This is a genomic window from Sphingomonas piscis (assembly GCF_011300455.1).
GTDB classification, from domain to species: domain Bacteria; phylum Pseudomonadota; class Alphaproteobacteria; order Sphingomonadales; family Sphingomonadaceae; genus Sphingomicrobium; species Sphingomicrobium piscis.
In genome coordinates, this window is record NZ_CP049869.1 from 57672 (window position 1) to 282073 (window position 224402).

Annotated in this window: 220 protein-coding genes, 5 tRNA genes, 1 other RNA gene, 11 pseudogenes and 2 riboswitches (2 of these 239 cut by a window edge); of the genes and pseudogenes, 120 read left to right on the plus strand and 117 right to left on the minus strand. The window is 63.7% G+C overall.

All coding sequences use genetic code 11. The features are described from left to right. From hflX to dusB, 5 genes are all read right to left on the minus strand, one after another. A protein-coding gene (gene hflX, locus G7077_RS00275) for a GTPase HflX (protein ID WP_166412220.1) crosses the window boundary here: on the minus strand, positions 1 to 1259 show its 5' portion. It extends 49 nt beyond the left edge of the window; only the first 1259 of its 1308 coding nucleotides appear in the window; its start codon is at positions 1257 to 1259; its stop codon lies beyond the left edge, outside the window. Next, a complete protein-coding gene (hfq, locus tag G7077_RS00280; RefSeq protein ID WP_166409982.1) occupies positions 1256 to 1741 on the minus strand; it encodes an RNA chaperone Hfq in 486 nt (161 codons plus the stop codon). The genes hflX and hfq overlap by 4 nt, the downstream gene beginning before the upstream one ends. Positions 1742 to 1759: 18 nt before the next feature. Continuing rightward, entirely contained in the window at positions 1760 to 3139 is a 1380-nt protein-coding gene (gene ntrX, locus G7077_RS00285) for a nitrogen assimilation response regulator NtrX (RefSeq protein WP_166409983.1), read from the minus strand. A 24-nt stretch (positions 3140 to 3163) separates the two neighbouring features. Beyond that, positions 3164 to 5419, minus strand: a complete 2256-nt coding sequence (locus G7077_RS00290; protein ID WP_166409984.1) for a sensor histidine kinase — start codon at positions 5417 to 5419, stop codon at positions 3164 to 3166. 67 nt (positions 5420 to 5486) lie between these two features. Next, positions 5487 to 6482, minus strand: coding sequence for a tRNA dihydrouridine synthase DusB (dusB, locus tag G7077_RS00295; RefSeq protein WP_166409985.1), 996 nt, complete (start codon positions 6480 to 6482; stop codon positions 5487 to 5489). Positions 6483 to 6636: 154 nt separating this feature from the next. Here dusB and ispF point away from each other — a divergent pair, with 154 nt between their 5' ends. Together ispF and G7077_RS00305 are read left to right on the plus strand one after the other, a co-directional pair. Then, positions 6637 to 7728: a 2-C-methyl-D-erythritol 2,4-cyclodiphosphate synthase gene (ispF, locus tag G7077_RS00300; protein WP_246167465.1), complete on the plus strand. Its 1092-nt coding sequence runs from the start codon at positions 6637 to 6639 to the stop codon at positions 7726 to 7728. After that, a complete protein-coding gene (locus tag G7077_RS00305; RefSeq protein ID WP_166409987.1) occupies positions 7728 to 8228 on the plus strand; it encodes a CinA family protein in 501 nt (166 codons plus the stop codon). The genes ispF and G7077_RS00305 overlap by 1 nt, the downstream gene beginning before the upstream one ends. Here the strand turns inward: G7077_RS00305 and G7077_RS00310 are convergent. Together G7077_RS00310 and lipA are read right to left on the minus strand one after the other, a co-directional pair. Next, on the minus strand, positions 8189 to 8650 hold the full coding sequence (locus G7077_RS00310; protein WP_166409988.1) for a type II toxin-antitoxin system RatA family toxin: 462 nt from the start codon (positions 8648 to 8650) through the stop codon (positions 8189 to 8191). The two genes, G7077_RS00305 and G7077_RS00310, sit on opposite strands and share 40 nt — an antisense overlap. Beyond that, the gene (gene lipA, locus G7077_RS00315) at positions 8650 to 9591 is read right to left on the minus strand and encodes a lipoyl synthase (protein ID WP_206367650.1); all 942 of its coding nucleotides are present in this window, start codon (positions 9589 to 9591) and stop codon (positions 8650 to 8652) included. The genes G7077_RS00310 and lipA overlap by 1 nt, the downstream gene beginning before the upstream one ends. A gap of 67 nt (positions 9592 to 9658) precedes the next feature. Between lipA and G7077_RS00320 the strand changes: the two genes are divergently transcribed. Next, positions 9659 to 10294, plus strand: coding sequence for a carbonic anhydrase (locus G7077_RS00320; RefSeq protein ID WP_166409989.1), 636 nt, complete (start codon positions 9659 to 9661; stop codon positions 10292 to 10294). An 18-nt stretch (positions 10295 to 10312) separates the two neighbouring features. Here the strand turns inward: G7077_RS00320 and G7077_RS00325 are convergent, their stop codons facing one another. Further along, complete coding sequence (locus G7077_RS00325) at positions 10313 to 10642, minus strand: hypothetical protein (RefSeq protein WP_206367651.1); 330 nt, start codon at positions 10640 to 10642, stop codon at positions 10313 to 10315. 108 nt (positions 10643 to 10750) lie between these two features. Between G7077_RS00325 and G7077_RS00330 the strand changes: the two genes are divergently transcribed. Further along, positions 10751 to 11470 (plus strand): NYN domain-containing protein, encoded by a 720-nt coding sequence (locus G7077_RS00330; protein WP_166409990.1) that lies wholly within the window; start codon positions 10751 to 10753, stop codon positions 11468 to 11470. Between the two features lie 76 nt (positions 11471 to 11546). Continuing rightward, a complete protein-coding gene (locus tag G7077_RS00335; protein WP_166409991.1) occupies positions 11547 to 12068 on the plus strand; it encodes a pyridoxamine 5'-phosphate oxidase family protein in 522 nt (173 codons plus the stop codon). Positions 12069 to 12116: 48 nt separating this feature from the next. On the opposite strand, the gene ettA is transcribed toward G7077_RS00335, so the two are convergent. The 7 genes from ettA to G7077_RS00370 form a co-directional block, all read right to left on the minus strand. Further along, positions 12117 to 13796, minus strand: coding sequence for an energy-dependent translational throttle protein EttA (gene ettA / locus G7077_RS00340; protein WP_166409992.1), 1680 nt, complete (start codon positions 13794 to 13796; stop codon positions 12117 to 12119). A gap of 76 nt (positions 13797 to 13872) precedes the next feature. After that, positions 13873 to 14196 (minus strand): YbaB/EbfC family nucleoid-associated protein, encoded by a 324-nt coding sequence (locus G7077_RS00345; protein ID WP_166409993.1) that lies wholly within the window; start codon positions 14194 to 14196, stop codon positions 13873 to 13875. 1 nt (position 14197) lies between these two features. Further along, a complete protein-coding gene (locus G7077_RS00350; RefSeq protein ID WP_166409994.1) occupies positions 14198 to 15832 on the minus strand; it encodes a DNA polymerase III subunit gamma/tau in 1635 nt (544 codons plus the stop codon). Between the two features lie 122 nt (positions 15833 to 15954). Continuing rightward, an RNA gene (gene ffs, locus G7077_RS00355) (signal recognition particle sRNA small type) lies at positions 15955 to 16049 on the minus strand. Between the two features lie 35 nt (positions 16050 to 16084). After that, the gene (locus G7077_RS00360) at positions 16085 to 16420 is read right to left on the minus strand and encodes a 2Fe-2S iron-sulfur cluster-binding protein (RefSeq protein ID WP_166409995.1); all 336 of its coding nucleotides are present in this window, start codon (positions 16418 to 16420) and stop codon (positions 16085 to 16087) included. Beyond that, positions 16417 to 17535: a cysteine desulfurase family protein gene (locus G7077_RS00365; protein WP_166409996.1), complete on the minus strand. Its 1119-nt coding sequence runs from the start codon at positions 17533 to 17535 to the stop codon at positions 16417 to 16419. The genes G7077_RS00360 and G7077_RS00365 overlap by 4 nt, the downstream gene beginning before the upstream one ends. Then, positions 17532 to 18605, minus strand: a complete 1074-nt coding sequence (locus tag G7077_RS00370) for a cysteine desulfurase family protein (protein ID WP_246167242.1) — start codon at positions 18603 to 18605, stop codon at positions 17532 to 17534. Before G7077_RS00370 ends, G7077_RS00365 begins: the two co-directional genes overlap by 4 nt. 110 nt (positions 18606 to 18715) lie before the next feature. On the opposite strand from G7077_RS00370, the gene G7077_RS00375 reads away from it, so the two are divergent. After that, a complete protein-coding gene (locus tag G7077_RS00375) occupies positions 18716 to 19372 on the plus strand; it encodes an alpha/beta hydrolase (protein ID WP_166409998.1) in 657 nt (218 codons plus the stop codon). Here G7077_RS00375 and G7077_RS00380 read toward each other — a convergent pair. After that, positions 19369 to 19554, minus strand: a complete 186-nt coding sequence (locus G7077_RS00380) for a hypothetical protein (protein ID WP_166409999.1) — start codon at positions 19552 to 19554, stop codon at positions 19369 to 19371. The two genes, G7077_RS00375 and G7077_RS00380, sit on opposite strands and share 4 nt — an antisense overlap. 35 nt (positions 19555 to 19589) lie before the next feature. Here G7077_RS00380 and G7077_RS00385 point away from each other — a divergent pair, with 35 nt between their 5' ends. From G7077_RS00385 to G7077_RS00405, 6 genes and pseudogenes are all read left to right on the plus strand, one after another. After that, positions 19590 to 19841, plus strand: a complete 252-nt coding sequence (locus G7077_RS00385) for a hypothetical protein (protein WP_166410000.1) — start codon at positions 19590 to 19592, stop codon at positions 19839 to 19841. 67 nt (positions 19842 to 19908) lie between these two features. Further along, positions 19909 to 19989, plus strand: a pseudogene (locus G7077_RS14450) (hypothetical protein); the annotation flags it as partial. 135 nt (positions 19990 to 20124) lie between these two features. Next, on the plus strand, positions 20125 to 20868 hold the full coding sequence (locus tag G7077_RS00390; RefSeq protein WP_166410001.1) for a class I SAM-dependent methyltransferase: 744 nt from the start codon (positions 20125 to 20127) through the stop codon (positions 20866 to 20868). Between the two features lie 210 nt (positions 20869 to 21078). Continuing rightward, on the plus strand, positions 21079 to 22311 hold the full coding sequence (locus tag G7077_RS00395; RefSeq protein WP_166410002.1) for a type III PLP-dependent enzyme: 1233 nt from the start codon (positions 21079 to 21081) through the stop codon (positions 22309 to 22311). Positions 22312 to 22427: 116 nt separating this feature from the next. After that, complete coding sequence (locus tag G7077_RS00400) at positions 22428 to 23486, plus strand: 1,9-bis(guanidino)-5-aza-nonane synthase (protein ID WP_166410003.1); 1059 nt, start codon at positions 22428 to 22430, stop codon at positions 23484 to 23486. Positions 23487 to 23548: 62 nt separating this feature from the next. Further along, positions 23549 to 23983 (plus strand): MAPEG family protein, encoded by a 435-nt coding sequence (locus G7077_RS00405; RefSeq protein WP_166410004.1) that lies wholly within the window; start codon positions 23549 to 23551, stop codon positions 23981 to 23983. On the opposite strand, the gene G7077_RS00410 is transcribed toward G7077_RS00405, so the two are convergent. The 5 genes from G7077_RS00410 to G7077_RS00430 all read right to left on the minus strand — a co-directional run bounded on the left by G7077_RS00410 (position 23964) and on the right by G7077_RS00430 (position 30603). Next, positions 23964 to 25148 (minus strand): class I SAM-dependent RNA methyltransferase, encoded by a 1185-nt coding sequence (locus G7077_RS00410; RefSeq protein ID WP_246167244.1) that lies wholly within the window; start codon positions 25146 to 25148, stop codon positions 23964 to 23966. The genes G7077_RS00405 and G7077_RS00410 overlap by 20 nt on opposite strands. Next, the gene (locus G7077_RS00415) at positions 25145 to 26506 is read right to left on the minus strand and encodes an NAD(P)H-hydrate dehydratase (RefSeq protein WP_166410006.1); all 1362 of its coding nucleotides are present in this window, start codon (positions 26504 to 26506) and stop codon (positions 25145 to 25147) included. The genes G7077_RS00410 and G7077_RS00415 overlap by 4 nt, the downstream gene beginning before the upstream one ends. A gap of 10 nt (positions 26507 to 26516) precedes the next feature. Then, positions 26517 to 27323 (minus strand): 4-(cytidine 5'-diphospho)-2-C-methyl-D-erythritol kinase, encoded by an 807-nt coding sequence (locus G7077_RS00420; protein ID WP_166410007.1) that lies wholly within the window; start codon positions 27321 to 27323, stop codon positions 26517 to 26519. Next, positions 27324 to 28847 (minus strand): tetratricopeptide repeat protein, encoded by a 1524-nt coding sequence (locus G7077_RS00425; protein WP_166410008.1) that lies wholly within the window; start codon positions 28845 to 28847, stop codon positions 27324 to 27326. 106 nt (positions 28848 to 28953) lie between these two features. Continuing rightward, entirely contained in the window at positions 28954 to 30603 is a 1650-nt protein-coding gene (locus G7077_RS00430) for an electron transfer flavoprotein-ubiquinone oxidoreductase (RefSeq protein ID WP_166410009.1), read from the minus strand. A 95-nt stretch (positions 30604 to 30698) separates the two neighbouring features. Here G7077_RS00430 and G7077_RS00435 point away from each other — a divergent pair, with 95 nt between their 5' ends. The 7 genes from G7077_RS00435 (at position 30699) to G7077_RS00465 (ending at position 37287) form a co-directional block, all read left to right on the plus strand. Next, on the plus strand, positions 30699 to 31391 hold the full coding sequence (locus tag G7077_RS00435) for a uracil-DNA glycosylase family protein (RefSeq protein ID WP_166410010.1): 693 nt from the start codon (positions 30699 to 30701) through the stop codon (positions 31389 to 31391). Beyond that, on the plus strand, positions 31391 to 33184 hold the full coding sequence (locus tag G7077_RS00440) for a lytic transglycosylase domain-containing protein (protein ID WP_166410011.1): 1794 nt from the start codon (positions 31391 to 31393) through the stop codon (positions 33182 to 33184). Before G7077_RS00435 ends, G7077_RS00440 begins: the two co-directional genes overlap by 1 nt. Before the next feature lie 31 nt (positions 33185 to 33215). Beyond that, on the plus strand, positions 33216 to 34295 hold the full coding sequence (locus G7077_RS00445; RefSeq protein ID WP_425505292.1) for a PA0069 family radical SAM protein: 1080 nt from the start codon (positions 33216 to 33218) through the stop codon (positions 34293 to 34295). Between the two features lie 70 nt (positions 34296 to 34365). Continuing rightward, positions 34366 to 35706 carry a M20/M25/M40 family metallo-hydrolase gene (locus tag G7077_RS00450; protein ID WP_166410012.1) on the plus strand — a complete coding sequence of 447 codons (1341 nt, stop codon included), beginning with the start codon at positions 34366 to 34368 and terminating at the stop codon, positions 35704 to 35706. A 54-nt stretch (positions 35707 to 35760) separates the two neighbouring features. Then, a complete protein-coding gene (locus G7077_RS00455; protein WP_166410013.1) occupies positions 35761 to 36006 on the plus strand; it encodes a hypothetical protein in 246 nt (81 codons plus the stop codon). Between the two features lie 46 nt (positions 36007 to 36052). Continuing rightward, a tRNA-Pro gene (locus G7077_RS00460) sits at positions 36053 to 36129 on the plus strand. 918 nt (positions 36130 to 37047) lie between these two features. Beyond that, a complete protein-coding gene (locus tag G7077_RS00465) occupies positions 37048 to 37287 on the plus strand; it encodes a hypothetical protein (RefSeq protein ID WP_166410014.1) in 240 nt (79 codons plus the stop codon). Positions 37288 to 37364: 77 nt separating this feature from the next. Here G7077_RS00465 and G7077_RS00470 read toward each other — a convergent pair. Continuing rightward, a tRNA-Ile gene (locus G7077_RS00470) sits at positions 37365 to 37439 on the minus strand. Continuing rightward, complete coding sequence (locus tag G7077_RS00475; RefSeq protein WP_166410015.1) at positions 37430 to 39025, minus strand: sensor histidine kinase; 1596 nt, start codon at positions 39023 to 39025, stop codon at positions 37430 to 37432. The genes G7077_RS00470 and G7077_RS00475 overlap by 10 nt, the downstream gene beginning before the upstream one ends. A gap of 336 nt (positions 39026 to 39361) precedes the next feature. Here G7077_RS00475 and gyrA point away from each other — a divergent pair. Both gyrA and G7077_RS00485 read left to right on the plus strand, forming a co-directional pair. Beyond that, positions 39362 to 42144 (plus strand): annotated as a pseudogene (gene gyrA, locus G7077_RS00480) (DNA gyrase subunit A). Between the two features lie 52 nt (positions 42145 to 42196). After that, positions 42197 to 42667 (plus strand): host attachment family protein, encoded by a 471-nt coding sequence (locus G7077_RS00485; protein ID WP_166410016.1) that lies wholly within the window; start codon positions 42197 to 42199, stop codon positions 42665 to 42667. Here G7077_RS00485 and G7077_RS00490 read toward each other — a convergent pair. After that, the gene (locus G7077_RS00490) at positions 42656 to 43093 is read right to left on the minus strand and encodes a DUF488 domain-containing protein (RefSeq protein WP_166410017.1); all 438 of its coding nucleotides are present in this window, start codon (positions 43091 to 43093) and stop codon (positions 42656 to 42658) included. The genes G7077_RS00485 and G7077_RS00490 overlap by 12 nt on opposite strands. A 76-nt stretch (positions 43094 to 43169) precedes the next feature. On the opposite strand from G7077_RS00490, the gene G7077_RS00495 reads away from it, so the two are divergent. Both G7077_RS00495 and trmFO read left to right on the plus strand, forming a co-directional pair. Next, on the plus strand, positions 43170 to 43499 hold the full coding sequence (locus tag G7077_RS00495) for a hypothetical protein (RefSeq protein WP_166410018.1): 330 nt from the start codon (positions 43170 to 43172) through the stop codon (positions 43497 to 43499). A 133-nt stretch (positions 43500 to 43632) separates the two neighbouring features. Beyond that, on the plus strand, positions 43633 to 44973 hold the full coding sequence (trmFO, locus tag G7077_RS00500) for a methylenetetrahydrofolate--tRNA-(uracil(54)-C(5))-methyltransferase (FADH(2)-oxidizing) TrmFO (RefSeq protein ID WP_166410019.1): 1341 nt from the start codon (positions 43633 to 43635) through the stop codon (positions 44971 to 44973). Here the strand turns inward: trmFO and G7077_RS00505 are convergent. The 7 genes from G7077_RS00505 to eno form a co-directional block, all read right to left on the minus strand. Then, positions 44970 to 45392 (minus strand): BLUF domain-containing protein, encoded by a 423-nt coding sequence (locus tag G7077_RS00505; RefSeq protein ID WP_166410020.1) that lies wholly within the window; start codon positions 45390 to 45392, stop codon positions 44970 to 44972. The two genes, trmFO and G7077_RS00505, sit on opposite strands and share 4 nt — an antisense overlap. A 39-nt stretch (positions 45393 to 45431) precedes the next feature. Continuing rightward, positions 45432 to 45869, minus strand: coding sequence for an EF-hand domain-containing protein (locus G7077_RS00510; RefSeq protein ID WP_166410021.1), 438 nt, complete (start codon positions 45867 to 45869; stop codon positions 45432 to 45434). A gap of 68 nt (positions 45870 to 45937) precedes the next feature. Further along, positions 45938 to 46480 carry a hypothetical protein gene (locus tag G7077_RS00515; RefSeq protein WP_166410022.1) on the minus strand — a complete coding sequence of 181 codons (543 nt, stop codon included), beginning with the start codon at positions 46478 to 46480 and terminating at the stop codon, positions 45938 to 45940. A 64-nt stretch (positions 46481 to 46544) separates the two neighbouring features. Continuing rightward, positions 46545 to 47945, minus strand: coding sequence for a pyruvate dehydrogenase complex E1 component subunit beta (locus G7077_RS00520; RefSeq protein ID WP_166410023.1), 1401 nt, complete (start codon positions 47943 to 47945; stop codon positions 46545 to 46547). Further along, positions 47945 to 49006, minus strand: a complete 1062-nt coding sequence (pdhA, locus tag G7077_RS00525; RefSeq protein WP_206367652.1) for a pyruvate dehydrogenase (acetyl-transferring) E1 component subunit alpha — start codon at positions 49004 to 49006, stop codon at positions 47945 to 47947. The genes G7077_RS00520 and pdhA overlap by 1 nt, the downstream gene beginning before the upstream one ends. A gap of 79 nt (positions 49007 to 49085) precedes the next feature. Beyond that, positions 49086 to 49397 (minus strand): FtsB family cell division protein, encoded by a 312-nt coding sequence (locus G7077_RS00530; RefSeq protein ID WP_246167245.1) that lies wholly within the window; start codon positions 49395 to 49397, stop codon positions 49086 to 49088. A 75-nt stretch (positions 49398 to 49472) separates the two neighbouring features. Then, the gene (gene eno, locus G7077_RS00535; protein ID WP_166410024.1) at positions 49473 to 50762 is read right to left on the minus strand and encodes a phosphopyruvate hydratase; all 1290 of its coding nucleotides are present in this window, start codon (positions 50760 to 50762) and stop codon (positions 49473 to 49475) included. A gap of 137 nt (positions 50763 to 50899) precedes the next feature. Between eno and G7077_RS00540 the strand changes: the two genes are divergently transcribed. The 5 genes from G7077_RS00540 to G7077_RS00560 are packed head-to-tail and all read left to right on the plus strand — an operon-like array spanning position 50900 to position 52944. Next, complete coding sequence (locus G7077_RS00540; RefSeq protein ID WP_166410025.1) at positions 50900 to 51490, plus strand: hypothetical protein; 591 nt, start codon at positions 50900 to 50902, stop codon at positions 51488 to 51490. Then, positions 51490 to 51846: a phage holin family protein gene (locus G7077_RS00545; protein ID WP_166410026.1), complete on the plus strand. Its 357-nt coding sequence runs from the start codon at positions 51490 to 51492 to the stop codon at positions 51844 to 51846. The genes G7077_RS00540 and G7077_RS00545 overlap by 1 nt, the downstream gene beginning before the upstream one ends. Continuing rightward, positions 51843 to 52199 carry a DUF3618 domain-containing protein gene (locus G7077_RS00550; protein WP_166410027.1) on the plus strand — a complete coding sequence of 119 codons (357 nt, stop codon included), beginning with the start codon at positions 51843 to 51845 and terminating at the stop codon, positions 52197 to 52199. Before G7077_RS00545 ends, G7077_RS00550 begins: the two co-directional genes overlap by 4 nt. Further along, a complete protein-coding gene (locus G7077_RS00555; protein ID WP_166410028.1) occupies positions 52192 to 52632 on the plus strand; it encodes a hypothetical protein in 441 nt (146 codons plus the stop codon). The genes G7077_RS00550 and G7077_RS00555 overlap by 8 nt, the downstream gene beginning before the upstream one ends. A 54-nt stretch (positions 52633 to 52686) precedes the next feature. Continuing rightward, positions 52687 to 52944: a DUF4170 domain-containing protein gene (locus G7077_RS00560; RefSeq protein ID WP_166410029.1), complete on the plus strand. Its 258-nt coding sequence runs from the start codon at positions 52687 to 52689 to the stop codon at positions 52942 to 52944. A 4-nt stretch (positions 52945 to 52948) separates the two neighbouring features. On the opposite strand, the gene G7077_RS00565 is transcribed toward G7077_RS00560, so the two are convergent. The 5 genes from G7077_RS00565 to carA all read right to left on the minus strand — a co-directional run bounded on the left by G7077_RS00565 (position 52949) and on the right by carA (position 59073). Then, entirely contained in the window at positions 52949 to 53536 is a 588-nt protein-coding gene (locus G7077_RS00565) for a rhomboid family intramembrane serine protease (protein ID WP_246167247.1), read from the minus strand. A gap of 56 nt (positions 53537 to 53592) precedes the next feature. Further along, complete coding sequence (gene greA / locus G7077_RS00570) at positions 53593 to 54069, minus strand: transcription elongation factor GreA (protein WP_166410030.1); 477 nt, start codon at positions 54067 to 54069, stop codon at positions 53593 to 53595. Positions 54070 to 54143: 74 nt separating this feature from the next. Further along, positions 54144 to 57470, minus strand: a complete 3327-nt coding sequence (gene carB, locus G7077_RS00575; protein ID WP_166410031.1) for a carbamoyl-phosphate synthase large subunit — start codon at positions 57468 to 57470, stop codon at positions 54144 to 54146. Further along, positions 57470 to 57802, minus strand: coding sequence for a hypothetical protein (locus G7077_RS00580; RefSeq protein ID WP_166410032.1), 333 nt, complete (start codon positions 57800 to 57802; stop codon positions 57470 to 57472). Before G7077_RS00580 ends, carB begins: the two co-directional genes overlap by 1 nt. Next, positions 57799 to 59073, minus strand: coding sequence for a glutamine-hydrolyzing carbamoyl-phosphate synthase small subunit (gene carA, locus G7077_RS00585; protein ID WP_166410033.1), 1275 nt, complete (start codon positions 59071 to 59073; stop codon positions 57799 to 57801). The genes G7077_RS00580 and carA overlap by 4 nt, the downstream gene beginning before the upstream one ends. A gap of 149 nt (positions 59074 to 59222) precedes the next feature. Between carA and G7077_RS00590 the strand changes: the two genes are divergently transcribed. The 5 genes from G7077_RS00590 to G7077_RS00610 all read left to right on the plus strand — a co-directional run bounded on the left by G7077_RS00590 (position 59223) and on the right by G7077_RS00610 (position 66223). Next, entirely contained in the window at positions 59223 to 59678 is a 456-nt protein-coding gene (locus G7077_RS00590; protein WP_166410034.1) for a GatB/YqeY domain-containing protein, read from the plus strand. A gap of 82 nt (positions 59679 to 59760) precedes the next feature. Next, positions 59761 to 60153, plus strand: coding sequence for a GIY-YIG nuclease family protein (locus G7077_RS00595; RefSeq protein ID WP_166410035.1), 393 nt, complete (start codon positions 59761 to 59763; stop codon positions 60151 to 60153). Next, positions 60150 to 61988, plus strand: coding sequence for a DNA primase (gene dnaG / locus G7077_RS00600; protein ID WP_166410036.1), 1839 nt, complete (start codon positions 60150 to 60152; stop codon positions 61986 to 61988). Before G7077_RS00595 ends, dnaG begins: the two co-directional genes overlap by 4 nt. Before the next feature lie 26 nt (positions 61989 to 62014). Further along, entirely contained in the window at positions 62015 to 64060 is a 2046-nt protein-coding gene (gene rpoD, locus G7077_RS00605; protein WP_166410037.1) for an RNA polymerase sigma factor RpoD, read from the plus strand. A gap of 594 nt (positions 64061 to 64654) precedes the next feature. Continuing rightward, the gene (locus G7077_RS00610) at positions 64655 to 66223 is read left to right on the plus strand and encodes a hypothetical protein (protein WP_166410038.1); all 1569 of its coding nucleotides are present in this window, start codon (positions 64655 to 64657) and stop codon (positions 66221 to 66223) included. A gap of 181 nt (positions 66224 to 66404) precedes the next feature. Here the strand turns inward: G7077_RS00610 and G7077_RS00615 are convergent, their stop codons facing one another. After that, complete coding sequence (locus G7077_RS00615) at positions 66405 to 66710, minus strand: hypothetical protein (protein ID WP_166410039.1); 306 nt, start codon at positions 66708 to 66710, stop codon at positions 66405 to 66407. A gap of 201 nt (positions 66711 to 66911) precedes the next feature. Here G7077_RS00615 and G7077_RS00620 point away from each other — a divergent pair, with 201 nt between their 5' ends. Then, the gene (locus G7077_RS00620) at positions 66912 to 67451 is read left to right on the plus strand and encodes a fasciclin domain-containing protein (RefSeq protein WP_166410040.1); all 540 of its coding nucleotides are present in this window, start codon (positions 66912 to 66914) and stop codon (positions 67449 to 67451) included. A gap of 387 nt (positions 67452 to 67838) precedes the next feature. Here G7077_RS00620 and G7077_RS00625 read toward each other — a convergent pair whose 3' ends face one another. Both G7077_RS00625 and G7077_RS00630 read right to left on the minus strand, forming a co-directional pair. Continuing rightward, the gene (locus G7077_RS00625) at positions 67839 to 68054 is read right to left on the minus strand and encodes a hypothetical protein (protein ID WP_246167249.1); all 216 of its coding nucleotides are present in this window, start codon (positions 68052 to 68054) and stop codon (positions 67839 to 67841) included. Between the two features lie 372 nt (positions 68055 to 68426). Next, a complete protein-coding gene (locus G7077_RS00630; RefSeq protein ID WP_166410041.1) occupies positions 68427 to 69002 on the minus strand; it encodes a DUF4142 domain-containing protein in 576 nt (191 codons plus the stop codon). A 124-nt stretch (positions 69003 to 69126) separates the two neighbouring features. Between G7077_RS00630 and G7077_RS00635 the strand changes: the two genes are divergently transcribed. From G7077_RS00635 to G7077_RS00650, 4 genes are read left to right on the plus strand one after another with little or no spacing between them, the layout of a single operon-like run. Then, complete coding sequence (locus G7077_RS00635) at positions 69127 to 69552, plus strand: DUF3597 domain-containing protein (protein WP_166410042.1); 426 nt, start codon at positions 69127 to 69129, stop codon at positions 69550 to 69552. A gap of 46 nt (positions 69553 to 69598) precedes the next feature. Next, the gene (locus tag G7077_RS00640) at positions 69599 to 69847 is read left to right on the plus strand and encodes a DUF2842 domain-containing protein (RefSeq protein ID WP_166410043.1); all 249 of its coding nucleotides are present in this window, start codon (positions 69599 to 69601) and stop codon (positions 69845 to 69847) included. A gap of 37 nt (positions 69848 to 69884) precedes the next feature. Beyond that, the gene (locus G7077_RS00645; RefSeq protein ID WP_166410044.1) at positions 69885 to 71015 is read left to right on the plus strand and encodes a cell wall hydrolase; all 1131 of its coding nucleotides are present in this window, start codon (positions 69885 to 69887) and stop codon (positions 71013 to 71015) included. Continuing rightward, positions 71012 to 71467, plus strand: coding sequence for a hypothetical protein (locus G7077_RS00650; protein WP_166410045.1), 456 nt, complete (start codon positions 71012 to 71014; stop codon positions 71465 to 71467). Before G7077_RS00645 ends, G7077_RS00650 begins: the two co-directional genes overlap by 4 nt. Here G7077_RS00650 and G7077_RS00655 read toward each other — a convergent pair. The 5 genes from G7077_RS00655 to G7077_RS00675 all read right to left on the minus strand — a co-directional run bounded on the left by G7077_RS00655 (position 71453) and on the right by G7077_RS00675 (position 75325). Next, positions 71453 to 72265, minus strand: coding sequence for a J domain-containing protein (locus G7077_RS00655; protein WP_206367653.1), 813 nt, complete (start codon positions 72263 to 72265; stop codon positions 71453 to 71455). The genes G7077_RS00650 and G7077_RS00655 overlap by 15 nt on opposite strands. Positions 72266 to 72319: 54 nt before the next feature. Then, a tRNA-Asp gene (locus tag G7077_RS00660) sits at positions 72320 to 72396 on the minus strand. Between the two features lie 19 nt (positions 72397 to 72415). Continuing rightward, positions 72416 to 73618, minus strand: a complete 1203-nt coding sequence (locus G7077_RS00665; RefSeq protein ID WP_166410047.1) for an AI-2E family transporter — start codon at positions 73616 to 73618, stop codon at positions 72416 to 72418. A 68-nt stretch (positions 73619 to 73686) separates the two neighbouring features. Continuing rightward, positions 73687 to 73771, minus strand: a tRNA-Leu gene (locus G7077_RS00670). 45 nt (positions 73772 to 73816) lie between these two features. After that, complete coding sequence (locus G7077_RS00675) at positions 73817 to 75325, minus strand: YifB family Mg chelatase-like AAA ATPase (RefSeq protein WP_166410048.1); 1509 nt, start codon at positions 75323 to 75325, stop codon at positions 73817 to 73819. A gap of 139 nt (positions 75326 to 75464) precedes the next feature. On the opposite strand from G7077_RS00675, the gene G7077_RS00680 reads away from it, so the two are divergent. The 7 genes and pseudogenes from G7077_RS00680 to G7077_RS00710 all read left to right on the plus strand — a co-directional run bounded on the left by G7077_RS00680 (position 75465) and on the right by G7077_RS00710 (position 79672). Further along, positions 75465 to 75875 carry a hypothetical protein gene (locus G7077_RS00680; protein ID WP_246167251.1) on the plus strand — a complete coding sequence of 137 codons (411 nt, stop codon included), beginning with the start codon at positions 75465 to 75467 and terminating at the stop codon, positions 75873 to 75875. Between the two features lie 98 nt (positions 75876 to 75973). Continuing rightward, positions 75974 to 76108, plus strand: coding sequence for a 50S ribosomal protein L34 (gene rpmH / locus G7077_RS00685; RefSeq protein WP_166412229.1), 135 nt, complete (start codon positions 75974 to 75976; stop codon positions 76106 to 76108). Between the two features lie 59 nt (positions 76109 to 76167). Further along, a pseudogene (gene rnpA, locus G7077_RS00690) lies at positions 76168 to 76431 on the plus strand (ribonuclease P protein component); the annotation flags it as partial. Beyond that, positions 76428 to 76639 (plus strand): annotated as a pseudogene (gene yidD / locus G7077_RS13835) (membrane protein insertion efficiency factor YidD). The pseudogenes rnpA and yidD, both read left to right, overlap by 4 nt. A 17-nt stretch (positions 76640 to 76656) precedes the next feature. Continuing rightward, a complete protein-coding gene (gene yidC / locus G7077_RS00700; protein ID WP_166410049.1) occupies positions 76657 to 78363 on the plus strand; it encodes a membrane protein insertase YidC in 1707 nt (568 codons plus the stop codon). Continuing rightward, positions 78363 to 79001, plus strand: coding sequence for a ribosome biogenesis GTP-binding protein YihA/YsxC (gene yihA, locus G7077_RS00705; RefSeq protein ID WP_246167252.1), 639 nt, complete (start codon positions 78363 to 78365; stop codon positions 78999 to 79001). The genes yidC and yihA overlap by 1 nt, the downstream gene beginning before the upstream one ends. Before the next feature lie 8 nt (positions 79002 to 79009). Next, positions 79010 to 79672, plus strand: a complete 663-nt coding sequence (locus tag G7077_RS00710; RefSeq protein ID WP_206367654.1) for a glutathione S-transferase family protein — start codon at positions 79010 to 79012, stop codon at positions 79670 to 79672. Here G7077_RS00710 and G7077_RS00715 read toward each other — a convergent pair whose 3' ends face one another. Then, on the minus strand, positions 79673 to 80134 hold the full coding sequence (locus tag G7077_RS00715; protein ID WP_166410051.1) for a cupin domain-containing protein: 462 nt from the start codon (positions 80132 to 80134) through the stop codon (positions 79673 to 79675). It lies immediately after the preceding gene. 27 nt (positions 80135 to 80161) lie between these two features. On the opposite strand from G7077_RS00715, the gene dapE reads away from it, so the two are divergent. Beyond that, complete coding sequence (gene dapE / locus G7077_RS00720; protein WP_425505293.1) at positions 80162 to 81286, plus strand: succinyl-diaminopimelate desuccinylase; 1125 nt, start codon at positions 80162 to 80164, stop codon at positions 81284 to 81286. Between the two features lie 6 nt (positions 81287 to 81292). On the opposite strand, the gene G7077_RS00725 is transcribed toward dapE, so the two are convergent. The 4 genes from G7077_RS00725 to G7077_RS00740 form a co-directional block, all read right to left on the minus strand. After that, positions 81293 to 82972 (minus strand): putative bifunctional diguanylate cyclase/phosphodiesterase, encoded by a 1680-nt coding sequence (locus G7077_RS00725; RefSeq protein ID WP_166410053.1) that lies wholly within the window; start codon positions 82970 to 82972, stop codon positions 81293 to 81295. Positions 82973 to 83056: 84 nt separating this feature from the next. Further along, complete coding sequence (locus tag G7077_RS00730; protein WP_166410054.1) at positions 83057 to 83575, minus strand: Smr/MutS family protein; 519 nt, start codon at positions 83573 to 83575, stop codon at positions 83057 to 83059. After that, positions 83556 to 84758 (minus strand): murein transglycosylase A, encoded by a 1203-nt coding sequence (mltA, locus tag G7077_RS00735; RefSeq protein WP_166410055.1) that lies wholly within the window; start codon positions 84756 to 84758, stop codon positions 83556 to 83558. The genes G7077_RS00730 and mltA overlap by 20 nt, the downstream gene beginning before the upstream one ends. Continuing rightward, positions 84755 to 85408: a Tim44/TimA family putative adaptor protein gene (locus tag G7077_RS00740; RefSeq protein WP_166410056.1), complete on the minus strand. Its 654-nt coding sequence runs from the start codon at positions 85406 to 85408 to the stop codon at positions 84755 to 84757. Before G7077_RS00740 ends, mltA begins: the two co-directional genes overlap by 4 nt. 178 nt (positions 85409 to 85586) lie before the next feature. Here G7077_RS00740 and secB point away from each other — a divergent pair, with 178 nt between their 5' ends. From secB to G7077_RS00765, 5 genes are all read left to right on the plus strand, one after another. Further along, positions 85587 to 86114 (plus strand): protein-export chaperone SecB, encoded by a 528-nt coding sequence (gene secB, locus G7077_RS00745; protein WP_166410057.1) that lies wholly within the window; start codon positions 85587 to 85589, stop codon positions 86112 to 86114. A 34-nt stretch (positions 86115 to 86148) separates the two neighbouring features. Then, the gene (murJ, locus tag G7077_RS00750; protein WP_166410058.1) at positions 86149 to 87726 is read left to right on the plus strand and encodes a murein biosynthesis integral membrane protein MurJ; all 1578 of its coding nucleotides are present in this window, start codon (positions 86149 to 86151) and stop codon (positions 87724 to 87726) included. Next, the gene (gene trpS / locus G7077_RS00755) at positions 87723 to 88727 is read left to right on the plus strand and encodes a tryptophan--tRNA ligase (RefSeq protein ID WP_166410059.1); all 1005 of its coding nucleotides are present in this window, start codon (positions 87723 to 87725) and stop codon (positions 88725 to 88727) included. Before murJ ends, trpS begins: the two co-directional genes overlap by 4 nt. 1 nt (position 88728) lies before the next feature. Continuing rightward, positions 88729 to 89361, plus strand: coding sequence for a DedA family protein (locus G7077_RS00760; protein ID WP_166410060.1), 633 nt, complete (start codon positions 88729 to 88731; stop codon positions 89359 to 89361). Between the two features lie 123 nt (positions 89362 to 89484). After that, positions 89485 to 90162, plus strand: coding sequence for a DUF4136 domain-containing protein (locus tag G7077_RS00765; RefSeq protein WP_166410061.1), 678 nt, complete (start codon positions 89485 to 89487; stop codon positions 90160 to 90162). Positions 90163 to 90232: 70 nt separating this feature from the next. On the opposite strand, the gene G7077_RS00770 is transcribed toward G7077_RS00765, so the two are convergent. From G7077_RS00770 to mutM, 4 genes are all read right to left on the minus strand, one after another. Next, complete coding sequence (locus G7077_RS00770) at positions 90233 to 90922, minus strand: GDSL-type esterase/lipase family protein (protein ID WP_166410062.1); 690 nt, start codon at positions 90920 to 90922, stop codon at positions 90233 to 90235. A 14-nt stretch (positions 90923 to 90936) separates the two neighbouring features. Next, positions 90937 to 92286, minus strand: a complete 1350-nt coding sequence (gene dnaA, locus G7077_RS00775; protein ID WP_246167254.1) for a chromosomal replication initiator protein DnaA — start codon at positions 92284 to 92286, stop codon at positions 90937 to 90939. A gap of 417 nt (positions 92287 to 92703) precedes the next feature. Then, positions 92704 to 92967, minus strand: coding sequence for a 30S ribosomal protein S20 (rpsT, locus tag G7077_RS00780; protein ID WP_166410064.1), 264 nt, complete (start codon positions 92965 to 92967; stop codon positions 92704 to 92706). 124 nt (positions 92968 to 93091) lie between these two features. After that, the gene (gene mutM / locus G7077_RS00785; protein ID WP_166412232.1) at positions 93092 to 93898 is read right to left on the minus strand and encodes a bifunctional DNA-formamidopyrimidine glycosylase/DNA-(apurinic or apyrimidinic site) lyase; all 807 of its coding nucleotides are present in this window, start codon (positions 93896 to 93898) and stop codon (positions 93092 to 93094) included. A gap of 47 nt (positions 93899 to 93945) precedes the next feature. On the opposite strand from mutM, the pseudogene G7077_RS00790 reads away from it, so the two are divergent. The 3 genes and pseudogenes from G7077_RS00790 to coaBC all read left to right on the plus strand — a co-directional run bounded on the left by G7077_RS00790 (position 93946) and on the right by coaBC (position 97372). Continuing rightward, positions 93946 to 94676, plus strand: a pseudogene (locus G7077_RS00790) (class I SAM-dependent methyltransferase). After that, positions 94673 to 96205, plus strand: a complete 1533-nt coding sequence (ubiB, locus tag G7077_RS00795; protein WP_166410065.1) for a 2-polyprenylphenol 6-hydroxylase — start codon at positions 94673 to 94675, stop codon at positions 96203 to 96205. The pseudogene G7077_RS00790 and the gene ubiB overlap by 4 nt, the downstream one beginning before the upstream one ends. Before the next feature lie 4 nt (positions 96206 to 96209). Continuing rightward, positions 96210 to 97372, plus strand: a pseudogene (gene coaBC / locus G7077_RS00800) (bifunctional phosphopantothenoylcysteine decarboxylase/phosphopantothenate--cysteine ligase CoaBC). Here coaBC and G7077_RS00805 read toward each other — a convergent pair. Genes G7077_RS00805 through plsY form a run of 5 tightly spaced genes read right to left on the minus strand, consistent with a single transcriptional unit; the run spans position 97357 to position 102775 of the window. Further along, a complete protein-coding gene (locus tag G7077_RS00805; RefSeq protein ID WP_166410066.1) occupies positions 97357 to 98112 on the minus strand; it encodes a HesA/MoeB/ThiF family protein in 756 nt (251 codons plus the stop codon). The pseudogene coaBC and the gene G7077_RS00805 overlap by 16 nt on opposite strands. Continuing rightward, a complete protein-coding gene (dut, locus tag G7077_RS00810) occupies positions 98109 to 98546 on the minus strand; it encodes a dUTP diphosphatase (protein ID WP_166410067.1) in 438 nt (145 codons plus the stop codon). Before dut ends, G7077_RS00805 begins: the two co-directional genes overlap by 4 nt. After that, complete coding sequence (gene topA / locus G7077_RS00815; protein WP_166410068.1) at positions 98543 to 101032, minus strand: type I DNA topoisomerase; 2490 nt, start codon at positions 101030 to 101032, stop codon at positions 98543 to 98545. Before topA ends, dut begins: the two co-directional genes overlap by 4 nt. Before the next feature lie 59 nt (positions 101033 to 101091). After that, positions 101092 to 102171, minus strand: a complete 1080-nt coding sequence (gene dprA, locus G7077_RS00820; RefSeq protein WP_166410069.1) for a DNA-processing protein DprA — start codon at positions 102169 to 102171, stop codon at positions 101092 to 101094. Beyond that, positions 102164 to 102775: a glycerol-3-phosphate 1-O-acyltransferase PlsY gene (gene plsY / locus G7077_RS00825; RefSeq protein ID WP_166410070.1), complete on the minus strand. Its 612-nt coding sequence runs from the start codon at positions 102773 to 102775 to the stop codon at positions 102164 to 102166. The genes dprA and plsY overlap by 8 nt, the downstream gene beginning before the upstream one ends. Before the next feature lie 56 nt (positions 102776 to 102831). Between plsY and murI the strand changes: the two genes are divergently transcribed. The 11 genes and pseudogenes from murI (at position 102832) to G7077_RS00880 (ending at position 112878) form a co-directional block, all read left to right on the plus strand. Beyond that, positions 102832 to 103623 carry a glutamate racemase gene (gene murI, locus G7077_RS00830; protein WP_166410071.1) on the plus strand — a complete coding sequence of 264 codons (792 nt, stop codon included), beginning with the start codon at positions 102832 to 102834 and terminating at the stop codon, positions 103621 to 103623. A gap of 64 nt (positions 103624 to 103687) precedes the next feature. After that, positions 103688 to 104899 (plus strand): 5-aminolevulinate synthase, encoded by a 1212-nt coding sequence (hemA, locus tag G7077_RS00835; RefSeq protein ID WP_166410072.1) that lies wholly within the window; start codon positions 103688 to 103690, stop codon positions 104897 to 104899. Between the two features lie 85 nt (positions 104900 to 104984). Further along, complete coding sequence (locus G7077_RS00840) at positions 104985 to 106589, plus strand: sensor histidine kinase (RefSeq protein ID WP_166410073.1); 1605 nt, start codon at positions 104985 to 104987, stop codon at positions 106587 to 106589. Positions 106590 to 106726: 137 nt separating this feature from the next. Next, positions 106727 to 107173, plus strand: coding sequence for a ribose 5-phosphate isomerase B (rpiB, locus tag G7077_RS00845; RefSeq protein ID WP_166410074.1), 447 nt, complete (start codon positions 106727 to 106729; stop codon positions 107171 to 107173). Then, entirely contained in the window at positions 107173 to 108474 is a 1302-nt protein-coding gene (gene glyA, locus G7077_RS00850; RefSeq protein ID WP_166410075.1) for a serine hydroxymethyltransferase, read from the plus strand. Before rpiB ends, glyA begins: the two co-directional genes overlap by 1 nt. Before the next feature lie 13 nt (positions 108475 to 108487). Further along, the gene (gene nrdR / locus G7077_RS00855; RefSeq protein WP_166410076.1) at positions 108488 to 108970 is read left to right on the plus strand and encodes a transcriptional regulator NrdR; all 483 of its coding nucleotides are present in this window, start codon (positions 108488 to 108490) and stop codon (positions 108968 to 108970) included. Continuing rightward, positions 108967 to 109686, plus strand: a complete 720-nt coding sequence (locus G7077_RS00860; protein ID WP_166410077.1) for an RNA methyltransferase — start codon at positions 108967 to 108969, stop codon at positions 109684 to 109686. Before nrdR ends, G7077_RS00860 begins: the two co-directional genes overlap by 4 nt. Positions 109687 to 109841: 155 nt before the next feature. Then, positions 109842 to 110455: pseudogene (gene rpsD, locus G7077_RS00865) on the plus strand (30S ribosomal protein S4). Between the two features lie 78 nt (positions 110456 to 110533). Continuing rightward, complete coding sequence (locus tag G7077_RS00870) at positions 110534 to 111508, plus strand: agmatine deiminase family protein (protein WP_166410078.1); 975 nt, start codon at positions 110534 to 110536, stop codon at positions 111506 to 111508. Beyond that, a complete protein-coding gene (gene aguB, locus G7077_RS00875) occupies positions 111505 to 112356 on the plus strand; it encodes an N-carbamoylputrescine amidase (protein WP_166410079.1) in 852 nt (283 codons plus the stop codon). The genes G7077_RS00870 and aguB overlap by 4 nt, the downstream gene beginning before the upstream one ends. Before the next feature lie 12 nt (positions 112357 to 112368). Further along, a complete protein-coding gene (locus G7077_RS00880; RefSeq protein ID WP_166410080.1) occupies positions 112369 to 112878 on the plus strand; it encodes a thioredoxin family protein in 510 nt (169 codons plus the stop codon). Here the strand turns inward: G7077_RS00880 and G7077_RS00885 are convergent. Beyond that, positions 112875 to 113537 (minus strand): uracil-DNA glycosylase, encoded by a 663-nt coding sequence (locus G7077_RS00885; RefSeq protein WP_166410081.1) that lies wholly within the window; start codon positions 113535 to 113537, stop codon positions 112875 to 112877. The two genes, G7077_RS00880 and G7077_RS00885, sit on opposite strands and share 4 nt — an antisense overlap. 68 nt (positions 113538 to 113605) lie before the next feature. Between G7077_RS00885 and folK the strand changes: the two genes are divergently transcribed. The 4 genes from folK (at position 113606) to G7077_RS00905 (ending at position 116778) form a co-directional block, all read left to right on the plus strand. Then, positions 113606 to 114112 (plus strand): 2-amino-4-hydroxy-6-hydroxymethyldihydropteridine diphosphokinase, encoded by a 507-nt coding sequence (gene folK, locus G7077_RS00890; RefSeq protein ID WP_246167256.1) that lies wholly within the window; start codon positions 113606 to 113608, stop codon positions 114110 to 114112. Between the two features lie 17 nt (positions 114113 to 114129). After that, positions 114130 to 114205 (plus strand) — tRNA-Lys (locus tag G7077_RS00895). A 53-nt stretch (positions 114206 to 114258) separates the two neighbouring features. Beyond that, entirely contained in the window at positions 114259 to 115242 is a 984-nt protein-coding gene (locus G7077_RS00900; protein ID WP_166410082.1) for an MBL fold metallo-hydrolase, read from the plus strand. 84 nt (positions 115243 to 115326) lie between these two features. Continuing rightward, complete coding sequence (locus tag G7077_RS00905; protein ID WP_166410083.1) at positions 115327 to 116778, plus strand: AMP nucleosidase; 1452 nt, start codon at positions 115327 to 115329, stop codon at positions 116776 to 116778. On the opposite strand, the gene G7077_RS00910 is transcribed toward G7077_RS00905, so the two are convergent. Beyond that, entirely contained in the window at positions 116775 to 118475 is a 1701-nt protein-coding gene (locus G7077_RS00910; RefSeq protein ID WP_166410084.1) for a bifunctional metallophosphatase/5'-nucleotidase, read from the minus strand. The two genes, G7077_RS00905 and G7077_RS00910, sit on opposite strands and share 4 nt — an antisense overlap. Next, positions 118472 to 119272 carry a S1/P1 nuclease gene (locus G7077_RS00915; RefSeq protein WP_166410085.1) on the minus strand — a complete coding sequence of 267 codons (801 nt, stop codon included), beginning with the start codon at positions 119270 to 119272 and terminating at the stop codon, positions 118472 to 118474. Before G7077_RS00915 ends, G7077_RS00910 begins: the two co-directional genes overlap by 4 nt. 61 nt (positions 119273 to 119333) lie before the next feature. Between G7077_RS00915 and cdd the strand changes: the two genes are divergently transcribed. Further along, positions 119334 to 119768: a cytidine deaminase gene (gene cdd / locus G7077_RS00920; RefSeq protein WP_166410086.1), complete on the plus strand. Its 435-nt coding sequence runs from the start codon at positions 119334 to 119336 to the stop codon at positions 119766 to 119768. Between the two features lie 249 nt (positions 119769 to 120017). Next, the gene (locus G7077_RS00925) at positions 120018 to 121763 is read left to right on the plus strand and encodes an Ig-like domain-containing protein (protein WP_166410087.1); all 1746 of its coding nucleotides are present in this window, start codon (positions 120018 to 120020) and stop codon (positions 121761 to 121763) included. On the opposite strand, the gene G7077_RS00930 is transcribed toward G7077_RS00925, so the two are convergent. From G7077_RS00930 to G7077_RS00945, 4 genes are read right to left on the minus strand one after another with little or no spacing between them, the layout of a single operon-like run. After that, positions 121760 to 122707: an isopenicillin N synthase family dioxygenase gene (locus G7077_RS00930; protein ID WP_166410088.1), complete on the minus strand. Its 948-nt coding sequence runs from the start codon at positions 122705 to 122707 to the stop codon at positions 121760 to 121762. The two genes, G7077_RS00925 and G7077_RS00930, sit on opposite strands and share 4 nt — an antisense overlap. A 42-nt stretch (positions 122708 to 122749) precedes the next feature. Beyond that, positions 122750 to 124069, minus strand: a complete 1320-nt coding sequence (locus G7077_RS00935; RefSeq protein WP_166410089.1) for a NupC/NupG family nucleoside CNT transporter — start codon at positions 124067 to 124069, stop codon at positions 122750 to 122752. A gap of 16 nt (positions 124070 to 124085) precedes the next feature. Continuing rightward, positions 124086 to 124655, minus strand: a complete 570-nt coding sequence (locus tag G7077_RS00940; RefSeq protein WP_206367715.1) for an LOG family protein — start codon at positions 124653 to 124655, stop codon at positions 124086 to 124088. A gap of 5 nt (positions 124656 to 124660) precedes the next feature. Continuing rightward, positions 124661 to 125647, minus strand: coding sequence for an adenosine kinase (locus G7077_RS00945; protein WP_166410091.1), 987 nt, complete (start codon positions 125645 to 125647; stop codon positions 124661 to 124663). 92 nt (positions 125648 to 125739) lie between these two features. Between G7077_RS00945 and G7077_RS00950 the strand changes: the two genes are divergently transcribed. From G7077_RS00950 to G7077_RS00960, 3 genes are all read left to right on the plus strand, one after another. Next, positions 125740 to 126417 carry a queuosine precursor transporter gene (locus G7077_RS00950; RefSeq protein ID WP_166410092.1) on the plus strand — a complete coding sequence of 226 codons (678 nt, stop codon included), beginning with the start codon at positions 125740 to 125742 and terminating at the stop codon, positions 126415 to 126417. 155 nt (positions 126418 to 126572) lie between these two features. Beyond that, a complete protein-coding gene (locus tag G7077_RS00955; protein WP_166410093.1) occupies positions 126573 to 129137 on the plus strand; it encodes a TonB-dependent receptor in 2565 nt (854 codons plus the stop codon). A 62-nt stretch (positions 129138 to 129199) separates the two neighbouring features. Further along, positions 129200 to 130018: an inositol monophosphatase family protein gene (locus G7077_RS00960; protein ID WP_206367655.1), complete on the plus strand. Its 819-nt coding sequence runs from the start codon at positions 129200 to 129202 to the stop codon at positions 130016 to 130018. On the opposite strand, the gene hisIE is transcribed toward G7077_RS00960, so the two are convergent. From hisIE to G7077_RS01005, 9 genes are all read right to left on the minus strand, one after another. After that, positions 130015 to 130647, minus strand: coding sequence for a bifunctional phosphoribosyl-AMP cyclohydrolase/phosphoribosyl-ATP diphosphatase HisIE (hisIE, locus tag G7077_RS00965; RefSeq protein WP_166410094.1), 633 nt, complete (start codon positions 130645 to 130647; stop codon positions 130015 to 130017). The genes G7077_RS00960 and hisIE overlap by 4 nt on opposite strands. Continuing rightward, entirely contained in the window at positions 130623 to 131390 is a 768-nt protein-coding gene (gene hisF, locus G7077_RS00970) for an imidazole glycerol phosphate synthase subunit HisF (RefSeq protein WP_166410095.1), read from the minus strand. Before hisF ends, hisIE begins: the two co-directional genes overlap by 25 nt. Beyond that, entirely contained in the window at positions 131377 to 132096 is a 720-nt protein-coding gene (locus G7077_RS00975; RefSeq protein ID WP_166410096.1) for a 1-(5-phosphoribosyl)-5-[(5-phosphoribosylamino)methylideneamino]imidazole-4-carboxamide isomerase, read from the minus strand. The genes hisF and G7077_RS00975 overlap by 14 nt, the downstream gene beginning before the upstream one ends. Then, entirely contained in the window at positions 132093 to 132677 is a 585-nt protein-coding gene (gene hisH / locus G7077_RS00980; RefSeq protein ID WP_206367656.1) for an imidazole glycerol phosphate synthase subunit HisH, read from the minus strand. The genes G7077_RS00975 and hisH overlap by 4 nt, the downstream gene beginning before the upstream one ends. Continuing rightward, positions 132674 to 134332 (minus strand): histidinol-phosphate transaminase, encoded by a 1659-nt coding sequence (hisC, locus tag G7077_RS13975; protein ID WP_246167260.1) that lies wholly within the window; start codon positions 134330 to 134332, stop codon positions 132674 to 132676. Before hisC ends, hisH begins: the two co-directional genes overlap by 4 nt. Next, positions 134329 to 135612 carry a histidinol dehydrogenase gene (gene hisD, locus G7077_RS00990; protein WP_166410097.1) on the minus strand — a complete coding sequence of 428 codons (1284 nt, stop codon included), beginning with the start codon at positions 135610 to 135612 and terminating at the stop codon, positions 134329 to 134331. Before hisD ends, hisC begins: the two co-directional genes overlap by 4 nt. Continuing rightward, complete coding sequence (gene hisG / locus G7077_RS00995) at positions 135612 to 136499, minus strand: ATP phosphoribosyltransferase (protein ID WP_166410098.1); 888 nt, start codon at positions 136497 to 136499, stop codon at positions 135612 to 135614. Before hisG ends, hisD begins: the two co-directional genes overlap by 1 nt. A gap of 327 nt (positions 136500 to 136826) precedes the next feature. Then, positions 136827 to 138902 carry a response regulator gene (locus tag G7077_RS01000; protein WP_206367657.1) on the minus strand — a complete coding sequence of 692 codons (2076 nt, stop codon included), beginning with the start codon at positions 138900 to 138902 and terminating at the stop codon, positions 136827 to 136829. A gap of 6 nt (positions 138903 to 138908) precedes the next feature. Further along, positions 138909 to 144278, minus strand: a complete 5370-nt coding sequence (locus G7077_RS01005; protein ID WP_166410099.1) for a hybrid sensor histidine kinase/response regulator — start codon at positions 144276 to 144278, stop codon at positions 138909 to 138911. 257 nt (positions 144279 to 144535) lie between these two features. Here G7077_RS01005 and G7077_RS01010 point away from each other — a divergent pair, with 257 nt between their 5' ends. Beyond that, the gene (locus G7077_RS01010) at positions 144536 to 145222 is read left to right on the plus strand and encodes a PilZ domain-containing protein (RefSeq protein ID WP_166410100.1); all 687 of its coding nucleotides are present in this window, start codon (positions 144536 to 144538) and stop codon (positions 145220 to 145222) included. A 16-nt stretch (positions 145223 to 145238) separates the two neighbouring features. Here the strand turns inward: G7077_RS01010 and G7077_RS01015 are convergent, their stop codons facing one another. The 7 genes from G7077_RS01015 to gcvT form a co-directional block, all read right to left on the minus strand. After that, entirely contained in the window at positions 145239 to 145577 is a 339-nt protein-coding gene (locus G7077_RS01015) for a PilZ domain-containing protein (RefSeq protein WP_166410101.1), read from the minus strand. 85 nt (positions 145578 to 145662) lie between these two features. Beyond that, on the minus strand, positions 145663 to 146265 hold the full coding sequence (locus tag G7077_RS01020) for a DUF938 domain-containing protein (protein ID WP_166410102.1): 603 nt from the start codon (positions 146263 to 146265) through the stop codon (positions 145663 to 145665). Continuing rightward, complete coding sequence (gcvPB, locus tag G7077_RS01025) at positions 146262 to 147827, minus strand: aminomethyl-transferring glycine dehydrogenase subunit GcvPB (RefSeq protein ID WP_166410103.1); 1566 nt, start codon at positions 147825 to 147827, stop codon at positions 146262 to 146264. Before gcvPB ends, G7077_RS01020 begins: the two co-directional genes overlap by 4 nt. Beyond that, positions 147824 to 149182, minus strand: coding sequence for an aminomethyl-transferring glycine dehydrogenase subunit GcvPA (gene gcvPA, locus G7077_RS01030; RefSeq protein ID WP_166410104.1), 1359 nt, complete (start codon positions 149180 to 149182; stop codon positions 147824 to 147826). Before gcvPA ends, gcvPB begins: the two co-directional genes overlap by 4 nt. Next, positions 149183 to 149971: a class I SAM-dependent methyltransferase gene (locus tag G7077_RS01035; protein ID WP_246167262.1), complete on the minus strand. Its 789-nt coding sequence runs from the start codon at positions 149969 to 149971 to the stop codon at positions 149183 to 149185. It lies immediately after the preceding gene. After that, entirely contained in the window at positions 149953 to 150324 is a 372-nt protein-coding gene (gcvH, locus tag G7077_RS01040; RefSeq protein ID WP_166410105.1) for a glycine cleavage system protein GcvH, read from the minus strand. Before gcvH ends, G7077_RS01035 begins: the two co-directional genes overlap by 19 nt. After that, positions 150321 to 151544, minus strand: coding sequence for a glycine cleavage system aminomethyltransferase GcvT (gene gcvT, locus G7077_RS01045; RefSeq protein WP_166410106.1), 1224 nt, complete (start codon positions 151542 to 151544; stop codon positions 150321 to 150323). Before gcvT ends, gcvH begins: the two co-directional genes overlap by 4 nt. Positions 151545 to 151604: 60 nt before the next feature. Beyond that, positions 151605 to 151705, minus strand: a riboswitch (glycine riboswitch). Position 151706: 1 nt separating this feature from the next. Further along, positions 151707 to 151806, minus strand: a riboswitch (glycine riboswitch). 142 nt (positions 151807 to 151948) lie between these two features. On the opposite strand from gcvT, the gene G7077_RS01050 reads away from it, so the two are divergent. Further along, complete coding sequence (locus G7077_RS01050; protein WP_166410107.1) at positions 151949 to 153205, plus strand: vanadium-dependent haloperoxidase; 1257 nt, start codon at positions 151949 to 151951, stop codon at positions 153203 to 153205. Here the strand turns inward: G7077_RS01050 and G7077_RS01055 are convergent. Continuing rightward, on the minus strand, positions 153195 to 153641 hold the full coding sequence (locus G7077_RS01055; protein ID WP_343040001.1) for a hypothetical protein: 447 nt from the start codon (positions 153639 to 153641) through the stop codon (positions 153195 to 153197). The genes G7077_RS01050 and G7077_RS01055 overlap by 11 nt on opposite strands. A gap of 251 nt (positions 153642 to 153892) precedes the next feature. Here G7077_RS01055 and ispH point away from each other — a divergent pair, with 251 nt between their 5' ends. Both ispH and rnhA read left to right on the plus strand, forming a co-directional pair. Continuing rightward, positions 153893 to 154858: a 4-hydroxy-3-methylbut-2-enyl diphosphate reductase gene (gene ispH / locus G7077_RS01060; RefSeq protein WP_246167264.1), complete on the plus strand. Its 966-nt coding sequence runs from the start codon at positions 153893 to 153895 to the stop codon at positions 154856 to 154858. A 5-nt stretch (positions 154859 to 154863) separates the two neighbouring features. Then, complete coding sequence (rnhA, locus tag G7077_RS01065; RefSeq protein ID WP_166410108.1) at positions 154864 to 155310, plus strand: ribonuclease HI; 447 nt, start codon at positions 154864 to 154866, stop codon at positions 155308 to 155310. Here the strand turns inward: rnhA and G7077_RS01070 are convergent. Next, positions 155307 to 156416: an NAD(P)/FAD-dependent oxidoreductase gene (locus G7077_RS01070; protein ID WP_166410109.1), complete on the minus strand. Its 1110-nt coding sequence runs from the start codon at positions 156414 to 156416 to the stop codon at positions 155307 to 155309. The two genes, rnhA and G7077_RS01070, sit on opposite strands and share 4 nt — an antisense overlap. Before the next feature lie 50 nt (positions 156417 to 156466). On the opposite strand from G7077_RS01070, the gene G7077_RS01075 reads away from it, so the two are divergent. The 8 genes from G7077_RS01075 to G7077_RS01110 all read left to right on the plus strand — a co-directional run bounded on the left by G7077_RS01075 (position 156467) and on the right by G7077_RS01110 (position 163821). After that, positions 156467 to 156943 (plus strand): A24 family peptidase, encoded by a 477-nt coding sequence (locus G7077_RS01075; RefSeq protein ID WP_166410110.1) that lies wholly within the window; start codon positions 156467 to 156469, stop codon positions 156941 to 156943. Between the two features lie 46 nt (positions 156944 to 156989). Next, positions 156990 to 158012: a Flp pilus assembly protein CpaB gene (cpaB, locus tag G7077_RS01080; RefSeq protein WP_166410111.1), complete on the plus strand. Its 1023-nt coding sequence runs from the start codon at positions 156990 to 156992 to the stop codon at positions 158010 to 158012. A gap of 1 nt (position 158013) precedes the next feature. Next, positions 158014 to 159498: a type II and III secretion system protein family protein gene (locus G7077_RS01085; RefSeq protein WP_166410112.1), complete on the plus strand. Its 1485-nt coding sequence runs from the start codon at positions 158014 to 158016 to the stop codon at positions 159496 to 159498. A gap of 29 nt (positions 159499 to 159527) precedes the next feature. Beyond that, entirely contained in the window at positions 159528 to 160160 is a 633-nt protein-coding gene (locus tag G7077_RS01090) for a CpaD family pilus assembly lipoprotein (protein ID WP_166410113.1), read from the plus strand. A 4-nt stretch (positions 160161 to 160164) separates the two neighbouring features. Continuing rightward, positions 160165 to 161427, plus strand: a complete 1263-nt coding sequence (locus G7077_RS01095; protein WP_246167265.1) for a pilus assembly protein CpaE — start codon at positions 160165 to 160167, stop codon at positions 161425 to 161427. A 59-nt stretch (positions 161428 to 161486) separates the two neighbouring features. Then, positions 161487 to 162455 carry a type II secretion system F family protein gene (locus tag G7077_RS01100; protein ID WP_166412240.1) on the plus strand — a complete coding sequence of 323 codons (969 nt, stop codon included), beginning with the start codon at positions 161487 to 161489 and terminating at the stop codon, positions 162453 to 162455. 10 nt (positions 162456 to 162465) lie between these two features. After that, a complete protein-coding gene (locus tag G7077_RS01105; RefSeq protein WP_166410114.1) occupies positions 162466 to 163461 on the plus strand; it encodes a type II secretion system F family protein in 996 nt (331 codons plus the stop codon). An 81-nt stretch (positions 163462 to 163542) separates the two neighbouring features. Beyond that, complete coding sequence (locus G7077_RS01110) at positions 163543 to 163821, plus strand: hypothetical protein (protein WP_166410115.1); 279 nt, start codon at positions 163543 to 163545, stop codon at positions 163819 to 163821. Between the two features lie 30 nt (positions 163822 to 163851). On the opposite strand, the gene glyS is transcribed toward G7077_RS01110, so the two are convergent. Together glyS and G7077_RS01120 are read right to left on the minus strand one after the other, a co-directional pair. Further along, positions 163852 to 166014, minus strand: a complete 2163-nt coding sequence (gene glyS, locus G7077_RS01115) for a glycine--tRNA ligase subunit beta (protein WP_166410116.1) — start codon at positions 166012 to 166014, stop codon at positions 163852 to 163854. Beyond that, positions 166014 to 166910: a glycine--tRNA ligase subunit alpha gene (locus tag G7077_RS01120; protein WP_166410117.1), complete on the minus strand. Its 897-nt coding sequence runs from the start codon at positions 166908 to 166910 to the stop codon at positions 166014 to 166016. The genes glyS and G7077_RS01120 overlap by 1 nt, the downstream gene beginning before the upstream one ends. A gap of 91 nt (positions 166911 to 167001) precedes the next feature. Between G7077_RS01120 and G7077_RS01125 the strand changes: the two genes are divergently transcribed. The 4 genes and pseudogenes from G7077_RS01125 (at position 167002) to pth (ending at position 170342) form a co-directional block, all read left to right on the plus strand. Beyond that, positions 167002 to 167898: a TraB/GumN family protein gene (locus G7077_RS01125; RefSeq protein WP_166410118.1), complete on the plus strand. Its 897-nt coding sequence runs from the start codon at positions 167002 to 167004 to the stop codon at positions 167896 to 167898. Between the two features lie 224 nt (positions 167899 to 168122). After that, positions 168123 to 168907: pseudogene (locus G7077_RS13980) on the plus strand (TraB/GumN family protein). Between the two features lie 118 nt (positions 168908 to 169025). Next, positions 169026 to 169688 carry a 50S ribosomal protein L25/general stress protein Ctc gene (locus G7077_RS01135; RefSeq protein ID WP_166410120.1) on the plus strand — a complete coding sequence of 221 codons (663 nt, stop codon included), beginning with the start codon at positions 169026 to 169028 and terminating at the stop codon, positions 169686 to 169688. A gap of 82 nt (positions 169689 to 169770) precedes the next feature. Next, positions 169771 to 170342: pseudogene (pth, locus tag G7077_RS01140) on the plus strand (aminoacyl-tRNA hydrolase). Here the strand turns inward: pth and G7077_RS01145 are convergent. Continuing rightward, positions 170339 to 172267: a TonB-dependent siderophore receptor gene (locus G7077_RS01145; protein WP_166410121.1), complete on the minus strand. Its 1929-nt coding sequence runs from the start codon at positions 172265 to 172267 to the stop codon at positions 170339 to 170341. The pseudogene pth and the gene G7077_RS01145 sit on opposite strands and share 4 nt — an antisense overlap. Positions 172268 to 172435: 168 nt before the next feature. On the opposite strand from G7077_RS01145, the gene G7077_RS01150 reads away from it, so the two are divergent. Together G7077_RS01150 and ychF are read left to right on the plus strand one after the other, a co-directional pair. After that, entirely contained in the window at positions 172436 to 173023 is a 588-nt protein-coding gene (locus G7077_RS01150; RefSeq protein WP_166410122.1) for a TIGR02466 family protein, read from the plus strand. 43 nt (positions 173024 to 173066) lie between these two features. Beyond that, a complete protein-coding gene (gene ychF, locus G7077_RS01155; RefSeq protein WP_166410123.1) occupies positions 173067 to 174167 on the plus strand; it encodes a redox-regulated ATPase YchF in 1101 nt (366 codons plus the stop codon). 37 nt (positions 174168 to 174204) lie between these two features. On the opposite strand, the gene G7077_RS13855 is transcribed toward ychF, so the two are convergent. The 5 genes from G7077_RS13855 to petA all read right to left on the minus strand — a co-directional run bounded on the left by G7077_RS13855 (position 174205) and on the right by petA (position 178377). After that, complete coding sequence (locus tag G7077_RS13855) at positions 174205 to 174780, minus strand: hypothetical protein (protein WP_206367659.1); 576 nt, start codon at positions 174778 to 174780, stop codon at positions 174205 to 174207. Positions 174781 to 174803: 23 nt separating this feature from the next. Continuing rightward, positions 174804 to 175439, minus strand: coding sequence for a phosphatase PAP2 family protein (locus G7077_RS01165; protein ID WP_166410124.1), 636 nt, complete (start codon positions 175437 to 175439; stop codon positions 174804 to 174806). 71 nt (positions 175440 to 175510) lie between these two features. Next, the gene (locus tag G7077_RS01170; protein ID WP_166410125.1) at positions 175511 to 176458 is read right to left on the minus strand and encodes a cytochrome c1; all 948 of its coding nucleotides are present in this window, start codon (positions 176456 to 176458) and stop codon (positions 175511 to 175513) included. Between the two features lie 16 nt (positions 176459 to 176474). Then, positions 176475 to 177791 carry a cytochrome b gene (locus G7077_RS01175; protein ID WP_166410126.1) on the minus strand — a complete coding sequence of 439 codons (1317 nt, stop codon included), beginning with the start codon at positions 177789 to 177791 and terminating at the stop codon, positions 176475 to 176477. 10 nt (positions 177792 to 177801) lie between these two features. Next, positions 177802 to 178377 (minus strand): ubiquinol-cytochrome c reductase iron-sulfur subunit, encoded by a 576-nt coding sequence (petA, locus tag G7077_RS01180; RefSeq protein WP_166410127.1) that lies wholly within the window; start codon positions 178375 to 178377, stop codon positions 177802 to 177804. A 180-nt stretch (positions 178378 to 178557) separates the two neighbouring features. Here petA and G7077_RS01185 point away from each other — a divergent pair, with 180 nt between their 5' ends. Together G7077_RS01185 and hemF are read left to right on the plus strand one after the other, a co-directional pair. Next, positions 178558 to 179010, plus strand: coding sequence for a tRNA (cytidine(34)-2'-O)-methyltransferase (locus G7077_RS01185; protein WP_166412241.1), 453 nt, complete (start codon positions 178558 to 178560; stop codon positions 179008 to 179010). Next, positions 179007 to 179870: an oxygen-dependent coproporphyrinogen oxidase gene (gene hemF, locus G7077_RS01190; protein WP_166410128.1), complete on the plus strand. Its 864-nt coding sequence runs from the start codon at positions 179007 to 179009 to the stop codon at positions 179868 to 179870. Before G7077_RS01185 ends, hemF begins: the two co-directional genes overlap by 4 nt. 2 nt (positions 179871 to 179872) lie before the next feature. Here hemF and G7077_RS01195 read toward each other — a convergent pair whose 3' ends face one another. Beyond that, on the minus strand, positions 179873 to 180670 hold the full coding sequence (locus G7077_RS01195) for a glycerophosphoryl diester phosphodiesterase membrane domain-containing protein (protein ID WP_166410129.1): 798 nt from the start codon (positions 180668 to 180670) through the stop codon (positions 179873 to 179875). Positions 180671 to 180768: 98 nt separating this feature from the next. Here G7077_RS01195 and lipB point away from each other — a divergent pair. From lipB to G7077_RS01210, 3 genes and pseudogenes are all read left to right on the plus strand, one after another. Further along, positions 180769 to 181430: pseudogene (gene lipB / locus G7077_RS01200) on the plus strand (lipoyl(octanoyl) transferase LipB). A gap of 83 nt (positions 181431 to 181513) precedes the next feature. Beyond that, a complete protein-coding gene (locus tag G7077_RS01205) occupies positions 181514 to 181756 on the plus strand; it encodes a hypothetical protein (RefSeq protein ID WP_166410130.1) in 243 nt (80 codons plus the stop codon). Positions 181757 to 181856: 100 nt separating this feature from the next. Continuing rightward, the gene (locus G7077_RS01210; RefSeq protein ID WP_166410131.1) at positions 181857 to 182111 is read left to right on the plus strand and encodes a hypothetical protein; all 255 of its coding nucleotides are present in this window, start codon (positions 181857 to 181859) and stop codon (positions 182109 to 182111) included. Here the strand turns inward: G7077_RS01210 and queE are convergent. The 7 genes and pseudogenes from queE to G7077_RS01245 form a co-directional block, all read right to left on the minus strand. Further along, positions 182108 to 182740, minus strand: coding sequence for a 7-carboxy-7-deazaguanine synthase (queE, locus tag G7077_RS01215; RefSeq protein ID WP_166410132.1), 633 nt, complete (start codon positions 182738 to 182740; stop codon positions 182108 to 182110). The two genes, G7077_RS01210 and queE, sit on opposite strands and share 4 nt — an antisense overlap. Further along, entirely contained in the window at positions 182737 to 183411 is a 675-nt protein-coding gene (gene queC, locus G7077_RS01220) for a 7-cyano-7-deazaguanine synthase QueC (RefSeq protein WP_166412242.1), read from the minus strand. The genes queE and queC overlap by 4 nt, the downstream gene beginning before the upstream one ends. Positions 183412 to 183562: 151 nt before the next feature. Continuing rightward, a complete protein-coding gene (locus tag G7077_RS01225; protein WP_166410133.1) occupies positions 183563 to 183922 on the minus strand; it encodes a DUF3617 domain-containing protein in 360 nt (119 codons plus the stop codon). Between the two features lie 75 nt (positions 183923 to 183997). Continuing rightward, positions 183998 to 184900: an Hsp33 family molecular chaperone HslO gene (gene hslO, locus G7077_RS01230; RefSeq protein ID WP_166410134.1), complete on the minus strand. Its 903-nt coding sequence runs from the start codon at positions 184898 to 184900 to the stop codon at positions 183998 to 184000. 36 nt (positions 184901 to 184936) lie between these two features. Beyond that, positions 184937 to 186124: an aspartate aminotransferase family protein gene (locus G7077_RS01235; protein WP_166410135.1), complete on the minus strand. Its 1188-nt coding sequence runs from the start codon at positions 186122 to 186124 to the stop codon at positions 184937 to 184939. 134 nt (positions 186125 to 186258) lie between these two features. Continuing rightward, positions 186259 to 186729 carry a hypothetical protein gene (locus G7077_RS01240; protein WP_166410136.1) on the minus strand — a complete coding sequence of 157 codons (471 nt, stop codon included), beginning with the start codon at positions 186727 to 186729 and terminating at the stop codon, positions 186259 to 186261. Positions 186730 to 186852: 123 nt separating this feature from the next. After that, positions 186853 to 187703, minus strand: a pseudogene (locus tag G7077_RS01245) (ABC transporter permease). Between the two features lie 75 nt (positions 187704 to 187778). On the opposite strand from G7077_RS01245, the gene G7077_RS01250 reads away from it, so the two are divergent. Then, positions 187779 to 188462 (plus strand): GcrA family cell cycle regulator, encoded by a 684-nt coding sequence (locus tag G7077_RS01250; RefSeq protein ID WP_166410137.1) that lies wholly within the window; start codon positions 187779 to 187781, stop codon positions 188460 to 188462. Continuing rightward, positions 188410 to 189501 carry a phytanoyl-CoA dioxygenase family protein gene (locus G7077_RS01255; protein ID WP_246167269.1) on the plus strand — a complete coding sequence of 364 codons (1092 nt, stop codon included), beginning with the start codon at positions 188410 to 188412 and terminating at the stop codon, positions 189499 to 189501. The genes G7077_RS01250 and G7077_RS01255 overlap by 53 nt, the downstream gene beginning before the upstream one ends. A gap of 54 nt (positions 189502 to 189555) precedes the next feature. Here G7077_RS01255 and G7077_RS01260 read toward each other — a convergent pair whose 3' ends face one another. After that, positions 189556 to 190065 carry an Hsp20 family protein gene (locus G7077_RS01260; protein WP_166410138.1) on the minus strand — a complete coding sequence of 170 codons (510 nt, stop codon included), beginning with the start codon at positions 190063 to 190065 and terminating at the stop codon, positions 189556 to 189558. Between the two features lie 163 nt (positions 190066 to 190228). Here G7077_RS01260 and thpR point away from each other — a divergent pair, with 163 nt between their 5' ends. Further along, positions 190229 to 190762 (plus strand): RNA 2',3'-cyclic phosphodiesterase, encoded by a 534-nt coding sequence (thpR, locus tag G7077_RS01265; RefSeq protein WP_166410139.1) that lies wholly within the window; start codon positions 190229 to 190231, stop codon positions 190760 to 190762. A 46-nt stretch (positions 190763 to 190808) separates the two neighbouring features. Here thpR and G7077_RS01270 read toward each other — a convergent pair whose 3' ends face one another. The 3 genes from G7077_RS01270 to G7077_RS01280 all read right to left on the minus strand — a co-directional run bounded on the left by G7077_RS01270 (position 190809) and on the right by G7077_RS01280 (position 193487). Further along, the gene (locus tag G7077_RS01270) at positions 190809 to 191900 is read right to left on the minus strand and encodes an aspartyl protease family protein (RefSeq protein WP_166410140.1); all 1092 of its coding nucleotides are present in this window, start codon (positions 191898 to 191900) and stop codon (positions 190809 to 190811) included. Next, on the minus strand, positions 191846 to 192589 hold the full coding sequence (locus tag G7077_RS01275) for a DoxX family membrane protein (protein WP_166410141.1): 744 nt from the start codon (positions 192587 to 192589) through the stop codon (positions 191846 to 191848). The genes G7077_RS01270 and G7077_RS01275 overlap by 55 nt, the downstream gene beginning before the upstream one ends. 100 nt (positions 192590 to 192689) lie before the next feature. Further along, on the minus strand, positions 192690 to 193487 hold the full coding sequence (locus G7077_RS01280) for an AraC family transcriptional regulator (protein WP_166410142.1): 798 nt from the start codon (positions 193485 to 193487) through the stop codon (positions 192690 to 192692). Positions 193488 to 193965: 478 nt separating this feature from the next. Between G7077_RS01280 and G7077_RS01285 the strand changes: the two genes are divergently transcribed. From G7077_RS01285 to G7077_RS01300, 4 genes are all read left to right on the plus strand, one after another. Then, the gene (locus G7077_RS01285) at positions 193966 to 197460 is read left to right on the plus strand and encodes a TonB-dependent receptor (RefSeq protein ID WP_206367660.1); all 3495 of its coding nucleotides are present in this window, start codon (positions 193966 to 193968) and stop codon (positions 197458 to 197460) included. A 99-nt stretch (positions 197461 to 197559) separates the two neighbouring features. Next, the gene (locus tag G7077_RS01290) at positions 197560 to 198276 is read left to right on the plus strand and encodes a SapC family protein (protein WP_166410143.1); all 717 of its coding nucleotides are present in this window, start codon (positions 197560 to 197562) and stop codon (positions 198274 to 198276) included. Between the two features lie 8 nt (positions 198277 to 198284). Beyond that, the gene (locus G7077_RS01295) at positions 198285 to 199298 is read left to right on the plus strand and encodes a cupin-like domain-containing protein (RefSeq protein WP_246167271.1); all 1014 of its coding nucleotides are present in this window, start codon (positions 198285 to 198287) and stop codon (positions 199296 to 199298) included. Between the two features lie 8 nt (positions 199299 to 199306). After that, positions 199307 to 200788 carry a tryptophan halogenase family protein gene (locus G7077_RS01300; RefSeq protein WP_166410144.1) on the plus strand — a complete coding sequence of 494 codons (1482 nt, stop codon included), beginning with the start codon at positions 199307 to 199309 and terminating at the stop codon, positions 200786 to 200788. A 41-nt stretch (positions 200789 to 200829) separates the two neighbouring features. Here G7077_RS01300 and G7077_RS01305 read toward each other — a convergent pair whose 3' ends face one another. Then, entirely contained in the window at positions 200830 to 202845 is a 2016-nt protein-coding gene (locus G7077_RS01305) for a M13 family metallopeptidase (protein WP_166410145.1), read from the minus strand. Positions 202846 to 203073: 228 nt separating this feature from the next. On the opposite strand from G7077_RS01305, the gene uvrA reads away from it, so the two are divergent. Next, complete coding sequence (uvrA, locus tag G7077_RS01310) at positions 203074 to 206037, plus strand: excinuclease ABC subunit UvrA (protein ID WP_166410146.1); 2964 nt, start codon at positions 203074 to 203076, stop codon at positions 206035 to 206037. Positions 206038 to 206071: 34 nt separating this feature from the next. Here the strand turns inward: uvrA and G7077_RS01315 are convergent, their stop codons facing one another. The 5 genes from G7077_RS01315 to G7077_RS01335 form a co-directional block, all read right to left on the minus strand. After that, a complete protein-coding gene (locus tag G7077_RS01315) occupies positions 206072 to 206491 on the minus strand; it encodes a hypothetical protein (RefSeq protein ID WP_166410147.1) in 420 nt (139 codons plus the stop codon). A 64-nt stretch (positions 206492 to 206555) separates the two neighbouring features. Beyond that, entirely contained in the window at positions 206556 to 207257 is a 702-nt protein-coding gene (locus G7077_RS01320; RefSeq protein WP_166410148.1) for a hypothetical protein, read from the minus strand. Beyond that, the gene (locus G7077_RS01325; RefSeq protein WP_166410149.1) at positions 207232 to 207966 is read right to left on the minus strand and encodes a hypothetical protein; all 735 of its coding nucleotides are present in this window, start codon (positions 207964 to 207966) and stop codon (positions 207232 to 207234) included. The genes G7077_RS01320 and G7077_RS01325 overlap by 26 nt, the downstream gene beginning before the upstream one ends. Positions 207967 to 208152: 186 nt before the next feature. Then, complete coding sequence (locus tag G7077_RS01330; RefSeq protein ID WP_166410150.1) at positions 208153 to 208701, minus strand: hypothetical protein; 549 nt, start codon at positions 208699 to 208701, stop codon at positions 208153 to 208155. 118 nt (positions 208702 to 208819) lie between these two features. Continuing rightward, positions 208820 to 209203 carry a hypothetical protein gene (locus G7077_RS01335; RefSeq protein ID WP_166410151.1) on the minus strand — a complete coding sequence of 128 codons (384 nt, stop codon included), beginning with the start codon at positions 209201 to 209203 and terminating at the stop codon, positions 208820 to 208822. 150 nt (positions 209204 to 209353) lie between these two features. Between G7077_RS01335 and G7077_RS01340 the strand changes: the two genes are divergently transcribed. From G7077_RS01340 to G7077_RS01350, 3 genes are all read left to right on the plus strand, one after another. Continuing rightward, the gene (locus tag G7077_RS01340) at positions 209354 to 209884 is read left to right on the plus strand and encodes a retropepsin-like aspartic protease (protein WP_166410152.1); all 531 of its coding nucleotides are present in this window, start codon (positions 209354 to 209356) and stop codon (positions 209882 to 209884) included. A 429-nt stretch (positions 209885 to 210313) separates the two neighbouring features. Next, positions 210314 to 210922, plus strand: coding sequence for a hypothetical protein (locus G7077_RS01345; protein ID WP_166409922.1), 609 nt, complete (start codon positions 210314 to 210316; stop codon positions 210920 to 210922). A 156-nt stretch (positions 210923 to 211078) separates the two neighbouring features. After that, positions 211079 to 211396, plus strand: coding sequence for a hypothetical protein (locus G7077_RS01350; RefSeq protein ID WP_166410153.1), 318 nt, complete (start codon positions 211079 to 211081; stop codon positions 211394 to 211396). A gap of 242 nt (positions 211397 to 211638) precedes the next feature. Here G7077_RS01350 and G7077_RS01355 read toward each other — a convergent pair whose 3' ends face one another. Continuing rightward, entirely contained in the window at positions 211639 to 212292 is a 654-nt protein-coding gene (locus G7077_RS01355) for an energy transducer TonB (protein WP_166410154.1), read from the minus strand. A gap of 261 nt (positions 212293 to 212553) precedes the next feature. Here G7077_RS01355 and G7077_RS01360 point away from each other — a divergent pair, with 261 nt between their 5' ends. Then, a complete protein-coding gene (locus G7077_RS01360; protein WP_166410155.1) occupies positions 212554 to 212838 on the plus strand; it encodes a hypothetical protein in 285 nt (94 codons plus the stop codon). After that, complete coding sequence (locus tag G7077_RS01365) at positions 212838 to 213239, plus strand: GFA family protein (RefSeq protein WP_166410156.1); 402 nt, start codon at positions 212838 to 212840, stop codon at positions 213237 to 213239. Before G7077_RS01360 ends, G7077_RS01365 begins: the two co-directional genes overlap by 1 nt. A gap of 6 nt (positions 213240 to 213245) precedes the next feature. Here the strand turns inward: G7077_RS01365 and G7077_RS01370 are convergent, their stop codons facing one another. Beyond that, positions 213246 to 213449, minus strand: a complete 204-nt coding sequence (locus G7077_RS01370) for a hypothetical protein (protein WP_166410157.1) — start codon at positions 213447 to 213449, stop codon at positions 213246 to 213248. 165 nt (positions 213450 to 213614) lie between these two features. Beyond that, the gene (locus G7077_RS01375; RefSeq protein ID WP_166410158.1) at positions 213615 to 214439 is read right to left on the minus strand and encodes a hypothetical protein; all 825 of its coding nucleotides are present in this window, start codon (positions 214437 to 214439) and stop codon (positions 213615 to 213617) included. Positions 214440 to 214532: 93 nt separating this feature from the next. On the opposite strand from G7077_RS01375, the gene G7077_RS01380 reads away from it, so the two are divergent. Then, positions 214533 to 215123, plus strand: coding sequence for an SOS response-associated peptidase (locus G7077_RS01380; protein WP_166410159.1), 591 nt, complete (start codon positions 214533 to 214535; stop codon positions 215121 to 215123). Here G7077_RS01380 and G7077_RS01385 read toward each other — a convergent pair. After that, positions 215120 to 215350, minus strand: a complete 231-nt coding sequence (locus G7077_RS01385; RefSeq protein WP_166410160.1) for a V-type ATPase 116kDa subunit family protein — start codon at positions 215348 to 215350, stop codon at positions 215120 to 215122. The genes G7077_RS01380 and G7077_RS01385 overlap by 4 nt on opposite strands. Positions 215351 to 215472: 122 nt before the next feature. Here G7077_RS01385 and G7077_RS01390 point away from each other — a divergent pair, with 122 nt between their 5' ends. From G7077_RS01390 to G7077_RS01400, 3 genes are all read left to right on the plus strand, one after another. Continuing rightward, entirely contained in the window at positions 215473 to 216150 is a 678-nt protein-coding gene (locus tag G7077_RS01390) for a zinc ribbon domain-containing protein (protein WP_166410161.1), read from the plus strand. Positions 216151 to 216217: 67 nt separating this feature from the next. Then, on the plus strand, positions 216218 to 216358 hold the full coding sequence (locus G7077_RS01395) for a hypothetical protein (RefSeq protein ID WP_166410162.1): 141 nt from the start codon (positions 216218 to 216220) through the stop codon (positions 216356 to 216358). Further along, entirely contained in the window at positions 216345 to 216524 is a 180-nt protein-coding gene (locus G7077_RS01400) for a hypothetical protein (RefSeq protein ID WP_166410163.1), read from the plus strand. The genes G7077_RS01395 and G7077_RS01400 overlap by 14 nt, the downstream gene beginning before the upstream one ends. A 262-nt stretch (positions 216525 to 216786) precedes the next feature. Here the strand turns inward: G7077_RS01400 and G7077_RS01405 are convergent, their stop codons facing one another. The 4 genes from G7077_RS01405 to G7077_RS01420 all read right to left on the minus strand — a co-directional run bounded on the left by G7077_RS01405 (position 216787) and on the right by G7077_RS01420 (position 220412). Next, a complete protein-coding gene (locus G7077_RS01405) occupies positions 216787 to 217521 on the minus strand; it encodes a TlyA family RNA methyltransferase (RefSeq protein ID WP_166410164.1) in 735 nt (244 codons plus the stop codon). Positions 217522 to 217531: 10 nt separating this feature from the next. After that, positions 217532 to 219454 carry a 1-deoxy-D-xylulose-5-phosphate synthase gene (gene dxs, locus G7077_RS01410; RefSeq protein WP_166410165.1) on the minus strand — a complete coding sequence of 641 codons (1923 nt, stop codon included), beginning with the start codon at positions 219452 to 219454 and terminating at the stop codon, positions 217532 to 217534. Positions 219455 to 219539: 85 nt separating this feature from the next. Further along, entirely contained in the window at positions 219540 to 220001 is a 462-nt protein-coding gene (locus tag G7077_RS01415; RefSeq protein ID WP_166410166.1) for a Fur family transcriptional regulator, read from the minus strand. A gap of 42 nt (positions 220002 to 220043) precedes the next feature. After that, on the minus strand, positions 220044 to 220412 hold the full coding sequence (locus G7077_RS01420) for a MerC domain-containing protein (RefSeq protein ID WP_166410167.1): 369 nt from the start codon (positions 220410 to 220412) through the stop codon (positions 220044 to 220046). A gap of 124 nt (positions 220413 to 220536) precedes the next feature. Between G7077_RS01420 and G7077_RS01425 the strand changes: the two genes are divergently transcribed. The 6 genes from G7077_RS01425 to G7077_RS01450 all read left to right on the plus strand — a co-directional run. Further along, entirely contained in the window at positions 220537 to 221598 is a 1062-nt protein-coding gene (locus tag G7077_RS01425; protein ID WP_246167273.1) for a COX15/CtaA family protein, read from the plus strand. After that, positions 221595 to 221912 (plus strand): divalent-cation tolerance protein CutA, encoded by a 318-nt coding sequence (gene cutA / locus G7077_RS01430; RefSeq protein ID WP_166410168.1) that lies wholly within the window; start codon positions 221595 to 221597, stop codon positions 221910 to 221912. The genes G7077_RS01425 and cutA overlap by 4 nt, the downstream gene beginning before the upstream one ends. A gap of 42 nt (positions 221913 to 221954) precedes the next feature. After that, complete coding sequence (locus tag G7077_RS01435) at positions 221955 to 222716, plus strand: ZIP family metal transporter (RefSeq protein ID WP_166410169.1); 762 nt, start codon at positions 221955 to 221957, stop codon at positions 222714 to 222716. A 129-nt stretch (positions 222717 to 222845) separates the two neighbouring features. After that, positions 222846 to 223325 carry a 50S ribosomal protein L13 gene (gene rplM, locus G7077_RS01440; protein ID WP_166410170.1) on the plus strand — a complete coding sequence of 160 codons (480 nt, stop codon included), beginning with the start codon at positions 222846 to 222848 and terminating at the stop codon, positions 223323 to 223325. After that, complete coding sequence (gene rpsI, locus G7077_RS01445; protein ID WP_166410171.1) at positions 223325 to 223948, plus strand: 30S ribosomal protein S9; 624 nt, start codon at positions 223325 to 223327, stop codon at positions 223946 to 223948. The genes rplM and rpsI overlap by 1 nt, the downstream gene beginning before the upstream one ends. Positions 223949 to 224225: 277 nt before the next feature. Further along, on the plus strand, positions 224226 to 224402 hold the 5' end (the start) of the coding sequence (locus G7077_RS01450) for a glycoside hydrolase family protein (RefSeq protein ID WP_166410172.1). The gene runs 858 nt beyond the window's last position; only the first 177 of its 1035 coding nucleotides appear in the window; it begins with the start codon at positions 224226 to 224228; its stop codon lies beyond the right edge, outside the window.

Genomic DNA, 224402 nt, shown 5'->3' on the forward strand with positions numbered 1-224402 from the left:
CGCACGGTCAAACGGATTTGGTTACCCTCTACCTCTTGGTCGAGCACTTCACCCCGCGCGTGCAGCCAGGCAATGCGCGCACCCTCTGACGTGCCCAATCTGACCTCCCGAACCTGCTCGCCTTTGCGAAGCATCTCAGCCATGCGTTCGCGGAGCTGATCGATGCCGTCGCCCGTGAGCGCTGAGATCGGCACCACGTCGTCCCGGCGAGCCGCTTCGTTGAGCATGGCGTCTCGCTCCTCGCTTCCAAGAAGGTCGAGCTTGTTCCAGGCCTCGATCCGCGCCGGGGCCCCCTCCTCTTCCAGGCCGAGTGACTTCAGCACGTCATTGACGTCTTCCAGCTGCGCCTCATGGTCAAAGTGCGCCATGTTGCGGACGTGAATTAGCAGGTCCGCAGATGCGACTTCTTCCAAGGTCGCCCGGAAGGCGGCGATCAGCTCCGTAGGAAGGTCCGAGACGAAACCCACCGTGTCCGACAGAATGACCTTGTCGAACCCTGGCAGCCGGACGTCGCGCATGGTCGGGTCGAGAGTTGCGAAGAGCAGGTTTTCGGCGAAGACCTGATCGCCAGTCATCCGGTTGAATAGGGTCGATTTGCCCGCATTGGTGTAGCCGACAAGCGCGATTACCGGCCATGGCGCGCGCTGCCGCCGGTCGCGGTGAAGCGCCCGGGTGCGTTTCACCTGCTCCAATTCCTTGCGGATTCGGGCCATTCGATCGCGGATCATGCGCCGGTCGGCCTCGATCTGGGTTTCGCCAGGACCGCCGAGGAAGCCGAAGCCGCCGCGTTGCCGCTCAAGGTGGGTCCAGCTGCGCACCAGTCGGCCCGCCTGATAGTCGAGGTGCGCGAGCTCGACCTGCAATCTACCTTCAGCCGTGGCGGCGCGCTCCCCGAAGATTTCCAAGATCAAGCCAGTGCGGTCGATGACTTTGCAGTGGCTTTCCTGCTCAAGATTCTTCTGCTGGACCGGGGTGAGTTCAGCGTCGACGATCAGCAGCTTGGCGTCATTCTCTTCAGCAAGCTTCGCCGTTTCCTCCACCTGTCCCTTTCCAAGCAGGGTCGCAGGTCGCAGCGTCCGCAACCGGAAGCCACGACGGCCAACCACCTGAAGGCCGATCGCCTCCGCAAGGCCCGTTGCCTCGTCAAGACGCGCTTCGGACGAGCGACGGGAGCCATCCCCGGAGCGCTCCGGCACAACCACGACCGTGCGCTCGCCGCGAGCGACCTCGATCGCGCCATTGCCGTCGAACCCGGTCAGGCGTCGTCCTCCCCGTCATTTTGCCCGAGATTCAAAGGATGCGCGGGCTGCAGCGTGGAAATCGCATGCTTGTAGACCAGTTGCATCTGCCCGCCCCGTTCAAGGAGAACGGAAAACTGGTCGAAGCCAGCCACGCCGCCTTGCAGCATGACGCCATTGACCAGGAACAAGGTCATGCCCTCGTTGTCGCGCGCTGCCGCCGACAGGAACAAATCCTGCAGCACCGCCTTGCTACCGACGTCGACATGCACCTGTGCAGGGGTGAACTCATCCGGCACGAAGGACGGCATGATAGTCGATATCGAATGTTTGTAGACCAGCTGTGAGGCGCCGTCGCGGCGAAGCAGCAGCGAAAAGGCATCAAACCAGGTGACGATTCCCTGCAGCTTGACGCCCTTCACGAGGAAGATCGTCACCGGCACCTTGCCGCGGCGCACGCTGTTGAGGAAATGATCCTGTAGGCTCAGGCTTCTTTCGGCCATTCTATTTGCCGTCCCTTTCTATTCTTCGTCGTCCCTCTTCTCACCAATCCCGAGCGCCTTCAACTTACGATGGAGTGCCGAGCGCTCCATGCCGATGAACGAGGCGGTGCGCGAGATGTTGCCGGAGAAGCGGCGGATCTGAATTTTTAGATATTCGCGTTCGAAGGACTCGCGCGCTTCTCTCAGCGGACTGCCCATGATCGACATGGTCGAGCTGCTGACCGCAAGTGAGCCCTGCGATTCCACCAACTCCGGAGGCAAGAGGTCGAGGTCGATGGTAGTGACGTCGCTCGGTGCGAGAATGATGGTTCGCTCGATGATGTTGCGAAGCTGCCGAACGTTGCCGGGCCAGTCATGCGCCTGCAACGCCGCCATTGCCTCGTCCGACAAGGCCGGGGTGGACAGCCGCCGTTCGGCCGCGAAACGAGCGAGAAAGTGGTTGGCGAGTTCGGGGATGTCTTCCCGCCGCTCACGGAGCGCCGGAAGCCGGACCGGCACCACGTTCAGGCGATAATACAGATCTTCCCTGAAGCGTCCTGCGGAGATCTCGTCCGCCAGGTTGCGGGAAGTTGCCGAAAGTACCCGCACATCGACCTTCACCGCCCGCTGTCCGCCGACCCGGTGGAAGCTTTGGTCGGTCAACACTCGCAGGATCTTCGCCTGGGTGGTCAGCGGCATGTCCGCGATTTCATCGAGGAACAAGGTGCCGCCGTGCGCCTGCTCCAGCAGCCCGGGCCGGGCCACGCCATCCGTCTCGCTTCCGAACAATTCCTCTTCGACCCGCTCGGGGCTCATGGTCGCGGCGGACAAGACGATGAACGGGGCGTTGGAACGCGGGCTCCACTGGTGGATCATGCGGGCGGCAATCTCCTTGCCGACGCCCGCCGGACCGGTAACCATCACCCTGCTGCCGGTTGGTGCCACGCGCTTCAGCGTCGCCCGCACCGTGTTGATGGCGACGGAGCTGCCATTGAGCTGATCGTCTTGACGAGCCTGCTGCCGAAGACTGGCATTCTCACGCTTCAGTGCCTCGGTCTCCGTCGCACGGCGCACGAGATAGATCAGCCGGCCGGCCTCGAACGGCTTCTCTATGAAGTCGACGGCCCCTTCCCTCACCGCTGCGACGGCCGTGTCGAGATTGCCGTGCCCGGAAATCAGAAGCACCGGAATCGAAGCGTCCCGGCGTTTGATCTCCTGCAGAAGTTGCAGCCCGTCGAGCCGTGAGTCCTTCAACCACACGTCGAGCAGGACCATGGAGGGCCGGCGTTCCTCGATGGCATCGAGCGCGCCGCTGCTGTCGGCCGCGGAGCGAACGCTATAGCCTTCATCCTCCAGCACGCCCGCAACTAGGTCGCGGATGTCCGCCTCATCATCGACGACGAGCACTTCAAGCGCCATGCAACCGGCTCCTAGAATATAGGGTCATGAGTAATCTTGGGGTGCACGGTCGTTGTCCGAACCAGGTTCGGACAACAGCCGCGACAATTTGTCAGTATCGAAGGCGATCCGAACACGGGTCCCACCGCCCGGCCGATCGTGGAAGCCGATCTCGCCCTGATGTTCTTCGACGATTTTCTTGACGATTGCGAGGCCGAGACCGGTCCCCCGAACACGCGTCGTCATATAAGGTTCGGTCAGCCGCTCCCGCTCTTCGGGCAGCCCGACTCCGGTGTCGAGCACTTCAATCACCAGCTGTCCGCCTTCTTCGCTGACCTTCAGGTCGATACGGTCGCCCGCCAAGCTGTGCTCACCGCGATTTCGTCTGGATTCAATGGCTTCCACGGCATTCTTGACGACATTGGTCAACGCCTGGCTGAGCTGTTGGCGATCGCACACCATCGCGAAACAACCCTCCGCCGGCTGCAGCGTGAATTTTAGAGCTGGGTGCGCGACCTCATGGAGAAAGAGCGCGTGCTTCGCGATGTCGTGGACATTCTCCTCGCGAAAGACCGGCTTGGGCATGCGTGCGAAGTTGGAAAATTCGTCGACCATCCGGCGCAAGTCACCGACCTGCCGAACGATGGTGCCGGTCAGCCTCTCGAACGTTTCCTTGTCGCTCTCGACCTCCCCGCCGAATCGCCGCTGCAGCCGCTCGGCCGCTAGCTGGATCGGGGTGAGCGGGTTGCGAATTTCGTGGGCAATCCGGCGCGCAATGTCCGACCAGGCGGCGTTACGCTGATCCGACAATTGCTCGGTGATGTCGTCAAAGGTCAGCACGGCCCCGTCGCGATAGCGGACGCGCTTGACGGCAAGCGTGCGCTGACCCGACCCGGAGTCCACCAGCACGTCGGCCTCGGGACGGTCCCCACGCATGAAGTTGGCTAGATCCTCGGACAGGTCCGGCAGCGGCGTGCCTTCGATCTCCTCCCCGCCCCGGTGCAGAAGAACGCTCGCGGACCGGTTGATCAGCAGGACGCGATTGTCGGTATCCAGCGCAACAACCCCGGCGGTGACACTGGAAAGCACCGCCTCAATGAAGGCGCGGCGGGTGTCGAGCTGCGTGTTGGCGCTGCGCAGAGCACTGGTCTGCTCCTCGATCCGGCCAGTCATGCGATTGAACGCCGTCGCCAGCGTCTCGATCTCATCCTCGGTCTTCTCGACTTGCACCCGGGCAGTGAAGTCGCCCTCTTCTACTCGGCCCGCAGCCTCGACCAACTGCCCCATCGGCCTGACAAGCCGGTCCGCAAGCTTGAGCGCCGCAAAGATCGCTAGGCCAACGATGACCACCGCTCCCAGCAGGAGAATGGCGTTGAAGCGAAGCTGGTTGGTTCGGGATTTGACCTGAAGGGTCTGATAGTCCTCCAGCACGTCGCTCGCGCGCTCCATCTGCGCCTGCATCTCGCGGTCCACCCAGCGTGACGCATAAAGGTAGGTGTCCGGGCCCGAACCAAGGCGGGTCAGAACCGAAATCCGGTTGGGTGTCTGGGCATCGACGCTGCTGCCGGCGGGCTCATTCTTCAGCCGCTCGGCCGCGACATGGATACGGCGAGGGTCGATCATCCCGACATAGCCATTGATGACCGCCAGGCTTTGCGGCTGGCTGTCAGGGCCGATCTTCAGCAGTGCCGCCTCGTTCAACGACCGTAGATACGCCTGCTTGGCCAGTGCTTCCTGGAACAGGGGATCTTCAATCGTGGTTTGCTGAAGATAACCAGCGACGTCCCCGGCCATCGGCACCGCGTCCGAACCAAGGCGTGCAATCTCGAGACGATAGGTTGTGCGCGCCACTTCGACTGTGTTCTCAAGCATTCCCCGCGCGCGGCCCGAGAACCAGAACTCGAGCCCGCTCTGCAACAGCAGCGAGGCAAAGATCACGACCGTAACCGTGGGGATGGCGGCGATGGCGGAAAACAAGGCGACGAGGCGCGTATGAAGCCTGCCGCTGCCAAGGCCGCCAAGCGCCGCCCTCTGCAATGCGACCTTGCGCGAGAACAGCACCATCAGGGCCACGGCCGGAATGAGGTTGGCGACCAGCAGAAGCGCGATCAACGGTGGCTTCAGGAGGGAGCCAGGCTCGCTCTGCCGGCTGAGCAAAGCGTAGCTGCTGATGGCAACGATGATGAGAACGAGTGTTGCGCCGGGAATGCCGAAACGGTCGACCGGTGCTCGGATCAGGTCGCGCGGTGTCCGGCGTTGCCCCTCGTCAGGCAGACCCGAATCTCCCGTGCGCGCATCCATTCAGCGCCCTCTAGCACGAGCGTTGCTGAAACAACACAGGTATGTGGCAGGAAATTACCGTTCAATATCAAGCGGCAGCGCGTGTCAGCCAAGGCGCATAGAATTCGAGCAACATAGCTTTAACGGTCGAGGGATCATGCTGCTGGTTGACGCGGTTGCGCAGTTCGGCCGATCCTGGAAGGCCCTTGGTGTACCAGCCGATGTGCTTGCGGGCCAGGTTGACACCCGTGTGGGTGCCGTAAAGCGCGAGCATGTCCTCATATTGTTCGAGGATGACGGCGAGCTGCTCGTCGAGGGACGGTGCTCCCCGCTCCTGCCCCTGCGCAGCGGCCATGACTTCGCCCAGCAACCAGGGGCGTCCATAAGCGCCGCGACCGATCATCACTCCGTCGGCGCCGGACTGGGCCAGGGCAGTCTCGGCGTCCTCAACCGAGCAGATGTCGCCGTTGACGATCACTGGTACGGACACGGCCTGCTTGACCCGCCGAACAAACGACCAATCCGCCTCGCCCTTGTACATCTGGCACCGGGTACGACCGTGGATGGTGATCATTTTGACGCCGAGATCTTCGGCGATGCGGGCCAGCTCCGGCGCGTTGAGGCTCGAGTGATCCCAGCCCATACGGGTCTTCAGGGTCACGGGCACCTTCACCGCTTTGACGGTCGCGTCGATGATTGCGGCGGCAAGCGGCAGGTCTCGCATCAAGGCCGAGCCCGCGTCCCCATTCACCACCTTCTTCACGGGACAGCCCATGTTGATGTCGATGATGGCGGCACCGCGCTGTTCGTTCAGCTTGGCGGCCTCCGCCATGACATGCGGCTCGCAGCCGGCAAGCTGAAGGGAAACCGGCTCTTCCACCGGATCCCACAACGCTTTCTGCATGGACTGGCGCGTCTCACGAACCATAGCCTGGCTCGCGATCATCTCGCTGACCGTGAGGCCCGCGCCGTAGCGCTTGACCACGCGCCGAAACGGCAGGTCGGTGACGCCCGTCATCGGCGCCAGAATGACCGGCGAGGCGATCCTTAGCGGACCGATGTCGATGGGATTCAGCGTCTGCATGAGAGGCGCAGCCATTACAGGAAGCAGCCTGGAGCGGCAAGGCAGGCAGCTCTCTCCTTCCAGCGTTGAGCTTTGCACATCCAATAGGTAGTGCGCGGACGTGGCCGAACCATTCATCAATGCCTTGATCGTCGCCGCGGGGCGTGGCGAGCGGATGGGCGGCGGACTTCCCAAGCAATATCGGCTTCTCGGTGGCAAGGCGGTGCTCCGCCATGCCGTTGAAGCCTTTGTCGATCATCCACGCGTGGACCGTGTTGCGGTGGCCATCGCCAAGGGGCATGAAGAGCTCGCGGACCAGGCATTGGCAGGGCTCGACGTGACGATCGCCCTTGGAGGCTCCCAGCGGAGCGACAGCGTCCGGAACGGCCTCTCGGCGCTTCGCCCTGGTGTCGTGCTCGTCCACGACGCGGCCCGCCCTTTCTGCCCTCCCCGCGTAATCGACCGTCTGCTGCAAGCCGTGTCGAACTCCGACTGCGCCGTGCCCGTCTTGCCGGCAGCCGATACATTGGCGCGCGGTGGAGAATGGCTCGAAGCGCCGGTCGACCGTGCCGGGCTTGTGCGGGTGCAGACACCGCAGGCCTGTCATACAAACAAGTTAATGGACGCGTTCAGCCGGGCGTCCGGCTCAACAACCGACGAGTCCACGCTGATGCTCGCGGCCGGCTTCTCGGTTGCAACGGTGGAGGGAGATCCGATGCTCGACAAGCTTACCCTCCCGTCCGACTGGGATCGGGCGGAAGCTCATGCAGCGGTCGGACTCGTTCCGCGCACGGGGCTTGGCTTCGACGTACACGCCTTTGGCGGCGAGGGACCGATCATGCTTGGTGGCGTTCCCGTCCCCTTCCCTCGCGGACTCGCGGGACATAGCGATGCCGATGTGGTTCTGCATGCCATCACCGATGCGCTGCTCGGCGCCGCGGGCCTTGGCGACATCGGTCAGCATTTCCCGCCGTCTGATGTGCAGTGGAAGGGTGCAGCGTCCGACATCTTCCTGTCCCATGCCGCAGAGCTGATCCGCGACTTGCAAGGGATCATCGACCATGTTGACTGCACCGTGATCGGCGAGGAGCCGAAAGTGGGTCCGCATCGTTCCGCCATTCGCGACAATGTCGCGCACATTCTGAAGGTCAACGCGAGCCAGGTGAGCATCAAGGCGACCACGACCGAACGGCTCGGCTTTACAGGCCGTGGCGAAGGCCTCGCGGCTCAGGCAGTTGCCAACATCCGCCTGCGGGTAGCGGGTTGATGGAGCGTCTCCTACCTCTCGAATTGGTCGAACGCGCCGCAGAGGTCGTGGACGCCAATCGCAAGGCGGGGCGCCGGATTGCGGTCGCTGAAAGCTGCACCGGCGGCCTTGTGTGCGCCGCGATCACGGAAATCCCAGGCTCATCGGATGTGCTCGAAGCGGGCTTCGTCACCTATTCGAACGCGGCCAAGATCGCCGAGCTCAACCTCAACCCAGACGTGGTCGAGACGTTCGGCGCCGTAAGCGTCGCCACTGCCTGGGGAATGGCCCGCGGAGCCTTGGAAGCGACAGAGGCTGATGTCGCCGTAGCAATCACGGGAATTGCCGGGCCGGGCGGCGGCACACCTTCCAAGCCCGTCGGCACCGTGGTCTTTGCTCGCGCCGAGAAGAATGGCGACCCGTCCAAGATCGTCGCTGACCAAAAACTGTTCGAGAATAAGGGTCGAGCGGAAATCCGCTTTCAGGCGGCGCTTTGCGCGCTTGACCTGTTGCTGCCGTAAAGCTCGGCAGCGCGCGCTTCGAACGCGCCGGTCATGCGCCGCAGGGCCCGGTCGAACATCTGGCCCGCAAGCGTTTCGAACAGTCGCGACTTGAAGGCGAAATCCACCGAGAAGAAGACGTTCGTGCCACCCTCCGTGGCCGCTTCGAACCGCCATTCATTCTTCAGATATTTGAGCGGGCCTTCGATATAATCGACAAGGATCCGGTGCGCCCGCTCCTTCGTGACCCGACTGGTGAACCGCTCCTTGAAGGCGTTGAAGCCGACGACAAGGTCCGCAACAGTCTCCGTCTCATTCGAACTGCGGATCCGCACCGCCACTACCCACGGCAGGAACTCGTCATAGCGTCCGACATCGGCAACCATGTCGAACAGCTGCTCGGGCGTGTAGGGTAAATGACGGGTTTCACTGTGCCGGGGCATCAGCCGCGGGCCTTCTCCAGCTGCGCCTGACGAGCAGCTTGCATCTTCCGGAAATCATCGCCGGCGTGATAGCTCGATCGCGTAAGCGGGCTCGCCGCAACCAAAAGGAACCCCTTGGCGCGGGCAATCGCTGCATAAGCGGCAAACGCCTGTGGCGACACGAATTCCTGCACCTTGGCGTGGCGCGGCGTCGGCTGAAGATATTGCCCCATGGTCAGGAAATCGATGCCTGCAGAGCGCATGTCGTCCATGACCTGGTGCACTTCGAGCCTTTCTTCGCCGAGCCCGACCATAACGCCCGATTTGGTGAAGATATGCGGTGCCTGCCGCTTCACGCTCTCCAGTAGCCGCAAAGACGCATAATAGCGCGCGCCGGGACGAATGGTCGGGTAGAGCCTCGGTACCGTCTCAAGGTTGTGATTATAGACGTCGGGTCCCGCTTCCACGATCGCAGACACCGCCGCCTCGCTCTTGTTGCGGAAGTCTGGGGTCAGGATCTCGATGGTGGTGCTGGGGGTATTGCGGCGAAGCGCCTGTATGACCTTCACGAACTGCGATGCGCCGCCGTCGGGCAGGTCGTCGCGGTCGACGCTGGTAACGACGATATGCTCTAGGCCCAGCTCGGCGGCGGCAACGGCGACATGCTCGGGCTCCAGCGGATCGACTGCCCGCGGCATGCCCGTCTTGACGTTGCAGAAGGCGCAGGCGCGCGTGCAGGTATCGCCAAGGATCATCACCGTGGCATGCTTCTTGGTCCAGCATTCGCCGATATTCGGGCAGGCTGCTTCCTCGCACACGGTGGCGAGCCCAAGTGAGCGCATCAGGTTGCGCGTGTCGGCATAGCCTTTGCTGGTTGGCGCCTTGACTCGAATCCAGTCCGGCTTGCGCTGGCGCTGCGGCACTTGGGGCGATCCGGCGGGCGGCGTCACGGGGGCGTTCATGGGCGTGCAGATAGCGATTGCACGCGAGCCTTGCCACCCCCGCCTCACGCGCGCTAGCGGCGCCCCCATGCCTTACCTAAGCAATCTCATCGAAGGTTATCGCCGCTTCCGTACCGACGGCTGGGCGCACGAGCGGGACCGCTGGTCGGAACTCGCCGAAGGTCAAAGTCCCAAGGTCATGGTGATCGCCTGCTCCGACAGCCGCGTCGATCCCGCGCAGATTTTCGACGTTCGTCCCGGCGAGATCTTCGTCGTACGAAACGTCGCCAATCTGGCTCCCCCGTTCGAAACGACGCCCGGGCGTCACGGTGTTTCGGCAGCATTGGAGTTTGCAGTGACCCAGCTGGAGGTCGAGGAGATCCTCGTCATGGGCCACGGCTCCTGCGGCGGCTGCGCAGCGGCGCTGACGGGCGGCTTTGACAATGCCGGACACGGCGCCGGCCACTTCATCGGCGAGTGGGTGGCGTTGCTCAAGGACGCACGAGACAAGGTGCGCGCCGAACATAGCGACATCACGCCCGAGGCCATTCTCGCAATGGAACTGGAGTCCGTGCGTGTCAGCCTGGCCAACCTCCGCACCTTCCCCTGGATTGCCGAACGCGAAAACGCCGGGAAGCTGAAGCTTCACGGCGGACATTTCGCGATCGCTAAGGGTGAATTTTACCTGCTCGACGGGGCGGAAGGTGTTTTCCGCCCCGTCTAAGCAGTCGCAGCTAAGTGACTAGCAGCGAACGTTATAATTGTAGTGCGGACGGCCGTATTGGTCGACGTAGTAGCAATTGCCGCTCGTGTCGCGGTAGTACTGACGCCCGTTGACGGTGGCGCCGAGCACGGCACCGGCGATACCGCCGGCGATCGCACCGGTAATCGGCTTCACGCCCGGCAGAACCGCACCGGCCAACGCGCCGACGCCGGCACCGACGGCGGCACCGGTTGCAACCTGGCCGTCGCTCGCGCGATTGCCATAACCATTGTAGCCGTACGGGTTCGAAGCGCAGCCCGTCACCGCAACGCTGGCGGCAATGGCTGCAGTAAGTCCAAGACGCTTCATTTCTTTATCCTTCAACTGCACGCCCCTGTGTTCGGATTAAGTGCGCAACCGGGCATTTCGTTCCGGAATCGATAGGGTAAGACGGGACGGAGAGAGAGGATTCGCGCCATGAACGACAATGTTCATCTGAGGGACAGCAATATCGCGCTCCTGATTGACGGGGACAATGCCTCTCCCGACCATTTCGACGAGGTGCTGTTGGTTCTCGGCGAGTTCGGCACCATCAACGTACGTCGCGTGTACGGCAATTGGCAGAAGCCTAGCCTCAAAGGCTGGGCCAACCTCTCGGGCCAGCAGTCGATCGTTCCAATCCAGCAGTTCGACGTCAGCAAAGGCAAGAGCGCAACGGATATGCGCATGATCATCGATGCGATGGACCTGCTCTATCGCGGCAGCATTGACGGCTTCGGTATCATGTCCAGCGACAGCGACTTTCTGCCGCTCGCCCAACGCATCCGCGAGGACGGTATTCCCGTTTACGGCTTCGGCACGACGAAGACGCCCCTGCCCTTTCAGCAAGCCTGCACGCGCTTCTTCGACATCGCTGCGCTGGAACGATCCGGACAGGACAATGGCGGCGCGACCGAACCCCCGCGCGAGCTCGAAAACGATCTGCTGCAGGTCCTCGGCGCGGCGTACAAGGCATCCAAGCGCGATGACGAGGGCTATGCCTCGCTCGGAGAGCTGGGCCAGCGCGCGACGGCCGTGTCGAGCTTCTCGGCCCGGAACTATGGCCATGCAAAGCTATCCGACCTGATCCGGTCGTTGCCGAACTTCGAAGTGAAGACCGCTGCCGATGGCCGCCAGCTGGTGAAACGCCTCCGCTAGGCATACCGCCGTTCGCAGGTAGACCGGAACGCGCCGCTGTCATGACCGTTCGTTGCGCAAAACAACGGAGCATATCATGGCAGAAGAAACCCAAGGCGAACGCGAAGAACGGCTGCGGAGCAGCTTCTGGGAAGCGCTTGATGACTCCCCTTTCATGATGCTCGGCTTGCAAGGCGTCGAAGACAGCCGCACCCGGCCGATGACGGCGCAGGTGGATGCCGAAGACGCCGAGGACGGCGGCACACTCTACTTCTTCGCCGCCAAGAGCGAGGCGCTGGGCCAGGCAATCGGCAGCGGCCACCGTGCCGTCGCAACATATTCGTCCAAGGACCACAAGGTGTTCGCGCACGTTCATGGCACGCTGGTGCCGGCCAATGATCGCGCTATTATCGAACGTCTGTGGAATCCGTTCATCGCCTCCTGGTACAAGGACGGCAAGGATGACCCCGACCTGCTTCTGCTCCGCTTCGACACGGAACGTGCGGACGTGTGGGAGGCGCATAGCGGCTCTACCCTCGTCGCCGCCGCCTTGAAGATGCTCGGCCGTGATCCGGGCAGGGACCATCAGCGCGAAAATCAGGCCGAAGTCGCGCTTTAACGCAAACTGCCGCCGCGCCCGAGATAAGGCGCGGCGGCGCTATTTCCGCTAGCGGGTGAGCCGACGGTAGGTCATGCGGCCCGGACGGGTCGCTTCCTCGCCCAGGCGACGCACCTTGTCTTCTTCATAAGCTTCGAAGTTGCCCTCGAACCATTCCACATGCGCATCGCCTTCGAAGGCGAGGATGTGGGTCGCGAGGCGATCGAGGAAGAAGCGGTCGTGGCTGATGACCACGGCGCATCCGGCGAAATTCTCGATCGCTTCTTCGAGCGCGCCAAGCGTTTCAACGTCAAGATCGTTGGTCGGCTCGTCGAGCAGCAGCACGTTGCCGCCGCGTTTCAGCATCTTGGCGATGTTGACGCGGTTGCGCTCACCGCCCGACAGCTTGCCGACGTTCTTCTGCTGATCCTGGCCCTTGAAGTTGAAAGCACCGACGTAAGCGCGGGTCGACTGGTCGTGGCCGTTGACCTTCATATAGTCGAGCCCGTCCGAAATTTCTTCCCAGACGTTCTTCTTGGGGTCGAGATGGTCGCGGCTCTGGTCGACATAGCCGAGGTGCACGGTCGGGCCGATGTCGACCTCGCCCGAGTCGGGCTTTTCCTGACCGGTGATGATCTTGAACAGGGTCGATTTGCCGGCGCCGTTCGGGCCGATCACGCCGACGATTCCACCCGGCGGGAGCGTGAACGAGAGATCCTCGAATAGCATCTTGTCACCGTACGCCTTGCTGACGTTCCGGACCTCGATGACCTTGCCGCCGAGCCGCTCGGGCACCTGGATGAGGATCTCGGCTTTACCGGGCGTCCGCTTCTCCTGGCTCGCAACAAGCTGGTCGAACTTGGCGATACGTGCCTTGGACTTGGTCTGGCGCGCCTTGGCGCCCTGCCGGATCCATTCGAGTTCGTCCTTGATCGCCTTCTGGCGCCCGGACTCTTCGCGCTCTTCCTGTTCGAGCCGCTTGGCCTTCTTCTCCAGGTAGGTCGAGTAATTGCCTTCGTACGGGAAATACTTGCCGCGATCGATCTCGAGGATCCACTCGACGACATTGTCCAGGAAGTAGCGGTCGTGGGTGATCATCAGCACCGCGCCGGCATATTCCTTGAGGTGCTGTTCCAGCCATTGCACGCTTTCCGCGTCCAGGTGGTTGGTCGGTTCGTCGAGCAGCAGGATCGACGGCTTCTGGATCAACAGCCTGGTTAGCGCGATGCGGCGCTTCTCACCGCCCGAGAGATTTTCGACTGACGCATCGGACGGCGGACAGCGAAGAGCCTCCATCGCGACCTCGAGCTGGTTGTCGAGCGTCCAGCCGTCGACGGCATCGATCTTGCCCTGGAGCTCGCCCATCTCCTCCATGAGCGCATCGAAGTCGGTATCGTCCTTGGGATCCCCCATCTCCGCCGAGATGGCGTTGAAGCGGTCGACCATGTCGGCCACCTCGCGGGCACCATCCTTGACGTTCTCGAGCACATTCTTGCTCGGATCGAGCTGCGGCTCCTGCGCGAGGTAGCCGACGGTCACATTCTCGCCGGCCCAAGCCTCGCCGGAGAATTCCTTGTCGACGCCGGCCATGATCTTCATCAAAGTCGACTTGCCGGCGCCGTTCGGGCCGACGATGCCGATCTTGGCGCCATGGTAGAATTGCAGGTTGATGTTGCTGAGCACCGGCTTGGGCGCGCCGGGGAAGGACTTGGACATGTCCTTCATCACAAATGCATATTGAGCGGCCATCGGGTCGCGACTTCCTTCAGAACTTACGGGGTTGCGGGCGCATTTACGGGAAGGCGCCGCGCGGGTCCAGCGATGCTTAGAAGGGCATCTTGAAGCCTGGCGGCAACGGCAACCCGGCGGACATCTTCTGCATCTCGGCGTTGGCAGCCTGGTCGGCCTTGGTCCGCGCGTCGTTCAGCGCTGCGGCGATCAGATCCTCCAGCATCGTCTTCTCGGACGGCTGAAGCAGGCTTTCGTCGAGATCGACGTTGAGGATACGTCCCTTGGCGGTGGCACGGATCTTCACCAGACCGCCGCCGCTCGCACCCTCAACCTCGACCTTATCGAGGTTGTCCTGAGCCTTTTGGAGCTCGGCTTGGGCATTTTGAGCCATTTTCATGATTTCATCGAAGTCGGGCATGTCATGCTGCTCCTGATATGTAAGACTCAAGGCTGGCGTCGGGGAATGCTTCCAGGACAGCCTTTACATTTGGGTCGGCAAGTACCGAGTCGCGCGCGCGCTCTTCCGCCATTTTCTCTTGATCGAGCAGCGAGGGTTCGCTCGGTCCATCCGACAGGGAGACCTGCCACTTGGTTGCGGTGGCACCCTGCATCGCCGCGGCTAGGTCGCGGGCAAAGTCGGGTCCCAGCGGCCGCATCGGCTTCAAAATGAGCTCTGGTGGCGCAAACTGCACCAGTCCGACGTGATCGTGCAGTTGCTGCGCCAGCAGATGTTTGCCCGAGCCTTCAATAGCGGCGATCAAGGCTTTGAAGTCGTTCGGCAATTTCGATATGGCCGTGCTGACTCCGGGCTGGGCTCTCTCGGCCGGTGAGGCCGTGCCTCCGGCTGCGTCCGCCGTCAACTTGCGCATCAACGTCGCTGGATCGGGCAAGTCGGCTGCGTGGATCAGCCGTAGAAGCGACATCGTCGCCGCTTCCTGGGGATCGGGCGCGACCTGCACGTCCTGGAGGCCCTTGAGCAGCATCTGCCACAGTCGGTGGATCTGTCCCCAACCAAGCCGCTGCGCTAGTTCCTCCGCGGACTGCCGCTGCTCCGCCGAGGACAAGGCATCGGCCGGCGCGCCCGCCTTGGTCCGAGTCACCGAATGAAGCGATTCCATGAGGCCGCGAAGCAGCCCGGCGGGGTCGATGCCGAGATCATGCGCTTCGTCGAGTTCAGCAAGCGCCTGAGTGGCGTCGCCCGCGAGCACGAGATCGAGCAGGCGCCGGATCCGCCCGCGATCCGCAAGCCCCAGCATGTCGCGAACCTGCTCGGCGGTGACATCACCGCCACCGTGCGCGATCGCTTGATCCAGGATCGACAACCCGTCGCGCGCCGATCCTTCCGCGGCCCGCGCGATCATCGCCACCGCTTCGGGCTCCACCCGTACCTGCTCCAGCCCCGCCACATGGGCGAAATGCTCCGCCAGCTTCTCCGCCGGGATGCGCCGAAGATCGAACCGCTGACAGCGCGACAGCACCGTTACCGGTACCTTGTTCACCTCCGTTGTGGCGAACAGGAACTTCACGTGCTCGGGCGGCTCCTCAAGAGTCTTCAGCAACGCATTGAACGCGTTCTTTGAAAGCATGTGAACTTCGTCGATGATGTAGATCTTGTAACGCGCGCTCACCGAAGCATAGCGGACCGCCTCGATGATCTCGCGGACGTCGTCCACGCCGGTGTGCGAAGCGGCGTCCATCTCGATCACGTCGATGTGCCGCCCTTCGGCGATTGCGCGGCAAGGCTCGCACATGTTGCAGGGGTCAATGGTTGGGCCGCCTGTGCCGTCAGGCCCTATGCAGTTCAGCGCCTTGGCAATCAGCCGCGCCGTCGACGTCTTTCCGACCCCGCGAACGCCCGTCAGCAGAAAGGCATGAGCAATGCGGCCGCGCGCAATCGCATTGCCAAGCGTCTTCACCATCGCATCCTGACCGATCAGCTCGGAAAAGGTCTGCGGGCGATATTTGCGGGCGAGCACCCGGTATGCCGCGCTGCCTGCCGGCGGCGGCGGCTCCGGCAAGTCGAGGCCGAGGGCTGGCGATTCGAAGTCGTCCATGGATCGGGTCTTAAGCGGTGGCCTGCGCGAAGGGAATTCGCGTCGTCGGTCCTGCTGGCGTTGTGGGATGCAGCCCGGCATGCGCGGGCTCTTCCGGCTGCTGCGCTGCACTGGACAGCTTATGCGGTGGAAGCCGACGACCCGGTGCGAAATCGTTGTGGCTGCTTCCTTCCGGACCTGACCAGGTTGGCGACAGCCCCGTCCGCCGACTTCCGAGCGGGCATATGGTCGAAGAGCGGCCCCGCCGCAAGGTCAGCCGCGCTGCCAGTTGCGTGCACCCGGCGGGATTCGAACGCTTAATGTCCTGAGATCCTCTTCCAACAGGATCTGGCACGCGAGCCGCGACGTGCGGGTCGCATGGGCGGCAATGTCGAGCAGGTCCTCCTCCTCCTCGCTCGCCGGCGGCAATCGCGCGAAATCCGCCGGATCGACAATCACATGGCAAGTCGAACAAGCCATCACGCCCTCGCACGAGCCTTCCAGCGGCAATTTTTCCTTCCAGGCGACGTCGAGCAGCCGCTGGCCGGCAGGCGCGTCAACTTCTCGGTCGAGGGTGCCGTCGGAATGGTGAAAGCGGATCAGGGTCACGCGGCGAGGTTGTGCTGAGCCCTTGCCGCGGCGTCAATGCGCCGACAGGCGTCGACAAGGTCCGATTCGCTCGTATAGCGCCCGAAACCAAGCCGGATGGAGCTCCGCGCCTGACGATCGCTGAGCCCAAGCGCGCGTAGGACATGGCTCGGCCGCCCTGAGCCGCTTGCGCAGGCCGAGCCAAGTGAGAACGCGATGTCCCGCAGGTCGCCCATCAGGCGGGCAGCGTCCAAGCCCTCGCGCCGAAGGTTGAGATTGCCGCGATACCGCCGGTCAGTGCTTCCATTCACCATCCAATCCGGTCCCAGAGCATCCAGCGCCGCATCCCAAAGCTGCGAAACATGCGCCGCGTCGGCGTCTCGACGCTCTGACGCCAGCTTGGCCGCGGCGCCGAAGCCGACGCAAAGAGCAGGCGACAAGGTGCCGGAGCGTAGCCCCCGCTCCTGCCCACCTCCGTGCAGCAACGGCTCGGGAGCGACGCCGTCGCGCATCCACAGAGCGCCGACGCCCTTCGGCCCGTGAATTTTGTGCGCGGACACAGCGACGAGGTCCGGACCTTGGGGGATGTCGATGCGGCCGAGGCCCTGCACTGCATCGCACAGCATCAGCGCCCCAACGGCGTGCGCTTCCTTGGCGATGTCCGCGATGGGCTGGACGACGCCAATCTCATTGTTGACCAGCATGACGGCCACCAGCAGCACGCTGCCGTCCAGGGACCCCCGCAGCAGCTCCAGGTCGACGATGCCTGACGGCTGAACGCCGAGACGAGTGACCGCGACGCCCCTGCCCTCCAGCCATTCGCAAGTGTCGAGCACCGCCGCATGTTCGGTCGCAATGGTGACGATGCGATTGCGGCCAGGCGCCGGTTTCTCCGTGCTGCCCTTCAAGGCCCAATTCAACGCTTCCGTGGCGCCGCTGGTGAAGGCGACCGATCCCCCACCCAAGCCGATCGCGCGCTCAATCTGTCCGCGTGCGACCTCGATGGCGGCGTCGGCCTCCCGGCCCCAGCGTGAGGGAGAATGCGGATTGGCGAACCTGTCCTCGATCCAGGGGCGCATCGCGTCGGCCACCTCCGGCGCGACCGGGGTGGTCGCCTGATAGTCGAGGTAGATCATGCGGCGCTCCGCTGGGCTCTGGCAAAGATCCGACGCCACTCCGCCACGAAGGCAGCCACGTCGTCATCCGTTGTGTCCGCGCCGAAGCTGACCCGGATCGCACTGCCGACGACCTCCTCCGGTAGCTCCATCGCCTGCAGTACCCGGCTTGGCTTCATGCTTCCCGAGGAGCAGGCGCTCCCGGCGGAGACCGAGAAACCGGCGAGGTCGAACTGCACCAACTGACTTGCACTCGTGACACCCGGCATGGCGTAACAGCCGATGGTGGCGAGTCGAGGTGCGGCATTGCCGATGACGGTGCCGCCCGCACCTTCGATCTCCTTCTCCAGCGCCTGCCGTAACTGGCTCAACCGAGCCATGTCATATGCCCCCGCGCTCAGCGCCGCCGCGAAGCCGGCCGCCGCTGGAAGATTTTCCGTACCCCGCCGGTACCCTTTCTCCTGGCCGCCGACGGCGTGGAGGCGGGCGAGGTCCCGAACGAGCAGGGCACCCACGCCTGGCGGGCCGCCGAGCTTGTGTGCGGAAACGGAGATGAAGTTTGCGTCCGGAAGCGGCAGCTTACCAGCCGACTGGGCGCAGTCGGCAAGAAGAAGCGATCCTGCGGCCCGGATCTCGGCGGCAATCTGGTCGATCGGCTGGATCACACCCGTTTCATTGTTCACCTGCTGGATCGCGACGAGCGAGGGCGTGCCGGCAATCATCTCGGCCAACGCGCCACGATCGATCAATCCCGCCTCACCGACCGGGACGACCTTCGCCCGACCGAAGGCCGCGCGGACCGCATCGTGCTCCGTGGCGCCGATTGCCCGTCCCGGCACCTTTGCCTGCCTCGCGGCGATGAGGATTGCCTCGCTGGCGCCGGAGGTCAGGACGACGTCATGCCGCCATTCAAGCGCATCGGCGATGGTTCTGCGTGCTTTCTCCAGCGCCGCGCGGGCGGCTCGCCCGTCTGTGTGGGGCGAACTGGGGTTCGACCAACGCTCGAGCGCCTGGAACACGGCAGCACGCGCGTCCGGCAGCACTGGCGTAGTCGCCGCATGATCGAGATAGACGCGCTTTGGGCCGTTCAATTGTGCCGCTTTCCTGCCGATTGCCACTTTGAGCACCCTGCCTATATAGGAGCCGCCGCCGCGGCGCACCGCCCGGCAATCCTTATTCCTTGCGCGAGAGCCGCACATTCATGCCCGAAGTCATATTTCCTGGTCCCGAAGGCCGCCTCGAAGGCCGTTTCCACCCGGGCACCCGTCCCCGCGCACCTGTTGCGATGATCCTCCACTCGCACCCGCAGGCCGGCGGCACGATGAACAACAAGATCGTGCAGTTGCTCTACAAAACCTTCGTCAACCGCGGCTTCGCGACCTTGCGCTTCAATTTTCGCGGGGTCGGCAAGAGCCAGGGGACGTTTGACAACGGCATCGGCGAATTGTCCGACGCGGCGTCTGCCCTCGACTGGGTGCAGCAAATCCACCCTGAAGCCGAGACGACCTGGATCGCGGGCGTCAGCTTCGGCGCGTGGATCGGCATGCAGCTCCTGATGCGCCGGCCGGAGATCCGCGGCTTCATCTCGATTGCGCCGCCTGCCAACATGTACGACTTCAGCTTCCTTGCCCCCTGCCCCTCGTCGGGCATCATCATCCAGGGCGAGGCCGACGAGGTGGTGACCCCGGGTGCCGTTCAGAAGCTCGTCGACAAGCTGCGTACCCAAAGGCACATCACGATCGCTCATGACACGATCCCTGGCGCCAACCATTTCTTCGCCAACGAGCTCGACCTGCTGATGAACAGCGTCGACAACTATCTCGACTACCGGCTCAGCCCTGGCTGCCCGATCCGCTAGATCGTCCAGACCAGAACATTGCCGATAAGCACAAGGCCGGCGAGGACCATCAGCGCTCCTCGCCGGCCTTCTGTTTTCCGCAACGCCAGGCGAACGCCGCCGACGATGAGCAGGATTGCGGCAATCATCGCCAAAGAAAGCGCCAGCGCAGCTATTCCCGAGAAATTCGCCGTTTCTTTCACAACTGTTTAACCCTCATTGCTCCACTATGGAGCTTATGATCAGCAGCGACCAGCAGGCACGACTCGAAGAGGCGTTCGAAAAGATCGAGGAAACGATCTTGCCGTGCATTGCCATGATGCTCGAAACCCTGCTCGAGGCTTCGGACTGCGTGCCCGAAAATGAGCGCAGGTTCCTTGCTGCAGAGCTCAAGACGCTGGCCGCTCAGCTTGAAGAATTGACCCGGGCGGTGGAGACCTCCAGCCCGCTTCACCTTGACCCAGGTACTTACCGCACCGCAGCTGCATAACGGATCGTTGCAATCGCCGGGTGAAGCGGCAAAACCCTGCTCCTCTGATCGCGATTAAGGAGCCGGCGTGCCACTCAGCCCTTTGCAAGAGGTTCGGCCGCTTCTCCGCTGCCCGGCTTGCCAATCCTCTTTGCAGGATGCGGAGGGCGCGGCGCAACTCCGCTGCTCCAACCCGACGTGCACCTTGGGGCAAGAACCCTTCCCCGTTGAACACGGCTTTCCCGTTCTGGTGGATTTCGGTTGCTCCGTGCTTCAACCATCGGACCTCGGCAGGGCAACGGGCGTGTTGCAACGGAAGCCTCAGGGTTGGGCCAAGCGCTTCATCAGCGGACTTCTCCATCCCGCCAACAACCGGGCAGCAGGCAATGCCGACCGACTGATATCGGAGCTTAGTCAAACTTCGGATGCACCGCTGATCCTCATCATTGGCGGAGGGGCGGTCGGCGATGGGGCGGGTGCGCTTTACCGTACGCCCAACCTGCGCGTTGTCGGGTTCGACATCTACGCTTCCGAGAACATCCAGTTAATCGCCGACGCTCATCAATTGCCCTTTGCTGACGAAGTCTTCGATGCGGTGTGGATCCAGGCCGTACTGGAACATGTGCTCGATCCGCAGCGCGTCGTGGATGAGCTGACCCGTGTGCTGAAGGCCGATGGCCTGGTCTACGCGGAGACGCCCTTTCTTCAGAGCGTGCATGAAGGCGCCTACGATTTTACCCGTTTTACCGACAGCGGACATCGGTGGCTATTCCGGCGCTTCGACCTGATCGATTCCGGTGCGGTGCTTGGACCCTTCGCTGCCCTTGTCTGGTCCATCAATCAGGCTGCGACGGCGCTGTTTCGTTCACGTGCTGCCGGACTGCTGGCACAGCTATCGGTCTTCTGGCTCAAATATCTGGACCGGCTCGTGCCCGACTCGTCCGCCCGCGATGCGGCGTCGGCGATTTTCTTCCTTGGACGGAAGACCATGGCTACGCTCTCGCCGAAGGACGCCATCGCTTACTTCCGAGGCGTGCAGCGCCGCTGATTGCCTCTGTTAAGTCCTTGGACGACAATGGCTTTCGCCGGATCGTGACCGTTTAGCGACAAACCGCATTTCAGCGCCAATTAGAGCGCCAAAATTCCTTTACTTGGCCGGACCCCCTTCATATATCGCGCTTCCGCTGCCCCATGGGACTTCCAACCGCAAGGCAGCTTTCGTCAACGTTTGCCGTAAGGCATTTGGAGGTCCCTTGAATTGCACCAGCATCATCGCGCGCTGGGGCTAGCTGTAGCCCCTCTCGGCACCCGGTCCGGTGCCGACATCGCCAGGTTGCGTCCGGCTCAGCCGGTGACGCTCCTTCGACCGCACGCTGCACGGCGCGCGGCCCGCTTCTTTGTGGAGAAGTTTCCGGGCCGGTCGCTGTATGCGGTCAAGGCGAATCCGTCTCCGGATCTTCTGCAGATCCTGTGGGACGCCGGCGTCACGCATTACGATGTCGCATCGATCGGCGAAGTGCGCCTGGTTTCGACTACGCTTCCCGAAGCGACACTCTGCTTCATGCACCCGGTGAAGGCCGAGGAAGCGATTGCCGAGGCTTACTTCGACCATGGCGTTCGCACCTTCAGCCTGGATACGCTCGAAGAGCTGGAGAAGATCGTCGGTGCGACGTCTACGGACGGTGTTGCAGCGACCGATCTTAACCTGCTGGTGCGCATCCGTGTCAGCTCGGATCATGCCAAGCTCAGCCTTGCCTCCAAGTTCGGCGCTCAACCCGACGAAGTGAAAGCTCTTCTCTTCGCCGCTCGTCAGGCGGCCGACGGGCTCGGCATCTGCTTCCATGTGGGCAGCCAGGCGATGACTCCGGCCGCTTACTCCGAAGCCATGTCGCGCGTTCGCGATGCGATCATCGAAGCGGCGGTCACCGTCGACATCGTCGATGTGGGTGGCGGTTTTCCCTCTGCCTACCCGGGCATGGAGCCGCCGGCGCTGGAGAATTATTTCTCCGTCATCCACGCCGCGTTCGAAGCGCTGCCGATCAGCTACTCGGCCGAACTTTGGTGCGAACCGGGCCGTGCGCTCTGTGCCGAATATGCGAGCCTGATCGTTCGCGTCGAAAAGCGTCGCGGCGACGAGCTGTACATCAACGACGGTGCCTACGGCGCCTTGTTCGATGCGGCGCACATCGGTTGGCGCTATCCGGTCCAGCTGCTTCGCGAGCCGGAATCGAACACCCGTCCGGCAGAGTTCAGCTTCTATGGCCCGACCTGCGACGATCTCGACCATATGGCTGGGCCGTTCGAGCTTCCCGCCGATGTCCGCGCCGGCGACTATATCGAGGTTGGGATGCTTGGCGCCTATGGCTGCGCGATGCGCACCGGCTTTAACGGCTTCGGGGTGGTAAACTCCGAAATCGTTGATGATGAGCCGATGGCATCGCTTTATGCCGAGGTCGAGGCTCCTGCCCGGTCCAACGTGGTGAAGCTCTAAAGTTTCGTATCTCCCGCTTCGGCGGGAGATGACGATGGGGTGAGGCTGTCCCCCGAAAGCAACGACTTGCCATATCCTGCTGTCGTGCCCTCGGCGCGGCGACTATGGAGCATGACATGAACACCGAGACCAAGATCAACGACACCCGCAAGGCGGAGCTTCTGTCGAGCACCGTCGAGCATATCGACATCACCAAGTTCGATGCGCGTCCGATCGTCGAAGCGATGGGCAAGATGAGCTTTACCAGCCGCGACCTGTCGCGCGCCACCGGCATCTACAATCAGATGCTGGAGGACAAGGATTGCTCGATCATCCTGGTGATCGCCGGCTCGACCTCGGCCGGTGGCTGCATGGACCTGTATGCCGAACTCGTCCGCTCGAACATGGTGGATGCGATCGTCGCCACCGGCGCTACCATCGTCGACATGGATTTCTTCGAAGCGCTTGGCCACAAGCACTATCAAGCCAATGAAATTCCTGACGATGATACGCTCCGCTCGCTCTACATCGATCGCATCTACGACACGTACATCGACGAAGAGCAGCTTCAGGATTGCGACTTCACCATCGGCAAGATCGCCGACAGTCTGGAGCCGCGCCCGTACAGCAGCCGTGAGTTCATCAAGGAGATGGGCAAGTGGCTGAGCGAGGGCAACGGCAAGAAGGAGAACAGCCTCGTCAAGCTCGCCTATGAGCATGACGTGCCGATCTTCTGCCCGGCCTTCACCGACAGCTCGGCGGGCTTCGGTCTCGTCAAGCACCAGGTCGATGCGATGAAGGCGGGCCGTCGCAACATGACGATGGACAGCATCGCCGACTTCCGTGAGCTGACCGACATCAAGATCAAGGCGGGCACCACCGGCCTGCTGATGATCGGCGGCGGCGTTCCGAAGAACTTCACGCAGGACACGGTTGTATGCGCGGAGATCCTCGGCCACGAGGACGTCGAGGTGCATAAATATGCGGTGCAAATCACCGTTGCCGACGTCCGGGACGGCGCCTGCTCCTCCTCGACGCTTCAGGAAGCGGCGTCGTGGGGCAAGGTGTCGACCGCGATGGAGCAGATGGTGTTCGCGGAGGCGACCTCCGTGCTGCCGCTGCTCGCCAGCGACGCTTACCACCGTGGCGCATGGAAGAACCGGGAGCCGCGGCGCTTCGCCAAGCTGTTCGACTAAGGTTGTAACACGCAACTGAACTGACTAGCCCTCCCCTTGAGACCATCAGGGGAGGGTTTTTCATGCATAGTCCGTTGTTGGGGCCCGTCGTCGCGCTCGTCGCATGGACTTTGATCGTCATGCTGTGGATGTTTGTCGCACGCGGCAGACAGTTCCGCGAACTGGGCGTCACCGCCGACAACATCCCGGTCGGTGCTCGAGGCACCGACCTGGAGGGCAAAGGCGATCCTCGCGCCCAGTGGAAATCCCACAATTACAACCACCTGATGGAACAACCGACGATCTTTTATGCGATCGTATTCGCGTTGATCCTGATGGAGTTCGACGCGCCCATCAACGTCTGGCTGGCGTGGGGCTATGTCGGGTTTCGGGTGGTCCACAGCATCGTCCAGGGGACGATCAACGTCGTGAAGTACCGGTTCCTGTTCTTCCTGCTAAGCACGATCTGCTTGGTAGGGCTGACCACGCACGCGGTGCTCAAGCTGCTCCACGGCTAAAACATCCAACCAGTTCGACGTGGGTCGACCAGCGGAACTGGCCGACCGGCTTGATCCACTCGAGCCGATAGCCACCGTTGACCAGAATCGCCGCGTCGCGGGCAAAGGTCGCCGGATTGCAGCTGACGTAGGCGACTTTGGCTACGGCGCTGGCCGCAAGGTTAACCACCTGCGCCTCCGCGCCCGATCGTGGCGGATCGAGCACCACGGCCTGAAAGCGGCCAAGTTCCTGAGTGTCGAGTGGCCGGCGATAAAGGTCGCGATGATCGGCGGCGATTTCCGGTGCCGCGCGCTTCAACGACAGCACGGCGTCGCGTGACGCTTCGGCGGCATAGACCTGGCCCGACAACCCGAGTGCAAAGGTGCCAAGCCCCGCGAAAAGATCGGCCGTCCGTAATGCTTCTCCGGTGATCTCCCGCACAGCGTCGAGCAAGGCCTGCTCGCCGTCGGCCGTCGCCTGGAGGAAGGCGCCCACTGGAAAGGACACGGGACGGCCCGAAAAGGTGGCGGTGGCCGGCACCGGTTCGTAAAATCCTTCCGGGCCAAAACCCTGATCCAGCGACAGGCGCGCGAGCTTCTGCTCCGTGCAGAAGCCTGTCAGCGCCTCGATGGCTTCGAGTCCCTCGGGCACCACTCCCTTCAGCAGCAGGTCGACGCCCTGGTCCACCAGCGTCATCTGGACCTCGCCGCCGGCTCTAGGTTTAAGCATTCGTCCGAGAAGCGAGCGCAGCGGCGCCACCAAAGCCAGCAACTTGGGACAGAGAATGTGGTTCTCGCGCATGTCGACGATCCGGTGCGACTTGGCGCCATGAAAGCCGATCAGTGTTCCTCCCGCGGTGCGCAGCGCGTGGAGTGTCGCCCGTCGGCGGCTGTTCGGCGGCGACAGGTGCGGCTCGCGCAGCTCGGCCCGAAGCTGGTGCTGGGCAAGCGCGGTCTCCACACGTGACCGCAGATATTCCTGATAGGCCTGGTCATCGACATGCTGGAGCTGGCAGCCGCCACACTCCGGGAAGTGACGGCATGGCGGCACCTGGTGATGCGGCCCATGCTCCAGCGTTCCGTCGTCGAGCAGCCGGTCGCCGGGAACGCCGAACGGCACGTGGCGGCCGCCGGCGGTGACGCCGTCCCCTCGCGCGGCGATCCTGATGACGGGATCTTCGGTCACAGTTCGCTGAGTACCGTCGGCAAGGCGACCAGGAGATCGTCGGCGATCATCGACGCTCCTGCAGCTTCCGCTGCGCGCCCATGGATCCACACGCCGGCACATGCCGCCTCGAACGCCGCCATTCCCCGCGCGCGCATGGCGGCGATGATTCCCGCGAGCACATCGCCAGTCCCGGCACTCGCCAGCCAAGCGGGTGTGGGAGGCGCAAATGCTATGCGGCCGTCGGGCGCAGCGACGATCGTGTCGCTTCCCTTGTAAACGACGATGGCGCCCGAACGGCCGGCCGCCGCCACCGCCTGATCGGCCTTGCTGCCGGGTAGAAAGCCGAACAATTTTGCAAACTCGCCGGCATGAGGAGTCAGGATCGCGTCCTGTCCTTTCAGACGCTCTGGCTCCCCCACCTGTCCGATGGCATCCGCATCGATCACTTTGGGCGCGTGGCTGGTCAGCGCCAACGTGAGCAGTTGGGGGATTGAGCCCATTCCCGGCCCGACCAACAGGCAACCGATCCGCGGGTCATTGAGGGTCGCCGTGTCGGTCTGGACGACGGACGCCGGAAGATGGTCGATCGTCTTCGACGTGCTGACGCGGACATAGCCGGCCCCCGCGCGCGCGGCTGCGCTTGCGGCAAGCGCGATCGCACCGGGCATCGCGCCGGCCAGCGCATGGACGAGCCCGCGATCGAATTTATGCCCGTCCGGCGACAGCGCCGGTAAGATTGGAGGGCCGATCTCCTCCCAGTCGCTCTCGGCCGCGATCCCGATGTCGGCAAGCACCACCCGGCCGCAGCGACGCATTGCCGGCGAAAGCCGATGCGCCGGCTTCAGAGCGCCGAAGGTCACCGTCAGGTCGAAGCGCGGTACGTCCGAAAGCAAGGCCCCGCTGTCCGCCTGGACTCCACTTGGAAGGTCGCACGCGACGCTCACCCTCGCGGACCCATGAAGCCTTAGAAAGGTAGACAGAACAGGCTCTTCCAGCCCGCTCTTCAATCCGGTTCCGAAGAGACAGTCGACGAGGGCCGGCGCCGGGGCGGTACGAACGCCAAGCGGTTCGACCGGACCCACCCATTGCGAGCGGGCCCATCGCGCCGCGTCCGCCTTGGGCTCGCCGATCGCGGCTACCCTGACTTGTACCCCTCGGTTCGCAAGGTGGCGCGCCGCGACATAGCCATCGCCGCCATTGTTGCCGGTCCCGCAGACGGACAGCACGGGCTTGCCGCCGCTGAAGCGAAGCAAAGCCTCAGCCAGCGCCGCGCCGGCACGCTCCATCAGCGCTTCTGCCGGCGTTCCTGCCGCGATCACCCGCTCCTCGGCTTCACGCATCCGGGCTGCAGTGAGAATGGGACGGCCGATGGGCATGCTCCGCGCCTTAGCGCAGGACGCTCGCCATGTGCCACCACTTGGCAGGCACCGCCGCTGCCGCGCAATCCCGAGCGTCTTCGGTCTTGAACAATGCGAAGCAAGTGGCGCCCGATCCGGACATGCGGACGAATTCGGCCCCTGCCTGCTGCCCGAGCCAGTCAAGCACATCGCCAATTTCCGGCACGAGCGCGCGCGCCGGTGCTTCCAAGTCGTTGCGCCCTGCCCTCCACTCGTCGAGCGTCCCCCGGTCTGTGCCCTCCCAACCGGCGAAGACTTGCGCGGTCGAAAGCGGGATCATCGGGTTGACCAACAACACCGGCGCTCCGGCAATCGCTGGGTCGTCGACGAGCTCCAGCCCATCGCCCGCACCTTCGCCCCGGCACGTCATCGAGAGCAGGCAAGCCGGGACGTCGCTGCCGATCGTAGGTGCGACCGCGCTGGCGTGGCGAGGGTCGATCCGCCACATGCGAGTCAACAGTCGCAAGGTTGCGGCGGCATCGGCCGACCCGCCGCCGATGCCCGACGCCACCGGCAGTCTCTTGTCCAAGGTCAGCAGCACATCAGGCTCCACCTTGGCTGCATCGGCAAGCGCTAATGCAGCACGTTCTACGAGATTGGGACCGGTGCCGCTCAACGCCGCAGCGAAGGGACCAGCGACCTTCAGTCGAAATCCATCGTACGGCTCGGCGGTGATTGCGTCGCCATCGATGCAGAACGCGAACAAGGTCTCCAGTCGGTGACGGCCATCGGGCAGCTTGCCGCGAACATGGAGCGCCAGGTTGAGCTTCGCCGGCGCCGGCTCCTTCAGTAGCATCTAGGGCGCGGCGTTGCCGGCCGAGAGGCCCGACTGAAGCTTCGCCTTGATCCGCGTTGCTGCATCCTCTTCCGCCGTCACCAATGCAGCGTTCCAGGCGAAGCGCGCCTCGTAGCGGCGCCCGGCCGTATAAAGCGCATCACCAAGATGTTCATGGATTTCCGGCTCGGCAACGTCCTTGGCGGCTGCCTGCTGCAGCGTATCGATCGCCTCAGGCAATTGCCCGCGCTTGTATAATGCCCAGCCAAGCGAATCCGTGATCGCCGGCTCATCGGGCGCAAGCCGGCTGGCCTTGCGGATCATCGCCTCGGCCGCATCAAGCTGCTCCCCGCGTTCCAGCATCGTGTAGCCAAGGAAGTTCAGCAGCGTCGGCTCGTCGGGCGAAAAGCGCAGCGCCGTTTGAAGATCGTTTTTCGATTCCGGCCAGCGGTTCGCCTGTTCGAACGCCACCGCGCGCTCGTAATAGAGCGGCCACAGATTCTTCACTCCTTGCGACATGGCTAGGCTGATTGCGCGCCCAAGCACCGCCGCCGCCTCCGCCGGCTTCTTCTGGGTGCGATAGACGATTGCCAGCCGCTGATAATCGGCAACGCTCGCGTCGCTGCGGTTCGCCAGTCTCCCTGCCAAAGCCTCGGCCTCACTCAGGCGCTCTTGCTCCAGCAGAGTTCGCACCTCGTAGGTGCGCGCCTGCGCGGCGAGCCCATCGCCGTTCGGCACGGCCCTGAACGAAGCGATCGCCGCTTCCGGCCGATCGATCGAGTCCAACAACAAGCCCTGGATGACGGGCGCGCTGCTGTTCGCAGGATCGGCAAAGCGCGCCACGTTGAGCAATGAGACAGGCAGGTCCTTATCGCCACGGCTGAGGTCGAGTGCAACGCCGGTCAGTAACTCGCTGATGGCCTGCGCGGCGGTCTCGACACGCTGCCCAACGGCTTTGCCGCGCGCAATCCGGGCAATCATCTCAGGGTCATCGGCTTCCGCTACCAGGGCAGCAGCACGCTCCCGGTCCCCCGCCCGAAGAAAACCATCGGCATAGATCATGCGAAGGCGCGCTCGACGTGCGCCGCCCGCCCCCAGAGCGCGTTCAACGAAAGGTGCCGCGTCGGCCGAGCGCTTGAACTTGAGCAGGATGAAGGCGCGCTGCTCATCCCGAAACGGTGCCAGCACACCGTTGGCGGGCGCCGAATTCAGCCCGGCCAGTGAACCGGCCAAATCCCCACGCTCGGCAGCGAGCCAGGCATTCAGAAGCGGAACGAGAAAGCGGACGCTACCGGGCCCGTCACTACTGGACGCAAGCGCGATCGCAGGCGCGATCCGCCCCTGCCGCAGCGGCTCGGCGATCAGCAACAGCTTGGCCTCGATCGGCAAGCTTTGCAGGGGCTGGCTGCGGGCGAGGCGGAGCGCGAGCCGGAGGTCGCCGCCTTCCACCGCGGTTGAGATTGCCTTGCGCGTCAGCGCCGGGTCGCGGCTTTGCTCGGCAAGGCCCGCGAACAGGGCGGCCGAGCGCACATGGTCGCCCGTCAACTCGGCGGCGCGTGCCTCGACATAGGTCTGGGCGGCGCTGCTGACGGGCTGCGTGCGTGCCGCCGAGACAGCCTGCCAGGGAACAAGGGCTGCCAGAAGTGCCAGGCTACATGTTCGGGTAATTCGGTCCTCCGCCGCCTTCCGGAACCACCCAATTGATGTTCTGGGTCGGATCCTTGATGTCGCAGGTTTTGCAGTGGACGCAATTCTGGGCGTTGATCTGCAATCGCGGCTCACCGGCGTCTCCCTCGACATATTCATACACGCCGGCTGGACAGTAACGTTGCTCGGGACCGTCGAACACCGGCAGGTTGATCGCAGTCGGTATGTCCGCGTCCTTGAGCGTCAGGTGAACCGGCTGGTCTTCCTCATGATTAGTGTTGGAGATGAACACGGAGGAGAGACGGTCGAACGTAAGAACATTGTCGGGCTTGGGATAGCTGATCGGCCGCGCATGCTCCTTGCGCGAAATCTGCGCGTGATCGGCTTTGTGCTTAAGCGTCCAGGGCAGCTTAAGGCCCAAGGTTCCCAGCCACATGTCGATCCCGGCGTAGAGTGAGCCCAGCAAGCCACCGAAATGCGCGACGGCCGGCTGTGCGTTCCGGACCAGCTTCAATTCCTTGGCGATCCAGCTCGACCGCACCGATGTCTCGTAGTCCGTCAGCAGGTCGCCGCTTCGATCGTTGCCGATCGCCGCGAATGCAGCTTCCGCTGCCAGCATCCCCGACTTCATCGCCGTGTGCGTTCCCTTGATCCTCGGCACGTTAACGAAGCCGGCGGAACAGCCGATCAGCGCGCCGCCCGGGAACGCCAGCTTCGGGATGGCCTGGTAACCGCCCTCGTTGATCGCCCGCGCGCCATAGGAGACGCGCCGCCCGCCCTCGATCTCCGCCCGGACCGCTGGATGGGTCTTCCACCGCTGCATTTCTTCAAAGGGCGAGAGGTGCGGGTTCTTGTAATCGAGTGCGACCACGAAGCCGAGCGCAACCTGGCCATTATCCTGATGGTAGAGGAAGCCGCCGCCCCAGGCTTCGTCGAGCGGCCAACCCTGCGTATGGATCACCCGCCCGGGTTTGTGGCGCTCGGCAGGAACGTCCCACAACTCCTTGATCCCAAGCCCGAAGACTTGAGGCCCGCTTTCGTCGCGAAGGCCGAAGATCTCCGTCAGGCGCTTTGTCAGGTGGCCTCGGGCGCCCTCCGCGAAGAAAGTGTAGCGGGCGTGAAGCTCCATGCCCGGATGGTAGTCGGATCTATGGCTGCCGTCGCGGGCGATGCCGAGGTCGCCGGTCGCAACGCCCTTCACCGACCCGTCGTCGTGAAACAGAATCTCCGCCGCGGCGAAGCCCGGAAAGATTTCGACGCCAAGCTCCTCGGCTTGCGCAGCGAGCCAGCGGCAGAGATTGCCCAGGCTCAAGGTGTAATTGCCGCGATTGTGCATCAGCGGCGGCAAGAGGAATTCGGGAATCCGGAAGCGGCGCCTGCCCGTCAACACCCAGTGGTGGTTCTCGGTCACCGGGGTGGTCAGCGGCGCGCCCCGTGCCTTCCAGTCCGGGATCAGCTCGTCGAGCCCGCGCGGATCGACCACCGCGCCTGACAGGATATGGGCACCGACCTCGCTGCCCTTCTCCAGCACGCAAACGGAAACGTCGCGTCCGCTCTCGGCGGCGAGTTGCTTCAGGCGGATGGCGGCGGACAGGCCGGCGGGCCCGGCCCCGACGATCACCACGTCATATTGCATGGATTCGCGCGTCGTCATCACCAACCTCTCGTCGCGCCCGGAAGGCGCTTTGCCTGCGGCTGCACTGCCGCTTCCTTGACCTTGCCGTCAATGGTGGGGACAAGCGAAACCGGATGGGCGGGGACGATGATCATGCCGAAGTTGCGGAGCTGCGCAGCGCGCTGAGCTGGTGGCTGGAGTCCGGCGTCGACGCCGCCACGGTGGACGAGCCGCAGGACCGCCTCAAGCCGCCGTCGCAGCGCCTCCCTGCCGCCGCTCCAACCGTTATCGAAGAGCTTCCCGACAATCTCGAACTCTTCCGGGCCTGGCTTCGCGAAGCGCAGGATGTCCCCTTTGCCGGAACCGGCCCGCGCGTCCTTCCCGCAGGTCCGGAGCAGCCCGCAATCATGCTTATCACCGACATGGCGGCGGCCGATAGCGGCTCCGATCAGGGGCCGGTAGCAGGGGATTCCTGGCAGCTGACGCAGCGGATGCTCAGATCGGTCGGCATCGCGGCCGAGCAGACCTACCGCGCCTCTTTGTCCTGCTTCCACCACGTCGCCGGCCTGCCCAAGAGCAAGGACCTCGATGCCTGCGTGACCATCGCCCGCCGCCACATCGGATTGGTGAAGCCGCAGCGTTTGCTGCTGCTCGGCGACGGCGCGGCAATGGCCCTGCTCGGCAAAAAGGTTGCGGCTGCTCGTGGCCACGTTCAGAAAGTGGAAGGCGTGCGGACGGTAGCAACCTTTCACCCGACGTTTCTGATGAATCAGCCCTCGCAGAAGGATGCTGCCTGGGCCGACCTCCTGTTGCTTACGGAAGAATAATGACGAGACTGCCCCGATTTCTGTTTCTTGGATTGCTGACCACCGCCGCACCGGTTTCAGCGCAAACCGCCGGTTCCGATCCGCTGGCGCCGCTTCCCAGTGCAGGGGCCCAGCGGTCCGCGCCACCGGCGCCGTCGACGGCGGCCCTACCTCCCGCGCCCGCTTCGGTTGCTTCCGCGCCGAGCCCGGTACCATCGTCCGTCGTCCGCATTCCGAGCGATTGGCGCGGGGTCTTCTCCGCGATCCGGCGTGGCGAATGGGCGGCCGCGAACGCCGGCGTCGCCTCCCTGCCCCAGTCGCCACTGACATCGCTGGCGAAGGCGCAGCTGTTCACCGCCAAGGGCTCGCCGACGGTGTCGCTTGATGCACTCCAGCAGTTGCTTGCTCAGGCCCCCGAGCTCCCGCAGGCCGATCAGCTGGCGCGGATGGCGGTGAAGCGCGGCGCGGCCACCCCGCCGCTCATCATGCTCAAGCGGCCGGTCGTCTACATTCCCGGATCGCAGAGCCGCTACCGCGCGACTCCGGTGAGCGGCGACCCCTATGCGCCGCAGCTTCGCGCCCAGCTTGAGCCATTGGTGAAGGCCAATGACGCCGCCAGCGCGGAGGCGTTGCTGAACCAGACCGGCGCGCTGATGGGTTACGATGCGCGCGCCGAAGCCGGTCAGCGGGTGGCGTGGGTCTATTATGTTCTTGGGGACGACCTCAACGCCCGCCGGGTGGCCGATACCTGGCGCCCCGGCGCAAGCGGCGAATGGCTGAGCCAGGCTGCCTGGATTTCCGGACTGGCGTCATGGCGTCTCAACGATTGCGAGGCGGCATCGCGTAGCTTCCGCGAAGTCGCAGCCAGCGCGGTCCAGCGCGAAATGCGTGCCGCGGGTTATTATTGGGCAGCGCGGGCCGAGCACATGTGCCGCCGTCCGCGCTCGGTTGCGCCCTTGCTGAAATTGGCAGCGGGCAACCCGGAGAGTTTCTACGGCCTTATCGCCCGCGAGACGCTCGGCCTCGACACCCATTTGCCGCCAGCGCCGCTGCAATCGACGGCGGCGATCGACAATCTCCCGAATATTCGCCGCGCCAACGAGCTTCTGCGGATTGGCGAGCGGCGCCTCGCCGAGGAACTGATCCGCCACCAGGCCGCGATCGGCAACGTCCAGGATCACCGTGCGCTGATCGAGTTCGCGCGCCGCAACGAGCTCGCCTCCTTGCAGCACTGGCTCGCCAATCATGGGCAGCGGGGTGCGGTCGTCTATCCTGCCGATCGCTACCCCAACCCCAAATGGTCGCCGATCACCGGCTGGCGTGTCGATCCGGCCTTGGCCTTCGGCCACATCGTCCAGGAATCGACCTTCATCACCGACGCGGTGAGCGGAGCCGGCGCGGTAGGATTGATGCAGGTCCGTCCAGGCACCGCCGAGGACGAGGCCCGGACACGCGGGATCGCTTACTCCCGCGGGGCGCTGACGGATCCTAAGTACAACCTTGAATTCGGGCAAAGCTTCATCGAGCGGATGCGCCGCTCGACTCTGACAGGCGGCCAGCTTCCGAAGATCATCGCTTCCTACAATGCCGGCCCGACGCCGCTCGGCCGCTGGGCCAGCATCAACGACAAGGGCGATCCTCTGCTCTGGATCGAGAGCCTCTCTTATTGGGAGACGCGCTACTATGTACCGGCCGTGCTCCGGAACATGTGGGTCTATCAGGGCCTCAATCGCACGCCGACCCCAACGCTCAAGGCGATAGCCGAGCATCACTGGCCGGCCTTCCCGACGGGTCAGACGCGCCTGGCACACTGACGTTCTTGATTTGTTCGCATGTCGGCCTAGCATGGCCGACATGCCGTTCGAGTCGACCAAGGGACGCGGTGCAACACGCAACGCCGGGCCGGTGCGCTTCAACCTGCCCGAGCGGGTCAGCGAGGGCGACTGGCTCGATCAGGTCGAGGCGCTGGACGGCGTACCGAAGCGCCGCACCACCGTCACTGTCGAGCACCCCAAGACGATCCTCACCCGCAACAGCTCGCCCGACATCGGGTTTGACCGCTCAGTCAACGCCTACCGCGGCTGCGAGCATGGCTGCATCTACTGCTTCGCCCGCCCCACCCACGCCTATCACGACCTCTCGCCCGGCGTGGACTTCGAGTCGCGATTGTTCGTGAAGCCGAATGCGCCGCAGCTGCTCCATTCGGCCCTGTCGCAGCCCGGTTATTCGTGCCGGCCGATCGCCATGGGAACCAACACCGATCCCTATCAACCGGTCGAGGAACGCTGGAAGATCACCCGTGCCCTGATCGAACTGCTGCTCGAGACCAAGCACCCGTTCACCATCACCACCAAGTCCGACCGGGTCGTCCGCGACCTCGACCTCCTGAAGGAAGGCGCCAAGCTCGGGATCGCCGCCGTTGCGATTTCGGTTACATCGCTTGACCCGAACGTCAGCCGGATCATGGAGCCGCGCGCACCCGCCGGCCGCAAGCGCATCGCCGCGATCGCCGAGCTTCGCCGAGCTGGCATCCCCTGCTGTGTCGCCATTGCGCCCGTCGTTCCACAAATCACCGATCATGAGTTGGAATCAATCGTGGAAGCGGCGGCCAAGGCCAACGCCAGCGGCGGCTTCTACCTTCCGGTGCGATTGCCGCACGAAGTCGCGCCCTTGTTCCGCGCCTGGCTCGATGACCATTTCCCTGACCGTGCGGGCAAGGTCATGTCGACCATCCGCTCGCTTCGCGGTGGGCGCGACAACGATCCGAATTTTTTTAGCCGGATGCGAGGGCAAGGCGCCTGGGCCGACCTCATCCGCACACGGTTCGAAATCGCCGCCAAGCGCTTTGGCCTCGCCGCTGCCAAGTTCCCGCTTCGCACCGACCTGTTTCTGCCCCCGCAGGGCGCCCAGATGCGGCTGCTTTGATCGAAGCTCCCCGACATTTTATCGGTGAGCTACGTGACAGATGGCGCTCGCCTGCACTACGCTTCTAGCCATGAAGACCGTCTTAGCGCTCGCTTGTCTCGCCTCCGCCGCAACCGCCCACGCGCAAACCCATGACGTCGCTGCGCTTCGCGACGCCGCGCTGCAGGATCAATATGCGCTCGAAATAACCGAAGGTCTAACCACCGAGATCGGCCCGCGCCTCGCCGGCACCGAGGCGGAAGCCCGCGCCCGCACATGGGCCGTCGCAAAATTGACGGCGCTCGGCTTCTCCAACGTTCGCGTCGAAAGCTTCGACATGCCCGTCTGGGTGCGCGGCGATGAGAAGGCGTGGGTCACAGCTCCGTTCCCACAGCCGCTCGCCGTCACGGCACTTGGCAACAGTGGCGCGACGCCTGCTTCCGGCATTCAGGGCGAAATTGTAGCATTCGAGAGCGTGGATGCGCTGATCGCGGCGCCGGACTCCGCCGTGCGTGGCAAGATCGTCTTCATCGACCATGCGATGCCGCCCACTCAGGACGGCTCCAGCTACGGAGCCTTTGGCCGGCCGCGCCGCGAAGGCCCCACGATTGCCAGCCGAAAAGGGGCTGTCGGCATTGTCGTGCGCTCGATCGGCACCGACAGCCATCGCAATCCGCACACTGGCGTTCAGACGTTTGCCGACGGCGCGAAACCGATTCCCGCAGGCGCGCTTTCCAATCCGGACGCTGATCAGCTCAAGCGCATCCTGAAGCGTGGCCGTCCGGTGAAGCTGAAACTGGTTCTGACCCCGCGCAACATCGGAATCCGCCAGTCCGGCAATGTTATCGCAGAGGTGCCCGGGCGCGACCGGAGCCTGCCGCCCGTTCTCGTCGGCGGCCATCTCGACAGCTGGGATCTCGGCACCGGCGCCGTTGACGATGCGAGCGGCGTTGCGATCACTGCCGCCGCCGCGAAGCGTATCATGGATGCCGGCCAGCCGCTGCGCACCATTCGCGTGGTGTGGTTCGGTGCCGAGGAAGTGGGCCTGTTCGGCGGCCTCGATTACCGCGCCAAGCACGGCAAAGAACCTCACTACGCCATTGCCGAGAGCGACTTCGGCGCCGACAAGGTTTGGCAGGTCAACACCAAGCTCGGAATGGCGCGGGAGGGCGAGGCTAAGGCTCTGCAGCAAGCCCTGGCGCCGCTTGGGATTGTTCCTGGGAGCCTCACGGAGGCTGATGGCTCCGACATTGGCCCGATGATCGCGGACGGCGTGCCGGCTATCGCGCTCAGCCAGGACGGCACCCACTATTTCGATCTGCACCACACCCCGGACGATACGTTCGACAAGATCGACCCCGCGGCGATGCGACAGAATGTTGCGGCTTGGACCGCGATGCTGGCGATCGTCGCAAATACACCTGCGAAATAAGGGAGCCGTTCTCGGCCGTCAGCGTTGAGCCCCCGAAACAAAGGGAGGACCCTCATGCGCATCTGGATTGCTGTACCCCTGCTTGCTCTTGCCGCCTGCAACGTCAGCAAAGACGACAATGGCACCACCGTATCGTTCGATCAGGATAAGGCCGAGAACACGCTCGATACGGTTGGCGATGAAGTTCAGAACGCCGGCTCCGCCATTGTCGAAGACGTCAAGGAGACCGGCGACAAGGTCCAGAACGAAGTCGGCGACGTCGACGTGAAGGTCGATAACGACGGCAACGCGGCGAATTAGCCTTCGCTAGCGCGCAAAGCGCTGCTAACGGGCGCCGTTCAGGTGTCGGGGAGTAGCGCAGCCTGGTAGCGCATCTGCTTTGGGAGCAGAGGGTCGCAGGTTCGAATCCTGTCTCCCCGACCACGCCTTGAGCTGCCGAACGCAGGTGAGCGATTGCGCAGCAATCGAGAGGCAGCGCGAAGAGCCAGCGAAAGCCGGCCGACGACCCGCACAGCGGTGTCGTTCGACTCACGGATTCACTTCGTGACGGCGCTCTTCCCATTCTCCGGCGTGAGAGCCGTCACGGGAGTAATCCCATGACGTCAGACGGGTTCGGCTACGCCGACCCGCTGGCCGGCTCGCGCATTCTCTCTTGCAAGTTTGGATCCTTCCGATCCCTCACTTGCAAACGGCTGCGCGGGCGGTGGGCCCAGAGGGGAAGCAAAAACCTTTACTTATCAACAGCTTAGATTGGCTAACTTGCACAAACCTGGGCCAAATATATCAATTTGTTACGTGCAGGATGGCTAACCTGAATTCTGAGCCGCTCAGCACGGTGGAGCTAAGGGAATGATCTCGTCAGTACAATCTTTGGGCATGGTCCTGCTCGGGGCAGCTGGAGGACTCGCCGGGGCGCTCGCTCTCTTTCGTGTGCTTGGAACCAAGTGGCTGGAAGCAAGCTTCGCTAAGCGTCTTCAGGAGCTCAAACATCAGCATGGTCGGGAGATTGAGCGGCTGCGCTTTAAGATAAACGACCTCCTGGATCGTTCTAGCAAGCTTAATCAGCGTGAGTTCGACGTGCTCCCCAGGCATGGTCCCTCGTCTTCGACGCGTATGTGGCTGCTGAGCGTCTCGTTACCCGCTTACGGCGAATCCACGATTTCAGTTCGATGCCAGCAGCGCATATGGAGGACGTGCTTTCGAGCTCACGTTTGGCTGAATGGCAACGAGAAGAGCTTCGAGCTCTGAAGCCCTTTGACCGTACCTTGTACTTCACGAAAGCGATGTACTGGTACGAGCTTCACGACGCCAAGGTTGCCGCGCAGGGCCGATTTCTACTTGATGAAGTACGGCATCTTCCTCAGCGACACGCTTCACGAAAAGCTCAATGGGTTCGTCCAGTTTGTTTGGAATGCCATTTCCGACCACGAGCTGCGCCGTGAGATGCGAGAAGATGGCGCCCCGCTTCGTGGCGAACCAAGTCCCGCAGAAGACTTCCGCGAGAATGCAGATCGAATGGTAAAGGAGCTTAGCGCGCAGCTGCGCTCATGCTTCCGTCCCGCTCAGCATTTGATCGACTGACTTGGCTAGGCTGCCTTTCAAAATGAAATGGCTAACCTGCCGGTTAACGGCAGAGAACTGCCGTTATTTAGGTGCGGTGGTGGGCCCGGAGGGATTCGAACCCCCAACCTAGCCGTTATGAGCGGCCGGCTCTACCGTTGAGCTACAGGCCCTGCCCGGCTTGCCGCCGATAGCGGTCAGATGCGGGCGGACGCAAGTCGCCGCTGGCCATCACCAAGGTGATCCGCCGCCTGCTCACCGCCAGGTCGCCGCGGGCAAGCTGGGCAATGCCCCGCACCAGCCGGAGGGAAAAGCCGAGGTCAAGGCGGCCGTTGCGCTCGCGTGGAACCACAAAGGCCGGGTTGAGCAGATCGCCGTCGGGCAGTCCGCGAAGAAGCGCCGGCTTCTCCACGGCAAGCGAACAGCGCCCGTTCCACTCGCTTGCAGTGACGTCCAACTCCTCACCGGCGGCGGTACAATCGATCAACGTGCCGACCAATCGATCGACCAACCGCTCCGCCACTGCCCGATCCACTCCGCACGGCGGCAGGTCCGCCTCGATTAGCAGGCGCAGGTTCACGCCCTGCTCCTTCGCCTTGTCTTTCAGGGACGGCAGCATGGTTGCAAGCAAGTCGCCGAAATTGCTGACGGTGCCCCCGTCGCCTTGAGTGCCCGCCTGCAATCGCGCCGCAAGGTCCAGGTCGTCGATCGCAGCGAGCAGCAGATGGGACTGCGACACGATCTCGGCCGCCCGGGTCCGGTAGGATGCGCTCGCCGGTCCGAACATCTGGCCTTGGATGATCTCGGCAAATCCCATGATGGCGTTGAGCGGCGTCTTGATCTCGTGGACCAGTTCGCGAAGCGAGTCCGGGTGTGGCGCAGACAAGGCTGCAGGCGGCGGCGAGTCCGTCCGTTTGGCGATTCCCCGATATCCCGAAAAGCGGCCGCTTGTCGGATCGAACACTGGCGCGCCGCTCAATTCCCACTCCCCCGAGACGGCGTGTCCGGCGTTCAACGTGACCTTGGCGCTGCTGAAGGGGGCACGCATGGCGAAGGCCTGTGCGATCTCGCCAGCGCCGCTATCCCGATCATGACCTGGCTCGGACAGCGGACGCCCGATAAGCGCCCCACGCGGCGCGCCCTCGACCCAATCCACCGCGCCTGCCGAGTCGCATTCCCACCGGAACAAGGCAGGCTCCGTCGCCGCTTCCCGCCCGGTGGGCGCGTCTTCGCGAGGCATGGCCGCGCGGGGCGGGTCCGCGGCCGGAGCTTGCTTCTGCCGGGTTGCACGCAGGCTATCGATGCGGTCGATGACGTCCTGAATGCTTGGAAGAGGCTCACTGTCGCGCTTGGGAGCCGGAGCTGAGATCGTCGCAGTCACCTCCGGGCGCAAAGCGGAAATGAACTGCCGGACCTGCGGTGAAGCGGCTTCCGAAACCGTCGCCCAACCCTCTGCCGAAAGGGTCGCGGAAGCGAGCAGCGGCGCTGCAACGGCGAGATCGTCCCGCGCAAACAGTGCCACCAATTCGACGGGCAGCGGTGTCGAGGCAATTGCACGCGCCGTGGCCGCGCGAATAGCGGGATCGACTTGAACAGCATCGGCCCGCACCGTCTCAAGCGCACTATCCGCCAGGCGCGAGTCACCAAGCGACCCTGCCTTGGCCAGAAGCTCGACAAGCTGCCGCCAGCGTACGGCCCGGCCGTGATCGTCGGCAGCCGGGTGCTGGAGAACGGTGGCAAGGCGATCGTCGAAACGCACGCGAAAATGTGGCCCTTTCCTGCGCCCGGTAGCGGTGTGTCAGAGGGTACGCCTGCCGGACAGTTGTCAGCCGTTAACCATCCCGCTTTGGGACAGTGGCCCGCGAACACCAGCTGCTTGGTCTGACAAGGCAATCCAGCAAGACGCACCTGTAAATTATCCGTTCCATCGTAACAGGTAAACAGGCGTAAACACTGCCGAATTCTTCACGCGCGTACGCGCGCGCGGGGTGGCGCCGGCACCAATCCTCCGCTAGTGAGGAAGGCGGGGGGAACGCCGCTTGCGGCGCCGCTTCCCGCATCATTCGCAAGCGTATCAAAACAGGACTGAAGCCACTTGGCCACCGAACCGCCGGCAGACGAGCGCCGCGACAGCGACATCGCTCCCATCTCCATCGTCGACGAAATGAAGACCAGCTACCTCGATTACGCGATGAGCGTGATCGTCAGCCGCGCGCTTCCCGACGTTCGCGACGGCCTCAAGCCGGTCCACCGCCGAATCCTCCACGCCTGCCAGGAGGCAGGCTATGTCGCAGGCCGGCCCTATCGTAAGTCGAGCCGCATCGTCGGCGACGTCATGGGTAAATATCACCCGCACGGCGACAGCGCGATCTACGACGCCTTGGCCCGGATGACCCAGAGCTGGTCGATGCGCGTGCCGCTGATCGACGGTCAGGGCAATTTCGGTTCGATGGACCCGGATCCACCCGCGGCAATGCGCTACACGGAAGCGCGGCTTGCCAAGGTCTCCAATTTCCTTCTCGGCGATATCGACAAAGACACCGTCGATTTCCAGCCGAACTATGACGCGTCGGAGCGTGAGCCGCAGGTCCTGCCTGCCCGCTTCCCCAATCTGCTGGTCAACGGCGCCGGTGGCATTGCGGTGGGTATGGCGACCAACATCCCGCCTCATAATCTCGGCGAGGTTCTGAACGCCTGCCGCGCATATATGGATGATCCGACCATCAGTTCCGAAGGGTTGATGGAGCATGTGAAGGGCCCGGACTTCCCGACCGCGCCGATCATCATGGGCACGGCCGGCATCCGCTCCGCGTACACCACGGGCCGTGGCTCGATCATGATGCGCAGCCGCCACCACGTCGAGACCGGGCGCGGCGACCGTCAGTCGATCGTTCTCACCGCCATCCCCTATCAGGTCGGCAAGAACGGCTTGGTCGAGAAGATCGCCGAGGCTGCCAAGGACCGCCGCATCGAGGGTGTCAGCGACATCCGCGACGAGTCCAACCGCGAGGGCGTCCGCGTCGTCATCGAATTGAAGCGCGACGCCACGCCGGAGGTTGTGCTTAATCAGCTTTGGCGGCACACGCCGGCGCAGGCGAGCTTCCCCGCCAACATGCTTGCGATCCGTGGCGGCCGGCCCGAAACGCTGGCTCTACGCGACATCATCGAAAGCTTCGTCCGCTTCCGCGAGGAAGTGATCACCCGCCGTTCGAAGTTCGAGCTGCTGAAGGCGCGCGAGCGGGCCCATATCTTGCTCGGCCTGGTGGTCGCGGTGACCAATCTCGATGAGGTCGTCCGCATTATCCGTGGCTCGGCGAGCCCTGCCGCCGCTCGCGAAGCCTTGCTTGCCCGCGAATGGTCCGGCGAGCAGATCCGTCCCTACATCATGCTGGTCGAGGCGGTTGAGCCGCAGGCGGCGAGCGAGACCTACAAGCTGTCCGACGCGCAGGTGAAGGCAATCCTCGAGCTTCGCCTCCACCGTCTCACGGCGCTGGGACGCGACGAGATCGGCAACGAGCTTGAAGGCCTTGCTAAGAACATTGCCGAACTGCTTGAAATCCTTGGTAATCGTGCCCGCCTCTACGAGGTCATGCGCGAGGAGTTCGACGAGGTCGAGGCTGAGTTCGCGACGCCGCGCATTTGCGAGATCGCGGCCGCTTTCGACGGGATCGACGACGAGGATCTGATCGAGCGCGAGGACATGGTCGTCACCGTGACCATGGCCGGCTACATCAAGCGGACGCCCCTCTCCGTCTTCCGCGAGCAGAAGCGCGGCGGCAAGGGCCGCGCCGGAATGGCGACCAAGGACGAGGATGCAATCACGAACCTGTTCGTCACCTCGACCCACAATCCGGTGCTGTTCTTCTCCAACCTCGGCAAGGTATACCGAATGAAGGTGTGGAGGCTTCCCGAAGGGGCCCGAACACCCGCGGGCGGCCGATGGTCAACCTGCTGCCGTTGCAGGCGGACGAGACGATCACGTCCGTCCTCCCCCTGCCGCAGGATGAGGACAGCTGGAGCGACCTCCACATCATGTTCGCCACGGCCCACGGCACGGTCCGCCGCAACAGCATGGACGCCTTCCGCAACATCCCGACAGCCGGCAAGATCGCGATGCGCTTCGCCGTCGGCGAGGGCGAGGAAGGCGAGGAAGATGCCACCGACCGCTTGGTCGGGGTCGCGCTCCTCACCGAAGGCGATGACGTGCTGCTCGCCACCCGCAAGGGCAAGGCGATCCGCTTCATGGCCTCCAACGTCCGCGAGTTTCAGTCGCGCACCTCCACCGGCGTTCGCGGCATGCGCCTCGCGCCGGGCGACCATGTCATCTCCATGTCCATCCTCCACCGCGTCGGCACGACGCAGGAGGAGCGTGAAGCCTACCTCCGCTTCGCGCCATGGAAGGGCGAGCGCGAGGGCGAACCGTCGCTGTCCGAGGAACGGATGGCGGAGCTCGCCGAGGCCGAGCAGTTCATCCTCACCATTACCGAAAATGGGTACGGCAAGCGCACCTCGGCGTATGAATATCGTCGCACCAATCGCGGCGGTCAGGGTATCACCAACATCGACACGTCCGAACGCAACGGTTGCGTCGTCGCCAGCTTCCCCGTTCACCAGGGCGAGCAGCTGATGCTGGTGACCGACCAGGCGAAGCTCATCCGCACCACCGTCGGCGACATCCGGATCGCAGGCCGCAATACGCAAGGCGTAACCATCTTCCGCGTCGCCAGGGACGAACATGTCGTCAGCGTCGCCAAGATCGACGAGAGCGACGAGGAAGAGATCGAGGTCGAGGGTGGCGAAGAGATTGCGCCGACCGAAGATGCGGTCGTGGGCTCACACGAACTCGACAAACCGGTCGATCCGCCGGTCGAGGAGTAAGGAACGGGCGGAGGGCCGTTCGCGTTCGTCTTCCTAAACAAGGAGGATGTGAATGGCCCTTCCCAACAATGCGCTCGTGCTGGTCGTCGATGGCCGCAAGATGCTTTTCTTTCGCAATCACGGTGACGCCAACCAGATCGACCTGCGCACCGAATCGCATGACGAGCGGCAGGATCGCAAGGACCGCGACATTAAGACGGATGCCCCGGGCACCGCAGCCGCGGGTGCAACCGGCGCCGACACCCACCGCCCAGCCTACAGCGAGACCGACTTCCACCAGCAGGAGGAGGATCTCTGGGTCAAGGATGCGGCCGAGGAGCTGAAGAAGCGCGCCCTACGCAACGACTATGATGCCCTCGCCATCGTCGCCCCGCCCAAGGCGCTCGGCGTTCTGCGCAAGGAGCTTCACAAGGAAGTGGAACGGCGCATCGTCTGCACCATCAACAAGGAAATGAGCGGACGTCCGATCCCCGATATTGAGCAACTGCTCATCAGCGAGACAGCCGCCGAATTAAGCGAATAGATCCACGACCTCAGCCTCGGGTGCCACAGCTTTCAGCAACAGTGAGCGGTGGCACCCGCCCGGCTCCCGCTCGAAGCAGAGCAAGGCGCTTGGCTTCTCGCGCGCCAATTCCAGCATCTGCCCGCCCTGGGCGATCGCTTCAGGCAGTTCCAGCTGCCCGGCGTAGATGCGCTCCAGTTCGGCATGCCGGCCTTTGCGTGCCGCCTCCCGTCCAGACGCAGGTGTGCCGAGCGCTTTCAAATGGACATAGTCGATTCCGGCCTCGGCCAGAGCAGCGCGCAGGGGCGATTTCGAAAAGCCGGGCCGCCGCGACAAGGGAAGCGCGCGCACGTCAATGACCCGCTTGACGCGTGCTGACGTCAAGGCGGCAAGGAAGTCGGCCATGGTCGCCGCCTCATATCCGATCGTGTAAATACGGGGTTTCATGCCCGCCTCCCTACCCTCCGGGGCGCAACTTACGAAGCTGCATCTGCAAGCTCCTGCGAGAACCAATTCGAACCGCTTGCGTTCTGATCTGGTGACAGTTCACATCGAAGGAAAAAACATGCGCTTATTACTTCTCGCCGCAGCAGCTGCCGTCTCGCTTTCCGCTTGCGGTGGTAACGGCGACGACAAGCTTGGCGATCAAGCGGAAGACAGGGCCGAAGCCCAGGCCGACAATCTGGAAGCGATGGCCGACAACAGCAGCGGCGCCATGGCCGAGAACCTTGAAGATCAGGCCGATGCTGTCGAGCGCAACGGTGAAAAGACCGAAGAACGCATCGACGATTCGGACGTGGACGCCAGCAGTCTGTCCGACGCCCAGAGAAACGCACTGGTCAACGGCCAGTAATTTCGTCGTTCAACCACGACCGGTCTGAGCTGAGCCAAGCCCAGACTGGATTTCGACACCGTCGTCCGTCATTGCGAGCGGCAAGGCGCGGCAATCCAGCCGCTGTCCAATGGATTGCTCCGTTCCGCTCGCAATGACGCAGACTTTCGACATCCACATCATCGGTGGCGGACTCGCCGGTTCGGAAGCCGCCTGGCAGCTGGCCGAAGCCGGTCTTCAGGTGCGTCTCAGCGAAATGCGCGGCGGCGGTGACATGACTCCTGCGCATGAGAGCGACCGGCTGGCGGAGATGGTTTGCTCCAACAGCTTCCGCTCCGACGATGCCGACAACAATGCCGTCGGCCTTCTCCACCGGGAGATGCGCGATCTCGGCTCGCTGATCATGCGCTGTGCCGACTTGCATCGCGTGCCCGCGGGCTCCGCACTTGCTGTCGATCGAGAGGCCTTTGCTGCTGAAGTCACCGCCGCCGTGACGTCGCACCCCAGGGTCGACGTGGTTCGCGAGCGAGTCGATGCTCTCCCGGACCACCCGACCATCATCGCCACCGGCCCGCTCACGGGTTCCACCCTCGCCAGCGCCATCGCCGCGGAAACCGGATCGGACGCCCTCGCCTTCTTCGACGCGATTGCGCCCATCGTCCACCGCGACAGTATCGACATGTCGATCTGCTGGATGGCCGCGCGCTGGGACAAGGGCGGCAAGGATTACATCAACTGCCCGATGACCAAGGAGCAGTACCACGCCTTTGTGTCTGCACTGGTCGATGGCGAGAAGACCGAGTTCAAGGATTGGGAGAAGGACACGCCCTACTTCGAAGGCTGCATGCCGATCGAGGTAATGGCGGAGCGCGGGCCGGAGACCCTCCGCTTCGGCCCCATGAAGGGTGTTGGCCTGGACGATCCGCGAACCGGACGCTGGCCATATGCCTGCGTCCAACTCCGGCAGGACAATGCACTCGGCACCTTGTGGAACATGGTCGGCTTCCAGACCAAGCTGAAGCATGGTGAGCAGGTCCGCATCTTTCGCACCATTCCGGGGCTCGAAAATGCCGAGTTCGCGCGGCTGGGCGGCATCCACCGCAACAGCTTCATTAACAGTCCCAAACTGTTGGATCGGGAACTTCGGTTGAAGTCGCAACCCAATATCCGGTTCGCCGGCCAGATCACCGGCTGTGAGGGCTATGTCGAGAGCGCGGCGGTCGGCCTCATTTGCGCGCGCTTCGCGGCCGCCCGTCTTCGGGGCGACGCGCTCGCTTCGCCGCCACCGGAAACCGCGCTCGGCGCGCTACTGGGGCACATCACAGGCGGCGCCGATGCCGAGACGTTTCAGCCCATGAACGTAAACTTTGGCCTGATGCCGCCGCTCGAAGGGCCAAAGACGAAGAAGGCGGACCGGAAGAAGCTCTACACCCAACGGGCCCGCGATCGCTTCCGCTCCTGGAGCGAAGCACAACTGGAGCCGGCGGCCGCCTAGCTCCGCATATCGATGTTGCCGGAAATGTTCTCCGTCATCGTCACCAGCCGCTGGTGAACGTCGTCCGGGACAGCGTCTGGCAATTGTCGCGACACGGTTTCGCGCGCATCGATCCGGTCGGTGCTGACCCGGACCAGTTCCATGGACCAATCGGCGAACATACGATCCTCGATCTCGCGCTCGTCACGAATTTCGAAGGCTGAGTGTCGGGGATCGCGGCGAAGGCGATTCACCAGATCGTCGATCGCGGGCGGTGAGCCCTCGATGATCTGCAGAAAGCGCGTGCCGTTGAACACCAAAAGGCCGGTGATCCCGTCCAGTGCGTTCAGCTCCCGCGCCTTGGCGAGGATGGCGTCGACATCCGCACCCGTCAGGTCGAGGCTTGCAAGGCTGGTGTAAGTCAATGATTTCAAAGTCATTGCGTAGCCGTAGCGTCAAACCGGACGCCAGCAAGTCTGCTAACAGACACAACGCTTCTTTTTGGGTGGCGGCGGGGCGGTCGTCGCATATTCCGCAGGGCTCAACCAACCGCTGCGATCTTTGTCGGCGCCACCGAACTTCTCCAGCGTCTTCACGCCCCACTCATCGAACGACAAGGTACCGTTGCCGTTCGTATCCAGCTTTGCGAAAGCCTTGCGGCGCGGTGCAAGCAGCTCCTCGCGCTCGATCCGGCCGTTATTGTCCCTGTCAGCGCGGGAGAAGCGCTTCTCCTCACGGCTCTTCGGACTAGCTTCCGGCGCACTGAGGGCGGCAGGCTGGGCACTCAGCATCGGTGCAGGACGCGGCTGCGGCGCCGGCGGGATGACGGACTGGTCCTGCGCCCGGCTCTGGAAGATGAAGAAAATGCCGGTGACGAGAAGAAGAGATGCCGCCGCGCCGGCGAAATAACGCCACATGAGAATGCTCCCACAATCAGGGGAGATTCGGCGCGAACACCATCCGTGCTGGAGCGATTCCTGTCAATCTATAGCCGGCCACTCACGCGATGGCGAAGAAGTGCCCAGGATCGGCCCGGCGTTCGTTCCGGCTCCAGCGGAAAGCCGCGCTCCTCATCTCGGAGCGCCAGCGCAGCCAAGGCGGTGAGCGGCCGCATCCGGCGCCGGACACGCACTCTCGTTCGCTCACCTTGTCTTAGCCACTCCGTCTCACCCGTCCGGCGTGCGAGATCGGCCCGCGCCCAGGCTCGCCCTAGATCCTGAAACTCTGTCTTCTGCTCGCCAAGCAACTGCGCGAGCAGGCCAAACAGTATCAGCCCGCGCGCGGAGGCTGAATCGAAATCTCTGTGCAGGACACCGAGCCAACCATCCTCGAGTGCCGATACCTGCTCGCCGCTGACGCCGTTGCGGATCAGATGGTCGCTAACTGCCCGCAGCCGTGGCTCAGCCGGTGGCGGAGTGACGTCAAGCGCCTGAAGCTGCTCCCTCCACCAAGCGAGCTTGATCGCCGCCAACGCCGGATCGCGTGCCTTGAGCACGACGTCCGCCATCGCGTCGTCAATGTTGAACAAGGCATCGAACGCCGGTCGCAACGCCGCCGGCCAATGCAGGCGGACGAGGTCACGGTCACGGGTTTCATCGATAACAGACGGCTTTCGCGGCCTTCACGACATCATCCGCCTTGATCAGCGCCAGCTTTTCGAGATTGGCGGCATAGGGGAGCGGCACATCCTCGTTCGCTACCCGCATCACCGGCGCGTCGAGGTCGTCGAAGCCCTCTTCCATGCAGATCGCCATGATCTCGGACGAAATGGAGCAGGTCGGCCAGCCTTCTTCGACAGTGACGAGCCGGTTGGTGCGCTTGAGGCTCTCCAGAACCGTCGCCTTATCGAGCGGGCGAAGCGTGCGAAGATCGATCACCTCCGCGTCGATGCCCTCCGCCACCAGCTTCTCCGCGGCTTCCAGGGAGACTCCGACGCCGATCGAGTAAGTGACGATGGTGACGTCCTTGCCCGGCCGCGCAATCCGCGCCTTGCCGATCGGCAGCACGAAATCGTTCAGCTCGGGCACATCCATCGAGACGCCGTAGAGCAGCTCGTTCTCAAGGAAAACCACCGGGTCTTCACTGCGGATCGCCGCCTTGAGCAGGCCCTTCGCGTCCGACGCCGTGTAAGGCGCAATCACCACCAGGCCGGGAACGCTGGCGTACCAGGGCCCGTAATTCTGGCTATGCTGGGCAGCGACGCGGCTGGCGGCCCCGTTGGGACCGCGAAACACGATCGGGCAGCGCATCTGGCCGCCGGACATGTAATTGGTTTTGGCGGCCGAATTGATGATGTGGTCGATCGCCTGCATGGCGAAGTTGAAGGTCATGAATTCGATGATCGGCTTCAACCCACCCATCGCCGCGCCGGTGCCGACGCCGGCAAAGCCGTATTCGGTAATAGGCGTGTCGATCACGCGCTTGGCCCCGAATTCCTCGAGCAGGCCCTGGGTGACTTTGTAGGCACCCTGATATTCCGCGACTTCCTCGCCCATCACGAAAACGCGCTCGTCCTTGCGCATCTCCTCGGCCATCGCGTCGCGAAGCGCCTCGCGGACCGTCAGCGTCGCCATCTTGGTGCCTTCGGGCACTTCGGGTCCTGTAGGCGCCTTGGGTGCGGCGGCAAGCTGCGCCGTGCCGCTGTCGGCCTTCTGCGGCTGCTCGGTTTCGACCGGAGAAGCTTCCGTCTTCTGATCTGACGGCGTGGTTGCCGCCGGCGCTTCGGCCGAGGCCGCAGCACTGGCGTCCTCCCCCTCACCGGCCAGCACGGCGATCGGAGTCCCGACCTTCACCCCATCGGTGCCTTCGGCGACCAGGATCTTGGCGATCGTGCCCTCATCGACGGCTTCGAACTCCATCGTCGCCTTGTCGGTCTCGATCTCGGCAAGGATGTCGCCGGACTTCACCTCATCGCCTTCCTTCACCAGCCATTTGGCTAGTGTGCCCTCTTCCATGGTCGGCGAGAGGGCCGGCATCATCAGCTGCGTCGCCATCAGTAGCTCTCCACCAATACGTCGGTGAACAGCTCGGCCGCTTCCGGCTCCGGCGCATCTTCAGCGAACTTGGCAGCTTGAACCACGATGTCCTTGATTTCCTTGTCGATTGCCTTGAGCTCGTCCTCCGCGACACCCAACGCGGCCAAGTCCTTGGCGGCCCGGTCGATGGGATCGTGGTTCTCGCGATAATCCTGCACTTCCTCGCGCGTCCGATACTTGGCCGGATCGGACATGGAATGGCCGCGGTAGCGATAGGTCTTCAGCTCAAGGATGATCGGCCCCTTGCCGCTGCGGGTCCATTCCAGCGCCGTCTCAGCCGCGCCGCGCACAGCCAGCACGTCCATGCCATCGACCTGGATGCCCGGGATGCGGAAGCTCTCGCCGCGGCGGTAGAACTGGTCCTCGGACGCCGAGCGCTGGACGGAGGTGCCCATCGCGTAGCCGTTATTCTCGATCGCGTAGATGAGCGGCAGCTTCCAAAGCTCGGCCATGTTGAAGCTTTCGTACACCTGGCCCTGGTTCGCCGCGCCATCCCCGAAGTAGGACAGACAGACGCCGCCGTCGGCGCTATACTGATGCTTGAATGCGAGACCGGTGCCCAGGCTCACCTGCGCGCCGACGATGCCGTGGCCGCCGTAGAAGCCATGCTCGACGCTGAACATGTGCATCGAGCCGCCCTTGCCTTTGGAAATGCCTGCCTGACGGCCCGTCAGCTCGGCCATGATCACCTTGGGGTCGATGCCATAGGCCAGCATGTGGCCGTGGTCGCGATAGCCGGTGATCACGCTGTCCTTGCCGACGGTCATGGCGGACTGGAGGCCCACCGCCACCGCCTCCTGGCCGATGTAGAGGTGGCAGAAGCCGCCGATCAGCCCGAGACCATAGAGCTGGCCCGCACGCTCTTCGAAGCGGCGAATGAGCAGCATCTGCTTGTAGAAGTCGAGGAGCTGTTCCTTGCTCGGCTCGAAGCGCTTCGGTTCTGGCGGGCGCTCCCGGTTGGGAAGCGCGGAAGCGGGTGCTGCAGCTTGCAGCGGAGTGGATTTTGCGGACCTCGCCAAAGGATATTGCCTTTCAAGGGGCTTATGCGTGGCGGCTCTATAGGAAAGGGTCGCGCGTGCGGCAACATCGCCGCCGGGCTCAATCGAGCGGAATGATCACTTCGTCGTTGCGCACGAGGCCAAGCCGGTCGCGAACCATCTCGTCGGCGAGATCGGGATCGGCCTTGCGCGGATCGAGCAAGGCCGAACGGTGGCGGAGCTGGTCGCGCTCGGCCTCCAGCTTCGCAAGCTCGACCTTTCGTGCGTTGAGGTCGCGATGGTAGCCGCCCCAGGCGAGCAAGCCATTATCGCCGGCGACCGCATGGCCGGCAAAGGTGCCGACGACCACGAACGCCAGCGCCGGCAGTGCCGCCCTGCGGATCATTCCGATGCTGTTGCGCTTGGCCCCCATTACGAACCCACAAGAATCACGAAGACGTCATGAAGGCAAGCAAAAAAGTGCCTGATTCCAAATAGAATCGTCTGTTTAGCGGCGACGGTAGCTCTTGAGCGCCGCAGCACCCGGATAACGCGCCTGCTCGCCAAGCTCTTCCTCGATGCGCAGCAGCTGGTTGTACTTCGCCGTCCGGTCCGATCGCGCCAGGCTTCCCGTCTTGATCTGACCGCAGCTCAGCGCAACGGCCAGATCGGCGATGGTCGAATCCTCCGTCTCGCCCGACCGGTGCGACATGACGGCCGTGTAGCCGCTGGTCTGCGCCAAGCGCACCGCATCGATCGTCTCTGTCAGCGTTCCGATCTGGTTGACCTTGACGAGGATGGAGTTGGCGATCCCGTCCGAAATCCCCTGCTGAAGCCGCTTGGAATTGGTGACGAACAGATCGTCGCCCACCAACTGCACCCTGTTGCCGAGGCGCTCGGTCAGCGCCGTCCAACCCTCCATATCGTCCTCGCCCATGCCGTCCTCAATCGAGGCGATCGGATAGTCGGTAGCGAGCTGGGTCAGGTAATCGGCCATCTCGACCGGTGAGAGCGTCCGCCCCTCGCCTTCGAGGCTGTAGGCACCGTCCTTGAAGAACTCGGTCGACGCGCAGTCGAGCGCAATCAATACGTCCTTGCCCATCGCATAGCCGGCCTGCTCGACCGACGTGACGATGAAGTCGAGGGCCTCGCGCGCCGAGGCGATGTTCGGCGCAAAGCCGCCCTCATCGCCTACTGCCGTCGCCAGGCCGGCCTTGGACAGGCCGCTCTTCAGCGAATGGAAGATCTCAACGCCGCACCGAAGCGCTTCCGAAAAGCTCGGCGCGCCCACCGGCATGACCATGAATTCCTGGAAGTCGATCGGATTGTCGGCATGAGCGCCGCCGTTCAGGATGTTCATCATCGGCACCGGCAGCACGCCCGCGCTCACGCCCCCGACATAGCGGTACAGCGGCAAGCCGACCGCCTCCGCTGCCGCCTTGGCGGTTGCAAGGCTCACGCCAAGGATTGCGTTGGCGCCGAGCCGGCCCTTGTTCTCGCTTCCGTCCAGCTCAATCAGCGCCGCGTCGATTTCACCCTGATCCTCTGCCTCACGGCCGACGATGATGTCGGCGATCTCGCCATTCACCGCCTGCACCGCACCGTCGACACCCTTGCCGAGCCAGCGCGACTTGTCGCCATCGCGCCGCTCCACCGCTTCATGGGCACCAGTCGACGCACCCGATGGCACCGCTGCCCGCCCGAGGCTTCCGTCCTCCAGCGTCACATCGACCTCGACGGTCGGATTGCCGCGGCTGTCCAGAATGGCGCGGGCGTGCACGTCGATGATCGCGGTCATTTCATTCCCCGTTTCGAAAGCGTAATGATTGTACGTTGTGGAGGCTCTAATAAGCGCCGCGCCGGAGCGTGCAACTTTCAATGCGGAAGGCCGGAACGCGGCGGCTAAGCCAAGGGTTGTGACGGGAAAAGGAGGACATGATGCCGCAAGACAACGACCTTCCCGAAGGCACCGATACGATCATCAACGGCGCCAGCGAAACGGGCAATACCCGCCTGGACGACAGCGGCAGCGATGCGCTGATCGTCGACACCACCACCGGCAGCAATCCGACCGGCACGGGCGGACCGGTTGCCGACGCGCCGACCTCGACCGGCAGCTGGGGCGACAAGCTTCGCGACGGCCGCCAGCAATTCAGCGGCCAGGCATCGGAAAAGGTGCAGGGCCTTGTCGGCCAAGGTCTCGAGCGCTCGTCCGAAGCGCTTGGCAACGTGTCGCGCATGATCGGCGACACCGCCGCCGGCATCGATGAGCGGCTCGGCCAGGAATATGGCGACTACGCCCGCCGCGCCGCTCAGGCGATCGAGGATGCAGCGAACAGCCTCGCGTCCAAGCAGCCGGAGGAACTGATCGACGATGCCCGCAACTTCGTCCGCAAGAGCCCGGGCGTTGCCCTGGCCGGCGCCGCGGTGCTCGGCTTCGCGCTGACCCGGCTCGTCAAGAACGGCCTGCCATCCGCTTCGGGCGACAATGACGATGAACCGCGCCGGACGACCTCCGCGGACTGATGCTGAAGCCCATCGATCCCGCCATGCACCCCACCGGTCCTAATGAGGAACGTCCGGTGGGTGAGCTTGTCCACCGGTTGGTGGAGGACGGCAAGGCTTATGCCCGTGCCGAGGTGAACCTCGCGAAGGCGATTGCGACGGCCAAGGGCAAGGCATTGGCATTGCCCGTCGGCCTGTTCGCAACGGCCTTCGTGCTGGTTCTCGCGGGCGTGACGGCGCTTGCGGTCGGTGTGGTCATTGCCTTGGCCAAGTTCGTCGGACCGCTGGCTGCCGGCCTGATCAGCCTTCTGATCTTCGCCGGCATCGCAGGGCTCCTGAGTTACATCGCCATCACGAAGCTGCGGAGCGGCGCATGACCAAGGACACTCCCGAAGTCGCCGCCGCCCGGATCGAGGCGGAACGGTCCCGAGCCCGAATGATGTCGAGCGCTCATGCGTTGCAGGAGCGGATCAGCCCTCGCGTCCTCGCCCGAGACGCATGGGAAGGTGCAAAGCTCAAAAGCGCCGACCTGGTCGAGGACGGCGTGGACGCGGTGAAGCGCAACCCCGGCACCGCTGGCGGGATCGCTGCGGCGGCAATGCTGTTCCTGCTCCGGCACCCGTTGATGGACCTCGCCGGCAAGGCTGGGGATGGAATTAAGACCAAGTCCGCGGCCCGCAAGAGCCGCAAGAAGAATTCCGAACAAACGGAGAGTGCAGACCATGACTGACAACACGACTCGCGAACCGCAGACCGCCGCTGAAGAGCGCGGCCTGGTCGGCAATGCCCGCCAGCGAGCGCTGGATGCCTATGGCTCCGCCCGCGACGGCGTCGCCAATGCCCGCCAGCGCACTTCCCAGGGTCTCGATGAAGCCCCTCTGATCGCGATCGCCGGAGGCCTTGCCGCCGGAGCCCTCATTGCGGCCCTTCTTCCCAAGACAGACACGGAAACAAAGGCCCTTCGTCCGGTCGGTAAGCGCCTGACCGACACCGCCAAGGCTGCAGCAACGGCGGCCAAGGACACAGGAACGCAGCGCCTCGCTGAACTCGGCCTGACCCCGGAAAAAGGCAAGGACACGCTGCGCACCATCCTGGAAGGTGTTACGGACGCGGCCAAGACCTCGGCGCAGGCAGCGCTCGGCACCGCCCGCAACGGCCAGTAAGGCAAGTCGCCCATGCCGGTTCGCAACGCTCGATTTTCCTGCTAGCGGGCCGGCATGAGCAAGCTTCACCTCGTCTTCGGCGGCCGAGTCAAGGATCCCCGCGGCCTGGAATTCGCCGACCTGAACTCCATCGATCTCGTCGGTCTCTTCGACAATTATGCTGACGCCGAGGACGCCTGGCGCGGCAAGGCGCAGGCCACCGTTGATGATGCCGAGATGAAATATGTGGTGGTCCACCTCCACCGACTGCTTGAGCCGGACAGTGAACCGGCGGGTACGCCATCCGCTGCGGAGCAACGCTCGAACGCCTGAGCGGTCAGGCCTTCCGATACCGCCACAGCAAGAGCGGCCGCTGAAGCAGCAGCCCCGCCAAGAACCCACCGATATGCGCGGGCGTCGCCAGCATATAGCCCTGCCCGCCCGCGATCACGCCCATCGCCAGTTGCAGCAGGACCCAGGCGGCAAGCAGCCACAATGCATTGAGCCACATGTTCAGCCGTACCGACTTGGTAATTTGCTTCGGCCGGCCGAAACTCAGGGAGAAGGCGCCGATCACGGCCGAGATTGCGCCGCTGGCGCCGATCATCGGCACCACCCCACCCGGATCCGCAAGGAATTGCGCACCGGCGGAAATGAATGCCCCGACCAGATAGAGGGTGATCAGCCCGCCCTTGCCAAGCACACGCTCCACCGCCGTGCCGCACCACAGCAGCATCAGCAGGTTGAAGGCTAGGTGGAAGATTCCGCCATGCACAAGCGTCGCGGTGAGCGGCGTCAGAAAAGCGGGCACGGCGCCGGGGATCTGGACGGCCCCGAGGAGCCGCGCCGGAATGAAGCCCATGATTCCCGCCGCCACCTGGTCCAGCCCGGCAGCGGTCACCAGCAACCACATCAGCGCGGTCACCGCGCCGATCGCTACCGTCGCTGTTCGGACGGCGCTCTGAAATTCGACGGTGTGTCTCAGATGAACTCGATCTTCTTGATCTCATAGTAACGGTCGCCGGCCGGCGTCGTCACTTCGACCTCGTCACCGACCTGACGCCCGATGAGCGCACGGCCGAGCGGCGAATTGTAGCTGATTCGCCCGACCTTGGCGTCCGCCTCGGTTTGTCCGACGAGCTGGTAACGGACTTCCTTGTCGTCTTCATCCAGCATGGTGACCGTGGCGCCGAATACGACCTTGTCGCCCGACAGGGTCGTGGGATCGATAACCAGCGCCCGCGCCAGGCGGTCTTCCAGATCGGCGATGGTCGCCTCGATCTGGCCCTGGCGCTCCTTCGCGGCATGATATTCGGCATTTTCCGACAGGTCGCCATGGGCGCGCGCTTCCTCGATCGCCTCGACGACGGCCGGACGCTCTTCGAGCTTCAGGCGACGCAGTTCGTCGCTCATCGTGCGGTGGCCCTCGGCCAGCATCGGCACCTTGTCGGAAGCCATGGTAAAAACCCTTTATCAAAACCTCACCGTCGCCCCGGTGGGGGCGGCTTGGCGATCGATATGTCAGTGGAAGCTTAGTTCGCGGAGGCGGAATAATAAGCCTGCAACGAGCCGACTTCAAGCGCACGGCCCCGAAGGGCCTCGATCGCATGCGCCGCCGCAACACTCGCAGCCGCCGTGGTGAAGTACGGAACCTTGCGCAGCAGCGCCGTCACGCGGATCGAGTGGCTGTCCTTCAGCGACTGCCAGCCTTCCGTCGTGTTGAACACCAGCCCGACTTCGCCGTCGAGCAGCCGGTCGACGATATGCGGCCGCCCCTGCGCGACCTTGTTGACCCGCTCCACCGGAATGCCCTGGCTCTCAAGATGCGCGGCAGTGCCGTCGGTGGCGATCAGCTTGAACCCAAGCTCCACCAGCTTGCGCGCCGCCGGCAAGATATTGTCCTTGTCCGCGTCCTTGACCGACACGAAGGCGGTGCCGCTGTCCGGCAGGATGGTCCCCGACCCGATCAGCGCCTTGCCGAACGCCGTATGGAAATCCTTATCGATTCCCATCACTTCGCCCGTGCTCTTCATTTCCGGCCCGAGCTGTGGATCCGTTCCGGGGAAGCGCGCAAAGGGGAAGACGGATTCCTTCACCGCCACATGCTTCACCGTGCGCGGGATCGCAGGCAGGTCGACCAATTTTTCGCCCGCCATCACCCGCGCGGCGATCTTCGCAACCGGCGTTCCGATCGCCTTGGCGACGAACGGCACCGTCCGGCTCGCGCGCGGATTGACCTCGATCAGGTAGACCTCGCCGTCCTTGACCGCGAACTGGACGTTCATCAGCCCCTTGACATTCAGCGCCAGCGCCAACTCCTGCGCCTGCCGCTCGATCTCGGCGACGATCTCCGGTGAAAGGCTCGACGGCGGCAGCGAACAGGCACTGTCGCCCGAGTGAACTCCCGCTTCCTCGATATGCTGAAGCACGCCTGCGACCACCGCCTCGGTCCCATCGCAGATCGCATCCACGTCCACCTCGATGGCGTCCCGCAGATAACGGTCGATCAACACCGGGCTCGATCCCGACACCTGCACAGCGGTTGCGATATAAGCGTCGAGCTGCGCCGGCCCGTCGACCACTTCCATCCCGCGCCCGCCAAGCACGTAGGACGGCCGCAGCAGCACCGGATATCCGATCCGCTCCGCCACCGCGATCGCCTCGTCCCGGCTGCGCGCCAGCCCGTTCGCCGGCTGCTTCAGCTTCAGCCGCTGGACCAGGTCTGCGAACCGCTCCCGGTCCTCAGCGAGATCGATGCTGTCAGGCGACGTGCCAAGGATCGGCACGCCCGCATTCTGCAGCTCTTGCGCCAGCTTCAGCGGAGTCTGTCCGCCCAGCTGGACGATGACGCCAAGCAACTCACCCGACGCAGCCTCGCGCCGGACGATTTCCAACACGTCCTCGGCCGTCAGCGGTTCGAAATAGAGCCGGTCCGACGTGTCCGGGTCGGTCGATACCGTCTCCGGGTTGCAGTTCACCATCACGGTCTCGAGACCCACACCGTCACGTCCCAGCGCAAAGGCGGCGTGGCAGCAGCAATAATCGAACTCGATGCCCTGCCCGATCCGGTTCGGGCCGCCGCCCAGGATTACGACCTTGCGCCGGTCGCTCACCTCCGCCTCGTCCACCGGCTCGCCGAACAAAGGCGCCTCATAGGTGGAATAAAGGTAAGGCGTCGTCGCATCGAACTCCGCCGCACAGCTGTCGATCCGCTTGTACACGGGGTTCACGCCCAGCTTCTGCCGATGCTTGCGGACCTCCGCCTCAGTCGTGCCGCCGCTCATCGCCTTCATTGCATCGTGAACAACGCCCGATTCCGGCTCCCGTGCCGAATGGACGCTGTACACCGCCAACTCGGCCAGGCGCGCATCCGAAAAGCCCATCGCCTTCAGGCGCCGCATGCCCCGGGCATCCTGCGGCAAGCCCTTCGCGCGCACCTGACGCTCCGCCTCGACGATCTCCGCCAGACGCTGGAGAAACCACGGATCGAAGCCCGCAATCTGGTTGATCCGCTCGACGCTGATCCCCTGCCGCAACGCCTCCGCCGCGACCAGGAGCCGGTCCGGAGTTTGCCGCGCCAGCGCCGTCTCGATCGCCTGGGTGTCGGCGTCGATCAGCGCCTCGATCCGGTCGAGGCCCTTCAGCCCCGTCTCCAGCCCCCGCAGCGCCTTCTGCAGGCTCTCTGGGAAGCTCCGCCCGATCGCCATCACTTCGCCGACCGACTTCATCGCGGTCGACAAGAGCGGCTCCGACCCCTTGAACTTCTCGAAGGTGAAGCGCGGGATCTTAGTGACCACATAATCGATGGTCGGCTCGAAACTCGCCGGCGTCGCGCCGCCGGTGATGTCGTTCTTGATCTCGTCCAGCGTGTAGCCGACCGCCAGCCGCGCCGCGACCTTGGCGATGGGAAAGCCCGTCGCCTTGGATGCCAGCGCCGAGGATCGCGATACGCGCGGGTTCATCTCGATCACGACCATGCGCCCGGTCTTGGGATCGACTGCGAACTGGACGTTGGAACCGCCTGTTTCGACACCGATTTCCCGAAGCACGGCGATGCTCGCCGAGCGCATCCGCTGATATTCCTTGTCGGTCAGCGTCAACGCCGGGGCGACGGTGATCGAATCCCCCGTATGCACCCCCATTGGGTCCACATTCTCGATCGAGCAGATGATGATGGCATTGTCCGCCCGGTCGCGGACCACCTCCATCTCATACTCCTTCCACCCGACCAGGCTTTCGTCGATCAGCACCTCGGTGGTTGGCGACGCCTCAAGACCGGTGCGGACATAATGGTCATATTCCTCGCGGTTGTAGGCAATGCCGCCGCCCGTCCCGCCTAGCGTGAAGCTCGGCCGTATGACCGCCGGGAGACCGACCGTGCCGAGCGCCGCCTGCGCCTCCTCCATCGAATGGACGATGGCCGAGCGCGGGCTTTCCAGCCCGATCTTGTCCATCGCATCGCGGAATTTCTGCCGGTCCTCGGCCTTCTCGATCGCCGCGGCATTGGCGCCGATCAGCTCGATGCCCAGCCGGTCGAGGGTTCCGTCCTTGTAGAGCGCCAGCGCCGTGTTCAGCCCCGTCTGCCCGCCCATGGTCGGGAGCACGGCATCGGGACGTTCCTTCTCCAGGATCTTGGCGACAATCTCCGGAGTCACCGGCTCGATATAGGTCGCGTCCGCAAGCTCCGGATCGGTCATGATCGTCGCCGGGTTGGAATTGACGACGATGACCCGGTACCCTTCGTCCTTCAGCGCCTTGACCGCCTGCGACCCCGAATAATCGAACTCCGCCGCCTGTCCGATGACGATGGGACCGGCACCGATGATGAGGATGGAGGAAATGTCTGTGCGGCGGGGCATTAGAAGATCACCCTCGGGTGCCACATGAGCTTCAGCCCAATCCGCGCTGCACCTTGTTGAAGACACGGTAGCGCGGCCCCGACCGCATGCTGTCGCGCCACCTTCGCGAGAAGCGATTTGTCTTCAGGGTTTATGTCGTCTCTCCTACCGGCCTCGCGGTATTCGTTGATGTGAACGGTGCTGACATCGACGAGGATGATTTCCACCCGCAGGTCTGGAACACCGCAGCGCTTAGCAACTTCTGAAAAGGCTTCGATCTTCCCATTTTTAGGGGAGATTACGGGATCCGCGGCGAGCAAAGCTAAGGCCATGCCTAACATCGCGGGCATCACTTCATGCTCTCCACGAAGCGTTGGAACAGGTAAAAGCTGTCCTGCGGCCCCGGGCTCGCCTCGGGGTGATACTGGACGCTGAACGCCGGGCGGTCGGTCAGCTCGAACCCGCAGTTGGAGCCGTCGAACAGGCTGACATGCGTCTCGCGCGCATTGGCGGGCAGCCCTTCGCGCTCGACCGCGAAGCCGTGGTTCATACTGGTGATCTCGACCACCCCGTCGGCGAGGCGCTTCACCGGATGGTTGGCGCCGCGATGGCCCTGGAACATCTTCGACGTCCGCCCGCCCACGGCCAGCGCAAGCAGCTGATGCCCAAGGCAGATGCCGAACAGGGGCTTCTTCGTCTCCAGCATCTGCCGGATCACCGGCACCGCATACTCCCCCGTCGCCGCCGGATCGCCGGGCCCGTTCGACAGGAAGAAGCCGTCCGGATCATGGCTCATGATCTCGTCGAAGCTTGCCTCGGCGGGAACCACGGTGACCTCAGCACCCGCCTCAACAAGCAGGCGGAAAATGTTGTGTTTGTTGCCGTAATCCACCGCAACGACGTGGCGACGTCTCTTCTCCCCTCCCGCACTGCGGGAGGGGCTGGGGGAGGGCATGTCGGAAGTGGAAGTGGACAGTCCCTCCCCTTCGGTGCTCCGCACCTCTTCCCCTCCCGCCTGCGGGAGGGGAGACGAGAGTTCATACCCCTGTCCCCAATTCCACTTGCCGCCGGTCCACCGCTCGACCTGCAGTCGCGACACTTCCTTGGCGAGGTCCATTCCCTCAAGCCCAGGCCATTCCGCAGCCATCCGCTGGAGCGCTTCCACATCGAACTTGCCGTCCCCACGATGCGCAATCGCAATATTCGGCGGCCCCTCCTTCCGCACCAGCTGCGTCAGGGATCGTGTATCCACCCCGCAGATCCCGATCCGCCCCTTATGCTTCAGCCAGGCATCGAACCCCATCGATGCGCGATAATTGCTGGGCTCCGTCACCACCTCACGAACGAGACATCCAAGCGCATGTGCCTCGGCCGCCTCAACATCCTCGTCGTTCGCCCCGACATTGCCGACGTGCGGAAAGGTAAAGGCGATGACCTGCTTCGCGAACGAGGGATCGGTCATGATCTCCTGGTAACCGGTCATTGCGGTGTGGAAGCACAGCTCGCCGACCGCCTCGCCCTCGGCGCCGAAGCCGCCGCCCCAGATCACCCGCCCATCGGCAAACACGATGACTCCCGTCGCGCCTTCGGGTTGAGGCGCGGGCGAGGGTCGTGCTTCGGCCATCAGGGATGGGAGCCTTTCAAAGTGGGTGCAGCAATGTCGCTAAGTGGTGCGGGCTAGGGGCATGAAGCCGCGACGTCAACCGCTGTAAATTCGCGAACAATGCCGCTATCGGCTGGTCCTTTCCGCTACGCGACAGAACGAGAGACCGCATGATCCGCGACGACATCAAGGCTGCTTTGGTGACTGCCATGAAAGGCGGCGACAAGGCCTCCACCGGCACCATTCGCCTGATCCAGAGCGCGCTCAAGAATCGCGATATCGAACTGCGCACCGGCACCGCAGTGCCGGACGACGACCTTCTCGTCACCGAAGTGATGCAAAAGATGATCAAGCAACGCCGCGAATCGGTGGAGCTTTACCGCAAGGGTGGCCGAGAGGAGCTTGCCGCCACCGAGGAAGCGGAGATCGCCGTCATCGAGCGCTTCCTGCCCGCCCAAATGAGCGAGGACGAGGCGAAAGCCGCTGTGGCCGCGATCGTCGCCGAAACCGGCGCGAGCAGCATGAAGGACATGGGCCGAGTGATGAGCATCGTGAAGGAACGGCATGCCAGCAGCATTGAGCCGGCACGGGCGAGCCAGTTGGTGAAGGCAGCACTTGCGGGCTAGACACCTACTTCCGTTGGCCTGAAAGTGCGTCCCACAGACTCGTTCGTCCCGAGCGAAGTCGAGGGGCGCCGCACCAACGTCGATGCAGTTCTGGGTCTACATCCTCCGCTGCGGTGACGGCTCCTACTACACGGGTCACACGGACGATCTCGACAAGCGCATGGCTGAACATCAACAAGGTCTGGGCTCAGACTGGACCAAGCGCCGGTTGCCGGTTGGACTTGCTTGGTGCGAGGTCATGACTTCCCGCTTGGAAGCGCTCGAAGCCGAACACCGCATCAAACCCTGGTCTCGCGCCAAGAAGGAAGGCCTGATCGCACGTGACTGGGCACGGGTGTCCTACTTTGCCCGGCCGCCCGGCGAGCGCCCCTCGACTTCGCTCGGGACGAACGAGGTTGAGGGTCGTCCGGAAGAACCCGTTAGTACCGAGCGGAGCGCGGAGCGCGTAGTCGAGGTGCGCTCGCCCCGACCATGACCCTCTCCCCCGCCTTCCTCGACGAGCTGCGCGCCCGCACCCTCCTCTCCGCCGTCATTGCGCCGTCGGTGAAACTCACCAAGGCCGGCCGGGAGTGGAAGGCCTGCTGCCCGTTTCACAACGAGAAGACACCCAGCTTCACCGTCAATGACGAGAAGCATTTCTACCATTGCTTCGGCTGCGGCGCGCATGGGGACGCCATTCGCTTCCTCACTGACGCGCGCGGCATGCCGTTCATGGACGCGGTGAAGGAGCTGGCGGGCAAGGCCGGTCTCGAGGTGCCCGCCCCCGACCCCCGATCCCGCGAACGGGCCGAGCGTGCCGCCTCGCTGACTGACGTCATGGCGTCGGTGCAGTCCTGGTACGCCGACCAGCTGCAAGGCAGCGAGGGCGGCGAGGCCCGCGACTACCTGAAGAAACGCGGCATCAACGCCGATCAGGTGAAGCGCTTCGGCATCGGCTTTGCGCCGGACGGGCGAACCAAGCTCAAGAACGCGCTCCACTCGCTGGGTGAAGAGGCGCTGGTCGAAACCGGAATGCTCATCAAGCCGGAAGACGGCGGCGCCGCCTACGACCGCTTCCGCGGCCGGCTGATGATCCCCATCAAGGACGTACGCGGCCGCGTCATCGGCTTCGGCGGCCGCATCATCGGCCAGGGCGAACCGAAGTACCTCAACTCGCCCGAGACCAGCCTTTTCGACAAGGGCCGGACCCTCTACAATCTCGACCGCGCCGGCCCCGCAAGCCGCGCCGCGAACCGGCTGATCGTGGTCGAAGGCTATATGGACGTGATCGGCCTCGACCGCGCCGGGATCGGCGAGGTGGTCGCACCCAACGGCACTGCGGTCACGGAGAGCCAGCTCGAACGCATGTGGCGGCTGGAGCCCTCCCCCATCCTCTGCTTCGACGGCGACAATGCCGGGCAGAAGGCCGCGATCCGCGCCGCCACCCGCGCCCTTCCCCACCTCGGCCCCGAACGCACCCTGCGTTTCGCCGAGCTCCCTGCCGGGCAGGACCCGGACGATCTCGTCAAATCCGGCGGCCGGGAAGTATTCGAAGAAGTCATCGCCAGGGCCGAACCCTTGAGCGACCGGCTCTACCGCCACGAGGCCGCCGCCCAGCCGCTCACCACCCCCGAAGCCCGCGCGGGCCTTCGCCAGCGCCTGCTTGCCCACGCCTCTGCCATCGGCGACCAGGCGCTCGCCCGCCTCTACCGCGACGAATGGCTGTCCCGTTTCGATGCGGAAGTCGGCCGCCGTGCTCCCGCGACCCAGCGCTTCACCCCGCAGCGGCGCGGCAGCTTTGTGAAAGGCCGCTTCGTCCCGCCAGAACCCCCCTTGTCCGACACCGCCAGGGGCATCTCCTCCACCGGCATCGACGGCCGGACCGCCCGTGCCCTGCTCCTTGGGTTCGCCCACTTCCCGCAGCTGCTCGCCGACCATGCCGAGCAGCTCGCAACCCTTCCGATCGCCGATCCCAAGGCAGCCGCCGCCCGCAACGAACTGATCGCAAAGGCTTTCTCCGGCGCCGCGCTTGACCGCGAGGAACTCACCCCCATATTCGCCATGCTGGGCGCCAAGGGCGGAACTCCCTCCCGCAACGTCATCAGCTTCTCGTTCACCCGTCCGGACAGCGATCCGGCGCGCGCAAGTGCCGATCTCGCGGCTGCCGTCGAGGCGCTCGCGGCGGGGGAACAGGTGGATCGGGCGCTGGCCCTTGCAACCGAGAGGTTCAAGGCCGACTGCACCGAGGAAGCCTATGGGGAGCAGCAACGCCTCATCGAGGCGAAACGTAAGTTGAACGAACGGCTGGCGTCTCTCGCCGGCACCGACTAAGCGGCGGGAGTAGAATCACAGGCACGATGGCAAAAAACGACACCCAGGACACCGACACCGTCGACGCTGGCGATGCGCCGCTGATCGACCTCAACGACGCGGGCATCAAGAAGATGATCGCGCGCGCCAAGAAGCGCGGCATCGTCACTTACGAGGAATTGAACGAGGCCCTGCCCCAGGACCAGATGTCGTCCGAGCAGATCGAGGACATCATGTCCGCGCTCAACGACATGGGCATCAACGTCGTCGAGAATGACGAAAAGGGCGACGACGACGAGGAGGAGGATTCCGAGCAGGAAGCCGCTCCCGACGAGGAAGTCGATCCGCTGGACGACGGCGGCCCCCGCCCAGCCGCCGCGACCAAGAAGGAAGCCGTCGACCGCACGGACGACCCCGTCCGCATGTATCTGCGCGAAATGGGCGCCGTCGAATTGCTCTCCCGTGAGGGCGAGATCGCGATCGCCAAGCGCATCGAGGCCGGCCGCGACACGATGATCTGGGGCCTGTGCGAAAGCCCCATGACCTTTAACGCCATCATCGGCTGGTCCGACGCCTTGAACGAAGGCCGCATGCAGCTTCGCGAGATTCTCGATCTCGACGCCATGCTGTCCAAGGGACCCACCGCCGAGCAGATCGCCGGCGCCGAGGAAGAAGGCGCCGAGGACGAGATCAGCGAAAAGACCGCCGGCCCGACCATCAAGGAAGAGGAAGACGTCGCCGACGAGCCCGAGGCGAAGAACGAAGACGACGAGGATATGGTCGAGCGCCGCACCCCGGCGCAGACCGACGACGACGACGAGGACAATACCCTTAGCCTCGCGCAGATGGAGGAGACGCTCAAGCCGCAGGCGCTTGAGACCTTCGCCACCATGACCGCCATCTTCAAGAAGTTTGCCAAGGTGCAGGAGGCGCGCCTCACCGCGCTCGGCAGCGCGGCCGAATTCCCGGCGGCGGAAGAGAAGAAATATCAGAAGCTCCGCGAGGAGCTCACCGCCCAGGTCGAAAGCGTGCAGTTCCACGCGTCCAAGATCGAATATCTGGTCGATCAGCTCTACAGCTACAACAAGCGCCTCACGGCCCTCGGCGGCCAGATGCTCCGCCTCGCCGAGCGTCACCGCGTGCCGCGCAAGGCCTTCCTCGACAGCTACATGGGGTCCGAGCTGGACGACAGCTGGCTTGCCCGCGCGTCCAAGATTGACAAGAAATTCGCCGCCTTTGCCGAGGCCGAGGCTCCGACCGTCGAGCGCATCCGGACCGAAATCAGCGAGATCGCCCAGAACGTCGGCACCTCGCTCCCTGAATACCGCCGCATCGTCAACATGGTGCAAAAGGGCGAGCGCGAGGCCCGCATCGCGAAAAAGGAAATGGTCGAGGCCAACCTCCGCCTCGTCATCTCCATCGCCAAGAAATACACCAACCGCGGCTTGCAGTTCCTGGACCTCATCCAGGAAGGCAACATCGGCCTGATGAAGGCGGTCGACAAGTTCGAATATCGCCGCGGCTACAAGTTCTCGACCTACGCGACCTGGTGGATCCGGCAGGCGATCACCCGCTCGATCGCCGACCAGGCCCGCACCATCCGCATCCCGGTGCACATGATCGAGACGATCAACAAGCTCGTCCGCACCGGTCGCCAGTTCCTCCACGAAACCGGCCGCGAAGCGACGCCCGAAGAGCTCGCCGAGCGCCTCTCCATGCCCCTGGAGAAGGTCCGCAAGGTGATGAAGATCGCCAAGGAGCCGATCAGCCTCGAAACCCCCATCGGCGACGAGGAAGACAGCCACCTCGGCGACTTCATCGAGGACAAGAACGCCGTGATTCCCGTGGACGCCGCGATCCAGGCGAACCTCAAGGAAACGGTGACCCGGGTGCTGGCGTCGCTGACGCCGCGCGAGGAGCGCGTGCTGCGCATGCGCTTCGGGATCGGGATGAATACGGACCACACCTTGGAAGAGGTTGGGCAGCAGTTTTCGGTGACGCGTGAGCGTATTCGGCAGATCGAGGCTAAGGCTTTGCGGAAGTTGAAGCATCCTAGCCGTAGCCGGAAGATGCGGTCGTTCCTCGACCAATAGCGCTTTCTCCCCTCCCGCTTGCGGGAGGCGCCGGGGGTAGGCCCTTCCTCGTTCGTCCTCAGCGAAGTCGAAGGGTGTTCCCGAGCGCGCAAGCCGACTAGCGGGTCGGCCTGAGCCAAAACTGTAGGACGAACCCGACTGACCTCGGGACTCACTCTCGTGACGGGCTTTTGCGCCACGCCCAAACAAGCTTTGCCGATGCCCTGATCAGTAATGCAACACCACTGCACAGGATGAAGACGTTTTGCGCGGTGTCATTGATCTCCACCGTGACGAACCTTTCTAACATTGTTTGCATGCGGTGGATTGTGGCGGATCAGACAACTCGATTTATGCGGTTCCCATGCGCTATTGATGCGTAATGAAAGCGGATTCCGACGGTAAGTCATTCGGGAAGCTACTTGGTGAGCTAATCCTCAGAAAACGTCGTGCGGCCGGTCTAACCCAGATTCAGCTTGCAGAAGATGCCTATGGAACGAGCTCGAAGACGCGGCGCATCAGCGAGTTAGAAGGTGGTAAAGTTGCTAGTCCGCATCCGGCGACCATCGACCCCATCATCTCAATCCTAAAGATAACTGAAGCGGACATTGAACAATGTGCCAAGCTGGCTTCAGAGAGGCCGCATATGACGCGTTGGATGAGGCTTATCGCAACGCCCGGAATCTGATTGAAAGTGCAGCAAGGCAATTTGAGCATTCGAAGCCTGACGCTTCACTCGCCGAGTTAGACGAATTTCTTCGAGCCAAGGCCGAGGAGTGGCGCGAGTTACGGGGAAGACTAGCGGCTCTGGAGGCGGTCGAATTCAATTCGAAGGCCATAATCCAGCAAGCTGAAGCAGCACTCTCAAGCGGATCACTCGATAAGGTTGACGAACTCTTAGCTTCTGCTGAAGCAAAACTTCAAAACGAGCATACCCTTAAGGCCATCGAAAAGCAGGCCGCGCTCCGCATTACGAGAGGCAACGCGGCTTTGTTGGGAGAAGATCCTGCTGCTGCGCTGGCACACTACAGGGCCGCAGCGAGGTATTTCGAGCCATTCGATGAGCAAAAGGCTGTTGAGACGCTGCAGGCTCTGGCTGAAGAGGTCTATGAAGGCTCGCTCCGTTCATTAGAACCGCGCTTCTTTGTGGCTGCCGAACTACTCGAGGACATCAGCAGGACCGGTCTTGTTCAGGGTGATCCGGAGCAGTCGGCAAAATTGAACTATCGACGAGGGCTTGTTCACCTCAACGCTGCCCGAGGTTCGCAAGACGAGAATGCAAACCTCGATGCTGCGGTCGACTTTTCCCGAAGAGCAACCGAAGTACCTCAAGGAACGTTGAACGAATTCGAGTCAGCCTGCGCCTACATTGGTCTTGCCAATGCCCTCATGGAAAGGGGCAGTAGACGCAAAAGCATAGCTGACATTGAAGACTCAATTGCGAATCTGCGAACAGCGCGGGTTATTGCCAAAGAAGTCCCTGACGCAGCCCCCATGGCATCCCATGTTTCCAACAGTTTGGGTGCCGCAATCTTGGTTCGCCGAAGGCTCAAGCCAGACGTCTCGGTGGAGCTTCGCCAGGAGGCTTTGGCAGAATTCGAACAGGCGGTCGTCGACAGCGAAGAGCATAGCACGCCTGAGGTCTGGGGCGCGGCAAAGGTAAACGTTTCCCGAATACTCGCCGAAAGCGCACGAGATGCGGAGCTTTCAGAACCAGAACGCGACTTCCTGCGGATTCGCGCGATTACCGGATATCAAGCGGGGATTGAGACTTACCCTGTGACCTTGTTCCCTGATCGCTTTGGTGACGCACAGTTCGAACTCGCTGGTGTTCTGTTCGAACACTCAACCTTCCAACAAGGGCAGTTATCAGAAATCTACTTAGCTAGAGCGATCCAGTCGTATCAGATGGCAGCGCAAGTTTTTGAGGTAGAGAGACACCCATATAGATGGGCCGCTATCCACATGTGTGTCGGTTCTGCATTTGCTCGACATGCACAACTTGAGACCACGTTCGACAAGACGTCCGATTTTAAGCAAGCCATAACTTGCTACGAAGAGGCAGCTCGCGTTTTTGCCGAACTGAATTCGACTGAGGAGGCATTGCGCTGCGAAAGTGAAATCAAACGACTCCACGCAGTTTCTGAAGCTGCCAAATCGGAAACGCATCCCTCCACCTATTAGCCAACATGAGGCCGTCACGGGAGTAAATCCCGTGACGTCAGACGGGTTCGCTCGCCTGAGGGCTCGCGCCCCGCTGGCCGGCATGCGCGCTCTCTTCGCCTAGCTTGCGCTTGCCTCGGGCATGCGCTGCACTACGCTCGGGGGCTTATGTAGCTGCCGCACGCCTGTCCGCCGTGTTGGATTACTTGGTCGCGGAAACGACCCGGGCCAGCCGCTCCTGACCGGCCACGGCGGCGTCGGCGTCAAGCGCCGGCTGCGCGCCTGACACCGGCTCGGCCGCCCGTTCGACGGCCACCGTCTCGGTGCTGGTCTCGACGCTGCTGATCTTGTCGCCCTCACCGGCAACGATGATCGTTTCCTGACCGTTCGCGCCGGCCAGGCGAAGGATGCGGCGGTTCTGGACGCTGCGCCACCCGACGGCGACGACAACGGCGAACACGCCCAGTCCGAACAGGATGGACAGCAGCGTGGAGGTGGATTGGGTCATTGGTCTTCGCCTCGAAATTGGTCTGCCGATCACTAGCGCCGCCAAAGGTTAAGATGTCTGCCGCTGGCGGTTCGCGGCGTCGACCCCGGTTCCCGATCGCACATGGCCCATCAGTCCCCCAAAGGCGGTATGCCCGCCTTGCCCTCGGCTTCCCACCTCTCGTGAGCCGACCCCCTCGGCGACAAAAAGAGGAAATTGACGATGAAGCCTTTCACCACAATGCTCGCCGCCGCGCTGGCAAGTACGGCCCTGCTCGCCCCCGCTCCCGCACTGGCCGACCACCACATGGGCGCCAAGGGTAATATCGTGGGCGCCGTATCCTCGTCCAAGGATCACAACACGCTGGAAGCCGCGGTCAAGGCGGCCGGCCTGACCAGCACGCTGGCCGGCAAGGGCCCGTTCACCGTCTTCGCTCCGACCGATGCCGCATTCGCCAAACTTCCGGCCGGAACGCTCGACACCCTGCTGAAGCCGGAAAACAAGACCATGCTCACCGGCATTCTCACCTACCATGTCGTGCCCGGCAGCGTCACCGCCGCGCAGCTCACGCAGCAGATCGCGGCCGGTGGCGGATCGGCATCGCTGACCACGGTCCAGGGCGGCACGCTCACCGCGCGCGTCGTCGATGGCAAGGTCGTGCTGACCGATGCCAAGGGCGGCACCGCCACGGTGGTCATGGCGGACCTCAAGCAATCCAACGGCGTCATCCACGCAACCGACGCCGTGTCCCTGCCGATGTAACTTGCCTGTCCCGACGGCGTCACGGCGTAAGATCCGTGACGCCGCAACGGACCGGGGTCAGCGCGTCGCCTCACTTGGCGCTGTCCTACACACCCCACTTTGTGGCTTACCCCGGTCGATGCGCTGCTTAACGGACAAAGGCGACACCAACGCGACAAAGGTGACAAAGGTCACACTTCAATCCCGAAATGCCCTTCCCTGTCCTCACGCAATCGCCGCCTACCGCGTCACCTTCGTGAACTTAGGCGCAGGTGATCGTTGCACCAGACCCGGACGCCGGATGGGACGTCGTACCACGAACATCAGGGGGCCTTCGCGGCATCAGGCCGAGCCCCTGCAAAACCTCGCCAGGACGTCACCCGTGTCAACTTCCTCTGGGGAGGAATCCTATTTCGGCTGGTGCGGGTACTTGGCGAGGCGGCGCTGGCCTGCCGCGGCGGCGGCACCCTTTTCCAGCTCCTCGGCCGTTCGCTCGGCCGCTTCGGGGGTCATCATCAGGTCGACGCCGTCGGGGCCGTCGAGAACGACGTCGCCCTTGGTCGCGTTCACCTTGGTGCTTTCGTCGTAAACCTTGCCATCGCCCATGGCGGATGAAGGCTTCACTCCCGATTAGGTTCCTCTCGCCGAGCGGCGCGGAGGCGCAGGGGCGTCGTTCCGGAGCCGAAAGGCTGGGAAACCTGACGCCTGGCGAGCGTTGGAAATTCAAACAACCTGAAAGGGTTAGACGATGGATCAGGCAATTTTCCTGGCCATCGGCATGGCAGATCGGAATGACGCGCGGTTGTTGCTCCCGTCATTTGAGCGAACATGGCCCCTCGACCGGACGCCATGTTTCGACGGCTTACTTCGGATGATCGACCAGGCCGATGGCCGAACGGCCGACCACGGCTCCGCCCGCCACTAGGCAGCGGAGCGGTAGAAGACCGAAAAAGCAGGCGCCCCGGCATCTCGCCGCGGGCGCCTGTCTTTCTTCGCTTACTTCAGGCCCTTGGCCATGTTGAGGTGGGCGGTAACGACCGGCACCAGACCGCTTGCGAAGGACTTCAGCGCCGGCGTGTCGCCGCCGCTTGCATAGGCGTTCAGCGTGTCGAGCGTCTTCTGGTGCGCCTCGACCTGGGCGGCGGCATAGGCGCTGTCGAAATCCGCGCCCTTCAGGCCCTTGAGGCTGTCCAGCTTGGCCTGCTGCTCGGCGTTCAGCGTATCGTCGGGAGTGATCGCGGGCGTCATCCCGGCAACCGTGCTCTTCAGCTTGGCGGTGCTGTCGGTGTGCCCCTTGATCATCTGCGCGGCAAACCTCTTCACCGCGGCGGAGGTGGCGGCGCTTTCCGCGAGGCGGGAGCTTTCGATCTCGAACCGGTCGCTTGCCGCCGCCGCATTGGCGAAGCCCTGGGCCGTCGTCGGCGCTGCCGTCATGGCGTCATTGCCCATCATCGAGCCATTGTCCGCCGTCAGGTTCACGTCGTTGGCGGTGGTCGCCGTCTCATCGCTTTTCTTGCACGCTCCAAGCGTCAGCGCTGCGCCGCACGCCACAATCAACAGCCTGTGTTTCATCGGAAATCCTCTCCTCAAGAGAGCGCCAGAACGAGCGCGGCGCGCGGTCCGTTCCGCGGCTCGTCGCGGACCTTCGCCACGCCCTGCTCGTTGAGCGATCGAACTTCTCGAGAGGAACAACGCCATGAGCCTGTTCGGCAACATCATGAACAAGATCTTCCACCACAAGACGGCGTCGCCCGCCTCGCAGGCGGACAATTCCCAGACCACGCCCAACTTCGCGCCGCAGGCCGCCGGCACGGCGACCCTCGCCCCGGCACCCGCTGCGGCGCCGACGGCGGCGTCGGCGCAGAACGTCGATGTCGGCCAGGTGCTGGGCGAGATGGCTGCGATGAAGAATGGCGGCGGCAACTACAAGACGTCGATCGTCGACCTGCTGAAGCTGCTCGACCTCGATTCGAGCCTGTCGGCGCGCAAGGAACTGGCCAGTGAGCTGGGCGTCCATGCCGGCGAGGATGGCAGCGCCGAACAGAATATCGCGCTGCACAAGGCAGTGATGGCGAAGCTCGCCGAAAATGGCGGCGTTGTCCCCGACGATCTTCGCAACTGACCGCCCGTCGATGACGTGATGTGCCGAAGGATGTAGGGTATCGACGATGTCGCCACCCGAACCCTCCTACCGCAAGCTGGTGAGCGCCGGCCTGATCATCCTGTTGATCGCCGCCTGGGCGTTGGTGGTCCTGCTTGCCGTGCCGGTCGTCGGCAACCTCCCGATCCTAGTCCAGGCGATCTTCTACCTCGCCGCGGGGATCGCCTGGATCTTCCCTTTAAAACCGCTCGTTCGCTGGTCAGAAACGGGACGCTGGACCAAGGCTGCTGCGGGGGAGGACGGTTCAAAAGGTTGAGCCGGGCGTATCAACGCACTATATCACCCCTCCTCCCATGACCCAGACCATTGCCCTTTCAGCCGCCCGTTTCTGGCGGAACTATCCGCGTGAGGCGGTGGTCGTTGGCGTTCTTGGCGTCGCCGCGGCGACAGCTGTTGCGGGTGCGACCTGGTCGGGGAAGTTTCCCACATCCACCGTCCAGGCGGTCGATGAAGTCGCACCCCCGGCGCCGCCGCCGCTGCTAGTGCGCGACGTGGCACCGGAAGATGCGCTGAAACTCAATTCGGCCATTCCCCTGGCGAACGGCCCCAACCCCGCCGCCACGCCTTTCAATTTGGCCAAGGCCTCCGCCGCAGACCGTGCTCGTGCGATCGAGTGCCTGACGAGCGCCGTCTATTACGAAGCGGGTAACGAAAGCGACGACGGACAGCGCGCCGTCGCACAAGTGGTGCTGAACCGAGTCCGCCACCCGGCCTTTCCGTCCACTGTCTGTGGTGTGGTGTTCCAGGGCTCGACCAGGGCCACGGGCTGCCAGTTCACCTTTACCTGCGACGGGTCGCTGACTCGGGCACCAATGGCCGGCAGCTGGGCTCGTGCCCGCAAGGTCGCTGAGGCCGCCCTGTCCGGCTATGTCTATGCGCCCGCCGGGCTCGCGACCCATTACCATGCAAATTACGTCGTGCCTTACTGGGCCTCCAGCCTGGCGAAGAATGCAGTTGTCGGTGCGCACATCTTCTACCGCTGGGCAGGCGGCTGGGGCCGTCCTCCGGCGTTCACCAGCCGCTATGCCGGCGGTGAGCCGAATGCTGCGGCGCTGAAGAACGCAGCGCTGGCGGCCGAGGTGGCGAATGCCGCAGCGGCGGCACAAGTTGCCGGGGCGACCGAAGGCGAACCGCTGAAGATCGAAAACCCGAAGGACTTGGCAGCCATGGATGCGCTGTTCGCCAATGGGAAGCCCGGCGCCAATGCCCGTGTCGGCGTCCGCTTCAACCCTGCGGCGCGCAAGGCCGTCGAAGACGCAATCGGCAAGAGCGGCAGCAACAAGCTTGCCTCGTCGGAGAATTTGCGCTGGTCGCTCAGTTCCGAAGCGGTGAAGGCCGACGAGCGTCCTCTTGGCACCAAGCGGGCCGAGGAATCGGTGAGCAGGGCGTTTGGTCCTGTTGCCGGCGGTGCAGCCGACCAGTGAGCAATTTCACGCCGGCCGAACGGATTGAGGTCGACCGGCAATATCGGATTCTCGTGAAGGCGTTGCACGAGCTCGACCCTGCTCACCCCAGACATTTGCGCGAAGCGCTGGCGCGGGCGGAGCAAGCGCCGACCGATCCCACCCTCGCCCGCGTGCTGGTCGCGCGTGAAGTGTTGCGCGGTGTTGCCTGGGAAGGTCGAAGCCCGCTGACCGTCCGTGACATGACCCTTCCCGGCGAGCTTGCCAGCGCCCTGTCCGATGCCGAGAAGCTGGGGCGCGCCATTGGCCGCTTCGCTTACCCGCCCAGGCGCGGCCTCCTCGGCATGATCCTGAAGCGCAAGAGCTTCTCGCAGGCCGGTAAGGAAGCGCTGATGCACTGCCGGGCGATCGGCGCTGCGCATGAGCGGCGCCAGTCGGCGCGTCGGCCCGGACGCGGCTTACGGCAGGCTTGAATTGACCGGCGCATCGGGCTCGGCAGGCGCCATCAAGGCCTGAACCTTTGCCCGAACCCGGTCAAGGCGTGCATCGATCGCCAGATAGTCGCCGGACAGCAACGTCGCCGCGTTGATCTGCCGAGCAGTGACCGCCGATGCCGCAAAAGGCCCGTCCTCACGCAGCGGATCGCGCTTCAGCAGTTCCAGCACCGCATCGTCGAAGGCGGCGCAGGTGTCGAGCCTCTCAAGTGTCGGTGCAGCACGAAGCTTCTGGTGACAGTCACGGCTTTCTTCCGCCAGCGCCGCCTCCCCGCCCCGCGGCAACAACCGCGTCGCGAGGCCGATCGCGCCTGATACGGCGGCGTCGCCGATCGGTTCGTCGAGGGACGCGGGACGGCCTGACGCCAATGCCGCCTCCGTTCCGTCGTTAGGCGATGGTTCGATCAATTCGCGGAACTGATCGGAGGATTGTAGGCTTAAAGCGGCAATTCTGTCCCACTGCAGATAAGCCGCGACCAGAATTCCCACGAGGGCAACGGGCCAGATGCGCGCCTTGCGCTTACGGCGCAGACGAAACTGGCTTGCCCGGCGCGCATACAGCGCTTCGGCCAGCGTGGACGCCCGCTGCTCGGGTTCGGGCGCCGGACATTTGCGCAGCTGGAAATAGGCCTGGTTGATCTCCGCAGCACGCGTGGCGTCGCCGCCCTCGCGATCAGGGTGAAAGCGTTTGATGAGGGTCCGGTAGGCGCGGTCCACATCGGCCTCGCTTGCCCCCGGCTCAAGCCCGAGAGTCTGGTATGCAGCCTCCGCGGTCACGTTGCGCACTCATGCTGAGGGGCCCCGAAGGGAATGCTTTTCCGATGTGCGAAATGGCGCGAGTGACGGGGCTCGAACCCGCGACCTCCGGCGTGACAGGCCGGCGCTCTAACCGACTGAGCTACACCCGCGCTTTGGACGGGCGGGGAACTAGGTGACGGCCTGATGACTGTCAACCGAGGCTTCCTCTTTTTCCTCCGGGTCGCCGACATGGGTCAATGTTCCATGCTCGAACAGGAAGCCGGCGATGTCCGGCGTGCCCGCCGCGGAGAAGATCGTCTTCATGATGATCAGCAGCGGAACCGCCAACAATGCGCCGGTGGTGCCCCACACCCAGGACCAGAAACTCAAGGCGATCAGGATCGCCAGCGGACTGATGGTCAGGCGCTTGCCGACGATCAGCGGCGTGATGAAGTTTGCCTCCACCATGTGCAATCCGACGAAAATGGCCGGCGGCAGCATTGCCGCCCAGACGTCCGGGAAGGTCATCAGTCCGCCGAAGAAGAGCAGCAAGGCCGAGGCGATCGGCCCGAGATAGGGAATATAGTTGAGCACCGCGACGATGCCGCCCCACATCAATGGCGAATCCATACCGAGCTGCCACAGGATCAAGGCAGTCAGGCCGCCCAGCACGACATTGATGAGCGTTATGGTGCCCAGGTAGGTCGAGGTGGCGTCCACCACCTGCTGAATGACCCGGGCGGTGGTCAGCGCTCCTTCGAAGGTCTCGCGGCTGACGATGGTGCGCTTGCGCATGCTGGTCCATCCGGCGAGGAAGAAGAAAATCACCAGCAGAGAGAAGAAAAGCTGGATCATCGCATGGGGAGCCGAGGAAGTGAGCAGCCCAAGCATGGAATTGGGCGTCTCGATCCGCACCGTTCGGCCCTGCTGCGGGGTGATCGCGATCTGCGACGTGGTGCGATCGATGAATCGGTCCAGCGTCTTGTAGAGGTCGAGCACCGGATCGAGCGCTTCCCGTACCTTGCCGATCCGCTGCGGCACCAGCGCGACCCAGTCGATCGCCGGCAGCACTATCGATCCGACCGCGAAAACGGCGATCAGCAGGAAGATGATGACGCACAGCCCCGCCGACAGCCGCGAGGGCACACCGCGCCGCTCGAACCATTCCAGCAGCGGCACAAGGGCGATGGCGATCACCAGCGCGGCGGTGACTGGAAGGAAGAATTCGGCGCCCTCGCGCAGCGCGAACGGCAAGGCGACGATCAGGCCAGCGCCGGCGATCAGGGTCAGGGACGCAAGCAGCCGATCGCGCTTGGTGGTATGCACCTCACCCAGCAGGTGCGGCTCATCGACCGTAGCGATGGCAGTAGGGTTGCTCGTACTCGCGTCCATGCCTCACCTTATCGAGGCATCGGGCGCTCCGCTAGGCGGGGCTCACGCGGATCACGGCAGGTTCGTATTGGTGCCCCCGGTCCGAGTCGAACGGACACTCCTTGCGGAACTCGATTTTGAGTCGAGCGCGTCTACCAATTCCGCCACGGGGGCACGCAAGCGCCTCCCTAACCGGCAGGCGCGGGCCGTGCAACGTTCTCAATTGCGCGGTGCCTGACGCCGGTAACTGAGCGCCTCCGCAACATGGATACGGCCGACGTCATCAGCGCCGGCCAGGTCGGCGACGGTGCGCGCGACGCGCATCACCCGGTGGAAACCACGCGCCGACAGCCGCATCGCCGACGCCGCGTCGTGCAGAAGCTTGCGGCCGGGCTCATCTGGGGTTGCTACCTTCTCCAGCAGGTCGCCATCCGCTTCGGCATTGGTCCTGACTCCGGTACCGCTGAAGCGGTTCGTCTGCGTCCTCCGCGCGGCGGCCACGCGCCCGGCAACCTCCGCGCTGCCCTCCGCCGGCGGCGGCAGGGTCAAGTCGGCGGCGGACACCTCCTGCACGTCGACGTGAAGATCGATGCGGTCGAGCAGCGGCCCCGACACACGCGCCTGATAGTCGGCGGCGCAGCGTGGTGCACGGCTGCAGGCGAGCGCCGGATCGCCAAGGTGGCCGCAGCGGCACGGGTTCATTGCCGCAACCAACTGAACACGAGCAGGAAAGGTAACGTGCGTGTTGGCCCGCGCGACACTGACGCTTCCGGTTTCGAGCGGTTGACGAAGAGAGTCGAGAACGACGCGCTGGAATTCCGGAAGTTCGTCCAGAAACAACACGCCCAGATGGGCAAGGCTGATCTCGCCCGGACGGACCCGCAAGCCGCCGCCGACCAGCGCCGGCATGGAGGCGCTGTGGTGCGGTGCACGAAAGGGTCGGCGCCGGCGGATGCGGCCGCCGTTCAGCTCACCGGCGACCGATGCAACCATGGAGACTTCGAGGGCCTCGGCGGGTTCCAGCGGCGGAAGAATGCCCGGAAGGCAGGCCGCAAGCAGCGACTTGCCGGCGCCCGGCGGGCCGCTCATCAACAGATTGTGACCGCCGGCGGCGGCGATTTCGAGCGCGCGCTTGGCGACCTCCTGCCCTTTGACCTGGGCGAGATCCGGACCTCCGGCCAGCGGCTCCACGTCGGCCACCTCAGGCGCCAAAAGAAGTGCCGTGCCGCGAAGATGGGCAAGCAACGCCAGCAGGTCAGGCGCGGCAAGCACCTCCACCTGCCCCGCCCAGGCCGCCTCGCTCCCCTGGGCTGCCGGGCAAATCAGCCCCTTCGCAAGCGAGCCGGCATGCAGTGCGGCCAGCAGTACTCCTGGCGATCCGGTGATCTTGCCGTTGAGCGACAGCTCCCCGACCGCAAGGTAGTGGGCCAGCGCCTCGGCATCTGCCGCACCGATCGCAGCAAGCAGCCCCAGCGCGATCGGCAGGTCGAAGTGCGAGCCTTCCTTTGGCAAGTCCGCGGGCGACAGGTTGACGGTGATTCGCTTGGGCGGGAGCGACAGCCCGATGGCGGAGAGTGCGGCCCGAACGCGCTCGCGGCTTTCAGCGACCGCTTTGTCCGGCAGGCCGACGATGATGAAGGCGGGCAAGCCGGCGGAGAGCTGGACCTGAACTTCAACGGACCGGGCTTCGAGCCCGAGGTAGGCAACGGTGGCAATGGTTGCGACCATCAGCAGCGCGCCTGCGCCGCCGACAAGCTGTTCGCGCGTGTCAGAAGTCCCCCTAGCTCGGCCTTGAAAGAGCTAGCTTGAGCGTGTCCGGGGAGCAAGCGCCTTGCGCACGGGCGACGGTGAGGCCACATCGACGTTCATGAGCAAGCGCGAACGGTGGCGAGCGATCATCGATCATCCGGTAACCGAATGGGCCATGTTCATCCTCGGCATACTGTTGCTCATCTGCGCCGCGCTGGTTGGACCGCTTCCGGGGCCTGGCGGCATATTGTTCGGAGTTCCGGGCCTGATCCTGGTTCTGCGGTCGAGCATGTGGGCGCGGCGGCGCTTTGTCGACCTCAAGCGGTGGGAGAAGGATCGTGCCCCAAAGATCGGACGGTGGCGGGTAACCCCCGGTCGGTGGGCCGATCTCGCGCTTCGCCGCCGAAGCGCCCTACGTCGCGAAGCACGGCGCAAGCAAAAGCTCGCCGAGGGTGGTTGCGCCGTCGCCGAGGCCGAATTGCCTCCGCCGTCATCGGAACTTGCCGACCGGGACGGGCAAACGCGTTGACTTCGGCCGCTCTCTTCAGTAACGCGCCCCTTAACAGCGGCTGCCGAACGGCGGCCCTTTTTCTTTGATCAACATTCTAGTTTCCAAGGGCATGAGCGATGAAGCGCACCTTTCAACCGAGCAACCTGGTCCGGGCACGCCGTCACGGCTTCCGTCACCGCATGGCGACGGTGGGTGGCCGCAAGGTGCTGAACGCGCGCCGCGCCCGCGGCCGCAAGAAGCTCAGCGCCTAGTTACCTTACGCAAACGCGCGGATTTCGTCGCGGCGAACAAGGGCCGGCGGCTTTCCGCGCCCGGCTTCCTGCTGCTGATCCGCGACCGTCAGGATTCTGATCCGACGATACGGGTCGGCTTCACCGTCACCAAGAAGATCGGCAATGCCGTGGTCCGCAACCGGATGAAGCGGCGATTCCGTGCCTTGGCGCGCGAGATTGTGCCGACGCACGGCATTCGCGGTGCCGATCATGTCATGGTTGGACGCCCCTCCGGTGTGGAGCGGGACTATTCCGCTCTTCGCCAGGAACTCACCGCGGCGTTGAACAAGGCGCGCCGATGATCGCGCGTCTGCTCATCTGGATTGCGCGCGGCTGGCAAAAGGGCCCCTCGCAGGTGCTTCCGCCCAGCTGCCGCTACCAGCCCAGCTGTTCTGCCTATGCGATTACCGCCTGGACGCGCTATGGGGCGCTCCGCGGCAGCTGGCTTGCAACCAAGCGCATCCTTCGCTGCCATCCCTGGGGGGCCAGGGGCACGACCCGGTTCCATGACGAGGATCTGAACCCAAGTGAACGAAAACAGGAACATGATCCTTGCCATGGTGCTGAGCGCCCTGGTGCTATTCGGCTGGAGCATGCTGTCGGACCGTTTCTTCCCGACGGCTGCGCCGCAGACTCAGAAGGTTGAGGACGGCAAGGTTACGCCCGCGGCGACTCCGCCTGCAGCCGGAACCGCGGCGCCACAGGCGCTTCGCAACCGCGCCCAAGTGATTGCTGAAACGCCGCGAGTGCGGTTCCAGACTCCGGCACTCAGCGGGTCCATCAACCTTAAGGGTGCGCGGATCGACGATCTGGTCTTGCTGAAGCATCGCATGACCTTTGATCCCAATTCATCTCCGGTGCCGCTGCTCAATCCGCAAGGAACCAGGGCCGCGTCCTTCGTCGGGTTCGGTTGGACCGGTAATAGTATTGCGACACCGGGTCCGGACACCGTTTGGCAGGCGAGCGCACCGGCCCTCACGCCTGGCAAGCCGGTGACCTTGAGCTGGATGAATCCGACCGGCCAGACGTTCGAGATCATCCTGTCGATTGACGATCTTTATCTGTTCAATGTCGCGCAGCGAGTGGTCAACCGCTCTTCCAATGCCGTGACCTTGACGCCCTACGGCTTTGCGAGCCGGGCCGGCCGGTCGATGAACATTTCGTCCTGGACCATCCATGTCGGCCCGATCAGCGTCAGGAACGACAAGGCCGACTATGACGTCGACTGGAGCAGCATCCGGGACGCAGGACCAAATGGCCTCAACTTCGCGCCGGCGACCGGCTGGATCGGCTTTACCGACCTTTACTGGCTGACGGCGCTTGCGCCGAAGAGCCAGATGACCGGCTCGTTCGTCCATTCCGCCAACGGCGCCTATCAGGCAAACTTTTCGGGTCGGCCGCAGACAGTCGCGCCGGGTCAGATCGGCTCATTCGAAACTCGCGTCTTCTCCGGCGCGAAGGAAATCGCGGCCCTGGACCGCTATCAGGACGCCGGCATTCCCCTGCTGTCCAAGGCAGTCGACTGGGGCTGGTTTGAATGGTTCATGATCCCCATCCATGCTTTGCTGGAATGGCTGTTCCGCCAGATCGGCAATTTCGGCGTGGCGATCATCTGCCTGACCTTGATCGTCCGGCTGCTGCTGTTCCCTGTCGCGCAGAAGCAGTTCGCGTCGATGGGCGCGATGCGCAAGGTACAGCCCAAGCTGAAGGCGCTTCAGGAGCGTTACAAGGACGACAAGCCCCGGCTTCAGCAGGAAATGATGAAGCTGTATAAGGAGGAGAAGATCAATCCGGCGGCGGGTTGCCTTCCCATCCTGCTGCAGATCCCAATCTTCTATGCGCTCTACAAGGTGCTGCTGGTCAGCGTCGAAATGAGGCATCAGCCATTCGCGCTGTGGATCAAGGACTTGTCGGCGCCGGACCCGCTGACCCCGCTCAACCTATTCGGTTACCTGAACTTTACCCCGCCGGCGGTGATCGCGATCGGCATTCTCCCGCTGCTTCTCGGCGTTACGATGTGGATGCAGTTCAAGCTCAATCCCGCGCAGCCCGATCCGGTCCAGCAGCAGATCTTCTCGATCATGCCTTGGGTGATGATGTTCGTTATGGCGCCCTTCGCGGCGGGCCTTATGGTCTACTGGATCACCAACAACATCTTGTCGATCGGCCAGCAATGGTGGCTGTACCGCAAGTACGGGCTCCATCTCTCCGACACACATCCGGCGACAACCTAGTGGATGAGACCGACGATCTCACCGAGCGGGCAAGGAAGCTGTTTTCGGGACCGATCGACTTCCTGAAGTCGGCGCCGGGCCTGCAGTTTCTGCCCGACCCGAAAGTGCCGGAGATCGCCTTCGCCGGAAGATCCAACGTCGGCAAGAGCTCGCTGCTCAACGCGCTGACTAATCGCAAAGGGCTGGCGCGGACGTCGAACACGCCTGGCCGAACGCAGGAACTCAACTTTTTCGACGTCGGCAATCCGCCGCTTATTCGGTTGGTCGACATGCCGGGCTACGGTTTCGCGGAGGCGCCCAAGGATCTGGTGAAACGCTGGCGTTTCCTGGTGAACGATTATCTTCGCGGCCGGCAGGTGCTGAAGCGCACCCTCGTCCTCGTTGATTCTCGCCACGGCCTGAAGCCGGTGGACGAAGAGATCATGACCATGCTCGACAAGGCGGCCGCCAGCTACCACCTCGTGCTCACCAAAGGCGACAAGATTAAGCCCACGGAGCTCGCCAAGGTACTGGAGCGGACGGCCGAGCAGGCGCGCACCCACCCCGCAGCCCACCCGACCATCTTCACCACGTCCAGCGAAACCGCTAGCGGCATCGCCGAACTGCGAGCGGCCATCCTCGACGCTGCTTTCGCCTAGGAGAGACGATGCTGAAGCTGATCATCGGCAACCGCGCCTATTCAAGCTGGTCGTTCCGCGGCTGGCTTGCCTGCAAGCAGTCGGGCGAGGAGTTCGAGGAACTGGTCGTCCCGATGTTCGATGCCGATTGGGAGAAGCGCCGCGAGGGCGATGAGTTCGCGCCATCGCTCGGCAAGGTACCGATCCTGTGGGACGGCGACTGCGTCGTCTGGGACAGCCTGGCGATCATCGAGTTCCTGGCCGACCGGAATGGGCGCGAGTTGTTCTGGCCGGAGGACGATGGCGCGCGCGGCATGGCGCGCTCAATGGCTGCCGAAATGCACTCCAGCTTTGCCGCGCTTCGCCGTGAGCTGCCGATGAACGTCCGCAAGAGCTTCGCCACGCGCGAGTTCGAGGGCGAAGTTCGCGGCGATATCGAGCGTATCATGCAATTGTGGGCGCAGGCGCGCGCGCGCCACGGCGGGACCGGCGACTTCCTGTTCGGCGACTGGTCGGCCGCCGACATCATGTTCGCACCGGTGGTCACGCGTTTCATTACGTACGGCGTGCCGGTGCCGCCGTTCGCCGCCGTCTACATGAAGGCAGTGCTGTCCCACCCGCATGTCGCCGAATGGATCGACCAAGCGCAGGACGAGCCTTGGGTCATCGAAAAATACGAAACTCCCGCCTGATCAAAGCCGCTTTGCCGGGTAAGGCGTGCCATCCTTATGCGTGTAGGTGCCTTCGGGCGAGAACAGCATATCGATGTCGTTGTAGCCGCCGCCGGTATTCACCCCGCCGCCAACGACGATGAAGGCGCAGTCGGCCTCACTCTCATTCCTAAGGTGATGGCCGTTGGTCGATCCTTTGGGCCAAACGGCGATATCGCCCGGGCGCAGGACGGTCGGACCATCGTCTTCGACGAGAACCGCCTCTCCCTCCAGCATGACGAGAAACTCGTCCTCCCCATTGTGCCAGTGGCGCTGGCTCGACCAGGCACCGGGCTTCAGGACGACGTGGCTCACCCCGAAATCGGTTAGGCCGGTGGCGGGGGAAAGGCGGCGTTGAAAGCGTCCCGCAACGGCTTCGTTGAACGGTGCGGGATATCCCGTGCGGTTCAGCTGCGCGATGCTTTCAAGGTCGACCTTGGGCATTCCCCTCTCCTTTGCTAGGCGGTGGCCATGTCGATCGACCCCATTGCACTCGCCCGCGACCTGATCAACTGCCGCAGCATCACTCCGGCGACCGGCGCGGTGTTCGAGGTGCTGGAACGGGCATTGCAGCCGTTCGGGTTCGAGGTTCACCGCTTAGTCAGCGGCGAGGCGCCGGACGGGCCGGTGGAGAATCTGGTGGCACTGCGCGGCAGCGGGTCGCCGCACCTGGGCTTTGCCGGTCACCTCGACGTTGTCCCGCCGGGCGAAGGCTGGAGCGGCGATCCGTTCGACGCGCGGATCGTCGACGGTCGCCTGATCGGGCGCGGCGCAAACGACATGAAGAGCGCTGTCGCCGCATTTGCCGCCGCGGCCTCTCGGGTCGAGCAGCAGGCAGGGACCGTCTCCCTCCTCATCACGGGCGACGAAGAAGGTCCTGCCACGTTCGGGACGCCCAAGATCATCGAGTGGCTGGAAGAACGGTCGATCCGCCCGGACATGATCGTCATCGGCGAGCCGACGTCGGAAGCGGCGCTGGGCGATACGGTGAAGATCGGCCGCCGCGGCTCGGTGAACATGTGGATCGAGGTGCCCGGAACGCAGGGTCACGTGGCCTACCCGCACCGCGCGGACAATCCGGTGCCCAGGCTGGCGCGCATCGTTGCCGCGCTCGACGCGCTCCATCTCGACGACGGTAGCGAGGCCTTCCCGCCGTCCAATCTGGAATTCACCGACATCGCCTGCCCGCCTGGCGCGACCAATCTCATTCCGGCCAATGCCTCGGCACGGCTCAACATACGCTTCAACAATCTTCAGCGCGGCGCCGATCTGGTGCGGATGGTAGAGGAGGTCGTCGGCAGCGAAGCGCCGGGTGCCACGGTCCGGGCGCTTATCTCCGGCGAAGCGTTCCTGACTCCACCCGGACCAATCTACGATATTGTCGTCGACGCCATCCGGGCGGAGACGGGGGTCGAGCCCAAGCTGTCCACGAGCGGCGGCACTTCCGACGGGCGCTTCCTGACCGCGCTATGCCCGGTGGTCGACTTTGGCCTGCCGAATGCCACCATGCACAAGGTGGATGAAAGCGTTGCGGTTGCAGACATCGAGAAATTGGCGAACATCTACGAGCGGGTCATTCGCAGCGCCCAGGCCTGAGCCGGCTTAAGCGACGGAGCGGCGGCCTCGCTCGGCATTTGCAGTCCAGTCGAGGAATTCGTCTTCCACCATCGCCTTTGAGAAGACGTAGCCCTGAACGATGTCGCAGCCCATTGCCCGAAGCAATTCGGCCTGGGGAATGGTTTCGACCGACTCTGCAACGACCTGGCTGCCAACCCCCCGGATGAGGTGAATGACGGCCTGGACGATCACTCGTGCGCGGTCGCAGGTCTCGATGTCGGCGATCAGCGTCTGGTCCAGCTTCACCCGGTCGAGCGGCATCGACCGCAACCGGGCGAGGTTGGAGTATCCCGTGCCGAAATCGTCGATGCAGATGGTGGCGCCATCCCGGCGCAATGCGGCAATCTCACCAATGACGGCGTCGCTCGCTTCCATCGCGGCGCTCTCGGTGAATTCCAGCTCGATCAGCGATAGCGGGACCTGCTGCTCGGCAAACAGCTGCCGAAGCCGGTCGAAGAAATCGAACCGCTCGAGCTGGCGGGGGCTGACGTTGAATGAAATGCGCCGCGAAATGCCTTCGCGAAGCCACGAGCCCATAGTCGAGGCGACCTCGGCCACGACCCAATCGCCGATGTCGGCAATCAGGCCAGTGCGCTCGGCGATCGGAATGAAGCTGTGCGGCATACGAAGGCCGTCGGTTGGATGGTTCCAGCGCAGCAAGGCTTCGGCGCAGGGCATTTCGCCGGTGACGAGGCTTAGCTGGGGCTGATAGACGAGCAGGAACTCGCCGCGCTGCACCGCGTCGGTGAGATCCTTTTCTGTCTGCACCTTTTGGTGATGTTCGGCCGCCAGCTGGTCGTTGAACAGATGATGCTGTCCGCCGCCAAGCGACTTGGCGCGATACATTGCGATATCGGCCGACCGCATCAGGGACTCGACGCTAGACCCGTGCTGCGGCTTCAAGGACACGCCGACCGACGCTCCGATGTCGATGCTGTGGCCGGCTAGTTCAAACGGCTCGGCGATCACCTGGGCGACCCGGCGCGCGACCCGCTCCACTTCTTCCGTCGATGCGACCTGCGGGAAGAACATGGTGAACTCATCCCCGGCGAGGCGCGCGAGCAAGGGACGCTGACGAGCCCGGTCCGCACCTTCGGAGTTCAGCACCACTCGAAGACGATTGGCGACCATGATCAGCAACTGGTCGCCACGGGCATGGCCCAGGCTGTCGTTGACCGCCTTGAACCGGTCGAGGTCGACGAACAGCATTGCGGCGGCGCCATCCCCGCTGTCGGCCAGCAACTTGTCGGCTTCGGAACGGAAGTGAAGCCGGTTCGGAAGCGAGGTTACCGGATCGTACATGCCGAGCGCATGGGCGTTCTCGATCGACGTGCGGACTTCGGCGAACAGGGTGTCAACCGCCGACGCAAGCTTCGGGTTGGTCCGCTTCACGATCGCAGGAGCCGGCGAAACCAGGTCACCGGTCTCCACTGCAAGCAGCCGCTCGGCCAAGGCGGACAGCGACCGGGCGCTTTCACTGTTAGGGCGCTCAGCCGCGATATAGCTGATCAGCAGGCAGAAGATGCCCGCGGTGACCGAAGCGAAAATCTTCTGGTCGAGCTCGGTCAGGTACAAGAGGGCGCAAAGCGAAAAGACGAACGACGCAAAGCCGGCTGCTCCGGACAGGAGCGCGTTGCTTAATTTCTGCGCTGTTCCTTCCTTCATGCCCGCCTTGAAGCGCCCTCGCCGCGCAATGCCCCTGATCACCATCAGGAGTTAAACAACACGGGTTAAGAAAGCGTGAGGGGCCTAGCCGCGGCGGAGGATGATGTAGAGGCTTCCGCCGCCACCATGGCGCGGGTGCGCGTTGCGGACGGCGGCGATGCGCGAAGCGTGGCGCGATGCGGCGAGCCAGTCGTGAGCCGCTGCCCTGATCTTCCCACGGGCGACCGGTGGCTCGCCCTTTGGGACATGGCCGGTGATCAGGAGCAGGACACGGTCGCCCCGCCCCACCGCATCCTCAAGCAACCCGTCGATTGCAGACCAGGCTTGGTCCAGCGTGAAACCATGAAGGTCTAGCGTGCGGTCGGGCGTCACCTGACCGGTGCGAAGCTTGCGGTCCCAGGTGCCGTCGAGCGTAGCGCCGATTGAAGGCTTGCGTGGGGCCAGTGAAGGCGTCGGAGCAGCTGGGCGTACAACTGGCCGAACGGGAGGAATGGAGGGTGCGGGATCGGCCGCTTGCTCTAACCTAGGAAGGCGGGAGAGAGGCCGAATGGTCTCCGCCACCTTGGCCCAAAGCGCTTGTTCCTCAGGGCTGAGCGAGCGCACGCGCGGCCACGCCCCTGGGGAGAAGCAGAAGAGCCGATCCGGGCGAGGACATGCCGCCCGCGATCCGGGTTGCCTCTTCCCCGGCGCCCCAGAAGGTGTCGAAGCGGTTCGCGCCCTTGATCGCACCGCCCGTATCCTGCGCGATCCACAAGCCGCTTGCTTCGGGTCGCTCCATGGACAGGAAAACGGGAGCGCCCAGCGGCACGAAGAGCGGATCTGCGGCAACCGTCGCATGCGGGGTGACCGGAAGGCCCAGCGCTCCCAGCGGTGCGCCGGTCAGTTCCTTGAAGAAGACATAGGACAGGTTTTCGCGCATCAGCGCCCTGCCCGCATCGGGATTGGCGCGGATCCAGGCCGCGATCGCCTTCATGTCGGCGCCGCCTAGCGGAAGAATTCCGCGCTCCCGGAGAAGGCGGCCGATGGCGACATATTCGCGGCCGTTCTGGTTGTCGTATCCGATGCGAATAATCGAACCGTCCGGCGCGACGAGCTGGCCGGAGCCCTGGATCTGGAGGAAGAACAGGTCGACGGGATCGGCGGCCCAGCCAATCTCCAGACCGCGGCCCGCAAGAGCGCCGTCCTCGATTTCCGCGCGGGTGAAATAGAGCGTGCAGGTGCCATTAGCGGTAATGCGTCCGCGACCACTGCCGCCGTCGGGGCGGGTGCAGCGTACGAGATCGGACGGCGTGCGGTACACTGGAACGTCAAAGCCGGGCTGGCGCGTTCGTGAACCGGCAATCTGAGGCTCGTAATAACCTGTTGCGAACGCTTTTCCGTCGCCAACGCGCACCCAGTCGAACCGGTGGAAGAAGAAGCCCGGCGCATCGTTCGGGTTGAGCCTCGCGGCTTCGGAACACACTGCTTGCCAGTCGGAGGGCCGCGCCAGCCCTGACCGGTCCTGACGCCTAATCAGCGAAGGACAGCTGATGCGAAACGCCTGAAGTGCGCGGATCGCTTGATCGGAATGAAACGCACGTGGCGACGCCAGGGTCAGTCCGGCAGCTCGCGCATTCGCATATTGCTGGGTGGACTGCGGCGTCGTGACCGGCGGCGGCGCAACCGGGGACGCTGTCTCACCAGGAACGGGCTGCGGTGCCGGTGTCGGCGCGGGTGCCTGTGGTCCGGCGCAGCCGGCGACGATCAGCGTGGCGGCGAGGGCAAGCGCCCGAAGCGCGGTTTTCACTCTTCCTCGTCGGTCTCGACCAGGATCCAATTCGGGTCGGTCGAACTGACGTCGCGGCGGAAGGTCCACACATCGCGCGTTTGCACCGCGTCGCTGAGGGAGCCTGCGACCACCTCGCCGTCCGCATTGCGGGTGACGGCAGCGATATCTGCTTCGAAGCGCACGCCTACGACCGCGATCTGACGCTCAAGCTGCGCGCTGACGATGGTCGCATGGTCGATCGAGACCAGCCGATTGTCGAGAACCAGGCCCTGAGACTTGCGATCCTCGATGGCGGCTTCGAACGTCTCCAAAACGTGCCCGTCGACGAAGCGGCGCAACGTTTCCGTATCGCCTTTCCAGAAGGCTTCAAGGACCATGCCGTATGCAGACTTGGCGCCTTCGAGAAAGCGAGCCACATCGAAGGCGGGATCCGCGGCAAGGATCGCGCGAATTGCCGGGCCGGCGGTCGGCACGAAATTCATGCCGGCGGGATCCGCGTTTGGCGCTGGAGCGAAAGCCGTCGCCGCCTGGCGCGGCTCGATCCGCGCATCGGGCTCGGCAGGTTTCAAGATCGGCTGCTGTTCATGGCCGGTACGCTCGCCAAGAACGCTGTAGAGCCTCAGGCCGATGAAGACGGCGATCAGGGCAAGGATGATGATGACGGTCAAGCTTCGGTCCTAATCCAGATTTCGCATCAACATAAGGCGGGATCGCCATAGATTCAAAGCGCCGCAACGCACGAGCGCGGCATTGCGCCCCATTTTGCCTGCTGCTAGGCGCTTGCCCTCGTGCCGGCGCGGCCCTTCTCCCGTGCCATACCAGCGTAATCATTCAAGGAACATGAACATGGCGGACCAGGATCCCACCTCCAACGGCATTGGCGCGGAGGGCGCGGGCGACGGCATCCAGGTTGCGACCTTGCATCAGTATATCAAGGACTTGTCGGTCGAAAGCCCGAGCGCGCCGCAGGTTTTCCAGTGGCAGAGCCAACCGGCCATCGACGTTCAGTTCCAGATCAACGTGGAAAAGCCGGTCGAGGACGTTCACGAAGTCGCGTTGAAGATCGAGGTCGCCGCGCGCTCCGATCAGGGAACCCATTTTCTCGTCGACTTGACCTACGCCGGCATCTTCGGCCTTCGCAACGTTCCCGAAGAGGCCGTGTCGGCGTTCGTGCTGGCCGAGGCGCCGCGCCTGCTTTTCCCCTTCGCTCGCCAGATCATTGCCGAGGCGACGCAGAATGCGGGTTTCCCGCCGCTGCTTCTGGAGCCGATCGATTTCGGGGCCGCCTACATGGCGCAGATGCAGGCGCTGCAGGAGCAGGGTCAGGCGGATCCGGCGCTGAGCCAGCAGCCCACCGCCGACAGTAACGTCTGACCCGCGGCGCGGCCTGACGGGACCCTAACGACCGATGGGCCTGGTTCGTTCGCTCGGATCGGTCGGCGGGCTGACGCTTGCCAGCCGTATCCTCGCACTTGTCCGGGACTCCCTCCAGGCGCGCTATGTCGGCGCGGGGTTCGTATCCGACGCCTTCCTGGTCGCCTTTCGCCTGCCCAACATGTTCCGCGCCTTTTTCGCGGAAGGCGCCTTTTCCTCAGCCTTCATTCCGATGTTCAACCGGAAGCTTGCCGAGGCGAAAGGCGACCGAACACCCGCCTTTGAGTTCGCCGAGCGGTCGCTCTCCGTCCTTTTCGCTTTCCTGACGGTGATGACCGCCGTCATGCTGATCGCCGCCTGGCCCGTCACCTATCTGCTGTCGGGCTTCGGCTTCCACGAGCAGAATCCGACCCCTGAGCAATTCAGCTACGCCGTTACGCTCAGCCGCATCACCATCCCCTACTTGATGTTGATCTGCCTTGCCTCGCTGCTTGGCGGCATTCTCAACTCCCTTGATCGCTTCTGGGTGAACGCTGCCGCGCCCATCCTCCTCAACATCGCGATGGTTGCGGCATTGCTCCTGGTCCACGGCACACCGGAGGAGACCGCAAGGGCACAGGCCATCGCCATCCCCATCGGCGGCGTGCTTCAGCTCGGATGGCTCTACGCGGCGTGCCGAGCGGCCGGTGTGTCGCTTCGCCCGCGCCTCCCGCGGATCGACGCTGACGTGAAGAAGCTTATGGTCCTGCTGCTTCCTGCCGCCCTGGGGGCGGGAGCGGTGCAGCTCAACCTCGTCATCTCCACCTTCATGTCGGGCTATCTGCTCGGTGAAGGCTCTATTTCCGCCATCTACTATGCCGACCGGGTCAACCAATTGCCGCTCGGCATGATCGGCATCGGGCTCGGCACCATCCTGCTCCCAACCATCTCGCGCCTGCTGAGCAGCGGTGAGGAGGAGAAAGCGATGGACACGCAGAACCGTGGCATGGAGCTGGCGCTGTTCCTGACCTTGCCGGCAATGGTTGCGCTGATCGTCGCTGCCGAGCCGATCGTGCGCGGACTGTTCCAATATGGCGAGTTCGACGCCGAAGACGCGGTTCGCTGTTCCTGGGCGTTGGCAGGCTTCTCGATCGGCCTGCCTTCTTACGTCTTGGTGAAGATCCTGACGCCCGGCTTTTACGCCCGCCACGACACCAGAACTCCGGTCCGCTTCGCGACTATTTCGGTCGGGGTGAATATCGCCCTCAACCTCGCGCTCATTCCGCTCATCGGCCACGTCGGACCGCCCCTGGCGACTGCTCTATCCTCCACCGTGAACGTGGCGATGCTCTATTTTACCCTGCGCAAGCGCGGCTTCTTCGTTGCGGACCGCCAGCTCAAGCGCCGCCTTCCGCGCCTCGCGCTCGCGGCATTGCTCATGGGCGCGACCCTGTTCGCTTTCGACCGGCTGCTGGACCCGTGGCTCAATGCCGGCATGTGGATGCGCTACCTTGCCCTCCTCGTGCTGGTTGGTGCCGGGGTTACCGTCTACGGCGTCGCTTGCTTCTTGACCCGGGCCTTCATGCTCGCCGATGTGCGGCTACTCTTGAACAGGCGATCACGATCAGCATGACGGCAAAGCGTGTAATTTCCGGCATTCAGCCGACTGGCGATCTTCATCTCGGTAACCTGCTTGGCGCGATCCTGCGCTGGGTACGGATGCAGGACGAGGCGGAGTGCCTCTACTTCCTTGCCGATCTCCATTCACTGTCCGAATATATGGACCCGCAGCTTCGCCGCTCGAGCGTCCGGGAAATGGCGGCCGCCCTGATCGCGAGCGGCATCGATCCCGACCGTTCCATCCTGTTCGCCCAAAGCGCCGTGCCCGCGCATTCGGAGCTGTGTTGGATCCTCAATGGCACGGCGCGCATGGGCTGGCTCAACCGCATGACCCAGTGGAAGGACAAGGCGGGCAAGAACCGGGAGGGCGCGTCCGTTGCCCTGTTTGACTATCCGGTGCTGCAGGCCGCCGATATCCTCCTCTATCAGGCGACGCACGTTCCCGTCGGCGAGGACCAGAAGCAGCATATCGAGCTGACCCGCAACATCGCGCTGAAGTTCAACACCGATTATGACACCGACCTGTTCGTGGTGCCCGAACCGTTCATCGGCGGCGGCACGGCGGCGCGTGTCATGAGCCTTCGGGACGGCACGGCCAAGATGTCCAAGTCCGACCCGTCCGAGCAGAGCCGGGTCCACCTGACCGACAGCGACGAGACGATCGCTCAGAAGATCCGCAAGGCGAAGACCGATCCCGAGCCGCTGCCCGACGATCCCGCGCTGCTGGACGGCCGGCCAGAGGCAAAGAACCTTGTCGGGATCCTGGCAGCCCTCAGCGGCGAAAGCGTCGACGCAATCCTTGGGCGTTTCGCCGGCCAGGGCTTTGGAACGTTCAAGCCAGTGCTTGCCGACGCGCTGATCGGGCTGATTGCGCCCATCCGTGGACGGCTGGATGAGCTTCGGCGCGACCCGGCGGAGCTGGACAACATCCTTGCCAAGGGTGCCCGCCGCGCAAACGACATTGGTGCACCGGTGCTCGCCAAGGCGAAGACCGCATTGGGACTGACGGCCTGACATGATCGAGCGCATCATCGGATTTCTTGCGGGATGGAACGTCTACGTCATCTCCGCCGGCGGCTATGTCGGCGTTGCCCTGCTGATGGGAATCGAATCCGCCTGCATCCCCCTGCCCTCCGAGATCATCATGCCGTTCGCCGGCTATCTCGTGTCGACAGGCGAGTTCACGCTGATCGGTGCGGCCACTGCTGGAGCGATCGGCTGCAATCTCGGGTCGACCGTTGCCTACTATGTCGCCGTCTACGGCGGACGACCGGCGATTGAGCGGTGGGGACCCTATCTGTTGATCCGCCCGGCGGACATGGACAAGGCCGAGCGCCTGTTCGACAAGTACGGTAGCCTGATGGTGTTCGTCGGTCGACTGCTACCAGTCATCCGCACCTTTATCGCTTTCCCAGCTGGCCTTGCCCGGATGCGGATGCTTCCGTTTCAGGTCTATACCTTCGTCGGTTCATGGATCTGGTGCTACGCGCTTGCTTACGTCGGCTTTGTTCTCGGCGCAGAGTGGAACAGCAGCCCTACGCTGAAAAGCTGGTTCCATGCGCTGGACGCGCTGATCGTCCTCATCGTGCTCGCCGGCGCCGGATGGTTCCTGTGGTCGCATTGGCCGAGCCGAAACCGGCGAAAGTAGCCAGCGTAGATTGATCTATGATGCGGCCTAACCCTTTGAAAACACGCTTCATCGACGGTTCAGCCGACTAAATGTTATAAGCACTTCAGATAACCGGCATTCTGCCGATTCGAGAGGTTTGTCATGTTCACTCGCAAACTTGCAGCGGCCGCGTTCCTGGGCGTTGCAGCGCTTGGCCTGTCAGGCTGCGCAATGGGTCTGCCGACCCAGGTCTCCCGTTACCAGGCGATGCCGGCTCCTGCCGGTCAGAGCTTCTTCGTCGTTCCGGCTGATGGCCGTCCTGCCGGGCTCGAGTTCAGCCGCTACGCCGGCTACGTTTCTCAAGCGATGGCAGCGCAGGGCTATGCGGCTGCTTCGTCTCCGCAGACCGCGACGATGCTCGTGCGGGTTGCCTATGGCGTCGATCAGGGGACGACCGAATATCGTGCCGATCCGTTCTATCGCAACCGCGGCTTCTATAGCCCCTACTATGGCGGCTTTTACGGTAGCTGGGGGCGTCCGCTGTACCGCTCACGCTATTACGGCGGTTACAGCCCCTTTTATTATGGCTGGGACGATCCCTTCTACTCGCCGTTCGACAGCGGCATCGACAGCTACACGGTCTACAAGAGCCGTTTGGACGTGAACATCGTTCGCCGTGCGGACAATGCGCCCTTGTTTGAAGGCAAGGCGCAGGCCCGTTCGTCGAACGACAACCTGCAGACCCTGGTGCCGAACCTGGTGGAGGCCATGTTCACCGGCTTTCCAGGCCGCAACGGAGAGACGGTGCGGATCACCGTACCGCCAAGGAAGCGCGCCTAACCAGTCCCCAAGAGCGTGGGTAAGAGGCCCGTCCGGAGCGATCCGGGCGGGCCTTTGCTTGGCGGGCAGCTTACCCGCCGCAAGGACGCTTCGCCGCGGCTGCGACCTTGGGGCGAAGTATGCGGGTCCATATCCGGTAGCCCTCTGCCGTCATGTGCAGCTGATCATCCTGGAAGATGTCGCGCGGCCGCCCGTCTTTGCCGAGCATCGCTGACGCAACGTCGACGACCTGCAGATCCCGCCGCTGGCCGGCAAGCCGCCTGACTGCAGCATTGACGCTGGATTGCCGGCTCAGTTGAGCGAAGCGCGCCTTGGACGGCTTCAGCGAGATGAAGATCACCGGGGTTCGCCCTAGCCTCGAGTCCTTCTTTCGAAGGAAGACCGCAAAGTCGCTTACAACCTGCGCCGGCGATTTGCCGGCGTTGATGTCATTCTCACCGGCGTAGAAGAAGATCGCGCGCGGCCGATAAGGCGCCACTACCTGATCGAAGTAGAGGTTCACGTCGGCAATGGTCGATCCACCAAAGCCCCGGTTGACTACCGGGTAGGGCGCCATGTCGAACGCCAAAGTCTGCCAGAGGCGAATGCTGGAGGAGCCGACGAAGAGGGTGGCACAGCGCGGAGCCGGCGCCGATCGGTCGGCCTTGGTGAAAGCGGCGATCTCCGAAGCGAACGGCGCGTCAGGCGAAGGAGCCTGAGCAGCAACTCCGGCAGTCGCGGCACCGGCAATCAGCAAGGCTATGACGGACCGCAACATCATGAGCGGCGTGCGCCTCAACCCTCCAGTTGGCGGGTCAACAGGCGGATGTCCGCATCAAGCTCGGCATCCGCCGCACGAAGCTTTTCGATCTGGCGCACCGCGTGGATCACCGTGGTGTGATCACGCCCGCCAAAGCGCCGACCGATATCCGGAAGCGACTTGGGCGTCAGCTGCTTGGACAGGTACATCGCCACCTGACGCGGGCGGGCGACTTCGCGCGCCCGGCGAGCGCTCGTCATCTCCGCCTTGCGAATACGGTAATGCTCGGCAACCTGGGTCTGGATTTCGTCGATGGAAATGCGGCGCTGGTTGGCGCGCAGCACGTTGGCGAGCACTTCCTCAACGAACGGGACGTCGATCTCGCGGCCGGTCATCACCGCATAAGCGCCAATACGGTTGAGAGCGCCTTCCAATTCGCGAATACTGGACGTGACACGGCGGGCCAGGAAGTCGACCACCGGTCGGGTCATCTGCACGCCGGGGAGAACCGACAGCTTCGCCTGGATGATGTTGAAGCGCAGCTCATAGTCGGCGACGTTGATGTCGGCGACCAAGCCCCACGACAGGCGCGACAATATCCGCGGAGCGATGCCGTCGAGATCATGCGGCGCACGGTCCGAGGTGATCACCAGGCGGCGGCCCGCATTGATGATCTCATTCATCGTGTGGAAGAATTCTTCCTGCGTGCTGTCCTTGCCGGCAATGAACTGCACATCGTCGATCAGAAGCAGGTCGGCGCTCCTGAGCCGGCTCTTGAAGCCGATCGTGTCGTTTTCCTTCAGCGCGCGGATGAATTCGACCATGAACTTTTCGGCCGACATGGAGACGACTTTGCTGCCCGGGTTGGCAGCCAGGAATGCGTGGCCGATCGCGTGCAGCAGGTGGGTCTTGCCCCGGCCCGTGCCGCCATGGATGAAGAGCGGGTTGAAGCTGACGTTGGGCGACGTCGCGAGCGTGCGCGCCGCAGTGGCAGCGACTTCATTCGCCTTGCCGATCACGAACGTCTCGAACCGATAGCGCGGATCGAACTTGGGTGCGTTCGGGTCCCGGCGCTGCGCTGGCGCCGGCTCTTCCTCGAGGATCAGCAAGGGCGACGGGCGCGGCGCGTCGGAGGCAGCGATCACGCGAACGTCGCGGACGATCGGCAGCATGGTCTTCCACGCAAGCGTCAGCCGCTCACCGAAGTGTGAGCGGACCCAATCAGCCATGAACTGGCTCGGCATTACCATCTCAAGCGTGCCGCTGTCCGGATCAAAGGCCCCAAGCTCCGCCGGCTTCAGCCAGCCGTCGAAGGTGCGTGCGCCAAGGTCGCGTCTCAAGCCGCTGCGAATGGATTCCCATGCCGCGTCGATCGGCGCTGCCACTGTGGTAGCGCCACCATCGGGAGACAAATCTGACCTTCCGCCCTGCACTGGCTCGCGCCTCCCTCTCCGTTCACCTGTCGAGGGCAAAAGAGTGCCGTTGCGAGCAACGCGAGTCGCTCGCCGAACGCTATCTTTCCCTCTGACCCCCCGGCGCAGATTCGCGCCCGGACTTGCGTTTCTGGAATTGTCGGCACCGGCTTTCAAGCGGCATTTTTTCACAAATGTGAAATAAAGCTCCTTGACAGGCTTCCACCGAGGGAACGCCTCTGAAGTGTCAGAAAACTGGCACTTTTCGGGCTCATCGGCGTGTTAACAGGTTGCGAATCGCCGGAATCGCTAGCTTTTTTCAACACATGAAAAAACGGGCCGCCGGAGACCCGGCGACCCGTCCTAAAATGGTTCGATTTAGAATGAGTCTTAGCTTAGCGCCGCAACCCGCTTGGACAGCCGCGAAATCTTGCGCGACGCCGTATTCTTGTGGACCACACCGCGGGCAACGCCACGAGCAAGCTCCGGCTGCGCCTTGCGCAAAGCCTCGGCCGCATCCGTCTTATTTCCGGACGCAAGCGCCGATTCGACGGCCTTGATGAAGGTCCGGATACGGCTAACGCGCGCACCGTTGATCTCGGCGCGGCGGTCGTTGCGGCGGATGCGCTTCTTGGCTTGCGGCGTGTTCGCCATTCTTAGTCCTCGTTTAATCCTATTATGAAAACGGCGCGAAAGCCACAAAGGCCGCGCCGACGTGCCGCTCCCCTACAGAGAAGCGGCCTTCCGGTCAACCGGCCTCGTGACTGCTAAACGAAGGTCAGCGCTGGCATTTCGGGCAGTAGAAGGTCGAACGCCCGCCCTGAACGAAGCGCCGTACCTTGCCTCCGCATGCGCAGTCCTCGCCTTCCCGGTCGTATACGGCGAATTTCTTCGAGAAATAGCCTAGCTCTCCATCCGGGCTCGCAAAGTCACGAAGGGTAGAGCCGCCTGCGTCGATCGCTTCGCCGATCACGTCCCGAATGGCCGGCACCAGCTTGTTCAGCCGCTCAAGGGAAACGCTTCCCCCTGCTCGCTTCGGGTGGATGCCGGCACGATGGAGCGCCTCGCAAACGTAGATGTTGCCGAGCCCCGCCACGATCCCCTGATCGAGCAGCAATTGCTTGATCGGCGCAGTTCGGCCCTTCATCCTTCGCTGAAGATCGCGCGGCTCAAGGTCGGTGGGCTCGGGTCCCATTGCTGCAAGGACGGGCCAGGCCGCCAGTTCCTCCTCCCGCACAAGATCGACCGACCCGAACCGGCGTGGATCGTTAAGTGCGAGGCGATGGCCGTCGTCGGTGGTCAGCAACAGGTGATCGTGCTTGTCGGCTCCGGCAGGGTCGATGCGCCACCGTCCGGACATGCCCAGATGGAACACCAGCACGTCCTGGCGGTCGGTGTGGATCAGGCCGTATTTCGCGCGCCGCCCGAGACCCGTCACCCGCGCTCCTGTCAGCCGCTGGCCGATATCTTGCGGGAAGGCTCGCCGGAGGTCGGCGCGGTTGACCTCCACTCGATCGATCCGGCGGCGGTCGAGCACCCTGGCCAGGCCGCGGACGGTGGTTTCAACTTCGGGAAGTTCAGGCACACGGGCCATATGGCGAAGGCCCGCCTTCCCCGCTAGAGCGCAGCCTCATGAGCGATCAGGTGAATTTCGGCGACCAGCTCGTCAGCCCAGAGGAGAAGACCCGCCGGGTTGGCCAGGTCTTTTCGTCCGTTGCCCGGCGCTACGATGTCATGAACGACCTGATGTCAGGCGGCATGCACCGGCTGTGGAAGGATCGTTTCGTCAATCGCGTGAAGCCGCGCCGGGCCGAAGAGGTCCTCGACATGGCGGGCGGGACTGGCGACATCGCCTTCCGGATGGCGGCCCGAGGAGCGCGTGTCACCGTCTCGGACATCAATGCCGACATGCTTGCCGTCGGTGAGGAGCGGGCGCGGCAACGCCGGATCGAGGGTCTCACCTGGAAAGTTGAGAATGCCGAGAGCCTGAGCTTCGATTCGGCAGGATTCGATGCCTACACCATCGCCTTCGGCATCAGGAACGTTACCGACATTCCCGCCGCGCTGCGTGAGGCGCACCGGGTCCTCAACCGCGGCGGCCGCTTCTTCTGCCTGGAGTTTTCGAGCAGCGAATGGCCCGGCTTCGCACAGCTTTACGAGCGTTACGCGGAAACCTTCATTCCCCGCATCGGCAAGGCCGTCGCCAACGATGAGGCAAGCTACCGCTACCTGGTCGAGTCAATCCGCCGCTTCCCCCGCGTGGAGCGTTTCGGCCAGATGATCGGCGAGGCAGGCTTTGTCAGCACCAAGGCAGAGCCGATCCTGGGGGCCTGGTCTGTATCTGGAGCGGGTGGAAGGTGTGACCTCCGACGTTGCCCATCTTTGGCGGCTCCTCAAATGGGGCCGTACGCTCGCTAAGCATGGCGCGCTGCGCGGGATCGAGCAGGACCCGCTAACCCCGCCGCAGGTCCGCCGCCTTGCACGGGTCGCCCGCTTTGGCGCGCGCATCCCGGCCACGCCCCAGTACGCGCGCGCTCTGCAGGACATCGGGCCCGCAGCGATCAAGCTCGGTCAGGCGCTCTCGACCCGCCCGGACCTCGTCGGTGCCAAGGCTGCGGAGAACCTCTCCCAGCTGCAGGACAATCTGCCGCCCGCGCCGTTCGCCGCCATCAAACAGGTGATCGAAACCTCGTTCGACGCCCCACTCGAATCCTTGTTCAGCGAGTTCGATCCCGAGCCGGTCGGCGCCGCTTCGATCGCGCAGGTCCACCGGGCAGTCACGACCGAGGGCCGCCAAGTCGCGGTCAAGGTCCTCCGCCCCGGCGTCGAAGAGGAGTTTGCCAAGGCCCTCGAGACCTACGAATGGTCGGCGGCACATGTGGAGCGCATGGGCGGGGAGCTGGAACGCCTCCGCCCGCGCCTCGTGGTTGCGCACTTTCGTCAATGGACCGCGCGCGAGCTGGACCTACAGCGCGAGGCGGCCTCCGCTTCCGAGCTTCGCGAGAATATGGTCGCCGAGCCGAACTTCCACATTCCGGAGATCGACTGGCGCCGCACCGCGCGTCGGGTGCTGACGCTGGAGTGGCTCGATGGCATCAAGCTGAACGACCGCGATGCGCTTGTGGCGGCAGGCTACGACACAAGGAAGCTGGCCGAAACGCTGGTTCGCGGCTTCCTTCGCCAGGCGGTGGTGGACGGCTTCTTCCACGCGGACCTTCATCAGGGAAACCTGTTTGCGCTCTGCGACGGCCGGATCGCGGCGATCGACTTTGGGATCATGGGCCGGATCGACCGCCGGGCCCGCATGTGGCTGGCCGAAATCCTCTATGGCCTGATCACCGGCAATTACCGCCGCGTGGCCGAAATCCACTTCGAGGCGCAGTACGTCCCCTCGCACCACAGCGTCGACGAGTTCGCGACCGCGCTTCGTGCTGCCGGCGAGCCGATCCGCGGGCTGCCCGTCAAGGATATCTCGGTCGGGCGGATGCTGGAAAGCCTGTTTGCGATCACCCGCGACTTCGACATGCCGACCCAGCCGCACCTGCTGCTGCTGCAGAAGACGATGGTGATGGAGGAAGGCGTGGCAACCGCGCTCGATCCCGACATCAACATGTGGGAAACGGCCGAGCCCTTCCTGCGCGAATGGATTCGCGGTGAGTTGGGACCAGAAGCTTATTACGCCGACCGCATCACGGAAACGGTGCGGGCGATGAAGCTCATCCCCAAGTTGATCCACCGCATGGACCAATATTACCCGCCCTTCGGTGCCGCGCCGCCGCCCCCGCCGCTTCCGGAAATCGCGGTGATTAGGCGACCGAACTGGCTAAGCTACCTGGCTGTAGCCCTACTGAGCGGAGCAGCGGGCGCTGGCATGATGGCTCTGCTATTCTAGCCTTATGAAGGTTCTTCTCATCGTCGGCGGTGGCATCGCCGCTTACAAGTCGCTGGAACTCATCCGTTTGCTCAAGAAAGCGGGCCATCAGGTCACGCCGGTGCTGACAAAGAGCGGAGAGAATTTCGTTACCGCGATGAGCCTTGGCACACTGGCCGAGAGCCCGGTCTACACGTCGCTTTGGGAGCTGAAGGAGGAGGTGGAAATCGGCCACATCCAGCTCTCGCGCGCCGCCGACGTGGTGCTGGTCTGCCCGGCAACAGCCGACCTGATGGCCAAGATGGCGGCCGGCATTGCCGACGATCTCGCCACTACCCTGCTGCTCGCGACCGACAAGCCGGTGGTGGTCGCCCCAGCCATGAACGTCCGCATGTGGCTCCATCCCGCGACCAAGCGCAACGTCGTGCAGCTTAAAGCTGACGGCATCCGCGTCATTGATCCGGCCGAGGGCGAGATGGCGTGCGGCGAATATGGTCCCGGCCGTCTTCCCGAGCCTCAGGCGATCCTGGACTGGCTGAGCCAAGAGTTCGCGTGAGCCTTACCGGCAAGCACATCCTCGTCACCGCTGGCCCGACTCACGAGCCGATCGATCCGGTGCGGGTTATCGCCAATCGCTCATCGGGCCGACAGGGCTTCGCGATCGCCGCTGCCGCTGCCGAGGCAGGTGCGCGCGTGACACTGATTGCGGGGCCGGTGTGCCTGCCTACACCCAACGGCGTCGAGCGCGTCGACGTCGAGACGGCTGGCCAGATGGCCGACGCAGTGTTTGCCGCCTTGCCTTGCGACGTGGCGGTCCTGGTCGCCGCGGTCGCCGATTGGCGAGTAGAACCGGCCTCGACCAAATTGAAGAAGGGTGACGGGCCCCCGCAGCTCCGCTTCCTGCCGACCCGCGACATTCTTGCGGAGCTTGCCGCCTCGCCGCAGCGTCCGTCCTTGCTCGTCGGCTTTGCCGCGGAGACGGACGACGTTGCGCGCCGGGCAGTCCGTAAGCACGCGGCGAAAGGTGCCGACTGGATCGTCGCCAACGACGTTTCGGGCGACGTGATGGGCGGTACCCGCAACCAGGTACATCTGGTTACTGCCGAAGGCGTGGAAAGCTGGCCGGAGGCAGACAAGGCGGATGTTGCCCGCGTGCTGGTGGTGCGGGTGGCTCAGGCGCTCCGATGAGCGCAGACGCGGCAGTTCGGGTCCGCCGGAATCCGGATTTGGCGCCAGCTTAGGCCGATGCCATCGAACAGGTGCAGCTTGCCTGCCTGATCACCGCCGACGCCGACGATGCTGTTGATAGCAAGCAGGGCCGCGAGGCTGCCGACGGTAGCGGCTAGGGCACCCAGGACGCCCTGCTCCGCGCAGGTGTCGCAATCGTCGGCATCGAATGCATCTCCGACGAAGCAGCGATAACAGGGTCGCGATCGGAACAGCGCCACCTGTCCCTGAAACTGGACTGCGGCGGCGGAAAGCAGCGGGGTGCCGAGTTGAACGCACGCATCGCTCACCGCGAGCCGTGTCGCGAAATTATCGGTGCCGTCAATGACGAGGTCATGACCGGTGAGGAGTGATGATGCGCTCTCCGCATCGATCCGCTCGCGCACGGCCGCGACCTCGACGAACCGGTTCAGCTTGCCCACAAACGCCGCTGCAAGCTCCGCCTTCGGCTGGCCTTCGTCCTTCTCGCGGAAAATGGGCTGCCGATGCAGATTGCTGAGGTCGACGCTATCCGCGTCGATAATCGTCAGGCGGCCAACGCCCGCACCCGCCAGTGACGGAATGACCGCGCTGCCGATACCGCCCGCACCGACCACCGCGATCCTGGCGGCCCGGAGCTTGCGCTGACCGAGCCCACCCACCTGCGGCAATACGATGTGCCGGGCGTAACGGTCGAGTTCGCTGTCGCTAAGCTCCGTCACTGTCCGGTGCTGCCGAACCCCCCTGTGCCGCGGACGGTCTCATCGAGGCTCTCGACTTCGCGAAAGCTCGCCTTCAGCACCGGCGCGGGGACCAGCTGCGCGATCCGCTCACCACGGCGGATCTGGAATGGTTCGCTGCCGAGGTTGGCGAGAATGACTTTGACCTCACCGCGATAGTCGCTGTCGATGGTGCCGGGCGTGTTGAGGCAGGTGATGCCGTTCTTGAGTGCGAGGCCGGAGCGCGGGCGAACCTGAACTTCGAAGCCTTCGGGAATGGCCATGGCGAAGCCCGTCGCAACGGCGTGGCGTGCACCCGGCGCAAGGGTCAGTTCCTCGGCGGCGACGACATCCAACCCCGCGGCCCCTTCGGTTGCATAGGACGGCAGGGGCAAACCTTCGCCGTGCGGCAGGCGCTGAAGCTGGATGTCGATCATGCTTTCTTCTTCCTTGCGGGCGCCTTGCGGCCGCCCTTCTTCTTGGCCGGCCCCTTGGCTTCCTTCGCACGGATCAGCTCGATGGCCTCATCCAGTGTCACCGCCTTAGGGTCGGCGCTTTTGGGCAAGGTCGCGTGGGTCGTGCCGTCGGTGACATATGGTCCGAAGCGGCCTTCGAGGACCTTGATCTCCTTGCCGCTTTCCGGATGCGCGCCGAGCACGGCGAGCGGTTCCCGAGCCGCGCCGCGCTGCCGCCCGCCGCCTGCAGCCGCATCCGCGAGCTTGGCGACGGCGGCGTTCATGCCGGTCTCGAACACCTCTGCGGTGGACGAAAGCCGCGCATATTTGCCGTCATGCATCAGGTAGGGGCCGTAGCGGCCGATGGATGCGACGATCGGCTGCCCTGTTTCCGGGTGCGCGCCAATCTCTCGCGGCAGCGACAGCAGCTGCTTGGCCGTCTCGAGCGTCAGGCCCTCCACTGGAATGTCCTTCGGCACGGAGGCCCGCTTGGCCTCTTTCCCCTCCCCTTGCTCCACATAGGGACCAAACCGCCCGCTCTTGAGGCTAATCCCTTCACCAAGCTCCGACGGCTGATCAGCGACGGCATCGCCGCCTGCCTGACCGAACTTCCGCGTGAACTTACACTCCGGATAATTGGAGCAGGCGACGAAGGCGCCGAACTTGCCGCCGCGCAACGCCAGCCGGCCGTTGCCGCAAGCCGGACACAGGCGCGGGTCGGAGCCATCTTCCATTTCGGGGAACAGGAACGGCTCCAGGAACTCGTCGAGCGCGGCAGTCACCTCCGACGGCTGCTGCTCCATAACTTCGCCCGCTTTGGGCTGGAAGTCGCGCCAGAAGGCGTCGAGCAGCTTCTGCCAGTCGAGACGTCCACCCGACACGTCGTCCAGCTCTTCCTCGAGCTCAGCCGTATAGTCGTAGTTCACATAGCGTTCGAAGAAGCGCTCGAGAAAGGCCGTTACCAGCCGGCCGCTTTCCTCGGGAATGAAGCGGTTCTTCTCGACGCGAACGTACTCGCGATCCTTCAGCGTCTGCAGCGTCGCGGCGTAAGTCGACGGCCGCCCAATGCCGAGCTCCTCCAGTCGCTTGACGAGGCTGGCCTCCGAAAAGCGCGGCGGCGGCTGGGTGAAGTGCTGCGTCGCCTCCACGCCTTTCTTCGCAGGAGAGTCGCCGTTGCGCAGCACCGGCATGCGCGCGCTGTCTTCGTCGTCCGCTTTCTCGTCTCGGCCTTCTTCGTAGAGGGCGAGGTAGCCGGGGAAGAGCACTGCTTGACCCGTGGCACGCAGGGTCGCGCGGCCCGCACCATCCGTTAATTCAACGGTGGTTCGCTCCAGCCTCGCCGAGGCCATCTGGCTGGCAAGCGCGCGGTTGTAGATCAGCTCGTACAGCCGCCCGTGATCGCCTGAGCCCGCCTTGGCCTTGCTGAAGTCGGTTGGCCGGATCGCCTCATGCGCTTCCTGCGCATTCTTGGCCTTGCTGGTGTAATGGCGCGGCTTGTCGGGCAGGTAGCCGGCGTTGTAGCGGCTCGCCACCGCCTTGCGCGCGGCGCTCACCGCTTCCGCCGCCATGTCGACGCCGTCGGTCCGCATGTAGGTGATCAGCCCGTCCTCGTAGAGCGACTGAGCGACTCGCATGGTGTGACTCGCGGCAAAACCGAGCTTCCGCGCCGCCTCCTGCTGAAGGGTCGAGGTGGTGAACGGCGCGGGCGGGTTCTTGGCGAAGGGCTTGGTGTCGACCGAGGCCACGGTGAACCGTCCCGCCTCGACCACTGCCTTGGCCGCATCGGCATCGCCCTTCGCGCCGATCGTCAGCCGGTCGATCTTCTTGCCGTCGAGGTTGACGAGCCGCGCGGTGAAGCCCTGCCCGTCCGCTTCGAAGGCGGCGGTCACCGACCAATATTCCTGGGGCCGGAAGATCTCGATCTCGCGTTCCCGATCGACGATCAACCGCAGTGCAACCGACTGCACTCGGCCCGCCGACTTGGCGCCCGGAAGCTTTCGCCACAGGATCGGCGACAGGGTGAAGCCGACCAGGTAGTCGAGGGCCCGGCGCGCCCGGTAAGCATCGATCAGGTCGGTATCCAGGCCGCGGGGCTTGCCCATCGCCTCAGTGACCGCCGACTTGGTGATCGCGTTGAAGGTCACCCGCTGAACGTCTTTGGGCAGCGCCTTCTTGGCAGTCAGCACCTCCTGAACGTGCCAGCTGATTGCCTCGCCCTCGCGATCGGGGTCGGTGGCGAGGATCAATGTGTCGGCCTTTTTGGCCGTGTCGGTGATTTCCTTCAGCTGCTTGGAGCGATCCGCCGACACCTGCCACTGCATGGCAAAGTCATGATCCGGATCGACCGAGCCATCCTTCGGCGGAAGATCGCGGACATGGCCGTAACTGGCCAGTACGCGGTGTCCCGGCCCCAAATATTTCTCTATGGTTTTCGCCTTGGCAGGCGATTCGACGACGACGAGCTTCAATTCATTTCCTCACGCATACGCGTATGGTGCTGAAGCTCGGCAAGGCCCGTCAAGCGGTGTCAGCCGCGAAGCGCGACCCTTCCGCCGGCATGCTGGTCGAGGCGCCCTGCAAGGTCGAGTTCCAGCAAGGCGAGTTGGACATCGCCGCTGGAAAGTCCGGACTGGCGGACGATCTCATCCACCGCGACCGGCGACGGCCCGAGCAATTCCTGCACCAGGCTCACGGCCTGCGGATCCTCGCGCACCACGGAGGGCGCAGGTGGATCGGCAGGCCTCGTGCGAGCACCGGCACTGCCCGGCTGGATTGCCTCGATTACGTCCGCGGCGTTCTGGATTAGGGTCGCGCCGTCGCGGATAAGTTGGTTGCAGCCCTGGGCCCGCGGGTCGAGCGGGAAGCCGGGCACTGCCAGCACCTCCCGCCCCGCTTCCGCTGCCAGTCGGGCGGTGATCAGCGATCCGGACCGTGGCGCGGCTTCGACCACAACTGTGCCGAGGCTCATGCCGGCGATGATCCGATTACGGTAAGGGAAGTGGCGGGCGCGTGGTTCGGTGCCCGGCGGCATTTCAGCGAGCACCAGCCCGCGTGCGAACATCGCCTCCTGGCGCGCACGGTTCTCTGGCGGGTAGAAGATGTCGATCCCGCCTGCGACCACACCGACAGTGCCGCCGTCGATCGCGCCGTCGTGCGCCGCCGCATCAATCCCTCGTGCCAGGCCGGAAACGACCAACAAACCGGCTTCCGACAAATCGTGGGCCAGCATGCGCGCGAAGCGGCACGCCGCGGCCGACGCGTTGCGGGCCCCGACAATCGCCACTGCGGGGCGTTCAAGCAGTGATAGTTGGCCCTTCGCAACAACAAGCGGAGGCGCATCGTCCAGTTCGGCAAGCGGTGGCGGGTAGAGGCCCTGCCCGAGCACGAGGTAGCGGGCACCGAGCGCCTGCACCTGCCCCACCTCTCGCTCCGCCTGCGCCCTCCCGAACAATGCCGGCGGCCGTCCACCACCGCGACGCGCCAAGTCGGGCACTGCGTCCAGCGCCGCAGCGGGGCTGCCGAAGCGGCGGATCAGCTGACGGTAAGTGATTGGACCTATGCCCGGCGTGCGCAGCAGCCGGACGCGGTCGATCAGGTCGTCAGTCACCCTTCCCCTTCCCGATGCGTGGCTCGGTTCCAGCCCTCAGCCGGGCAATGTTGGTCCGGTGTTTCCAAACCACCAGCAATGCGAAACCGAGCAGCATTGGGAATAAGGCGGGCGCGGATGAGAATTGTTCGCGGCCAAGCACGGCGGCCGTGACCGGGGCGCTGATCGCCGCCGCCATTCCTGCCACGGACGAGATTCGGATCGTCAGCAGCAGGAGGACCCACACCGCGGCATAAACGGCAGCGGCAATCGGCAAGAGAAAGATCAGGATGCCGAGGAAGGTGGCGACGCCCTTGCCACCCATGAACTTCAACCACACCGGGTAAAGGTGGCCGATCAACGCACCCGCAGCAGCGAGATGCTCGAAACCGGGAAAATGATGATGCGCGACCAGAACGGCGACCGTGCCCTTCAGCGCGTCGAGGATCAGGGTCGCGGCGGCCAGTCCCTTCGACCCCGTCCGAAGCACATTGGTCGCCCCGATGTTTCCAGACCCGATGGCGCGCAGATCGCCCTTGCCGAAAAGGCGTGTCAGGATCAGGCCGAACGGGATGGATCCCAGCAGGTAACCGATTGCGAATACGAGCAGCGCCTGCGGGTCCATAGTGTCGGTTGGTAGGCAAAGTTGCGAGGCGGCGCAACGCACGGCAAAGCAGGTCCATGAATCCCGACGCTCCAATCCTGTTCTTCGATTCCGGCGTCGGCGGCCTGTCCGTGCTTCAACCGACCCGCACACTGCTGCCCAACGCGCCCGTCGTCTACGTCGCCGACAGCGCCGGCTTCCCTTATGGCAAGCGAAGCGAGAAGGAGATTGCGTCGCGGGTCCCGGCACTCCTGGGCCGCCTGGTGGAGCGCTTCAGGCCGCGGCTGGCGGTCATCGCCTGTAATACCGCATCGACGATCGCACTGGAACATGTCCGCTCCGCGCTCGACCTTCCCGTGGTCGGCACGGTCCCTGCGATCAAACCTGCCGGCGAACGGTCGACAACCCGGGTGATCGGCGTGCTTGGCACCGAGGCGACCGTCCGCCAGCCTTATGTCGACGACCTCGCCAGCCGCTATGCCGCCGACTGCAGCGTCATTCGCCATGGCTCCCCCGAACTGGTCGAACTCGCCGAAGCCAAGCTGGCGGGGAACGCGGTAGATGCTGCGGACGTGAAAGCAGCCGTAGCACCGATGCTCGCCCACCCGGATGGCGAGCGGATGGATGTGGTCGTCCTCGCCTGCACACATTTCCCGTTGCTTGGCGACGAAATGCGGAACGCGCTTCCCGGTGTCGCTACCGTCGACGGTGGCCTCGGCATTGCGCGCCGTATCGCCTACCTGACCCGCGATCAGGTCTGGCCGACCGTGCCCCGTTCGAACGTCGCCGTCTTCACCGGCCTTCCGCCGCGCGGCCCACTTCTTGGCACGCTTGCCAGCTTCGGACTGGACGAGATCAGCACCCTTTAGTTGCGAGTCATTCGCAATGGAAATGCCTGTCACAAAGGGTTAAAGCGCCGGCGAGCACGGGTTCATGGATTATAACAGCATCTTCAAGGCCGCGATCGATCGGCTGCACGACGAAGACCGCTATCGCGTCTTCATCGACATCCTTCGTACCAAAGGCCAGTATCCGAATGCCCGCTGCTTCGGCGGCAATGGCCCCAAACCGATCACCGTCTGGTGCTCCAACGACTATCTCGGCATGGGCCAGCACCCGTCCGTGATCGCGGCGATGGAGGAAGCGCTGCACGATGTCGGCGCCGGCTCCGGCGGCACCCGCAACATCGGCGGCAACACCCATTACCATGTGCAGCTTGAGGCCGAACTCGCCTCGCTTCACGGCAAGGAAGCCGCACTGCTGTTCACTTCTGGCTATGTCTCCAACGAGGCCGCGCTGTCGACGCTCGGCAAATTGCTCCCCGGCTGCGTCATCTTCTCGGACGAGCTCAACCACGCGTCCATGATCGCAGGCATCAAGAGCAGTGGCTGCGAAAAGCGCATCTTCCGCCACAACGACCTTGAGCATCTTGAAGAATTGCTGGCGGCGGAAGATCCCGAAACGCCCAAGCTGATCGCGTTTGAAAGCGTCTATTCGATGGACGGCGACGTCGCGCCGATCGCCGACATCTGCGACCTCGCCGACCGCTACGGCGCCCTCACCTATCTCGACGAGGTCCACGCGGTCGGCATGTACGGTGCACACGGCGGCGGCATTTCGGAGCGCGACGGAGTCGCCGACCGACTGACCATCATCGAAGGCACGCTCGGCAAGGCGTTCGGGGTCATGGGTGGCTATATCGCGGCCGACAAGACCATCGTCGACTGCATCCGCAGCTACGCGCCCGGCTTTATCTTCACTACCAGCCTGTCGCCGGTGCTGGTCGCCGGCGTCCTCGCCAGTGTCCGCCACCTCAAGGCCAGCAACGAGGAACGCCAGGCGCAGCAGAATGCCGCAGCCATGCTCAAGGCCAAGTTCCTGGACGCCGGCCTGCCGCTGATGCCCAGCGTCACCCACATCGTGCCGTTGCTCGTAGGCTGTCCGGCCAAGGCCAAGCGCATCAGCGACATCTTGCTCGCCGAATACGGCTTCTACGTTCAGCCGATCAACTATCCCACCGTCCCCCGCGGCACCGAGCGCCTCCGCTTCACGCCAGGGCCGACGCACAGCGAAGCGCTGATGGATCAGCTGACGACCGCTCTGGTCGAGGTCTGGGACCGCCTGGAGATGAAGAAGGCCGCCTAAACCTTCGTCGCGGTGGACGAAATGCCCACTAGTGCCTGACTTGAGACCTGCTAAACCTCGACCACTTTTCAGGGGGCAGTGCCGCTTGCGTTCTATTCGCGTGCACCTTTTCGCGCTCGTCGGCGTCTGCCTGTTGCTCGCCGCCCTCGCGTTCGGGTTGGTTGTTCTTCAGGCGAGGCAAATCTCCCGCCAGCAAGCCGAGGCGCAGGCGCGGGAAACCTCGCGAGCCCTCTCCCTCGCCGTCGATCGGGAGCTTGAGCGCGGCCAGGGCATCCTGCTTGCACTTGGCGCGTCCGAGGCGGCCGAACGGCATGACTGGGCAGCGCTTGACCGGCAGGCCCGCGCGGCGTTTCGCGATCCCCACGCGTGGATCGTCGTTCACGATCGGCGTGGCCAGCAATGGGTCAATACGCGGCTGCCCGTCGGGGCAAGATTGCCGAGAACACCACCGCCACTTGCGATGTGGCGGGAGATTGCTGGTGGCAAGCCTAGGGTCTGCAACCTTGTCCACGGCGCGATCGAACCGAACATCGTCTGCGTGGATGTGCCACTAAAAGCCGGCGGAACTCCGGAATATGCCATCTCGATGGTCATCAACCCGGAGCGGTTTGGCTCGATCCTCATCCGCGAGAAGATTGGCGGCGGCAATGTCGCTACGCTTGTAGACCGCAACGGAGCAGTGATCTGGCGCAACATCCGGCCGCTCCAGTTTGTCGGCAGGCCGGCGACGGGCGCAATGATGAAGGCGCTGGCGAGCGGCGCGCAATCCGCCACTCTCGAAAGCAAGAGTCTGGACGGCGTCGACATGCTCTCCGCCTTCCGGCGCTCGCCAATGTCGGGCTGGGCCGTAATCGTCGGAACACCGCTGAGCGAAATCGACATGGCCACAAACAAGGCCATTCGCAGCGGGTCGCTCCTCGCCCTTGCCGTGCTGGCGCTCGCCGCCTTTTTGGCGACAGCAATCGGCGCGCGCCTCGTCTCTTCCATCAACAAGCTGCTCATCGTCAGCGAGCAGGGCGACAACGGCAAGCCCCTTCATACCGGGTTCCGCGAGGTCGATCGCGTGGCAAGCGCGCTGAACGCGTCCGACGCCGCCCGTCGCGAAAGCCAGCGCCACCAGCAGATGCTGGTGGGCGAGCTCAACCACCGGGTAAAGAACACGCTCGCCATCGTGCAGAGCCTCGCACATCAAACGTTCCGGAAGAATGCCTCCCCGGATGCGGCGATTTCCGCGTTTGAGGCGCGGCTCCAGGCCCTTGCCGCCGCCCACAACCTCCTGACTCGGGAAAAGTGGGATTCCGCCTCCATGCTGGAGGTGGTGAAGACCGCCATGGGCCCGTTCTGCAGCATGGACCGGTGCGACATCGAAGGGCCGGACCTCCGCCTTTTGCCGCAAACCGCCGTCAGTCTTGCGCTGGCACTGCATGAGCTGGCGACGAACGCTTCGAAATATGGGGCGCTGACGACCGACGCGGGCAAGATCGTCCTTCGCTGGAGCGCCGACGACGGGCATTTCACCATGTCGTGGGAGGAGCGCGGCGGACCTTTGGTCAAGCCACCTCAAGCCGAGGGCTTCGGCATGCGCCTCCTGAAGCGCAGCCTCGCGGCCGAAATCCGCGGCACGGCGGAAGTGGAATTTGCGCCCGAAGGTCTCAGGGCCAGACTTGCGGGAAGGCTCAGCCAGGGGTGAGTCCCGGCCGCTCGCCTACGGCATCGAACCTGTGCTTTGCGTTCCTGCAGGGATAAGCGGCGCGGTAGCTTTTGTGACCTTCGGGCCGAGGTTGCGGGTGGCGAAATCGCGTCGGGGGCGCTAGAGGCTCAGGACACATGAACATCGCGCTCGCCTCCGATCATGCCGGGTACGGCCTGAAGGACGAACTCGTGGGCTGGCTCCGCGAGCAGGGTCATGACGTGATCGACCTTGGCACCAATGGGCCGGAGAGCGTCGACTATCCATCCTACGGCGCTTTAGTCGCCGAAGCCGTGGCAGGCGGTGCCGCCGAGCGCGGGATCGCGGTCTGCGGCTCCGGCATAGGCATCTCCATCGCCGTCAACCGCAACCCGGCCTGCCGCTGCGCCCGGGTCGACGATCCAGTTTCGGCGCAGCTTGCACGCGAGCATAACGATGCCAATGTTCTGGCCCTCGGTGCCAGGCTGATCGGCAGCGACATGGCCAGGGCCTGCGTCGCGGCATTCCTCGAAACTCCATTCGCCGGCGGGCGCCACGCGCGCCGTGTCGATCAACTTTCCAAGCCCCTACAGGACAGCGACTGATGGCTACGGCAGCGAACTTGAACGACGTGCAGCCGGAAGGCTTCTTCACCCGCCGCTTAGGCGATGCAGACACCGCAGTGGCCGATGCCATCCGGCAGGAGCTGGAGCGCGAGCAGAACCAGATCGAGCTGATTGCCTCGGAGAACATTGTCAGCCGCGCCGTGCTGGAGGCGCAGGGATCGGTCTTCACCAACAAGTATGCGGAAGGTTATCCTGGTCGCCGCTACTACCAAGGCTGTCACCCGTCCGACGTGGTCGAGCAGCTGGCGATCGACCGCGCCAAGCAACTTTTCGGGTGCGGCTTCGCCAACGTCCAGCCGCACTCCGGAGCCCAGGCCAATGGCGCGGTGATGATGGCGCTGCTTCAGCCCGGCGACACGATCATGGGCATGAGCCTCGCGGCAGGCGGCCACCTGACGCACGGCGCGCCGCCTGCGCAGTCCGGCAAATGGTTCAACGCCGTTCAATATGGCGTGCGCGAGGACGATCACCGCATCGACTTCGACGAGGTCGAGCGGCTTGCCCGCGAAAGCCGGCCGAAACTGATCATCGCCGGCGGCTCCGCCTACCCGCGCCACATCGACTTCGCCCGCTTCCGCGCCATCGCTGACGAAGTCGGCGCCCTGTTCATGGTCGACATGGCCCACTTCGCCGGCCTCGTTGCGGCCGGCGAGCACCCGTCGCCCTTCGGCCACGCCCATGTGGTCACCACCACGACCCACAAGACTCTGCGCGGCCCGCGCGGCGGGATGGTGATGACTGACGACGAAGCCATTGCCAAGAAGATCAACTCGGCCGTTTTCCCCGGCCTCCAGGGCGGCCCGCTGATGCACGTCATCGCCGCCAAGGCGGTGGCGTTCGGCGAAGCGCTGCAGCCTGATTTCAAAACCTACGCCAAGGCGGTGATCGCCAACGCCCAGGCACTTGCCGGACGATTGAAGGAGCGCGGCGCCGACGTGGTTGCCGGCGGAACCGACACCCACCTGGCCCTGATTGACCTCCGTCCGCTCGGCCTCACCGGCAAGGATGCCGACGAGGCGCTGGAGCGCGCCGGCATCACCTGCAACAAGAACGGCGTTCCGTTCGACCCGCTGCCGCCAATGAAGACCAGCGGCATTCGCGTCGGTTCGCCCGCCGGGACCACCCGCGGCTTCGGCGAGGCGGAGTTCCGCGACATTGCCGACATGGTCGCCGACGTGCTCGACGGGCTCAAGGCAACGGGCGCCGAGGGCAATGCCGAAGTCGAGCGGCAGGTGAACGCCCGCGTTCGCTCGCTCTGCGCGCGCTTCCCCATCTACTAGGACCTCTAGCCGCTTGCGTTGCCCCTTCTGCGCCCACGAAGACAGCCAGGTTAAGGACAGCCGCCCAAGCGAGGACGGCGCCGCCATCCGCCGTCGCCGTCAGTGCGAGGCTTGCGGCGCGCGCTTTACGACGTTCGAGCGAGTGCAACTGCGCGACCTCACCGTCGTCAAGAAGGACGGCAAGCGCGAGCCGTTCGACCGCTCCAAGCTTGAGCGCGCCATCGGGCACGCCTGCCGCAAGCGCGATATCGATGCGTCCAAGATCGACCGGCTGGTCAGCGGCGTTCAGCGCCAGATGGAGACGACCGGCGACGAAGTGCCATCGGTGAAGATCGGCGAGGCGGTGATGGCCGGCCTGAAGTCCCTCGACCACGTCGCCTACATCCGCTTCGCAAGCATCTACAAGGACTTCAACGAACCGGGCGACTTTGCCGAAATCGCCGAGCGAGTCGAGAAAGAGGGTGTGGCGCCGCCCGGCCAGAACAAGCTGCTGTGAGCGCCGACCCCGTCATCGTTCTCGTTCGCCCCCAACTCGGCGAGAACATCGGCAAAGCGGCGCGCGCCATGCTGAACTTCGGCCTCACCGAAATGCGACTTGTCACCCCTCGCGATGGCTGGCCGAACCCGTCTGCCGGCCCCGCCGCCAGCGGCGCGGACATCGTCCTTGAACAAGCGCGGGTCTTCAACTCGGTCCAGGACGCCATCGCTGACTGTTCATTCGTCTACGCCTCCACTGTTCGCCGCCGCGACCTCGTCATGCCGGTCGTCTCGCCCGAGGAGATGGCCGACGGCATCCACGCTCAGCCAGGTCGCACTGCAATCTTGTTCGGCGCAGAGCGCTCGGGGCTTGAGACCGAAGACGTCGCACTCGCGAACGCTATCGTCACCGTGCCGATCAACCCGGAGTTCGGGAGCCTCAACCTAGCCCAGGCGGTGATCCTTCTCGCCTACGAATGGTCGCGGCGTTCGGACCTTGCCGTGCCGCCCGCCAAGGAGCTTGAGCCTCCCGCGCCGCAAGGCGAGGTCGAGGGAATGATCCGTCAGCTCAACGAAGAGCTGGAAGCCAAAGGCTACTTTTTCCCGGCGATCCGCGCCGAAGCCACCCGCAACACAATCCGCACCATCTTCACCAAGACCGGCTGGTCGTCGCGGGAGGTGAAAGCGGTGCGTGGCATCATCCGCGCGTTGGCCTCGCCGCCGCGGCCGCGCTAGCGCCAAGAACTTGACCAGGAAGGCACCGTTCGCTAGTGGCGCGCCTTCGCAATTGGCACCGCACCCCGGTGAAGCGGTTGCCCTGCCCTCCTGACCTTCATGAGCAAGCAGCGCGGTTCCGGGTATTTTGACACGACGCAATTGAAGGAAATCACATGTCGAAGCGCACCAGCGCCAAGTATAAACTCGACCGTCGCATGGGCGAGAACGTCTTCGGTCGTCCGAAGAGCCCGGTCAACCGCCGCGAGTACGGCCCGGCCAGCACGGTCAGCGCCGCAAGGGCAAGCTCAGCGACTACGGCATTCAGCTCCGCGCCAAGCAGAAGCTGAAGGGCTATTACGGCGACATCACCGAGAAGCAGTTCAAGCAGACGTTCCAGCAGGCGAGCCGCATGAAGGGCGACGCCAGCCAGAATCTGATCGGCCTGCTCGAGCGGCGTCTCGACATGATCGTATACCGCGCCAAGTTCGCGCCGACGATCTGGGCCGCCCGCCAGCTGGTCAGCCACGGCCACATCCGCGTCAACGGCGTGAAGTGCAACATTGCCAGCCGCCGCGTCGACGTGAACGACGTCATCGAGCTCGGCCCGAAGGCGCAGGAGATGGCTCTGGTCATCGAGGCACAGAGCCTCGCGGAGCGCGAAGTGCCCGATTACGTGGTTCCGGACGGCACCTCCAAGGTGACCTACACCCGTGTTCCGAAGCTGGACGAGGTGCCCTACCCCGTTCGCATGGAGCCGAACCTGGTCGTCGAGTTCTATTCGCGCTAAGCTTCGCAGAAGCAGCGGACGACAAAGGGCGATCCTTCGGGGTCGCCCTTTTTGTTTGCGCTTGCTAGGCGCGCCGCCATGACCACCCTTCCCTTACCAGAATGGGCGCCACACGAGGCCGTTTGGATCGGCTTCCCAAGCGATCCCGATTTGTGGCTTGCCGACCTGAAGCCCGCCGAGGCGGAAGTCGCCGCTTTTGCGGCCGCGCTTTACGCGGACGGGCGCGGCGAAGAGGTCCGGCTCGTGGCGGCTCACGAGGATGCAGCCAAAGCCGCGCGTGAGTTGGCGCCATTCGCGACGGTGCTAGTGCAGCCGTTCGGCGACATCTGGCTGCGCGATACGGGGCCGATCATCTGCGGCGATGGCTCGAGGCGCCGTGCGGCGGGATTCGGCTTCAATGGATGGGGCGGCAAGTACGACCTGCCAGGTGACGACAGCATCGGCGAGCGGCTCGCGGCTTCCGCCTCCCTCCCCTACGCCAAGGCAGACTGGATCCTTGAAGGCGGCGCTATCGATCATGACGGCACCGGCACCGTGATCACGACCGAGCAATGCCTGCTCAACCCCAACCGCAACACGCTGACGAAGGATGAGGTGGAAGAGCGGCTTCGGCACGACCTGGGCTTCACCCGAGTAGTGTGGCTCGGCGCGGGACTGATGAACGATCATACGGACGGCCATGTCGACAATCTTGCCCGCTTCGTTGCTCCGGCACGGGTTGCAATCCCGACCGCAGCGGAGGACGACCCCAACACTGCCGTCTACGAAGATGCGGCGCGGCGGCTTGCCGAAGCGGGCCTCGACATTGTTACCTTGCCGTCTCCCGGTCGGATCGAGAATGACGAAGGCGACATCATCCCTGCGAGCTACATGAACTTCTACATCGGCAACGCGGCCGTGGTGGTGCCGCAGTACGGTGCGCCCAACGACGCGGCTGCTGTGGAAGCGGCGCAGGCGCTGTTCCCCGGCCGCGTTGCAATTGGATTGCGGGCTGACCATGTCCTGACCGGCGGTGGAAGCTTCCACTGCATCAGTCAGCAGGTACCCGCATGACCAGGCTTAAAGTTGCCGCACTCCAGCTTGCCTTCGGCGAGGAAACCGACGCCAACATCCGCGCCGTGTCGGAGCTGGTGCGCGAGGCGCATGGCAAGGGCGCTCAGGTGGTGCTTCCGCCCGAGCTGTTCGAAGGGCCGTACTTCTGCCGGGTCGAGGACGAGAGCCTGTTCGCGACTGCCAAGCGGACCGAAGAGCATCCGTCGGTGATCGCAATGCGCAGGCTGGCCGAGGAACTGAATATCTGGATACCCACCAGTTTCTTCGAGCTGGACGGACCGCACCATTACAACAGCCTGGCGATGATTGAGCCGGGTGGTGGAATTGCCGGCGTTTACCGCAAGAGCCACATTCCCGACGGTCCGGGCTATGAGGAGAAATTCTACTTTCGCCCTGGCAACACCGGTTTCAAAGTGTGGAATGGGCCGGAAAGGGCAACGCTAGGCGTCGGCGTCTGCTGGGACCAATGGTATCCCGAGACTGCGCGCGCGATGATGCTGATGGGGGCAGAAATCCTCTTTTACCCAACTGCGATCGGCTCCGAGCCCCATGACCCTGACCTTGATACGTCACGGCTGTGGCGGCGGGCGATGGTCGGTCATGCGGTTTCCAATGTCGTCCCCGTGATCGCCGCCAACCGCATCGGCACCGAGTGCGGCCAGCGCTTCTACGGCCACAGCTTCATCTGCGATGAGCGCGGCGACATGCTCGCCGAGTTTGGCGCCGAGGAGACCGGCGTGTTGGTCGCCGAGCTGGACCTCGCCGCCGCCCGCAAGCACCGCGCCGCCTTCGGCTTCTTCAGGGACAGACGGCCGGAGCTTTACGGACGCCTTGTCGAAGACGTTTAGAAGGACAGTCCTATGAAGAAGCTGACGCTCTCTCTTGTTGCCGCAAGCATACTGTCTGCCGCTCCGGGAAGCGCATCCGCGCCTGCCCCGCGCATCGCGGTCAAGACGGTCGACCAGCTCGCCCCGCTACCACTGCCCTATAACGAAGCCGCCAACGGCACTCGCGACGTCGTTCAGACGAGGGCGCGCGCCAAGAAGAATGGCAAGCTTCTGCTCATCGATCTGGGCGGCAACTGGTGTCTAGATTGCCGTATTCTCGCCGGCGTGATGGAACGCCCTGAAATGCGGACCTTCCTCCGCCGCCATTATGAGGTGGTCACGGTGGACGTTGGCCGCTTCGACAAGAACATGGCGATTCCCCAGCACTACGGGATCAAGAAGCTTGCAGGCGTTCCCGCCGTCCTGATCGTCGATCCCCGCACCGACCGCCTGATCAATGCCGGCCGAGTGACCGCCTTAGCCGACGCACGAACGCTTAGTCCGCAGGCGCTCGCCGATTGGCTGGCCCGTTGGACCCGCTAGGGCTGTAGCTCCAGCGCACGAGCGAACACGCGCTCGAACATCTCAGCGTTGAGGCGGTTCGTATTCTGATTGTAGCGGGAGCAATGGTAGCTCGACAGCAGGATGCGGCCGTCGGCTGCTTGTGCCTCGGCACCATGCCGGAACTTCACCGCCGACGGCTTCACGCCGACAGCCCTGGCAGCGGCGACGTGAGCGATTTGACCGAGTGCGAGTAGCACCCGAACCTTCGGAAGCGCCATCAACGATGCTTCGAAATAGCGGCGGCACGTCGCGATCTCGGCCGGCTCGGGCTTGTTGGCGGGTGGCAGGCATTTGACGGCGTTAAGGATCACCGCACCCTTGAGCCTCAGCCCGTCGGCTGGGTCGGCGCGATACTTGCCCTCTGCAAGTCCGAACTTCAGCAAGGTCGCGTAGAGAAGCTCGCCTGCGAAATCGCCGGTGAACGGGCGGCCGGTTCGGTTGGCGCCATGCTTACCGGGCGCAAGGCCGACGATTGCCAGCCAGGCGTTTGGATCACCAAACGCGGGAACGGGCGCGTTCCACCATTCGGGATATTCAGCGCGGCATTCTTCACGAAAGTCGACCAGCCTGGGGCAGAGTGGGCAATCGCGCGGCGCTTCCGCTGCAGGTACGGGCGAGAGGTCGGCGGGCTGAAGCACGTGTGCCCTGTGTCATTGCGAGCGCAACGGCGCAATCCAACGCACAAAGAACTGGATTGCGTCGGCGCTTGGCTCCTCGCAATGGCGAGGGTGTGTCACACCTTTACGCCATCGCTCTGGGTTCAAACCGCCCGCACGGCCGCTTCGGCGCGCCCGCCAGCGTGATCGAAGCGGCAATTGCACGGCTCGATCGTCAATTCGACCTGTTCGACGCGTCGGAGATCATGCTGAATCCGGCACGCGGACTGCGAGGCCGGGATTTCGCCAACGCCGTGGCATTGGTTGAAAGCGGTGCCGAGCCGTCGGCCATGCTGACGTGCTTGAAGGGCATTGAGCGGGAGTTTGGACGCCGGCCTGGCAAACGCTGGGGCGATCGCGTCCTCGATCTCGACATTCTCGCATGGAGCGGCGGCGCCTTCCACAGCAGCGGCCTTTCGATCCCTCACCGGCGTCTCGCCGAACGCCCTTTTGCGCTGGAGCCGCTCGCTTCGATCGCTCCCAATTGGCCGCTTGATGGCGCACTGACTGCCCGCCATCTCGCCCACCGCCTTGCCCGACGCCGCCCGCGCGGCTAACGGCGTCGTTGTGGCAAGGGCCCTTAGCTCAGTCGGTAGAGCAACTGACTTTTAATCAGTAGGTCGCTGGTTCGAATCCAGCAGGGCTCACCATTGCCAGTCCTTCGGTGACACTGGCCAACAGGTGAAAGCCGAGGCCAACGACGATGTCGAAGAGAAATCCGTACTATCAGGGCCCACCGTCGGATCACTTCGACGGTGTTCGTTTCTTCAATCCTGGCGAGCCCGCCACCGATCGTTCCCTGATGGATGTGCTACGCTGGCGCCGCACCTCGCGGCGCGCTCACTGGCCAGCCCGCGTGCCCGTAACGCCAACCATCCCGGACAAGAGGGTCGACGGCATCAGGGTGACCATGGTCGGGCATGCCACGCTCCTCATCCAGCAGTCAGGACTGAACATCCTGACCGATCCGGTCTGGTCCGACCGTGCAAGCCCCCTCTCGTTTGCCGGTCCTAAGCGCGTGACGGCACCCGGAATCGACCTGGATTCCCTTCCGCCGATCGACGCGATCCTGCTGTCGCACAATCATTACGATCACCTCGACATGGCAACGCTTGCCACATTGTGTCGCAAGCACGACCCGCTTGTCGTTACGCCGCTCGGCAACGACACGATTATCCGGCGGCACATTCCCGGCGCCAGGATCTCGGCGGGCGACTGGGGCGACGAATGTACGATCCTGTCGGGGGCTTCGGTCCATATCGTGCCGGCCCTGCATTGGTCGTCACGAACGATGCGCGACCGCCGAATGGCGTTGTGGGGCGGGTTCGTGATCCACGCGGGCGGCTCCCAGGTCTATTTTGCGGGTGACACGGGCTATGGCACCGGGAAGATCTTTCGGGACATTCGCGGCCGTTTCGGTCCAATCGATTGCGCCCTGATCCCCATCGGCGCGTATGAGCCGCGGTGGTTCATGTCGGCACAGCACGTCGATCCGGACGAGGCCATTCAGATAATGCGCGATCTCGACGCTGCTCAAGCGGGTGGCATTCACTGGGGGACCTTCGCCCTGACGGACGAGCCTTGGGCTGAGCCAGCCGAGCGATTGTCAGCCGGCCTGCGGCGAGAAGGCATCGATCCCCACCGATTCAGGCCACTCAAGCCTGGCGACGTCCTCGCCACGGAGTGATCATGCTCTTGGCTTCAATCGGGTACATTGTCCCGTCGTCGAACAGACCTTGTTTCGTGCGGTGAGACGCGCCAATCGGTTTAGGTGACTGAACTTTCCGACATTTCCGGCATCATCGATCAGCTCTGCGACGTCTACGATTCGTCCGTCGCCAATCTGAAGGACGCCGTCGCCGCGTTCGCTCGCGACGGCACCAAGCCTGATCCGCAGGACCGTGCCAACGGTCGCTTCGCCTATCCCGAGCTGCAGGTGCGCTACGATGCCTCCGCGCCGGCACCTTCGCCGGCGCGCGCCTTCGCTCGCCTCAACCAGCCGGGCTATTACACGGCGAGCATCGCCAGGCCTGAACTTTACCGCACCTATCTCCAGACCCAGCTCGAACATCTAGTCCGCGACTATCATGTCGAACTGTCGGTTGGTCGGTCTCCAAGCGAAATCCCCTACCCTTACGTGATCGATGCCGGGCAACTCGAGCTTGGCGGCATCGGCAGCACCGAGCTTTCCCGCTGGTTTCCGTCGAGCGAGCTGGTGCACATCGGCGACGAGATTGCGGACGGCGCGTGGGATCCGGCGGGGAGCGCGACGCGACCGCTGTCGCTGTTCGACGGTCCGCGGACCGACTTCAGCCTGGCTCGGCTGCGCCACTACAGCGGGACGCCCCCGGAGCACTTCCAGCATTATGTGCTGTTCACCAACTATGTTCGCTACGTCGACGAATTCGTCCGTTTTGCGATCAACGAACTGCGCGAACCGGACAGCCCCTATACGGCCCTTTCGGTACCCGGCGGCGTATATGAACCCGGTCAGCTGGCCAATGCCGAAGCGGAAATTGCCGCGGGGACTTGGCGGCGGCACCAGATGCCAGCCTACCACCTGATGGCCAAGGGCCGCGCCGGCATCACTCTTGTGAACATCGGAGTCGGCCCATCCAACGCCAAGACGATCTGCGATCATATCGCGGTACTCCGCCCGCAGGTTTGGCTGATGATCGGGCATTGCGGCGGGCTCCGTCCCAGCCAGCGGATCGGCGATTACGTTCTCGCTCACGCTTATTTGCGCGACGACCACGTCCTCGACGACGTTCTTCCGGTGGAAATCCCGGTGCCCCCGATCGCGGAGGTCCAGCAGGCCTTGTTCGATGCCGCGGTGAACGTCACCGGCGAGCCGGAGGACGAACTGAAGTCGAGGCTTCGAACCGGCACGGTGGTGACTACCGACGACCGCAATTGGGAGCTCCGCTACACATTGTCGGCGCTCCGCTTCAACCAGAGCAGGGCGGCGGCGATCGACATGGAGTCGGCGACCGTGGCAGCGCAGGGTTATCGCTTCCGCGTGCCCTACGGCACCCTGCTGTGCGTCTCGGACAAGCCGCTACACGGCGAGCTCAAATTGCCCGGCCAAGCCAACGCCTTCTACGAACGCGCGATCAACCAGCACCTGAGGATCGGCATCGAGGCGCTGACCCTCCTTCAGAAGGAAGGGGACGCCCTCCACAGTCGCAAGCTCCGCAGCTTCGACGAGCCGCCGCTGCGCTAACGCGGGGTCGCGTTGCGGATGCGGTTGGCGAGCGGTGGCGCGCGGCCGGGAGCGATCCAGGCGACGAACGCATCAAGGTCGACAATGCCCTTGTCGACGAGATCGCTTCCTTCGGTGAAGCCGGTGAGACCGTCGCCGCCGGACGCCACGTAATTGTTGACGACCACACGGTAGGTGCGTGCCGGGTTCACCGGCTCGCCGTTAAGTCGGATATCGAACACGCGCGCCATGTTCGGACGCTTGACGTCGATGGCGTAAGTGAACCCGTCGCTCGGCGCCAAGGCCGGGACGCGCTTGGAGGCGGCGAGGTTCTCGGCGCTATACTGCTGCTCGAGCACTTTCTTCAGCTGGGCACCGGTAAGGGTCATGACGACAAGGTTGTTCCCGAACGGCATCATCTGGAAGGCGTTGGCATAGGTGATGTCGCCGCCGGGCATCCCGATGCGGACGCCGGTCGCATTGACGAGGGCGAGCTGCGCGCCGCCATTCTCCGCCTGCCGTGTCGCCGCCAGCATGGAGTCGGCAATAAGGTCGGCGGCGGGACTTTCGGCGTCATTCTCGTCGCGCGGTGCCGGCGCGGTCAGCCGGCCGACCACATGTTCGGCGACAGGCTTGATCGCCTCAGCGTAGCGCTGGACGAGGGACTGAACCTCCGGCGCTTTCCCGGCTCCGCCATCGCCAACGATCACGTTCGAAGCGTCCTGCGACAGCAGCCGATGGGTGACGGGATCGAACCGCAGCCGCAGGTCGGTGACGAAATAGCCGTTCTTTCCCGCACTGGTCAGCAGCCTTGGCGCCACCGGCGAGCCCTGCTGACACACGTAGGCCCAGTGTGTGTGCCCGGAAACGACGGTAGTGATCGCCGGGTCGAGCTTGGGTAGGATCGGCAATATTTCCCCGTACAAGCCGTCGCAGCCATTGCCTGCAGTGAACTGCGGCAGCTTACCGCCCTGATGGATCAGGAGGACGATCGTGTCCGCGCCTTGCGCCTTCAGTTGCGGTACCAGTGCATTGGCGGTCTCAGCTTCGTCCGCAAAGGTAAGGCCGCGAACGCCGGACGGGGTTACCAGATTCGACGTGTTCTGCAGCGTCATGCCGATGAAGCCGATCCGGATCGCGCGTGCTCCGCTGCCGAAAGTCTTCAGACCGGTCGCGGGCAGAACCGTCTTGCCGTCGGTTCCGAGCACGTTGGCGGCGAGATATTGGAAGGAGGCACCCCTGAATGGCTCAACCGCGCACGGTGTGCGCGCCGTATGCTTGTCGCACCCGCCCGACTGCATCCGCTTCAATTCGGCGACGCCCTTGTCGAACTCATGGTTGCCGACGCTGTTGAACTCGACTCCCATGCGGTTGAACGCCTCGATCGTCGGCTCGTCGAGGAAGTAGCCGGATATAAGTGGGCTTGCACCGATGGTGTCGCCGGCAGAGACGGTGATGCTGTTGGCGTGTCCGGCACGAAGCGCGCCAAGTGCTGCCGCGACGTTGACGGCACCGCCGCTTCGAACCTTGGTCTTGCCCCCGTCAGGCGTCGCCAATTCGACGGGGGATGGCGGCTCGAGATTGCCATGGAAGTCGTTGAGCGCGAGGATCTGAACTTCGATCGGCGCCGCTACTCGTTCGAAGTTCGGCGTTCGAACCGGCAGTGATGCGCAGCCCGCCAGCCACAGGGCGGCGATTAAGACCGCAGGACGCATCATTTCGCCGGCATCGGCTCGGAAAAGAGCTGGTTCAGATAGGCTGCGAGCCGAACCCCGCCCTGCTTGAGCCGAAGCTCAACATAAGGCGTGTTGTCGTAGATATATTTGTAGCCGAGTTCCGTTTCACCCTCCTTGGGGTAAATGCGTTCGCGAAGTTGGACGCTTTCGGCGATCCAGTCTTTCGGTGCCGGATCCCACCAGCTGATCACATCCGCGTCGCTGGTATGACGAAGCAGATGGTCGGTCATCTCCGTGAAGGAATAGCCCGTCTCCTCGATCAGGGACGTGTCCCAGATGGCGTGAAGGTTCGTGTCCTTGCCGAACCACTTCACCTTGACGTTGTTGCCGCCACGATCGCCGGGACGACCGTTGTGCAGCGGCTGGTGAAGGTCGCCGACGATGTGGACGATGAAGCGAAGCGCGAGTTGGCGATGGTGCGGGCTGGTCTCGGGATCGAGCACCAACCTGCGGAAAAAGGCTAGCGCTCCCAAGGCATCGCCTTCGGGCGGCGCATGGTCATAGGTGACACCGCCGACCGTCACATAATGCCACGGCGAGGCCGTCTTCTGCCAGAATTCGTCGGGTGCCGACTTCATTTCGTCCGGCCAGTTGGATGCTTCGGCCAACGTCTCCACGCCCAGGATTTCGTGAATATGCGCGCGGGCCAGGCCGGACAGATAGCTGTCCGCGACCGCCGCGGTGACGCGATGTCCCGTCTTGCCCCAGGCCAGTGCAGAGGATGGCAGCGTCGCGGCGGCTACCAACATGCCAGCGATTGTGAGTTTCTTCAGAAGCATAACGAAGCGCGTCTCCGAGCCACGCGTGATTTCCTAAGTGCCTTCGCCTAAGGACAAAATCATGACAGAGGAAGAGCTTGTTGCCATGGCGCGGGACGCCGCACTGAAGGCCTATGCACCCTATTCCAACTTTCATGTGGGTTGCGCCATCGAGTCCGATAATGGCGAGGTCGTAACCGGCGCCAACATGGAAAACGCATGCTACCGTCTGGGCATCTGTGCAGAGCAAAGTGCGCTGACGACTGCCCAGCACCGCTTTGGTATCGACAAAGTCCGGCGCATCGCTGTCGCCGGCGGGCTGCGGCGTGATGGACATCTTGCCGGTACGGAGGTCTGCACCCCCTGTGGCGGCTGTCGGCAGGCAATGCTGGAAGCGGCGCATGTATCCGGCGCGGACATCGAAATCATCTGTGCGGGTGCAGCTGGCCCATTCACTCGGCACCTCATTTCCGAGCTGCTGCCCCACGGGTTTGGCCCAGACAATCTTGAAGGCTGAGCTAAGCGTCTGAGAGCGGTTGCATTATCATCCGTTTATATGCGCGCTGCTAAACTCCATTTCTACGCTAAACTGCTGATTTTCTTAACGTTTTTCCTGGTACAAAGTGCTTGCTCGGGAATGCGGCCGAAAGCCGCCGTCGGGAGGGCAGTGATGGGCCAGATGTTTGCAGATCAACAGCTATCAGCAGCGGGGCTGACCGTTCATTCGGCCAGAAGCGCCAGTGATTTCTTAGCTTCGCTGGGCGTCGTGACGCACATCGACTCGGGCTCGGCGCAATGGACCAATGCTCCAATGCTGCTCAACCAGCTTTCCTACCTCGGCATTTCCAACCTGCGCGATGGTGCGCCGTTCGACTATGCACTGCCCACCTTCACTACCTTGGCGCAGGCCGGTATCCGCTTCAGCATCCTGGAAGCGAACGTATATTCGTTCGATCAGACCGGTCAGGTAAACGCCGCGCGTGACGTCGCGCGTGCACACGCGCTTGAGGCCGCAGTACCCGGCAGTGTGATCGCGTTCGAGGGCACGAACGAGTACACCACCAATCAATATTGGCTGAACGGCGCGAGCTCCTCCGGCGACCTTTCCTGGGGTTTGAGCGATGCTGCCGCGCTGGAACTCGCCGTCAGTGCCGACCCATTGTTCGTCAACACGCCGATCATTGCTCCATCGGCGATCCAGCTCGACTCACTGCCCGACTTCTCCAGCTACGTGAACGGCAGCAACGCCCACATCTACGGCAACATCGCCGAGAATCTGGGCGATCGCATCGTTAACTCCATTGCTTTTGCGCGCGCCTCCGCACCCAATGAGCCGGTCTACATCACTGAGACCGGCATCTCGACGTCCGGTTATGGTACCTCCAACTGGGGCGTGACCGACGAGGACACGCAGGCGGTGATCAACGTCAACGCGCTGCTGACCGCCTTCGCCGCGGGTGCGAAGATGACCTTCCTCTACGAGCTGATGGACGAGCCGAACGCCTCCAACGTTCAGGAACAGCATTTCGGCCTTTTTCATGCCGACGGCAGCCCCAAGCTGGCGGCCACCGCCATCGGCAACCTGACGCACCTGCTCGCCGACGGCGGCGCGAGCGCTGCCCCCGCCAGCCTGAATTACGAGCTCAGCTGGATGCCATGGTCCGCATCCTCCATGCTCCTCCAGGAGGGTGACGGAACCTTCGACCTTGTGATCTGGAACGGCCGCGCGGTACTCCACGACGGCACGCAGGAGGTGCCGCCGCCGACGTCCCCACTTCTCCTCACCCTTGGGCAATCCGCATCGTCCATCCGGGTATTCGACCCGATCGCCGGCACGACGCCGCTGGCTTCGTTTACCAACGCCAGCTCCGTCGACCTGAACCTGTCGGCCAATCCGTTGGTAGTGGAAATCAAGTTCGGCGCAGCAGTCGCTCCCCCTGCGGCGCCGAGAGCGACCAACGTCAGTTGGATTTCAAACAATGTCGCCTCGGTCGTCGGCACGGCAGATCCAGGGGACGTCGTTTCCGTACGCGAAGCGGGAACCCTCCTCGGCACGTCCACGGCAGCGGCCGACGGTGGCTGGAGCGTTCGGCTACCTGCATCGGCGGCGGCGACGCACGCACTGACGCTCACCGCGACTGATGCCAATGGCGCAACGACAACCGATGGACTGCTGCTGTACGGCAAGACCAAGCAGACGCTGACCGGCGGCAGCGGCAGCGACGTGCTGATCGGCGCGTCAGGCGACCGGCTTGTCGGTGGCGGCGGTGACGACCGCTTCGTGATCAATGCCGGTCCAGGAAAGGGGACAATCGTCGACTTCCAAGCCGGGCTCGGTGGCGGTGATGTCCTCGCCATCGATCACAACCTTGCCCGCGACTTCGCCGATCTGATGAGTCACGCCAAGCAGAGCGGCAACAACGTGCTCCTCAGCTTCACGAAAAGCGACGTCATCACCCTGGAGAATGTCAGCCTCGGCGCGCTTCACGCCGGCGACTTCCTCTTCTTCTAAGCGAGCTTAATTTCGCGCAGCCGCTCCTGGAGGTAATCGTCGGCAGTGATCGGCGGCCACTTGGGCTGCTCTCCGGCAGGCACCGTACCTGGCAGCGCCTCGATTAGATAATCGGATCGGAAGTGCAGGAAGAAGGGCATGGAATAACGCGCCTTGCTTGCACGATCCGGCGCGGGGTTCACGACCCGGTGCGAGGTCGACCGAAGACGTCCATTCGTCAGCCGTTGAAGCATGTCGCCGATGTTGATCACCAACTCGCCCGGCTTCGGCGACACCGGGATCCAGCGCCCGTCGCGAGTCAGCAGCTCGAGCCCCGCTTCCTCCGCTCCCAACAAGAGGGTGATCGTGTTGATGTCTTCATGCGCGCCCGCGCGGATGTGCTCGCCGGTGGGTTCGCTCTGCGGCGGGTAATGGAGAAGCCGAAGCACCGAATTTCCGTCCCGCACAGCGTCCGCAAAATAGTCTTCGTCAATCTTCAGATAGCGCGCGATTGCCCGCAGGATCTTGAGACCGGTCCGGTCGAACGTCGCGTATAGCTCTGAGAAGGTGTCGCGGAAGCTTGGAACCTCGGCAGGCCAGACATTGTCCGGCATATGGGCCCGAAAACGATGCCCCTCCGGAAGGTCGCGGCCAACGTGCCAGAATTCCTTCAGGTCGTGGGCTTTGGCACCCTTGGCCGTCTCAATTCCGAAGGGCGTGTAGCCGCGCGCGCCGCCCTGCCCCGCCAATGCATATCGCTTCTTGGCGGGCTCGGGCAGCGCGAAGAAAGCCTTGGCCTTCTCCTCGGCACGCTCGATCAATTCCTGCGAAATGCCGTGATCGGCTATGATGGCAAAGCCATATTCTTCGAAGCTGCGTCCGAGCTTGTCTGCAAACCCCTGCGGGTCGGTGTCGGCGTCGTTGAGCGAAACGGACGCGATCGCGTCGTCGGTTGTGATCGTCATGTCGCCCATCTAAGCCATTGGGGCGGGCCGTGAAAGTGCTGCCTAGATGAGCAGGCCCGCCAACGCGGCGCTCATCAAGTTCGCCAGACTGCCGGCGATCAAGGCACGAATGCCAAGCCGCGCGATCGTCGGCCGCTGGTTCGGCGCAAGGTTGCCCGTCACCGCCAATTGGATGGCGATCGAGCTGAAGTTGGCGAAGCCGCACAGCGCGAAGGTGACGATTGCACGGCTACGGTCCGAGAGGATGGCAGCAGGACCTTGCGGATTGCCCAGGTCGATAAAGGCCACGAACTCGTTCAGCACAAGCTTGGTGCCGAACAGGCCGCCCGCCGGCGCCGCTTCGTTCCAGGGCACGCCGATCAGGAACATGATCGGTTGGAATAAGTAGCCGATGATCTGCTGAAAGCTGAGGTCCGGCGCTCCGAACCAGCCGCCGATCCCGCCCAGAATGCCATTCGCAAGCGCCACAAGTGCAACGAAGGCCAGAACCATCGCGCCCACCGCCACGGCCAGCTTCACGCCCGTCTGGGCGCCCTGCCCGGCGGCCATGATGATGTTGGCGGGGCGCACGCCGTCCTCAAACGTCTCGGCAACCTCGACCGGCTCGGCAGGGCGCCGTCCTTCCGGCAGGAGTGCGGCAGGGCCTTGGGCGCTGATCCGTCCCTCAGGCAATTGGAGATCATCCGGGTCGGTCGGCGCTAGTTCATCAGGCATGATGATCTTCGCCATCAGGATTCCACCCGGAGCCGACATGAAGGCGGCCGCCAGGAGGTAGGGCAAATATTGCGGGCCCAGGAGGCTAGCGTAAGCGGCCAGGATGGTACCGGCGACACCCGCCATGCCGACGGTCATGAGGCAGAAGATCTGCGCCGGATTCAGTGCCGCTAGATAGGGCCGCACCACCAGGGGCGCCTCCGATTGACCGACGAAGATGTTGGCTGCGGATCCGAGCGACTCCACCCGTCCGATCCCGGTGACCCAGCCGATCGCTCCGCCCACCCAGCGCACCACGCGCTGCATGATCCCGAGATAGTAGAGGATGGAGACAAGCGCCGCGAAGAAGATGATCACCGGCAAGGCGGAAATCGCGAAAGTATTGGCAAGCGGGTTGGTTTCGCTTGGCCCGAACAGGAACTCGGTTCCTTTGTTGGCGTAGCTCAGCAGGTTCGCAACGCCGTTGGACAGGCCCTGAATGCCGGCCCGCCCCCAGGGCGTGTAAAGAACGATGAACGCAATCAGCGCCTGAAGCGCAAAGGCCGCCCCAACGACGCGTGGGCGGATCGCACGGCGGTTGCTGGACAAAGCGAACGCAATACCGAGGATGACAATGATCCCGGCAAGGCCGAGCAACCGCTGATTCATTCGTGGGGTCCCTGCCCTACCAGACGATGCCTTGTGCAGCGGTGCCGGCGGCTTCGTCCAGCTTTTTCAACGCCTCCTCAGGCGTTTGCGCCACCAGCAATTGTCCGCGCCTTTGCGCCGACAGGAAGCCGCAGGCTGTGGCATGATCGATGAACTCGATCATGCCATTCCAGAAGTTGTCGATGTTGAGCAGGCAAAAAGGCTTGGCGTGATAGCCGAGCGCATTCCAGCTCCACGCCTCGAATAATTCATCGAGTGTCCCGATACCGCCGGGCAGTGCGACGAATGCATCCGCAAGCTCCGTCATCTTCGCCTTGCGCTCATGCATGTCGGCGACCTTGTGAAGTTCGGTCACGCCTTCGTGCGCGACCTCAAGGTTCACGAGCGCGTCGGGGATGACTCCGAAAACCTTACCGCCGCAGCGGAGCACTGCATCGGCCGTACGACCCATCAGGCCGAGCTTGCCGCCGCCATAAACAAGGTCGACGTCACGCTCCACCATCGCGGCGGCAAGCGCGTCCGCAGCGTCGGCAAACACCGGCTGGGCGCCCATGGCCGACCCGCAATAGACCGCCACACGCTTGATATTGTTCACAGGACGATACGCTCCTTGAGGTCGGCATCGGGACGGGCGCCAAAGCGGGAAATGACGTCGGCCGCCGCGCGCGCACCCGTTTGGAGACATGCTTCGATCGGCCGGCCGCGACACCAGGCGGAAAGGAAGCCGGCTGCAAACAAGTCCCCGGCGCCGGTCGTGTCGACGACCTGCTCCACAGGCGCGGCGGCAATCTCAGCCAGCTTCCCTTCCGACAACGCCATGGCACCGGCGGCCCCCCGGGTCGCAACCAACGTCCGCACCCTGGGGCGAAGCTGCTCAATCGCGGCCGACAGGTCACTTCTGCCGGTCAGGTGAAGTAATTCGTCCTCGTTGCCGAACAGGATGTCGACCACGCCATTGTCGATCATCCCGAGCACGCCCTCGCGGCGGTCGCCGATGCAGAGGCTTTCTGACAAGGTGAAGGCGACCGTGTTGCCGGCTTCATGAGCAATTTGCGCCGCCTTCAGCATCGCCTGGCGCGGCCGCTCCGGTCCCCACAGATATCCCTCAAGGAAGGTCACGGCCGCCGACGCGATCATGGCGTCATCCAGCGCCGCGACGGTCAGTTCGTAGCTCGCCCCAGGGCATGTGTTCATGGTCCTTTGGGCGTCGGGCGTGACGAGGATCAGACAGCGGCCCGTAGCCAACCCTGCGGCAAGGGGCGCCGTGTCGAATCGGACGCCGAGCGAGCGCATGTCGTGCGTGAATATCTGCCCGAGCTGATCGTTGGCGACCTGCCCGACGAAGGCCGCGCGCAGCCCCAGCGCTGCAACGCCCGCCATGCTGTTCGCTGCCGAGCCTCCGCTGACCTCCCGCGCAGGGCCCATAGCATCGTACAGTTCGTCCGCCTCGGCCGCACTGAGCAGGCGCATCGACCCCTTGCGGAGACCATGCTGCTGGATGAACTCGTCGGTCGTCGTGGCGATCACGTCGACGATGGCGTCGCCGATGGCAACAACGTCAAGGCTGCGGGAAGTCACGGGTGAAGCGCGTAGCGGCGCGTGAGCGTAATGGTCAACGGAGTGCCGAACAAAAGGCTTGCCGTCGCTGCCTCCCCCGCTAGCGTCCCGGCATGACCAGCGAGATCAACACTGCAGCTTCGGCGCCCACATCCGGCGCCATATCGAAGTCACTGTTTGCCTACGGCATCTTCTACGGCGGAATGGTGTGCATCGCCGGCGTGCTCGGCAACAAGCAGGTGGCGCTCGGACCGCTCGCGGTAGAGGCCGGCATTTTTGCCTTCCTGCTGCTTGTCATCACCTCGAGCGCGGTTGCGGAACTGCACGGCCGGGCTGTCGCGAACAGGCTAGTTCTGATCGGATTCGTGCCGCTGATCGCCTCGCTTTTGCTGACGATCGTCGTGCTTGGCCTTCCGGCCGCCCGCGAAATGGATCCCGAACGGCTCGGCGCCTTCGAGACGATGATGAAGGGAACGCCGCGCATCTGGCTTGGCGGCATTCTTGCTTACGGTATTTCCACGTTGCTGAATGTCACCATCTTCAGTCGCTTGCGAGGCCGGGGCGGCGGTACCGGGCCATTGCTGTGGGTCCGGTCGGCGGTCGCAAGCGCGCTCAGCCAGATCGTCGACACGCTTATTTTCATTAGCGTCGCCTTCTATGGTGTGTTCCCGATTGCGGAGCTTCTGGTCGGACAGATGATCGCGAAAGTGGTGCTGTCGCTAGTCCTTGTTCCGCCCCTTGTTCAGGCGCTCGTCAGCCTCGGCCGCAAGCTCGACGAGCGACGCATTTAGGATCCCATTTCCGTGGAAACCACGGACTTGTGGCTTTTGTGCAACGCAGCATGAGAAGTGCGCTGCGTTAAGATTCCACTGTCACTTTGCTGTCTCAATCCCGCTATAGCGGCCCCTTATCAGCAACTTACGAGTCCTCGGGGGGACATCTTTTCGTGAAGAAAATCCTGCTTCTTTGCACGACTGCTTCGTGCATCGTTCCGACCGCTGCGTTCGCGCAGTCCACCGGCACCGAAACCACTGAAAGCTCGACCATTGTCGTGACCGGCACCCGTGCCCGTGGCGTCGGCGGCGTTGCTGTCCCCGACGTTCCCAAGACGCGTTCGGTGCTGACGCAGGAAATCTTGTCGCGCCAGACCGAGGGTCAATCGATCCTTCAGTCGATCAACCTTATCCCGGGCGTGAACTACACCAACAATGATCCGTACGGATCTTCGGGCGGCAACCTGCGTATCCGTGGCTTCCCGGGCAACCGCGTCGCGCTGCTCTGGGATGGTTTGCCGCTGAACGACACGGGCAACTATGCCATCTTCGGCAACCAGCAGATGGACCAGGAACTGATCGATCAGGTTTCGGTCAACCTTGGCACAACCGACGTCGACTCGCCGACACCGTCGGCAGCCGGCGGCGTCGTTTCGTACCGGACCCGCCTTCCCTCGACGGATCTGGGCCTGCGCGTGAACGGTTCGCTCGGCACCGAGCATTATCGCCGCCTGTTCACCATGTTCGACAGCGGGGCGTTGACCCCATTCGGCACCCGCCTGTTTGTTGCCGGCTCTTATCAGAAGTACGACAAGTTCCGTGGCCCGGGTGAGTTGAAGAAGCGGCAGCTTAACGCACGCATCTATCAACCGATCGGCTCGAACGGCGACTTCTTCTCGATCGCTGGTCACCTGAACAGCAACCGTAACAACAGCTACAACAATGGCCTGATCTCCGATTACCTCGGCAACCGCTATTTCGACAACATCGATACCTGCGTTCGCGATGCCCCAACCCGCGGCGTTCGTGACAACGACAACTCGGGCACGGCTGCAAACCTGTCGACGCCGGCGAGCTGCACCAACTACTATAATTTGCGCATCAACCCGTCGGATACGGGCAACATCCGTGGGCAGCTGAAGTTGACTCTGGCGGACGGTCTCACCTTCACGGCCGACCCGGGTTATCAGGGAACGCTGGCCAACGGCGGCGGCACTTTCCAGGTTGAAGAGACCGACGCCCGTCTGCGCGGCGCCAATCCGGTAGTGAACGGCGGTATTGACCTCAATGGTGACGGCGACATTCTCGACTTGGTGCGCGTTTATCAGCCGAGCAACACGCGAACGAACCGCTATACCTTCCTGTCCTCTCTGATCTACGAGATCAGCCCGCAGCATCGCCTCCGTGCCGCTTATACGTTTGACCGTGGCCACCACCGTCAAACCGGCGATTTTGGCCGGCTTTACGAGAATGGCGACCCGATCAGCGTCTTTGGCGGCAAGTACGAAGGTCAAGCGCGCATCCGCACCGCCGACGGCACGATCCTGCAGAACCGCGACCGCCTGTCGATCGCCATGCTGCAGCAGATTAGTGGTGAATATTTCGGCCGGTTCTTCGACGACCGGCTGACCTTCACCGCCGGTATTCGCGCACCATTCTTCCGCCGGGAACTGAACCAATATTGTTATACGGTTCTGACCAGCGGCAACCCGCTGTGCACGACGGAACCGGTTGCGCCCAACCGCATCCTGAGCCCCGATGCGCCGCGTCCGACCGGCACTGCACCCGCCGGTGGCTACCTCTATGCTCCGTTCGAACGGACCGTGAAGTACAGCCCCATCCTTCCGTCGGCCGGTGTGTCCTACGACTTTACCGGTGGTCACAGCGTTTACGCCAGCTACGGCAAGAACTTCTCGTCCCCCTCGACCGACAACCTCTATCGGTCGGTCAACATCGATGTGGAGCCGGAGACCACCAACAGCTACGAACTTGGCTATCGCTATCGCACCAGCCGGGTTCAGGCGCAGCTTGCCGGCTACTATGTCGATTATCGGAACCGGATTGTGACCGCGCAGGATCTCGATCCAGCCAGCCAGACCTTCGGTTCGACGCTTGACCGTAATGTCGGTGACGCCCGCGCTTATGGTCTGGACGGTCAGGTCAGCTGGCGCGTGATGCCCGACCTCCTGGTTTACACCTATGCGTCCTACATCAACTCCCGCCTGAAGGAGGACGTACTCGGAACGGCTGCCTCGACCAGCGCAGCGTGCCTTCCCGGGACGATCGTCGGTACCAGCTGCCAGATCATCTCGGTCAACACCAAGGGCGCTCAGTTCGTCGAAACACCCAAGTGGACCTTTGGTGGCCGCCTTCAGAAGGACTTCGGTCCAGTCTCGTTTGGTGTGCAGGGCAAGTGGGTGTCCAAGCGTTTCTCGACGGACGACAACGGCCGGTCCAATTTCCTTGTCAATACGGGTGACCTGCCGGTCGACATCCGTGGTCGTACTTCCGCCTACACCGTCATCGACACCGATGCCCGCATCAGCCTGGGTGAATGGACGTCGCTGAAGGAGACCTATCTCGACCTCAGCGTCACGAACATCTTCGACAAATACTACTTCGCGAACATCACCACTCAGAACACGCTTCCTGCCGTCGCCGCACAGGCGACCAGCGGGCCGCGTTTCTCGGTCGGTGCGCCGAGGACGTTCCAGGCGACGTTGAGCCTGGGCTTCTAAACTCAAGTTCGTAATGGAAGGGGGCGGGGACGGCTTGCCGTTCGCGCCCCTTTTCTTTGCCCTTGACCCGAGCCCTCCTGCTCCGCCACGTCGCGGAAGTGCCGAGCGCTCTCCAATCCCTTGCCGAACGCCTTGCTGCAGTTGCCCGGGCGGAAACCCTCCCGCGGTGGCGGACCGGCCTTGAAGCGGACAACAAGGACTCTGAAGGGAGTTGGGACCCTGTCACCGAAGCCGACCGCGGGTCTGAGCGAGCGATGCGCACATTGCTCGAAGCCGAGGAGCCGTCTCACGGAGTCGATGGCGAGGAATTTCCGTCACGACCTGCTCAGGGCCGCTTTCGCTGGAGCCTCGATCCGATTGACGGCACGCGTGCATTCGTCTGCGGCTTCCCGACCTGGACCACCTTGATCGCTCTCCTCGATGACGATCGGCCGGTCCTTGGTATCATCGATGCTCCCGCGCTCGACGAGCTTTACTTGGGGACGCCCGGGGGGTCGGCGCTAATCCAAGCGGCGCATCGTGTCCCACTGCAAAGCAGCGGTTGTCTCACGTTGCCCCAGGCGCGCGTCTCCACGACCGATCCCTTCCTATTCGATGCTGCCGGTCAGGAGGCTTTTGGCCAAGTGCGCGCCGCTGCCCGCACGATAAGGTACGGCTTTGACGCTTATGCCTACGCAAGGCTAGCAGCGGGCTCGATCGATCTGGTGATCGAGTCGGGACTCAAGACTTACGACTATCATGCCTTGATCCCTGTCGTGCGCGGTGCCGGTGGGACGTTCGGTGACTGGTACGGCGGAGAAGATTATCGCGACGGCAAGGTGATCGCCGCCGCCTCCCGCAAGCTGTACGATGCGGCCGTCGAGATCATGAGCGCCGCCTAGATCTTGTGGCGCTCGCGGAGGATCTGGGTGACATCGTCCCAGCGCATGCCCTTTGCCTGCAACAACACCGACAAGTGATAGAGTAGGTCCGCTGCCTCTTCCGCGATGCCGGCATTGTCGCGCGTCACAGCTGCCAGCGAGACTTCGACTCCCTCTTCGCCGATCTTCTGGGCGATCTTCTCCACACCCTTGGCAAGCAGCCGCGCCGTGTAGCTTTCCGCCTCACTGGCGTCGGCGCGATCGGCGATGATCCGCGACAGCACTCCGAGCCAGGCCGCGCCAGCTGGCTGGTGCGCGAAACAGCTTGCCGCGCCCGTGTGACAGGTGGGACCTTCGGGGTCGGCGAGGATCAGGACGGCATCGTCGTCGCAGTCCGCGCGGAGCTCGACCAGCCGAAGGCGATTGCCGCTCGTCTCGCCCTTCATCCAGAGCCGCTCCTTCGACCGACTGTAGAAGGTCACGAAGCCGCTATCAATCGTCGCTGCCAATGACTCGCGGCTGACGTAGCCCAGCATCAGCACCAAACCGCTGACGTCATCCTGCACCACTGCGGGCAGAAGGCCGTTCACCTTATCCCAGGCGAGGCTGTCCAGATCGGCCGCGCTCAGCGGCGCATTTCGATTCCGCATGATGCAAGAACCTCCTTGAGCTCGGGTATGAGGATCAGCCGATCGTGAAACACGGTCGCGGCAAGCGCGCCGCTAACGCCGGCATCGATAAAGGCGTCGCGAAAATGCTCGGGCGTCCCTGCACCACCGGATGCAATCACTGGGACGCTGGTGGCGTCCACTACGGCCTTGCAGTGCGCTATGTCGTACCCGTTGCGCATACCGTCCTTGCGCATGCAGTTGAGGACGATTTCGCCCACGCCGCGCGCGCAGGCTTCCCGTGCCCAGTCGAGCGTGCGCCGCCCTGCATCCTGCATGGCATCCGGCGAGCCGGTGTACTGCTTGACCCAATAGTCGCCATCGGCTTCGAAGCTGTCGATGCCCAGGACGATGCACTGGCTTCCAAAGTCGCGCACCAACTCGTCGATCAGTTCGGGCCGTTCCAGCGCGGGCGAATTGATGCTCACCTTGTCGGCACCGGCGTCCAGGCAAGCACGCGCGTCGGCGCGGCTGCGAAGGCCACCCGCCACCGTGAATGGGATGTCGATCACGCGGGCAATTCGTTTCACCCACTCAGGGTCGAGGCTTCGCCGATCGGCGCTGGCGCTGATGTCATAGAAGACCAGCTCATCAGCGCCCATCTTGCTGTACGCCAGCGCATGCTCGACGATGTCGCCTACGTCGCGGTGGTCGCGAAACTGCACGCCTTTGACGACACGGCCATCCTTGACGTCGAGGCAGGGGATGATCCTACGCGATGGCAAGGCTGAGCGCCTCCTTCAGGTCCACGCGACCCTCCCACAGTGCCTTGCCGACAACCGCACCCGCAGTGTTGAGGCGGCGAAGGTCGTCGACCGACGACACGCCGCCGGACGCCTGAATGGCAAGGTGCGGCAGGCGCCGCCCCGCTTCCTCGAGCAATTCGAAATTCGGGCCTTCCAGCATTCCGTCGCGGCCGATGTCGGTGAGGAGCAGGTGCCGCGCATCTGGGAAGCGGGCAGCAACGTCCCACAGCGATCGGCCGCTATCCTCCGTCCAGCCTGAAATCGCGACGTAGGGTGTGCCGTCCTTCACATTGACGTCCAGCGCCAGCGCGATGCGGTCCGCGCCAAACTCCGTAATCATCGCTTCGACCAGATCCGGTTGCTTGACCGTCAGGCTGCCGATGACGACGCGCCGAACACCCGCCTCCAGCATCCGCGCGACATGCTCCGTGGTCCGGAAACCGCCAGCCACCTGAAGCTCCACCTGCGAGCAAGAGGCCAGTGCCGCGAGCAGCTCATGCTGCACCGGAGCGCCCGCCCGAGTGCCGTCCAGATCCACCATATGGACCCACTGCGCGCCGGCGGCAGCGAAGTCCTTCAGGGCATCCGCCGGGGCAGTTTCATAGCGGGTACTGTCGTCGAAACGGCCCTGCCGAAGGCGCACGACGTTGCCGCCCATCAGGTCGATCGCGGGATAGATGATCATGAGTTCAACCAAGTCTCGATGAAGCGCGCACCGACAGGGCCGGAGCGCTCCGGGTGAAATTGTGCGCCGGTCCAATTATTCTTGCGGACGACCGCGGGCACGGGACGCCCGTACTGGGCACGGGCCACCGACGCTGGCCCATCATCGCAAGCGAAGCTGTGCGCGAAGTAGACATAGTCGCCGTACGACAGGCCGACACTGTCGTCGAAGACCTCAAGCTTGCTCCAGCCCATGTGAGGCACAGGGCGGCCGGGCGCGGCGCCCAGCTTGCGAACCGAGCCCTGGATGATGCCAAGCGTTTCCACACCCTCATCTTCCTCGCTGCGTTCGAATAGAAGCTGCATGCCAAGGCAGATGCCGAGCGCGGGCCGGTCGAGGGTGCGCAGGACGTCGCCGAGCCCAAGCCGCCTTACCTGATCCATGGCATAGCCGGCCGCCCCGACACCGGGCAGCAGCACCTTGTCGGCGGAAGTGATCACCTCGGGATCGACGGTCAGCTCCGACGTAATGCCGAGCCGCTCGAGCGCCATCGAGACCGAGCCGGTATTGCCGCAGCCGAGATCCACCATCGCAAGCTTCACAGCATGCCCTTTGTGCTCGGCAGCACATCGCCTTCCTTAGCGATCGCCTGGCGCAACGCGCGGCCGACGACCTTGAAAGCCGCTTCTACCTTGTGGTGGTCGTTGTCACCCGTAACCTTCACATGCACCGCCGCCCGAAGATGCTCGGCGAGCGAGCGGAAGAAGTGCGGCGTCATTTCGGTCGGGTAATCGCCGATGTGCGAGCCTGTGAACTCACCTTCGAAGATGCCGTAAGGCCGTCCGGACAAGTCGATCAACGCCTGCCCTTCTGCCTCGTCCATCGGCAGCGCAAAACCGTAGCGGCCGATTCCGCGCCGGTCGCCGAGGGCCTGGTAGAGCGCCTGCCCAAGCGCGATCGCGCAATCCTCAACGCTGTGGTGTGCATCGATTTCGAGATCGCCCTTGCAGGTCATCAGCAGCGAAAATCCACCGTGAGCAGCAATCTGATCCAGCATGTGATCGAAAAAGGGCAAACCCGTCTCGATGGTGCGCGGCGACGTGCGGTCGAGGTCGACCGCCACGGCAATCTTCGTCTCATTCGTCTCGCGGATCACCTCGGCGCGGCGAGTCGCCGATTGCTCAAGATTGACGCCGAGCGCCGATAGCGCGGCGACATTCTCCTCTGGGCTTCCGATCGTCAGCCGAATAGCGTGGGGAGAAACGTTCGGACGGAAGCGGACCCGGACACCGAGCTGCTGTAGCTTGCGGGCAAGCGCCGGCGCGTCGTCCACTTCGATGAGCACGAAGTTGCCGCCACCGTTGCGCACCTTCTTGACCAAGGGCGACATGCCAAGCTGCTGCGCGACCTGCTCGCGCGCCGCGACCGTTTCAGCGACACGCTGTTGCTGAAGCATCCGCTTCGATGGTGCGAGCGCCGCCAGCGCCGCCTGGATCGATGGCGTCGGCATCGGATATGGGGGCAATGCCTTGGCCGTAAGCGCGACCAACTCCTCAGTTCCAATCAGGCAACCGACCCGCGCACCCGCCAACCCGAACGCTTTCGACAGCGTGCGCAGAATGACAAGGTTCTCGATCTCGCAGGCCCGCGGCGCGAGGCTCTCCTGGTCTGCAAACTCGATATAGGCTTCGTCGGCGACGATGATCGTGTCGGGCAGCGCCTCGGCAACTTGGAGGATCGTCTCGGGGCTAATGGGATTGCCCGTCGGGTTGTTGGGCGTGCAGATGAACGCGAGCTTCAGATTGCCGACGGCGCGCGCCGCTGTGAGGAATGTTTGCGGGTCGAAGTCGAAGTCCTCGTCGAGCGGGATCTCCACCACCTCCGCGCCCTGAATGCGCGCGAATTGTGCGTAGGCGGAGAATGTCGGCGTGCAGATCGACACCTTGTCCACGCCGGCCCGGCAGAAGCTGCGCACCAGTACGTCGATCGCGTCGTCGGCGCCACGCGTGACGAGCAGGTTGGCGGGTGTGACACCGTAGAGCGCAGCCATCGCCGCGCGTAGATCGGACGGTTGCGGTTCGGGATAACGGTTCAGGCGCGACCCGAAGTTACCACCGGTCAGCGGCTCGTAGGGACTCTCGTTGGCATCAAGCTTGATCGCGTCGGCCCCGAACATTGCATTGGCGTTGGCCGACTTGTCATCCTCCGGCAGCGCCAGGATCTCCGGACGCGCAAGGCGTTGCACCACACTGGTCATAGCCGCGCCTCCGCTGCCCGAGCATGCGCTTCCAGCCCCTCGAGCCTCGCCAGGGCCGCCGTCGCCGGCGCCACCCGGGCCGCCGCTTCCCGCGTGAGCTTTTGGATGCTGATCGCCTTCATGAAACTGTAAACGGAAATGCCGCTCCACGCCCGAGCCGCTCCGTCGGTCGGAAGCACATGGCTCGACCCGGCGAGGTAGTCGCCAAAGGACTCCGCTGCCTCGTGCCCGGCAAAGACCGCGCCGGCGTTCCGAACCTGGGTTGAAAGCGGGTCCGGATCCGACACGGCGAGCGAGAGATGCTCGGGCGCGTAGGCATTGGCGATCTCCAGCGCCTCGTCGAGAGAACCAGCGATGATCGATCGTGCATGGGACAAGGATTCGCGTGCAATGTCGGCGCGAGGCAGCAAAGCGACCTGCCGCTCGACCTCCGTCTCAATTGCACGCGCGACCTCGTCGGAGGTCGAGGCAAGCAGTACCTGCGCCGTTCGGTCATGCTCCGCTTGGCTGAGTAGATCGGCAGCCACGGCCGGCGCCGATGCACTCTCATCGGCGATCACGAAGAGCTCGCTGGGCCCCGCGGGCATGTCGATCGCCGGCGCACCGGACAAAGACGACAGGTAGGATTTGGCAGCCGCAACATAAGCGTTGCCGGGTCCAAAGATCTTGTCGCAGCGCAGCAGGTCTCCGGCGCCAAACGCCATTGCCGCGATGGCCTGCGCGCCGCCGACCGCCCAGACATGGCTGATCCCGCACAACTCGGCGGCAAGTGCGATGACCGGATTGATGCTTCCGTCCTTCAGTGGTGGCGTCGTTACGACGATCTCGCGCACCCCCGCCGCCCTGGCAGGCAGCGCCAGCATCAATAAAGTCGAAAAAAGCGGTGCGCTGCCGCCTGGAACATACAGGCCCGCACGATCGATCGGCCGCCACAGCTTGCCAACGCTGATCCCCGGCTGCGTCTCCACCTCAGTGTCACTGGGCAGCATCGCGTGATGGAAGGTCGCGACATTGTCGCGGGCAAGCTCGATTGCGCCAAGCTCATCCTCGCTCAACGTCCGGCGGGCTTCCGCGGCCAACGGCCCGACTTCGACCAGGCGCGGTTCGCAGCCGTCGATCCGAAGCGACTGTTTCGCGAGCCCGGTCCAACCGCGCGAACGGACGTCATCCACGATCGCCTGCACGCTTCGGACCAGCTCATCGCTGGCACGCGCCTGGGGACGGGCAAGCGCTTGCCGCCGCCCTTCGGCGCCCAGATCTTTCCAGACCAGCCGCTGCATCAGATCATCATCTTTTCGATGGGCACCACCAGGATGCCCGAGGCACCGGCGCCCTTCAGTGTTTCCAGGGTCTCCCAGAATACCGACTCCTGGCAAACCGCATGAACCGCGAAATGTCCTGGATTTCCGGCCAGTGGAATAATGGTCGGCGCTTCGACGCCCGGCAGGATCTCGGTAATCCGCGCCAGCGCGTTCTCCGGCGCATTCAGCATGATGTACTTGCTTTCCTTTGTAGCAAGCACGCCCTGTATGCGCTTCAGCAAGGCATCGAGGAGCACCGTCTTGTCTCCGCTCACCGGCTTGGTGGTGCGCACCAGCACGGCTTCGCTCTCCAGCACCGTCTCGACCGGCCTGAGGCCGTTCGCGGCCAACGTGTCGCCTGTGGAGACCAAGTCGCAGACGAACTGGGCGATCTTCAGACGGGGTGCCAGCTCCACCGCACCGCTCATCTTAACTACCGACGCGTTGATGCCATTCTGCTGAAGGTAGCGCTTCGTGAGGTTCGGATAGGTGGTCGCGATCCGTGCGCCGTCGAGGCTCTTCAGACCTTGGTAGTCGAACTGCTCAGGTGCCGCGATCTTGAGTGCGCAGCGGCCAAAGCCCAGTTCGGCGAGCACCTCGAGCGCCGCATCCTGACCGAGCGTGAATTCTTCCAGCACATTCAGCCCGACGATCCCAAGTTCGCAGATGCCGTCTGCGACAAAGGTTGGGATGTCGTCGTCACGAACGAACATCAGGTCCGCAGCGAAATTCTCCACTCGTGCGCTGAGCCGGTTCTTGCCGGTCTGAATGCGCAGGCCGGCATGCTCCAGCAGCTCGCGGCTGCGATCCGACAGCCGGCCAGACTTCTGGATGGCGATGTGCAGACGATTGGTGTCCGTGATCATGCGGATGCTCCCGTTACCTTCGGCACAGCTCGCCGGCTCGCTGGATCATTGGCAACCATCTGTCTCACTCGCTTGCAGTCCAATTGGGCAAAAGAAAACCCGCCAGAGGCGGGTCGGTCGATCGGCTTGTCCGGTACTCCTGGAGGTCAGGTGTTCAGGCGGCCACGACGCGACCCGCAACGCGGGCGTGGACGTGGGCATGATGATGGGTGCGGGCCGTCCACCGGTCGCGCATCAAAATCACAAAGGTATCCCCATTCATCATCGCGGCGGCTTCTTGCGCCATTCATCGTCAGGGTCAAGTCCTTTTGGGATCCCGTGACCCGGTCAGCCCTGTGCGGGAGCGGCAAGGCAGCAAGTCGCGATCGCGGAGGACATTTCGTTGATATCGAATGGCTTGGACAAGACGCAGACGTCGGCTGGCCGATCGCTGATCGCTTCGGCATCGGCATAGCCGGTGATGATCAACGACGGCAGGTCCGGGCGATGTTTTCGTACCTGACGGATGAGATCCGTTCCCGACTGCTTGGGCATGGCATAATCCGTCACCAGCAAGTCATAGTGGCCGGTGCCGCTTACGAGCTCCAACGCCACCTGTCCCTCCCGCGCCTCGATGACCTCATGGCCGAGGTCCTCCAGCATCCCGGCGGTCGCGCGCCGCACTTCTTCATGGTCGTCGACAAGGAGGATGCGGAGGCTGCGCCCGTTCCAGACGGGCCTGTCCTTGTTGGACGGTTCGCGCGCCGCAGCCAGGTTGTCCGGCGCCTTGGGCAGCCACAGCTCGGCGCACGTGCCCTTGCCGACCTTGCTTTGAAGCCGGAATGCGCCACCGGATTGCTGGGCGAAGCCGTAGACCATACTGAGGCCAAGACCGGTACCTTTACCAACCTCCTTGGTGGTGAAGAAAGGTTCCAGCACCTTTTCCAGCTGCTCAGGCGCGATCCCGTGACCAGTGTCGCTAACGCTGATCACCACATAATCGCCTGCCTCGACGTCCAGCGTGCCGTCGCCGCCATAGCTGCGATTGTGAGCTTCCACCTCGATCGCGCCGCCGTGGGGCATGGCGTCGCGCGCGTTGATGATCAGGTTCATCAGCGCCAGCTCGAGCTGCGCCTGGTCGGCAAAGGCAGGCCAGATGCGATCCTCGTTGCGCCAGTTCAGCTGCACCAGACCGCCCAGCGTGTGGGTCAGCAGTTCGGCAACGGCCTCCGACAGGCTTTGCAACTCGATCGCGCTCGGCTCCAGCTTCTGGCGGCGCGCAAAGGCCAGCAGTCGCCGGACAAGTTCCGTGCCTTGCTCCGCGGCACGCTTGGTCATCAAGAGGATCTTGGTCTGCTCCTCGTCGAGGGCAGCGCGTCGCTCGATCATTCCAAGGCCGCCGATCACAGCCGCGAGGAGATTGTTGAAATCGTGAGCGATGCCGCCCGTCAGCTTGCCGATTGCGTCCATCTTTTGCGCGTGGACCAGCTGGCTCTCCAGCGACTTGCGGTCTGTGACATCGGTCAAGGTGCCGGCGAACTCGATCGGGCGTCCCGCCGGGTCACGTAGCAGCACGGCCTGATCGTGGAAGTCGCGATAAGTATCGTCCGCGCACCGCCAGCGATACTCAACTGAGAAGCGGCCCGTCTGCTGCCGTTCTTCGAGTGCAGTGAGTACCCGGCCGCGGTCATCGGGATGCAGCCGGTCGGCCCATAGCGCCGGCGTGCCGGCCACCTGCTCCAGCGTGAAGCCGGTCATTGGCTCCATATTGCCGCTGACAAAGATCGGGCAGCGATCCTCGCATTCGAGCGGCTCCAGGTAGAGCATGATTGGAAGCGATTGGATGATGGCATTCTGCCGCTGCTCGGCGCGCCGAAGTTCCTGCTCGACCTTGAGCCGTTCCGCATTGGCCCGAAGGTTGGCATCCAGGAGCGCCTGCTCCTGCCGCGCCTTGCGCTCAATCTCCTTGGTCTTCGCGAACAAGTCGACAAACACGGCAACCTTGGACCGAAGAACGATCGGGTCCACGGGCTTGAAGACGTAATCGACCGCGCCCATCGAGTAGCCGCGCATCAGATGCTCGGCTTCCTTGTTGACGGCCGACAGGAAGACGATGGGTATGCGCTTGGTCTGTTCCCGTTCGCGGATGATCTGCGCCGTCTCGTACCCGTCCAGGCCGGGCATGTAGACGTCGAGAAGGATGACCGCGAACTCGCCCTTGAGGAGATGCCGAAGCGCCTCCTCGCCCGACTTCGCGATCACCAGTTCGCCCAAATCATCCAGCACGTTCTGGATGGCGAGCAGATTGCGCTCGTCATCGTCCACGACCAGCACGCGGGGCCGGTCGATGAATTCCGCGGACGGGGACGAAGGCACGTCCTCCGCCTTTGCGGCAACCGCGGGACTTCCAAGAGGAGCGGACACGTTCACCTATTCAGCGGCCTGCATGCTTGGTGCCCTTGAACCTTCGCGGGCTCGTGCCACCCACACACGAAGCAGCGCAAGCAGCAACTCGATGTCGACCGGCTTGGCGATATAGTCGGACGCACCGGCGTCGAGGCACTTCTGACGGTCGCCTTTCATCGCCTTGGCGGTCACCGCGATCAGCGGCACGTCGGCCAGCTGCGGACGCTGTCGGATCTGCTGCATCGTTTCATAGCCGTCCATGTCAGGCATCATGATGTCGATCAGCGCCACGTCCACTCCAGGGGTTTGTTCAAGGATGACGATGCCGTCCTTGCCCCGCTCGGCGTGGAGGACTTCGACATCATGCGCCTCCAGAACGCTGGTCAGCGAGAAGATGTTGCGGATGTCGTCGTCGACGATCAGCACTTTCGCCCCGGCCAGCTCCTCCACCGGTCGCATCGGCACGTGGGTGTCAGCGCTGGCCTTGCTCTTCTTCGGCTTGGCCTTGTGCGCCTGCTTCAGCAGGTCGCCGAAGACCCGCACCAGTTCACCATGCTCGGCCGGCTTTTCCGTGACGCCGAACGCACCAAGGTTCATCGCCGACTTGCTCTTGTCGGCACCCGAAATGACATGGATCGGCACGTGCGCCGTTTGCGGGTCATGCTTCAAAAGGTCGAGCAGCACGAAGCCGTCGATGTCCGACAGCCCAAGATCGAGCGAGATGGCACTGGGCTGCATCTTGCGCGCCATGTTCAGGGTGCCTGCCCCGGCGGTGGAGACAACGCCCTTCAATCCGGCTTCGTGTGCGGCCTCGAGCAGGATGGACGCAAAGGTTGGATCGTCCTCGACGATCAGCACGAATGGCGCATCGCCCAATTCATCACGGTCGTCGCTGACCTCGAAGGCGCCCGACATCGCCGAGGGCACCATCGCTCCGCTATTGTCGTAGCGGGCCGACGTCGTCCCGGCGCTGGTGACGACCGGCGCCGCAGCTTCAAGTGGGATGAACAAGGTGAAGGTGGAGCCCTCGCCGGGCTTCGACCGGACCTGAAGCTCGCCTCCGAGCAGGCGCGCAATCTCGCGGCTGATCGACAGACCGAGGCCCGTGCCGCCGTATTTGCGGCTGGTGGTTCCATCGGCTTGCTGGAACGCCTCGAAGATGAGCTTCTGCTTGTCCTCGGGGATGCCGATGCCGGTATCGGTCACCTCAAAAGCAACCGCCTTGTCGCCGTTGCGAAGCACCGGATGGGTCGGGCTCCAGCCCTTGTCAGCCGTGCGTACCGCCAGGGTGACGCTGCCTCTCGAGGTGAACTTGAAGGCATTCGACAGCAGGTTGAGCACGATCTGCTGCAGGCGTTTCTCGTCGGTTCGGATGCTTTGCGGCAGGCTGCCGTCGAATTCGACATTGAAGTCGAGATGCTTGTCGGCGGCAAGCTGGCGGAACGTCCGCTCCATATGCTGCTTGAGGCTGTTGACCGGCATTTCGCCAACCTCGATCGACACCGTACCCGACTCGATCTTGGACAGGTCGAGGATGTCGTTGATCAGGCTCAGCAAGTCGGACCCGGCCGAGTTGATCGTCCGGGCGAATTCGACCTGCTTCTCGTCGAGATTGCCCTTCTGGTTGTCGGCCAGCAGCTTCGACAGGATCAGCAGTGAGTTAAGCGGCGTCCGAAGCTCATGGGACATGTTCGCCAGGAACTCGGACTTGTACTTCGATGTCAGCGCGAGCTGCTCGGCCTTTTCCTCGATCGCCCGCCGCGCCATGTCGATTTCGATATTCTTCGCCTCGACCTGCTTCTTCTCGTTCTCGAGCAGCTGCGCTTTCTCCTGCAGCTCTTCGTTGGTGTTGTGCAATTCTTCCTGCTTGGTGGTGAGCTCGGTCTGACGGGCCTGGAGCTCCTGGGTCAGCAGCTGCGACTGAGTCAGCAGGCCTTCCGTTCTCATGGTTGCGGCGATCGTGTTGAGCACGATGCCGACCGATTCCATCAGCTGATCGAGGAAGGTCTGGTGGGTCTCGTTGAACTCGGTGAACGAGGCCAGCTCGATTACCGCCTTCACATCATCTTCGAACAAGGCCGGAAGGATGCTGATGTTTGCCGGCTTGGAGTGTCCAAGGCCTGAGCCGATGCGGATGAAATCGGACGGCACCTTCTTGAGCAGCATCGGCCGCTTGTCCGCTGCGGCCTGACCGACGAGACCTTCGCGAAGCTTGAACTCCCGCTTCAACTCGTCGGTGCTTTCGGCCCCATAGCTGGCGACCAGCTCCAACTTGGTCTCTTCCTCCTCGCGCTTCGTGACGTAGAAGACGCCGTATTGCGCGTTCACCAGCGGCGCGAGTTCCGACATGATCAGGTTGGACACGGTCGTGAGATCGCGTTCGCCCTGCAGCATGCGGCTGAACCGCGCGAGGTTGGTCTTGAGCCAGTCTTGCTCCGCATTCTTCAAGGTCTGTTCCTTGAGGTTGCGGATCATCTCGTTGATCGTGTCCTTGAGCGCGGCCATTTCGCCCGATGCCTCGACGGCAATGGAGCGGGTCAAGTCGCCCTTGGTCACGGCCGTCGCCACGTCGGCGATCGAGCGCACCTGGTTGGTGAGGTTCGCCGCCAGCTGGTTCACGTTGTCGGTCAAGTCGCGCCACAGGCCGGCAGCGCCGGGCACCCTCGCCTGTCCACCCAGACGCCCTTCGATACCCACCTCGCGGGCCATGTTGGTCACCTGATCGCCGAAGGTCGACAACGTCTCGATCATGAAGTTGATGGTTTCGGCCAGCGCCGCAATTTCACCCTTGGCGTCGAGCGTCAGCTTCCGCTTCAAATTACCTTGGGCCACGGCGGTCACCACCTCGGCGATACCCCGCACCTGGTTGGTGAGGTTGGTCGCCATCAGGTTCACGTTGTCCGTGAGATCCTTCCAGGTGCCGCCGACCCCAGGCACCTTGGCCTGACCACCGAGCTTACCCTCCGTACCCACTTCGCGGGCCACGCGGGTCACTTCCGATGCGAAGCCATTCAGCTGGTCCACCATGGTGTTGATGGTGTTCTTGAGCTGAAGGATTTCCCCCTTCACGTCGACGGTGATCTTCTTCGACAAATCGCCCTTGGCCACCGCGGTCGTCACGTCCGCGATGTTACGCACCTGGCCGGTCAGGTTGGCGGCCATCAGGTTCACGTTGTCGGTCAAGTCTTTCCAGGTGCCGGCGACTCCGCGCACCTGCGCCTGGCCGCCCAGCTTCCCTTCGGTACCGACCTCTCTGGCCACGCGGGTCACCTCGGACGCGAAGCTGTTCAGCTGGTCGACCATGGTGTTGATGGTGTTTTTGAGCTCCAGGATCTCGCCCTTAACGTCGACGGTGATCTTCTTGGACAAGTCGCCCAGGGCCACCGCGGTCGTCACCTCGGCGATGTTGCGGACTTGGCCGGTCAAGTTCGCGGCCATGGCGTTCACGTTGTCGGTCAGATCCTTCCACGTACCGCCAACGCCCGGCACCTGCGCCTGACCGCCGAGCTTCCCTTCGGTACCCACTTCGCGGGCCACGCGGGTGACCTCGCTTGCGAAGGCGTTGAGCTGGTCCACCATGACGTTGATGGTATTTTTCAACTCAAGGATCTCGCCCTTCACGTCGACGGTGATCTTCTTGGACAAGTCGCCGCGGGCCACGGCGGTGGTCACCTCGGCGATATTACGCACCTGGCCCGTCAGGTTACCGGCCATGAGGTTCACCGAGTCCGTCAAGTCGGCCCAGGTGCCGGCGACGCCTTCCACCTGCGCCTGACCGCCCAATTTCCCTTCCGAGCCCACCTCGCGCGCCACGCGGGTCACTTCCGAGGCGAATGAGTTCAGCTGATCCACCATGGTGTTGATGGTGTTCTTGAGCTCGAGGATCTCGCCCTTCACGTCGACGGTGATCTTCTTGGAAAGGTCGCCCTTCGCCACGGCGGTGGTCACCTCGGCGATGTTGCGGACCTGACCCGTCAGATTACCGGCCATCAGGTTCACTGAATCCGTCAAGTCGGCCCAGGTGCCGGCAACGCCTTCCACCTGCGCCTGACCGCCCAGCTTCCCTTCAGAACCCACTTCGCGCGCCACGCGGGTCACCTCGGATGCGAAGCCGTTGAGCTGGTCCACCATGGTGTTGATGGTGTTCTTGAGCTCGAGGATTTCGCCCTTCACCTCGACGGTGATCTTCTTCGACAAGTCTCCCTTGGCCACAGCGGTCGTCACATCCGCGATGTTACGGACCTGGCCGGTCAGGTTCTCGGCCATCAGGTTCACGTTGTCGGTAAGGTCCTTCCAGGTTCCGCCGACGCCGGGCACCTGCGCCTGGCCACCCAGCTTTCCTTCCGTACCCACTTCACGAGCCACGCGGGTCACCTCGGATGCGAAACCATTGAGCTGGTCCACCATCACGTTGATGGTGTTCTTGAGCTCGAGGATCTCGCCCTTCACGTCGACGGTGATCTTCTTCGACAAGTCACCCCGCGCCACGGCGGTAGTCACGTCCGCGATGTTACGAACCTGACCGGTTAGATTGTCGGCCATCAGGTTGACGTTGTCGGTTAGATCCTTCCATGTGCCGGCGACGCCTTCCACCCGGGCCTGACCGCCCAGCTTCCCTTCGGTGCCCACTTCACGAGCCACGCGGGTCACTTCGCTGGCGAAGCCATTAAGCTGGTCCACCATGACGTTGATGGTGTTCTTGAGCTCCAGGATCTCGCCCTTCACCTCCACGGTGATCTTCTTCGACAAGTCGCCGCGAGCCACGGCGGTGGTCACATCGGCGATGTTGCGAACCTGACCCGTCAGGTTGGTCGCCATCGCGTTCACATTGTCGGTGAGGTCCTTCCAGGTGCCGGCGACGCCCTTCACGTTTGCCTGGCCGCCCAGCTTGCCCTCGGTGCCCACTTCGCGGGCCACGCGGGTCACTTCGGAGGCGAAGGAGGCGAGCTGCTCCACCATGGTGTTCACGACCTTGCCGATGCGCAGGAACTCGCCCCGAAGCGGACGGCCGTCGATTTCGACTGTCATCGATTGGGAAAGGTCGCCCTTGGCGACCGCCCCGATGACGCGCGCGACCTCGGCGGTCGGCTGCACCATGTCCTCGATGAGTTCGTTGACGGAGCGGAGCGCTGTCTCCCATCCGCCGCGGGCGTTTTTGACCCGGCCGCGCTGGGTGATGCGGCCTTCCTTACCAACCACCTGGGAGAGGCGCTCGAATTCCTGAGTCATGTCCTGGTTGAGCGCCACCACCTCGTTGAAGAGGCTGGCAATCTCACCGTCGACGCCGTCCACTTCCTCGGGAAGCCGGACGGAGAAATCGCCCCGCCTCAGGGCCCGCAGTGCGGTGACAAGCTGACGGCGGTCGATGAAATCGCGGGGTGCCTGGACGTTCACTCAGCTCTCCGTAATCAATCTCCCCCCACCCGGGTTGAACATGAGACGGCCCCCCGGCCGCGCGCGGAACATAGCAGAGTAATTCCACCCTTGCGTCAACATTCCATTATCAAGTGACGCGGGCAGAAGTTCGGGTCGCCACACGTACCGAGATTGATCCGTTTCGGATCGACCGACCGATCATCAACAGTCTGTTAGCGCTTTGAAGTTCAACGCTTTCTGCGTGGGGCCGGTGACGCTTGTCGCCGGAAAGTTCAGTGCCGGCGACGGCCGATGCGGAGACCGACGATGAACGCTTTGCCCCCGAAACCACGCTCCTGTCCTTATCGTCGTTGATGCCACGGACGCCCGAGCGGCGGGACGATGGTCGGCAGCACGGACTATTGCGGATCGGCTACCTGCTACTCGACGACCGCCGTGAGCTGTGCCTCATCCGCAACCTTTCGGCAGGGGGCGCACTGGTGCGAACCTATTCTAAGGTGAGGATCGGCAGCCCGGCCGCGCTCGAGATCAAGCAGGGCGAAAGCGTATCGGGGATCGTACGGTGGTGCGAAGGCGCCATGATCGGCGTCATGTTCCACCACCCGGTCGATATCTTGAAACTGCTGGCGGACTCGTCCGAATGGCCGCGACCTCGTCAGCCGCGAGTGGAAGTCCAGAGCGTCGGCTGGCTGGTCGGACGATCGAACGAGCAAGCGGTGCAGACGCTGGATATTTCGCAAGGCGGACTCAAGGTTCGCAGCAGCGGCCATATCGATTGCAACAGCGACGTGGTCGTCCGCCTCCGCGGTCTTCCCGACCTGCCGGCCATCGTTCGCTGGCAAGACGGGGCCATACACGGCCTCGTCTTCAAGAACGCTCTGGAACTGCGCACTCTCGTCACATGGATCCGTGATTTCCACCGCCCGCTGGTCGAGCGGAGGTCAAAGGAGAAAGCCGCCTAGGGGCGCTTGCTCGCCATCAGCTGGAGCCAATGTTCCATTGCCGCTTGCTCCTGCGCGGACAGGGTCCGGGGATTGAGCCCGGGCGCCGGTAATCCGCCGTTACCCGCGGCTTTGGTTGCGGCACGTTGCGCAGCACGTCCTGCGTTGAAAGCGGGGCGGCAAAGGCGATGCCAGCCTGCTTGCCGCTGACCCAAGCGATTCGGCCGGCTACTTCCAGTTCGTTGCGCCGGAAGAGCACGTCCGAGCCTTCCAGAGGCAAGCGCGGACCTTCGATCAGCGCCCCTTGTTCCGACAGGTTCCGCAATTTCACCGGGATGGACGTCGCGCCAAGCTCGATCGTGGCCGCAAGCAGCACGTTCGAACGACGTGACCGTCGATTACCGGGGCTCCCGCTTTCATCCATAGGCAGGCAGACCTAGCGGCAAGCAGTAAAGCTTCGTTTAACGTCGTCCGGAAACTGGGGTAAGCTGCAGCATTAAATTGTTGGCCGGCATTTCTCGGCGGTCCTTGATTCGGAGACCAAGGTCGGCGGCTGCCTGGCCCAGCGCTTCGACCGTCCGAATTCCCCAAGCCGGATTTCGCGACCGAAGCTCGGCATCGAATGCGCGGTTGGATTCCACCGCCATGCGGCCATCCTCGAACCAGGGGCCGTAGAAGATCAGCGATCCATGATCGTCGAGGGTCTTGGCCGCGTTCGCCAACAATCCGAGCGTGGATTCCCATGCGCTGATGTGGACCATGTTGATGCACAAGATGGATGCCCAGCGCTCATGCGGCCACGTCGAAGCAGCATTGCGCAAGATTGGATCCGACACGTTCGCAAGGCGGCAATGGCGCACCCAGTCACCGATGGACTCGATCGCGCGCGGGTCGGCGTCGCTGGGTTGCCACCGAACGTGCGGGAAGAGCTTGCCGAAGAAGACCACATGCTCGCCCGTGCCGCTGGCCACCTCCAGCACGTCGCCGGACCTTGGCAGCCAATCCCGCAGCACATCGGCGATCGGCGCCCGGTTGCGCAGCGCCGAGGGTGCCGAACGCCTCACTCCGCCGCCTGGGCAGGCTCCGGATCGCGATAGGTCAGCACCGGCTTACGAGCCGCCAATGTCTCGTCCAGCCGGCGGCGCGGCGCATGCACCGGTGCCGCCTTGAGGCTCTGGTCGCCCGCTTTGGCCCGCTCACCGATCGATCGGAGCGCGGCGATGAATTGGTCGAGGCTCGCCTTGGACTCCGTCTCGGTCGGCTCCACCAGCATCGCGCCATGCACCACGAGCGGGAAATACATGGTCATCGGGTGAAAGCCTTCGTCGATCAGCGCCTTAGCGAGGTCGATGGTGCTGAGACCGCCGCTGAAGCCCTTATCGCTGAAGATCGCTTCGTGCATGCACGGGCCGCTGTGGGCGAAGGGGGCGTCGAGCACATCCTCCAGACTGCGCAGGATGTAATTGGCATTCAGGACGCTGTCCTCCGCCACCTGCCGCAGTCCGTTGGCGCCATGGCTAAGGATGTAGGTCAGCGCCCGGGTGAACATCCCCATCTGTCCATGGAATGCGACCATGCGACCGAAGCTCTCGGAGCTTTCGGCCAGGGCCGTTTCCTCCTCCACGAGCCGGAAGCCGTCGCTTGTCTTCGTCACATAAGGCAGCGGTGCGAACGGGCTCAGCGCCTCCGACAACACGACCGGCCCGGAACCCGGCCCACCGCCGCCATGCGGGGTGGAGAAGGTCTTGTGAAGGTTGATGTGCATCGCATCGATGCCGAGATCGCCCGGTCGCACCTTGCCGACGATGGCGTTGAAGTTGGCACCGTCGCAATAAACGAAGCCGCCGACGGCGTGCACCGCGTCGCTGATTGCGATCATGTCGGGTTCGAACAGCCCGCAGGTGTTCGGATTGGTGATCATGACACCCGCAACATCAGGTCCGAGGCGCTCCCTAAGCGCATCCAGATCCACGCGCCCGGCGGACGTTGCAGGGATGCTCTCGACCCTGAAACCGCAAAAGGCCGCGGTCGCGGGATTGGTGCCGTGCGCGCTTTCCGGCACCAGCACCACTTCACGCTTGTCGCCGCGAGCGTCCAGCGCCGAACGGATGCTCAGCAGGCCGCAGAGTTCGCCGTGGGCGCCAGCCTTCGGGCTCATCGCCACTGAATGCATGCCGGTTAGCGTGATCAGCCAGGCCGCGAGTTGATCGATGACTTCGAGCGCGCCCTGCACCGTTTCCTGCGGCTGAAGCGGGTGGATGTCGGCAAAGCCGGGCAAGCGGGCAAGCTTCTCGTTCAGACGCGGATTGTGCTTCATGGTGCACGACCCGAGCGGAAAAAGACCGAGATCGATGGCATAGTTCTGGCGCGACAGGCGGGTGTAGTGACGAACGGCCTCCGGCTCGGTCATGCCCGCAAGTCCGATCGGACGATTGCGCGCGAGCTTGCCCAACCGCTGCACGGCGGAAGGCACTTCGCCGAAATCCACTCCCGTCCGTTCGGTATCGCCGATTTCAAACAGCAGCGCCTCTTCCAGCATCAGCGCGCGGTTACCGGTGACGGTGTTGGCTTCGCCCTGCTCATTCGCAGGCGTGGATGGGCGCCAGCCCGACGGGTTGACGGTCATCGCACTACCTCCTTCAGCGCCGCTTCAAGCGCATCGACATCCTCGTCAGTCACCGTCTCGGTAACCGCGATCACGAGGCCGTTCTGCAACTCGCTCTCGCCGGGATACAGTCGTCCAAGCGACACGCCGCCCAGTACGCCCTTCTCAGCCAGCGCATGCACGGCAGGCCGCGCTTCAACAGGCAACTTGACGGTGAATTCGTTGAAGAAGCTGTCGTTGACCAGCTCGACGCCGGGGATGCTCGAAAGCCGCTCTGCCACCTGCACCGCCCGCGCGTGATTGATTTCAGCGAGCGTCCGAAGCCCCTTCTCGCCCAGCAAGGTCATGTGCACCGACCAGGCCAGCGCGCACAGCACCGAGCTGGTGCAGATGTTCGACGTCGCTTTCTCACGCCGAATATGCTGCTCGCGGGTCGAAAGGGTCAGCACGAACCCTCGCTTCCCCTCCGCGTCGACCGTCTCGCCGGCAAGCCGGCCAGGCATTTGCCTGACATACTTCTCACGTGTTGCGAACAGGCCCACGTAAGGCCCACCGAACTGTAGGCCCACGCCGATACTCTGGCCTTCACCCGCCACGATGTCCGCGCCCATCTCACCCGGCGACTTGATCAACCCCAACCCGACCGGCTCGGTGACAATCGCGATAAGCAGCGCCCCCTTGGCATGCGCGGCGTCCGCTATGGGCGTGAGATCGGTGATGCGCCCGAGAATGTCCGGATATTGAACGACGACGGCATTGGTCTGGTCGTCGATGGCGGCAATCAGCTGCTCGGCGTCCGTTTCAGCCGTCAGCACCGGCAGGCTGGTCTCCAGCGTATCGCCGGTGAACTTCGCCATCGTCTTCGCCACGCTGACATAGTGCGGATGCAAACCCGAGGAGATTATTGTCTTGGTTTTCCGGGTGATACGCCGCGCCATTCCGATGGCTTCCCAACACGCTGTCGAGCCGTCGTACATGGAGGCATTGGCGACATCGCAGCCCAGCAGCCGCGCCACTTGGGTCTGGAATTCGAACATGACCTGCAGCGTGCCCTGCGCGATTTCCGGCTGATACGGCGTATAGGCGGTCAGGAACTCGCCGCGCTGAATGATGTGGTCGACGCTCGCCGGCACATGATGCTTGTAGGCGCCGCAACCGAGGAAGAAGGGCCCGTCCCCTGCCGCGACATTCTTGCGCGCCAGGGCCGACATGTGCCGCTCCACCGACAGCTCGCTGGCATGGTTCGGCAAGTCGCGGATCGGCCCGTCCAGGCGAGCACCCTCCGGCACGTCCACGAACAGGTCGTCAATCGAGCTTGCCCGAACGGCGGACAGCATCTGCTGCCGGTCGATTTCGCTCAGGGGCAGGTAACGCATCTAACTGGGCTTCCTCATCTTGAAGCGGAGACGAACATAATCGGCGGTCCAGCTGCCGTCGGCACCCCGAAGCTGCGGCTCAAGGCGGCGCTCAACAGCGGCGGCAATCTGATCGCGGTCGGCCTCGTGCACGTGGGCAGCATCGAGCCAGCCGGCGCGGAAGGTCTTCACCCAGGCCGCGACACCCTCCTTGAGCGGCGTCGGCCGTGGGATGATCTGCGCTTCGATGTCGGTGAAGCCTGCGGCCGAGTAAATGGCCCGGAACTCGTCAGGCGACGCATACCATTGCGGGTCGTTCGCCGGAACCAAGTAGCCGCGCTCCTGCAGCTCGGCGCGAATGCCGCCGCGGAGGATGGCGATATTTCCTTCGCCGCCCATCTCGCCGACGAAGCGGGCGCCGGGCTTAAGCGAACGATGGATGGCGGCTGCCGCCCTCTCCTTTTCCAGCACCCAGTGAAGTGCCGCATTGGAGAAGGCAGCGTCGAACTCCGCATCGAAGGGCATGTCCTCCGCCGCCATCAGCCGAAACTCCAGTCCATCGGCCTGCGCAGCGGCGACCATGCTTTCACTATTGTCGACGCCGACGACCGTGGCACCCCGCGCAATGATGCGCTTCGTCAGCGCCCCTTCACCGGCGCCCACGTCGAGGATGCGCTCACCGGGCTGCGGATCGAGCAGGTCGACGACGACGGCGCCAAGCTCGGCAACGAAGCTGCCGACCCGGGCGTAGTCGCCCGCGTCCCACTTACTGGTCGAGGCGAGCGCCCGGCTCAGAGCGTCGCCACCCACTCGCGGTAGGCGGTCTCGTCCATCAGCCCCTCGACCTCGCTAGTGTCGGACAGGCGAAGCTTGAAGAACCAGCCTTCGCCCTCCGGGTCGGTGTTGATGAGGCTGGGGTCGTCGGCAATCGCCTGATTGCCCTCAACTACCTCGCCGCCGACGGGTGCGTAGACGTCGGAAGCGGCCTTGACCGATTCCACGACGGCAGCTTCCTGGCCCTTGCTCAGCGACTTGCCCGCCTCAGGCACCTCGGCGAAGACGATGTCGCCCAGCGCTTCCTGCGCGTGATTGGAAATGCCGACGGTGGCCGTGTCGCCCTCGAGGCGGATCCACTCATGTTCCTTGGTGAAGTAGAGGCTCATTGCGCAGCTCCCTTGCGATGATAGCGGTGGGGGACGAACGGCATCGGCACGACGCGGCCGTCGAACAATTTGGAGCGCTGCTCCAACTTCAGGGCGGTGCCCGGCTCGGCCAGCGCGGTGGCGACGTATCCCATGGCGATCGGCCGCCCGAGCGAAGGCGAGAAGCCGCCGCTGGTGATCCGGCCGACCTCATTGCCTTCGCCGTCCAGGATTAGCGCGCCCTCGCGAACCGGCTGGCGGCCTTCCACGTCGATGCCGACACGCTTCTGAATGGGACCGTTCTCTATCTCGGAAAGGATGCGGGTAGCACCGGCAAAGCCGCCCTGTTCGCGCCGTTTCTTGCTGATCGCGAAGCCGAGGTCCGCCATGACGGGTGTCGTGTTCGTATCCAGGTCATGGCCGTAAAGGGGCAGCCCGGCCTCCAGCCGCAACGAGTCCCGGGCGCCGAGACCAATGGGCTTCACCCGTTCGTCCGCCACCAGCGCCTCGGCAAGCTGTTCAACTTGGCTCAGCGGCACCGACAGCTCGAACCCGTCCTCGCCAGTGTAGCCGGAACGCCCGAACCCGACCGCCACCCCGTTCCACTCGCGCGACGTGCCTTGCATAAAGCCGATCTCGTCGGGGACGCCGGGAAATAGGTCGCCGATGACCGCCGCAGCCTCCGGTCCCTGCAGGGCGAGCAGCCCGCGATCCTCTAGGTGGTTAAGCGTGATTTCGTCCGGAAGATGCTCACGCAGGTGGGCAATGTCGTCCCACTTCGTCGCGCCGTTGACGACCATGTAGTAGGCTTCCCTGTCGCCTTGGCTGACGTTGGTAACCATCAGGTCGTCGATGATGCCGCCGTCATTGGTCAACAGCAGCGAGTAACGGATCCGTCCCGGCTTCAGCGCCGAGATATCGCCCGGCAGCAAGGCTTCCAGCGCCTCTGCCACACCGGTTCCGGTCAGCATCAGCTGGCCCATGTGGCTGACGTCGAAGAGGCCGGCATGCTCCCGCGTCCACAGATGCTCGGCCATGATGCCTTCATACTGGACCGGCATCTCGTAGCCGGCGAACGGCACCATCCGCCCGCCCTTTGCCCGATGCCAGCCATCGAGCGCCAACTTGCGCGGACCGGCTTCCTCGAAGCCGTCCTCACCGCCTTGCGGATCGCCGCGATAGGGCTCGCCGCGCGCCTGCGTGTGCTGGTCGGTCGGGCCGTTGTGGACGTCTCTGCTCATCGGGTTCTCCAGCGACTCGGTGCAACAATCGCTCCGCCCTCGCGGCTCCGACTGTCGCCCCCGTCTGTCGCTTCGACCTGAGAGCTTTCCCTGCGGCAAAGGGGAGAGCCGCAAGTTACCCCTTCGGTGGCCCCGCTTGTGGCGGGACGCTTTCCAGACTGTCAGGCGCGCGCGGTCCTTGGTGCCTGAGAGATTCCGGGGGCGGTTGCTCCTTCGGCGTCGGCCCGTCCGAGGACGGTCCAAACTCTCCCGCGCGGCCTTCCGGCTTTCACCGGAGACAAGGTGAGCCTTGGCCGGGCGGCTTTCCGGAGTCAACGCGTCGAAAGCCGGGGTTGGGTGCCAAATGCGGCGAAGCGTGCTATGCTCCGCCGGTGCCGAGGGGACGGCGCAGCAAGGGGGTCAGCATGAAGATTTCACATCTGCTTGGCGCGGGGCTTGTGGCCTGTGCGGCCGCGCCTGCCGCCGCGGACACGATTTGCGAATGGATGGAGTTCGAGCAAGCGATCGAGGCCGCTGCGGCGCCGCCGCAAGGCGCCCCCAGAACCCCCGATCATGACCATGCAGAAACTCAGGTCGCTCTGGCCATGTTCGAAGCCGTCAATGCAATCGACCGCCGCTACGAGAGCTATGTCGGCATGCCGATCGGCGATGCGCATGCTTCCCAGCAGGCCGCTGCAATCACCGCCGCCTACAAGGTCATGTCCTTCCATTATCCCTCGCAGGCCAAGTCGCTGGACGACAGCTATGCGCTAGCGCTGCAGCAAGTGCCCGAGAGTAAGGCCAAAGCCGACGGCAAGACGATTGGCGAGCAAGCGGCGGCGGCCGCGCTGAAGGTCGGCCAGATCGACCCTTCGGTCGCGCAGACGCCTTACTCGCCCTCGGCGAGCCCCGGCGTCTGGGTGCCGACGCAGCTTCCGGTCTTCGAGCCGTTCAGCGTCGCCTTCAAGCCATGGATCCTGCCGAGCGCAGCCGCCGTTCGCCCGGCGCCACCGCCCGCCCTCGATAGCACCACCTGGGTTCGGGACTATGACGAGGTTCGCCGACTCGGCGGCCGCATCAGCAAGGATCGGACGCCGACCCAGACGCTGATGGCACGCTACCGCATCACGCCTGACATGAACCCGTCGATGCGGCTTGCCGCCGATGCGCCAGGTCGCTCGATGGTCAGTAACGCCCGCATGTTCGCGCTGATGAACATGATTACCGACGATGCCGGAATGGCGATGGCGGATGCCAAGCTCCACTATAATTTCTGGCGGCCGATCACCGCGATCCGAAACGGCGACAAGGACTCGAGCGCCGCGACGGAGGCGGATCGCAGCTGGGAGCCGCTCATCAGCACCCCCAACCATCCCGAATATCCGTGCGGACACTGCACTTACGCAGGCGCGATCGCTGAATTCATGAGCGCGGAGGTCGGACCTAAGCCAGCGTACGGCGTTCGTGTCGCCTCACGTTCGCTGCCCAACGCGGCGGTTCAGGCCCTGCCTAGCTGGGACGCATGGGCGCGCGAAGTCTCATTCTCCCGCACCCTCGGCGGCGTGCACTATCGTTTTTCGAACGAAGCCGGCGAGAAGCTTGGCCGTGACGTCGCCAAGCTCGGGCTGGCCAACATCATGCGCCCGCTGCCCAAAGGCAAGGCTCGCCCGGCTATCGAGTAACGTTGTAGCGAAGCTGCGCGCCGCTCAACTGAAAGCCGACCAACTGCTCGAAGGTGGCGCGGGCGACCGCTTCGCGAACGCCGGGCTCGTTTAGCGGGTCGATCGCTGCATCCACGTCGCCGGACTTGCGCGGACGGGTGAGAATCCGGCGGACATTCTCCGGCAGGGTCGCAGTGGCGAGGTTCACTCGCACCGTCCCTTGGCTGTTTGTCTGCGCGCGATAACTGCCGGCGGCGAAATTCAGCGCAACGGCTCCGACCTTCTTCGCCACAACGCTGCTGCCACCCTGAACCACCGTGTTGAAGAAGGGCAGCACTACCTGACGCGCCTGTGTTGCATCGCGGCGGGTTGCAACCACGTCAAAGCTGACCGTCGACACCACGTCGGCGCCTTGCGTTGTACAGGCGGCGCGAACGTTGGTGATCGTCGCCGACACGTCGATGGCGCTCGCAGCGATGCTGCTGGGGGATTGAACAAGGTGATGTCGCCGGTTCCCGCAGCGACCCCGGCAATCGGACAAGAACTCCGGGTGGCGTAGATGCCGCCGTCAAAATATTCGCCCTTCTTCGAACAGCCGGCAAGCGTTGCAGCAGCGAGGATGAGGCAGGTCAGGCGAGACTTCACGTATGCGTTTCCTTCAACCGAAGAACGGCTCGTCATAGGAACCGCCTTTCAAGGCTGCAAGCGATGCCTTACATGAGCATGATGCTTCCTGAACGGCCGCCGCTTACCCTCCTCATCGCCGCACCGCGCGGCTTCTGCGCGGGCGTCGACCGTGCGATCCGCATCGTCGAGCTTGCGCTGGAGCGGTTCGGCGCACCCGTCTACGTCCGGCATGAGATCGTCCACAACCGCTACGTCGTCGACCGTTTGCGGGACATGGGCGCGGTATTCGTCGAGGAATTGGACAAGGTTCCCGATGACCGGCCGGTTGTCTTTTCCGCCCACGGGGTTCCGAAGGCAGTGCCGAACAAGGCGACCGAGCGCGGCCTGACTTTCGTCGATGCGACCTGTCCATTGGTGTCCAAGGTTCACCGGCAGGCGGAGCGGCTGATCGACGAAGGGCGTCACATCCTCTTCATCGGCCATGCGGGACACCCGGAGGTCATCGGTACGATGGGTCAGGTGCCCGATGGGTCGATTTCACTGGTCGAAACGGTTGAAGATGTCGGAAGCATAGTCGTTCCTGACCCCCTCAACCTCGCATTCCTGACCCAGACCACGCTGTCCGTCGACGACACCGCGGAGATCGTCGCTGCGCTTCAGGCGCGCTTTCCGTCCATCAAGACGCCGCGCAGCGAGGATATTTGCTACGCAACGTCGAACCGGCAAGCCGCCGTAAAGGTGATCGCGTCTTCCTGTGAGCGACTGCTGGTGATCGGTTCTCCCAAGAGCAGCAATTCGCTGAGACTCGTCGAGGTGTCGGAGCGGGAGGGTACTCCGGCGCGGCTGATCCAGCGCGCGACGGACATCGACTGGGACTGGCTTGGAACTCCCAAGGTGCTCGGTCTGACTGCAGGTGCTTCGGCTCCCGAAGTGTTGGTTCGCGAAGTCATCGAGGCTTTGGACGCGCGGTTCGAGGTGATCGAGCAGGTGGCGGATCATGAGCCTGAGCGCATGACCTTCAAGCTTCCCCGCGAACTCGTCGCCTAACACCCATGCCCGATCTGCCACACGTCGCGGTGTTCACCGACGGTGCGTGCCGCGGCAACCCGGGACCGGGCGGCTGGGGCGCATTGCTTCGCTTCGGCGAGAAAGAGCTTGAGCTTTCAGGCGGCGAAGCGCCGACAACGAACAACCGCATGGAGTTGATGGCCGCTATCCGGGCCCTTCAGGCGCTGAAGAAGCCATGCCGTGTCGATCTCCACACCGACAGCATCTATGTGCGCGACGGCATCACCAAGTGGATCCATGGCTGGCGCCGGAACGGCTGGCGTACTGCGGACAAAAAGCCGGTCAAGAATGCCGAGCTGTGGCAGGAATTGCTCGAGTCCGTCGGGCCACACCAGATCGCTTGGCACTGGGTGAAGGGACATAGCGGCCATCCAGACAACGACCGGGTTGACGCGCTCGCCTGCGCGGAAGCAGACAAGCTTAAGCGCTAGCGGTCGAAGCGCCCCGGCGCGAACGGCGCGGCATCGATGTGCGCGACGATCTGGTCGGGTGCTTCGCCCAGGAGTAAAGATTTCGCCAGCAGCGCCGCAGCCGGCGCCGTCTGGATTCCAAAGCCACCCTGCCCCGCGCACCAGAAGAAGGACGGCGTCGCCGGATCAGAGCCGTAGATCGGCCGACGGTCCGGCGCAAAGGTCCGCAGCCCCGCCCAACTTCGCTCCACGCGTTCCACGGGCCAGTCGACGACCGATTGAAAGCGATCGATCGCCAAAGCGATGTCGATCTCCGTCGGCGCCGCGTCCCCGGCCTCGCAGTCGGTCTCGTCATGAGGGCTCAGCCAGATTGATCGCTCGGCTTCACCCTTGAAGTAAAATGATCCTGCAGCATCGATGACCAAAGGCAGCTGCGCCAAGCCCTGCCGACCAACCCTTGCCTGAACCATGGTCCGGCGCTTGGGCGTCAGCCCAAGGGGAGCGATCCCGCAGCTTTCGGCCACTCGGTCGGCCCAGGCGCCGGCCGAATTGACGATGATGTCGGCCGCCACGTCCCCCGCCGCAGTGCGAACGGTCCACCGGCCGTTGCTGCGCGTTGCCGTTTGAAGGCCGGCGCCCGTGAGGACAGTCCCGCCGTCGCGGCGGAAAAGGGCAAGGCAAGCCTGGTGCAGCGCGGCTACGTCGATGTCGGCACAACTTGGCTCCGACAATGCCCGGGTCCACTGCGCTCGCAACCCCGGAAGCAACGCGCGGGTCTCGTCAGCACCGAGCCACGCCGCCCGCTCGTCGGCGGCCATCACGGTCGTTTCAAGGTTGTTCCAGTCGGTCCGATCGCTGCCCAGGTGGATTGCGCCTCTGCCCCGCAGCCACGACCTGTCCCCGCCTGGCCAGCCTGCCTCCAGCAACGGGCCCGATGCCTTGCTCAGGTCGAGGACCGCGGGTCCACCATAGCTCGCCAGCCAGAATGCAGCCGACCGGCCGGTCGCGTGAACACCGCAGTGCGGCTCCGATTCGATGATCGCCGTCCGTCTTTGACCGGCAATCATCGCTCCAAGGCTCGCGCCCGCGATGCCGCCGCCGACAATGATGACGTCGAAGCTGCTCATCTTCCTGCGCGGTTACGAATTGGAAAGGCCGGCAGTCTAGAGCCAACATCATGATAAACGTCGGATTCACCGATATTCTGCTCGGCGCCCTTGCGGTGCTCATGCTGACGGCAGCAGTCACGGACCTGCGCCGGCGCAAGATCCCGAACTGGCTGGTCCTCACGATAGGCGTCATGGCGCCACTGTTTTGGTGGTCCCTCCAGCTGCCGATCTATCCCGATGTCGCGCTTCGCGCAGGCACCGGACTGCTGGTCTTTTTGGCATTGTTCGGCCTGTTTTGCGTTGGCGGCATGGGCGGCGGCGACGTAAAGCTCGCTACTGCCATCGCGTTGTGGTTCCCGCCGCAGGTCACCTTGCTGTTTTTGCTCGTGATGTCGCTGGCGGGCGCCGTGGTCAGCACCGCGGCGTGGGTTCACCATTCCAAGATCATGCGCCGCCAGGGTCGAACCGTCGTTCCGTACGGCGTCGCCATCGCATTCGCGGGCCTTCTGATTCTCGCCCAACGATATCTTAACCAATTTGCCTGATCAGTGTGACTGAAGACGGGGCCCTATAGGGGAGGCGACAAACGCCATGGACGTGAAAAAAGTAATGCTGCTGGTTGGGGCGCTGGTGATTGCAGCGGTCACGGCCATCATGGCGAAGAACATGTTTGCCGGCGCCGGTGCCGAACAGGCAGCGGCCGCGCCGGTGCCACAGGGCCCGAAGGTACTCGTTGCCAAGCGGGCCCTGCCCGTCGGCACGATCATCGACCAGGAAAGCCTCGCCTTTCAGCCCTGGCCGCAAGAGCTGGTGCAAAGCGCCTATTATCTTGAGGGCGCCCCTGAATCCGATCTCACCAAGCTGATCGGCACCGTGGTGCGCAATCCGATCACGGCGGGACAGCCCGTCACTCGCGGCGCCCTGGTCGGCCCGGAGGATCGCGGGTTCCTTGCCGCGGCACTTGCCCCGGGGATGCGTGCGATCACCGTTCCCGTGAACGTCATCGGCGGCGTCGCCGGCTTTGTCTTCCCGGGCGACCGGGTGGACCTGATGCTGACCCAGTCGATCAACAATGGCGACGGTCCCGCACTCAATGTTTCGGAAACGGTCGTGCGCAACCTCAGGGTTCTCGCAACCGACCAGCGTGTCGACAGCAAGGACGAGCAGGGCAAAACCGTTGTTCGCACTTTCTCCAACGTTACGCTCGAGGTCACCCCGCGGATCGCGGAGAAGGTCGTCGTCGCCCAGACGGTTGGCAATCTCTCCCTGTCGCTTCGTTCCATTGCCGATAATGCTTCGGAGCTGGACCGTGCGGTCGCATCCGGTGAGGTCAAGGTGCCGCAGGGCGCCAACCCGGCTCAGGAAAAGAAGATCCTGAAGGCTGCGGCCGGTCGCCCCCTCGACTCCAACACGACCTTCTCGACCGGCGGCGACGTCTCCCGCTTTCAGCGGCGGACCGTGCCGCTCCGTCCCGAGGAGCGCCAGGCGCAGATCAATCGTGAACTCGCCGCGGCGGGCAAGGCGGTCAGCGCCGCGGCCGCCCGCTCGATGGGTCCGACCGTACGCATTTCTCGCGGCAACAATGTCACCGTCGTTCCGGTGGGAGTTCGCTAAAATGAAGACCTTGACCATTCTTAACCGGGCACGTCTCGGAACGGCGGCGATCGCCCTGGCCACGGCGCTTGGTGCGGTCGGCCCGGTCGCCCCCGCGACTGCCCAGTCAACCACCGCCAAGCCCGCTGAAACGCTGAACCTCAGCCAGGGAGCGGGCACGCTCGTCCGCCTGTCGGAGCCGATGACCGACGTGTTCGTCGCCAACGACGGCGTTGCCGACGTCCAGGTCAAATCGTCCACCCAGCTCTACGTGTTCGGCAAGGGGCGCGGTGAAACCACCATCTACGCGACCACGAAGTCGGGACGAACCATCTATGCCGCCACCGTGCGGGTCGGAAACAATCTGGGTTCCGTTGACGAGATGCTTCGTCTGGCAATGCCGGAAGCGGACGTCCGCGTGACGCCGATGAACAATTTGCTGCTGCTGACAGGCACGGTCGCCTCTCCCGACGACGTCGCCGAGGCGCAGCGCCTCGTCCAGGCCTACATCGGCGAAGGAACTCAAATCGTCAGCCGGATCAAGTCGGCGACGCCGCTGCAGGTCATGCTGAAGGTCCGCATCGCGGAAGTGAGCCGGTCGGCACTGAAGAATATCGGCGTAAACATACTGAACAGGGACACCGCATCTCAAAATGGTACCCTGATGGGTATTGGCCGCGGGGACCCCGGCACCATCAACGTCGTCAAGGGGCCTGCAGACCCGGTCACCGGCGTACAGCCGGAGACGGTCATCGGAGCAACCTTCAAGAACCTGACAGGTGGCACCACGCTCGGCATTTTCCGCCACATGTTCGGCATGGACATCTTGGGCACTCTGGACCTGCTGCAAACCGATGGTTTCGCAACAACGCTGGCCGAGCCTTCGCTGTCCGCACTTTCCGGAGAAACGGCGAGCTTCCTCGCAGGCGGTGAATTCCCGATTCCTGTGTCGCAGGGAAATGACGCCATCTCGATCGAGTATAAGCAATATGGCGTCGGACTTGCGTTTACGCCCTTCGTACTCGCCGATGGACGCATCTCGATGCGGGTGCGCCCCGAAGTAAGCGAGATCAGCGACGCCAATTCCGTCAGGCTGAACGGCTTCGTCGTTCCCGCCATGACAACGCGGCGTGCCGAGACGACTGTGGAACTTGGATCCGGCCAGTCGTTCATGCTTGCAGGACTGCTCCAAAATCGGAACAGCAACAGCATCGAGCGGGCGCCTTTCCTCGGCGACCTTCCGATCCTCGGCGCCCTGTTTCGCTCATCCGGTTATCGCCGGAGCGAGACGGAACTCGTCATTGTCGTCACGCCATATCTGGTCCGGCCCGTTTCCGGCCAGCTCGCCTTGCCGACCGACGGATACCGGAACCCGACCGACCCCGAACTGATGTTGGAAGGCAAACTCTACCAGGGCAAGAGTGGGGCGGCGTTGCCAGCCAACGCCCCCGCTCCTGGTTTGTCGGGTGCCGCCGCCAGCACTGCCGCGCCCGGGTTCAAGCTGTGACCCGCCGCCCTTCGATCAAGAGGATCGCCATGACTCGCAAGCCCGCCATTCTCATCATGACAGCAGCGCTGGCCGCGTGCGGCCATACAGCACAGGACTTGCCGGACCGCGGCATGGCTGCAGTCAACGTGCCGGTGGTCAGCCGCACCGACTTCACCTTTGATGCGGCGGCGCCGGGCGGATCGCTGCCGCCCAGCGAAGCCGCGCGCCTCGATGGCTGGTTCCAAGGCCTGTCCGTTGGATATGGCGACAACATCTACCTCGATGGCCCTTATGCCGATGCGGCGCGAAATGAAGTGGCCGGCGTTGCTGCCCGCTACGGCCTCTTGGTTGCTCCGGGGGCACCCGTCACCCAGGGCGCGGTGCCAGACGGCGTCGTGCGAGTTGTTGTCACCCGCAGCCGGGCCTTCGTTCCCGATTGCCCGGACTGGAGCCGCGCGCGCGACCTGAACTATAACAATCGTTCGCATCCGAACTACGGCTGCGCGGTGAATTCAAATCTCGCCGCGATGATCGCCAACCCCGACGATCTCGTCCACGGCCGCGCTGGTGAAGTTAACGTCGATCCGAAGCTCGGTACCAAGGCGGTGGATGCCTACCGGAACAAGGTCCTGAGCGGCATCAGCGGGACCGTTCAAGCTACCGGCAGCAAGGGAAACTAAGAGTATGAACGCTCCATTTCAGGCACGCGCCGGCTTGCGTGATCCGTTCAGCGCCTTTGTCTGCGACGACGCGACAGCGGACATGCTGCGTCCGGTGGCGGTCGAGCACGGCTGGTCGCCCGAAAAGGTCAACAAGGGCGGCCTTCGCAATGCCGTTCAGTCCCTGTCCGTGTCCGCCAGTCCGAACATCTTGTTCGTTGATCTGTCGGAATCAGCGGATCCACTGAACGACATCAATGCGCTTGCCGAAGTCTGTGAGCCCGGGACGATCGTGATTGCAGCGGGCCAGGTGAACGACGTCCGCCTGTACCGCGACCTGGTCGCCAGTGGGATCCACGACTATCTACTGAAGCCGTTCACGGTCGATCAGCTGCGCGACACGTTCGCTCACGCCCAAATGGTCCTCTCCGGACCGCGCGGCGAAGCACAGGTCGACCGCCCGCATGTCATGGCAGCGGTGATCGGCGTCCGCGGTGGAGTCGGCGCGTCGACGATTGCGACATCGCTCGCGTGGCTGCTCGGTGAAAAGGCCGGCCGCTCGACGGCGCTGCTCGACCTTGACGTCCATTTCGGCACCGGCGCGTTGGCGCTCGACCTGGAGCCTGGCCGCGGTCTGACCGACGCCATCGAAAATCCGAGCCGCATCGACGGCTTGTTCATCGAACGTGCCATGGTCCGCGCCAACGAGCGGCTGTCCGTCCTCTCGGCGGAAGCGCCAATTCATCAGCCGCTGGTTACGGACGGCACGGCATTTTTTCAGCTGCAGGAAGAAATGCGCAACGCGTTCGAATCCACCGTGCTCGATCTGCCGCGCCACATGCTGATCCAGTATCCGCACATGGTTCACGATGCCCATGTTGCCGTGGTTGTCTCCGAACTGACGCTTGCCGGAACCCGGGACACGATCCGGATTCTCGCTTGGCTGAAGGCAAATGCGCCGCAAACCAAGGTGATCGTCGTTGCTAACGGCGTACCGTCCGGCGGAGCGCTGGAGATCAGCCGCAAGGATTTCGAGCAATCGATCGAGCGGCCCGTGGACGTCATCTTCCCGTTCGACAGCAAGCTTGCAGCGCAAGCCGCAAAGCTTGGCAAGCCGGTCGCCGAAGTCGCCAGCGGCAAGGCGTCAGCGCCTTTCGCCACTCTCTCGTCGATGGTTCTCAGCCATGCGACCGAGGAGAGTGCAACCGACACGGCCAAGGTCGCAAAGAAGGGCGTGGTCGATAGCCTGAAGTCGATGTTGTCGAAGCCCAAGCCCGCTGCTGCGTAGGAGCTTTGAGCGGCGGCAATGCCGCATGGGTGTAGGTAGGAAATGGACGGTCGAGAATGATGCTGCCGATGATCTTTGCATTGCTCGTCATGGGCGTCCTGTTCCTGCTTTATACGGCATTGAGCGGGCCTTCCCCGGCGAAGGCCGTCAAGCGGCGGATGGAGCTGATCCGGGAACGGCATAACGACAGCCCGCTCGCGGCCAATGCGCAGGCGCAAATCCGAAAATTGTTCGCTCAGCGGGCGGGCCGGTTTGAAGGTGTCGCCTCGACCCTGATTCCGCGGCCCGCATTGCTGCGCCGCCGCCTGGAAATGACCGGCAAGGACATCACGCTGAGCAAATACGGGCTGATCACCCTCGTCGCCGTTGCCGTCGTTGCCATTCTCTTGATGTTCAGGGGCGCGCCGTTCTTCCTGGCGCTGTTCGCCGGTCTGTTCATCGGCATCGGCGCGCCGCACATGGCGATCGGCTTCATGATCAAGAAGCGTCTCAACAAATTCAACGTCAATTTCCCTGATGCCATCGAGCTGATGGTGCGCGGCCTCCGCTCGGGTCTTCCGATCACGGAAACCCTGACGATTGTCGCTGGCGAGATCAGCGGCCCGGTCGGTGTCGAGTTCCGCGCCGTTGCCGACAAGATGAAGATCGGCCGGACGATGGAAGCCGCGCTTCAGGAAACCGCCGACCGCCTCGGTACGCCGGAGTTCCAATTCTTCGTCATCACCCTGGCGATCCAGCGCGAGACCGGCGGCAACCTTGCCGAGACCCTCTCTAACCTGGCCGATGTTCTTCGCAAGCGCGCGCAGATGAAGCTGAAAATCCGCGCTATGAGCTCGGAATCGAAGGCTTCCGCCTACATCGTCGGGTCGCTTCCGTTCGTCGTCTTCACCTTGGTCTACCTGGTGAACCCGACCTACATGATGAACTTCTTCGTGGATCAGCGCCTGATCGTGGCCGGCATCGGCGGCCTCATCTGGATGAGCATCGGCGTGTTCATCATGGCCAAGATGGTCAACTTCGAGATTTAGGGGCGGAACCATGAATCCACAGGCATCCGGCCCGACCCTCCTCGGCATCGACGTCATCTGGGTTGCAACCCTGCTGAGCGCGGTTGCTGCCATGGCGGTCATGCTCGCCATCTACGCGGCGACGACTGTCAAGGATCCGATGGCTCGCCGGGTCAAGGCGCTGAACGACCGCCGCGAGCAGCTGAAGGCCGGCATCGTCGCCTCGACGAACAAGCGCAAGAAGCTGACCAACAAGAACCAGGCGGCCGACCGCGTCCGCTCGCTGCTGACCAGCTTCAAGATGGTTCAGGATGACCAGCTGAAAAGGACGCAGCTGCGCCTGATGCAGGCCGGCATCCGCGCCAAGGACCTGGCCTTCTTCATCATCCTTGCGCGGTTCGTCATGCCTGTGGTGATGGGCGTTGTCGGCGTCCTCGTGCTCTACGTCATGGACATGTTCCCGGCCTGGTCGCCCCTCCGCCGCTACATCACGCTCGCCGGTATGCTCGTGTTCGCCTACAAGGCGCCTGACATCTGGCTCACCAACAAGGTCAAGAAGCGCAGCGACGCCGTGCGCAAAGGTCTGCCGGATGCGCTCGACCTGCTCGTCATCTGCGCCGAAGCCGGCCTTACCGTCGACGCCGCTTTCAACCGCGTGTCGAAGGAACTGGGTAAGGCCTATCCGGAACTCGGCGACGAATTCGGATTGACCGCCATCGAGCTCGGCTTCCTTAACGAGCGCCGTCAGGCGTTCGAGAACCTGGCCGACCGCGTCGACCTCGAGGCGGTCCGCGGCGTGGTTACGACCATGATCCAGACGGAGAAATATGGTACGCCGCTGGCCTCTGCCCTTCGCGTTCTCTCCGCCGAGTTCCGCAACGACCGCATGATGCGGGCGGAGGAAAAGGCGGCGCGCTTGCCGGCGATCATGACCGTTCCGCTGATCCTGTTCATCCTGCCGACCCTGTTCGTCGTCATCCTGGGCCCGGCGGCCTGCTCGATCAGCGACAACTTTATCAGCAAGTAGAGCCAGCGGCTGCGATCCTGTGGGGGGAACGCAGCCGCACCTCCAAGCGTATCGCATCCGAACCAATCAAGAGGATGCGCGATGACCACCATCAACTGGACGGACCCGAACGTCCTCATCGTACTCGGCCTGGTCTTCCTCCTCGGCCTGCTGATCGGTGCCTTCATGACCGCCGGCGGGCGCCGCAAATGGAAGGGCCGCTACCGCGAGGAGAGCGTCCGCCGCGAGCAGCTGGAGCGTGAGCACAACCGCCATCAGGAAGAGTGGGCGACCAAGGAGAAGGATTGGCGCGAACGGGACAGCCTGCGCGACGCGGCCATCCGCAGCAACCGCGACCCCGCGACCGACCGGCCACTGTAGAACTCCTTCTCCCGCTAACGGGAGAAGGAACTAACCCTCGATTTTCGAAAAGTCCGCCACCCCATTCACAGCATCGCGGAAGCGCAGCAGCAGGTTGAGCCGTCGCTCGCGCTTGGCAGCGTCAGTATCGTTGACCGTCACTTTGTCGAAGAAGGCATCGATCGGCCCGCGGAGCTTGGCGAGCGCCGTCATCGCGGCGGTAAAATCCTCCCGCTCGACGGCGTCCCTGGCTTCAGGCTCGCTCGCATCCAGCGCGGCGAGCAGCGCCTGCTCCTCCGGCAAGTCGGCACCCGCATGTCCCGAGGCCATCTCTCCGATCGCCTCCGCCATGCCTGGTTCCTCCACCAGCACCAGCGGATCTTCCTCACCGGTCTGAGCAATCCCCTGCTCTTCTCGCGACGACATCACCTGCGGCCCGGTCCAATCCTCCTTCTTGAGGATGTTGGCAGCGCGCTTGTAGGCCGCGTGAAGATCACGACCTTCGGCCGTCTCAACGAACGCCTGCAACGCCTTAACCCGGGCAAGAAGTTCAACCAGATCGTCGTTCGCGTCTACCGTTGCACCGTTGTCTGAGCCCGTCGCAAAAATCGCGTCAATAATGTCATGCCTTACGCCTGCATCTCGCTGTTGAACCTTCAAGCGTTCAGCAATGAACATTCCAAGGTGGCCGCCAGAGAGAACTTCCGACAAATTACTCCCATGCAAATCGCCGTATAATCCCACAGGCTTCAGACGCAGGTTGTTTTCCAGAACAAGCGAGATGGCACCCAGCATTGCGCGTCTGAGGGCGAAAGGATCTTTCGAACCCGTTGGCCTCATGTCGGCCGCAAAGAAATTGAAGACTGTGTCGAGCTTGTCCGCAAGGCTCACCGCCACCGTGACCGGCGCGGTCGGCACCTCATCGCCCTGCCCGACCGGCTTGTAATGATCACGCACGGCATCGGCGACCGCATTCGGCTCGCCCTGGGCGCGCGCCAGGTAGCCGCCGATGATACCCTGCAGCTCCGGGAATTCGCCGACCATTCCGGTGACGAGGTCCGCCTTGGCAAGCCGGGCTGCGCGCTCCGCCTGGTCCGGATCGGCACCTCGCACGACGCCCTGCTCAACCAGCCACCGCGCCAGCTTCGCGACCCGCTCCACCTTGTCCGCGACGGTGCCGAGCTTCTCGTGAAACACGATCTGCGACAGCTTCTTGGCCTGTTCTTCCAGCGGGACCTTGAGGTCCTGCTCCCAGAAGAAGCGTGCATCGCTCAGGCGCGCCGCGAGCACGCGGCGGTTGCCTTCGACGATCCGCTCTCCGCCATCGGTGGCGTCGATGTTGGCGGTGCAGACGAACGCCGGGGCCAAGCCCCCATCCGCGTGGGTACAGGCAAAATACTTCTGGTTGGTGCGCATGGTGAGCACGATCACTTCGCGCGGCACGTCCAGGAACTCCGGATCGAATCTGCCAAGCAGTGGCACGGGCCATTCGGTCAGCCCGGCATTCTCGACTACCAAGCCTTCGTCGTCGAGCAGCCTCAATCCGGCCGCTTCCGCCGCTGCGGCCGCACCTTCGCGAACGATGCGCTCCCGCTCCTCATGATCGACGATCACGTGGCACGCGCGCAGCTTCTCGATGTAATCGGATGCACCGTCGACGGTGATCGGCCCCGGATGGTGGAACCGATGCCCAGTGGTAGTCGCGCTACTCGCAACTCCGGCAAACTCGAGCGGAATGACCTCGTCGCCAAGAATAGCGACGATGCCCTGCAAAGGACGGACCCAGCGCGTCCCGCCGCTGCCCCAGCGCATCGACTTGGGCCACGGGAAATCCGCGAGAACGCGGCCAAGCACGTCCTGAATAACCGCGGAGGCATCCTGCCCCGGCTTGTCGATTACCGCGAACCAGACGCCGCCGCGTTCCTCCAGCTGATCCTGCGACAGCCCTGTCTTGCGCAGAAATCCTTCCAGCGCCTGCGGCGGCGCCGAGGTGCGCGGACCTTTCAGCTCCTCGCGGACAGCCTCCGTATGTTCAGCGATCTCTCGCGCGATCAGCACCAGCCGGCGCGGCGTCGAGAATGCATCGATGGCGCCGTGGTCAAGGCCCGCGGCATCCAGACCTTCGGCGAACATCCGCGAAAGGTCGTTCCGCGCCTTCGCCTGCATCCGCGCAGGAATCTCTTCGGAGAGAAGCTCAAGCAGGAAGTCGGCCATTACGCGGCATACCCCTTGGCTTCGATCCACGCGCCACATGCACCTTTCGCCAGATCGCGCACCCGGCCGATGTAAGCCTGCCGCTCAGCGACGGAGATCACGCCGCGCGCCTGAAGCGTGTTGAACACATGGCTAGCCTTGATCGCCTGCTCATAGGCGGCGATCGGTAGCTTCGCTTCCAGGCTCCGCTCGCACTCGGCGGCCGCCTTGCGAAAAGCGTCGAACAGGCTGTCCGTGTCCGCGACCTCGAAATTCCACTCCGACATCTGCTCTTCATTGTCGAGGAAGACGTCGCCGTAGGTCACGCCCTCATCGTTGAAACGAAGGTCGAAGACGTTGTCGACGCCCTGGATGTACATCGCGAGCCGCTCCAGGCCGTAGGTGAGCTCGCCCGACACCAGCTTGCACTCAAAGCCGCCGACCTGCTGGAAGTAGGTGAATTGCGTTACTTCCATCCCGTCGCACCAAACTTCCCAGCCCAGACCCCACGCCCCCAGCGTCGGGCTTTCCCAGTCGTCCTCGACGAAGCGGATGTCATGCTTCAGCGGGTCGATGCCGATCGCCGACAAGCTGCCGAGATAAAGGTTCTGCAGATTCGGCGGGCTCGGTTTTAAGATCACCTGATACTGGTAGTAGTGCCCCAGCCGGTTCGGGTTCTCGCCATAACGCCCGTCGGTGGGACGGCGGCAGGGTTGCACATAAGCGGCCTTCCACGGATCGGGCCCGAGCGCGCGCAGCACGGTCGCGGGGTGAAACGTCCCTGCGCCCATCTCCATGTCATAGGGTTGAAGCAGCACGCACCCTTGCGCGCTCCAGTAATTGTGCAGGGTCAGGATCAGGTCCTGGAAACTCAAAGACACGCCGGCGGCCCCTTTCGACGCGCGGCTTTGGCGCATGGCGGATGTTGGGGCAAGTGGTGCGCAAGTGGACGTTAAGGGGAAAGCGACTACATCCCTTTGACTGATCGCCGCGGAGTTTTTCCTAAACATGCTGACGTCTCTTCTACGCCGTGGGCTTGGCCTGCTTGGCCTGGCCGCCCTCGCCGGCTCTTCCGCTGCGCCCGCGCGGACCCATCAGGCTCGGCCCGCGCTATGGGAGGTCTCGGACGCGGACACCAAAATCTATCTGTTCGGCACAATCCACCTGCTGCCGTCGGACTACCAGTGGCGGACCCCCGCGCTGAACCGGGCGCTGAACTCCTCGCAGAGCCTCGTGGTCGAGACGATCGTGGACGAGAAGAACCCGCAGCCCTTCCTGCAAGCGATGGCAAGGCTCGGCTTCTCGCCGGGGCAGCCACCGATTGCCGACCGCGTCCCGGCCGCCAAGCGACCGCTCCTCGACGCGGCCATCCGCAAGACCGGTCAGCCGCGCCAGGCCTTTGACGCGATGGAGACCTGGGCCGCGGCTTTCACCCTGCTCAGCGTTCAGTTCAAGGAGCTTGGCGTCAGCGGTGCGGACGGCGTTGAAACGGTGCTGAAGCAAGAATTCAATCGGAATAGCCGCCCGATCGGGCAGCTCGAGGATATCGCGGAGCAGCTCAGTATCTTCGACGGCCTGCCCGAAGCGGACCAGCGCGCCTTCCTGGAGGGCGTGATCGAGGACCCGAAGGAGATGAAGAAGCAGTTCGGCGGCATGCTGAGTTCGTGGGTCCGCGGCGACGTCGAGGGCATTGCCCGCACCTTCAACCAAGACCTCTCCTCGTCTCCAGCGATGATGGATGCATTGATCCGCCGCCGCAACGGCAACTGGGCAAAATGGCTCGAGAACCGCCTGAAGAGCCCCGGGACGGTCACGGTAGCAGTGGGTGCCGGCCATCTCGCCGGCAAGGACAGCGTTATCTCCCTGCTTCAGCGCGAAGGCCTGCAGGTCCGTCGCATCCAGTAGGCTTGTTGCTGTTCTGTAACGAGAAAATTTCACTTACACGGCTTTCCGCTAGACAATCTTTAAGCTCTGTAGGAGCATCCTCCTCAGGTCATCGGGGCGGGGGTCGCGATGCATTCGAGGCACTGACGCGGGCTGTTCCGCGACCGGCGAAGCTTGCCCTGACGGCAACGGCGCCGCGCCGACGATGCTGCACTCCACCTTCTCGATGAGGGTGGGAGACTTGCATGGCGGGTGGGTTCTTCACGGCAATCGCGGCAGCGACCCTGGCGCTTGGGCAGCCGGCGACGACACGCCCGGCGATTGCCCACCCGGCCCTCTGGGCTGTTCAGGATGAAGACACCACCATCTACCTGTTCGGGACCTTTCACGCGCTTGACGAGCGCAGCGACTGGTTCCGCGACGACGTCCGTGCCGCCTTCACGATCTCCGACGAACTCGTGCTCGAAACCATGCTGCCGCGACTGGAGCGTACAGCACCGCTGGCGCCGCGAATCAGCATCGCGCCGAGCGCAAACTTCCTTGGCGCGGCCCGCATGGCGGTTCATGCCGGGCAGGATCGTGGCCTGGACGTGCGCAAGGGTGCCGACATGGTTCTCAGGCGCGCGGCCGATGACGCCGGCAAGCCTGTTCGCGCTCTTGAGACGGTCCAGTTCCAGCTCGGCATGCTCACCCGCATGGCAGGGCCGCGGACTCGGACCGGAGCACCGCTCGTGATGGATGATTTCGTCAGGGCGAAGATGGCGGGCATCATCACCGATATGCAGGGTGCCTGGGAAAGCGGCGACCAGCGCATCTTCACCGCAATGCTGGGCCAGATGCGGCAAACCTCCCCGGCAATTACCGCGCCATGTTTCCGGAGCGGAACGCCCGCTGGGCGGACTGGATCGTCGATCGGATGGCGGCGCCGGGTGTGGTGTTCGTGGCGGTCGGCGCGGCGCATTTTGCCGGCTCCGATAGCGTGCTCGCCAATTTGAAAGCCCAAGGACTGTCGCCAAGGCGCCTCAACTAGGCGCCGCGGCCCGTCCAACCTTGCTTCGTCGGCCCTTTTACCCTAGGGCGCACAGCTTGTCCGGCCATGGTCATCCCTGGAGGCGTGGCGGGCATCAAAAGAACCGGAGTATATACTGATGAGCGAACAGCTGACGCTGCCCGCCGAAGCGCGCGAACGGGCTGGCAAGGGAGCCTCCCGTGCACTGCGCCGCGATGGCCGGGTACCCGCCGTGATCTACGGCGACAAGAAAGACCCAGTTTCCATCCACGTCGAGGAAAAGCTTCTCTCCAAGATGCTTTCCACCGGCCACTTCATGAACTCGGTCGTGATGATCGACGCCGGCGGAGCGACCCATCGCACGCTGCCGAAGGACGTCACCTTCCACCCGGTGACCAGCCGTCCAATCCACGTCGACTTCCTCCGCATTGGCGAGCACAGCAAGGTGCACGTCAACGTGCCCGTGCGCTTCGACAATGAAGAGGCCTCGCCGGGAATCAAGCGCGGCGGCGTCCTCAACATCGTTCGCCACGAGCTGGACTTGGTGTGCGACGCGGCAGAGATCCCGGAAGAGATCCACATCGACCTGACCGGTCTCGAGATCGGCGATTCCATTCACATTTCCGCGATCCAGCTGCCCAAGGGCTCCGAGTCCGGGATCACCGATCGTGATTTCACCATCGCGACGCTGGTTGCTCCGTCGGCCCTCAAGTCCGACGAAGGCGACACCGAGACGCCGGCTGCGGACGCGGTTCCGACCGTTGGCGGCAACCAGGGCGACGAGACTGACGGCGACGCCTAAGTCACTTCGACACGAACAGGAACCGCTCGTTCGAAAGGACGGGCGGTTTCTTTTTGCCCGCCGCTCACGCTAGGAGCCGCACATGCAAATTTGGGTCGGCCTTGGAAATCCCGGCACGCAATATGCGCTGCACCGGCACAATGTCGGCTTCATGGTTGCCGACATCCTCGCTGAGGTTCACGGCTTCTCCCTTGGTCGAAGAAATTTCGAAGCCTCGTCAGCGAAGGCCGGATCGGCCGAGGCAAGGTCCTGCTCATGAAGCCGCAGACCTATATGAACGACAGTGGCGACGCGGTTCGGCAGGCGCTCGCCTTTTACAAGCTCGGCACCGACGCCCTCACCGTCATCCATGATGAGCTCGATCTCGCGCCGATGAAGGTCAAGGTTCGCGTGGGCGGCGGCTTGGCCGGCCACAACGGCCTTCGTTCGATCGACAAGCATTTGGGTCCCGACTTCCGCCGTATGCGGGTCGGCATCGGTCATCCCGGCCACAAGGACCGGGTCACCGGCCATGTGCTGGGCAATTACGCCAAGTCGGAGATGGAGCCCCTGTCCGACCTGCTCGGCGCCATTGCCGCCGAGGCCGACTGGCTCGCCGACGGCGACGACGCGCGCTTCATGAGCGAGGTCGCCCGCCGGCTTCACGACGACTAAAAGTCGACGGTCAGCGCGCCCGTCACCTGCCGGTGGTCCCTGGGCGCGTAGAGCCCCGGCCCTGCCCCCAAGGCATCGTTATTGTCGAACAGGTTGCGGACCTGGACACGGAGGCTCGCGTCCTTACGCGCGAGCTTCAAGCCGTACCGCCCACCTGCGGTCATCGTTGTCCGTGCGGGCAGATAGACGCGATTGCTGACCGTCTGCGGCTGCCTGCCCCGCCTGAATATGCCCGCGTCGAGTTGCAGTCCTTTCAGGAAGGGGACGGCCCAATTCACATTGGCGTTGAGGATATGGGTAGGAAGGCCGAACGGCTTGTCGCCGATCTCGCCGACCGCGTCCGCATTCTTCTCGACCCGCGGTCGAAGAAGCACGCCGCCAAACACTAGATTGACGTTCTTGACGACCGAGCCGGAGATGGAGAACTCGGCCCCGCGGCTGCGGATCGACCCGACCTGGCCGAACAGGTTGGCCTCGTCATAGCCGAAATAGGGGCGGCGGAGGTCGAACACACCGACGACCGCCTTGACCCCTTTCGTCAGCGCGAAGCGGACTCCTGCGTCCTTCTGCTTCGTCAAGATGGTCGGCAGCGGCTCGTTGCGGTTGGCGGCGTTCTGCGGTGCCACCCCGCTCTCCTCCAGCCCCTTGGCAAAGCCCGCATAGACGCTGACGCTCGGCGACAGGATCACGGCCGCGGTGCCGTTGTACAGCCACGGCCGCGACCGCGCGTCGGCGGTTGCTTCGTCAGGTATGCGTGTGACCTTGCGGTATCTGGCCCGCGACAGGCCGAAACTAATTTCGCCGACATCCTTCCACCGCCCGTTGTAGGCTGCGCCGTAGGTCGTCTGCCGGAGCCGCTGACGCGTAAGCTCGCCGAACTCGAAGTCCGGCTTGGGGGCCGTCACTCGCTCACCCAAGGCGCCGAGGCCGTAGCTGACGACGTCAGAGCCGCCGAACTCGCGCCGCGCGTCGCGCTTGCGCAGACTGAGGTTGAACAAGTGAAGGCGTGGCCCGTCCAATATGCTGTGGGTAAGGCGAAGCTCGCCGCTTAGCGACCGGTTGCGGGTTTGCGGGTCTGCGATCAGGATCCGCTCGCCGCTACCGTCCGGCTGCTGATCGACCAGCAGGTGATTGTAGAGGTGCTTGTTGAATACGCTCGACCGGAAAACGCCGAGGCGAAGCACGGTGTCTTTCGCCAGTGAGAGGTTACCGAGCAGGCCCATGTTCGTCGTCCGGAAGCGGATGTCGGCCCACTTCGGGCTTTCGTCATGTCCCGCCCGATCGGGAATGCCGAGGTAGTCGCCAGCCGGCACGTAGAAGGTGCCCGCCTCGTCGTCATAATCGTTGAACATTGCCCAGAACGGCATAACCTCCAGCTTGTCGGAAGGCTTCCAGCGCAGCAGCAGGCTTTCCGAATGGGAAAAGCCATCAGTGCCGTTCGGATAGACAGTGCGGCCCGCATTGGCCCCTGCCCTCAGCCCCAGAGTTCCCGTGATCGGGATCGATCCGTCCACCTCGACGCCCTTGCCGCCCCAACCGTCGCCGTTGATCAGCAGGGATGCGCCGGGCGTGCTGTCCGGCCGGCGGAGGCGCTGGTCTACAATGCCGCTGGGGGCGACGAATGGATATCCCTGTGCGGAAAGGCCAACCTTGATGCTTACCGAATCCACCAGCAGGTTCTGAAGGTTGAACGCCGGGTCGAAATAGAGCCCCTCGATCCGGACGTTACCCGCGGCGGTGGGCGAAAATCCTCGCGCCTGCCCCGGCCCGTAAATGCCGATGGCTTCGCGCCCGACGCTGAACCCGAACGCATCCTCGGCCTGGGTAATGGCATTATCGTCGGTGCGATCCTGCGCAGACGCGGACGAGACCGGGACTGCGGTGATGAGGAGACACGCGCCACCCGCGCGCAAGATCGGCTTCATTGGCTTGCCCCTGTTTGCAGCGGCAGCAGGGCCCCTCAACCCATCCACCGGTGATGAGATAATTGTCCCGGGCCAGCCGCCACGTCGCTTCACCTTCTGCGAACGCGCCTGTTTGCTCGACGGCGTGAGGGCATTGGAGTTGCCCCGTTGCAGCCCTAAAGCGGCATCATGCCGACACGGGCCCTCTTCGTCACCCGCCTCTACGAGGCCGATCTGGATGCCGATGTGGGTGAGCTCGCCGCGTCGATAAGGGCGTTGGCGGCGGACGACGCAGCGGGCCGGCAGTGGAGCCGGGAGCATCGCTATCCCGGCTACACCAGCTACGCCTCGCTCAACGATTTACCCCGCCGCGACCCGGTGATCGCGGACGTTGGCCGAGCCCTTAACCGGCACGCAGCTCTATTCGCCCGGGATCTTGCCTGGACGACCAAGCCGAAGATGGACAGCCTGTGGGTCAACCTGCTGCGCGGCGCCGGACACCATAGTGCGCACATTCATCCGCACAGCAGCCTTTCCGGAACCTTTTACGTCGAGGTTCCGGAAGGGTCGGGCGCCATCCGCTTCGAAGATCCCCGCCTGCCGATGATGATGGCCGCGCCGACCAGAGCGGCGGACGCACCGGAGGAACAGCGGCCGTTCGTCACCGTGGAGCCCCGCCCCGGCCTCCTGCTCCTATGGGAAAGCTGGCTACGGCACGAGGTGCTGCCCGGCAAAGGCAAGGGTGAGAGGCTCAGCATCAGCTTCAATTTCGCGTGACGCGCCGCTAAGCGGCTCACGAACATCTTTCCAAGGACATCTTATGGGCTTCCGCTGCGGCATTGTCGGCCTGCCGAACGTCGGCAAATCCACCCTTTTTAACGCGCTAACCGAAACGGCTGCCGCGCAAGCCGCCAACTATCCCTTCTGCACGATCGAACCGAACGTCGGCCGCGTTGCCGTTCCCGACGAGCGCCTTCGCGCAATCGCCGAGATTGCGAAGTCGGCCAACGTCATTGAAACGCAGATCGAGTTCGTCGACATCGCCGGCCTCGTCCGTGGTGCCGCCCAGGGAGAGGGCCTCGGCAACCAGTTTCTCGCCAACATTCGTGAGGTGGACGCCATCGTTCACGTGCTGCGCTGTTTCGAGGGCGGGGACGTCACCCACGTCGAAGGCCGCGTCGACCCGATCGCGGACGCCGAGACGGTCGAGACCGAACTGATGCTTGCCGACCTCGACAGCCTGGAGCGCCGCGTCCCCAACCTCGCCAAGAAAGCTCAGCAGGGCGACAAGGAGGCGAAGGTCGAAGCTTCCGTGCTCGGGCAAGCGCTGGAGCTTCTGCGTCAGTCGAGGCCGGCACGCCTGACCCAGCCAAAGGATGCGGAAGAGGAGAAGGCCCTCAGCCGTGCGCAGCTACTAACCGCCAAGCCGGTCCTCTACGTCTGCAACGTCGACGAAAGCGATGCGGCAAACGGCAACGACCTCTCCGCCCGTGTTTTTGAAAAGGTAGCCGCCGAGGGTGCGAAGGCGGTCGTCGTCTCTGCGGCGATCGAAGCGGAGATCGTCACTCTCGACCCCGAAGACCGCGCAGCCTTCCTCAGCGACCTTGGATTGGAGGAGACCGGACTCGCCCGCGTCATTCGCGCCGGTTACGAACTGCTCGGTCTCATCACCTTCTTCACCGCGGGACCTAAGGAGTCGCGTGCCTGGACGGTCGAGCGCGGCTCAAAGGCGCCGCAGGCCGCCGGCGCCATTCACTCCGACTTCGAGCGCGGGTTCATCCGCGCCGAGACGATCGCCTATGACGACTTCGTGAAATTTGGCGGAGAGGCCGGCGCTCGTGACGCCGGAAAGCTGCGCGCCGAGGGCAAGGAATACGTCACCCAGGACGGGGACGTGATGCTGTTCCGCTTCAACGTTTAAAGAGAGGCGCCGCTTCGAGCGACGCCTCTCCTAAAGATCAGTCGTTGCGGTCGCGACGGTTTTCGCGGCGCAGCTGCCGACGCTCGGTCCGCGCGGTGCCGCGATACTCACGGCGCTCGGTCCGGACCCGCTCACGCGCGGTGTCCCGCGTGATCTCACCGGACCGATAGGCACGGCGGACCTCGCTTACGTCGCGTCGGCGCTCATCCCGCGCACGGCCGATGTCCCCGCGATATTCACGGCGGTTGTCGCGAACTTCACGCCGGTCCTCGCGCCGGTCCGAGCGGGACTCGGCCATTCGCCGCTCCCAATAGCGGCGCTGCTGTTCGTTCCACTGCTGACGGCGACCGTCGCGTGAGTAAACGTAATAGCCGGTGCCCGGGTAGTAATAGTCGTTGTACCAGCCGGAATATTGCGAGCCATAGCCGTAAGACGGATAGCCGTAGCCTGCGTAGCTGCCGTAATTGCCATAGCCACCGTAGCTGCCGTAGCCGCCATAATACGGATCGCCGTAACCGACGCCGAGGCCGCCGTAGGGATATCCGGCACATGCAGAAAGACCGAGCGAGGCGGCAATCACCAGGCCGGCTGAGCGAAGACGGGACGCAAACATACAGAGCTCTCCAAGCTGAAATCTCAAGGAAGATCAGCTTCTTGTCTTGAACGCCGAGTGAATGGCCATTTCTGGAGCTGAAGCGCCCGGACGAAGAGCAGGACCCACAAGGCTCCAAATGACCAGCCGCCGACCACGTCGCTCGGCCAATGCACGCCGAGCATCGGCCGGCTCATGCCCACCAGCAAGGATCCAACCAATGCGAATGCCACCGCCGTCCGACGATGCTCCCGGGGCGCCACGAACAGGGCGAGCGCAAGGAACACGATCATGGAATTGGCGGTGTGCGCGCTCGGAAAGGACAGGCTTCGAACGGTTACCAGATGCTCCTCGCCGTCCGGCCGCATCCGGCCGACGGCCTGCTTCTGGATCAGGATGAGAAGACGGCCGGACAGGGTCACCGCTGCAAACAGCAGGGCATCGCGGTGCCGCCCGCGAAGCAACAGCCAGGCGGTAACCGCCGCCACCGCAACAACCATCGTCTGCCACTCCCCCACCAGAGTCAGCAGGTGGGCCGCCCCTGACAGCAGCGGGGAAGGGCCGACGTAGACGGCCGAAAGCAATTGCCGGTCCAGGGTGCCGGTCCCGAACGCCATCATGGCGATCCAGGTGAAGAGCAGTACCAGCAGTAAGAGAGTGGGTAGTAGCTTGCGGATCACTGCCCGTCGACGAACGAGCGGGTGATTTGCTCCGGCAAAGACAAGGTCGGGAGCCGAAGCTCCCGATCCTCTTAGCCGGCGATGCCGGACTCGTCCTTCGCGGCGCGGCTCTTCGCCTGGTTCTCCGCCTCGAGCGGCCCGGTCACGCGAACCTTCCGCTTCGCCTCTGCCCAGATCTCACGATAGGCGAGATAGCCCAGGAAGCTGCCAACCAGCAGGAACAGCACGGTGACGATACCGATCCGGTGGCGATTCTCCAGCTTCGGCTCCGCAGTCCATACCAGGAAGGCAGAGACGTCCTTTGCCATCTGGTCGACCGTCGGCGCAGGGTTGCCCTCAGCATAGGTGACCTGACCGTCGCTGACGATCGGCTGCGGCATCGCGATGTTTAGGTTCGGGAAGTAAGGGTTGAAGTGCAGGCCCTCCGGCGTCTTCGCCGACGGGAACTCCTTCAACAGTTCCTGACCCTTCTCGTTCTTGTAGCCCTGCTGGTTGGTGTAGCCGGTCAGCAGCGAATAGACGTAGGCGGCACCGCCCTCGCGCGCTTTGGTCATCAGCGACAGGTCGGGCGGATAAGCGTTATTGTTCGCAGCCCTGCCCGCGGTCTCGTTGGCATAAGGGCTCGGGAAACGGTCCGATGGAATCGCCTTGCGCGTCGCAGCCTCACCCGTTTCCGGGTTCACCGACGGCACTTCGATCGCCCAGTCGGATGCGATCTTCTTGATCGCATTCTCGCTGTAGCCGAGCGCCGCAAGGTCGCGGAAAGCGACCTGGTGCAGTCCGTGACAGGCCGCGCAGACTTCCTTGTACACCTGGAAGCCGCGCTGCAGCTGCGCCTTGTCATACTTGCCGAACGGCCCGTTGCTGGCGAGCGCCAGATGCTTGGGATGCTTGTGGAACTCGTGCTCGGCGGACCTTTCCGGCTCCGAGCTCAGAAAGGTGCTGACCGTGTTGAACCCGGAGATGAGCAGCACGCCTGCGAAGGCGGCGCCGATGAGCCCGAGGATGAAGCGAAGCATGTTTCTCAAAACCCTCTTAGTGCGCGGCGGCCGCAGCGGTGGAACCCGGACCGGCCGGGGCGCCCGCAGGAGCGCTTTCAGCCTTTTCGCCGTGAAGCACGGACTCGCTGATCGACGTCGGCAGCGGCAGCGGCGTCTCGATCCTCGAGATGATCGGCAGAATGATCAGGAAGTGCGCGAAGTAGTAGGCTGACGCGATCTGCGAGAGGCCCACATAGAACGGAGTCGCCTCCGCACCGCCGCACCAGCCGAGGATCAGCACGTCGGCGACGAGGATCCAGAAGAAGCGCTTGAACAGCGGGCGGTAATGGCCCGAGCGCACCGGCGACTTGTCGATCCAGGTGAGGAAGAAGAGCAGGACGATGGAGAAGAACATCGCCAGCACGCCCCACAGTTTCGCGGGCAGGATGAAGTCCACCGTGAAGGCGCGAAGGATCGCGTAGAAGGGCCAGAAATACCATTCCGGAACGATGTGCGCCGGGGTCGCCAGCGGGTTCGCCGGGATGTAATTGTCGGCATGACCCAGATAGTTGGGCGCAAAGAAGGTGACGATCACGTAGACGGTCAGGAACGCACCGGCGAACCAGCCATCCTTGGCCGTGTAGAACGGATGGAACGGCAGCGTGTCCTTTTCCGTCTTCACGTCGACGCCGGTCGGGTTGCTCGACCCTGGAATGTGCAGCGCCCAGATGTGCAGGATAGTGACGCCCGCGATCACGAACGGCAGAAGATAATGAAGCGAGAAGAAGCGGGTCAGCGCCGCCTGGTCCGGCGCATAGCCGCCAAGCAGGAAGACGCGCAGCGGCTCACCGACGATCGGGAAAGCCGAGAAGAAGCCGGTGATGACCTGCGCGCCCCAGTAGCTCATCTGCCCCCAGGGAAGCACATAGCCCATGAACGCGGTCGCCATCATCAGCAGATAGATGACGAGGCCAAGCATCCAGACCAGCTCGCGCGGCGCCTTGTAGCTTCCGTAGAACAGGCCGCGGAAGATGTGGATGTAGACCGCGATGAAGAAGAAGCTTGCGCCGTTGGCGTGAGCGTAGCGAAGCAGCCAGCCGCCGTTGACGTCGCGCATGATGTGCTCGACCGAGTTGAAGGCCTGGTCGGCGCTTGCGAAATACCACATCGCAAGCACGATGCCGGTGGCGATCTGGATGGTCAGGAAGATGCCGGCGAGGACGCCGAAATTCCAGAAATAGTTGAGGTTCCGCGGCACCGGATAGCCGCCGCCGATCGCGCCATAGACCAGCCGCGGAAGCGGCAGGCGCTCGTCGAACCAGCGGGCCAGCGGATGCTTGGGTTCGTAGGGTTTCGCCCAGGAAAAGCTCATTCGATTGTCCTCAACCGATCGTCACGACTGTCGGCGACGTGAATTCATATTCCGGAACCACCAGGTTCAGCGGCGCGGGCCCCTGCCGGATACGGCCGGCTGTGTCGTAGTGGGATCCGTGGCACGGGCAGAAATAGCCGCCGAACGCGCCACGATTCTCGCCCTCGCCCGTTCCCAGCGGAACGCAGCCCAGGTGGGTGCAAACGCCCAGCGTGATCAGCCAGTTCTGCTTGCCGGGCTTGGTCCGCTCGGCAAGCGACTGCGGATCGCGAAGGCTGGAGGTCGGCGTCGCGTTGGCGGCCTGGATTTCCTGCGGGGTCAGGTTCCGAACGAATACCGGCTGCTTGCGCCAAATTGTCTTGATCGCCTGGCCCGGCTGGATCTTGGAAATGTCCACCTCGGTCGACGCCAGCGCCAACACGTCCGCCGGCGGGCCGAACTGGGTCACCAGCGGCGCAATGGCGGCGACCGCGCCAACGCCCGCAAAGCTGACCGCGGCAACGTTCAGGAAGTCGCGGCGGCGAACGCCGCCTTCCCCCTGATGCGCGGTGTCCGGACCCTCTGTGGATTGTTCCAACGTGGCCATGCTCACCCTTATGATCTTCTGACTTTAGCCCCGCGCCGAAAGGCACGAACGAGAGGACGCCGTGGTCACCCACGAGCGCTTGGCGCGCCTGATAGCGAGGGCGTGAGGGGCTGCCAAGGGGTTGTGCGGCTTGGATCAAGGTTCTTGCCTGCCGCTCTCGCTGGCATCATGAGCGCCGCCATGCGGATCGCGCTGTTCGAACCTGAAATCGCCGGCAACGTTGGCGCCGTGCTCCGGCTCGGCGCTTGCTTCGGCGTGCCCGTCGACCTGATCGAGCCGCTCGGCTTTGAATGGGACGACCGGCGCGTTCGTCGCACCGCCATGGACTATATCGACCATGTCAGCGTAACTCGCCACGCCTCGTTCGACGCGTTCCGTTCGACGGTCGGCGGGGCACGTCTGATCCTCTTCACCACGAAGGGCAGCGGCTCGGCCTACCAGTTCGCCTACCATTCGGACGACGTGTTGCTCTTCGGCAAGGAGAGCGGCGGCGTACCGCCTCAGGTCGCCGAGGCATGCGATGCCCGCGTCCGGATCCCCATTCGGCCGGAAGTCCGCTCGTTCAACCTTGCCATGTCCGTGGGCCTCGCCATTGGCGAAGCCCTGCGCCAGACTGGAGACTTGCCCGAATGAAGCCGCTCGACGATCAGCAACAGGCTGCCCGGACCTGGTTTGAAACCCTGCGCAACCGCATCTGCGCCGAGTTCGAGGCGATCGAGCGGGAGGCCGGCAGCGACGCGGCGTTTGCCTACATTCCTTGGGACCGCGAGGATCCCAGCGGCGGGCCCGGGGGCGGCGGCGTTCGCGGCCAGATGAACGGCAAGGTATTCGAGAAGGTCGGCGTCAATGTCTCTACGGTCGGCGGCACCTTTTCGCCCGAGTTTGCTAAGTCGATCCCGGGTGCCGACGAAGATCCTAGCTTCTTCGCCACCGGCATCAGTCTGGTGGCGCACATGGCCAACCCGCATGTTCCAGCGGTCCACATGAACACCCGTTTCCTGTGCACGACCAGGCGCTGGTTCGGCGGCGGAGCGGACCTCAATCCCGCGCTCCCCAATGACGAGGATACCGACGCTTTCCACGCCCGCCTTCGGGCGGCCTGCGCCGCCTACGATCCAACCTTCTACCCGCGCTTTGCGAAGTGGGCGGAGGAATATTTCTGGATTCCTCACCGCAATCGCGCCCGCGGCGTCGGCGGCATCTTCTATGACCATCTCTACTGTGAGGAGCCCGGCGCAGGCGCGACCTTTGACGAGAATTTTGCCTTCACCCGCGATGTGGGTCAGGCCCTTCTCGACATCTTCCCACAAATCGTCCGCAAGCGGATGAACGAACCATATTCCGACGCCGACCTTCAGGCCTTGCTGGAGTTTCGCGGCCGCTACGTCGAGTTCAACCTGCTCTATGACCGCGGCACGCTGTTCGGTCTCAAGACCGGCGGCAACATCGACGCGATCCTGATGAGCCTGCCGCCGTTGGCCCGCTGGTCCTGACTTCAGCGGGTGTGCGGGACGCTGACCTCGCCTCCGGCCTCACCCGACAGCTGCGCATAGAGCCGCGCGAGCATGACGACGAAGATGAGGGTGACGGCGGCGCTTGCCGATTGACTAAGCGTCGAGACCAGCAACACGCCAACGCTGAAGCCTTTGACGCCGCCAAGTGCCAGTTGCGCGATCACCGATGAAACGGCGGTCGCCGCGGCAACCACCACAAGCAGCGACAAACCGTATAGAAGTGCAAAGGCGAACAGGCGGAACCAATTGCCGCGGGTCATGCTCCAACTGCGCTTGACCAAGTGAATGGGCCCGCCGCCTTCACCGGCCGCCGCCGGCTGCACCATAGCCATCCGCACGCCAAGGAAGATGAACAGCGGAAAGGCAATCAGCGACAGCAGGGCAACGGTCGGCGGGATTTTCGTGGGATCGTTTCCTGCACGAAGCAGGAAGGAGCCGATCAGCAGAAATGGCCAGGCCCAGAGCAGCCAGGCGGCAAGAAGGCTGGGCAGCCGCCGAAATCCGAGGCCAATTGCCGAGCCGACGCTGCTGCCCCGATGCAGAACCAAGGACATAAGGGCCAGTTGGCCCGCCACCGTCAGCAACAGGGCCACCAGGACCACGATCGCTGCGCCCGAGGATTGCGGTGCCATCTGACCGCCGGTCGCGGCGCGGACCAGGTCGGAAACTATTCCTGGCAGTACCAGCAGCGCCAGAGCGACGCTGACCAGCAGCCGGCTGTCGCGCGAAAGGGTTGCGCGCGTATCGTCCCAGGCTTTCGAAAGTGAAGCGCGAACCATTTTTGCTCCTCAAGGCAAATCCGCCCGCCTTATGCGGTTGCTGGCTCGCCTTCGCAATTGTCTTGCCGTCATCCATCGCCGACGCCATCTCGCCTCCGATGGAGACGATTGACGGCATCGAATGGAAACTCGGGCCCGGGCTTACGCCCTATCCGGATGCTTTGTCCTTCATGGAGCAGCGCGCGGCCGCGATCCGCGATGGGACGGAGTCCGAGTGCGTCTGGCTTGTCGAGCATCCGCCTTTATTTACCGCCGGCACCAGCGCCGCTCCGGCCGAACTGTTCAACCCGCTCGGCTTTCCCGTCTTTGAGGCCGGGCGCGGCGGCCGCTACACCTATCATGGCCCGGCCAGCGCGTCGGCTATCTGATGCTTGACCTCGACAAGCGGCGCAAGGACATCCGCCGCTTCGTTCATGCGCTCGAAGGCTGGATGATCGGCGCTCTTGCCAACCTCGGCGTCGACGCCCATCGTGCACCCGGCCGCATCGGCATTTGGACTGGCGATGGTCCGGCGGAGGCAAAGATCGCCGCGCTCGGCATCAGGGTAAAGCGATGGGTCACGCTTCACGGCTTCTCGATCAACGTCTCGCCCGACCTAGCGCATTTCGGCGGCATCGTCCCGTGCGGGATATCCGAATTCGGCGTAACCTCACTTCGAAAGCTTGGCCGGGACGTGTCGATGTCAAGGGTCGATGCTGCCCTGAAGGTAAGGTTTTCGTCGTTTCTCAATGACTTGTGCTCAGGAGACAAAGTGTCTTGATGCTCCGTAACGCATCAGACATAAGTGTGCGCGATTTGCGATGCGGTTCCTCCGCTGCAGATCACATAAAAAGGGAGTTTTGAATGCGTGCTCTTATCCTGGTCGCCGGTGCGGCCCTGGCGGTTTCGGCTTGCAGCAGCAACGAGTCCGCTGACAACACGATGGACGTCAACACCATCGAAGCCAACACGATCGTGACCGACGCCAACACCGTCGATCTGAACGCGATGGATGCGAACATGTCCATGGACGCGAACACCGCCAATGCGGTTGCGACCGACCTGACGACGAACGAAGCCGACGCGAACCTCGCCAACGGCATGTAATTGGCTGGCGGCTTCCCTGTGGAGCCGCCGCCGAGTTAAGGAGGCCGTCGGGTTCGCCCGGCGGCCTTTTTTATCGCCTGAAAATTGGATTGATCTCCCGATGCGCAACTATCCCCTTATCGTCGCCGCCGCGGCCCTACTTTGTGCTTGCGGCAAGAAGGACCCCGCCGAGCAGACGGCCAATGCGTCGACCGGCGTGACTGCCGAAAGTTTCGCCGGGAGCGATACGACGGCGATCGACGCGGCTACGGGTGCGGACGCCAACATGGCCGCGGATGTGCAATATAACGACGAGGCGCTCGACGCGCTGATGAACGAGGCATCGGAAGAGGATGCCGTCGCCAACGAAGATTAAGGCAGCCCCACCACCTTGTGCGCCTGCAGCGACAGGCGCCACCGCGGCCTCTCCATCGCCAGCCGGATCGCAGCCTTCATCGCTCCGGCACGGTCGGCTCCGTCCATCGGCTGAACCAGGAAGTGATCGAACTCCCAGCCTTCGATCTTGGCCGGATCGATCCCTGCCTGCGGCCAGACCAGCTTGAGCTCGTTGCCGCTGCGCTGCACCACCTCGGTTCCGGCTTTTGGGCTGACGCATAGCCAGTCGAGCGCCGCCACCGCGGGCAAGGTCCCGTTGCTTTCCGCCGCAACGCGAAAGCCGCGATCGTGCAAAGCATCAACCAGTGCCCGATCGAGCTGAAGCATCGGCTCACCGCCCGTGATCACCACCAGCCGCCGCTCCCCGCCTTCGCCCCACATCCACTCGACATGGGCGGCAAGCGCCTCCGCATCGGTAAACTTGCCCCCGCCCTCACCGTCCGTTCCGACGAAATCGGTATCGCAGAAGGTGCATTGAGCCATCGCCCGGTCCTGCTCGCGCCCCGACCATAGGTTGCAGCCCGCAAACCGCAGAAACACCGCGCGGCTTCCCGATTGGACGCCTTCCCCCTGCAGCGTCAGGAAACATTCCTTGACGGCATAGGTCATTGGTAACGGGTCGGATCGGGCAAGCACGCTTCCTCGAAGCCCTTGGCCCGCAGGCGGCAGGCATCGCACAGGCCGCAGGCGGCGCCATCGACGGCCGGGTCGTAGCAGCTGTGGCTCAGCCCGGCATCGAGTCCCAATCGCGCTGCCTCCCTCGCAATGTCCGCTTTGCTCATGTTCTGAAGCGGCGCATGGATGGTGAAGGAATCACCCTCGACCCCCGCCTTGGTGGCGAGGTTGGCGACGGCCTCAAACCCGCTGATGAACTCCGGCCGGCAATCGGGATAGCCTGAATAATCGAGCGCGTTCACTCCGATGAACAGGTCGCGCGCCCCTGCCGCCTCCGCCCAGCCCAGTGCCAAGCTGAGGAAGATGGTGTTGCGTGCCGGCACATAAGTCACCGGAATCCCGGGTGCGACCCCCTCCTTCGGCACGGCCATGTCGCCCGTCAGCGCCGAGCCGCCGAACGCCCGAAGGTCCAGCGGAAGGACGATGTGGCGATCGGAAAGCTGGGCAGCGATCGTCTTCGCCGCTTCAAGCTCGGCACGGTGGCGCTGATTATAATCGATGGTGAGCGCCAGGACGGAAAAGCCCGCCTCGCGCGCCAAGCCGGCGCAAACCATTGAGTCCAGCCCGCCGGACAAAAGGACCACCGCTGTTCGTCGCGCTCGCATCGTCACCGACGCGCTCTAACCCCCGCATTCACCAAAAAGAAGGGCCGCCCGAAGGCGGCCCAGTCTAGGAACGCTAGGCGCTCCCTTTGGGAGGAAAGCGTGCCGGAGACGGCACATCCAACCGCTTAGCCCAACATGGTTAAACAGACGCTTAATAACCCGGGCAGCCACCGATCCTGCGTGCCTGCATCACGAAGTGAAAGGGCAGACCGCGCGAAATGCCCTGCGTATCGATGCGCAGCGAGCGCGGGGTGATCACCGTCACCTCGCTTCGTCCGAAACCGCCGCTCGGACAATTGTACTGGAGCACGGTCGTGTCGCCGCTCTGGCTGACCACGGTGCGCGGACAGGCCTCGCCGCGATGTTCGAATTGTGTGATCGTGCGGGTCGAAAAGCATTGCCTGACAGGCGCCTGCCCCGGAATGCCCGACACTTCCCACAAGCCGCCGGGTATTTGCGCCAGGCGCGGCAGCGGCGTCGCGGCCACCACCAATGTCGCCCCGACGCACACTGCCAAATACTTTAAACCCCGGCCCACGACTCGCTTATACCACAGCTAAAGTGCGGGTGAAGTTAAGCCGAACAATCAACCGAGCTCAGCCGGATCGATCGGGAAGTTGCTGGAACAAAAGGCGCAATCAACCCGGATCAAACCATCATCACCAACCATGGCCGACCGTTCGTCCTCCGGAAAACGGGCAATGACGGATCGAACATAGTCATTGTCGCAGCGGCAACCCTTGCTCAGCCGCTGCGCATCCAGGGTCCGCACTTCCTCTTCTTCATGGAACAGCCGCCAGATCAGCTCGTCCAGCGGAAGCTTCTGATCGGTCAGCTCCTCAGGCTTCACGGAGCCGCCAAGGATGGCGACGTGCGGCCAGTCAGGGTGATCAAGGCGCGTGTGAAGCCGCTCCCGGCCCTCCTCGCCCTCGGGAAGATGCTGGAGCAAAAGGCCGCCTCCGACCCACTTGCCGTCCCGCTTCTCGACCGCCAACCGTGCCAGGCTCGGAATCTGTTCGGACTGGGAGAAATAGCTTTGCGCCGCGTCGGCCAGGCTGTTGCCCTCAAGCGGAACGATCCCCTGGTAACGCTCGTCCGTCGCGGGCTGGTCGAAGGTTATCGCCAGATAACCCTTGCCGAACAGCTCGGGCAGCTTCGGATTGACCGAAATGTCGGCCAGCCGCTCGCGGTCGTGCCGCACGTAGCCACGCAGTTCGCCGCCCAGATAATCGCAGACCAGCAAGTCGACGATCCCGCCCTCCGTCTGCGCCTGCAGCGTCATCTGCCCGCCCGGATCCTTCAGCAACGAGCCTAGAAGCGCGGTGAGCGTCAGCGCTTCCGCAAGCAGCTTCTCGATGGCCGGCGGATAGCCGTGGTTGGCAAGCACCGCGTCCAGCACCGGCCCGAGCCGGGCGATGCGCCCACGGGCGTTGCGCGAAGGAATGGTGACGCCGAGAACGACGTCCGTGTTGAGCTCAACTGTCTGCATCGCGCCAAGATAGGAAGGCGCCCTTCGGCCAACAAGCTATGCCGCCGCGGGCACCTCATAGTCGGCCGCAGCGGCCGACAGGCCGTCGACGAACTCGCGAATATGGCTCTCTTCGATGACCAGCGGCGGCAGCACACGCATGACATTGTCGCCCGCGGCCACAGTCAGAATACCGCGCTCGCGCAGGTAGGTGACGAACGCCCGGCTATCGGTCTTCATTTTAATGCCGAGCATCAGGCCCATGCCGCGAACGCTCTCGAACAATTGATCGTGGTTCGGGATCATCTGCTCCAACGCGGACCGCAGCCGCTCACCCGTTGCACGAACGCTGGCCATGAACTCGTCGTTCGCCACCACGTCGAGCACCGCCTGCCCCGCCGCCATCGCCAGCGGATTGCCGCCGTAGGTAGAGCCATGAGTGCCGATGACCATTCCGGCCGCGGCCTTTTCGGTCGCAAGGCAGGCACCCATCGGGAAGCCGCCGCCGATGCCCTTCGCAGTCGCCATGATGTCGGGTTCCACGCCATATTGCTCATAGGCATAGAGCGTGCCGGTGCGCGCGACGCCGCACTGCACCTCGTCGAACACCAGCATCAGGTCCTTCTCGTCACACACCTGCCGGAGGCCTTTGATGAAGCTCTGGCTGGCAGGCTTGATCCCTCCCTCGCCCTGCACCGGCTCCAGCAGGAAACCCGCCGTATTGTCGTCAACGGCAGCCAAGGCCGCATCCAAATTGTCGAACTCGACGACCGTGAAACCTTCCAGCAGCGGCGCGAAGCCGTCACGCAGCTTGGGCTGATCGGTGGCGCTGATCGTGGCCATGGTCCGGCCATGAAAGGCGTTGGTGAAGGTGATGAGCGTATGCTTGTGCGCATTGCCCTTCGCATGATGGTAGCGCCGCGCCGTCTTGATCGCGCATTCGACCGCTTCCGCGCCCGAGTTGGTGAAGAACACCGTATCAGCAAAGGTAAGGTCGATCAGCCGCTGCGCCAGCGCTTCCCCCTGCGGGCTGCCGTACAGGTTCGACACATGGATCAGCGTCGCTGCCTGCTCCTGGATCGCCTTGGTGAGGTGCGGGTGCCCGTGGCCGAGCAAGTTCACCGCGATGCCCGACGCAAAGTCGAGATAACGCTCGCCATTCTCACCGATCAGGTAAGCACCCTCGCCTCGCACCGGCCGCACCGGTGAGCGCGGGTAGACGGGCATAAGGGGCGTAATGGCCATGGGTGTGGCTCCTGATCTTGGGTTGCGAGAAAGCGGCTCCCCCACCGCTCGGCCGGGCTATAGCCAGCACGCCGTCAAAGGAAAAGGCGCCCCGGATTTCTCCGGAGCGCCTTCCCTTGAGCTAAAGCCGGAGCTTAGCCGGGCCAGCGGCCGCGGTCGTCTTCGCGGCGGTCGTCCCGTCCGTCACGGTCGCGGTCGACATAACCGTTGCGGTAGCGCTGGTCGCCCCAACCGCCGCGTCCGTCGTTGGCATCACGCATCACTCGATATTCGATGCGCTGGATGCGCTGCTCGATATTCGCATATTCGCGCGGGTTGATGCCGTTGCGACCCGAGTTCCACAGGCGGCGCTCAAGGTCACGAGCATCGTCGCGAAGCTTGCGGGCTTCCTTGTTGCTCAGCACGTTGCGGCGATCCATCATATCGATGCGGCGCTGCAGGTTGTTGACGCGGGCCTGCAGGCTGCGGACCTGGCCGTAATTGTTGTAGCCATAAGCGTTGCCGTACGGCGCACGCTGCGGCTGCGGATAATATTGGGCCGAAGCCGGGGCAGCGACCGCGAGAGCCGAAGCGGCTGTGGCGGCGGCGATCAGTAACTTACGCATCTTGGCTCTCCTTGATGAGCTGACTTGATGCGACAAGCTCTACGCCGTGCGCTTTGTTACAGGCCTGAACGCCCCCGTTATGAAACGTTCAACTTCGTAAACGAGCTAAGTCCCTGAACATATTCAGTTCTTGATTTTCCAGCCGCTGGCGAGAAGCCGATAGCAGATCGCGCAAAGCAGGATGTTCAGGACCAGCAGCCCCAATCCGCCCACCAGCAACGGCGAGTCGGCGACTCCCAGGAAGCCGGCGCGAAAGCCGGAGATCACGTAGAAGAATGGGTTGGCGTGGCTGATCGCGCGGAACGTCGGCGCGAGCTGCTCCACCGAGTAGAAGGTGCCGGACAGCAGCGACAAGGGCGTCACCACGAAATTGGTTACCGCTGCCGCATGGTCGAACTTCTCCGCCCAGATCGATGTCAGAACGCCGAGGAAGGACAGCAGCAGCGATCCCATCAACCCGAACCAGAAGACCAGCAGCGGATCGTGGACAGCGACCGACACGCCCGGCCACAGCAGCATGGCGAACCAGACCGCAAAGCCGACCAGGAAGGCGCGCGTGACTGCAGCCCCCACCAGTCCCGCGATCAACTCGCCGGTCGACAGCGGCGGCATCAGATAATCGACGATCGTCCCCTGGATCTTGCCGACCAGCAGCGAAAAGCTGGAATTGGCAAAGGCATTCTGGATCATCGCCATGACGATCAGGCCTGGCGCAATGAAGTCGGCGAAGTGGATGCCCATCACTTGCCGCCCCGATCCCCCAGCGCGACGGTGAAAATCGCAAGGTATAGCAGGGTCGTGATGGCCGGCGCCCATACCGTCTGGGTCTGGACCTTGAAGAACCGGCGGACCTCCTTGATATAAAGGGTCTTAAGGCCGCCCCAATTGACGCCGCTGAGAATGGGATCGCCGGGTGCGCGTTGTACCCAGGCGCCTGTTGCACCTTCGGCCGGATCGTTGGGGTGGTCGTTCACGGCTCAATCGCCTATCGGCTGGCTCCGCCCGCTGCAAGCGGTGCTGGGCCGGCCCGAAAACGGAGAAGAATGTTCATGTCCTGGACCGACGAGCGCATCGAGCGACTGAAGAAGATGTGGTCCGATGGCGCAACCGCAAGCCAGATCGCCGACGAGCTTGGCGGCGTCAGCCGTAATGCCGTGATCGGCAAGGCGCACCGCCTCGGCCTCGACGCGCGTCCCTCCCCCGTGAAACCGGGTGAGGAAAAAGAGAAGAAGCCCGCAGCCGCCGCAGCACCTGCCGCTCCCAAGGCCGAACCCAAGCCCGCACCTGCGGCACCGGTCGTAGAGGCACAGCCCGAGCCTGCGCCGCAGCGGCCACAGCCGGCCCCCGCGGCAGCCGCACCCGCAGCAGCTTCGCCCGCTCCCGCCACCGAGACGGTCGTCCAATATCGCTCCGTCGGACCCGGCGGCTTTATTCGTCAGGGCCCGGGCGAACAGCAGGCGCCGATCCCGCCCGCGCCGCCGCGGCGACTGGTTCCGGCCAAGCCGAGCCCGGAGATTGCGGACAAGACCAGCCTGCTCGACCTCAACGACCGCATCTGCAAATGGCCGATGGGTCACCCGGGCGAGCCGGATTTCCATTTCTGCGGCCAGGCCGCGAACCCCGGCTTCCCCTACTGCGTGCAGCATTGCGGCGTCGCCTATCAGGCGCAGCTGCCGCGCCGTGACCGGCGCCCGCCGCCGCCGCTGCCCTTTGGTGGGCCGCGTATCCGCTAAGGTCGCCGTGAAGGCGGGACAGCTCTTTCGGTGGTGGCGCGCGCCCATCTGGGTCGCGGCGCTCGCCACCGGGTCCAAGAGCTTCGTCGATAATCCCTTATTGGGCTCGAAACGGCTGAACGAGGCCGGGCTGCATCGCAGGCGCTTGGAGCTTGCGCACCGTCTGGCATGGGCGCGCCGCCGCCGGCTCGCGAACGCTGTCGAACCTTCCTGGCGGGAGCAGTTCGACCGCAACGGCTTCGTCGCCATCCCCAACTTCCTTCCGCCTCAAGATTTTCAACGCCTGAGGGATGCGCTGCTGGAACGCACCTGGCCGACCCGGGAACATCAGCAGGGCGACACCATCACACGTCGGGTGGCGATCGGGCCGGAGATGCTTGCCGCCGTCCCGGAGCTCGCCGCCTTGCTTCGTGACCCGCGCTGGAAGGGGCTGCTGTCCTATGTCGCAAGTACGTCCGGCGAGCCTCTCTATTACGTCCAAACCATCGCTGCAGGTGTCGCGGACGGCCCGCCCGACCCGCAGCTTCACCTTCATTCGGACACCTTCCATCCCTCGTTGAAGGCATGGCTATTCCTGACCGACGTACCGGAGGATGGGCGTCCCCTCACCTACGTTCCCGGTTCCCATCTCCTCACTCGAGAGCGCGCGGACTGGGAGCAGCGACGCAGCGCGGCGATTGGTAAGGCGGATCGCCTGTCGCAGCGGGGTTCGCTTCGGATTGCGCCGGAAGAGCTTGCCGAACTCGACCTTCCACCGCCAGTCTCGTTCGCAGTTCCAGCGAACACGTTGGTCGCTGCAGACACCTACGGCTTCCACGCCCGAGCGGACTCGGACCGGCCCACCTTGCGCGTAGAGATCTGGGCCTACAGCCGCCGCACGCCCTTTCTTCCCTGGACAGGCCTGTCGCCGACATCCGTCGGCTCGATCGCGCTTCGCCGTGCCGAGTGGTACGGCAGGATCGTGGACGCGCTGGACCGCCGCGGCTGGACCAAGCAACACTGGCGCAAGGCGGGCGCGCGCCGCCCGATCGATCCTTAAAAAAAGGGCTCCTGAGCGACAGCCCCGAAGCCCTGTTTAGCTAGCCTCGCTCGCTTAGGCGTGCTGGGCCTCGGCCTCCAGCGTCTGTCGCGATGCGGGCTGGTCGCCGCCGATCGCCGGGCGATCCTCGCCTTGGCTGCCGTTGATGCTGATCTTCCGCGGCTTCATCGCCTCGGGGATCTCGCGTACCAGCTGAACCGACAACAGGCCGTCCTTCAGGTCGGCGCCGCGCACCTGCACATGGTCGGCAAGCGCAAAGCGGCGCTCGAACGAGCGGGTCGCAATGCCGCGGTAGACATAGTCGCCGGACTTCTCTTCCGGCTCGTCCGCCTTGCGGCCGCTGACGATCAGCACGTTCTGATGGGCGGTGATGTCGATTTCCTCCGGCTTGAAGCCGGCCACGGCGAGATCGATGCGATACTCATTGTCGCCGGCCCGGATGAGGTCGAACGGCGGATAATTCTCGCCATTCTGCCCAAGCGCGCTGTTCTCCAATAAGTCGAACAGCCGGTCGAAGCCGACGGTGGAGCGCCGATAAGGCGCGAAATCAAAAGCGCTACGCATGTTCCAAGTCCTCCTATGAAGCGACGTTGGCGGAGCGAGCAGCACAAGGCTCTCATCGCCCCGTCACCGGACCCGCAATGGCATCCGGCAGCGGGGAATTGGGGAGTAATCTCCCCTTTTCAAGAGGCTGCACGCGCCCGAAAGTCGCTGCTATCCTGAGTGGATGCACCGCCTGTTTGTCGCCATTCGCCCGCCCGAGCACATCCGCGATCTGCTGATCGACGCGATGGACGACACTCCCGAACTGCGCTGGGTGCCCGACGACAATCTCCACCTCACCCTCCGTTTCATCGGTGAGGTCGAGCGCCCTATCGCGGAAGATATTGCCGCCGCTCTCGGGAACATTCGATTACCGGATTTCGAACTTCGCCTTGCAGGCGTCGGACAATTTGCCCGGCGCAACGGTGGCGCGTTGTGGGCCGCCGTCGAGCCGCGGGAGCAGGTCGCCGCGCTTGCCGCCAAGGTCGATCGCGCTTGCGTGGCGACCGGGCTTGAACCGGAACACCGCGCCTTCCATCCGCATATCACCCTTGCCGGCTACAATCGTGGCGCTCCGCAGGCGGTCACCGCCTTCCTCGAGCGCAACCGCGCCCTCGCGTCCGCGGCATTCGCGGTGAACAGCTTCACCCTCTATGAAAGCCGTCTTTCCCGTCACGGCGCGTTGTACGAGCCGATCGCGGATTATACGTTAGGCTAAGGCAGCCAACGCCCCTCGAAGCCGTGCCGCACCTCCCGTGCGTCAGTCACTGGCACGTTTCTTTAGCTCCGAACGACAGGCTGACGGCCAAAGCGTTCGGCTGACAGCGCCGGAGTTGAAAACGAACCTTGCGTGCGCGGAAGTCGAGGGACACGCGGCTGAACCGTTCCAATATGTCCGTGCCGAGGAGCATCGCGGGTTGGTTCGCAAGATTGAAGACCTCGAACGGCGGCAGGTCGGCAAAGGCAACCGGCACATCTCGGATGGTAAGCCTTCCGATCTGAAGTTCCGGAATCCAGGCGACATCTAATTCGACCGACTTGCCGGTCACCCCCGTCGCCGTCACCTTTTCGAATTGCTGGCGGCGCCGGACGAGCTGTTCCCGAAGGAGCATATTCCCCACCGTCAGTTCGGCACCCGTGTCGATCACTGCATCGAGCGGCAGCTTGCCCGCTTTCACCTGCGTCAAGATCAATTGCCCGCGGCGTCGCTTTGCAACGACGACGATTTCTCCCGGAAGCGGCTTGGGCGCTTTCGCGGCGCTCTCGACTTTGACCAGCCGGCGGTCGAAATCCAGCATCAGGCGTTGGTTCACCAACGCATCGATGCCGATCAGGCCGTGGGCCCCGATATCGTCCTCCTTGAGCACCGGAAGATGCAGGCCGCGCATCGTATTGGATCCCAAAGCAAGCCGGTCGACTTTGACGCGATCGACGGTGTCCCGGTCCGTCATCCCGTTCAGGACGACCGGCCGGCCAGGAGGGAGGTTCAGGTTGCGAGCGATGCCGACGCCCAAAACCGACGTATCCGCACCGCTGTCGACGATGAACTGATACGGGCCGGACCCATTGACGCGCACGGCGACGCTTAGCCGTGTGTCGATTTTGCGCGCTTTGATATCTTCTCCCTCGATCGCCAACGTCTCATCGACATATGCCCGAGGAAGAGGTGTCATTGCGGTCGGTCCGGGCGCCGCAGTGCTGGCCTTGCCGCCAGCCATCGTTGTCGCTTCGCTCTGCGCCCCGACGCTGAAAATCACCACACATGCCAGAGGGGCGAGGATCGGTAACCGACAGGACCTGCTCATCGATCGAGATGCTCTGACGTTGACATTGGAATGCATGAACGAAGCAGCCATGCTGCTCCTGCGATCGACAGCGCCGCGGCCAGCATGGTCCACTCGACGCGGCTTCCCGGCGCCGCCGCTACGCGGGGAGCGTGCAGGAGGATAACGAAGGAAGCGCACATCGCGGCAAGCAACATGGCGGCCAGGCGGGCGAATCTGCCGATCAACATCGCAATCCCCGCAGCAATGTGGGCAGCGCCGGTGAAGTAGGCGCAGAAAAGCTTACCGGGAATCCACGACGGCACCATGGACGCGGTAAAGTCGGCATACACGAAGTGCGAAAGTCCGAAGATGATTGCACAGGCGCCGAACACGGGCGGAAGAACTGTCGCGTAGCGCGAACCCTTGGCGGCGATCACGGCCGCAAACCCGCCCACTGAGAGGGCCCCGATCTCGGCTACTCCGAGCAGGCTCGCGACGCTCGGATTGGCAACCGTGTTCGGAAGATGAAGCGCAACCACCCAAAGCGCATAGAATGTTGGGAGGATGATCTCGAGCCGCCGTGCCCCGCGCCACAAGATCGCTGCGCCGCCAAGAAGCAGAACCAGCCCGCTCAGAACAGCCAGCGGTGCCCGGGCCGGAAGGCCCGGCGGCACGGGTTGCCACGTCAGCGCGAAGTCCTGAACGGCCACCGTCACAATGCCAAGCAAGATCGCGCCGCATGCGTAAGGAAGCGCATCCAGGTTCAGTTGCTTTTGCATGCCCTCTCCCCAAGCAGCCATCAGACGCACCGCTCCGTCCAGCTAAGCGTCACCGTGTGGGTTGCATTACGATCTTGCAGGCAAGCGGAATTGTACTTTCTTAACCTCCCGGAAGCAGCCGCCGATGCTCGGCATGGCGAGGATCACGGGCTTTGGCGACTTGGCGTTGCTGAACATATTGGCCCGGAGTTCGGCCCGTGAGGTCCTTAAAGTCCTTGTTCAGGTGCGCCTGATCGAAATAGTCGAGCCTCATCGCGCTGGAGGTCAGCGTTGAAGATATGTCGCCCTCCAGATCGGTGAGGAGGTGCTCCAAACGATATAGTCTTGCCAAGGTCTTCGGAGGCGCACCGACAAAACGGTGAAACAAATCGATCAGATGCTTGTGACTGACGTCCGCCGTTGCTGCCAGGTCCCGCACGGTCGCAGTGCCGTGACTGTGCTTCAAAAGGTCCAATGCCGGGGCGATCCGGCCCACGCCGGACCTGATGTTCAGCTGGGCGGTAAGGAGCTGCTCAAGCAGCAAGAACCGGGAGCTTGGGTCGCTTACCTCACCCAAACGATCGCGGATTTCGATTGCGGTCGGCCCGAGCAGTGTCTCGATATCGACGACGTCATCGGCAAATTCGTGCGCCTCGACCCCGAACAAGGCGAGGGTCGCTCCCGGCCGCAGCGTCACGCCGATGAAATCTAGGTCATCGGGCCAGCGAACGGTGTGGAAGCTGCTCCAGATTCCCATCACCCAGCCGCGATGCGAATGTTGGTCCCATGCGCGCTCGGGCAAACGCCGTGATCGAACCCGCGCGCCGAAATTAATCTTCAGATCCATCACGCTGGCGGGCATCACATGCTCGGTTCCGTACGGCAGCCGTCCGGACGGGGCATAGAAGGCCTGAACCACCTGGCTCAGCGGAAAGTTCGGCCTGTGAACAACGAAAGACACCCGTGAATAGTAGCGTGCGGCTCATCTCCTGCAAGCAAAGGCAATCCGCTCTTACACGTGCGCCCTTCCAGGCGTGGCCGCCTGGTCACGGAGATTCCGCAGAACAGTTGTCGGTCTCACCTCCGAATCAAGGGTTCGATGACCGGAAATCTCGTTAACGCTAACATTGAGAGTCGTTTATATTTTTTTCATCGCTTTCAACACCTTGACTATACAAGTTGCAGATTAGGCACAGGCAAAGTCTGTTGTTGGGCTAGACTAGGTAATTCCTTGTTTGTGAGCATCTTACCGCAAGTGCGAACAACATTGCTGTGAAATCCTAACCGCTATATTCTTGGGATCCCAACTTAGTTTGGGCATGCGGGCAACGTGCCTGATCCGCGGGAAAAACGATCGTCGGCTGATCATCGGGATGAGCCGAAGGGGAGAGACTGAAATGACTCAACGTAATTCTACGGAACCCGCCTCGCGGGTTCTTCGGACAGCGCTGCTGCTCGGCGCGTCCGTGTTTGCAACTTGCAGCCTGCCGGCTGCGGCGTTCGCCCAGGATCAGGCTTCCAGCCCGGAAGTCGCTCCGGAAGACAATGCCGCGAACACCTCGACCGCCGATCAGACGGGCGGCGGCACCGCCGTCAACACCGGCCAGAACGGCCCGGCAGCGACGTCCGATACCGGCGATGAAATCGTCGTCACCGGCGTCCGGGCTTCGCTTCAGCGCGCCCGCGACATCAAGCGTACGTCGAGCGGCGTCGTCGACGCGGTCTCGGCTGAAGAAATCGGCAAGTTCCCGGACACGAACCTCGCGGAATCGCTGCAGCGTATTCCGGGCGTCTCGATCGAGCGCCGCGCCGGCGAAGGCAACTTCGTCACCGTCCGCGGTTTCGGTCCGACCTTCAACCTGGTGACCGTGAACGGCCGTCAGCTCGCAACCTCGGACGTCGGCACCGTCGGCACCGACGGCGGCGACTTCGGCCGCGCCACCAGCCGCTCGTTCGACTTCTCGAACCTGGCGTCTGAAGGCGTGTCGCGTCTCGAAGTCTACAAGACCGGCCGCGCCAACATTCCGTCGGGCGGCATCGGTGCTGCGATCAACGTCGTCACCCAGCGTCCGCTGGAAGGCCGTGAATCCGGTCTGCGCGGCAGCGTCGGCGCCAAGGCGCTGTACGACACCAGCCTCGACAACTTCCGCGTGACTCCGGAGCTTTCGGGCGTCGTCAGCTGGTCCGACCCCAACGACACGTTCGGCGTCAGCCTGTTCGGTGCCTACCAGAAGCGCAAGAGCGCTGCTGCGGCGGCGATCTCCAACGACTGGAACATCACGACCTTTGCCAACATGCCGGGTCGCCAGAACGTTGCCGACGATCCCGCGACGGCCGCGAACGAAGCTGCCGGCAACACGGTCATCACCAATGCGCCGTCGGATCCGAACCAGCTTGTCGCCATTCCGAACGACAGCCGCTACGATTATTCGAAGTTCTCGCGTGAACGTATCAACCTCAACGGCACGGTTCAGTTCAAGCCGTTCGAGACGCTGACGCTGACTGCCGACGCCCTTTATGCGCAGAACAAGCTGAAAGAAGACCGCGCCGAGCAGACCAACTGGTTCAACCGGCCGTTCGACCACGTGACCTTCGACGACGACGATGTCGTCGCCACTGCCATCTACCTCGACGAAGGTACGAAGTATGGCACCAAGGACATCGGCTTCGAGAACATCCACCGTCAGACCAAGAACAAGCTTCACAGCTATGGCTTGAACGCGAACTGGGAAATTGCCCCGGGTTTCACCCTGAACCTCGATGGCAACACCTCCAAGTCGAAGTCGGGTCCGGACTCGAAGAACGGCAACAGCTCCACGCTGGTGGGCTTCGGCGCCCCGGTTGTTGACGGCCACTCGGTCGATTATTCGGGTGACATCCCCCAGCAGGTCTGGACGCTGAACGACTCCGGTCTCGGCACCGACGGCATCCGTGGCACGCCGGACGACCGCGGCAACAACAACGGCGTCCTCGACATCGGCGACCTCGGAACCCAGATCGCCCGCACGAACGCGTCCTATCAGACGCAGCGGGTCAATCAGTTCCGCGCCGACCTTGGTTGGGACTTCGGTGACGGCGCTCGCTTCGACGTTGGTGCAACCCGCATCAATTCGAAGATGAGGAGCACCCGGACTCAGACGCAGCAGGCGCTTGGCGACTGGGGCATCGGTCAGGTCAGCGATATCAACACGTTCGCAAGCGATATCGTCAGCCAGTTCTGCCTGGGCTGCCAGTTCGAGCACTACAACCCGACCAACGCCGACACGGCCTTCATGGTGAACGCAGAGGACCTGTACGGTGTCTTGTCGCCGCTGTACGCAGCGGACGGTGAGCCGCTCCGTGCCGGTACCCAGGCGCCGCACGCGGTCGGCATCACCGGTCTCGACGACGACCGGGTCAAGGAGCGCGTCACGTCCATCTACGCCCAGCTGGGCTGGAAGGGCGATTTCGCGGGTCGTCCGGCGGCTGTGAACGCAGGTATCCGCTGGGAGACGACGAAGGTCCAGTCGGATGCCGTCGTCGCGGTTCCGGATCGCATTCAGTGGGATTCGGATAACGACTTCAGCCGTCAGATCGACTTTGCGAACGTCGTCCTGGCCGAACGTTCGGGCACCGGCAAGTACAGCAACTTCCTGCCGTCGGTGGACTTCCGGATCGAACCGATCGACAACCTCGTCGCTCGCGTGTCGGTCAGCAAGACCCTCGCACGTCCGGACTACGGCAACCTGTTCGCGTCGGAATCGGTCAACGCACCGAACCGTCCCACCTACCTCGGTGGCGTGGCGACGGGCACGACCGGCAACCCGAACCTGAAGCCGCTCGTGTCGGGCAACCTCGATATCAGCCTCGAATATTACTACGCACGGTCGAGCTATGTGTCGGCGGGCTTCTTCGCGAAGAACGTGAAGAACTTCATCGGCCAGGGCACGTTCGAGCAGAACCTGTTCGGGCTGCGTGATCAAAGCTCGGGCGCCGCTGGCACCCGGTCGGGCATCGCGGTTGCTCAGCTCGGAAGCCTCGGCGTTCCGGTCAGCGACGTGACCTTGTTCACCTACACGGCGCTGCTCGTTGCCAACAACGGCAACACGGCTGCAACCAACGCTCAGATCCAGGCCAACCTGGCGGCGGGCGGTCAGCAGTTGAACCAAACCTTCGTCGACCAGGTGTTGAGGGATTACAACGTCAACCCGCTCAATGCTGCCGCCGGCGGCTTTGCTGCGGACCCGTTGTTCATCTTCAACGTGACGCGTCCGATCAACAACCGGACCGGCAAGATCCACGGCGTCGAGCTTCAGGGTCAGCACTTCTTCGGCAACTCGGGCTTCGGTCTCGCGGCCTCGTTGACGAAGGTGTTCGGCGACGTGAACTTCGACCGCGGTTCGAACCCGGGCACGAACGTGTTTGCGCTTACCGGCCTCAGCGACAGCGCCAACGTCACCGGCATCTTCGAGAAGTACGGCTTCTCGGCGCGTGTCGCGTACAACTGGCGCGGCAAGTTCCTGTCGCAGGTCAACCTGGGCGGAAGCCGTAACCCGCGTTACTTCGAGCCGTTCGGAACGCTCGACTTCTCGCTGGGCTATGACGTGACCGACCGCCTTGCGCTGTCCTTCGAAGGCATCAACGTGCTTGGCGAGGACATCCGCATGTACGGCCGCAGCAAGCGTCAGGTGTTCTTCGCTCAGGAGAACTACCCGCGCTACTACCTCGGTGCCCGTTACCGCTTCGGCGGCGGCGCTCCGACGGTCGCTCCGGCTCCGGCCTACGTTGCTCCGCCGGCACCGCCGGCTCCGGCGACGCAGACCTGCCCGGACGGTTCGGTGATCGACGCAGCGGCAAGCTGCCCGGTTCCGCCGCCGCCGCCGGCAGCCGCTCCTTCGGGAGAGCGCGGCTAACAGCCTGAAGCGCTGGCATTTACCCGCCGGCGTCAGCTAAGAGTGGTGCCGTTGCCGATGTGCAGCGGCACCACTTCTTTTTTGCAAGGATCTCGCGGGTTGGCCAACCGTGTTCCCCTCGACAATGTCGCACATGCGAACCTTCGCGCGGCCGTCCGGCGCGGTGCCGACTTCGGCGACGCGGTCAATCAGACGCTCGTTGTCCCCACCGAATTCGAAAGCGTTCAGCGCGAATATCCGATCTTCATCCGCAAGGATGCGGAGGGGCAATGGGTCGCGGTGGCGCTGCTGGGCCTTGATCGCGGCGAGAACCTCTTTCTGGAGGGCGACCGGTGGCAGGCCCGCTACATCCCCGCGGTCCATCGCCGCGGTCCTTTCTTTCTGGGCATTCGGGGAGATGGCGAGGCGAGAGAGCTGGCCGTCCATGTCGACCTCGACGATCCGCGCATCGGCGAAACGGAAGGCGAGCCCTTGTTCCGGGAACATGGCGGCGACAGCCCCTATCTCGACCATGTCACCCAAGCCCTCCATCTCATTCACGAAGGCCTCGCCGCAGGCCGGGGCTTCTACGCGGCGCTTGAACGTATGGGCCTGCTTCAGCCGGTGGAACTGGATGCGGACGTCGGCGACGGCAAGACGTACGCCATCACCGGCCTGTTCACGGTCGGCATGCAGCAATTCCAGTCGCTCGGCGCCGCCCAGTTGGAGGAACTTCACCGCGCCGGCTATCTGGCGCCGTTGATCTTCATCCGCGCCTCCTTGCCCAACATGAACCACCTCATCGACATTAAGAAGCGCAGGATCGGACAGGGATAAGCTCGGCAGTGAAGCAGGTCAGGGTCATCGAGGGGATCGCACCCGACCGCATTCCGGTCGACGAGCTGATCGCATCGGGCATACCGGCGATCCTCAAGGGCGCCGCTGCCGATTGGCCTCTCGTTGCCAAGGGGCGGCAGTCGGCGAAGGCTGCCATCGACTATTTGAGCAGCTTCGACGCCGCACGGCCGGTGGTGGGCTACACGGGCGAGCCCGAAATCGGAGGCCGCTTCTTCTACAACGACGACCTCACCGGTCTTAATTTCCAGGGCAGTCGGGTCGGCCTGACCGACTTCCTCGCCCGCATCGCAGCCACGCTCGGCGACGATCAGCCGCCTGCGCTCTACATCGGCTCAACCGACCTCGACGCCTTTCTGCCCGGATTGCGTGCGGAGAACGACCTGCCCTCCGCCTTGTTCGGCGAGCACCAGCCGATCGCCAGCATCTGGATCGGTAACCGCACGGTTGCGAGCACCCATTACGATTTTTCGAACAACATCGCCTGCAACATGGTCGGTCGGCGCCGCTTCACCCTCTTCCCGCCGGATCAGATCGCCAACCTCTACCCCGGCCCGCTGGAGCCCACGCCGGGCGGACAGGTGGTCAGCATGGTCGACCTGAGGGCACCCGACTTCGGCCGCTACCCCCGTTTCCGCCAGGCCCTCGACGCTGCGGAGGTTGCGGAACTCGAACCGGGCGATCTCCTCATCTACCCCGCCATGTGGTGGCACAATGTCGAGGCGCTGGAGCCGTTCAACGTGATGATCAACTATTGGTGGAACGCCGTCCCGCGCTTCATCGACAGTCCGATGACGACGCTCCGCCACGCCTTGCTCAGCCTCCGGGACCGCCCCGCGCATGAAAAGGCAGCGTGGCGCGCCTTGTTCGATTATTACGTGTTCGGCGATGGCGCAGCGGCTTCCGCGCACCTTCCCGACCATGCGCGCGGACCGTTGGGCCCGATGGACGAAGTGACCTCCCGCCGCCTCCGCGCGGACATTCTCAACCGCCTGAACCGATAGGGGGAAAAGTGGATCAGCCAAGGGTCAAGCGCGTCGTCATCGCCGGCGGCGGAACGGCAGGCTGGGTCGCCGCCTTCGGTCTGGTGCGCCAGCTTGGGCCCTTGCTCGACATCACCCTCATCGAGTCCGACGAGATCGGCACCGTCGGTGTCGGCGAATCCACCATCCCGACTGCGCACACCTTCCACAAGTATATGGGCATCGACGAACGCGCGTTCATGTCCGCAACCAATTCCACCTTCAAGCTTGGCATCAGCTTCGAAAATTGGGCGCACGACGGCGACCGCTACATCCACTCGTTCGGCACGTTGGGCCGTGGTACCTGGCTGGCCGATTTCCACCACTTCTGGCTGCAGGCGCGGGCTCAGGGCTTCGCCGCCGACATCGGCGACTATTGCCTGGAACATCAGGCAGCGGCCGCGGAAAAGTTCGCGATCGGCGAGCAGGCCAGCGTCAACTATGCCTATCACCTCGATGCGACGCCCTACGGCCAGTATTTGCGCACGCTCGCCGAGGCGCGTGGGGTCAAGCGCGTCGAAGGCAAGATCCGCTCAGTCCAGCAGCATGCGGCCAGCGGCGACATCGAAGCGCTCGAGCTGGAGTCCGGTGAGCGGATCGAAGGCGACCTCTTCATCGACTGCACCGGCTTTCGTGGCCTGCTGATCGAACAAACGCTGAAGGCCGGGTTCGAGGATTGGGACCATTGGCTCCCGACGGACAGCGCGCTTCCCGTTCAGACGGAATCGGTCGGCGCGCCCAGGCCCTACACCCGCGCCGTCGCGCATCGCGCCGGCTGGCGGTGGCAGATCCCGCTACAGCACCGCGTCGGCAACGGCCTTGTCTTTTCCAGCGCCCACATGTCCGAAGAGGAAGCACGCGCCCTCTTCGCCACAGAGCTTGAAGGCACTCCCCTGTTCGAGCCGCGCCTGATCCGGTTCAAGGCCGGCCGCCGGCGCAAATCTTGGGTCAAAAATTGCATCGCGCTCGGCCTGTCGAGCGGCTTCGTCGAGCCGCTTGAGTCCACCAGCATCCACCTCATCATGATTGCCGTCACCCGGCTGCTTCAGATGTTTCCGTTTGGCGGCGTCACCCCCGACGTCCGCGATCGCTTCAATCACATGGCGGACCGCGAGATCATCGGCATCCGCGACTTCATCATCCTCCATTACCACGCGACGGAGCGGGACGATTCCGAATTCTGGCGATACGTCCGCACCATGGACGTGCCCGACACGCTGAAAGAGCGGATGGAGCTCTTCCGCGAACATGCGCACGCTTATCAGGACAGCCACGACCTGTTCCGTGTCGACAGCTGGGTACAGGTGCTGCTTGGCCAGCGCATCGAACCGCAATGTTGGCACCAGGTCGCGCGCACCATGAGTGACGACCAGCTGAAGGGGGCACTCGGCGCGTTGCAGTCCAATATCGCCAAGGCGGTCCAGGCGATGCCACAGCATGGCACCTTTCTTCCGCGCTACCTGGGGGCGTAGCCGCTACACTACCCCCGTGGACCAGTCTTAGATGTCGCCCGCTACCAGATCCGCACCCTTTTCTCCGGCGGCAGGTAGAACTTCGAGTCCGGCCCGATCCCGAACGCCTGGTACCACGCGTCGAGGTTCCTCAACGGCCCGATGATGCGGAAACGCTCGGGGCTGTGCGGGTCGGAGGCGACCTGAGTCTTGATCGCATCCTCGCGCGCCTTCCCGCGCCAGGCCTGCGCAAAGGCAAGGAAGAAGCGCTGGTCGCCGGTCAGACCGTCGAGTACCGGCGCGGCCTTGCCGTTCAGCGACACTTTGTACGCTTCGTAGGCGACCTCCAGCCCCGACATGTCGCCGATATTTTCGCCCATCGTAAAGTCGCCGTTGATGAAGGTTCCCGGCGCCGCTTCGTAGGAAGAATATTGCTTCCCCAACTCGCTGGTCAGCGCCTTGAACTTGGCAAGGTCCTCCGCCGTCCACCAGTTGCGAAGCTTGCCCGCAGAGTCAAACTTCGCCCCCTTGTCGTCGAAACCGTGCATGATCTCATGCCCGATCACCGCCCCGATGGCGCCATAATTCACCGCAGGATCCGCCGACAGGTCGAACAAGGGCGCCTGCAGGATCCCCGCCGGGAACACGATCTTGTTCTGCAGGAAGCTGTTGTATGCGTTAACGGTCGCCGGGCTCAACGACCACTTCTTGCGGTCGACCGGCTTGCCCAGATCCTCCATCGCATAAGCCCAGTCGAGCCGGGTCGATTGCTTGACGTTGCCGTACAGGTCGTCCGCCTTCAGCTGCAGCGCCGAATAGTCGCGGAACTTGTCGGGGTAGCCGACCATCACCTGCATATTGTCGAGCTTGGCAAGCGCCTCTGTCTTGGTTGCCTGGCTCATCCAGCCATTGCCCCGGATGCGCTGCGCAGCCGCCTTTTTGAGATTGCCGACCAGCCGCTCCATCTCGCTCTTCGACTGAGGCGAGAAATATCGCTCGACGTAGGTCTTGCCGACCAGGTCGCCCAGCCGGTCGTCCACTTGGTCGATTCCGCGGCGCCAGCGCGGCCGCAATTGCTGCACGCCCGACAATGTCTTGGTGAACTCGAAGCGGCTGTCGACGAAGCGCTTGGAAAGGAAGGGCGACGCCTGGTCGGCGATCTTGAACCGCTGCCAGTTCTTCAGCACCGACAGCGGCGTTCGGTCGTACAAGGCCGCAAGTGCCTTCACCGCTGTATTGTCCGCCACCATCAGCTTGGGGACGCCGTCCACCTTGGCGGTCTTGAGGTAATTCGCCCAGTCGACTCCCGGTGCGTAGCGCGCAAGCTCGGCCGGGGACATCTGGTTGTTGAGCTTGGTGAAGTCGCGGAGGTCGGTCTTGTCCCACGACAGCTTGGCGATCTCGGTTTCGAACTTCAGCACCGAATCCGCCGTCGCTGCCGGGTTGGGCGTGCCCGTCATCTTCAAAGTTCGTTCGACATAAGCACGATAGGCGTCCCGCTGCCGCTTATGCTGGTCGAGAAGGTAATAATCCTTGTCAGGAAGCCCCATCCCGGACGTTTCGACATAGAGGATGTTGACTCTGGAATCGTCCGGGTTGGGCAGGATGCCCACCCCGAACACGGTGCCGCCGAAGTCCGACAAGGTTTCCGCCATGAAACGGGTGAACGCGGACTTGGTGGACACTGCATCGAGCTTCGCGAGGTCGGCGCGAAGCGGCTTGTCGTCGAGTTGCTCCAGCCGCGCCTCATCGATGTAGCTGGCGTAGAACGCGCCAAGTGCGCTGTCCTTGGGCGCGCCGGTGATGATCTCCCGAAGCCGGTCCTGCGTGCGGTTGTAAAGATCGTAACCGACGCTGGTCTGCGCCTGGTCGGCCGGGATCTCGTTGCTGTCGATCCAGCGGCCCGCGGCATAACGCTCGAAATCGTCGCCCGGCTTCACCGACAGGTCGCGGGTGGACAGGTCGACGCCCCAGGTGCCGTAGCGGACTGGCTGGGCGTTCTTAGATTGCGCCAAGGTCGGCGTTGCCAGCGGTGTCGATACTGCAAGCAAGAGGAGAATCTGTGCGGTTTGCTTCATGGCAGCCCCCATTCTGTAACAGTGTTGTTCGGGTGAGTTCGCACACCGGGCCAAGCACAATCGACCAAGTCTACGCTGGCGTCGATGAAACGCGGCTGATTACGTGCAAAGTCCGTCCTTGCGCGCAACTTGCACCAGCGCCCCGCGCACCCATCTCCACCACGCCGCGTTGACCGGGGGAGCCGCCTGACGTAGCAATCAGAACAAAGCTGGAACGAAGCCGACGCGATGCTGACTCATATTTCCGTACGGGGCGCTAGAGAACACAACCTCAAGGGCGTCGACATCGACATCCCGCGTGAGAGCCTGACGGTGATCACCGGCCTGTCCGGCTCGGGCAAATCCTCCCTCGCCTTCGACACCATCTATGCCGAGGGGCAGCGTCGCTACGTCGAGAGCCTGTCGGCCTATGCTCGCCAGTTCCTTGAGATGATGCAGAAGCCGGACGTCGAGCATATCGACGGCCTCTCCCCTGCCATCTCGATCGAGCAGAAGACCACATCGCGCAACCCGCGCTCCACGGTCGCCACCGTCACCGAAATCTACGATTACATGCGCCTGCTCTGGGCGCGCGTCGGCATCCCCTATTCGCCCGCGACCGGCCTCCCCATCGAGGCGCAGCAGGTCAGCCAGATGGTGGATCGCACCATGGCGCTCCCCGAGGGCAGCCGCCACTACCTGCTCGCCCCCGTCGTCCGCGGCCGCAAGGGCGAGTATCGCAAGGAGCTCGCCGAATGGCAGAAGCTCGGCTTCACCCGCGTTCGCATCGACGGCGAGTTCTACCCGATCGAGGACGCTCCCGCGCTCGACAAGAAGTATAAGCATGACATCGAAGTAGTGGTCGACCGCATCGCCATCCGAGACGGCATCCAGAGCCGCCTCGCCGACAGCTTCGAAACCGCGCTTAAGCTCGCGGAAGGCCTCGCCTACCTCGATCCTGCCGATCCGCCCGCGGAAGAGCCCGCCAAGGCCGGCATGAAGCTCGACTTCGGCGCCCCTGGCCGCATCGTCTTTTCCGAAAAGTTCGCATGCCCCGTCAGCGGCTTCACCATCGCCGAGATCGAGCCGCGCCTCTTCTCGTTCAACGCGCCGCAGGGCGCCTGCCCGGCCTGCGATGGCCTCGGCGAGAAGCTCGTCTTCGACCCCGACCTCATCGTCCCCAACCACAACCTCAGCATCGCCAAAGGCGCCGTGGTCCCCTGGGCCAAGTCCAACCCCCCCAGTCCCTATTACATGCAGGTGCTCTCCAGCCTCGCCCGCGCCTACGACTTCGACCTCCAGACCCCTTGGGCCGACCTGCCGGAGAGCGTCCACGCCCTCATCCTCACCGGCACGCAGGGCAAGCCCGTCACCCTCCGCTTCATCGACGGCCGCAAATCGTACGAGGTCAAGAAGCCGTTCGAAGGCGTGGTCGGCAACCTCAACCGTCGCCTGCTCCAGACCGAATCAGCCTTCATGCGCGAGGAGCTATCCCGCTACCAAAGCTCGCGCCCCTGCGAGGTCTGCCACGGCGCCCGCCTCAAGCCCGAGGCCCTGTCCGTGAAGATCGCCGGCGAGCACATCTCCGGCGCCGCCCAGCGCTCCGTCGCCGACGCCCACGCCTGGTTCGGCAGCCTCGAGGACAAGCTCACCCCGCAACAGCGCGAGATCGCCAAGGCCATCCTCAAGGAGATCAACGAGCGTCTCGGCTTCCTCCACAATGTCGGCCTCGACTATCTCCACCTCGACCGCACCTCCGGCACCCTGTCCGGCGGCGAGAGCCAGCGCATCCGCCTCGCCTCCCAGATCGGCTCCGGCCTGTCCGGCGTCCTCTACGTCCTCGACGAGCCAAGCATCGGCCTTCACCAGAAGGACAACGACCGCCTGCTTGAAACCCTTCAGCGGCTGAAATCCCTCGGCAACACCGTGCTGGTGGTCGAACATGACGAGGACGCTATCCGCTCCGCCGACCATGTCATCGACATGGGCCCGGGCGCCGGAGTCCACGGCGGCGAGGTCGTCGCCTCCGGCACGCTCGACCAGATCCTCGCCTGCGAGAACAGCATCACCGCCGCCTACCTCTCCGGCCGGCGCGAGATCCCGCTTCCGCCCAAGCGCCGCAAGGGCAACGGCAAGAAGCTCACCGTCAAGGGCGCCACCGCCAACAACCTCCGCAGCGTCACCGCGTCGGTCCCGCTCGGCACCTTCACCTGCATCACCGGCGTCTCCGGCTCCGGCAAGTCCAGCTTCACCATCGACACGCTCTACGCCGGCGCCGCCCGCGCGCTCAACGGGGCCCGCATCGTCTGCGGCCCGTGCGAGAAGATCGACGGCCTCGCCAATCTCGACAAGGTCATCGACATCGACCAGTCGCCGATCGGCCGCACCCCGCGCTCCAACCCCGCCACCTACACCGGCGCCTTTACCCAGATCCGCGACTGGTTCGCCGGCCTGCCCGAAAGCGCCGCCCGCGGCTACAAGCCCGGCCGCTTCTCCTTCAACGTCAAGGGCGGCCGCTGCGAGGCGTGCCAGGGCGACGGCCTCCTGAAGATCGAAATGCACTTCCTGCCCGACGTCTACGTCACCTGCGACGTCTGCCACGGCGCCCGCTACAACCGCGAAACGCTCGAGGTGAAGTTCAAGGGCAAGTCGATTGCCGACGTGCTCGACATGACGGTCGAGGACGCCGCCGACTTCTTCAAGGCGGTGCCCGGCATCCGCGACAAGATGGCGATGCTGGTCGAGGTCGGCCTCGGCTACGTCAAGGTCGGGCAGCAGGCCACGACCCTGTCCGGCGGCGAGGCCCAGCGCGTCAAGCTCGCCAAGGAATTGAGCCGCCGCGCCACCGGCCAGACCCTCTACATCCTCGACGAGCCCACCACCGGCCTCCACTTCGAGGACGTCCGCAAACTCCTCGAAGTGCTCCAGCGCCTGGTCGACCAGGGCAACACCGTGGTGGTGATCGAACATAACCTCGACGTCATCAAGACGGCCGACTGGGTGATCGACCTCGGCCCCGGCGGCGGGGTGAACGGCGGTGAGATCGTCGCGGTCGGCACGCCGGAGATGGTGGTGGCGGAGCCGAAGAGCTTCACGGGGCAGTATCTGCGGCCGTTGCTGGAGCGGGCCAGCGTCAAGCCGGAGGTGGTGGAGGTGAAGGCGGCGAAGGCTGCGCGGAAGAAGCGGGTAGTTCAGGATATGGCGGCGGAGTAGGTGGAAGCGCAAATGCGCATTTCTCCTTCGGAAGTCAGATGCGCTGATCGAACCTCAGTCGAACAGACAGCCGAAGCTCCTCTTGCTCTGGACGATCAAGTGATTCGATGCCGCGAAGGATAGCGTGACCGCTCTCTTCGTCTGTCGGATCATCGTAAATGTATATTGCTTGTATCGGAACTAAGGACAGTCGAATGTTCCGAAGATCGGCAGCACGCGCCAGCAATGCTCCTTCACCTGTGCGATTTTCACCTGCTAGCTCAACCGCCTTCTGCTGAAGGTCTTGGTCTGTGTAGTCGAGTCGCCGGACGACCGACACACCGTCGGCCTCGCCACAAACATTTGACATTTCCCGATCTTGAGGAGGGAAGAAGTCTTTACGTAAGAATGGATCGAAATCAGGCTCCGCTATGCCGCTGTGTAGCAAGCGAGCGACAATTTCATTGTCGTTCACCGCGCCGTGATCTCCAGCACAGCAAGCTGTCGCCTCGGGTCGCGCAGTCCAATTCATCTTACGGTCAGATTTGCAGCAACTTCAGGAAAAATCCAGTTTCGTGCGCGGCTTCTTCCACAGGTTTGTCAAGCTTCTCAACTCGACCTGCTTTGGTTCTAACGAAACCAATAAGGTTCCCGTCGACGGCAAATACTATAGCTGCCGCGGCTGGATCTCGGCTCCAACGAAAACCAAACTCTCCCTCGGCATCGATGAACTTTGAAGGCGCTGGTACCCGCAGTACTTCAAGCAGACCAACTATCTCACGAGCCTTCCTGATTGAATCGGAAGATGGAGCTACTGATCCTTGTCCAGCCCAACCGTCTTTGAGGGTCTCCCATCTTGCAAGAGAAACACGGACCCCTTCCCATCGCGCAGCTTTTCGAGGTGCGTTGGAGTAAACGTAAGTGGCAGGAGTGATCCGGTCGGCATTTTGCGAGCTTCGGAAATCTCGCGTGATTTTGGCCGTTCCCTTGTCGGCGGAAGAGTAATCGACCTCTTTGCAAACTGTCCACGGAATTCCCGAAAGAGGACCGTGATCGTTGAAGATCACGGGTGAAACTTCAACTTGCTTGCAAGCGAAAATCCAACGACCAACGTCCGTAGCACGAGCCGCAAGTGTCTCACGATCAAGAAGACTTGTCTCATCATCTAAATCGACGACCGACGACGACCATTTAGGAGCACGATGCTGAACGATGTTATCGGATAAGGTAAGCATATCCACTCTCTACTAGGGCTCTTGCGTCTGAGATAAGCTCTTCAAAGAGAGATCCGACATCAGCATCTGTTGTTGGTGTAGCGGGAGAGGTATTCACGTCAATATTCAGTACCGTTGCATGGTGCTCTTTAATCGTTGCTGACGGGGCTACTGACCCAGGCGTAACTTGCATCACGAAAATTTGCTGCGTGCCCACCCCCCAAGTTGCCAATCGATTTATCGTGACGCCAGTCTCCAGCGAACGCTGGATATTGAAGCGAAACTGAATGTCGATGGCGGAACTCGGGAGGTCTTCTCCAAGACGCACCTCGCTACGAAGGCGTTCAAGAGCCTCGGCTTGGGAACCTACCCGCTGAGCAGCATTGAGAACGACAGCCAACCTTTGATGACGCAAAGGTTCGATCATCAACAAAAAGTAAGATCTTAAGACCTGAAGCGCCGTCTCAAGGTCTCCGATATGGCTCAGACCATCATCGTTACGAGTCAAGCTGGTGAGACCTAGCTCTAACCGACCCAACTGCGCTGTAACTGCAGCTTGCAGCTCACCTACCGAACCGATTGCCGTTGCCGATGCAGCCTGCCCCGGTATGGAGGACTGAAAATTCTGAGGATTGGACTTAAACGCCCGCAACCACGGCTGCAGTGCGTCTGGAGTACCATCACCAGCTGGCTCGTGAAACGCGACTGCAACGATAGATTCAACGAGCCAGCTCATTCTTCCCTCACTTCCGGACGCATATCATATCGGCCGTCACCAAAGGGTTGACAAGCTCATCACAAAGCAGCGCCGAGCTTCCGCCACACTCATTAGTCAGCGTGGACACAAAGCTTAGCAAAGAATTGCTACTCGCTGCGATCCGGCGACGCTCTGCTTTCCTGTTCAAGATGGCATTCTATGCCGTCACTGTATCTGCAAATCCTCGTCGAGGAACGCCTTCACGCCCGATCCGGCGAGGATCTGCGCGCTGGTTCCGGTTACGAAGAAGCCGGCAACCGGCACCAGCGCGATCGCCGTCACCACGCCCGCCGTCCCAGTCACGCCCTTGTCGTCGAACGTGCCGCTGAGGCGGATCAGGCGGTCGCCGACGCGGGTGCTGAGCACGCGCGCCTCGATGCGGCCCGACTTGCCCCACATGCCCTTGCGGCGAACCTCGGTGATCTCGGCCGTGACCGGCGACCCTGCCGGAATGACGACCTTGCCGCCAAGCAGCACGTCCGACGCAACTTCCATCCGGATGCGGTGCCCTTCGCGAAGCGCCTTGTTGTTGGAGTTGATCGTCTCGCTCATGCGCAGCGGAACTTCGGCCCCGGCGCGAAGCACCGACGGACCAGCCGGTGAAATGATGGTCGCATGCGCAGGCGCGGGAGCAACTGCCGCAACGGGTGCAACAGGCTGAACCGCCGCTGCCTGAAGCAGCGCGACAAGCGCGATCGAAGAATTGAAAGCCAAGTTATCCTCCCCCTTTTACTCCCGCTCCCCCGAGCGGATTGTAGCAGGATACTCGCTTCCGGAAGATAATCAAAAGTAAACGAAAGAGGTCAGGATCACTGACCATCCACCGCCCTGGCTACCGACGCATGCCGCACCCTTCCGTTGAGCGGTTGCGATAACTGTGGACCACCCATGTTCCGCGCGCTTCGTCCCACTGCGCGAAGACCTGGAGCACGCAGTTGCGGCTTGGGACGCCGCCATCCAGCATCCGCCGTTCGGTCGTCCACCATCGTTCGTTGCGGTCGTAGCCATTGTCCTCCTGGACGATGACGTCGGTCGTGACCCATTCGAACAATCGGATGCCGCCGGGCAGGTCGACCACATTGTCAGGCACGTCGCCGTGGAAAGCGGCCACCGCCGCCGCGACGGGCTGCCCTCGCAGCTGCCGATCCATCCTGCTCGCGCACCCGCCCACCGCCAGCGCCGCAACCAATGCAGCCAGAACCAGGCTCCGCTTCATGCTCATCATCCCCCCACTCGCTTCCCCAGCGGGAGGCAGCATGATCGAAGTCCGGCAAAGACGCAAAGGGGGCGGCTCTCCTGAGCTTGTCGAAGAGCTCGGCAGCATCGCCTCATTGCACTCCCGTTACAAATTAGTAGCGTGTCGCCCGTGAAAGCTTTCGCCGCCCTTATTGCCGCTTTTGTCCTCGCCGCGCCGGCGGCGGCGCAGCAACCGATGACCTATTATGCCGGGCCTTCGCGCGTCACCCTGCCCCTCACCCGCGCGGCGGACGGGAAAGTGTTCGTGCAAGCGACCGTCCAGGGACAGCCGGCGACCCTGCTGATCGATACCGGCGGTTCGCAATTCCTCGACCTTGCGGTCTGCAATCGTCTCGGACTCAAGCTTACCGACTCTCCGCAGCCAGGTTATGGTCTCGGCAGCGGCCCGACGCCGTTCAAGACGGGCTATGCCGACATGCGGCTGGGCGGTTTGTCGGTCACCGGGCTCCCCGTCAGCTGCATCGAAATGACGGAGCTTCGCGCGCTTCACAAGCGGCAGAAGTTTCCCGACTTCGACGGCATTGTAGGCTCGGAGCTGATGGCGGCACTGCGCGCCCGGCTCGACTACGACAGGATGATCGTCGAGCTTCGCCGGCCGACCCGCGCCAGCATGGCGAAGGAATTGCAGCACCGCCGATAAAGCTCCAGCGCTCGGCATTCTTTGCTGTCCTACAGCGCCTCACCTGCCCTACCCTGCGGCATGCGCTGCCCACCAGTTCCTGCTGCCCACCCGTTCCTTCTGTGTCGCCGGCGCCCACGCTCCCACGCAAACCGCGCCACGCGGCCAACTTCGTGGAATTGCGCGTCCCGGACTCGGTTCTATTCGGCCTCTTCGGAAGGCGCGGCGAAAAGCCCGCCACAGCGTCACCCGAGTCAACTTCCTCTCGGGAAAAGTCCTACATTCTCCTATTCGGAACCGCTCCTCAGCCGGCCCGTGACAACGCAAACCTAAGCCGGTGAACGGGGCAGAGCCGGCTTGTTGTTTTCGGTTCATGCGACTTGTTGGGGGTGCGGCACGTTCTGACCTTACGTTCCGGTGATTTGAGGCCGGACTTGTAAGGATTTTTCCATGAAGACCATTGCAACCCTCGGCGCCGTCGCCGCCTTGGCCGGCATCGCCGCCCCCGCCGCCGCGCAGGGCTATTATTCGCAGCCGCAGCAGGGCTATCCGCAGCAGGGCTATGCCCAGCCCGGCTATCCGGTTCAGGGCTATCCCGCCCCCGGCTACGCCCAGCAGGGCGGAATCGCCGGCGTGATCCAGCAACTGCTCGGCAACCGCTATCAGGCGAATGACCGCACGGCGATCACGCAGTGCGCAAGCGCCGCCTCCGCCCAGGCCAGCAACCAGTATCGCCCGCGTGGCCAGGCCTATGGCGCCTATCCGCAGGGCAACGCCTATGGGCAGCAGCAGTATAACAGTCCCTACATGGCCCGCGTCACCGCCATCACGGACGTTCAGCGCACCCGCAACGGCCTGCGCGTCACCGGCGCGATGGACAGCGGCGCTTCGGGCTATCCGAACCAGGCCTATGGCCAGCAGCGGGTCGACCAGTACGGGCGTCCCATTCCGGTCGCAGCGATGGGCGACCTCACCTTCCGCTGCAACGTCGACTATCGCGGGCAGGTTACCAACGTCCGCATCAGCCGCAACCGCGCGGCCTACCGTCCGGGCTACTAAGAGGTGAAGTGGCGCGCGGGCTTCTGGGCTCGCGCGCCACTTGCCGTTCGCTAATCCCCTGGGAACATGCTAGTGTCGTCCCATCGCGCATCCTTTTTGCAGGCGTTGCGCGGCTGAGAGACATGTCGCGCTCCCGCTTGCTGCAGGAGCTTCTCCATGTCCCTTCCCGAAACCCTCGTTCCCGCCCTCGCCGCGACCCCCACCACCCGCGACAAGGACGCCCGGGAGACCTCCACCGGCTGCCGCGAGCGCGCCACGGCCGACACCGCCCGCTCACTCGTCATGGACACGGCCAACGGCCGCCTCATCTTCGAAAAGAGCGCCGCCAACTGGACCAAGCGCGCCGACATGCTCCACCGCATCGAAACCGGCATCGAAGCCCGCCTTCGCGCGCCGCAGCCCGTCGCACAGCTGCAGGTCGAGCTCACCACCGCCGAAATCGCCGAGGATGCCGCTTTCGTCCGCTTCGGGTAAACCGACAAGCGCACAGGCTAAACACGCAAGGCGCTAAGGTTGCCTGCTTACTGGCTCGTAGTAGATCCACGTCCGGTAGATACCGCTCATATCCGGCCCGTCAGCCAACCGTTCGAATGGATATTGCGGCGCCTCGCGACAAACGGCGTCACGCGGGGAACTCTCAGGGAAGGAGTCCAGCACCTCGCAGCTGCGCAGGGTCCCGTCCGCTTTCACCACCAGCTTGGCGGAGCGTCGTGCAATCATGAACGGCTCACGGGTTCAACCATCGGTTCGCCTACCGGAAGAAAGCGGCTCTCGATAATCTGCCGATAAGGATCGCTGCCTATTTCCTTTGCCAGTCGAGCCGCCCGGTCCCCCGAATACGCCGTAGTGATCCTGCAAATACTGTCCGGCTGTTCGCTGCTCTCAATCTTGCAGTCGGTCTGCTCGCCGGTCGAGTGGATCAGCACCGACATGCGATGAAACCAGCCGTGCCGCGATGGGCCTGACTGACCCATCCTCCATGTCACCGTTTCGGTGAAACTGCGCGCTTTGGCGTTTGTAGCCGGCTCATATTGCGCACGCTCGGCATAGACACGGCAACTTACCGCATCGAGCGACGCGGACTTGGACGATGTCGCAATGTTGCAGTCAGTTACCTTACCGGCCGGATCCACCGTCAGGCGGATGACAACACTCCCCTGCTCGCCTCTCTGCAACGCGTCGTCAGGGTAATCCTCTGCCTTGAGGACTTGCGGATCGAGCAGCTTGGGTTTCGCGTCCGCGCCAGCCTTGGACGCAGCGCTTGCGCTGCCAGCCATGCTGACGGGTTGCCCGGGAACGATGGTAACCGGAGCCTCGCTTGCAGCCTGCAACGAGGCAGCGAAGCTGGCCAGCGCAATGATTAGTGTCATGTCTTACCCCCTCGCAACAGCATGTTACCGGGCAGGTCGCGGCGCAACAGCCAAATCGCTGTCCTACAATGGACACTTTGGGATAGCTTGGGGCTCATGATCTGCTGTCTCAAGTCACCGGCGGTGCTACCGGACCGCGAAGTTGACGTTCAGCGGATTGAATTCAGCCGCGCGCAAGCCGCGCCAGTACGTCACCCGTGTCAACTTCCCCTTGGGAGAAATCCTATGCGCTGCCCTTTTGCACCCCAAGCTTGCGCCTTGATGGCGCTGCTCACACTCGCCTTCGCAGCCCCCGCTCCGGCGTCGACGCCCGCGGCCTGGACGGCGTTGAAGCGCACGGTTGACCGCGCCTGCCTGTCGATGGTGGACGGCCGCAACAAAAAGATCGTCGGCGACAGCGCCAGCTTCCCGGACACGGTGCCGATCGAGCTCCGCCACGTTCAGACCACCAATCGCCGCGGGGTCAAGGAAGTGAAGCTTTGCGTCTACGATCGCGCCAAGCGCCGCGCAGCCGTGACCGACCACGACTCCGGCACGAGGCACTGATGCGGGACGCGGAGGAGCTGACCGGCGGCTGCCTTTGCGGTGACGTTCGCCTGACTGCGGTTGGAGAGCCATTCCGCGTGGGCCTGTGCCACTGCCTCGATTGCCGCAAACATCATGGCGCCATCTTCTTCGCAGCGGGAATGTATCCGGCGGATGCGGTGACGGTCAGCGGCGAAACCCGCGACTGGGAGGGCCGGCATTTCTGCCCGCGCTGCGGCTCGTCTGTATTCAACCGGTTCGGGGATGAGGTGGAGGTGCATCTCGGCACCCTCGACGCGCCGAGCCGGCTGGTGCCGACTTACGAATGCTGGGCGATCCGCCGCGAAGACTGGCTCCCGGCGCTTCCCCTCGTCCACAGCTACTCCCGCGACCGCGAGAGCGACGGACGGCGAGAAGACTGACGTGGACTATGCCTGCCGGCGCTCTTCCTCTTGGACCAGGGTGGCGACCAGGCGGCGCTGTTCCCACAGCTCGCACTGGGTCCCGAACCCGCGGGCGTGGGCCATGGCGATGGCATCCTCGTCACTCGCCGCCTTGATGAAGTCCGACGTGACGATCTTCATCCGGGCGTCAAAGCAATAGACGCGATATTCCTTGAGCGGTGAAGACATGAACGGGCTCCGTGCAATCAGCGGGAGCTCTCATTCGTCTCTCGTGCATCGCCAGGCTGAAATCCGACGGCGTTGCTGCAGCGACAGATAGCAGGTTTTCCGCCGGCCACCTAATGTCGGCCCGCGGACTCCGGGAATCGGGGCTGGTTGCCGTCATCGCATGGCTCAAATTGCCCGCTCACCGGCGCGAACGGGTCCATCGTCGATCGTCGCCGGCATGATCCGGAAGCCGACCATGGTAGCGAAATGGCGAAGCGAGCTGGACACGGAGAGCGGGTGGACGTTGTCGACGAGAAAGCGGATTCCGCGCTCGCTCAGCACTTGGGCCAGCGCGGCGGTCATTGAATAGCGGGCGAGAGTCGCGTCCGGGCTTGCCTCCAGCACCCGGAAGAAGCGCAGCAGCCCGACATTGCCGCTTGTCGGGGTAACCGACACCGCTAGGGCGCGGCCATCCGCCGCGAAGGCCGCGATCCACAACTCGGTCTCGTCCAGTCCGTCGAGATTGGGGTGGCGGCGACGGTAGCGAAGATTGGGGTGCGCCTTCTCGAATGCCGCTGCCCGCTCCTTTCGACCCGACCGCTCCTCGGGCGAGGTAACCAGCCGGCAGGTGATGCCGAGCTTGTCGGCCTTGCGGACCATCCGCCGCAAGGTCGCTTGCCCCGGCGCGGCGAGCACGTCGCCCGGATCCCGCGGGATCGGAAGGACAGACAAGGCGCGATGGAAGATGCTGCGGAGTCCAAAGCTGGTGCGGTCGATCCAGCCTCGGATCTGCTCTCCTTCAGGATCATGGCCGATACACAGGCGCACTCTCGGCGCCGTTCGCAATGCTGCGCCGATCCGGACCAGCAAAATGGCCTGCGCCGGCGTTGGAATGCGGCTGCCGGTGTAGCGGTCCGCCCGGCTGCCGCACATGGCCTCCAGCCGCCTTGCTCTGGCTTCCTGGCGCGGGTCCGGCGGTGCGCGTCGGTCGGTCGAAGATGGATCGAGCATGAAGCTTGCGGAATGATAACGCTCCGCGTCATATTGATCTACCCGTAACGATACGGCTTTTGGCCGGGAGCACGACAATGCTAGGTCGAGGCGATGTGCAACCTCTACACCCAGACCAGCTCGGTGGACGCGATCCGTCAGGTGGTGAAGGAGTTGGGCCTGCCGCTCCGCTTTCCGGAAGGCGCGCCGAACCTTCAGCCGCGCGACATTTGCATCACCGATCCCGCGCCTATCTTGCGTGCGGCAGGCGATGCGTTGGGCGCAGAACTGATCGTCCGCCGCTGGAGCTGGCCGGGCCCAGGCGGCAAGCCGGTTTACAATTATCGCTCGGACGGCCGGGAGTTTGGCAGCGGACGCTGCCTGATCTTGGCCGACGGATTCTACGAGTTCACCGCGCCGTCGGACCCGAAGCAGAAGCGCAAGGACCGCTGGCTGTTCGCCGATCCGTCCGGCGGTTTGCTCGGTATCGCCGGGCTCGTCCGAACGGCGCCGGAAATTGGCGAGGCGTTCACCATGCTGACGACCGAGCCCGGGCCCGATGTCGCGCCATATCACAGCCGTCAGGTGGCGTTGCTCGACCGAGCCGCGTGGACTTCATGGCTCGACGGCAGTGTGCCCGCCCGAGAGCTGATCCGGCCGTTGCCGGGAGGGAGCCTGACCGTCTCCCCCTCGCTCAGGACTTAGTCGCGGCTGCCGCCGATCGCCGAGCCGATGGTGTGCGCACTGTGGGTCTGTCGGCGGATGGCCTCAACCTCCTCTTCGCTCAGGCGGCTTTCGAGCCGTTCCGTCGCTTGCTCGGCTTCGTCGATCTGCTCCTCGGCGCCTTCCTCCCGCTCCATCTCCGGCGGCCGAGCATCGGGCTCCGACTTGATGGTCTGCGGATGATCCTTCTCGATGTCGTACTTGCTCATTCGTTTCTCCTTGTGGACTGAACGCACAATCCGCCTCACCGTGCCCCGTTGCATGGACGTGTGTTGCTCCTCTATTACGCGGCTCCAGCGATGGCCTTTCGAGGTCAAGGAGAGATCAAGCCGTGCAATGCCCCAAATGCGGCGCCGAAGTGTCGGTGCTCCGCGAGTTCTGCCCCCAGTGCGGCGCGACGCTTCACAACGACGAGCCGGAGCGCAAGCCTGCGCGTGATGCCGGGGTTTCCCGCGGGTCCGGTCCGGACGACCTTGGCCGCCGCAAAAAGGTGATCATCGGCGCGGCCGCGGTGCTGCTGAGTATCGGCGCGTTGAGCAACGGCAACTGGTTCGACTGGGATTCGGACGATCGCGGCCGTCCGGAAGTGTCGCACCGTGAGGAGCCGCGCGGTCCGATCAGCGTCACCGCCGAGGAGTTGTTTCAGAGCTTCCAGCGCGACCGGGAAGAGACTGAGGAGCGCTACGACGACCGCGAGATGGTGGTCACGGGCGAGTTCGAGCGAATCGTTCCGGACGGCTACGGCAGCCTCGACCTCCGGCTGAAGACCTCCGACCCCGAAAACCCAGTCGGCGTCGACGTTGCCGGTCCGTCGATCGACGATGCCAAGAAACTTCGCCCCGGACAGCAGGTGACGGTCAGTTGCCGGGCATTGGGCGGCTATGACGACGATGTGCTTTGGGTGCGCGAGTGTGCGGTCCAGGCGGGCGGAGGTGCAACGCCGGTAGCGCCGGCGACAAGGAAGGGGCCGACCCCGCCACCGGCACCCGAGCCGCCGCAGGAGCCCTGACCGTCGCCTTAAGGCGGTAGGAACGGCCTTCAAACGCTGGCGTTCACTTTTCGAAGGAGACGCCGGCATGACTCAGAAGACGAACGAGCAGGCAGAGGAAAATCCCGCCGCGGAACGCACCGGGCAGGATCAGCCACAGGAGACCGCAACCGAGCAGGCGCAGGCCGACGCTGCCAAGGAGCGGGAGAGCGAACGTGGCTATCAGTGACGAGGCGAGGCCCGACGAAGGGATCGAAAGTCCCTCGGGCAGCGAGATGGACAACACGGGCGAGCCCGATCCTGTGGGTGGCGGCTGCCTGAAACTCGGTTGGGGTTGTCTGCCCCTTGTTGCCGGGATCGTGATCGCCGTCCCGACCCTGTTTAACTTCACGTAAGCCGGGCCAACGGCTTGCCTCATGTTATTTCACGTGGCTTCCGAATGAGTTAAAAGCCACGTGAAATCAACGGCCTACAAGGCCGCTGGCACAGGGGCAGCAAGTGAAAGAGCGATCGATCGACTACTTCCGCGAGCGGGAAAGGGCGGAGCGTGAGGCTGCGCTAAACGCAACGTGCGATCAGGCACGCTGGGCGCATCAGGAGATGGCGGAAAGCTACGCCAGAATGCTGAGAGCGGCTGAGCCCAAAGCGGACTAACGCTTAGCCTTTTGTGGCACCAAGCAGGAACTCGACGTTCCCCTCAGGGCCATTGATCGGGCTTTCGACGATTCCAAGAACGTCCCATCCATGGCTTTTCGTCCAGTCGCCGGCTTCCTGGCAGACGCGGGCGTGAACCGAAGGGTCGCGTACGACGCCGCCTTTTCCGACCTCCGCCCGGCCTGCTTCGAATTGCGGCTTGATCAGCGCAAGGAGGCAGGCGCCGGGTCGGGCCAACTTCAGCGGCGCTTCAAGCACCTTGGTCAGGCTGATGAAGCTTGCGTCGCATACTATGATGTCGACGGGTTCCGGAACGATTTCGGCAGTGAGCGTGCGGGCATTGGTCTGTTCGTGGACAATGACGCGCTCGTCCTGCCGGAGCTTCCACGCAAGCTGGTTGGTGCCGACATCGACCGCATAGACCCGCGCGGCACCGCGGCTGAGCAGCACATCGGTGAACCCGCCGGTGGAGCTACCAACGTCGAGCGCAGCAGCGCCCGTCACATCGAAGCCGAAGTGCGTTAGCCCGTAATCGAGCTTGATCCCGCCGCGGGATACCCAGGGGTGGTCCTTACCGCGAACGTCCAGAGCGGCATCGTCCGGCAGCATGTCGCCGGCCTTGGCGATCTTGCGCTCACCGGAAAAGACAGCGCCGGCCATGATAAATGCCTGTGCACGGCTCCGGCTCTCCGCCAATCCACGACTGACAAGCAACTGGTCGGCGCGAACCTTGGGCAAGGCCGATCCCCTATGCCCTGGCCTCTCCGACACCCGCGCTGTTGCTGCGGAGCGCCTTCAAGACCGTATCCACGATATGCGGCGCGTTGAGGCCCGCATCGTCATACTGCTTTTCAGGCTTGTCATGGTCCTGGAACGTGTCCGGAAGCCGCATGGTGCGCAGCTTCAGGCCGGCATCGATCAGCCCATGGTCGCTCGCCATCGTCAGGACGTGAGCGCCAAGCCCGCCAATCGCCGCTTCCTCGACTGTCACGGCCACCTGATGGGTTGTCAGCAAGCGCCGGATCAGATCCTCGTCCAAGGGCTTGGCGAAGCGAAGGTCCGCGACCGTGGTGGACAGGCCCATTGCCTCAAGCTGATCCGCGGCCTTTTCGGCTTCCTCGAGCCGGGTGCCCAGCGAGAGGATGGCGACCTTCTTCCCGTCACGAACGACGCGGCCCTTGCCGATCTCGAGGCGCTCAGGCGCGGCCGGCATCGGCAGGCCCCTGCCCTCGCCGCGCGGGTAGCGGACAGCGATGGGTCCGCTGTCATGCAAGGCCATGGTGTGGACCATGTGGGTTAGCTCAACCTCGTCAGCGGCGGCCATCACCACGAAGTTGGGCAGCGTGCAAAGATAGGCGAGGTCGAAGCTGCCGGCGTGCGTGGCACCGTCCGCGCCCACGAGACCGGCGCGATCCATGGCGAACCGCACCGGCAGGTTCTGGATCGCGACGTCGTGAACGACCTGGTCGTAGGCGCGCTGGAGGAAGGTCGAGTAAATGGCCACGAAGGGCCGGTAACCTTGTGCCGCCAAGCCGGCTGCAAAGGTGACCCCGTGCTGTTCTGCGATGCCGACGTCGAAAGTGCGCTCGGGAAAGCGCTTCTCGAACTTGTCGAGACCAGTGCCGGACGGCATCGCGGCGGTGATGGCCACGACCTTCTCGTCCCGCTCAGCCTCCGCAATCAGGGCGTCGGCGAAAACGCCGGTGTAGCTTGGCGCCTTGGCTTCCGCCTTGGCCTGCTTGCCGGAGACCACGTCGAACTTGACCACGCCGTGATATTTATCGGCGCTATCTTCGGCCGGAGCATAGCCTTTGCCCTTCTGGGTGACGACATGGATCAGCATCGGCCCGAGATCCGCGTCACGAACATTTTCAAGCACCTCGACGAGGGCCTGAACGTCGTGGCCGTCGACAGGGCCGACATAATAGAACCCAAGTTCGTCGAAGAGCGTGCCGCCCGTGACGAGCCCGCGCGCATATTCCTCGACGCGCTTCGCGGTCTTCTGAACCGATGCCGGAAATCTGCGGACGACCTTCTGCGCAAGCTTGCGCGGAGTCAGATATTTGTCCGACGACACCATTCGCGCCAACGCGTTGCGCAGGCTTCCGACCGGCGGCGCGATCGACATGTCATTGTCGTTGAGAATGACGACCAGCCGGTTGCCCGCGGCTTCGGCATTGTTCATTGCCTCATAGGCCATGCCGGCAGTCATGGCTCCGTCGCCGATGACGGCGATCGCATGGTGAGGGTCGCCGCTCAGCTTGTTGGCAATGGCGAAACCGAGCGCGGCGGAGATGCTGGTGGAGCTGTGCGCGGCGCCGAACGGGTCATATTCGCTTTCGCTGCGCTTGGTGAAGCCGGACAGGCCCCCGCCCTGGCGGAGGGTGCGGATGCGGTCGCGGCGGCCGGTGACGATCTTGTGCGGATAGGCTTGGTGCCCGACGTCCCAGATCAACTTGTCGTGGGGCGTGTCGAAAACATAGTGGAGGGCAACGGTCAGCTCCACGACGCCGAGGCCCGCTCCCAAGTGCCCGCCGGTCACCGAAACGGCGGAGATAACCTCCTGCCGGAGTTCATCGGAGAGTTGCGGCAGCTGCTCCTTGCCAAGCTTCCGAATGTCTTCTGGAGTCGCAACCTGATCCAGGAGCGGCGTTTGGGGACGATTGCTCATTAGTCAGGCACTTACGCTTTCGTTCCAAGCGTGTCACCAATGGGCGATGGTCCAGCGCATTTCTCACGAAATGCTCATGCGCCGCTCAGTTCGTCTCGCAGTCTCCACAGGTGCCGCGCACCTCGATAACGGGCCGCGGCGCGGTAAAGCCGGCGGACGCCGCCGCCTTGCGCACCCCGCCCGACAGGCTGTCGTCGTCGAGATGCACGGTCTGCCCGCAATTGTCGCAGATCAGGAAGATGCAGTCGTGCAGGCAGTCCGGATGGGCGTTCGCAACGTAGGCATTGGCACTCTCGACCCGGCGCGCGAGGTTGGAGCCGACGAAGAGGTCAAGGATCCGGTAGACGCTGTTGGCCGCGACCCGGCGCCCCTGGCTCTTCGAGACCGCCTCGGCAATGTCGTAAGCGCTGGCCGGTTTGTCGAACCCAGCAAGCGCCTCGAACACGGCGGAGCGCATGTCGGTCCATTGTTCGCCGCTGGAAATCAGCCGGTCGCGCGCCGCGTCGAGAAGCGACTCACCTTCATGGACATGATGTTCGTGGTTCATAACCTTGATTACGCCCGCGCCGCCGCAGCGGCAAGAATCGCCTTAGTCCGCGGCCAATCCGTTCAGCCGGTGGCCGAGGGCCAGAATCGTGACGCCAACCATCGTGTACAGCGCCTCCGTGCCGTTGTGCGGCATAGTAAGAGCACCGGCCATTACGCCGAGACCGAGACTGCCCACAGCGCTGGGCATCATGAAGCCGTGCGAATAGATGCCGCGCCCAAGTGCAACGGCGCCAAGCATCATGGCGATGCCGAGCCCTGCCTCATGGATCCAGTCGGCGCCGATCACGCTGCCGGCAGCCGAGAGCATGCCGAAGAAAACCGCCGTCGCCAGGCAGTGAACCAGGCACAATCCGGACAGTCCCATCGCCCATCGGTCAAGCCGCTGCGTGGAAGAAGACAAAAGCAACATTGCGGGTGACCATATAACGCCTCAGCACGGAAGTTACAATGTCACATGCCGTGATTTTGTTGCATTGGAGTCGAGCATTTCGCCCGTCTTGCGGCAAGTCTGGGTTGGGCCGATATGGCGCGCCATGACCGCTCTTGCCGCCGACGTGACCCAGCCTCGATCAACTTCAAAGCCGATGGCTTTGTCCAACCTGTTGTTTCTTGTTGCCGGGCTGGTGTTCCTGATGGTGGTGGTTGGCGGCATCACGCGCCTGACCGAAAGCGGGCTCAGCATCACCGAGTGGAAGCCCGTGTCTGGCGCCGTTCCGCCGCTCACCCATGCAGATTGGGTCAAGGCGTTCGAGCTTTATCAGGCGACGCCGGAATATCGTGAGATCAATGGCCCGGCAGGTATGGACCTGGCCGCCTTCAAGCAGATCTACTTCTGGGAGTTCCTCCATCGGCTGATCGGGCGATTGATCGGTCTCGTGTTCGCGCTTCCGTTGCTTTGGTTCGCCTTCCGTCGGGCGATCCCGCCCGGCTACGGGTGGAAGATGATCGGCCTGCTTGCGCTCGGCGGGGCGCAGGGTGCGCTCGGCTGGTACATGGTGATGTCGGGACTGTCGCAGCGGACAGATGTCAGTCACTTCCGCTTGTCGGCGCACCTGCTGCTGGCACTGACGATCATGGCGGCGCTAATCTGGGTCGCGCTCGATTTGCGACGGCTAGCAAGGAGCGGTTCCGATCGGCCTTCGCGGCTGACGGGCGCAGCGGCCCTGACCCTCCTTGCCTTGTTCGTCCAGTTGTTGCTGGGAGCGTGGGTTGCTGGGCTCAACGCGGGGCAGGTAGCGCCAGACTGGCCGACCATGCAGGGTCGCCTGTTCCCTGAAGGGGTCGACTGGTCGCGCGGAGCGTTTTGGGCGCTGTCGAACGACCCCTTCCTGATCCACTTCGTCCATCGTTGGTGGGCCTGGGGCGTTGTTGCGGCTCTGGTGGTGTTTGCCCGTAAGGTGAAGCGCGTACCCGGGGGACGAGTGCCGTCGATCGCCATCCACTCGACATTCGGAACGCAGATCCTGCTTGGCATCGCGACAGTCATGACAGGCGTTTCGATCGGGCTCGCCGCGCTTCACCAGGCGGTCGGCGCCGCGTTGCTCGCCGCAACGATCTGGGGCGCGCATGTGCAGGGCGCGCCGGCAACGCGATGAGCGTCGTCTCCGTCTATGTCGTGTTTGCCGATGCGGACGAGGCAGGCCGCATCGGGAAGCAGGCGGTGGAAGAGCGGCTTGCGGCCTGCGTCAACATCCTCGGACCCTGCACCTCCATTTACCGCTGGCAGGGCGCGATCGAACAGGCCGAGGAGGTTGCCGCGATCTTCAAGACAACCGTGGCTTCCGCCGACTCCCTCATCACCCGCATCGCCGGACTTCACAGCTATGACGTGCCGGCGATCACCGTTTGGCCGGTCGACAAGTTGCTGGGCCGCTATGCCGAGTGGGTCGAGGCGAACGTCGGGCCCTAGGGAACCACGCGGGCAGATCGACCATTCTTCTTTCCGGAGGTGATGGTGCCGGCTGCGGTTCAAGCATTGCTGTGGGGATTGCTGAGCGGTTCGGCGCTGCTGATCGGTGCCCTCGTCGGCTGGTTCGTTCCCCTGTCGCGGCGGGTCATTGCCGCGATCATGGCGTTTGGCGCAGGCGTGCTGATCTCGGCCCTCTCGTTTGAGCTGATGGACGAAGCCTGGGCTACGGGCGGTTTCGTGCCGGTGGCTGGCGGCTTCCTTGGCGGGGCCGCCGTTTACACCATCTGCAACATAGCCCTTGCTGCATATGGAGCCCGGCACCGCAAAAGGTCGGCGCCCGAAAAGCGCCAGCAGGAGAAAGGCGAGAACAACCAGAATGGCGGCGCGCTTGCGGTCGGCGCCCTTCTCGACGGCATTCCGGAATCCATCGTCATCGGCGTCAGCCTCCTGAAAGGCGGTGCGGTCGGGATGGTGGCGGTGGTGGCCGTCTTCCTGTCCAACATCCCGGAAGGTCTCTCCAGCGCTGCGGGCATGAAGGCCGAAGGGCGCTCCTTCGGTTATGTCATGGGTTTATGGGCGGGCATTGCCGTGATCGCTGGATTGTCGTCGTGGTTCGGATACGTCGCCTTCGACGGGATCTCACCCGCCGTGGTTGCTGGAGTTCAAGCCACGGCCGCAGGGGCGATCCTTGCCATGGTGGTGGACACGATGGTCCCGGAAGCCTTCGAGGGAACGCACGATTTCGCCGGGCTGATCGCGGTCACCGGTTTCCTCACGGCATTCGCCCTCACGAAGCTAGGGTAATATAATACCTCTTGTGAAATGGCCGGTTTTGCTTGACTTTCCGGCACTCCGACGCGATTAGCGTGGCAGATGGCGCCACCTTATGGGTCGGCGCCTTCCTCATTTCTCGAAGCAAGAGGTCTACAGCCCATGAAGGCGCTGATGAAGACCACCAAGTCGGCCAAGCCGTCCGAGGTGGAAAAGAAGTGGCATCTGATCGATGCCGACGGCCTGGTGGTCGGACGCGTGGCGACGATTATCGCCAATATCCTGCGCGGCAAGCATAAGCCGAGCTTCACCCCGCACGTCGACTGCGGCGACCACGTGGTCGTCGTCAACGCCGACAAGGTGCGCTTCACCGGCCGCAAGACCGACCAGAAGGTCTATTACAAGCACACCGGCTATGCCGGCGGCATCAAGGGTGTCACCGCCGCCAAGGTGCTGGAAGGCCGCTTCCCGGAACGCGTTCTTGAGAAGGCCGTCGAGCGGATGATCCCGCGCGGGCCCCTCGGCCGTGACCAGATGCGTGCCCTGCACCTCTACAATGGTACCGACCATCCGCACGCGGGCCAGGATCCGCAGGTTCTCGACGTCGCGGGCATGAGCCGCAAGAACAAGGTGGGCGCATAATGGCCGACAAGAAGTCTCTTTCCGATCTGGGCGAGCTGACCCAGGAGGCGGCTGCCGCTCCGGCCGCCGCCGAAGCTCCCGCTGCCGAAGCGACCACCGAAGCCGCTCCGGCGCGCGAAGGTCGTGACGAGCGTGGTGGTGGCCGTGGCCGCCGTGAGCGCCCCGAATCCGACAATGGCGTTTCGACGCAGGGCCCGCAGATCGAAGCCGTTCTTCGCGAGCAGCAGCTCGACAAGTTCGGCCGCGCTTACGCGACCGGTCGCCGCAAGGACGCCGTTGCACGCGTCTGGCTGAAACCGGGCACGGGCAAGATCACGGTCAACGGCCGCGATCAGGAAGTCTATTTCGCACGTCCGACGCTGCGCCTCGTCATCAACCAGCCGTTCGGGATCACCGAGCGCGCCGGCCAGTATGACGTAATCGCCACCGTCAAGGGCGGCGGTCTGTCCGGCCAGGCCGGTGCGGTGAAGCACGGCATCGCGCAGGCTCTGTCGCGTTACGAGCCGACGCTTCGCACCACCGTGAAGCGCGCCGGCTTCCTGACCCGCGACCCGCGCGTCGTCGAGCGTAAGAAGTACGGCCGGGCCAAGGCTCGTCGCAGCTTCCAGTTCTCGAAGCGCTAATTCTTCATTTCAGCCAAAGAAAAGGGCGGCACCCGGAAGGGGCCGCCCTTTTTTGTTGCTTCGTCGGCCCTTAGAACAGCACGACCAAGACGATGATCAACAGGATCAGTCCGCCCAGTCCGATGTACATGGCTTTCCTCCTATGGTTTCAGCGGAGTAAACCTTTCGGAATGTTCAGGGTTCCCCAGCTCTCCGCCGGACGATGACTGGCGATCGGGTGAACAGGCCAGGCGTAGTCAGCCGCCGAACGCTGTTGGCCGGTACGGCTGCAGCCGTAGTGTTTCCCCTCACCTCTCGAACCCTCGCTCAAGGCACGGTGGTAAGCTTCGCCATCTTCGGTGGGTCGCCCGGCAGCTCCGGACTGACAAACCGGACGGCGTTCGCGGCTGCCGTCGCCCTGCTGTCGCGGCGCGGCGGCGGCACCTTGCGCGTCGAGCCCGGCATCTATCCTTTC

Excerpts from the sequence above, each read along its gene's own strand:
- hfq (WP_166409982.1), bottom strand. The coding sequence starts at position 1,741 with ATGGCCGAAAGAAGCCTGAGCCTACAGGATCATTTCCTCAACAGCGTG.
- ntrX (WP_166409983.1), bottom strand. The coding sequence starts at position 3,139 with ATGGCGCTTGAAGTGCTCGTCGTCGATGATGAGGCGGACATCCGCGAC.
- G7077_RS00290 (WP_166409984.1), bottom strand. The coding sequence starts at position 5,419 with ATGGATGCGCGCACGGGAGATTCGGGTCTGCCTGACGAGGGGCAACGC.
- dusB (WP_166409985.1), bottom strand. The coding sequence starts at position 6,482 with ATGCAGACGCTGAATCCCATCGACATCGGTCCGCTAAGGATCGCCTCG.
- ispF (WP_246167465.1), top strand. The coding sequence starts at position 6,637 with ATGGGCGGCGGACTTCCCAAGCAATATCGGCTTCTCGGTGGCAAGGCG.
- G7077_RS00305 (WP_166409987.1), top strand. The coding sequence starts at position 7,728 with ATGGAGCGTCTCCTACCTCTCGAATTGGTCGAACGCGCCGCAGAGGTC.
- G7077_RS00310 (WP_166409988.1), bottom strand. The coding sequence starts at position 8,650 with ATGCCCCGGCACAGTGAAACCCGTCATTTACCCTACACGCCCGAGCAG.
- lipA (WP_206367650.1), bottom strand. The coding sequence starts at position 9,591 with ATGAACGCCCCCGTGACGCCGCCCGCCGGATCGCCCCAAGTGCCGCAG.
- G7077_RS00320 (WP_166409989.1), top strand. The coding sequence starts at position 9,659 with ATGCCTTACCTAAGCAATCTCATCGAAGGTTATCGCCGCTTCCGTACC.
- G7077_RS00325 (WP_206367651.1), bottom strand. The coding sequence starts at position 10,642 with ATGAAGCGTCTTGGACTTACTGCAGCCATTGCCGCCAGCGTTGCGGTG.
- G7077_RS00330 (WP_166409990.1), top strand. The coding sequence starts at position 10,751 with ATGAACGACAATGTTCATCTGAGGGACAGCAATATCGCGCTCCTGATT.
- G7077_RS00335 (WP_166409991.1), top strand. The coding sequence starts at position 11,547 with ATGGCAGAAGAAACCCAAGGCGAACGCGAAGAACGGCTGCGGAGCAGC.
- ettA (WP_166409992.1), bottom strand. The coding sequence starts at position 13,796 with ATGGCCGCTCAATATGCATTTGTGATGAAGGACATGTCCAAGTCCTTC.
- G7077_RS00345 (WP_166409993.1), bottom strand. The coding sequence starts at position 14,196 with ATGCCCGACTTCGATGAAATCATGAAAATGGCTCAAAATGCCCAAGCC.
- G7077_RS00350 (WP_166409994.1), bottom strand. The coding sequence starts at position 15,832 with ATGGACGACTTCGAATCGCCAGCCCTCGGCCTCGACTTGCCGGAGCCG.
- G7077_RS00365 (WP_166409996.1), bottom strand. The coding sequence starts at position 17,535 with ATGATCTACCTCGACTATCAGGCGACCACCCCGGTCGCGCCGGAGGTG.
- G7077_RS00375 (WP_166409998.1), top strand. The coding sequence starts at position 18,716 with ATGCCCGAAGTCATATTTCCTGGTCCCGAAGGCCGCCTCGAAGGCCGT.
- G7077_RS00385 (WP_166410000.1), top strand. The coding sequence starts at position 19,590 with ATGATCAGCAGCGACCAGCAGGCACGACTCGAAGAGGCGTTCGAAAAG.
- G7077_RS00400 (WP_166410003.1), top strand. The coding sequence starts at position 22,428 with ATGAACACCGAGACCAAGATCAACGACACCCGCAAGGCGGAGCTTCTG.
- G7077_RS00405 (WP_166410004.1), top strand. The coding sequence starts at position 23,549 with ATGCATAGTCCGTTGTTGGGGCCCGTCGTCGCGCTCGTCGCATGGACT.
- G7077_RS00415 (WP_166410006.1), bottom strand. The coding sequence starts at position 26,506 with ATGCCCATCGGCCGTCCCATTCTCACTGCAGCCCGGATGCGTGAAGCC.
- G7077_RS00420 (WP_166410007.1), bottom strand. The coding sequence starts at position 27,323 with ATGCTACTGAAGGAGCCGGCGCCGGCGAAGCTCAACCTGGCGCTCCAT.
- G7077_RS00430 (WP_166410009.1), bottom strand. The coding sequence starts at position 30,603 with ATGACGACGCGCGAATCCATGCAATATGACGTGGTGATCGTCGGGGCC.
- G7077_RS00435 (WP_166410010.1), top strand. The coding sequence starts at position 30,699 with ATGGGCGGGGACGATGATCATGCCGAAGTTGCGGAGCTGCGCAGCGCG.
- G7077_RS00440 (WP_166410011.1), top strand. The coding sequence starts at position 31,391 with ATGACGAGACTGCCCCGATTTCTGTTTCTTGGATTGCTGACCACCGCC.
- G7077_RS00445 (WP_425505292.1), top strand. The coding sequence starts at position 33,216 with ATGGCCGACATGCCGTTCGAGTCGACCAAGGGACGCGGTGCAACACGC.
- G7077_RS00450 (WP_166410012.1), top strand. The coding sequence starts at position 34,366 with ATGAAGACCGTCTTAGCGCTCGCTTGTCTCGCCTCCGCCGCAACCGCC.
- G7077_RS00455 (WP_166410013.1), top strand. The coding sequence starts at position 35,761 with ATGCGCATCTGGATTGCTGTACCCCTGCTTGCTCTTGCCGCCTGCAAC.
- G7077_RS00465 (WP_166410014.1), top strand. The coding sequence starts at position 37,048 with ATGAAGTACGGCATCTTCCTCAGCGACACGCTTCACGAAAAGCTCAAT.
- G7077_RS00485 (WP_166410016.1), top strand. The coding sequence starts at position 42,197 with ATGGCCCTTCCCAACAATGCGCTCGTGCTGGTCGTCGATGGCCGCAAG.
- G7077_RS00490 (WP_166410017.1), bottom strand. The coding sequence starts at position 43,093 with ATGAAACCCCGTATTTACACGATCGGATATGAGGCGGCGACCATGGCC.
- trmFO (WP_166410019.1), top strand. The coding sequence starts at position 43,633 with ATGACGCAGACTTTCGACATCCACATCATCGGTGGCGGACTCGCCGGT.
- G7077_RS00505 (WP_166410020.1), bottom strand. The coding sequence starts at position 45,392 with ATGACTTTGAAATCATTGACTTACACCAGCCTTGCAAGCCTCGACCTG.
- G7077_RS00510 (WP_166410021.1), bottom strand. The coding sequence starts at position 45,869 with ATGTGGCGTTATTTCGCCGGCGCGGCGGCATCTCTTCTTCTCGTCACC.
- G7077_RS00520 (WP_166410023.1), bottom strand. The coding sequence starts at position 47,945 with ATGGCGACGCAGCTGATGATGCCGGCCCTCTCGCCGACCATGGAAGAG.
- G7077_RS00530 (WP_246167245.1), bottom strand. The coding sequence starts at position 49,397 with ATGGGGGCCAAGCGCAACAGCATCGGAATGATCCGCAGGGCGGCACTG.
- eno (WP_166410024.1), bottom strand. The coding sequence starts at position 50,762 with ATGACCGCGATCATCGACGTGCACGCCCGCGCCATTCTGGACAGCCGC.
- G7077_RS00540 (WP_166410025.1), top strand. The coding sequence starts at position 50,900 with ATGATGCCGCAAGACAACGACCTTCCCGAAGGCACCGATACGATCATC.
- G7077_RS00545 (WP_166410026.1), top strand. The coding sequence starts at position 51,490 with ATGCTGAAGCCCATCGATCCCGCCATGCACCCCACCGGTCCTAATGAG.
- G7077_RS00550 (WP_166410027.1), top strand. The coding sequence starts at position 51,843 with ATGACCAAGGACACTCCCGAAGTCGCCGCCGCCCGGATCGAGGCGGAA.
- G7077_RS00555 (WP_166410028.1), top strand. The coding sequence starts at position 52,192 with ATGACTGACAACACGACTCGCGAACCGCAGACCGCCGCTGAAGAGCGC.
- G7077_RS00560 (WP_166410029.1), top strand. The coding sequence starts at position 52,687 with ATGAGCAAGCTTCACCTCGTCTTCGGCGGCCGAGTCAAGGATCCCCGC.
- greA (WP_166410030.1), bottom strand. The coding sequence starts at position 54,069 with ATGGCTTCCGACAAGGTGCCGATGCTGGCCGAGGGCCACCGCACGATG.
- carB (WP_166410031.1), bottom strand. The coding sequence starts at position 57,470 with ATGCCCCGCCGCACAGACATTTCCTCCATCCTCATCATCGGTGCCGGT.
- carA (WP_166410033.1), bottom strand. The coding sequence starts at position 59,073 with ATGGCCGAAGCACGACCCTCGCCCGCGCCTCAACCCGAAGGCGCGACG.
- G7077_RS00590 (WP_166410034.1), top strand. The coding sequence starts at position 59,223 with ATGATCCGCGACGACATCAAGGCTGCTTTGGTGACTGCCATGAAAGGC.
- G7077_RS00595 (WP_166410035.1), top strand. The coding sequence starts at position 59,761 with ATGCAGTTCTGGGTCTACATCCTCCGCTGCGGTGACGGCTCCTACTAC.
- dnaG (WP_166410036.1), top strand. The coding sequence starts at position 60,150 with ATGACCCTCTCCCCCGCCTTCCTCGACGAGCTGCGCGCCCGCACCCTC.
- rpoD (WP_166410037.1), top strand. The coding sequence starts at position 62,015 with ATGGCAAAAAACGACACCCAGGACACCGACACCGTCGACGCTGGCGAT.
- G7077_RS00610 (WP_166410038.1), top strand. The coding sequence starts at position 64,655 with ATGTGCCAAGCTGGCTTCAGAGAGGCCGCATATGACGCGTTGGATGAG.
- G7077_RS00615 (WP_166410039.1), bottom strand. The coding sequence starts at position 66,710 with ATGACCCAATCCACCTCCACGCTGCTGTCCATCCTGTTCGGACTGGGC.
- G7077_RS00620 (WP_166410040.1), top strand. The coding sequence starts at position 66,912 with ATGAAGCCTTTCACCACAATGCTCGCCGCCGCGCTGGCAAGTACGGCC.
- G7077_RS00630 (WP_166410041.1), bottom strand. The coding sequence starts at position 69,002 with ATGAAACACAGGCTGTTGATTGTGGCGTGCGGCGCAGCGCTGACGCTT.
- G7077_RS00635 (WP_166410042.1), top strand. The coding sequence starts at position 69,127 with ATGAGCCTGTTCGGCAACATCATGAACAAGATCTTCCACCACAAGACG.
- G7077_RS00640 (WP_166410043.1), top strand. The coding sequence starts at position 69,599 with ATGTCGCCACCCGAACCCTCCTACCGCAAGCTGGTGAGCGCCGGCCTG.
- G7077_RS00645 (WP_166410044.1), top strand. The coding sequence starts at position 69,885 with ATGACCCAGACCATTGCCCTTTCAGCCGCCCGTTTCTGGCGGAACTAT.
- G7077_RS00665 (WP_166410047.1), bottom strand. The coding sequence starts at position 73,618 with ATGGACGCGAGTACGAGCAACCCTACTGCCATCGCTACGGTCGATGAG.
- G7077_RS00675 (WP_166410048.1), bottom strand. The coding sequence starts at position 75,325 with ATGGTCGCAACCATTGCCACCGTTGCCTACCTCGGGCTCGAAGCCCGG.
- G7077_RS00680 (WP_246167251.1), top strand. The coding sequence starts at position 75,465 with ATGAGCAAGCGCGAACGGTGGCGAGCGATCATCGATCATCCGGTAACC.
- rpmH (WP_166412229.1), top strand. The coding sequence starts at position 75,974 with ATGAAGCGCACCTTTCAACCGAGCAACCTGGTCCGGGCACGCCGTCAC.
- G7077_RS00710 (WP_206367654.1), top strand. The coding sequence starts at position 79,010 with ATGCTGAAGCTGATCATCGGCAACCGCGCCTATTCAAGCTGGTCGTTC.
- G7077_RS00715 (WP_166410051.1), bottom strand. The coding sequence starts at position 80,134 with ATGCCCAAGGTCGACCTTGAAAGCATCGCGCAGCTGAACCGCACGGGA.
- dapE (WP_425505293.1), top strand. The coding sequence starts at position 80,162 with ATGTCGATCGACCCCATTGCACTCGCCCGCGACCTGATCAACTGCCGC.
- G7077_RS00725 (WP_166410053.1), bottom strand. The coding sequence starts at position 82,972 with ATGAAGGAAGGAACAGCGCAGAAATTAAGCAACGCGCTCCTGTCCGGA.
- secB (WP_166410057.1), top strand. The coding sequence starts at position 85,587 with ATGGCGGACCAGGATCCCACCTCCAACGGCATTGGCGCGGAGGGCGCG.
- murJ (WP_166410058.1), top strand. The coding sequence starts at position 86,149 with ATGGGCCTGGTTCGTTCGCTCGGATCGGTCGGCGGGCTGACGCTTGCC.
- trpS (WP_166410059.1), top strand. The coding sequence starts at position 87,723 with ATGACGGCAAAGCGTGTAATTTCCGGCATTCAGCCGACTGGCGATCTT.
- G7077_RS00760 (WP_166410060.1), top strand. The coding sequence starts at position 88,729 with ATGATCGAGCGCATCATCGGATTTCTTGCGGGATGGAACGTCTACGTC.
- G7077_RS00765 (WP_166410061.1), top strand. The coding sequence starts at position 89,485 with ATGTTCACTCGCAAACTTGCAGCGGCCGCGTTCCTGGGCGTTGCAGCG.
- G7077_RS00770 (WP_166410062.1), bottom strand. The coding sequence starts at position 90,922 with ATGATGTTGCGGTCCGTCATAGCCTTGCTGATTGCCGGTGCCGCGACT.
- rpsT (WP_166410064.1), bottom strand. The coding sequence starts at position 92,967 with ATGGCGAACACGCCGCAAGCCAAGAAGCGCATCCGCCGCAACGACCGC.
- dut (WP_166410067.1), bottom strand. The coding sequence starts at position 98,546 with ATGATCGACATCCAGCTTCAGCGCCTGCCGCACGGCGAAGGTTTGCCC.
- plsY (WP_166410070.1), bottom strand. The coding sequence starts at position 102,775 with ATGGACCCGCAGGCGCTGCTCGTATTCGCAATCGGTTACCTGCTGGGA.
- murI (WP_166410071.1), top strand. The coding sequence starts at position 102,832 with ATGAATCCCGACGCTCCAATCCTGTTCTTCGATTCCGGCGTCGGCGGC.
- hemA (WP_166410072.1), top strand. The coding sequence starts at position 103,688 with ATGGATTATAACAGCATCTTCAAGGCCGCGATCGATCGGCTGCACGAC.
- rpiB (WP_166410074.1), top strand. The coding sequence starts at position 106,727 with ATGAACATCGCGCTCGCCTCCGATCATGCCGGGTACGGCCTGAAGGAC.
- glyA (WP_166410075.1), top strand. The coding sequence starts at position 107,173 with ATGGCTACGGCAGCGAACTTGAACGACGTGCAGCCGGAAGGCTTCTTC.
- G7077_RS00870 (WP_166410078.1), top strand. The coding sequence starts at position 110,534 with ATGACCACCCTTCCCTTACCAGAATGGGCGCCACACGAGGCCGTTTGG.
- aguB (WP_166410079.1), top strand. The coding sequence starts at position 111,505 with ATGACCAGGCTTAAAGTTGCCGCACTCCAGCTTGCCTTCGGCGAGGAA.
- G7077_RS00880 (WP_166410080.1), top strand. The coding sequence starts at position 112,369 with ATGAAGAAGCTGACGCTCTCTCTTGTTGCCGCAAGCATACTGTCTGCC.
- G7077_RS00900 (WP_166410082.1), top strand. The coding sequence starts at position 114,259 with ATGTCGAAGAGAAATCCGTACTATCAGGGCCCACCGTCGGATCACTTC.
- G7077_RS00910 (WP_166410084.1), bottom strand. The coding sequence starts at position 118,475 with ATGATGCGTCCTGCGGTCTTAATCGCCGCCCTGTGGCTGGCGGGCTGC.
- G7077_RS00915 (WP_166410085.1), bottom strand. The coding sequence starts at position 119,272 with ATGCTTCTGAAGAAACTCACAATCGCTGGCATGTTGGTAGCCGCCGCG.
- cdd (WP_166410086.1), top strand. The coding sequence starts at position 119,334 with ATGACAGAGGAAGAGCTTGTTGCCATGGCGCGGGACGCCGCACTGAAG.
- G7077_RS00930 (WP_166410088.1), bottom strand. The coding sequence starts at position 122,707 with ATGACGATCACAACCGACGACGCGATCGCGTCCGTTTCGCTCAACGAC.
- G7077_RS00935 (WP_166410089.1), bottom strand. The coding sequence starts at position 124,069 with ATGAATCAGCGGTTGCTCGGCCTTGCCGGGATCATTGTCATCCTCGGT.
- G7077_RS00950 (WP_166410092.1), top strand. The coding sequence starts at position 125,740 with ATGACCAGCGAGATCAACACTGCAGCTTCGGCGCCCACATCCGGCGCC.
- hisIE (WP_166410094.1), bottom strand. The coding sequence starts at position 130,647 with ATGCGGAATCGAAATGCGCCGCTGAGCGCGGCCGATCTGGACAGCCTC.
- G7077_RS00975 (WP_166410096.1), bottom strand. The coding sequence starts at position 132,096 with ATGATCATCTATCCCGCGATCGACCTGATGGGCGGCAACGTCGTGCGC.
- hisC (WP_246167260.1), bottom strand. The coding sequence starts at position 134,332 with ATGACCAGTGTGGTGCAACGCCTTGCGCGTCCGGAGATCCTGGCGCTG.
- hisD (WP_166410097.1), bottom strand. The coding sequence starts at position 135,612 with ATGCAGCGGCTGGTCTGGAAAGATCTGGGCGCCGAAGGGCGGCGGCAA.
- hisG (WP_166410098.1), bottom strand. The coding sequence starts at position 136,499 with ATGATCACGGACACCAATCGTCTGCACATCGCCATCCAGAAGTCTGGC.
- gcvPB (WP_166410103.1), bottom strand. The coding sequence starts at position 147,827 with ATGACCGTCAACCCGTCGGGCTGGCGCCCATCCACGCCTGCGAATGAG.
- gcvPA (WP_166410104.1), bottom strand. The coding sequence starts at position 149,182 with ATGCGTTACCTGCCCCTGAGCGAAATCGACCGGCAGCAGATGCTGTCC.
- gcvH (WP_166410105.1), bottom strand. The coding sequence starts at position 150,324 with ATGAGCCTCTACTTCACCAAGGAACATGAGTGGATCCGCCTCGAGGGC.
- gcvT (WP_166410106.1), bottom strand. The coding sequence starts at position 151,544 with ATGAGCAGAGACGTCCACAACGGCCCGACCGACCAGCACACGCAGGCG.
- G7077_RS01050 (WP_166410107.1), top strand. The coding sequence starts at position 151,949 with ATGAAGATTTCACATCTGCTTGGCGCGGGGCTTGTGGCCTGTGCGGCC.
- ispH (WP_246167264.1), top strand. The coding sequence starts at position 153,893 with ATGCCTTACATGAGCATGATGCTTCCTGAACGGCCGCCGCTTACCCTC.
- rnhA (WP_166410108.1), top strand. The coding sequence starts at position 154,864 with ATGCCCGATCTGCCACACGTCGCGGTGTTCACCGACGGTGCGTGCCGC.
- G7077_RS01070 (WP_166410109.1), bottom strand. The coding sequence starts at position 156,416 with ATGAGCAGCTTCGACGTCATCATTGTCGGCGGCGGCATCGCGGGCGCG.
- G7077_RS01075 (WP_166410110.1), top strand. The coding sequence starts at position 156,467 with ATGATAAACGTCGGATTCACCGATATTCTGCTCGGCGCCCTTGCGGTG.
- cpaB (WP_166410111.1), top strand. The coding sequence starts at position 156,990 with ATGGACGTGAAAAAAGTAATGCTGCTGGTTGGGGCGCTGGTGATTGCA.
- G7077_RS01085 (WP_166410112.1), top strand. The coding sequence starts at position 158,014 with ATGAAGACCTTGACCATTCTTAACCGGGCACGTCTCGGAACGGCGGCG.
- G7077_RS01090 (WP_166410113.1), top strand. The coding sequence starts at position 159,528 with ATGACTCGCAAGCCCGCCATTCTCATCATGACAGCAGCGCTGGCCGCG.
- G7077_RS01095 (WP_246167265.1), top strand. The coding sequence starts at position 160,165 with ATGAACGCTCCATTTCAGGCACGCGCCGGCTTGCGTGATCCGTTCAGC.
- G7077_RS01100 (WP_166412240.1), top strand. The coding sequence starts at position 161,487 with ATGCTGCCGATGATCTTTGCATTGCTCGTCATGGGCGTCCTGTTCCTG.
- G7077_RS01105 (WP_166410114.1), top strand. The coding sequence starts at position 162,466 with ATGAATCCACAGGCATCCGGCCCGACCCTCCTCGGCATCGACGTCATC.
- G7077_RS01110 (WP_166410115.1), top strand. The coding sequence starts at position 163,543 with ATGACCACCATCAACTGGACGGACCCGAACGTCCTCATCGTACTCGGC.
- glyS (WP_166410116.1), bottom strand. The coding sequence starts at position 166,014 with ATGGCCGACTTCCTGCTTGAGCTTCTCTCCGAAGAGATTCCTGCGCGG.
- G7077_RS01120 (WP_166410117.1), bottom strand. The coding sequence starts at position 166,910 with ATGCGCCAAAGCCGCGCGTCGAAAGGGGCCGCCGGCGTGTCTTTGAGT.
- G7077_RS01125 (WP_166410118.1), top strand. The coding sequence starts at position 167,002 with ATGCTGACGTCTCTTCTACGCCGTGGGCTTGGCCTGCTTGGCCTGGCC.
- G7077_RS01135 (WP_166410120.1), top strand. The coding sequence starts at position 169,026 with ATGAGCGAACAGCTGACGCTGCCCGCCGAAGCGCGCGAACGGGCTGGC.
- G7077_RS01145 (WP_166410121.1), bottom strand. The coding sequence starts at position 172,267 with ATGAAGCCGATCTTGCGCGCGGGTGGCGCGTGTCTCCTCATCACCGCA.
- G7077_RS01150 (WP_166410122.1), top strand. The coding sequence starts at position 172,436 with ATGCCGACACGGGCCCTCTTCGTCACCCGCCTCTACGAGGCCGATCTG.
- ychF (WP_166410123.1), top strand. The coding sequence starts at position 173,067 with ATGGGCTTCCGCTGCGGCATTGTCGGCCTGCCGAACGTCGGCAAATCC.
- G7077_RS13855 (WP_206367659.1), bottom strand. The coding sequence starts at position 174,780 with ATGTTTGCGTCCCGTCTTCGCTCAGCCGGCCTGGTGATTGCCGCCTCG.
- G7077_RS01170 (WP_166410125.1), bottom strand. The coding sequence starts at position 176,458 with ATGCTTCGCTTCATCCTCGGGCTCATCGGCGCCGCCTTCGCAGGCGTG.
- G7077_RS01175 (WP_166410126.1), bottom strand. The coding sequence starts at position 177,791 with ATGAGCTTTTCCTGGGCGAAACCCTACGAACCCAAGCATCCGCTGGCC.
- petA (WP_166410127.1), bottom strand. The coding sequence starts at position 178,377 with ATGGCCACGTTGGAACAATCCACAGAGGGTCCGGACACCGCGCATCAG.
- G7077_RS01185 (WP_166412241.1), top strand. The coding sequence starts at position 178,558 with ATGCGGATCGCGCTGTTCGAACCTGAAATCGCCGGCAACGTTGGCGCC.
- hemF (WP_166410128.1), top strand. The coding sequence starts at position 179,007 with ATGAAGCCGCTCGACGATCAGCAACAGGCTGCCCGGACCTGGTTTGAA.
- G7077_RS01195 (WP_166410129.1), bottom strand. The coding sequence starts at position 180,670 with ATGGTTCGCGCTTCACTTTCGAAAGCCTGGGACGATACGCGCGCAACC.
- G7077_RS01205 (WP_166410130.1), top strand. The coding sequence starts at position 181,514 with ATGCGTGCTCTTATCCTGGTCGCCGGTGCGGCCCTGGCGGTTTCGGCT.
- G7077_RS01210 (WP_166410131.1), top strand. The coding sequence starts at position 181,857 with ATGCGCAACTATCCCCTTATCGTCGCCGCCGCGGCCCTACTTTGTGCT.
- queE (WP_166410132.1), bottom strand. The coding sequence starts at position 182,740 with ATGACCTATGCCGTCAAGGAATGTTTCCTGACGCTGCAGGGGGAAGGC.
- queC (WP_166412242.1), bottom strand. The coding sequence starts at position 183,411 with ATGCGAGCGCGACGAACAGCGGTGGTCCTTTTGTCCGGCGGGCTGGAC.
- hslO (WP_166410134.1), bottom strand. The coding sequence starts at position 184,900 with ATGCAGACAGTTGAGCTCAACACGGACGTCGTTCTCGGCGTCACCATT.
- G7077_RS01235 (WP_166410135.1), bottom strand. The coding sequence starts at position 186,124 with ATGGCCATTACGCCCCTTATGCCCGTCTACCCGCGCTCACCGGTGCGG.
- G7077_RS01240 (WP_166410136.1), bottom strand. The coding sequence starts at position 186,729 with ATGCGTAAGTTACTGATCGCCGCCGCCACAGCCGCTTCGGCTCTCGCG.
- G7077_RS01250 (WP_166410137.1), top strand. The coding sequence starts at position 187,779 with ATGTCCTGGACCGACGAGCGCATCGAGCGACTGAAGAAGATGTGGTCC.
- G7077_RS01260 (WP_166410138.1), bottom strand. The coding sequence starts at position 190,065 with ATGCGTAGCGCTTTTGATTTCGCGCCTTATCGGCGCTCCACCGTCGGC.
- thpR (WP_166410139.1), top strand. The coding sequence starts at position 190,229 with ATGCACCGCCTGTTTGTCGCCATTCGCCCGCCCGAGCACATCCGCGAT.
- G7077_RS01270 (WP_166410140.1), bottom strand. The coding sequence starts at position 191,900 with ATGGCTGCTTCGTTCATGCATTCCAATGTCAACGTCAGAGCATCTCGA.
- G7077_RS01275 (WP_166410141.1), bottom strand. The coding sequence starts at position 192,589 with ATGCAAAAGCAACTGAACCTGGATGCGCTTCCTTACGCATGCGGCGCG.
- G7077_RS01285 (WP_206367660.1), top strand. The coding sequence starts at position 193,966 with ATGACTCAACGTAATTCTACGGAACCCGCCTCGCGGGTTCTTCGGACA.
- G7077_RS01305 (WP_166410145.1), bottom strand. The coding sequence starts at position 202,845 with ATGAAGCAAACCGCACAGATTCTCCTCTTGCTTGCAGTATCGACACCG.
- uvrA (WP_166410146.1), top strand. The coding sequence starts at position 203,074 with ATGCTGACTCATATTTCCGTACGGGGCGCTAGAGAACACAACCTCAAG.
- G7077_RS01325 (WP_166410149.1), bottom strand. The coding sequence starts at position 207,966 with ATGAGCTGGCTCGTTGAATCTATCGTTGCAGTCGCGTTTCACGAGCCA.
- G7077_RS01335 (WP_166410151.1), bottom strand. The coding sequence starts at position 209,203 with ATGAAGCGGAGCCTGGTTCTGGCTGCATTGGTTGCGGCGCTGGCGGTG.
- G7077_RS01345 (WP_166409922.1), top strand. The coding sequence starts at position 210,314 with ATGAAGACCATTGCAACCCTCGGCGCCGTCGCCGCCTTGGCCGGCATC.
- G7077_RS01350 (WP_166410153.1), top strand. The coding sequence starts at position 211,079 with ATGTCCCTTCCCGAAACCCTCGTTCCCGCCCTCGCCGCGACCCCCACC.
- G7077_RS01355 (WP_166410154.1), bottom strand. The coding sequence starts at position 212,292 with ATGACACTAATCATTGCGCTGGCCAGCTTCGCTGCCTCGTTGCAGGCT.
- G7077_RS01360 (WP_166410155.1), top strand. The coding sequence starts at position 212,554 with ATGGCGCTGCTCACACTCGCCTTCGCAGCCCCCGCTCCGGCGTCGACG.
- G7077_RS01365 (WP_166410156.1), top strand. The coding sequence starts at position 212,838 with ATGCGGGACGCGGAGGAGCTGACCGGCGGCTGCCTTTGCGGTGACGTT.
- G7077_RS01370 (WP_166410157.1), bottom strand. The coding sequence starts at position 213,449 with ATGTCTTCACCGCTCAAGGAATATCGCGTCTATTGCTTTGACGCCCGG.
- G7077_RS01375 (WP_166410158.1), bottom strand. The coding sequence starts at position 214,439 with ATGCTCGATCCATCTTCGACCGACCGACGCGCACCGCCGGACCCGCGC.
- G7077_RS01380 (WP_166410159.1), top strand. The coding sequence starts at position 214,533 with ATGTGCAACCTCTACACCCAGACCAGCTCGGTGGACGCGATCCGTCAG.
- G7077_RS01385 (WP_166410160.1), bottom strand. The coding sequence starts at position 215,350 with ATGAGCAAGTACGACATCGAGAAGGATCATCCGCAGACCATCAAGTCG.
- G7077_RS01395 (WP_166410162.1), top strand. The coding sequence starts at position 216,218 with ATGACTCAGAAGACGAACGAGCAGGCAGAGGAAAATCCCGCCGCGGAA.
- dxs (WP_166410165.1), bottom strand. The coding sequence starts at position 219,454 with ATGAGCAATCGTCCCCAAACGCCGCTCCTGGATCAGGTTGCGACTCCA.
- G7077_RS01415 (WP_166410166.1), bottom strand. The coding sequence starts at position 220,001 with ATGAACCACGAACATCATGTCCATGAAGGTGAGTCGCTTCTCGACGCG.
- G7077_RS01420 (WP_166410167.1), bottom strand. The coding sequence starts at position 220,412 with ATGTTGCTTTTGTCTTCTTCCACGCAGCGGCTTGACCGATGGGCGATG.
- G7077_RS01425 (WP_246167273.1), top strand. The coding sequence starts at position 220,537 with ATGACCGCTCTTGCCGCCGACGTGACCCAGCCTCGATCAACTTCAAAG.
- cutA (WP_166410168.1), top strand. The coding sequence starts at position 221,595 with ATGAGCGTCGTCTCCGTCTATGTCGTGTTTGCCGATGCGGACGAGGCA.
- G7077_RS01435 (WP_166410169.1), top strand. The coding sequence starts at position 221,955 with ATGGTGCCGGCTGCGGTTCAAGCATTGCTGTGGGGATTGCTGAGCGGT.
- rplM (WP_166410170.1), top strand. The coding sequence starts at position 222,846 with ATGAAGGCGCTGATGAAGACCACCAAGTCGGCCAAGCCGTCCGAGGTG.
- rpsI (WP_166410171.1), top strand. The coding sequence starts at position 223,325 with ATGGCCGACAAGAAGTCTCTTTCCGATCTGGGCGAGCTGACCCAGGAG.